A 230,686-nucleotide genomic window follows, 5' to 3' on the forward strand; every position below is an offset into this window, starting at 1 on the left:
TCCTGGACGGCGTCCTCGGCGGTGGCGAAATGCCCGTAACGCCGTACCACCGCGCCGAGGACCTGCGGCGCCAGCTCGCGCAGCAGGTCCCCGGCCACCGTGCCGTCGATCAGAACCCCAGGTCCGCGCCGCCCTCGGCGATGGGCCGGACGTCGGTCACGCTGCCGTCCCAGACGCCGCCGGGGCTCGGGCACTTCGACAGGCGTCCGGCGATCTCGGTCGCCCGGTCGAAGCTGTCGCACTCGACGATCCAGTAGCCCGCGAGCACCTCCTGCGTCTCCGCGTACGGGCCGTCGGTCACGACCGGGACGCCGTCGCGCAGGTGGAGCCTCCTGGTGTGCACGGGCGCGACCAGGCCGCGCGTCTCCACGAGCTCGCCGGACTCCTCCAGCTCCTTGTTGAACGCCTCCATGAACTGGTGCATCGCCGCGACGTCCGCCGGCGACCAGGCAGGCTGCCCTTCGGCGTCCTTGCCGGACAGGACGTCGTAGTCCTGCTGCGTGCCGTACGACAGGATCATGTACTTCATGGTGACCGAGTCCTCTCTCGTGTGCCTCTCACCAGGTACGTCGGAGCCGAGCCCGCTCACCGGACACCCCTACGATGCCAGACATGCCATTTGCGACAGCCGTGGACGGCGTGAAGCTGTCCTACCAGGTCCGCGGCGGCGGGCAGCCCCTCGTCCTCCTGCAGGGGCAGGCCAACGAGCACCGCTGGTGGGATCCCGTACGCCCGGACTTCGAGCAGGAGTTCCGCACCATCACCTTCGACTACCGCGGCACGGGCGGCAGCGACAAACCCGACGAGCCGTACACCACCCGGGGGTTCGCCGCCGACGTGCTGGCCGTGCTCGACGAGCTGGGCGTGGAGAAGGCGCACGTCTACGGGACGTCGATGGGCGGGCGGGTGGCCCAGTGGCTGGCGGCCGACCATCCCGAGCGGGTCGGGTCGCTGGTGCTCGGCTGCAGCTCGCCGGGCGGCGCCCACGGCATCGAGCGGGACAACGACGTGCGCAGGTCGCTGGCCCAGCCGGACCGGGCGGCCGCCGAGCGGGCGCTGCTGGAGCTCATGTACACGCCTGCCTGGCTGGCCACCCACCCGGGCCCCCACCGCACGGTCGGCGACCCGGCCATGCCCGCGTACGCGCGCCGCCGCCACCTGGCCGCCAGCGCCGGGCACGACAGCTGGGCCGCGCTGCCCTCCATCACCGCGCCCACGCTGGTGGTGCACGGCACCGACGACGTGTTCAACCCGGCGGCCAACGCGCCGCTGCTGGCCGACCGCATCCCCGGGGCGGAGCTGCGGATGATCGAGGGGGCGCGGCACGCGTACTTCGAGGAGTTCAGGCAGGTCGCGAGCCCTCTGGTGCTGGATTTCCTGCTCGGCGGCGCAAGTAGGACCTGATCTGACCTACTTCGTGCGTAGCCTGCGGGCATGAACATTCCTGAGGGATACACCACCGTCACGCCGTGGATCATCGGACCCGACACCGCGGGCCTCATCGACTACCTCAAGGCCGCGTTCGACGCCGTCGAGCTGTCCCGCGTGACCGACGACGAAGGGCGCATCGGGCACGCGGAGGTGCGGATCGGGGACGCCGTGGTGATGATGTTCGACTCGGCTCCAGGCTGGCCGCCCACGCCCGCCTTCCTGCGCCTGTACGTCCCCGACGCCGACGCCGCCCACCGCCGGGCCGTCGAGGCGGGCGGGACGTCGGTGACGGAGGTCACGCACCTGTTCTGGGGCGACCGGGTCGGGCGGGTGCGCGACCCGTTCGGCAACCTGTGGTGGATCCAGGCGCGCGTCGAGGAGGTCTCGCCCGAGGAGATGGAGCTCCGCATGAGCGACCCCGTCTTCACGAAGGCGATGGAGTACGTCCAGGGCGCGGACTTCTTCCCTAAGCAGTGATGCGCCTGGCCAGCGAGACGAGGTCGGGGGCCGACAGGCACGGGGCGCTCATCACGCTCGGGTACGGCGTGCCGCGCCGCTCCAGCCAGGCCCCCGACAGCCCGGCCCGCTGGGCCCCGTCGATGTCCCATGGGTGCACCGCGACCAGGACCGCCTGGTCGGGCCGCACCCCGGCCTGGGCGGCCGCATACTCGTAGGCCGCGCGGGCGGGCTTCCACGCGCGGGGGCCGCTCACGTCCAGCGTGGCCTCCACCAGGTCGAACAGCCCTTCGCGGCGCAGGATCCCCTCAGTCATGGCCGCCGCCCCGTTCGTCATGGTGAACAGGCGCAGGCCGCTCTCGCGCAGCAGCCGCATGCCCTCGGGGACGTCGGGATGCACCCGCAGCTCGGTGAACCCCTTCAGCACGTGGCTCACCGCCTCGTCCCCGGCCCCCATCTCCTTGAGCACGTCGGCGGCGATCCGGCCGAACTCGGCGAAACCGCCCGCCGCCGTGAGCGCGAACCCGTCGCGCAGCACGCTCGCGAACCACGTCCCCATCTGCTCGCCGGACAGCCCCACCTCCTCGAACCTGCCCCGCATCGGCTCCATGTCGGTCAGCGTCTCGTTGACGTCGAAGATCACTATCTGCGGCTTCATGGCCGGTCCCTTCTGAGAGAGTCGAGTGCGGCGGACGCGCCCTTGCCGAGGGCGGCCGGGTCCGCGCCGGCGCGCGAGCGGAGGTTCACCCCGTAGGCCAGCAGGGTCAGGGACTCCGCGGTCGCGTCGAGGTCGAGGCCGCCGGCGAGCTGCCCCTGGGCCCTGGCCGCCTCCAGGGCCGTGCGCATCGTCGCGCGGAGCCGGTCGTGGTGCTGGTCCAGCACCTGGCGCACGGCCGGGTCCGCGCTCTCGGCGCCGGCGTTGGTCGCCATGCAGCCCCAGCGCGCGTGCTCGCCCGCGCACCTGATGCGGATCAGGCGGTCGAAGAACTCCTCGATCGCGGGCAGCCCCCGCCCGTCGTCTGCCAGGGCCTGGAACATCGGCTGCGAGCGCCGCTCGACGTAGCGGCGCAGCGCCCGCACGTACAGGTCCTGCTTGCCGCCGTAGGTCGCGTACAGGCTGGAGCGGCTGAGGCCGGTCGCCGCGATCACCTCCGCGATGCCCGTGGTGGCGGCCCCGCGCTGCCAGAACAGGCGCTCCACCTGCTCCAGCACCGCGTCGGGATCGAAATGCTTCACGTCCGGCATCGGCACCTCCGCGCTTATCTTGGAACAACTGGTCCAAGATAGCAAATCATTTGCGCGGATCTCCGAAGCCTTGCTACGTTCGCCCTCATGTCCAGCCCCGAGGCGTCAAGACGCTAGCCACCGGTCATCCGGTGGCTGTCTCGCGCTGACGCCGGGCTCTCCGCGAGCCGTGCGCTTCTTCGTGATGCGGCCGATTCCTCCAGCGGGGCAGGACCTTCCTCCGGCCTGCCCGCTTCCTTGTCGATCCTCGATACGGTCGCGGAGTTCTCTCATGCCTTTCGCTGTCTACCTGCTCGGACTGGCGGTTTTCGCCCAGGGGACGTCCGAGTTCATGCTGTCCGGGCTCATCCCGGGCATCGCGCGGGACCTGCGGGTATCCATCCCCGCCGCAGGGCTGCTCACCTCGGCCTTCGCCGTCGGGATGGTGGTCGGGGCGCCGCTCATGGCGGTGCTCAGCCTGCGCTGGTCCCGGCGGTTCGCGCTGCTGGCCTTCCTGGTCACGTTCCTGGTCGTACACGTGGTGGGCGCGCTCACCACCAGCTACGGCGTGCTGCTCGGCACGCGGGTGATCGCGGCGCTGGCCAACGCCGGGTTCCTGGCGGTGGCCATGGCGACCGCCGTCGCGCTCGCGCCTTCCGACGCCAAGGGGCGCGCCACCTCCGTCCTCCTCGGCGGCGTCACGATCGCCTGCGTCGCGGGCGTGCCGGGCGGCGCGCTGCTGGGCGAGGTGTGGGGGTGGCGCTCGGCGTTCTGGGCGGTGGCCGTCGCGCTGGTCCCGGCCATCGTCGCGGTGCTCAAGTCCGTACCGTCCGGCCCGGCCGGGGGCGGGGACGGGGGTGCCGGCCCGGCCGGTGCGCGGGCCCGCGGGGAGCTGCGGGCGCTGCGCCGGCCGCGGCTGCTGGTCCTCCTCGCGCTGGCCGCTCTGGTGAACGGCGGCACCTTCTGCACGTTCACCTACCTCGCGCCCCTGCTCACCGGGGACACCGGGATCGGGTCCTCCTGGATGCCGCTGATGCTGGCGCTGTTCGGGCTGGGCTCGTTCGCCGGGGTGACCGCCAGCGGGCGGGTGGCCGACCGGCGGCCGACCCGGCTCCTGGTTATCTGCGGGCCGGCGCTGGCCGCCGGATGGGCCGTCTTCGCGCTGGCGGCCGGCGCGCCGGTGCCCGCGGTCGTGCTCGTCTTCGTCCAGGGGACGCTCTCGTTCGCCGTGGGTTCCACGCTGATCTCCCAGGTGCTGTACGCGGCCACCGGCGCCCCCACCCTGGCCGGCGGGTTCGCCACGGCGGCGCTCAACGTGGGCGCGACGCTCGGCCCGTGGCTGGGCGGCCTGACCATCGGGGCCGGGCTCGGGCTGCGCTCGCCCCTGTGGGTGAGCGCCCTGCTGGTGGCCGCCGCCCTGGTCACCGCCGCCGTCGCTCGCGCCGTCGGGGTGAACCCGGTGGAGAAGGGCCAGCCGGCTGTAGCACAGTAAGGGGAATGGAACCCGCTGCGCGCTTTCGCCGAGAGGTCAGAGCATTTCAGGACGCCGCCCGGCAGGCGGCACAGACCGGCGCGGCGCCGCCGGTGCCGTCCTGTCCCGGCTGGTCGGTCGCCGACCTGCTGATCCACCTGGGCTCCGTGCACCGGGGCGTGTTCCGCATCATCGAGGACCGGCTCGACGGGCCTCCGGACGGCTCCGACCTGTCCTTCGCCGGGCTGCCACCGGACCTCACGGGGTGGCCCGACCCGCGGCACGCGCCCAACCTCGGGCCGATCCCTGACGGGGTGCTCGGCTGGTTCCAGGAAGGGGCGGCCCGGCTGGCGGCGCTCTTCGACGAGCGCGACGCCGGCGATCCGGCGTGGACCTGGTCGAAGGAGCAGAGCGTCGGGTTCTGGGTGCGGATGCAGACCATCGAGGCCGCCGTGCACCGCTGGGACGCCGAGAACGCCCTCGGCGTCCCCCGCCCGATCCACGAGGACGTGGCGGCCGACGCGGTGACGCAGACGTTCGAGGTCATGGTGCCCGCGCGGCGGGAGTGGACGCAGGCGCCCGCCGGGGCGGGCGAGCGGTTCCGCTTCCTGCGCACGGACGGCGAGGGCGACTGGGCGGTCCACTTCGACGGCCCGGACGTACGGCTGTCCTCCGGGGCGGGCGGCGGCGACTTCGACGTCGAGCTGGCCGGGAGCGCGTCGGACCTCATGCTGTTCCTCTGGAACCGCATCCCGGCCGACGGCCTCGACGTGCGCGGGGACAAGAGCGGGCTCGACCGCTACTTCGTCCTGGCGCCTCCCGTGTGACCCCCTCCTACGAGCTGCGGGCGAGGAGTCCCATCGACAGGGCCAGCCCGTTGCGCGCCCACATGCCCAGGTGGGTCTTCGGCACCATCATGCGTACGTTGGGCCCGATCTGCTGCTTGCGCTTGACGAGCTCCCGGTGCCCCTCCTCGTACCGCCGGAAGGCGATCTGGTGGTCGGAGGTGCCCGCGAGCTCCTCGGCCAGCCGGTACGCCCCCACGACGGCCAGCTCCGCCCCGGCTCCCGACGCCGGGGAGGCGCAGTAGGCGGCGTCCCCCACGAGCGCCACCCGGCCCGACGACCACGAGGGCAGGTGCACCTGGCTCAGCGCGTCGAAGTAGAAGTCGGGATCGGCGAGGGCCCCGTCGAGCAGTTCGCGCACCCGCCAGGAGGTCTCGTGGCCGAACGCCTCCTTCAGCAGCGTCCTGTGCTGCTCGGCGTCGCGATGGTCATGGGCCAGCGGCGCCGACCTGAAGATGAAGTACGCCTTCGCCTGGGCGTGGTTGCCGGACCGGTAGAGCCCCGCCATCTTGCCCGGAAGGTTGTACATCGTCACCCACCGGTCCTCCCCCAGCGCTGAGTCCGCGTTCGCGAACGCGAAGTAGTGCCCCATGTGGCGCAGGGCCCCCTCCTCGGGCCCGAAGGCCAGCCGCCGCACCGAAGAGTGCAGCCCGTCGGCCCCGACGACCAGGTCGAACCGCCGCGTCGTGCCGCCCTCGAACGACACCGTCACGCCGCCGGCGTCCTCCTCCATCGACCGGACGGAGTCGCCGAAGACGTACTCCACCTCCGGCTCGGCGACCTCGTGCAGCAGCCCCACCAGGTCGCCCCGCATGATCTCGATCTCGCCGTTCCGGCTCATGTTCACGCGGGCCACGGCCCGGTCCGCCGCGTCGACGAACTTCATGCCCCGCACGTCCGCCGCCGCGGCCCTGACCCGCGGCAGGATCCCCATCCGCGCGGCCACCTCGGTCGCCTCGTCGCGCAGGTCCACCCCGTTGCCGCCCGTGCGCAGCCGCGGCGCCCGCTCGACCAGCGTGGCCCGCATCCCGTGCCGCGCCAGCCAGTACGCCAGCGTCTGCCCGGCGATGCTCGCCCCGACCACCAGAATCTCCGTCATGTCTCCACCCTCCTGACCGTTGGTCAGTTCAGGACTATAGGCTCCCGACCAACGGTCAGGCAAGGTCTAGAATCGGCGGCGTGACGGACGACACTCGCTCGCGGATCCTCCAGGTGGCGCACGACCTGTTCGCCGCGCAGGGCTACCACGCCACCTCGATCCGCGAGATCGCGGAGCGGCTGGAGCTGACCAAGACCGCGGTCCTCTACCACTTCCCCAGCAAGAAGGAGATCATCGCGGCCCTGGCCGAGCCGCTGCTGGCCGACATGGAGGCCGCCGTCGACGCGGCCAACCGCGCGCCGGGGAGCGACGAGCGCCGGAAGCGGTGGGCGGTGATCGAGGGCCTGCTCGACGTCTGGCTGACCCACCGCGACCTGCTGAGGCTGCAGATGCGCGACCTGGCGCTGGCCGCGGAGGGGTCGGTCTTCGACCGTTTCCGGGACGCCGCCTACCTGGCCCAGCACCTCATCGCCGGCCCGCTCGCCGACCACGTGGACCGCATCCGGGCGGCGCAGGCGTTCGGCATGCTGAGCGACCCCGTCGTGATGTTCGCCGACCTGCCGGCGGAGATGCTGCGCCCCGCCGTGCTGTCCGGGGTCGAACGCCTGCTGGAGGACCGTCCCGAGCCTGCGGCGCAGGAGGCGCGCCGCCGCGGCCGGCCGGGGGCGATGACGCCGGAGGACGTCGAGCGGGCCAGGCGCATGCACGCCTCGGGCCGGCACACCGCCGCCGAGATCGCCCGCGCCCTCGGCGTCTCCCGCGCCACCCTCTACCGGCACTTGTCCGGATAATATTGAGACACTGTGTGAGACATTTTCGAGACACCGCCGGGGTGACGGTCGCGGGCACGGCGGGGGAATCCTCCGCGCACGGGCGTTTAATTCGGTGGTGTCCTGACAGCCGGCGAAGCTACTGTTGCTGCAGGTCAGCGAGTGGGCACGCGGTTGTCAGCGCGCTGTCCCCTGCGGACCCGCGGCTCACCCGTACGGAATCGACCGACGGCGAAGCGATGGTCACCACTGGCGCCGTCCCAACGCCCCCGACGATCGCGAGCCGCGGGTCCCGCCCCCTCACCGGCCGGCGAAGCCGTCGAGGGCGGCGGACAGCTCCTTGGAGAGCGTGCCGCTGCCGGTGTGCCCGGAGTCGTCCACGACGACCAGCCTGGCGTCCGGCCAGGCCTTCGCCAGCTCCCAGGCCGTCTCCAGCGGGCCGCCCAGATCGAGCCGGCCGTGGATCAGCACGCCGGGGATCCCCGCCAGCCGCCCCGCCTCCCGCAGCAGCACGCCCTCCTCCAGCCAGGCGGCGTTGGAGAAGTAGTGAGAGCAGAGCCGGACCAGCGCCATCACCGCGTCGGCCGGGCGGTCGCTGTAGGCGTTCGGCTTGCCGTTGGGCTCCATGGAGATCACCGCGTCCTCCCAGGTGACCCAGTCACTGGCCGCCTTCGCGCGGACCTCGGGGTCGGGGTCGGCCAGGAGCCGCGAGTACGCCGCCAGCAGCGCGAAGGTGTCACCGTCGCGGTCGGCCTCGGGCACGCCCTGCCTGAAGCGCTCCCACTCCTCGGGGAAGAACCGCCCGACGCCGCGGTAGAGCCAGTCGATCTCGGAGCGGCGCGTGGTCGTGACGGCCACGATGACCATCTCCGACACCCGGGCCGGATGGGCCTCGGCGTAGGCCAGCATCAGCGTCGAGCCCCATGAGCCGCCGTACAGCAGCCACTTGTCGATGCCGAGGTGCTCGCGCAGCCGCTCCATGTCGGCGACGAGGTGGTGGGTCGTGTTGGTGCTCAGGTCGACGGACGGGTCGCTGGCGTGCGGGCGGCTGCGACCGCAGTTTCGCTGGTCGAACAGGACGATCCGGTAGCGCTCCGGGTCGAAGAGCCGGCGCACCCCCGTCTTGCACCCCGATCCGGGGCCGCCGTGGACGACGAGCGCGGGTTTGCCCTCCGGGTTGCCGCAGACCTCCCAGTAGACGAGGTTGCCGTCACCGGTGTCGAGCAGGCCGTGGTCGTACGGCTCGATGGGGGGATACATGGAGCGAGCTTATCGAGACGGCCGCGGTGGACCCGGTGGACCACCGCGGCCGTGCGGTCACGCGACCTTGGACGAGGGGGCCGCCCAGGTGTTGCACGAGCCGGGGTCGCCGGTGGTGAAGCCGCGCTTGAGCCAGTAGCTCACCGAGGCCCGGCCTCCGAACTCGCGCACCTCGGCGGGGTCGTCGCTCTGCCGGAGGCGGACGAGCTTGTTCCAGTCGCTCAGGTTCCTGCCCTCGATCGGCCAGACGCTCTTGGTGAAGGCGGCGGCGAAGCATTCGTTCTGAAGGTTCATACGGCGCTGCTGCTCATGCAACTCCGTCTTTTTGTCATAGGGCAACTTGTCGTACGCTTTGGCGATTCCGACCAATTTCTGCACGTGGTAGCCGTACACGGCGGCCGCCGTCGTGAACAGCCAGAGGTCGTCGGGCTCGTCGAGCCAGTCCTTGCCGAGCTGGAAGACCAGCGTCTCGGTGCGGTCGCAGTACCAGGTCTGGGAATTCAGTTTTCCGATGTCGTAGCCGCACCACTTCTTGGGAATCCGGTCCATATGCTGCACCTTGACCGGTCTGTACGTGATGCCGGCATTCGTGAGGTGCCGTTCCCAGGTGGTTTCCAGGCAGGCGATGACCGCGTCGAGGTAGGCGCGGGCCTGCTTGCGATTGTTCGGCTCCAGCGACGGCTCCGTACAGGTGGTCGTCGGGAGTGCGCCCGCATTATAGAGCGGATTGGCGGTTAATTGGGACGATTTGACGGGGTATGCAGCCGCCTGGGCGGTAGCCGTACCGGCTAACGGCATCATGAGGGCGCCCGTAAGCGCCGCGAGCATGAGAAGTTTCACGAGTCGTGAGAATAGGACCTCTCGGTAAAGAGGGCTAGATACAACTATGAAGTAATTCAACCACCACTAAGGGTAATGATCTCTGCGGATAACCGGATTACCATCCGCAGGGAGCACCATGTACAAGCACGCCATTGCCGCATTCGCCGCGACTTCCGGCCTGCTGCTGGCCGCAGGGCCGGCCGCCGCGGAAGAGGGGACCGTGGACACGGTCCTGTGCGGCAACAACAACGTCGTCAGCTACAACGCGCAGTCAACCTGGGCCCGGGACTTCGAGGCCCTGACCGATGCGGTCTTCGACGAGTCGCCACTGGGCCCGCCGTGGCCCGCACGCCCGAGCTTCGTCGACGGCCAGACCTGGTTCAACCGGACGACGACGTGCAGCCAGAGCGTCCCCACGTACAAGTCCGGCGGCGTCCTCGGCCTGGTCGACGGGCTGCTCACCCCCGCACCCGCGACGTCGTGCTCGACGGCGGCCACATCGTCCTCGTCGCTGCTGGCGGCCCTGGGGCTCACTCAGGTCGTCGGCTCGGTCTGGGTGGGCGCGGCGCCCTGCACCACGGTGACCACCTGGTCCCCGGCCACCGGGACCTGGATGATCGAGTCGCCGGGCGATCTCACGGTGGAGGAGCCCACGTCGCTCCTGGGCGCCATCGGGGTCTCGTCGCTGGTCAGCCAGCTCCTCGGCAACTGACGCGCCTCTGGCCTCACCGTCAGGGGGACGGGGACTTCGGCATGGACGGCGAGCACCTCGCACCGGCCCGTCCCAGCCGGAGACGGACGGCCTCGGCATCGCGTGAACCGAATGCGCCTGGCAGGAGGACAGCATTTCCTCTGCCGGCACACCGATGCCGAGCCGTCCCCTCCCACCGCCCCGGGGGATTCACGATGCTGTACGCCGCCGCGCGCGGCGTACAGCAGGCCGCTCGCGATCAGCGGAATTCGCCCGCGTGGTCCGCGGCCCATCGCGCGAACGTACGCGCCGGCGCCCCGGTGATCTCCTCCACCGTCGAGGTGACCAGCTCCGACCGGGGCCGCGCCTCCGCGCCGGCCAGCAGTGCCTCCACCAGGGCCGGCGGCCTCCCGTCCGCGAGCATCTGCTCACGGGCGGCCTCTACGGGCACCTTCTCGAACCGCAGCGGGCGCCCGACGGCCTCCCCGATCGCGCGCACCTGCTCGGCCCGGCCCACCACCTGCGGCCCGGTCAGCACGTACGTCGCGCCGTCGTGCCCGTCACCGGCCAGCACCCGTACCGCCACCTCCGCGACATCGCGCGGGTCGATCACCGCGGTGGCGGCGATCTCCGGCCCGCGCACGACACCGGTGGCACGGATCTGCGCCGCCCATCCCCGGGTGTTGGAGGCGATGGTGTTCGACCGCAGGATGGTCCACCGCAGCCCGGACCGCTCGATCAGGTCCTCCATGTCGGCGTGCAGCTGGTTGATCGGGTCGCTCTGCCGCTCCGCCCCGTCGTCCACCCCCGACGACGAGAGATAGACGACCCGGCGGGCCCGGCTCCTGATCACCTCCAGAACGGCGGAAGCTCCGTCGGCGGTGAGGAACGGCCAGACCAGGAACACCGTCTCCACCCCCGCCAGCGCCCGCTCCAGCGTGCCCGGCACGCCCAGGTCCCCCTCCACGGCCTCCACTCCCCCTGGAAGCCGCGCCGCCCGCGCGTCCCTCACCAACGCCCGCACGGAACCACCGGCGGCCACCAGCCCGGCCACGACCTGCCGGCCCACGTTCCCGGTCGCCCCGGTCACCAGAATCTCGGTCATGACCGGGTCAGCCCGGACTCGGGCGGCGATATTCCGGCCGGTCCCTCGCCGACCGCCCTACGAAGGCAGCCACGAGGGCCACCAGGGCAGGACGCAATCATCGGGCGTGCCCTCGGTGGCGATGTCGTACATGACCATCGCCACCGGGCCCGCGATCGAGACACCGACGGCGAGCAGCGACAGGACGGGCACCGGCCACACCCGGCCGGCCACCGGGGGAAGCCGGGCCACCAGGTGCAACGGCAACGCCAGCACCGCCGACAGGACCGAGACGACCGGGATGACGGCGTAACGGCTCAGCAGCCACAGCACCTCGGACAGCTTCTCGCCCGAGCTCAGGTCGAGACCGCAATAGACCTGAGCTCGGGCCACCAGGGTCATGTCGAAGTAGCTCCCGGCGATCGCGCACACCATGGCGACGACCACGGAGAGGCCGCACCCGAACGTCCAGGACACCTCGCCGGCCTTCTCCAGCCTCCGGTCGATCACGCTGCCATCGAAGCAGACGGATGTGCGCGTCATACGCGCCGGATGTAAGGGCTCTGTGCAGGATCCACCTGCGGTTCGCCCGCAGAATTCTTCGCCGCTTACTGTCAGCAGATCCAGCAGGAGCACGGCCTGACGGACGACGACCTGCGTGCATGGGGCCCGGCCAGGCCGGTCGGGGGCAGCCGGACGAGGAAGCGACGGAGCCCGGGAGCAAGCTTCACGGCTGGACCGCTCGAGCGATCAGCAGAGGTCGACGTTGATGTACTTGCGGGCCACCTTGTAGATCTTCTCATCCGTGGTAACCAGCGTGCAGCCCAGCGCCTCGGCAAGGGCGACGTAGGTGGCGTCGTAACCGTTGAAATTGGCTCGTAGGTCCCAGGCGCGGTCGGCGGTCACGTCGTCGGCGTGACGGGTGAATGGCAGGCCCGCCTTGACGATCCGGGCTCCCTCGGCGCGGGCCACGCTGATCTTTCCGCCGAGGAGCAGGCCGCGCATGGCATTGCGGAACTCGTAGTCGAGCAGGTAGGGGATGTGAAGCCGGTTCTCGGCGACGCGTGCGAGCAGTCCGTCCGTCGGGGCATCTCCGGCCAGGGCCTCGACGAGCGCCGAACTGTCGATGACGATCACGACTCGCGGATCTTTCGTATCTCGGTTACGACGTCGTCATGACTCGCGCCGCCGCCTAGTGACCGGAGGGCCTCCAGCCGCTCTCTGATCGTATCTGGGGCGGGGGTGGCGGCGACCTCGGTAAGGATGCCGGCCACATACGCCGACAGCGACATGCGCTTACGCGCGGCCCGCGCTTTCAGTTCGGCGACCACTTCTGCGTCCAGTCCTCTGACCTGCAAGGTAGCATCCATGATGCAAGCATAATGCTGTTCATGCATGTGGTGCATGCAGACCGACAAGGCTTTTCACGCTCGCCGGGACACCCCGATTCGCGGGCTGAATGAAAGTTTCACCGGCGGTCGAGCCCGCGGTAAATCCCTGGCCAGCGGCGATGCTTTGGGGGGTGACGGGTTTGCAGTGGCTCATTGACGCGGGGAAAGCGCTTTCCTACCGTGGCGTACCCCGTACCGACACCTTGGAGAACGATGATGCGCCTGAAAGCCGTCCTCGCCTGCGCCGGCCTGTTAGCCGGTGCGTTCGTCGCACTGTCACCGACCGCCGCACAGGCCGCCCCGACGCGGTACGAGGCGGAGACCTCACCCGCGGTCTGCACCGGAACCATCGACAGCAACTGGTCCGGATACTCGGGCAGCGGATTCTGCAACGGCAACAACGCCACCGGCGCCTCCGCCCAGTTCACCGTCAACGCCGGCGCGGCCGGGACGGCGACGCTGAGCGTGCGCTTCGCGAACGGGACCACGACCGCCCGGCCCGCCGACCTGATCGTCAACGGATCGACGGTCCAGAACGTCTCGTACGAGGGCACCGGCGCGTGGGACACCTGGGTCACCAAGACGCTCACCGTATCGGTGCGCTCGGGCAGCAACACCATCCAGCTCAACCCGACCACCTCGAACGGCCTGGCCAACATCGACTACATCGACGTCGACGCGGGCGGCACGACCCCGCCGACGGGCAGCACGCTGTACGTGGCGCCGAACGGCAGGGACGGCGCGACCGGGACGCAGTCGGACCCGACGACCCTCACCTCGGCGATCACCCGCATCACCGCCGGCGGGACGATCTACGTACGGGGCGGGACCTACAACTTCTCGCAGACGGTCACCATCGCGCCGGGCAACAACGGCACCTCCAGCGCCCGCAAGAAGCTGTCCGCCTACCCGGGTGAGACCCCGATCCTGAACTTCTCCGCCCAGAGCGAGGACCCGGCCGCCCGCGGGCTCGCCGTGAACGGGTCGTACTGGCACGTCTACGGCATCGTCGTCGAGCGCGCCGGCGACAACGGGATCTTCGTCGGCGGCAGCAACAACATCATCGAGCGCACGGAGACGCGCTTCAACCGCGACACAGGGCTGCAGCTCTCGCGGATCGCCTCCGACACGCCCCGTGACCAGTGGCCGTCCAACAACCTCATCCTGAGCGCGTTGTCGCACGACAACGCCGACTCCGACGGCGAGGACGCCGACGGCTTCGCCGCGAAGCTCACCGTCGGGTCCGGCAACGTCTTCCGCTACTGCGTGTCCCGCAACAACATCGACGACGGCTGGGATCTCTACACCAAGACGGACACGGGCGCCATCGGCCCGGTGACCATCGAGGACTCCCTGTCGTACAACAACGGCACCCTCAGCGACGGCAGCCAGGCCGGCAACGGTGACCGCAACGGCTACAAACTCGGCGGCGAGGACATCGCGGTCAACCACACCATCCGGCGCAACATCGCGTACCGCAACGGCAAGCACGGCTTCACCTACAACCGCAACCCCGGCACGATGACGGTGTCGGACAACGTCAGCATCGACAACTCCGAGCGCAACTACTCGTTCGACGCCGGCACCTCGGTGTTCCGCAACAACGTCTCCTGCCGCAGCGGCAGCGGGACCAACGACCGGATCGTCGGCAACTCCGACAGCTCCAACCAGTTCTGGTCCGGCTCGAACGGCTCCCGGTGCTCCTCCTACAGCGGCGCCCTGCACTGGTCCTTCGCCTCCGACGGCCGCCTCGTCGTGACCTTCGGCGGCACGCCGGTGACGCCGTGACGGACGGGGGCGGGTACGCCGCCGTACTCGCCCCCGCTCTCCGTTGAGGGCCGGCGCATGCCACAGTCTGCTGTGACCCTGGAAGCCTTTGTGCCGCGGCGCGGGCTCGTCGCAACGGCATCGGCTCCGCCCTGCTGGCGCGGATCGTCGATGAGGCTCGCGCGGCCGGGATGGAGCGGATCCAGGGCATGGTGCCGGCCGGGGGACCCGGCGAAGCGTTCGCCGGGTCCTACCCTGCGGTCGCACGAACGTTTCCCGCACGTACGCGCCGTCACCACGACGGTCAAGCAGCGGAACCTGCCGATGGTGGCGGTGAACCGGGCTCTGGGCTACCGGACGGCCGGTGTACGACTCCTGGTGGAAGGGCGTGTCATCGACCTCACGCGCCCAGCTCCAGGTGGGAGCCGGTGAACGCGGCGCGCAGGCGCCGATCGTGCGTCACGACCACCAGCGCGCCCCGGTAGGCGGCCAGGGCCTCCTCCAGCTGCTCCACCAGCATCGGCGACAGGTGGTTGGTCGGCTCGTCGAGCAGGAGCAGGTCCACGGGCTCGCTCACCAGCCGGGCGAGCTCGATCCGGCGCCGTTGCCCGTAGGAGAGCTCCCCCAGGCGCAACCCGAGGTCCGGCGGCCGGAACAGCCCCAGGGCGAGCAGCGCGTCGGCGTGCTCGTCCAGGCTCCCGGGACGCCCGTACGCGTAGGCCCGCAGCACCGTCCGGTCCGCCGGCCCGATGTCCCCCTCGTCCTGCCGGAAGAGCCCGGCCCGGCCGGCCCGCCGTACCTCGCCCGCGTCCGGACGCAGCTCCCCGGCGAGCACCCGCATCAGCGTGGTCTTGCCCGCGCCGTTCGGTCCGGTGACGAGCAGCCGCTCGCCGGCGCGGACGGTCAGGGAGTCGAGGCTGAGCCGGCCCGCCACCACCACACCGTCGAGCGCGGCCACCTCGGCCCCCGAAGCGACCCCGGAAGCGGCCCCGGCGGTGGCCCCGGCGGTGGCCCCGGTGGTGGCGAGGGCGGTGGCCCCGGTGGTGGCGAGGGCGGCGGTGAAGCGCAGCGGCTCGGGCGGCGGCGGCGCCGGGTGCTCGGTGAGCCATCGCAGCCGCTGCTGGGACTGCCGGATGCGCCCGGCGGCCCCGTGCGTACGCGAGCGCGCCCGCCAGGTGCCGGTGCCCATGCCCGCCTTGGGCGTCTTGCGCGGGATCCCGGCCAGTCGGCCCGCGTTGGCCGCCACCAGCGTGGCATGCCGGTCCAGCTCCGTCTTCCACTCCTCGTGGGCCCGCGCCTGGGCGGCGCGTTCGGCGGCCTTGGCGGCGAGGTATCCGGCGTACCCGTCGCCGTAGCGGCGCACCTTCCCGTCGGCGACCTCCAGGATGGCGGTGGTCACCCGCTCCAGGAACACCCGGTCGTGCGTGATCGCCACGACCGTGCCCCGGTGGGCGCGCAGGCGGTGTTCGAGCCAGGCCACGGCCTGGTCGTCCAGGTCGTTGGTCGGCTCGTCGAGCAGCAGCAGCTCAGGAGCGGCGGCCAGCGTGGCGGCCAGGGCGAGCCTGGCGCGTTCGCCTCCGGAGAGCGTGCCCAGCCGGCGGCTCCGGTCGAGCCCGGGCAGCCCGAGCCCGTGCAGCGCGATCTCCACCCGGAGGTCCGCCTCGTACCCGCCCCGCGCCTCGAACTGCGCCACCAGCCCCGCGTACGTCTCCGCGTCCGCCTCTTCGAGCGACCGTTCGGCCGCCCGCATCCTGGCCTCGAGCTCTCGCAGGTCGGCCAGCGCCAGGTCGACGGCGTCGGCCACCGTCGCGTGCGGCGGCAGTTCGAGGGACTGCGGCAGGTATCCGACGCCGCCGGGCGCGACGGCCACGAGCTCGCCGTTGTCCGGCCGCTCGGCGTTCGCCATGAGCCTGAGCAGCGTGGACTTGCCAGACCCGTTGTCACCGATCACCCCGATCCGCTCGCCGGGTCTGACGGTGAGCGACACCCGGTCCAGAACGACGCGGGTGCCGTAACGCTTGGTGATCTCGGTGAGTGCGAGTTGGGCAGCGGTACGCAAAGGGCGTATCTCCTTTCTGAGGATGGACAGGTCAGCCCGGCGCCTTCCGGCTGAGGTGCTCCCAGGCCCGGTACTCCTCCGTACGAGCCAGCTCCATCTGCTGGACCATGTCGTACGAGGCGCCGCCGACGATCAGCCGCAGCGGCGGCTCCGCCAGCTCGACCAGCTCCATGATCACCGGCGCCGCGGTGCTCGGGTCAGGACCGGCGTCCTCGCCCCACATCTCGGCCAGCTGGGCGTGCAGCGGCTCGTACTCCGGGCGCCGCTCCGCGAGCGTGGTGCCCCGCGTGAACAGGTCCGTGCCGTACCCGCCCGGCTGCACGATCGTCACCTTGATCCCGAACGGCGCCACCTCCATCGCCAGCGCCTGGCTGACCGAGTCGAGCGCGGACTTGCTCGCCGCGTAGAACCCGACGGACGCGAACCCGCCGCCGGACCCCATCGAGGTGACCTGCAGGATGTGGCCGGACCCCTGCGCCCGCAGGTGCGGTACCACGGCCTGGGCCACCCAGACCGCGCCGAAGAAGTTGACGTCGAACTGGGCGCGGATCTGCTCCTCGGTGGCCTCCTCCACCATGCCGAGCAGCAGCCCGCCGGCGTTGTTGACCACGATGTCGAGCCGGCCGAACGCCGCCGCGGCCTCGTCCACGACCTTCTGGACGGCCGCGCGGTCGCGGACGTCCAGCGCCAGCCGTACGAGGCTGTCGGGGTGGGCGGCGGCGAGGTCGGCGAGGGGGCTGAGGTCGCGGGCGGCGGCCACCACCCGGTCTCCGGCGGCGAGCGCCGCCTCGGCGAAGGCCCTGCCCAGGCCCCTCGACGCGCCGGTGATGAACCAGACTCGGGCAGTCGTCACACAGGCTCCTGACTATCATGAGACGATACGGTCCGTCTCGTTATGAGCATGTATACCGGCACTTCTCCATCCAAGTCAAGACGGACCGTCTCGTCTCATTAAGACAGCCGCCCGGCTCCTACCCCCTGCGCGCGCGGGGCCGGCGCATCAGCAGCACCGCGAGCAGCAGGAACAACAGCCCCACTCCGGCGGCCGTGCCGCCCACGGCCACGTAGGTCATGTCGATCGGCGGGTTGGTGGTCGGCGCGGCGACCGGCCCGCCACCGAGGTACTCCTTCCCCTTGTACGGGGCCGCCTCGATCTTGGTGTCCTTGGCGGCGCCCGCCGCCCGCACCGCCGCCGCCGCGTCGATCAGCCCGAAGCCGAGGAACACGTTGTAGCCGGATGGCGGCTTCCTGGCGGTCCGCACCAGGATGTCGCGTACCTGCCGGGGCGTCAGATCGGGATTGCGGGACAGCATCAGCGCCGCGGTGCCCGCCGCGAGCGCGCAGGCCGGGGAGGTGCCGTCCCCCGCCTTGTAGCCGCCGCGGTTGTCGGCGGCGTAGATGTCCACGCCGGGTGCGGCGATCGTGTTGTACGTGTGCACCTGGGAGAAGTCCGCCCGCGCGCCGCCCGGCCCCATCGCCGCCACCGCGATCACCCCCGGGTAGGCGGCCGGGTAGGAGACGACGTTGTTCGCGTCGACCTCCAGCGGGTCGGTGGATCCGCCGTTGCCCGCACTGGCCAGCAGGATGGCCCCCTTGCCGAGGGCGTAGTCGACGGCCGAGGCCGTGAGCTCGTCGTAGCCGCTGCCGAAGCCCCACTCGTCGGTGCCGAGGGACATGGAGATCACCCGGGCGCCCTTGTCCACGGCGTACCGGATGCCCTTGGCCAGGGCGGTGCCCGCTTTGACGCTCTCCTTGTCGGCGGCGGCGCTGCCGGACTTGGCTGCGGCCTCCGCCCGCTTGCGCGCCGGGTCCTCGTGGTCCCAGATCACCCGTACCGACAGCACCCGGGCCTGCGGGGCGACCCGCAGCACGCTGGAGGCCATGGCGGTGCCGTGCGCGCCCCAGTACGACTGTCCGGGCCGGGCGCCCCCGCCGATGAAGTCGGGGCCGTTCGTCACCCGTCCGCGGAACTCCGGATGGTTCTTCATGACCCCGGTGTCCAGGACCGCGACGGTGATCCCCTTGCCCTGCCCGAGCCGCTGCGCCGCCGGCACCTTCATGACCTGCTGCTCCCAGCCCCGCGGCGCCTCGGCCACGGCCGGCGCGGCGCTGGCCGCGACCAGGCCGGCGACCAGCCCCGCGACCAGCGCAGTCGCGCAGGTCAGCCTGCGAATCATGCCCCCACCTTCCGGGACTCCGCGTACAGCCGGGTGGCGAGGCTCTCCGCGAGCCCCTGCGCGGTGTACGCCCACGCCTCACGGTCCTCCCGCTGCGGGAACTCCCTCCTGCCCCACGGTTCGGGCAGCCGTCCGGGCCTGCGGCCGTCCGCCGGTCCCGTGGTGACCGCCACGAACATGGGCACGTCCCCGACCGTCCGGCCGCCGTTCCCGGTGCGCGCGGAGTCCTTCCACTGGGTGCCGGGCGCGGCGAGAGCGCGCACCGCGTGGTCCGGCTTGCGCTGCGCCTCACGGACGATGCCCTCCAGGTCGACGCGGGACTGCGACTCGCGGAAGGCGACCAGCGCCACGGTGGCGGCCGTCCCTCCGGTGTCGTCCACGTACGTGGCGCGCACGGCCGCCACGCAGCCCCGCTCGGCGGCGACCCGGGCCAGCTCGCCGGAGAGCGCCGCCCGGCAGGAGGTGTCGGACGAGATCGCGGCCCTGGTCCAGCCGCGCTCGTCGTTCGGCGAGCGGTAGCCCTTGTCGGGGTGCTCCCGGCCGAGCTGCGGCGGGAGCAGCTTCTCGACGGGCACGTTGCGCCACAGCTCCCTGGAGTAATCCGAGTTGTGGATGACCTGCCGGCTGTTGGAGTAGGCGTGCGCGATGAGCGCGCCGCCGCCGAGCACGGCCAGCAGGCCGAAGCCCGCGACGACGAACCCCACGGCGACCCGCCAGGCGCTGCGCCGGGGCCGCACCGGTCCGGTCGGCGGCGGCGGTGGCGGTGGTGGCGGCGGCGGCTGCTGGTAAGGGCCGGGCGGGTACGGAGGGGGCGGCTGTGGGGGATGGAACCCCGGCCCGGAGCCGGACGGGGGGTACATCAATGTCTCTCCTGTCGTGCGGGGGGCCGATCAGGGCGTTTGAACCCCTCTGATCGATTTGCGCGTTCTGACCCTATCGGTGCTCGACTGTGACGACACTTGTGAACCGAGACGATCTCGAGGCGCGCTTTCCCGGGCTGCTCGCCGTCGTGTTCAACAGCGACGGCGGGCATTTGCCCTGACACTGACGTCAAGGGTGTAGCGTGCCCGCGGACTCCGACCTCGAGGATGACGATGAAATTCGCGATCAGCTACTCCACGGCCGGCGGGCTCGACCCCGACGGGCTCGTCACGTATGCCCGTCATGCCGAGGACTGCGGCTTCGAGGGGCTGTACCTGCCCGAGCACGTCGTGCTGTATCCCGGCGCCGCGGTCGGCTCCTTCGAGCTCCCGCCGTCCCTGCCCTACCCCGATCCGCTCGACTGCCTGGCCTTCGTCGCGGCGGCCACCCGGCGCATCCTGCTCGGCACCGCCGTGCTGCTGCTGCCGTACCACCACCCCGTGGTCCTGGCCAAGCGGCTGGCGACCATCGACGTGCTGTCCAAGGGACGGATGCGGCTGCTCACCGTGGGGCTGGGCACGCTGCCCGGCGAGGCCAGGGCGATGGGCGTCGACTTCGGCACCCGTGGACGGCGTACCGACGAGGCCATCGACGTGCTGCGGCTGCTGTGGGAAGGCGACGAGAAGGGCGTCAGCTTCGACGGCGAGTTCTTCGGCTTCGACGACGCGACCAGCTACCCGAAGCCGTACTCGGGCACGCGCCTGCCGATCCACGTCGGCGGGTCGAGCCGGGCGGCCGCGCGGCGCGCCGGGCGGCGCGGCGACGGCTACTTCCCCGGCGGCGCCCTCACCTCGGAGGAACGCGCGATCCAGTGGGAGCTGGCTCGGGCCGCCGCCGCGGAGGCCGGCCGTGACCCCGGCGCGCTGGAGTACACCCGGTGGGGGTCGATCGACATGTCCGCCGAGCGGGTCGAGACTTTCGCCGCGCAGGGCGTGACCCGCATCGTGGTCGGCCCCACCTCCGCGGACCCGCAGCACCAGCGCGATGAGATGTCCGCGTTCGCCGAGCGGTTCGCCCTCCTCAGCGCCGGCTGACCCCAGCGACGGCGCCGGTCGCGCGCAGGTTGGTGATGATGGCGGTGGATTTGCCGGTGAGGGCGCCGGCCACGTACCGGTCGATGACCGGGAGCCGGGCCAGTTTGAGGGCGGCCCGCCGGAGGTGCAGCTGCCGGGTGCTGGCGGGCCGGGGATGAACCAGCTTGTCCCGTTACGGGCTACCTGCTGCTTTTCGGTGACCAGCGGTCGCAGTGCCTGCTCGTAGCGTTCCAGCGCGGTGTCGATGGTGCCGGCCCGCGACAGGTGCTCGGCCAGCACGTACGCGCCGGTGATGCCCAGGGAGGCGCCCTGGCCGGCGAGAAGGGACACCGCGTGGGCGGCGTCGCCGATGAGCACCACGCGGCCCCGCCTCCAGGCCGGCAGGTCGATCTGGGCGACCTGGTCGTAGTAGACCTGCTCCGGCGGTGGACAGGCGGCCAGCGCGCGTGGCACGACCCAGCCGAGGGCGCCGTATTCGCGGCGGACCGCCGCGCGTGGATCGGCCGGCAGCGTGGGGTCGGGGGTGCGGTGCACGGTGAAGACGGCCACGCGCCGGTCCCGCAGCCCGTAAAGGCCCATCTGCCGGTTGACGGTGTCGGTCACGCAGAACTGCCGGGCCACCTGGGCGTGCATGTCGGCGTCGTCGAACGAGTACCCGGCGGTGTGGAATCCCAGGTACCGCAGGAACTCCCGTTCGGGCCCGAAGACGTGGCCGCGGACGGTGGAGTGGATGCCGTCGGCGCCCACCAGGAGATCGGCCTCGAGGGTGCTGTCGTCGGAGAGGGTGACGGTGACGCCGTCGGCGCGGTGGTCGATGCGGATGAGGGTGGTGGCGTGGCGTACGTCGACCCGGTCGGAGAGGTGTTCGCGCAGAGCGCGTTCCAGGTCGGGGCGCATGATGCTGATCAGCCGGTCGTTCACGATCTTGGCGAACCGGGCGAACCGCATGCGGGAGCGCCGTCGGCCCTGGTCGTCCCGGTAGGTCAGCTCATCGATCCGATAGCCCAGCTCGCGGATGCGCGGCAGCACGCCCATGGCCTCTGCGGCGTCGTAGCCGGGGCCGAAAAAGTCGATCATGTAACCCTGGGCGCGAGGGCCGGGCGCCTTCTCCAGAACCACGACCTCGGCGCCGAGGCTAGTCGCTGGGCGAGGGCCAGCCCGGCGATCCCGGCCCCACAGATGACCACTTTCACGACATTTCACCATTCCTTACTCGACGGGCGTGATGAGCCGTTCCAGGACGGTTGTCAGCTCCGTGGCGTCCGGTCCCGGGCCGAGCGCGCGGTGCAGCATGATGCCGTCGACCGCGGCGGCCAGCACCGCGGCGGTCGCCTCCGGCGCGGCCACCCCCTGCTCGGCCAGCCGCCCGGCCACCCGCCGCCGGAACTCGTCGACGGTCGCGCCCACCGATCGGCGCAGTCCTTCGTCCCGGCCGGCGGCCAGGTACGTCTCGGCGAACAGCAGCGAGGTCGGATCCCGGCCGTCATAGTCCTCCAGGAAACCCACCATCAGCGTCAGCGCTTCGCCGGGCGTGCGCGCCTGCTCCAGGCCCGCGCCGATCTGCTCGATCAGCGCGTGCATCACGCCGAGCGCGGCCTCGGCCAGCAGGGCCTGTACGGAGGCGAAGTGGTAGTGCACCACGCCGGGGGCCACTCCGGCCCGGTCGGCCAGCATCCGCGTGCTGACCGCCGACCAGCCCCGCTCGGCGATCAGCTCCGCCGCCACCCCCAGCAGGCGCCGACGCGCCTCCCGCCCCCGTTCCGCCGCCGTCGCGCTCATCGTCCACACTCCTGGTCACTCGCCCTGGACGATCGCCCTGGACGTATGTCCAAAACGTAACACGCGATCGGCTCCGGCGGAAGACCGGCCGTTTGCTCCTTGCTCCTTGCTCAGTTGCCGACGCCGAGACCGGACATGAACACGGACGGGTACCGGTCGCCGCGCGCCGAGCCCGGCGGCACCGCCTTCTCGATCTCGGCGAGGTCGTCCGCGGTGAGGTTCAGGTCCATCGCGGGCAGCGCCTCGGCCAGCCGCTCGCGGGTGCGGGCGCCGACCAGCGGCACGATGTCCGCGCCCTGTGCGGCCACCCAGGCGATGGCCAGCTGGGCGACGGTGCGGCCCTTCGCCTCGGCGACCCGGCGCAGAGCGTCCACGAGAGCGAGGTTGTGCTCCACGTTCCCGCTGGAGAAGCGCGGGCTGGAGCCGCGGCTGTCACCGTCGCCGGCGGTGCGGCCCGCGGTCCAGTGCCCGGAGATCAGGCCGCGGCCGAGCACGCCGTACGCGGTCAGGCCGATGCCGAGCTCCCGCAGCGTGGGCAGGACGTCCGCCTCCACCGCGCGGGAGATCAGCGAGTACTCGATCTGCAGGTCGGCGATCGGGTGAACGGCGTGCGCCCGGCGGATCGTCTCCGCGTTGACCTCCGAGAGGCCGACGTGCCGTATGTACCCGGCCTCGACCAGCTCCTTGATCGCGCCCACCGTCTCCTCGATCGGGACCGCCGGGTCCAGCCGGGCGGGACGGTAGATGTCGATGTGGTCGGTGCCCAGCCTGGTCAGCGAGTAGGCCAGGAAGTTCTTCACCGCCGCCGGACGGCAGTCATGCCCGCCGAACTCGTGGCCCGGCCCCCGCAGCATGCCGAACTTGACGCTCAGCTGATAGCTGTCGCGATCCCGGCCGCGCAGCGCCTCCGCGAGCAGCAGCTCGTTGTGGCCCATGGCGTAGAAGTCGCCGGTGTCGATGAGGGTGACTCCGGCCTCCAGCGCGGCGTGCACGGTGGCGATGCTCTCCGCGCGGTCGGCCGCGCCGTACGGGCCCGACATGCCCATCGCGCCCAGGCCCAGCGCGGAAACGGCCGGTCCGGTGCGGCCCAGGGTTCGACTCTGCATCACGTTCTCCCTCGCTCTCGATGTCGTCCCCAACCCTGCGCCCGGGCGGGGACGGGCGGGAGCGGAGCGTTCATCATGGGAGAGCCGCTCCCTGGCTCGGCTCGCCGGCCGCGAGGCAGGATGAAGCCATGCAACGTGACCAGCTCGCCGACTTCCTGCGCCGCCGCCGCGAGGGGATCCGCCCGGCCGAGGTGGGCCTGGCCGACGGCCCCCGCCGCCGCACCACCGGCCTGCGCCGGGAAGAGGTGGCGATGCTGGCCGGCATGTCGGTGGACTATGTCGTACGCCTCGAGCAGGGCCGCGGCAGCCGGCCCTCGACCCAGCTGCTCGGCGCGCTGGCCCGGGCGTTGCGCCTGTCCGACGACGAGCGCGACCACCTGTTCCACCTGGCCGGCCACCGGCCGCAGCCCGCCGACGGGGTGGCCCGCCTGGCCCGCGCCGGCCTGATACGCATGCTCGACCTGCTCGGCGACACCCCGGCCCTGGTGCTGTCCGACCTGGGCGAGATCCTCGCCAAGAACCGCGCGGCCGTCCTGCTGACGGGCGACCCCACCGGCCTGTCCGGCGACCGGCGCTACGTCGTCTACCGCTGGTTCACCGAGCCCGCCGTGCGCGCCGTCTGCCCGCCCGAGGAGCAGGAGCATCGGGCCCGCCAGTTCGTGGCCGACCTGCGCGCGGCCGCCGGCCGCCGCTCCGGCGACCCCACGGTCGCCGGGCTCGTCGGCCGGCTGCAGGCCGCGAGCGCCGACTTCCGGCGGCTGTGGGCCGAGCACGAGGTGGCGGTACGGCGCGCCGACCGCAAGACCCTGCTGCACCCGCGGGTGGGCCGCCTGCTGATGGACTGCGAGACCCTGGTCACCCCCGATCAGGGTCAGCAGCTGCTGGTGCTCACCCCGGCGGACGCCGAGACCCGCGAGCGGCTGGAGCTGCTGCTGGTGCTCGGCATCGAGGAGTTCCCCACACCCGCCTCATCGGCACCATGACGGCAGCACGCCTTCGAGCTCAATCGGACACGAGGGCCCGGCGCCGTACTCACCGCGTGGCGGCCAGCCCTCCCACCAGGCCGCTCACCGCGCAGACCAGCACCAGCCCGGCGTACTGCGGCAGCGAGTAGGCGAACCCGGGCTTCGCGCCGGAACGACCATCCCCACCGGATCACCGTCCCGCCGGACAGCCAGGGCTCGTACAGGCAGCACGCTGTATAGGTTGAGGTCGTGGATCTTCCTTCCTATTGGCTGCCCCGGCCCCCTTTCAGCCCGGACGGCAAGACCCTGGCCGACTTCGCCGCGTTACTCTCTGACGCGGTTGCCCGAGGGCCTGACAAGCCGATTTCCTACACCTTGGCCGCGCCGAAGTGGCAGTTCCTCTGCTACGCCGCCGAGCAAGCCGGATACGTTCTCCACGGCTCGAACAATCCCTCGATCGAGCGCTTCGATCCGCGCCGGTCCTATGACAGCGACGCCTTCGGCAATCGCACAGCCGTCTATGCCGCGTCGGACGGCATCTGGCCGATGTTCTACGCGATACTCAACCGCGATCATCCGGTGTCGATGGTCAACTCATGTACCGACGTCGCAGGCGAGACCTGCTACTACTTCTCCATCAGCCGGTCCGCACTCGACCTCGGCCCGTGGCAGGAGGGAACGGTCTATCTCCTGCCTGCCGAAGGGTTCGAGCATCAGCCTCCGATACGAGGTGTCCGCCAACTCCAGGTGGCCAAACTGGCTCCGGCCCGGCCGGTGGCCAAGATCCGGGTGGTTCCCGAGGAATTCCCATTCCTGAGCGACGTACGTGGACACGACGATGTGACGGTTCAGGCCCGTTCCGCGGCTGACCCCGAGGGCTTTCCTTGGATTGATGACTGACCGTGACGCCGGAGAAAGGGATGATCTGCCGCATGATGGAAAAGCCGCCCTACCGGCGTGTTGCTGTGTTCGGGGCGGGATACATCGGTCTGGTGACCGGTGCCTGCCTCGCCGACCTCGGCCACCGGGTGGTGATCCGGGACATCGACCCGGAGAAGATCAAGCTTTTGCAGGCCGGCGAGGTGCCGATCTACGAGCCGGGCCTGAGCGACCTGATCGGCCGGAACAAGGAACGGCTGAGCTTCACGCTGGACCTGGCCGAGGCCGTCACCGGTGCCGAGATCGCCTATGTCTGCGTGGACACGCCGCCGTCGGCTTCCGGTGATGCGGACCTGTCACGGGTCTGGTCGGTGGTGACGTCGCTGAAGGACGCCGCTCACCTGCGGGCCGTGGTGGTCAAATCCACCGTGCCAGTGGGCACCGGCAGCCGGGTGCGAGCCGCGCTGGACGCCGCCGGGCTCGGTCACGTCGGCTATGCCGCGAACCCGGAGTTCACCGCTGAGGGCCGCGCGGTCAGCGACTTCATGCATCCCGACCGCATCGTCATCGGGACGTCCGACGAGGCGACCGCCCGCCTGCTCACCGAGCTGCATGAGAGCGTGGACGGGCCGGTCGTGGTGATGAGCGTGCGCTCGGCGGAGATGGTGAAGCTCGCGGCGAACGCGCTGCTCGCCACCAAGATCAGCTTTATCAACGAGATCGCCACCTTGTGTGAGAAGACCGGGGCCGACGTCGAGGAGGTGGCTCACGCCGTCGGACTGGATCATCGCCTGGGGCCGCACTTCCTGCGGCCCGGCATCGGCTGGGGCGGCTCGTGCTTCCCCAAGGACAGCGAGGCGCTGCGGCAGCTTGCCAACAACACCGGCTACCACCTGCAGCTGCTGTCAGCGGTGATCGAGGTCAACAATCTGCAGAAGCGCCGGGCGATCCAGAAGCTCAAGGACGAGCTCGGCACGCTGGCGGGTGCGCGGGTGGCGCTGCTCGGCTTGACGTTCAAGCCTGGGACGGACGACATGCGCGAGTCCCCCAGCACCGTCCTGGCGTCCCGGCTGCTCGCCGAGGGGGCCGAGGTGCACTGCTGGGATCCGATGGCCCGCCCGGCCGCGGCCGAACCCTGGACGTCGACAACGCGCCATACGAGCGTGGAGCAGGCGCTCGAAGGCGCGGACGCGGCGGTCATCGTCACCGAGTGGCCCCAGCTCGCCCAGGTCGATTGGACGCAGGCCGTCGCGACGATGCGCCGGCCGGTGCTGTTCGACGGCCGGAATCTGCTGGATCCGGTGGCGATGCGGGCCGCTGGTTACCACTACCTCAGCGTCGGCCGGCCCTGACGGGCGCGGCCATCGAAGGCTGGATGGCGGGAAGGGGACGCGCGCGCGGCAGGGAGGAGGGCGGCACACCTCCCCGCAGCCGACGGAGACAGGCCGGACCAGGTGTGCGGCTCAGAGCATCCGCCGCAGTGCGGTCTCCACAGCGTCGATGAGCGCGTCACCTTCGGTACCGGGGTGGCGGGCAAGGCCGAGTTCGACGTCCGGCAGAGCAGGCAACGGGGCCGCGTCGTGGCAGGCCATGGCCGGCTCCAGGTTGGCGGGCATGAGCGCCGCGACTCCGAGCCCGGCCCGTAGCGCGGCGAGCACTCCGGCGAGACTGTTGCTTTCGAACACCACCCGCCATCGGCGCCCCGTGCCTTCCATCGTTTCCAGCACCGACGTTCGCCAGGCGCACGTGTTCGAGAACAGCACCACCGGCAGCGGATCGGCGTCGGTAGCGACCCCCTGCCCGACCGCCCAGACCAGCGGCAGGCGTACCGTCCAGCGCGGCGGCCAGGGAAGATGCGCGGCCTCGTCGAGTACGAGCTGGACGCGGCCCGTGTCGTAGGCCTCCCGCATCGCCGCGTTGGACAGACTGAGCACCTCCAGCGTCGCGTGGGGATGGAGCCGCGCGAGGTCGGCGAGTGCCTGGGACAGGCGGGAAGCGGCGAGATCTTCGAGGAGTCCCACCCCGCAATGCCCGGTGAGCGCACGTCCCGTTTCGGCGAGCGCCTGTGCCGACAGAGCGAGAATGCGCTCGGCGTAGGGCAGCAGTTCCTCGCCCGCCCGGGTCAGCGAGACGCCGGACGGCGCCCGGTGCAGCAGCGGACTGCCGACGGCCCTCTCGAGCTTGCGCAACTGCTGGCTGAGCGCGGGCTGGGTGCGGCCGAGCGCCGCGGCCGCACGGCTGATGCTGCCCGCTCGTACGGCGGTGACGAACGAGCGCAGCAGTGCGGTCTCGAGATCGCGTGCCATAAGCGCTCATTATGTCCGGTCCAATGAATTGACGACTTCCTATGGCATGACGGGTTATCTAGCGTCAAACCGGTGATCAGATTTCGACAGGTGCTGGCGGTGCCGGGGATGACGCCGCTGCTGGGCATCTCGCTGCTCGCTCGTACCGCGATCACGGCGGACGCGATGGCGTTGACGATGTACGTCGTCCTTGCCCTCGACCTGAGTTACGCGGCGGCGGGAGCCGTCGTGGCGGCGCTCACCGCCGGCGTCGCGCTGGGCGGGCCGCTGCTGGGGCGGATGATCGACCGGCGGGGGCTGCGTACCGTGCTGGTGGGCACGGTGGTGGCGCAGCTCGTGTTCTGGCTGGCCGTGCCTGCGCTGCCGTACGTGATCTTGCTGGGCGCCTCCTTCGCCGCCGGTCTGCTGATGGTGCCAATCCAGCCGGTCACCCGGCAGGCGATCGCCGCGATGACGGCGGCAGGGCAGCGGCGGGCGGCGTTCGCGCTGGAGTCGGTGGCGGGCGAGCTGTCGTACATGGTGGGGCCGGCGGTGGTGATCCTGTGCGCGGCGGAGGTGTCCCCCGGCGTGGTGGCGTGGGGGGTGGGCGCCGCGATCGTCGCCGGCGGGGCGGGGATCGCCCTGCTCAACCCGCCGCTGCGGGCCGAGGACGAGGCGGGCGGCGAGGCAGCGGGCCGGCCCCGGCGCCGGGAGTGGCTGGGGGCGCGCATGGTCGCTGTTCTGACGATGGGGTTCGGCGTCGCGATGCTGCTCAGCGGCGTCGACCTGGCCATCGTCGCCACTCTTCGAGAAGCCGGTCAGGTCTCGTGGGCGGCCGTGGTCATCGCCGTGTTCGGGGTGACGTCCGTCGTGGGTGGTCTGGTGTACGGAGCGCTGTCCCGGCCGATGCCTACCTGGCTGCTGCTCGGCCTGCTCGGGCTGGTGACGATTCCGGCCGGACTTGCCCATGACTGGCCTTGGCTGTGCGTGGCCGTCATCGGGGCCGGGCTGCTCACCGCACCGACCCTTTCCACCGTCTCCGACGCGGTGAGCCGGCTGGCGCCGGCCGGTGTGCGAGGTGAGGCGACCGGCCTGCAGTCCTCGGCGGCGAGCGCGGGGTTCGCGCTGGGGTCCCCGGTCGTGGGAGTGGCGATCGACGCGTCCGTACCGGCGGGTGGGTTCGCGGCGGCCGGTCTGGCCGGCCTGCTCGCCGCGCTGATGGGCTACCTGCTCTCGCGCCGGTCCCCCACCGCCGCACCGTCGCCGTCGCCGTCACCCGCCGCCGCACCGTCACCGTCGCCGTCGCCCGCCGCCGCACCGTCTCCGTCGCCGTCGCCGTCGCCGTCGCCCGCCGCACCGTCGCCCGCCGCCGCGCCGTCGTCCTCGTCGCAGGCGCCCGAACCCTGCGACGCCGCCGCGCCGGACCCAAGAACGGCAGAGATCGTCAGCGCCTCACCGGCGCCCGGTGAGGGCCGCGGACGGCAGGATCGGTGAGCCTGCCGTCCTGCCCAGCCGGCTTCATGTGTCGTCGTTGGGTGTGGCGAGCAGCTGGAACTGGTCCCACTGAACCCGGGGCCGGGGCAGGCCGCGCCGTTCCAGGTAGCGGGCCGTGGAGCGGCGGACGGTGCGCAGGGTGCGGAACGCGTCGCTGATGCGGCCGGATCCGGCCGGCTCGACCACTTTCTGCGGGACCAGCGTCCATTGGTCGTCGCCGTCGGCGCGGAGTTCGCCGCGGATCAGTGCGTTGTGCATGGCGTTGAGCCGTTCGTCGTGCCGGTGCACGAGCAGGCTGGCCTGGCCCGGCACGATGCCGTCGGCGGCGTCCGTCGCAATGCCGTCGGGGGCGTCCGTCGCGATGCCTTCCGCGGCGTCCGTCGCGATGGCGAAGCCGTCGGCGGTGGCCCTTGGCCGCGTACGTACCAGCAGCGGCGCTCCGGAGGCGTCCCGGGCGCCGAGGACCGCGCTCGTGAAGCGGGCGATCAGATCCGCGCCGGGCAGGTCCGTGGCGGCGGGTGTCGCGGGCGCGGGCTGTTCGGCGGCGGTCAACTCGGCGAGCGGTGGCCGGACCTCGACCCGGGTGGGCGTCACGGTGATGAAGAGCCGCAGGTAGTACCAGTCCATGAACCACCGGCCGGGGGCCCGGACGTAGCTTCGGCTGTGGGGCTGCCGTTCGAAGAGCGTACGCCAGTAATCGGCCGCCTCGTCCGGCCCGGTCCGGATCTCATCGGGGCAGGTCGCGGTTCCGCTGACGAACACCTGGGGCGCGTCGGCGCGGCCGCTGCCGGTGGGGTCGGAGAACAGCAGCGCGACGCGTCCGTCCCGGCGGACGTTGAGCGCCTTCTGCGCGAAGGCCAGGCTGGTGGTGACGAGCAGCGTGCCGTCTGCCCGGCGCCAGGCCGCGGTGGGCCAGGTCAGCGGGGTGCCATCAGGCCCGAGAGTGGCGAACTCGCAGGTCCGGTAGGCATCGATGATGGCGCCGACCTCGAAGTCGATCGGTGTCGTGGTCACAGGGCGGCTCCTGAGGGGAGGCCGTGGCGGCGTAAGCACATGTGCGTGATCATCTCGTCAATTCGGCGAGGGATGGTGGAAAACGGAGAAGAGCGTCGCGGTGCTCGGACATGGTGACGAATCGCCGGGCCAGGACCGCGGGGTGTCCCTTTCAAGCAGTCGGCGATTGTTACGGTGGACGCTTCTTGGATCAGCGGGAGGGCGGCGGTAGGGCATGCGGGTGGCCATGGCGAGCGCTGCCGCGGGGCGGGCCGGCCGCGCGAACGAGGACTTCACCGGAGCCTTGCCGACGGCGGCCGTGCTGGTCGACGGTGCCGGCATCCCCGGTACGGAATCGATCTGCCGGCACGGCGTGGCCTGGTATGCCAACCGTTTAGGAGGCGGCCTCCTCGGTCTCTTGTCACTCGTACCGGACCGCAGCCTTCCGGCAGTGCTCGCGGATGCCATCGAGCAGGTGACGGACGATCACCGGGACACCTGCGACGTCGCCAACCGCATGAGCCCGTCGGCGGCGGTAGCCATCCTGCGCCTGTCCCATGGTCTCGTCGAGTACCTGGTGCTCGGGGACGCGTACGTCGTACTCGACAAAGCAGACAGCGCGCCGCTCGTCGTCTCCGATCCCCGGGAGGTCGTGATCAGCCGCTCGTATGAGCCCGCGCTGAAGACCGCCGCCGAAGGCAGCGACGAGTACCACCGGATCCTCAGCGACTTACGCTCGAACCGGAACCAGCCGGGCGGCTTCTGGGTCGCCAAGGACGACCCGCGGGCGGCGGACGAGGCCATCACCGGAGGCTGTCCGATCGCCGAGCTGACCGATGCCGGCGCCGCACTCCTCAGCAATGGCGCCAGCGGCATCGTGGACCGGTTCGGGCTCACGGACTGGTCCGGGGTCATGGCCATGCTGGCGTCGAGCGGACCGGACGAAATCATTCGCCGTGTCCGGCAGGCCGAGGCACATCACGCGGTAGCGGCGGACGATGCGACGATCGCACACTGCACCGACTTCGGACAGGCTTGACGGTTGCCACCGGCGCCTCCATCGATCACCTGCCCCCGCTTCGGCCCCGCCGCCACGCCCGCTGGCCCTGCCGCTGCGTGGTCGTCGGCTATGCGGCCGCGCGACGATTCCCGGCGGAGGCCATGCCGAGCCAGGTGTGCGGGTTGTACAGCGCCGGGACGCGGCGGTCACCGGAACGGGAGCCGTCGAGGGAGAAGTACTCGTTCTTGACCAGGATCTACGGAAATTGGTGATCACCGCGATGCCCTCCTCGATAGTGAGCACGGTGTGGCCCCGGGCGGTGATGGCGTCATCCCACGACCGGGTCAGGGGTGTTCGGGGGTGACCCATTCGACGAACTGGACGATCACGCCGTTGGGGTCGGTGACCTGGAACAAGGCTTCGCCCCAGGGCTCCTGGCGCAGCGGCATGGTGATCTGCGCCCCGGCCTCGCGCAGCCGCTTTTCGTGCTCGGCCAAGCCGCCGGCGAGGGTAAAGGCGAGGATCAGACCGCCGGCGCGCTGGTCACGCTGCTCGGGCGGCAGCACCTCGATGCCGCGGGCGAGCAGGACGATGTCGACCGCGTCGTCGCGCGACAGGGAGGCGAAGCCGTCGGCGGCCCGCTGGACGGTGTAGCCCAGGTAGGTGGTGAAGAACTCCTGTGAGGCGGCGACGTCGTCGACGGTCAGCGAGACAGTGGAAGCGATGAACTGCACGGGATCTCCTCTGGTGGGGTGGGGGTCGTAGCTACGGGGTGAGGTCAGGAGCTGCGGCGCCGCGGGACGATGCGCATGCTCCGGACTTGCTGCGACGCACGGATGCTGCGGCCGGAAGGCAGACGACGCAGTTCGGCGCCGTACAGCGGGGGCCGCTCAGGCTGCTGCGACCGGGGCACAGGCGCGGCGGCGTCGTGGGTGTGCTTGCGCATGGACATCCTCCTGCGGACTCAGCGTTCCATCGTCATAAACTTATGACGGAGGTAAATTTAGCCCAAGGCGTTCGAGGGTGTCAACATAAAGATGCTACGAGGGTAAGATTGCGTCATGGCTACTCAGACTCCCGCCCCGGCCGCCGGTCTGCGCGAGACCAAGAAGCACGAGACCCGGCAGCTCATCTCCGACCACGCGACCCGGCTGTTCATCGCCCAGGGCTTCGAGGAGACGACCATCGCCGAGATCGCCGCCGCCGCCCGCGTCGCCAAGAAGACCGTCACCAACTACTTCCCACGTAAGGAAGACCTGGCCCTGGACCATCAGGAGGAGTTCGCCGCCTCCCTGGGCCGTGCCGTCACCGCACGACGCCCAGGGGAATCAGCGCTGGCCGCGCTGCGCCGCGCGTTCGCCGACGCCGTGGCCACCCAGGACCCGGTCGCCGGATTCTCCGGCCAGGAGTTCGCCCGCATGATCGCCGACAGCCCCACCCTGACCGTCTGCCTGCGCGGCCTGCACGACCAGCGTGAACACCACCTCGCCCAGGTGCTCGCCGACGTCACCGCTGCGCCGTCCGACGACATCACCGTACAGACCGCCGCCGCCCTGCTGGGCAGCGTCCACCGGGTGCTGTTTCACCGCATCCAGACCCTCACCCTCGCCGGACACCCCAACGACCAGATCGCCCACACCATCGCCGCCGAAGCCGCCCAAGCCTTCGACTTGCTGGAGCCCGCCCTGGCCGACTACGCCTCCGCCTGATGCGAGCCATGGGGCCTGCTGCTCGGGCAAGCTCGGCGCCGGACAGTCGCTGCCGGGCCCCGCGAGGGGTACCTCGTGGCCGTGCTGCCTGGCCTCGGGCTTCCTGGGCGTCGTGCATCTGCCGGCGGGACTGCTCAGCCGCGTCGGTGGGTAACCACCGCAGCCAGCCGCACCCGCGAGCTCGATTCGCCCAGCGGAGTGGCCACCGCGCTCAATGGCGCGAGCTCGGTGTGCAGCGCGGCCAGGGCGCGCACGCCTGGGGTGCCTCGAACGCGCGCTCGAGCGGCGCTCCACCCTCGCGGGCCTGGCTGGAGGCAACCCAGCACCGCTATTTCGCCGCAGCCCCTGATCAGCGAGCACGAGGGCGCGCCAGCCGCAAGGTCACCAAGGAAGCGGGGATCGGAACCGTCTGGGCCCCGCGAAAATCAGCAGCTGAACCATTCGTGCGACCGCTCACAAGCCGCCGGATATGATCCCTGGCCGTGACCGAGCCGGACTTCCTTCGAGCCACGCGTACGTCCTACGACGCCATGGCCGTTGACTACGCGCGCTGGATCGAGGGCGAGCTGGCGGCCAAGCCGCTGGACCGGGCGATACTCACCGGATTCGCCGAACTCGTACAGGCCGCGGGTACAGGACCTGTAGCTGACGTCGGATGTGGTCCTGGCCGCCTGACGGCGCACCTGCACGGCCTGGGATTGCCGGCGTTCGGCGTCGACCTGTCGCCACAGATGATCGCAGTGGCGCGACAGACGTATCCGGGCCTGCGATTCGAGGTTGGTTCGATGACTGCCTTGGACCTGCCCGACAACACCCTCGCCGGCATTGTGGCCTGGTACTCGACCATTCACGTCCCGCAAGAGCAGCTTCCAAAGGTTTTCGCCGAGTTTCATCGGGTGCTGGCGCCAGGCGGCCATCTGCTGCTCGCGTTCCAGGTCGGCGAGGGGGTGTCGCACTGGACGGAGGCGGCGGGTCACGCGATCTCGCTCGACTTCCACCGGCGGGAGCCCGACCATGTCGCTGATCTGCTCAACCAGGTCGGACTCGTCGTGTGCGCTCGACTGCTGCGCGAGCCTGATGACGACAGTGACTATCCGGAGGACACGCAGCAGGCATTCCTGCTGGCTCGCAAATTTGCTGACGATGGCCGGCCGTGACAGCCACCTCACCCCCGCTTACATTCTGGGGCGGCTGCTGCAGGGGGCGTTCACGAGTGTGGTTGAGCAGCGACGATGACGGCCCGGCGAAAACCACTCGCTGGTCAGCCTTGCTCCTGTGGTCTGGTCGATGACCGCGAGCATGGCGGCTCGCCAGTCGTAGTCCTCGTCGCGTTCCTCGAAGTCGACGAAGAAGTCCGTCATCGCCTGCCGACCGATGCCGGTATGGTCTTCCCGCTCAGCCGGTTGTGGGAGTTGACGTTCCACCAGGCGCTGTAGGCCCGGGCCCCCTGGCGGGATTGCCGGTGTCGTAGGGGAGCAGGACGGCTTTGGGCGGCGCCGGCTCATGAAGCTGGTACGGCGCATCTCCGCCGAGCCTGGCGGCGAGCTGGTTATCGGCCTATCCGGGGATTGCTTCGATAGGGCTACCTGGAGCGTACGTGGTGACGCGGGCGCGGATGCGTCAGGTCCAGGTCGCCGAATCCGGGTCGATGCCTCGATCGCGGGCGTTGGCGTCGATGATGTCACGGAGCCAGATGGTCAGGCCCGGCTCGATCGCGTCGAAGTAGGCCGTGAAGCCAGGATCGGCGACGTACTTCCTTCCCAGGCAGACATGCATCGAAAGGGTGCAGTCGAAGTACGCCTGAATGGAGGCCCTGTGCCGTTCCGCCAGAGCATTGGCTTCGGCACTACCTGGCCTGACGCCGGCGCGCTTGGCTGCTGCCAGGTCGTCCTCGATCGTTGCGATATTGTCCGCGATCCGCTGCCAGTCCTCGGAGGTCCTGCCCGCGACGCGCTCGGCGTACTGCGCCCATTGAGCTGTGTCGCCCCACCGCTCACGTGCGCCTGCGACCAGTGACGGCTCCCAGCGCTGCCCGAAGATCGCGACTTGTTCCTCCGGGGAGAGCAGGATGCCGTCGCGTGCGGCTTCGATCATGCGATCGACCGCGTCAACCATGGTCTGCAAGCGGGAGATGCGATCGAGGAGCTGGGCGCGCTGTTGTCTCAGCGGCACGGTCAGGTCGACCGTGGGAGCATCGAGGAGTTCACCGATGTCGTCGAGGGACAGACCGAGCTCGCGGTAGATGAGCACCCGGTGGATGCGTGCGACGTCAGCCGCGGAGTAGAGCCGGTAACCGCCGGTGGTTCGCCCGGACGGGCGGACGAGCCCGATAGCGTCCCAGTGATGGAGGGTGCGGATGGTGACTCCCGCGTGCGATGCCGCGGCCCCGACGGTCAGCCCGCCGGGGCCCGCGGCATCGTCCATCGCGGTATCGGTCACGCCGTCGAGTCTGACATGCACGTCCGACCTAAGCAGTTTCACCCCCTTGAGGGAGCATGTAGCCGTTCTCTTTGAGGTGACGTGCCTCGGCGCTGTCGGGGTCGAAGGGACGGGCCGCGGTCATGATCACGCGAGCGTTCTCCGGCGTGATGACTTCCAGTTCTACGGTGTTCCACGGAGTCTTTCGCGGTTCCGACGTGCATCCGGGCACCAGCGCGGTGCACGCCTGCGCGATCTCGTCGACCTGGCTCAGTACACAACTGAAGCCGATGCTCACCGTTGAAGGGGCCGGAAGGGCGCCGGTCGGGACGAGCAGAACGTCCTGGAACGCCCACCGTCGAAGGTGCGTGACCTGGCCCGGGACCGTGAACAGGTCGATGAAACCGAGCCCGCGGGTCCAGAAATTCACGGACGCGGCCAGGTCCGGCGTCGGCACGGTGACGAACATCGGCATGCCGTAGATGCCCCGGAAAATCTCAGGTGGCTTCACGTCGGGCCCGGGCGGAGGAACAGGGCTGATATCGAATGCCTCGTAGTAGTCGGTCATGCGTTCATCGTGGTGCCTGACGCAACGTTAGGGTCAAATCCGGATCAGCACTGCCCGAGGGCCTTCCCAGCCCGACCTGAAGGCCGGCGAACTGCGGGCGCCGACCGTTCAGGGGTCAGCGGGTCGCGTCAGGCATGCGGACCGTCACGTAGGGATGCGGCTGCTCCAGCCACTCGCCGGTCAGCCGCGCCCCGGTGGTGTGGTCGATGAGTGCCAGGCAGGCGGCCCTCCAGTCGTAGTCGGCGCGGTCCTCGTCCTCTTCCTCGTCGGGGTCCTCGGACGCGGGAGCGGCGAAGAAGTCCGTCATCGCCCGCAGTTCGGGCCATCGAGCCAGGCCGGCATGGTGTTCCTGCCGCCCGGGGAAGAGCGCGTCGATCGTCAGGATGAGTTCGCCTCCGGCCGCGAAGCTCAGCAGATTGTTGGCGTTGACGTTCCACCAGGCGCTGTAGACGCGCGCTCCCTCACTGAGCCGCCGGAGCACGGCGGGGCTTGCCCCGAGGTGGCCCCACTCGAAGAGAAGCGTGGTCGAGCCGCACCGGTCGAGGAGCACGGGGTAGGCGTCGCGTTCGGGTGGCCTGATGGCGCTGGGCGGGGCCGGCTCGTGCAGCCGGTAGGGCGTGTTCCCGGCGAGCCGGGCGGCGACCTGGTCCAGGGTGAGCGCTTGTCCGTCGTCGGGGACCACTGCCGTCCAGCACATGCCTACGCCGAGCCACTGCGTGCTGTTCATCAGTCGCCGGTAGTGCTCGCGTAGGTCGGCGGTCGGTGGCTGTCCGGTATTCAAGCAGGGTTCCTCTTGCTCGGCGGGAACGGCAGGTTTGTACCGCAAGCTGCGGCCCATCAGGTTCTGCGCGAGATGACCATGATGTATTCGCAGGGAGCGTTCGTTCGGTTGGCGAAACCGTGGTCCGCGTCGGCCTGGAAGAACAGGGAGTCGCCTGTGTTCAGGGTCTCGCTGATCCCGCCGATCGCGACGGTGAGGGTGCCTTCGAGCACCACGAGTTGTTTCTCCGTACCCGGCGGATACGCGGGCAGCAGCCCGGTAGAGACCTGCGCGGGGAGGTGGTGGACGACCATCTCGGCTCCTCCCGCGCCCGGGGCCGCGGACACCATGTGCCGCTCGAAGCCGGTTTCCGGGTCACGGAAAACGGGGCGATCGTTCTTGCGCATGACGATGGCCACACCAGACGCGGCAGCAGCCGGCGCACCGATCAGGTCCGAGAGCGACGCGCCGAGCGCGTGGGCGATCCTGGACGCGACGCCGATTGTCGGGCTCTTCTCACCGCGTTCGACCTTGGACAGCATCGCCCGGCTGACCGACGACTGTGCGGACAGCTGTTCCAGCGTCAGGCCTGCCTCCTCGCGGCGTCGCCGCACGTTACCGCCGAACGCGCCGGCCAGGTCGTCACCGTGCTGTGGTTCGGCCGCGTTTGCGTCTTGCTCGACCACCGTGCTCCTCGATCGATGGGTATCTCGCCGCCCACAGTGTAGGGTTTCTTCTAAAGAAGATAGAGTCTTCTATCGGAGACGCCCGACGCGACGGAGGTTCCCCATGCGTTTGATCTCGAGAGGCCGGCACCATGCCACGTTCGAATTCGGCGATCTGCAGGTGATCTCGTTGCGAGACGGGTACATCGACATGCCGCCGACACGGCTCCGTGACGAGGATGGGCGCCCGCTCGATGAGCTGCCGGCCGCCGTCCCGCTGGCCGGCGACAACTTGCGGCTGTCGGTCAACGCCTTCTTCGTCACCGACGGCACGCGGTCGGTTCTCATCGACACCGGCGCGTCCAACGCCTGGCACGACCCCACCATGGGATTGATCTACGACGCGCTCGACGAAGCGGGAGTCGACCGCGCGCATGTCACCGATGTGGCCATCACCCACAAGCACGAAGACCACGTGAGCGGCCTGATCGCGCCGGACGGTTCAGAGGCGTTCACCAAACTCGAGCGCGTGTGGATCGGCGCGGGCGACACCTCGGTGTTCACGGGGCGGCTCGAGCCGATCCGCGACCGGGTCGTACCCGTGTCGGAGAAGGTCGCGATCAACGACTGGGCCACCGCGATCCCGACACCGGGCCACACACCCGGTCACACCGTCTACGAGGTCAGGAGCGGCACCGGCCACCTTCTCGTCTGGGGCGACACCGTTCACGTCCCCACGCTCCAATTCGCTCAGCCGAACGTGTCCTGGGAGCTCGACGGCAACCAGCCCCAGGCCCGCGCCGCGCGGGCGGCCCTCCTCCAGCGACTGACCCGACCACACCACTTCGTAGCCGGCGCCCACCTCGACTCGCCCGGCATCGCCCGTGTGACCCCCTCCGGCGACGGTTATGCGCTGGAATACCTCGCACCACCGATCGGCTGATCGGCTCCGGGCCGCGCTCGCGGTGGCGGCCATCCTGCTCGCGTTGCTCGCCAATGACCACTTCCTCGATCAGTGGCCCCAGGTCCACGAGCCCCAAGGCGAGCCTGACACTCCGCAGACTCCAGCCGGGACCTTCGACAGCGCTCCATTTGGAGGCCGGAGCAGGCCACGAAACGGCCCTGGGTGGGGCGTTCACGAGTAGGGCCGGCCTGGGACAGAAGAGAGGTGCCTGAAAGACGCCTGGCTGTGTCCCGCTTCCAACCGCAACCCGGCCGTGCGGAGGATGTGGCGGCGCTGCGACCTGGTCACGCCCAAGAGCGCCTATGCCCCGGCCTCACTCAAGCAGTGAGCGCTCACCTTCGCACCCCGCAAAATGTCCGAACGGGCTCAAGCGGTCGGTCAGGAAGGCGACGATCTCGTCCCTGGCCTTGAGCGTGGGATGTCCTTCCTCATCGACGAGGTGGGCGGTGACAACGCTGTGGGGGGTCCCGACCACGTCGGCGAAGAACGGTGGCGGGCTGGTGTTCGCGGAACTGCCCGGAAGAACACGACCGTCGAAGGCGACGCCGAGGAGTGCCCGGTAGGCGGCGAAGCGCCGGCCGGTGCACCAGCGGTCGTCGTCGAAGCGGTAGGCGAGAACCTTCAGCCCGTCGCGCGTGATGCGGTCTCGGACCGCGTGCGCGTCCTCGTCGCTGATCTCGAGTCCGGCAGGGTCGTCCAGCGGCAGTGACGGGTGGTTGACCACCGGCGCGATGACAGCCGGCTCAAGCGCCATGGTGAGAGCGAAGTTGCCGGTGAAGCACAGCCCGATCGCGCCGACTCCCGGACCGCCGCATTCGGTGTGGGCTTGGCGCGCGAGCCCACGTAGCCATGCCGTGACGGGGCTGGTCCCGCCCCCGGCGAACGCGCGGAACTCGGCACTGACACACGCGCGGCGGACGACCTCCGTACCACCCTCGACCGTGGGGTAGGCACCGTCGATCCCGAAGAGTGAGGGGACATAGACGGTGAAGCCCGCATCCCGCGAGCGCGGCGACCCGTGCGGGGAAGGCGGCGCGCCACCGTGCTCACCGGCTCCTTCTCCGACGAGATCTTCGGCGGATACCCGTGGTTCCACGACCCCGAGGTGCTGGCCACGGACGCGTTCCCCTGGCAGGGCAGCGCGCCCCGGGTCTGGACCAGTCTCAGCCCCGACTACATCGAGCGGGTGAACCCGGCCGGCGTCGAGCGGGAGCGCTACCACGCCCTTCTGGAGAAGGTCCCCAGCTGGCGACCGAGTCCGATGACTGTCACGGGTGTACCGGTTTTGCTGTTCATGGCAGCATCGTCAACGTTGATACCGATGTGAAGGTCAAGTGAGGGTTCGATGCTGATCGGGGAACTGAGCCGTCGGACGGGCGTGAACGCCCATCAGTTGCGCTACTACGAGGCCCAGGGTCTGCTGGAGGCAGACCGGGGCGCGAACGGTTACCGCGAGTACGACGAGAGCGCCGTGCTGCGGGTGAAGCAGATCCGGCATCTGCTTGGTGCCGGTTTGTCCTCTGAGGACATCGCGTACCTGCTGCCCTGTGCGATCGGAGAGGCCCCGGAGCTGCTCGGATGTCCCGAGTTGCTGGCCGCGATGCGATCACGGCTGCAGCGACTGGACGAGCAGATGGACAGGCTCGCTCAATCCCGCGACGCCCTTGCCGCCTACATTGATGCGGCCGATCGAATGGCCGGCGAGAGCTACCCACCCTTTGACGATGCCGACCAGGAGCGCGTGTCCGCCTGAGCGATCTGTTGGGTTCTCGGCCGGCTCCGGCCTTCCCGGACACCCGCGCTGCGGTCGAATGGCACGGACCAGGGGTGGAGTGAGGACTGAGAAGATCGCTTCCCGGCGTGCCTGTGATCGTTTCCCGGGCTCGGAGGCACTTTCCAGGCTCGCCCGGCGATTCTGTGGCGTCTCCCATCGAGCGGCACAACGTCGATCAGGAACGTCGGTGCTCGCCGGTGGCGTGACATCCGCCCCGTCGAACACAGCTACCGCCGGGCCCTTGATCTTTCACATGCTGTGAAGATCCCGGCTTTTGCGGTTGAGTCTCCCCTGAGAGGAGACGGCAGAGTGTGCGCATGGACGGCGACGTGCTGCTGACGATCGGAGACCTGGCCCGGCGCACCGGGCTCACGGTGAAAGCCATCAGGTTCTACTCCGACCGCGGGCTCGTACCGCCCACCACCCGCAGTCCCGCTGGTTACCGGTTGTACGACGTCGGCGCGCTGGTCCGGCTGGAGTTCGTGCGCGCGCTGCGCGAGCTGGGGATCGATCTGGCCACTGTGCAGCGCCTGCTGGAACGCGATCTTCCGGTGGCGCAGGTCGCCGAGGAGTACGCCGAGGCGCTGGACGTGCAGATCCGCATCATGCGGCTGCGCCGAGCCGTGCTACGCGCGGTGGCCAGACGGGGATCGACGTTAGAGGAGACGGAACTCATGCACAGGCTCGCCAAACTCTCCAACGAGGAACGCCACCGCCTCGTCACCGACTTCATCGACGAGGTCTTGGGCGATCTCGACGCCAATCCCGAGTGGGTCGCGATGATGCGCTCGGCCATGCCGGACCTGCCCGACGACCCTGATGCCGCGCAGGTGGACGCCTGGGTGGAGCTGGCCGAACTGGTTCAGGACCCGCAGTTCCGCGCGGCGGTCCGCCGGCTGGCCGAATACCAGGCGGCCGAACGCGCCCAGGGCGACACCACGGGGCTGCACCACGAGCTCACCGAGGAGGTCCGCGACCGCGTCGGCGCGGCGCTGGCCGCGGGCGTGGACCCCGCCTCGCCGCAGGCGGCCGCCATCGTCGGCGCCCTCGCCACCCGATACGCGCAGACCTTCGGCCGCGACAACGACGCCCACCTGCGGGACTGGATGCTGGACCGCCTGCAGGCGGCCGACGAACCGTTCGCCGAGCGTTACCTGCAGCTGCTCGCGGTGATCAATGGCTGGCCGGTGCCGCCGAGCATGGCGCCGCTGTTCAACTGGTTCATTCAGGCCCTGCGTGCGGGTCGGTGAGGTCGCTCTCCGCCTTGGATGCCGCCAGTATCCGCTCACGACGACGGCAGCGTAGGCGATATCCCGACGGCAGGCGCGTCGAGCCATCGGCTCAGCGCGGCTGCAGCCTCGGCGAGTCGTCGGCGCGCGTTCGCCAGGGCAGTGCGGTTCCTGCCTGCTGTCGGAAGGCGGCGCAGTTGTTCGCCGAGTCATCGATGAGCAGCGCGTCGTGGAAGGTCATGCCGTTCCGACTCAGGCCAAGGCCCGAAGATGTGACGGGACCTTCGCTCTCGAGTACCGCGATGTCGCTGGAACAGATGATGCCGGCGCAGGCGCAGGCCCACCGGGTCGGGCGCCGGGTCTTGCGTACCCGCCTGAAAGCGCTGGAGGAGGCCGTCGCGGTACGGAAGGGCAGCGAAGAAGATCGCTTCCCAGCTCAGAGGTGATCGTTTCCCAGGGGTGGCTCCGGGTTGCCGGGCACGCTCGAGCGCCTCGACCTTCCTCGGCGGACCCACTGCCCCCTCCGCTGCGAGCCCTCACCGGACCAGGGGCTGAGGCCGCACCGGGACACCACGGCGTCGGAATAGACAATTTCCGACGTTGCCAGCACCCGCCGAGAGTGCAACGATCCCCTGAATCGGCCTGCTGCCCCACGTCTTCGACCCTTTCACCAAAGGGGACGCCGCCCGTACGCGGAGCGACGGCAGCGGGCTGGGCCTGGCGATCGCCGCCGAGAACGCGCGCCTGCACGGCGGCAGCCTCACCGGGCCAACGCCCCGCACGGCGGCGCCGTCCTGACCCTCACCCTGCCCCGCCCCTGAGCGCCAGTCGCCCTGCCTCGCTTCTGAGCGTCAGTCGCCTCCCCCGCAGCCGCCACAGCTACCACAGCCGCCGCCGACCGAACCGCCGCCGCAGCCACCGCCGCCGGAGCCATACGAGCCGGTTCGCTTGTTCCGTCTGCCGGAGATCTCGGCCTCCAGCTCGGGGTTGTTCAGCTGGCCGAGTCCGTACAGCGCGATCGCGGCGGTCCCTCCGGCGGCGCCCCGAGGGGTGTTCCGCCGGGCCGCGTTCAGGGTTTCCTGGCCGGCAGGGGTGCACGTCACTCCGAGCCGTCTCCCGTACCGCCAGAGAGCGATCCGCGCGATCGTCAGCGTGATCACGATGATGCCCACGGCGAGCATCGGCAGCTCCCACGGCAGGTTCATCGCCAGCATGGTGAACAACATGACCAATATCCCCATGAACCCGGTCCAGAACAGCACCGACAGGATGTCGAACCACCGGTGGGCCCGGTCGAAGGCGTCGACCCGGTAGATCATCCCCATCTCGACGAGGCGATGTCCGATGGCGTCCATCACCGTCACGCTGGTCACGTGCTTCACATCGACCATGGCCGTCCCGTAACGGCTGTTGACGAAGCGGAGAACCTGCTTTTCGAGGGGGTCGCTCGGGGTGGACGCCGGACGGACCCGGTGCACGCGGCCGCCACGGGACACGCGTATCCTGCCCGTCCTGGCCAGCTCCGCGATCACCGTGTCCACTGCGTTTCTCATGCCTCCGTCCAGGTAGGCCAGCTCGTACGGGCCGAGTTCGCGCGGGCGGAAGCCGGAGACGGCCGCGTGGACGGCGGCGAGCTCGCGTCCGAGCGCGATGGCGGTGGCCACGACGAGAGGGACCAGGGCGGCTGAGCAGGTGAGCATGATCAGGCCCATCAAGCGACCTCCATCCGTATCCCGCTCGGACGCTAGCAGACGATGATCGGGAAGGGTCCCGGCCTGCGGCGCTGGGCGGGATCAGGGCAGCGGTCGGCCGGGCAGCGATAACGGCAGGAATCAGGCGCTCCAGCAGGTGGCGATGCAACCTGCTCGGGTCATCGCCCAACGGGCCCTTACACCCGGCCCGGTGTCGCTCCGTTCTGAGCGTTGACGATGCAGGGCCGGTGAGGTCAGCGTCAGGCATCGAAGGGGCCCTCGTGGGGTATCCAATTGTGTGACCCTGATACGTGATGACCCGATTGACCAGATGATCGCGCAGAGAACGGAACGCGGACGAGAGCTGAAGACGAACACCATGACCCGTCCATGGATGTGGTCGGGTGTCGTCGGTTGCAGACCATTGAGGACGAGAATCGCACACGCGCCTACTCCGATGTGACCCACCGCGGCACGGGCTTCGTCGCGGTCGCCGGCTAGGGACACGCCTTTCTGTACGGCAGCGTGGGTACGATCACCCGCCACTGGGCCGCGCTCAGCCCGCCCGCCTTCGCGCACACCACCGCCGCCAACGCCTCCCCGCCCACGGCGTGCCGCCTGACCGCGCCGTTGCCGTCCACGGTCAGCACCGCCGACCCGTCGCCGGTGAACGCCACGTCTAGCGGCTGCCCGATCTCCGGGTCCTGCCCGCCGCCCTGGTCGAGCAGCGCGCCCAGATCCGTGCCCGACATCACGTCGACCAGCCGCACCTTTCCCCCCACCTGAAGGCTGGCGAGCAGGTCCTCGCGCGGCGAGTAGGCGGCGGGGTCGCCGAACCCACGCGCGGTGGCGAGCCTGCGGCGCGTGGCCACGTCCCAGACCGTCATCCGTCGCCGCGCGTCGAGCACCACGACCGCCTTGCCGGAGCGGGTGAAATACGCGCGCACCCCCTCGGCGTCCCTGCCGCCGCCGCCGAACGCCGGCCCCAACGCCTTGCCTGCGGCCGTCTCCAGCAGGTGAATGCGGTCGCCCGCCACCACCAGCGTCCGCCCGTCGGAGGAGAAGGCCGCGTACTTCGCCGCGCCCGCCTCGGCCGACCACATGCGCCGCCTGGTCTGCCGGTCCCACAGCTCGACCCCGCCCTTCTCGGTGACCACGACCAGCCTGGCGCCGTCGGGAGAGAAGGCCACCTGCACGGCGGACGTGCGCAGCGTGCCCTGGACGGCGGCCGAGGCGGTGTCCACGATCCGCACCCCGGGCCCGAACGTGGCGACGAAACGGGAATCCGGGCTGAATACCGCGTACTCCGCCTCCGGCAACGCGCCGACCTTCCTCCCGCCGACGGCCGACAGCTCGCCGTCGCGGACCACGAGCCGCCCGTCGCCGCTCAGCGCCGCCGTGCCCACAAGGTGATCGTCGTCCTCGGTGGTCAGGTCGGCCAGGTCCACCGAGAAAACCTGGTCGCCCAGCAGGTAGCGGAACGTGCTTCCGTCGAAGGCCCCCTGCACCGCCTCATCAAATTCCCCCCGTACCTGGACCGTGGTGAGCAGTTGCGTGTCCGACCTGCGCCAGAACTGGATGGACCGCGATGCCACCGTCGCGACGAGGCCGGCGCCGAACACGGCCGCGCCACCGTTCCAGGTGCCCTGGGTGCCGGCGCCGTCCTTGTCGCCGATGAAGTCCTTCGCCCCGGTCCTCATGTTGGTCAGCTCCAGCTGGTGACCGCGCCGTGCGGCCCGCCAGACCCCGTCCCGGCTGAATGTGCCCGCGGGGGCGGGCCCGAGCGCCTTGGCGGCGCCGGTTCGCAGGTCCCAGCGGGTACGCCGGTCAGCCTCCTGGAGCAGGACGGAATCGTCCCGCTCGAACGCCACATCGACCCACTCGTTCGTGAAATCCTTGGCAGTGGGGAAGACGTAGTCGCTGATCGGCCTGCCGCTGACGAGGTCCACCGCGGATGCGCGCCTGGCCGTCACGGTCACCAGCACCTTGCCCGACGGGCTCAGCGTCACGCTGTCCATCGGCTCGGCCGGCCGGGCACCGCGTGTCCGCAGGAGCCGGCCGTTGCGCACGTCCCACACGCGCGTCGCGGTGGAATCGGCGCTGATCAGCGTCCGGCCGTCGGCGCCGAGCGTGCGTACCGTGTCGCCCGCGCTCGACGGGTCGCGGAACATCGCCGTCTCGCGCTGCGCCAGCGAGGCCACCAGGGCCGCCCTGGTGGCCGGCGTGCGGTCCAGCCGCCAGGCCGCCAGGCTCGCCAGCATCGCCTGGCGAGGGTCGCTCCCGCGGGTCGTGGTCGCCACCCCCGCGAGCCTGGCCGCCTCCGACCTGGTCAGCTGCCCGGCGATCTGCTCGGCCCGGTCGTCGGCCACCGCGCTCTGCTGTACGGCCAGCCCGCCGGCCACCAGCGCGATCACCAGCAGCCCGCCCAGGCTCAGCGAGGTCAGCCGGGCCCGCCTGGCCTTGTGCCTGGTCAGGGTGGCCGCCGCGGACAGGAAGTCGCGTTCGGTGGGCGACAGGGTGATGTCGCGGCGGGCGGTGGCCGCCCACTCCAACGCGTTGTCCAGGTTGCTGCCCTGGAACAGGTCGCCGTCCCGGCGTCCCGCCGTCTCCCAGCGTCGCGCCGCGGCGAGGATCTGCCGGTGTACGGCCAGGCCGTCGCGGTTGGTCTCGATCCACCGGCGGTACCGCGGCCAGGCCTGGGGCAGGGCCGGCCTGGCCAGCCGTACGCCGCCGTCCTGCCTGGCCAGGAGGTAGCCGAACACGGCGAGGATCCTGCGCACGGCGGCCACCTCGTGCGGCGCCCGCCCCTCGACGAGCTCGGCCAGCTCGGCGTGCCGGGCCGACAGCTCGCCCGCCTCGTCCACCGTCACCAGCCGCAGGAACACCTCGGGGACCAGCTCGCGCTCGGCCGGATCGAGCATCGTGTACGCCTGCTCGGCCAGCGTGCCGAGCGCGGGATCGTGCCCCTGCGCGCCGATCCCGGCGGCCCGGTGACCGCCCTGGGCGAGCAGGCGGGCGGTGTCGAGGTCGCCGTCGCCGCTGACCAGCGCCAGCAGCAGCTCGCGGGCGGTCGGCCGCTGGGCCGGCTCCTTGGCCAGTGCCGAGGAGACCAACCGGCGCAGCGTGCTGGGCAGCACGGACAGGTCGGGGGTGGCCGACAACACCTGGTGCATGACGCTTCCCAGGTTCTCGGCGTGGAACGGATCACGGCCGGTGGCGGCGAAGACGATGACGGCTCCCCAGGCGAACACGTCCGCCGAGGCGTCCGCTCGCTGGCCGATGAACACCTCAGGGGCCATGTAGGTGGGCGTGCCGCTCACCACGCCGGTCGCGGTGAGCGACATCTCGGCGGTCCTGGAGATGCCGAAGTCGATCACGCGGGGGCCGTCCGGGCCCAGCAGCACGTTGTCGGGCTTGAGGTCGCGGTGGATCACCCCGGCGTCGTGGATGGCGGTCAGCGCCGTCGCGATGGCGGTGGCCAGGCGGTGCAGGTCGTCACCCGCGAAGATCCTGCCCGCCGTGCGCAGGCTCGGGCCTTCCACGTACTCGCTGACGATGTAGGGACGCGGGCCCTCCAGCTTGGCCTCGATGATCGGCGCGGTGCAGAACGAGGCCACCCGCTGGGCGGCCGCCGCCTCCCGGCCGAGCTGGGCCACCTGATCGCCGTACAGCACCTTGATCGCCACCCGGCGGCCGTCCTCGCCATATGCCTCGTACACCACTCCCTGGCCGCCGGCGCCGAGCCGCCCGGCCAGCCAGTAACGACCGAGCCGCTGAGGGTCTCCTTCGATCAACACGCTCGGTTTGATGCACTCATCACCGACGAAGTTGCCGATCCCTTCTCGATCCGGACGCATCCAACCCTGGCATGAACAAGATTCAGAAGCTTGCCGCCCTGGCCGTGCTCCCTGTTGCCGCGTCTGTCGTGGCCTTCCCCGCACAGGCGGCGGCGCGGCCGAGCTGTCCCGTCCCCTCCAAGGCAGACATTCTGCGGTCGTCAGCTGCCAAGGTCGACAAGCCGGCGAGAGGCGCGGCAGCGATCAAAGGAGTTCGCGTCAACCACATCCCGAAGGGGTTCACGTACGGGCAGGTCCTCGTCGACAGGCACGACGGCATCGCCGAGTACAGCTACCAGTGGTCCGACGACCGCGACGACATGAGCCGCCGGCGCCGGGCGCTGTGGGTCAGGGTGGTGTGCTGGCCGAAGGCGACCTCGTTGGCCCAGCTCAAGAACGCGCCGTTCCACATCGGGACCTTCTCCGGTGACACGACCACCACAAAGATCGGCGATCGCCAGGTGCTCCGCCAGCAGTGCGACGGCGCGCTTGGGGCCGGTGTGTACACGGGCTGGGTCGAGCGCGCGGGAGTCGTCGTCACCGTGATGGCGAGCCCGCCTCTCGTGCCAGGGTTGGCGGAGATCATCAAGGGCATCCGGCTCTGATCCTGCTCCTCGAGGTATCCGTCCTCACCCCTGGTTCTTCACCTCCGTCCGCACACTGTCTTGGGATCGACGCGTCAAGCATGTCCCGGGACAGGACATCGACGATCTCCACGAAACCCGTATGCTCCCGGACGGACCAGATTCGGGAACCTCAGAAACGACAAGATCCCGCCTGATCTCAATGATCAGACGGGACCCTGTCAACTTCAGTCCAGCCGTTTCAAGAACGGCCCCTGGTGGGGTGTTCACGAATAGCCCCGACCTGGGCCGGAAGAACGGTCGAGAAGATCGCTTCCCGGCGTAGCGCTGATCGTTTCCCAGAGTGCGGGAGCGGAGGCCAAGGTCCGCGCCTGTGCTCTGGGCTCCGTGCAGAGCCACCTGGCCCTGTACGGAAACGCCGAGGAAACACCGCCCTCGTTAGAACTTGTGGCTCGACAGCCGAGTATTCGAACTTGGAAGCGGGAGACTTCATGATTCTGCGTCGAGCGACGTTCACTGGCGCAGCCTCGCTGGCGTGCGCGGCGCTGGTCTTGAGCGCGGCCCCGCCCGCCACCGCCTCGACAGCTGCCGCCCCCGTCAAGGTCGGGGATGTGCAGAAGGCGATGGAAGACTTGGTGAAGACGGGCCACGTGGTGGGAGCCATCGGCGAGGTGTACGTGGACGGCAAGCGGGTCGGGAAGGGCTCAGCCGGCTCCCGCCTGCTCGACGGCAAGGGCGGCGCGATCCCGGCGAGCGCCCGCTACTGGATCGGCTCGCAGACCAAGGCCATGACCGCCACCGCGGTCCTGCAACTGGTCAGGGAAGGCAAGCTGAGCGTGGACGACAAACTTAGCGAGGTCCTGCCCGAGGTGGCGGAGAAGGACCTGGTGGAGCGGGCCGACGAGATCACGGTACGCAACCTGATCCAGCTGACCTCGGGCATCCCTGACTACATCGGCCCGGACACCTCCGACCCCACGCGTAACTATCGCCCGACCGACCTGCTGGCGGCCTCACGCAAGAACGCCCGGCCCGTGGAAGTCGGGACCTTCAACTACTCCAACAGCAACTACATCCTGCTCGGCATGATCATCGAGAAACTGTCCGGAAGATCACTGGCGGCCGAACTCAACCGCAGGCTCTTCGCCCCGCTCGGCATGCGCCATACCTACCTGCCCACGAAGGCGGGCCAGGGTATCAAGGGCCCGCACGGGCACGGCTACGCCCCGGACGAGACGGGCACGATGCGCGATGTCGACAAGATGATGAACGCCACCAGCATGCTCGGTGCCGGCGGCGTGATCTCCACCACGCGCGAGATGAGCGTCTTCCAGCGCGCCTTCCGCCAGAACAAGCTCCTGCCGGCGTCCCTGAGCAAGCTGATCACCGACCCGCCGCCCAGCCAGACGCCGCCGCCTGCGGGCGGCCCGTGCGCCGGCAACCCCGAGTTCGCCGCCGGGGGCGGAGGCAGCGCCCCCGGCTTCACCGCCGCGACCATCACCTCCTCCGACGGCCGTCTGCAGTTCGCCGTATCCCTGACCCTGGCCATGGACAACGACGAGCGCAGCACCGTACCGTCGCGCATCACCAACGCCCTCAAATCGCTGTTCTGCCCCGCGAAGTGATCACTCCAGCCGCACAAGGCGAGCGTGATCAGATCATGATCGCCAAGTGCGGCTGGAGAATTGAGAACCTGTGGGCAGTCGTGGCACATACGCGGCACGGCTCTGCGACGCCGGATAACCGAAAGGGCCCTTTCACGCACGTCAGCAGCGGAGCGGCTCCAAGATCCGGGGGCGTTCCTTTCGAAACGATCGGCTCAGCCTACGAGAGCGGCGCAGTTCCGGCTGGGTGAGATACAAGTGACGGCCGACCGGACGGTCGCGCGCCCGTACGCCACCCAGCCGTCCGGCCCCGGGTCGACTTCACCGCCAGCCTGCTTCCACTCGCCGGCCCACATCGCGTGGCCTACTGCACGGCCGCCGATCTCCCCGCCTTCGCGCGCACCCTGTGGGACGGCACGCTACCCACCCCCGCCTACGTCTCCATCCCCGATGGCAAGATGATCCGCGCCATGTGAGTACGGCGAAGCCACGCGCCTGGCCGCCGCGCACCACCCGAGCCCGCATCCGGCTGCTGACCAGCGTGCTTGTCGACCTCTGCGCGCCAACCACGCCCTGTTCGCCAAGACGTCGCCACGCTGGACCAGCTCGCCGGGCCCGGCCGCCTGCAGCTGAGACTCGCCCCGGGAGTCCGGCAGGACGACTTCGAGCTAGACGCGTGTCAATGGGTGTGATGGCCGCCGGTAGCCGGCCGCCGTCATGGCTTGACGGTAGGCGCGCAGGGCCGCCGTGGTATCACCGCGTTCCTCGTGCAGATCGGCCAGCCGGTTCCATAGGCTGACGACGGCGCGCCCCGGAGTCGCGCGTTCCAGCACGCGTTCTCCTTCGGCCAAGGCGGCGGCGGCCTGTCGCGCATCGTCTGCCGCAAGGTGAACCATGCCGAGGGCGATCGCAGCTTCGGCTTCGGCTGTAGGGGCCGCGTCAGCGGTGAGCCTCGATCGGGCGGCCTGCGCCCAGCGCAACGCCTCATCAAGGTCGCCGAGTCGTACCGCGGCGCGAGCCAGGTACGTCTCGCACTCGCTGATCTCCGCCGGGCTGGCCAGCTGCGTGAGGCGCTCATGCGCATCGAGGAGGAACTCGCGGGCTTGTCCCGGGTCGGCGGGTTCGCCGTCCAAGAGCAGTTCGCCATAGAAGGTGCGCAGCACGGCAAGGTTCCGCTGATGGTCGGTTTCGCCGAACAGGGCCAGGGCGCGGTCGGCGAAGGCTTTGGCGTCGGCGCCCCGGCCCTGGTAGTGAGCGGTGACGGCAGCGTTCCAGTAGGCCGAGCCTCTGGCCAGCGGGCTGCCCGTGCTGTCGGAGATCTCGATGAGGCGTCGCAGCAGCCTGGCGGCACGCACCAGGTCGCCCCGGTGGATGTAGACACCCGCCAGGGTGACGCCCAGCCGAACCGAGCTGTCGCTCCATTCCACGCCCAGGTCCTCGAATGTGGCCATCGCCCGTTCCCCGAGGTCGGCGGCGTAGCCGTAGTCGCCCAGGTCTCGGCTGCAGCGCAGCAGGTCGGTGGCTCGTTCGGCCCATAGCGCGGTGCCCGGCTCGGCGGCCTTCCACAGGGCTTCGTAGACGGCGAAGGCCTGCTCGGTGCGGCCCAGCAACTCCAGCGCCCGGGCCCGGCCGAGCTCTGCGCGCGGGTGGTACGGGGGCGGCCCGGACCGCGAGATCTCCTCGAACTCGCTCAGAGCGGCTTCGGCGGTGGCGTGCTCAAGCGCCAGTTCGGCAAAGGAGAGCCGGCGCTCGGTCTCCTGCCACAGATCGGGCTGCCGTCCGGTGGCGAGGTGGCCGGGCGTGGTGCCGAGCCGTTCGGCCAGGTACCGCAGTACGTCGGGCGACGGACGCCGCCGGCCCGACTCGATCAAGGACAAATAGCCGGCCGACAGCAGGCCGGGCTTGACCAGTTCCGCCTGCGAGAGCCCCTGCTCCTGGCGCAGTTCCCGGATGCGCTTCCCGACCGCCTCGTCCGTCATGACCGGCATCCTATCAGGTGTAATTCACAAATTTACATTTGATAACACAGTACATTACAGTTGCCTCGCCCCCGCACCGGGAGGCTGCACATCTACGAAAGGCACCTTGGCCATGACGACTCAAGACACCAAGATCGAAGCCATCGGCAGGTTCTTCGCCGCGTACGCCGCCAACGACCGGGCGGGCATCCGCGAGGTGCTGGCCGACGACATCGAGTGGACGATCCCTGGACACCACCCTCTGTCGGGCGTCAAGCGCGGAGCGGAGGAGGTCGTCGCGTTCTTCACCCAGCTGGGTAAGGCCGGCTTCCAGGCCGATCCGTTGTTCCTGGAGGCCAACGAGGAGTACGTCGTGGACATCCACCGCGGCTGGACCACCGAGGGCATCGGCAAGGTCGACACCCTGTGGGCACTCGTGTGGCACTTCAACGCCGACGGAGAGGTCGACCGGGTGGTCAACCTCTCCGCCAACCAGCACCAGATGGACGCCTTCATCTGGGACAACTTCCAGCTGGCCCCGCTCCCCGACCGCCTGGCCTGAGTCAGTGCGGGGCCTCCGGAGGCCCCGCCGATGGGGCGCAGGGCCACGCTCTGCGTTGTCATGGTGATCTCCCGGTTCTGGGCTGTCCCTGGCGGGCGGCCCCTCGGCGCCGATGCACCCCCGCCTGCGGTGGTCACCCTGGAAGTGTTCGGGTCAGAATGCGTTGGGGCCGAAGCGGCCCCAGGCGTCCCCTTGAGGGGGCGACATCCCGCCGAGCGCGGGGAATGCACTGCCTCCAGAAGCAGGATGATCTCGTTTGCCACCGCCGGGAGTCGCCGGGGCCGCATTCGATGATCACCTAGGGTTGTGGGTGTTGAGCATCGTCCACAGCGCTCATCGTGCTCGGGTGCCCGCTTCCCCGGCCGACCCGGGGAAGCCCATGGTGCCGCGAGGTCTGTACTTCGTCGCCGCGGGATGGGCCGCCCTGCTCAATGGATGGGCGTTCGCGGTCGTTCTCGAGGCGGCGAGCTGGACGAGATTCCCGCAGGTGAGACCGCTTCGGTGATGATCGGGGGCGAGGAACCAGCGGACAGCCGTTGGCGCTGAGAAGGATCTTGATTGCGGCTGGCCAGCGGATGCGGGCGCGCTCTTCGAGTGCGCGGGGCGCGTTCTTGGGGAGGTCTTCCCGGCCGATGTTGGCCTTGCCCAGGCCCCGGGCGGGTGCAGAAGTCGTCCAGCGCGGTGAGGGCGGAGTTGACGTACACGCTGCCGCGTTTGGCGGGGCCGTCGCGCAGCAGCCACATCCGGTAGTCGCGCACGGCCCAGTCACGCGCCTGGCGGTCCGTCAGAGGATCGGAGGTGTAGGTGGGCGGCGTGGTCGGCCAGGCCAGGAACATGCGCACGCGGGAGCGGTAGGTGCGCCGGGTCTCGGCCGACAGCGGCGCGCGTTCCAGCGCGGCGGCGTACTCGCCGAGGACGGTGTCGTAGGCGGCAGGGAGCCCGGTGGGGCGAGCGCCCGGACCGCGCTTCGTAATCTCGGAAGCGGATCCGGGCTCCTGTGATGCCGCGCTGCGCGTCATCTCGGAAGTCACATCTTGGATGTGTACTGCCGGAATGACGTCTAATCTCGGAAGTACATCTGCTCCGAGCGGAGGGCCATCAAGCTGGAGTACATCCAGACCGGTGGGTCGTGTCGAGGAAGGCGCGGAGCAGGCGGGCCAGGTCGCGCTGGTCCTCGGCGGACATGCCGCTGAAGATGTCCTCGCTGATCTGCTGTTGCAGGTCGGCGATGTGGTCGATCGCGCTCAGCCCGACGTCGGTGAGCGTGAGTCGGAAGGCCCGTCGGTCGCCGGGGTCCGGCCTCCTGGTGATCAGGCCGTCGGATTCCAGCGCGTCCACCAGTGGGGTGATCGCCCGTCCGCTGACGCCGAGCACGTCCGCTAGATCCCGCATACGGCTTCCCGGGCGGTCATGAAGGGTGGTCAGCAGGCGGACCTGGGCTGGCCAGAGCCCGTGCTCGCCGAACCTGGCTCTTCCCTGCTGCGCGAAAGCCCTGTGCGCGGCCACCAGCAACTCACCCAGTTCCGTCGCTGCACTTGACATTCGAGCGCGTTCCTCTCCACACTGACGACATGCTGAACTAGGTAACTATCTGAGGGTTCAGTAATTCTGATTCTACGGGAGGAATGTCATGGACAGGCCGCTGATCCTCGTCGCCGGGGCGACCGGCAACCAGGGCGGTGCCGTCGTGGACGCGCTGCTTGAACACTCGGACCAGTGGCGGGTGCGGGCGCTGACCCGAGATCCGTCGGGTGCCCCCGGCAAGGCGCTGGCGGCGCGGGGCGTAGAGATCGTCGCCGGAGACATGGCGGACAAGGAGTCGCTGAAGCAGGCACTGAAAGGCGCCTACGGCGTCTTCGGGGTGCAAAATTCCCGGACCGCCGGGCTGAAGGGGGAGGTCCAGCAGGGCATCACGCTGGTCGACGCGGCCAGGGCCGCAGGCGTCGAGCATTTCGTCTACGCCTCGGTGGGCGGGGCCGAACGTGTGCGCGGTATCCCGCACTTCGACACCAAGTGGGAGATCGAGCAACACCTGCGGGCCGCCGGACTGCCCGCGACAGTGCTGCGCCCGACCACATTCATGGACGTGTTCACCATGCGCGGTGCCTCCGTCGGGCTCGGCATGATGGCCGCCGCGCTCGGGCCGCGCAAATCCCTGCAGATGGTCGCAGTACGGGACATCGGCGTCTTCGCCCGGCTCGCATTTGAGCAGCCGGAGACGTACACCGGTCAGGCACTTGAGCTGGCCGGGGACCAGCTCACCGTGCCGGACATCGCCACCAGGCTCAAGGCCGCGGGCAGGCCGGGTCGCTATGCGCGCGTTCCAAGGGTGCTGCTGCGGGCGATGGGCAAGGAGGCGCGAATGCTGTTCTGGTTCGAAGACTCTGGATACAACGCCGACATCCCGGCCCTGCGCAAGCAGCACCCCGGCCTGCTCACGCTCAAAACCTGGCTCGCCCAGACCAGTGGGCTGAAGGCGGCATGATCCTGGTCACGGGGGCGACGGGCAACGTCGGGCGCGGCATCGTACGGCGCATGACCGCAGCGGGTCACAAGGTCAAGGCACTCACCCGCAACCCCGGCACGGTGTTCGACGGCGCGGACGTCGTGATCGGCGATCTCGACGAGCCTTCCACGCTGCCCCGCTGCCTGGAGGGCGTGGACAAGGCGTACGTGATGGGCCTGGGCCCGCGGACGGCCGAGCAGGTCGCCAATTTCGTGCACGCCGCCGAAGGCCTCCGGCACATCGTGCTGATGTCCTCGCTGAGCGTGGAACTCGAATGCGGCGGCGTCGTCGCCCGCTGGCATCGCGAGGCGGAGGACGTGGTGCGGAGATCCAGCATCCCATGGACGTTCCTGCGGCCCGGCGTGTTCACCTCCAACGCCCTGCAATGGGCGGCGTCGATCCGCGCCGAGGGCGTCGTCCGATCGGTGACGGGTGACACGCCTGTGGCGCCGATCCATCCGGACGACATTGCGGCGGTCGCGGTGGCGGTGCTGCTGGCAGGCAGGCATGAAGGGCGCGCGTACGCGCTGACCGGGCCGGAACGCACGACTCCTTCCGCCCAGACTCGCCTGCTCGGCGAGCTGCTGGAACGGCGGCTGACCTTCGAGGAGGTGTCAAGGGCGGCCGGGGTGCGCTCCATGAGGGCCTTCGGCATCTCAGCGGAGGAGGCCGAGGCGAGCGTGCAGTCGGCGCGCCAGGACGGCCTGTTCGGCACCCCGCTGCCCACCGTCCACGACCTGACCGGCCTGGCACCGCGCACCTTCCGCGACTGGGCGGTCGAGAACCTCGACGCCTTCAGGTGAGCAGGCGACAGAGGGCAGGCAGTCATGGCAGTTTCCACTTAGGGGCGTGGGCGTGTCGCCTGGTTGGTGTGTCCATCGCGCCGCATGGTCGTATTCCTGATCGTTGGGCAGGGACATGTGGACACCGCTGAAGGCGACCGGCGGTCGCTCGCCCACGCGACCTGCTGTGCGCAGGGAACGGCATGTGTCGTGCGTCCACAGGACCGTGAAGGCATCAGAGATGCGGCGAATCCTACGGACGAAGACCGACAATCGGGTCCGTCACTCGGCAACGTCCTCCCAGGCGCGGTACGTGACCAGGACGTTGCGGCGATGTAGGTGGCCGGCCAGGTCACGAAGGCCCGCTCGTACGAGATCCTGCGGGGGGTCGTAGCCGGCCAGGGCCATGAGCAGTGACTCGGACAGGCCGGTCGCGAACGGATCGGTGCATGCGGCGTAGGTCTCCTCCAGGCTCCGCCCGGCGTGCACCGCGGCGCGGACCTCCGCGTCCAGGCGTTCCGGGTAGGCGATCAGCTCGGCGACGGCGGCGGGGCCGTCTCCGACCGGTCCGTGGCCGGGCACGATCGTCTCCAGGTCGGGGAGCGTCGCCTGCATCCGGCGCAGCGACTCGACGTACGGGGCCGGGCCGCCCTGGTGCAGCATCGCCACCCCGCCATGGGAGACGAAGTTCCCGGTCCACGCGGTTCTGGCGGACGGCGCGTAGACCACGGTGTCGCCAGGGCCGTTGCCCGGCCCGAAGGCGTGGAGACGGACGATCTGGCGGCCGCCGAGATCGATCTCGCATGAGGAGTCGAAGACGAGGTCCGGTGTGCGCCAGGTGGTGACCGTGTCCAGGAGGGTGTCGTCGCCGTACATGCTCTCGGACCGGATGTCCTTTTCGCGCTGAAGGTCCTTCATGCTGCGCCCCGGCCAGCAGATGCGCGCGCGGGTCGGCCCAGCGCAGCGACGGCGAGGCGAACACATCCCGGATCGTCAGGGCCCGCAGCAGGTGCTCCAGCACGCACACCACGTACGCGTCCCGATCCACCGCACCCTGCGGCAGGTCCGGGTTGGCATACACCGTCCGCTTCCACGACGCGGTCACCAGCACGGCGTCGATCTCCTTGGGCAGCAGCGGCTTCTTGCTGACCTGCCGTCGTGACAGCTCCGGCAGCCGGCGCACCGCGGCCAGCACCCGGCGCCCGCCCGGTGCCGCCGACAGCGCCTTCGACTCGCCCAGCAGCCTCAGGAATGGGCGCACGGTGTGGTACTTCTCCACCAGCGCGGCCCGCATCGCCGCCTCGGCCGCGCCGTCCTCCTCGGGGACCAGTTCCTCCACCGCTTCCAGCGCCGCACGGACTTGTTCCTTGCTGGTGCCGGCGATCTTGGCGACTGCGGTCCACATCGCTGCCACATCGAGGTCTGCGCCCTCCTGGTCGACCAGGTCGAGCTGGTCGACCAGGACGCGGCCGGCCTTGGCCGCCAGCTTGGAGGCCCGCTCCAGCCGGGGCAGCATACGCAGGCGTTCGTCGGCGGACTTGCGGCGGGCCGGGCTGATCAACCTGGTGGCCATCAGCAGGGCGAACAGATCGAGAGCGTCGTCGATCGCCCCGGCCTCCAGGCTCCGGGTGACCACCAGCAGCGTCGCGGTCCGGCGAGGCTCGACCAGCCGGTCCAGGGCCGGCGCCTTGCTGCCCGCCCCGTACTTGGCCAGGGTCTTCATCCGCCGTACCGGCACCTTCGACACCGCAACCCGGCCCAGCTCGAAAGTGGCCAGGTTGTCCGCCCGCTGTAGCGCCCGCACCATCTCCGTGCCCGACGTGCGCTTGGGTGCCTGCCGTAGCTTCTCCAACTCCGAGATGCGCGATCCCTCCGGCACTACCAGCAGATTCGACAATGCGGCCGGCAGGTTCGGATCGGCACGGCGGACCTGCTTGGCCACTACGGTGTACATGCGGACATCGGCCCGTTCCCGCACGCTGCCCACCAGCCGTTCCCGCACCACGGTCACCCCTGGCAGCAGCACCCGATGCCGCCGCAGCCACGCCACCGACTGCTCGAACAGCGCCACCGGTCCCTCGGCGTGTGTCCAGGCTCGGCCGTGCAGGAAGGTCCGAAACTGGCGCGTCAGCTGCCGCTCGCTCCAGCTGCTGGTGTCATCAAAGGTGTGGTAACCGTAGGCGTCCCGGATCATCCACGCGTGCTCGTACGTCGTCTCGGGCCGCTCGGCGTACTTCTTGACCTGCGACGCGTCACCGATCCCCAGCTGCTCGGCCAGGAGCCGACGAGCTTGATCAGGCCCATGATGCACTTGGCGAGGCCCCTATGGGGGCACATCCGCGCCTGGTCCGGCGGCACCGCCCGGACCAGGGCGACAGGTCATCACCAAGGCACGGTGGCCAGTCTCAAGCTGGGTCAGACCCTGGCTTGTCGGGCATCCGGGCACTCATCCGGCACTCCGCCGTGGCCGTCGTCACGGCTGCCGGCCAGACCGCCGACCAGATGACCGTCCAGGCGACGGCCGGCGCGGCCGGACTGGACGTGGTACCAGCCCAGCGAGCCCGTGAGCCGCTCGGCCAGCCGCCTGTCGCCCAGGCGGAGCGCCGCCTCCAGTGCCTCGTGCAGGTTGGCGGCCTCGGCGTCGAGCCGCCGGACCCAGTGGTGCCGGCCGGGTCCCCGCTTGTACGCCTCCGCGCACTCGGCGAGCTGCGTGTAATACGTCGCGTACCACCGCAGGACGCGGTCGTGCTCGCCGGCCTCGTGCAGCCGCTCCAGCGCATACGCCGCCACGGACTCCAGCAACCGGTACCTGTCGCCCACCCGCACGACCAGCGACCGGTCCACCAGGCGCCCCAGCAGGTCCACCACCTCGGCCGGGTGGAGGTCGGGCGACCTGGCGGCCAGCGCCTCGGCGGCGAGCTCGGCGTCGCCCGGCGGCCCGCCCGGGATCGGCATGGGCACGGCGCAGACCCGTTCGGCGGACTCCAGCGTGCAGCCGCCAGCCTGGACGGACAGGCGGCGCAGCACGATGCGTTCCTGCTCGGTCAGCAGTTCCCAGCTCCAGTCGATCGCCGTCCTGAGGGTCCGCTGGTGCGCGGGACCGGCCCGGCGCCCGGCCGACAGCAGGCGGAAGCGGTCGTCGAGCCGCTCGGCCAGCACGCCCACGCTCAGCGACCGCACCCGGGCCGCGGCCAGCTCCAGGGCCAGCGGGATGCCGTCGAGGCGGCGGCAGATCGTCTGGACGGCCGCGGCGTCCGCGTCCGTCAGGGCGAAGCCCGGCTCGGCCTCGGCGGCGCGCACGGCGAACAGCCGCATCGCGGCGGCGGTGTCCAGGGGCGGGACCTGCCATACGACCTCGCCGGTGACGCCTAGTGGCTCCCTGCTTGTGGCGATGACCCGGGTCTGCGGGCCGGCGCGCAGCAGCAACTCGGTCAGCTTGGCCACCGGCTCGACGACGTGCTCGCAGTTGTCGAGCAGCAGCAGCGTCCGGCGGGTGCCGAGGGCGGCGGTGATCCGCTCCTCCGGGTCAGCCGCCCCGCCGTCGGCGCGCAGCCCGAGCGCCACCGAGACCGCCTCGGTCACCCCGGACGACGACCCCGAGGGCACTGCCGTCAGCTCCACCAGGTGCGCTCCGCCGGCGAACTCCCCGGCCAGGCGCCGCGCGGCCTCCAGCGCGAGCCGGCTCTTGCCCACGCCGCCAGTGCCGGTGAGCGTCACGAGCCTGGCCGTGCCGGGCAGGGCGAGCAGCCCGGCCAGGGCCTCGTCCCGGCCGACGAGCTCCGTGAGCGGCTCGGGCAGCCGGACGGGAACCGGCGCCGCGACGCCCGGCGGACGGCGCAGGCGGGGGCTCTGCTCCAGGATCGCCTGGTGCAGCGCGACGATCTCGGGGCCGGGGTCGAGGCCCAGCTCGTCACGCAGGCGTTCGCGCAGGGCGTGGAAGACCTCCAGCGCCTCCGCCTGCCGTCCGGACCGGTAGAGGGCACGCATGAGCAGGGCGTGGAAGCGTTCTCTCGTGGGGTGCTGGGCGGCCAGCTCGGCCAGCTCGCCGAGCTGCGAGGCGTCCTGGCCGAGGTCGAGCCGCACGTCGGCGTACTCTTCCAGGGCCATCAGCCGCTGCTCCTCCAGCCGGAGCGCGGCCCCATGCGTCGGCGCCTCACCCGCGGGGCCGCCGGAGTCGGCGAAGTCGGCGAAAGCCGGCCCGCGCCACCACGACAGGGCCTCGGCCAGCAGCGCGGCGCGCTCGCCCGGCTCGGCCGCGGCCCGGGATTGTTCGAGCGCCTCCTGGAAGCGGCGCGCGTCGGTGTCGCCGGTGACGAGGTAGCCGGGCTGCCGGGTGACGACCAGCTCCCTGGCCCCCGGCTCGGCCTCGTCGAGCGCGCGGCGCAGTTGCGACACCCTGGCCCGCAGCGCGCCCAGGGGATTGCCCGGCGGCTGCGGCCCCCACAGGGCCCGGATCAGGCGGTCGTCCGCGACGACCTGGCCGGGGTGGGCGAGCAGGCAGGCCAGGAGCGCCCGGACCTTGAGCTCGGGCACCCGCACGGCACGGCCGTCGTCCGTGGTCACCTCCAACGGGCCCAGTACGGCGAAGTGCATGAACCTCACCTTAAGCAGTTCCGAATCAGACCCGAACGTCCGGACCTCAGGCTGATGGCATGACGACGACTATCGCACCTCGGACCGGGGTGCGCGGATGGCTGGGGCTGTCGGTACTGTGCCTGGCCACGCTCTTGCTCGCGGTCGACAACACGGTGCTCATGCTGGCCCTCCCTCACCTGGCCGCCGAACTGCATCCCAGCGGCACCGAGCTGCTGTGGATCACCGACGTGTACGGCTTCATGATCGCCGGATTCATCATCACCATGGGCTCGCTCGGCGACCGGATCGGCCGGCGCAGGCTGATGGTGATCGGCGCGGCGGCGTTCGGCGCCGCCTCGATCGTGGCCGCCTTCTCCACCACGACCACGATGCTGATCGCGGCGCGCGTGCTGCTGGGCCTGGCCGGCGCGGCGATGGGGCCGTCCGCCCTGGCGCTGGTGGCTGGGCTGTTCCCCGACGCGAAACGGCGGGCGATGGCGATCGGCGTGTTCACGGCCTGCTTCATGGGCGGGGCGGCGACCGGGCCGGTGATCGGCGGGATCCTGCTGGAGAGCTTCTGGTGGGGGTCGGTGTTCCTGATGGGGGTGCCGGTCATGGTCCTGGTCGTGGTCGGCGGCCTGTTCCTGCTGCCCGAGACCGCGACGGACGCGGGCTCTGGGCGGATCGACCTGGTCAGCGTGGCCATGTCGCTGGCGGCCGTGCTGCCCGTCGTGTACGGGCTGAAGGAGCTGGCGGACGACCCCGCACAGATCTCCGCGTACGTGGCGCTCGCCGCGGGGCTGGCGTTCTGCGTGGCGTTCGTGCGGCGGCAGGGCCGGCTGGCCGAGCCGCTCCTGGATGTGCGCCTGTTCAGCGACCGCTCGTTCACGGGGGCCTTGCTGATCCTGACGGTCGCCATGCTCGTGCAGGGCGGCGTGTACCTGTTCGTCAGCCAGCACCTGCAGCTCGTCGAAGGGCTCTCACCGCTGGCCGCCGGTCTGTGGATGGCGGTCCCGGCCCTGGGCCTGGTGGCCGGGTCGCTCGCGTCCCCGGTGCTCGCCGGGAAGCTGCGTCCCGGGCTGGTCGTCGGGTGGGGGCTGGTGCTATCGGCGGCCGGGTTCGCCGTGGTCCTCGTGGGCGACGGACTGGCCGCGCTAATCGCGGGCGTCACGGTGGCGTTCCTCGGCATGGCGCCGGTGGGCGCCCTGGGGCTCGGCCTCATCGTCGGGGCGGCGCCGGCCGAGCGGGCCGGGTCGGCGTCCGCGCTGGCGGAGAGCAGCGGCGAGCTGGGGATCGCGCTCGGCATCGCGCTGCTCGGCAGCCTCGGCGCCGCCGTGTACGGCGGTGCCGTCACCTCGCCCCGGGCGGGCGGCTCGCTGAACGAGGCGCTCGACGCCGCCGCCGGGCTGCCACCCGGCCCGGCGGCGGCGCTGGTGACGGAGGCGCAGGCCGCGTTCACCCAGGGACTGATGGCGGTCACTGCCGCGGGCGGGGTGTTCGCGCTGAGCCTGGCCGTGGTCTCCATGACGCTGCTGCGGCACTTGCGCCCGATCGGTGAGGAGAGCCACTGAATTAGCTTGGAGTGTCCTATAGATGGTCAATCGCCTGTTGGGGCACAGCCGTTGCCTTACGACAACACGTGCGGGGTGTTTCGGCCGAAACACCCCGCACGCACGTTCGAAATAACCCAAGATGACGATCGCTCGCCCCTGCCGAGGCCCAAGCTCCCTGCTCACCCGGGCAGACCCGGACTGGCGTCATCCGATCCGGATGATGCTCTTGCCGTGGGTCACTTCACCGGCGAGATCGGCGATGGCAGTCTCGACGTCGGCCAGCTCGTATTCGGCGGTGATTTCGATGCCGACCTTGCCGTTCCGCGAGGCACCGTCAGCGGCATGACGGACGTCGTGAAGGTTCTCCTCGCCGCGGCCACGCTGACCTGGCATGAGGACGAAGCGCACCTTCTTGGCCCCGCACGCCGACGCCATCGCCTGGCCAGGCCCCTCCATCACCTCGATCACTCAGCCCGCCAAGCTGGGACTGTTCGAAGACGGCGCACCCGTCCGCGTCCCCCTGCTGCGGCGGCATGGGTTGTTCGCAGGCATGTCGGGGGCGGGCAAGTCGGGCGGTGTGAACGTCCTGCTCGGGGACCTGGCCGCTTGCCAGGACGTCATCTTGTGGGCGGTCGACCTCAAGCGCGGCATGGAGCTGATGCCCTGGGCATCGTGCATCGATCGCCTGGCCACCACCCCGCAAGAGGCAGAGAACCTGCTGGCCGATGCCGTGGTCATCCTCGACGGACGGGCCGATGACCTCACCAGACGCGGCGAACGCGTCTGGGAACCGTCCCCGGACAGGCCCGCGCTGATCATCGTCATCGATGAGTACGCCGAGCTGGCCAGCGAGGCACCACGCGCCATCGACTACGCCGACTCGATCGCCCGACGTGGCCGCGCCCCAGCCGTCAACCTGATCGCCGCCACCCAACGCCCCTCCAAGGACGCCATGGGCAAGAGCGCGGTCCGCGCACAGATGGACGTCCGGCTGTGCTTCCGCGTGCGAGAGCCCCGCGACGGTGATCTCATCCTGGGACAGGGCATGGTCAAGGCCGGCTGGCATCCCCACAAGCTCGACGCCCCCGGCAGGTTCCTGATCAGCTCCCCAGAACACGACATCCCCCGCCGCGCCCGCACCTACCTCCTCGACGACGAGGGCGTACAGGTCACCGCCGCACGGCACGCCGAACACCGCCCATCCCTCGACGCGGTATCGGCTCAAGCCCTCCAACGCGCGACTGAGGCGCCTGCCCCGCTGCCGCAACCCGCCGTCCGACCGTCACCCCGACACGCCCGCGACAACGCCGTACGGGAAGCCGAGGAGGCCCTGACAACCGCGCTGAGGCAGGCCCCCGACGACAGGACAAGCATCGGTGATCTCATACGCGCAACCGGCATGCGCCGCACCTGGGTCTACCAGCGCCTCCAAGAACTAGGCCATGCGCGCCAGGTTGAACAGGTCGCGCGGGGACGCTGGCGCGCCCTCCCCGAGATACACGATCCGTAATCGTCCGCGTCCGTTGTCCGCGTCCGTCCGCGCGTCTGCGCGTGTATAGGGCGTGACAGGCACGGACGGACGAACGGACGGACGGACCATCACAGTCCGTAACCAGTAACACACGAACCCCGCGAAGGAAGAGAGCCGCCCACGACCAACCGAGAGGGGGGATGCACATGCAGGCATACACCGTCGAACAGGTCGCAGAGATGCTGAGCATCGGACGCGACAAGGTCTACTAACTCCGCACACAGCAGCTCAAGAGCATCAAGATCGGCAAGCTTCGCCGGATCACCGACCAGCACCTTGCCGACTTCATTTCCTCGCTGGAACCGATGGACGAGGCGTAGAACACCGTGCTGCACCGTTCTATATAGGCCGGACGCAAGGCACAGCCGCCCGTCCGGCCGGCGCCTCTTGATAACTGCATGACACGAAAGGAAGCCGTCTATGACGAGCGACCGAACGACCCTGCCTCCCGTACGGGTGGACACGGCGCTGAAGGACCGTCTCCGCAGGTACGCCGAGTCGCAGGAACGGGATGTGTCGTGGGTGATCAGGAAGGCGATCGAGGAGTACCTCAACCGTCACGAGAAGGGGTGATCCCTTGGCCAAGATCCTGATCGGCAAGTACGAAGCGACCATCTATCCCGAGGGGGACGGCTACACCGGAGCCATCTCCCTCGGGTTCGGCCCTGACGGCAAGCGCCAACGCCTCAAGCGGAAGGCCAAGACCAAGACCCTGGTCAAGGACAAGCTGATCAAGGCCGTAAAGGCCCTAGAGGCAGGCGTCACCGCATCGGAGACCTACACCGTGCGGGAAGCTGTCAACGACTGGCTCAGCAAGGGCCTCAAAGGCCGGTCCGAGAACACCGTCACCAAGCTACGCATCCTCGCCGAGACGCACGTCATCCCAGGGTTGGGAAAGATCAAACTCCAGCAGCTACGTGCCGATCACGTGGATGAGTGGCTCGACCAGCTCGCCGGCAAGCTGGCCACCACCACCCTCCGAGAGATCCACAGCGTGCTCAGGAGAGCCATCCGGCAAGCTCAGGCACGCGACATGGTCCTCAGGAACGTTGCCGAGCTGGTCACCACACCCACCGGTACGAATGGACGCCCCAGCAAGGCACTCACCCGGCAACAGGCAGAGGCCGTGCTCAAGGCCGCCGAGTTCTCCGAACTCCACGCCTACGTGGTGATCAGCCTCACCACGGGAGTCCGCACCGAGGAGGCACGGGCGCTGCGCTGGGATCACGTCGTCGCCTGGATACCAAGTCTCAAGACCTGGCATCCGGTGACGGAGGTGGGGTTCAAGCACAGGAAGTTCGCCATCTACGTATGGCGTGCCGATCGAGAAGGAGGGGACACCAAGACCCGCAAGTCTCGCCGCACGCTGGAACTGCCCAAGCTCGCGGCGCAGGCGCTCCGCCAACACCACACCCGCCAAGCCGTGCTCAAGCTCAAGGCCGGCGAGGCTTGGCAAGACCATCGCCGATCTTGTCGGGCACGCGGGCACCAGCGTCACAGAAGCGGTCTACCGGCACCAGCTCAGGCCGGTGATCACCAAGGGTGCCCAGACCATGAACACCATCTTCGGCGAGAAGCCCACGGGTTGAGAGTCCGACTGAGATGGCTCCCCGATTGGCTCCCATCGACTTCCAGACATGAGAAAAGGGCCTCTGGATTACTCCAAAGACCCTTCTCACCTGCATCTTCCTGGTGGAGATGAGGGGATTCGAACCCCTGACCCCTTCGATGCGAACGAAGTGCGCTACCGGACTGCGCTACATCCCCAAGGACTCGACCAGGTTAGCAAACTTTGAGGGGTCCTCGCGCCACCGTTGTCAGTCGCCCACCGCCCGCTTGGGCGGTTCGGCGTACTGATCGAACAGAACGTCCGTGTGCAGCGCCGTGAGATCGATGACCTCGGCCTGGGCGGCGGCCTCCGCGGCCCGTCGCCGCTCGCGTGCCCGCCGCAGGCGCTCAGCGCGCGCCTGGCGGGCGCGTTCGCGGCGTTCCCTATCGACTTGTACGGCGATGCGGAGAAACGCCATGTACGCGAACATGATGACGACCGAGGGAGCCACGCCCCACCACGGGATCATCTGGACCGCGGCCGTCACGACAGAGGCCAGCACCAGCAGCGTGGTGAAGAACAGCAGCCGCCGCCGGCGGGCCACGATGATGGCGCGGCGCCGGAGCCGGAACTGGCGCACATCGACCTTCTCGACCTCGGCAGGAGGCGACCCGTCGTCGTCGTCCGCGTCCGACGGGCCCAGGTTGTCGAGATCGGGAAGCTGGTGCTCGCCGGTGTAGTGCTCTTCGAGTTCGGCCAGTTCGGCCAGGTTTGTCTTGTCCTTGCGCAGCCACATCGGGATCAGGACGCAAAGCCACATCACGACGATGACCAGATAGAGGAAGGCGCTGCTCATGGGCACCTCCGGGCAGCACAAAGACGCGAGTGTGCTTGTCGCGCCTTCAATGTGCTCACGTCACGCACCGTAAGACCGCGTGTCACTAATTGACGAGCATTCGGTGCGGTGTGTCGCGAGATCGTCAAACCTCTTCGACGGAAGGCCCCCCGTGAGCAGCTGACTCACGCGCGCGACGCCACTGCACGAGCAGGCCGCCAGGAATGTCCTCAGCGGTCAACGCGTAGCAAATGTGGTCGCGCCAGGCTCCGTCGATGTGGAGTTGGCGCCGCCGAATGCCTTCTTCCCGGAATCCGAGCTTCTCAACCACCCGCCGGCTGGCTTGATTCTCGGGTCGGATGTTCGCTTCCAGCCGATGCAGCCCCGTGGTGAAGAAGCAATGGTCAACGGCCATGGCCAGGGCGGTGGGAGTGATCCCCTTCCCGGCGAGCGCGCCGTCGATCCAGTAGCCGACCTGGGCGGAACGGGCGGCGCCCCACACGATCGCGCCCACGGTCAGCTGCCCCGCGAAGCGCCCTCCGTACGTCATCACCCACGGCATCGCCAGGCCCTGCCGGGCCTCGCGGCGCAGGGTGCCGACCATGGAGACGTACGGGCCGAGCCCGGTCCTGAACAGCGGTGTCTCGGGGTTGCTTGGCTCCCAGGGGCGTAGCCAGTCGGCGTTTCGCAGCCGGGTCTCGCGCCACACGCGCACGTCGCTCAGCCGCAGCGGCCGGAGGCCTACCGGACCTTCGTTCAGGGTCACCGGCCAGCCACGAAGTCGATCCACACTCTCATCATCCCCCCATCGGGCATGATGTCGCCACGCATCACGGAATCGCGATCAGCGCGGGTGATCACCGCCCCGGATCTGATCGACCGCGTGCTGGAGAATCGGCGCGAGTACGGCGACGCCATCGCGTACGCCACCCGACGATCCGGGCAAATTAACGATCAAGGTGTTGCCCGCCTGGCCGGCCAGCCCTCTGGACAGAATCGAGGTCGGCACCTTTTCCCGATTCGCCAGCCGAATGGTCTCGGCTATCCCGGGAATTTCCCGAGAAATTACTCGGGCCGTCATCTCCGGGGTCAGGTCCATGGGCGTCAACCCGGTCCCCCCGGTGGTCACGATGACGTCGTACCCCTGCGCCACCCCGTCACGGAGCGCTGCTTCGACCGGCTCCCCGTCGGGCACCACCAAGGGGCCCTCCACGACCTCGCAGCCCGCGTCGCGGCGCAGCAGGTCAACGAGCAGCGGCCCGGATTTATCCGCATAAACCCCGGCCGACGCCCGGTTCGACACGGTGATCACGAGTGCGCGGATCATTCCGGCTCCCTGGTCCAGCGGCCGGTCTTGCCGCCCAGCTTCTCCTCCACCCGCACGTCGGTGATCACCGCGGCCGGATCGACCGCCTTGACCATGTCGATCAGCGCCAGCGCGGCCACGGAGACCGCCGTCAACGCCTCCATCTCCACGCCGGTGCGGTCGGCCGTCTTGACGCGGCAGGTGATCGCCACGCCCCAGTCCTCGACGTCCAGCGTGACCTTCACGCCATGCAACGCGATCGGATGGCAGAGCGGGATCAGGTCGGGCGTCCGCTTCGCCCCCATGATCCCCGCGATCCGCGCCACGCCCAGCGCGTCGCCCTTGGGCACCTCGCCGGACCGCAGCAGCTCCACGACCTCGCCCGACAGCAGCACCCGCCCGGTCGCCGTGGCGGTGCGGGCCGTCACGTCCTTGGCGGAGACGTCCACCATGCGAGCGGCCCCGGTCTCATCCACATGGGTCAGCCCCGAGTCGCTCACAGCCGGATCACCTCGACAGTCGCCCCCTCGGGCAGCTCGGTCACGTCCTCCGCCACCACGATCAGCGCGTTCGCCGAGGCCAGGGCGGCGAGCTGGTGCGAGCCCTGCCCGTGCGCCGGCGACACCGTGCCGTCCGAGGCCAGCACGCCGCGCAGGAACGACCGCCGCCCGGCGGGCGAGCGCACCGGCCCGGTCAGGCGGGCGGTCACCGATTCCGGCAGGTCCGCGGGGAGCCCGCGCATCTTGTCGAGCGCCGGACGTACGAACAGCATGAAAGACACAAAAGACGACACCGGGTTGCCGGGCAGCGCGAAGATCGGCACCTGGTCCTCCCCCAGCACGCCGAACCCCTGCGGCATCCCCGGCTGCATCGCCACCTTCTCGAACCGGACGGTCCCCAGCGGCGACAGAGCCTCCTTGACCGGCTCGTACGCCCCCATGGACACGCCACCGCTGGTGATGATCGCATCGGCCCGCATCAGGTGGGTGTCGAGCCGATCGAGGAGTACGCCCGGATCATCCCCGACGGACCCCGCCCGGAACCCCTCACCTCCGGCCTCCCGCACGGCGGCGGTCAGCGTGAAGCTGTTGGAGTCCCAGATCTGCCCGGGAGCCAGCGGAGCACCCGGCTCGACCAGCTCCGCGCCCGTCGAGATGACCACGACCCGGGGCCGGGGCCGCGCCCAGATCCGCCGCCGCCCCACCCCGGCGATGATCCCGAGCTGGGAAGGCCCGATCACCGTGCCCGGCTTGAGCACGACCTCACCGGCCTGCACGTCCTCCCCCGCCCGCCGGATCGCGTTGCCGGCGCTCACCGGGCGGGAGATCTGTACGGTGACCGTCCCGCCGTCCGTCCACTCGACCGGCACCACGGCATCGGCCCCGGCCGGCATGGGAGCACCGGTCATGATCCGTATGGCGTGCCCGGGCCCTATGGCCCGCAGCTCCTGGGACCCGGCCGCCACATCGTCCGTCACCGGCAACGTAACCGGAACATCCGAAATATCGGCAGCCCGTACGGCATAGCCATCCATGGCCGAGTTGTCGAACGGCGGCAGCGGCACCGGCGAGACGACCTCCTCGGCCAGCGTCGCCCCCAGCGCCTGCTCCAACTCCAGCTCCAGCGGCGCCAGCGGACGAACGGTGGCCAGGATCTCGGCCAGATGCTCGTCAACCGATTTCATCGAGGAACTCCCGCAGCCACGGCACGAAATCGGGCGCCAGGTCCTCCCGGTCCGCCGCGAACTTCACCACCGTCCGCAAATAGTCAAGCTTGTCGCCGGTGTCGTACCTGCGGCCTCTGAACAGCACCCCGTGCACGGGCCCGCCCTCTCCGGACCCGCGTCCGGCGAGCGTGCGCAGCGCGTCGGTGAGCTGGATCTCACCCCCGCGGCCCGGCGGCGTGTTCTCCAGCACCTCGAACACCGCGGGGTCGATCACATAGCGTCCGATGATCGCCCAGTTGGACGGCGCCTCGTCCACCGGCGGTTTCTCCACCAGGTCGGTCACGCGTACGACGTCGTCGTCGGCGGTGGCCTCGATGGTCGCGACGCCGTACAGGGAGACCTGCTCCTTGGGCACCTCCATCAGCGCGATCACGCTCCCCCCGAACGTGTCACGCACCTCGATCATGCGCTTGAGCAGCGGATCGCGATAGTCGATCAGGTCGTCGCCGAGCAGGCAGGCGAAGGGGTGGCCGCCGACGTGCTGCTTGGCGCAGAGCACCGCGTGGCCGAGCCCCTTGGGCTCGCCCTGACGTACGTAGTGGAGCGTCGCCAGCGAGGCCGGCTCGCGTACCTGGGACAACCGGTGCTCGTCGCCCTTGGCCTCAAGGGCCTCCTCCAGCTCGAACGCGCGGTCGAAGTGGTCCTCGATGGAGCGTTTATTCTTGCCGGTGACCATGAGGACGTCGAGGAGCCCAGCGGAGGCTGCCTCCTCGACGACATACTGGATCGCGGGCTTGTCGACGATGGGCAACATCTCCTTCGGTGTCGCCTTGGTCGCCGGAAGGAACCGGGTGCCCAGACCCGCGGCGGGCACGACGGCTTTCGTCACAGGGTCGAAGTCAGCCATGAGTAGACCCTAGTGGAGGTATGTGTGAACAAGCTGAACCTGCGTCGGGAGCTGATCTCGGCACGTGCCTCCCTCTCCCCCGAACAACAGCGGGCAAACTCCATCAAGATCCGCGAAACGCTGCTCGACCAGCCGTGGGTCCAGATGGCCGGTCTCGTGGCCTGCTACTGGTCAACGGGGTCGGAGCCGGATACGCACGGGCTCGTGTTCGCTCTCTGGAAACATGGAGCCACCGTTATCCTCCCCGTCCTGCTTGAGGACAATGACCTGGATTGGGCGGTGTACGACGGGCCGGACTCGCTCGCCCCGGGCCGCTTCGGGATCATGGAGCCGGTCGACACCCGCCGCGGCGTCGACGCCGTCCGCACCGCCGCCCTCGTGATCGTCCCGGCCCTGGCGGTGGACAGGACGACAGGTGTACGTCTGGGGCGCGGCGGCGGCTCGTACGATCGTGCCCTGGCCAGGGTGGGTCCCAACGTCCCGACCGTCGCGCTGCTGCACGACGGCGAGCTGATCGACGGCATCCCGGCGGAGCCTCATGACCGGCACGTCCGTTTTGCCGCAACCCCGGAGGGACTCACTAGGCTTATGTGACCGCAGGTACGAGAGGGGGCCAGATGACACTAGATGTCTGGCTTCTTCTGGGTGCCGCAATTGTCATCGCGGCCATCGCGTCCGTACGCATCGCGCACCGCACCGGCCTGCCCAGCCTGCTCGTGTTCCTCGGCTTCGGCCTGGTCCTGGGCGAGGCCGGGTTCGGGATCCCCTTCGACAACCCCCAGCTCGCCCAGCAGATCGGCCTGACGGCCCTGGCGGTGATCCTGGCCGAAGGTGGACTCACCACGAACTGGTCTCATGTGCGGCGTTCGGTCCCCTTGGCCCTGATCCTGGCGACCGTGGGCGTGACGGTCAGCATCGTCGTGGTGGCGCTGGCCGTACAGGCACTTCTCGGCATAGACCAGACGACGGCGCTGATCCTCGGCGCGGTGCTGGCCTCCACGGACGCCGCCGCCGTCTTCTCCGTGCTGCGCAGACTGCCGCTCCCGCCCCGGCTGGCGGGCGTGCTGGAGGCCGAGTCCGGCTTCAACGACGCCCCCACGGTCATCGCCGTGATGCTGCTCAGCGGGGCGGGGCGCTCTTCGGCGTCCCCGGGAACGTTCCTCCTCGAGACCGCGGCCGAGCTGATCATCGGTGCCGCGGTCGGCCTGGCGGTCGGCCCCGCGGGCGCGTACGCGCTGCGCCGCGTCGCCCTCCCCGCCTCCGGCCTCTATCCGCTCGCTGTGCTTTCGCTCACATTCGTCTCGTACGGCGGGGCCGTGCTGCTGCACGGCTCGGGGTTCCTGGCCGTCTACCTGACGGCGTTGATCCTGGGCAATTCGCGGCTGCCGCACCGGGCGGCGACCAGGGGGTTCGCGGAGGGCGCCGCGTGGCTGGCGCAGATCGGGCTGTTCGTCATGCTCGGTCTGCTGGCCAGCCCCAAGGAGATGCCGTCGTCCATCGTGCCCGGCCTGATCGCCGGCACCGTCCTCGTGCTCCTGGCGCGGCCGCTCTCGGTCATGGCGAGCTCGCTGCTGTCGTGGGCGCTGCGCTTGGGCAGGGTGAGCTGGCGCGAACAGGCGTTCCTGTCGTGGGCGGGACTGCGCGGCGCGATCCCGATCGTGCTCGCCACCATCCCCTGGGCGTCGAACGTGGAGGGATCGAAGGAGATCTTCAACGAGGTCTTCGTGATCGTCATCGTGTTCACGCTGCTGCAGGGGCCGACGCTGCCCTTTGTGGCCCGGCTGCTCGGGGTGGCGGCGCCCGGGGAGGCACACGACCTGGAGGTGGAGGCGGCACCGCTCGAAGAGCTCAAGGCGGACCTGCTGCAGGTCAAGGTGTTTCCCGGCTCGCGGCTGCACGGCGTGGAGATCTTCGAGCTCCGCCTGCCCGCCGGGGCGCAGGTGACGCTGATCGTCCGTGACGGCAAATCCTTCGTCCCCACCGGTAATACCAGGATCAGGGTGGAGGACCAGATCCTGCTGGTCACCACCGCCTCCTGCCGTGACCAGGTCGAACGCCGCTTGCGCGCCGTGAGCCGCAGCGGAAAGCTGGCGGGTTGGTACGGAGAGCGGGGACTGGAATAGGCGTTTGACCTAATCGGTTACCATTAGCAGTCGCATCCCTCGAGTGCCAGACCTTAAGGAGGAGCGCGTGCCGACGTACCAGTACGCCTGCAACGACTGCGGCGAGCAGCTTGAGGTCGTTCAGAAGTTCACCGACGACGCGTTGACGATCTGCCCTGCTTGCGAGGGGAACCTGCGGAAGGTCTTCTCGGCTGTCGGCATCGTGTTCAAGGGTTCGGGCTTCTACCGGACCGACAACCGCTCGTCGTCGACCTCGGCTTCCACGACGTCCTCTTCTTCCTCGTCGTCGAAGCCGGCGGAGAGCAAGTCCTCGGACACGAGCACGTCGTCGTCCCCTGCCGCCGCCCCCGCCGCAGCCTCCAGCTGACCCTTCCGCCGGCCTTTCCACCCCAGGACCTGGCCGCCCAGCGCCAACTGCCGCGGCCACGGGGACCTGGACGGGTTTCGCGCGCGTACGTTTCCGCGTCGCGTCGGCATGTTTCGGCGTCGTGCCCGCACGTTTTCGCGTTGCGTCCGCACGTTTTCGCGGTGCGCCCGCACGTTTTCGCGGTGCGCCCGCACGTTTTTCGCGATGCGCCCGCGCGCAAGGCCGTGTGCGGCGTCAGGCGGGGTCGCGTGCGCGCACCGACACGGGACACAGGCCCGCGCGGGACCGATCTCGACCCGCGCCTCATGTACGCCCACGGCGGGCCCGCAGCCAGGCCCTCCGTCACCATGCGTGCGATCTACACCCGCACCTGAACGGACCCGCGGGAAACCGGCACCGTCCACCACCACGGTGATGCACACGTCGGCAGCCGAAATCAAGTTATCCACAGAACGGAATTCGGCGTCCCCTGGCCCGTCCCCGATCCGGCTACTCTCTCGGCCATGGTCACTCGCGCAGACATCGGCGTCATCGGCGGTTCCGGCTTCTACTCGCTGCTCGACGACGCGGAAGAGATCAAGCTCGCCACACCCTACGGCCCCCCGAGCGACGTCGTCACCGTCGGACGCATCGGCACCCGTTCGGTGGCGTTCATCCCCAGACACGGGCGAGATCACCGTTTCCCCCCACACCGCATCCCCTACCGCGCCAACCTCTGGGCTCTGCGCATGCTCGGCGTGCGCCAGGTGCTCGCCCCCAGCGCCGTAGGCTCCCTCAGAGCCGAGTACGGCCCGGGCGCCATGGTCATCCCCGACCAACTCGTAGACCGCACCTCAGGCCGCGTCCAGACCTATTACGACGTGGACGGCGCGGTCCACGTCTCCTTCGCCGACCCCTACTGCCCGTCAGGCCGGGCCACCGCGGTGGAGACCGCCCGCTCCACCGGCTGGGAGACGGTCGACGGCGGCACCCTGGTGGTCATCGAGGGCCCGCGCTTCTCGACGCGGGCGGAGTCCCAGTGGTTCGCGGGCAACGGGTGGTCGATCGTCGGCATGACCGGCTTCCCCGAGGCCGTCCTGGCCCGCGAGCTGGCCCTCTGCTACACCTCGCTATCCCTGGTGACCGACCATGACGCCGGGGTGGAGGCCGGTCAGGGCGTCACGCATGACGAGGTCCTGGAGTTCTTCGCGCAGAACGTCACCCGCATGCGCACCTTGGTGGCGCAGACCGTACAAGCCCTCCCGGAAGAGCGCACCTGCCCCTGCAGGGCGGCGCTCGACGGCATCAAGCTCCCCTTCGAGCTGCCGTGATCCGGGCCTGGCTGATCCGCTACGGCCGTCGTCGCCGCCTCGTCGCGGCGGCGCTGGCCGCCCTGGCCGTCATGTCGGGCTTCATCGCCACCCGCCCCGAGCCGGCCCCCACGGTCCTGGTCGCGGCCCGCGACCTGTCTCCCGGCCTTCTCGGCCCGGGCGACCTGACCCCTGCGGCCCTCAACCATCCACCCACAGGTGCCGTACGCGCGGCCGCGGCGGGCCAGATCCTGGCGAGCCCCATGCGCAAGGGCGAGCCGCTGACGGATGTCCGCCTTCTCCACTCCTACCGGCTCCCACCGGGCATGGTCGCCACCCCGGTCCGCATCGCCGACGCCGCGACCGCGAGCCTCCTGACCCCGGGAGCCACGATCACCGTCCTGGCGGCCGGGGAGGAAACCCATCCGGCCCGCGCGGTAGCCGAAGACGTACGGATCATCACGATCCCCCGCACGCCCAAGACGACGAGCGAAACCCACGGCGCCCTGATCGTGCTCGCCACCACCCCGACCCAGGCCGCCGAACTCGCCTCCGCCCAGACGACCGGTCACCTTTCGATCACCATCAAATCTGACGCTACGTAATCACTCGGCTACGATTTTCGTCATGAGCGGATTCAAGAAGTTCCTCATGCAGGGGAACGTCATCGACCTGGCCGTGGCGGTCATCATCGGGGCGGCCTTCAACTCGATCGTGCAGTCGTTCGTGGCCGACCTCCTCACCCCGCTGATCTCGGCGTTCGGCGGCCTGCCCGACTTCGCCTCGCTCAAGGTCACGGTCGGCCGGTCCAACTTCATGTACGGCAGCTTCATCAACGCGGTCATCTCGTTCCTGCTGGTCGCCGCGGTGATCTACTTCGTGCTGGTGAAGCCGTACACGCACCTCAAAGACCGCAGTGCCGCCAAGGTCGGATCGAAGACCCGCGACTGCCCCGAATGCCTGTCGGAAATCCCCAGGGCCGCGTCCCGCTGCGCCTTCTGCAGCTCACAGGTCGCGTAGGGGCGGCTAGAGCAGCGAATCGATCTTGGGATCGTACTCCCAGTGCCATGGCTCGAACGGGCCGGTGTAGGCCCAGGAAGGATGGAACCACCCGTACCTCTTCGAGTTCTTCTCCATCCAGACGAACTCCGCCGACCCGGACCTCTCCACCCCACCACACAGGTCCACGGCCAGCCCGAGCCCGTGGTTGCTCCGCCCCGGCACGGCGGCGAACCCCGGCCGCCGGTAGTAGACCGACTGCTGCTCGGCCAGGCTCCGATAGGCGTCGGTGACGCACATGTTCTTCCCGAACCGCTTCCGATACGCCTCGTTCAGGCTCACGAACGCGATGGTGGCGTCGGCCCTCAGACTGAAACCCTTCTGCTGCAACGGACAGAGCATGCTCTTCGGAATCAGCCCGTTGGGATAGTCGTTGGCCGTCGCCGCCCGCAACGGATTGCATCCCAGCGCCGCCCGGCCAACCTTGTCGATCTTGATGCCCATCTTCACGAGCGCGGCGGTCAGCGACTTCACGATCTTGTCGGAACGCTGCCGGAGCGTGTCCACCTCGGCCGCCAGCTGTGCCTCGGCCAGCAGGTTGCCCGCCCGCAGTTCCTGCGCCTCCGCGGCCAGCCCCTCGGCCTGCTTGTAGAGCGCACTGGTCTGTTCGACGGCCTGCTGCCGTACGGAGACGATCTGAGTCACGTCGCTGAGCGCCCGCAGCGTGGTCTCGTCCGCGGTCCCGGACAGGAACGGCACGATCCCGTCCGCCACGATCGGCTGCTCATACAGCAGCTCGGCCATCTGCGACACCGGCTGCCGCATCACCGCGACCTTCTGCTCCAGCTCCTGCAGGGCCGCCAGCTTGGTCTTCAGCTGCTTCTCGGAGGCGGCGATGTCCGACCGCCGCTTCTCCAGTGCCTTGGTGGCATCCTCGAGCTCCTTGGCCGACCGCTCGGCCTCTTTGCGCAGCTCCGCCAGGTCGCCCGGCGCCTGCCGCTCCTGCTGCTGCACCACCTGCGCCTGAGCGCGCCCCTGCCCGGAAGGCACGAAAAGAGAAGCCACCGCCATGACTACCGCGATCAGACCCGCTGATCGAGGGGCTGGCACGTTCGACTCCTCCGTTTGCAAACTCGTTACCTGGGTCAGGCACGCACGTTACTACAGCCCCCCGAGTGCCCGGACCGAACTCGGGAGAGCTGTTATGAGACAAAAAGCGCACTCTGTCCGCCCACCCCCCACAACCAGCCAGATCCCAGCCCCAAATCAGGGCCAATCAGATCCCAGGCACCAAACTCCCGCCAACCCTCAACCCCACCCCTTCCTCCTTCTCCTCCCGGCACACATCCCACAACCAGGTGTCCACCCACTCCCCCGAACACCCCACCTGAGCGGGAGTCCGCACCGGAGCCGCCGGCGTCACAGGCTCCTCCACCCCCGGCTCCACATGCTCGACAGGCGGCACCAACGGAACAACAGCCCGCGGCCGCCGACTCACCACACGAACCGGCGCCGGCACACTCCCCTCGTACACCCGATCCGGATGCGCCGGCTCCCGCACCACCACCGGCCCAAACCCCGCCCGCACGACCCGCTCCCGAACCACCGCCGGGACACTCCCCTCAAACCCCCGCATCTCCCCAGCCAACAACCCCCCAGCAAGGATCGCCGGCGCCAACAACGCCCCGAACAACACGACAGGCCGCCGCCGCGCCTGCTTGCATCGCCTCCTGGTCACAGGCAGACGCTATCCACGCCGGATCCACAAGATTCCGACCACTTGTCATGCCTTTACCGCAGCTCAGAGCACCCATAACCAACCCCACCAAACTCACCCCGGCTCCACGTCCCACGCAGTGCCAGACTTTCGCTAGGCTTACGAGAGTCCGCCTCCGTAGCTCAGGGGATAGAGCACCGCTCTCCTAAAGCGGGTGCCGCAGGTTCGAATCCTGCCGGGGGCACTCTTCTGATCAGGTGTTTTGGCCTCTGACCTGCGGTTTCTCAGCCGCAGGTCTTTTGGTTTGTGGACCTTCATAGGCAGCCGACGGTGCCCGCGTGCAGCCGTAAGACCATGATCAGGGGACATATGAGGGATGATCTTGATGACGTTTTCCCAGGTCAGGCCTTGATTCTGAGCTATCGGGCCTCCGACAACCCGCTACGATCGCCCGGACATTGGACAAACACAGCCCCCTGATCGTGCCAAATACGTGCGCAGGCCGCTGGCATGCAACACTCCATCTGAGCCCTGCACCCATCAACTGAGATCATCACCTCGTTCGAAAGCAGCACGGGAGCCCGTAATGTCCGATTCCACGAAAGTGCTTCAGAACGGCCTCTACCTGCGCTAAACACGCAGGTGACCGAGAGCACTCCTGCGAACGCGGGGATGGTCCCAGCGATCCCATCCGATGGCGCGGGCCAAGCTGTGCTCCCCGCGCAGTCCCGTTGCCCCTGCCAACTCAGAGACTTACTGGGTGCTGCCCGCCCACGCGGGAATGGTCCCTACACGCTTGCCACGGGGCAGACGATCTACATGTGCTCCCTGCCCACGCGGGGATGGATCCCAAGCGGGCCGCTGGCCCCTCACCAGGTCGTGACGAACACAACATCTCATTTCTCGGACATCCCCTTCGGGTTCGCGTACGCCGCCGACTGCATCGCGTATAGGGTGGCGTACCGTCCGTCTGAGGCCATGAGCTGGTCGTGGGTGCCCTGCTCGACTATCCGCCCGTCGGCCAGCACCACGATGTGATCGGCCATGCGCACGGTCGAGAAGCGGTGGGACACGAGCAGGGTGATCGTTCCGTGGCGGCTGGCCGCCGCGGCGGACTGGGCCGCGAAGCGTTCGAACAGATCGTGCTCGGCCTGGGCGTCCAGGGCGGACGTCGGCTCGTCCAGGACCCGCATCAGGGGCGCCTCCCGCATGAGCCCGCGAGCCAGCGCGAGGCGCTGCCACTGCCCGTACGACGGCTCTACACCGCCGAAGACCGCTCCCAGCCTGGTGGCGAGGCCGTCTTCCAGGGCCGCGACGACGGAATCGGCTCCGGCCCGGCGCAACGCGTCGCCGATGCGGTCGAGGTCGTCGACCCGGGGCAGGTCGCCCACGCCCACCCCCTCGCGTACGGTCGACTGCAGCTTGAGGAAGTCCTGGTAGACGCCGGAGCACCGGGCCGCCCATGACGACGGGGCGACCTCCGCCAGGTCCCGGCCGTCGACGCAGACGCGGCCGCCGGTCGGCCGGTAGAGACCGGTGAGCAGTTTGACGAGAGTCGTCTTGCCGGCGCCGTTGACGCCCACGAGGCCAACGATGGATCCAGGCTCGATCGTCAGGTCCAGGTCACGCAGAACGGGCGCCGCCGCGTCAGAGTAGGCGAAGGAGACCCGCTCCAGCCTGACGCCGGTGGCGAGCCGCGCCGGCGCCGGCGCGCCGTCATACCGCTGCGCGGCCGCGTGGTCGAGCAGCCAGTGGTAGTGGCCGATGACCCGGCCGAACTCCCCTATCTCCCGCAGGCCGGCGGCGGTCATGTGGATCTGACTGCCGAGCTGCGTCGCCAGGGTGAGGATAAGCACGATGTCGCCCGCTCCGGCAGAGGCGCCATCGGCGATCGCCAGGGCGGCGATCAGCCCGGTGGTGAATCCGGCCCAGCCAGCGCAGCGCCACAGAGATCCGCGCAACCGGGCGGCCTCCTCCCGGCGCGTGACCCGGCGCCAGCCCTGGCCGGCTCGCTCGCTGAGTTCGTGCCCGGCACCGGAGACCCGGATCTCCTTGGCGGGTCCGGGCCGCAGGCACAGCTCGTGGAGCTCCCGCTCGTGCCGTACCTCCTCCGCGCACGCGTCCACGGTGGCGCGCAGCATGGACTGGGCGCGGCGCGCCGCCAGCAGCGGCAGCGCGGCGACCATGGCCAAGCCGGCGAGCGCCGGGTGGACCGAGGCGAGCAGCCAGACGCTGATCGCGATGCCGGCGATGCTGGCCGCCGCCTGGCCGTAGGCCCAGCACGACAGCGCGATGGCCCAGGCTCCCCGGCGCAACAGCAGGAGACGGTTGAGATAGTCGGGACGTTCGGCGTGCTCGATGGTGGGGATGCGGGCGGTGCTGCCGACGATCTCCTGGGTGAGCCGGACACTGACCTTCTCCATCAAGCCGATGCGCAGGGCGATCTCGACGCCGCCCAGGGCGGCGACGGAGGTGTGCGCGAGCACGCCGACGGCGGCCGCGACGGCGATCGAGACCCAGTCGGCGAGGCCCGCTGAGTCCACCAGCTCGCGTTGGCCGAGCGCCACCCCGGCCACGCCGACCGCGCGGAGCAGCGTCAGCAGGCAGGCAAGAGCCGCGTGGCGGGGGCTCGCCTCGAAGGCGAGCGTCAGAGTGCGGGTGAGTGTGCGGATCCTCATGAGGCCGCCGTGAAGCGTTCGGCCTGGAGCCGGAACAGGCGGGCGTACGCGCCGCCGGCCCGCAGCAGATCGGCATGACCACCGGACTCGATGATCCGCCCGCCATCCAGGACAACGATGCGGTCCGCGTGCTGCACGGTGGAGAGCCGATGGGAGATGAGCACGACCGTGGTGCCGGGGACGCCGGCGATGACCTGCTGGTAGAACTGCGTTTCCGCCTGGATGTCCAGGTTGGCGGTGGGCTCGTCGAGTATCAGCAGCCGGCGGCCGTGCTCGGCCGCGAACAGGGCGCGGGCAAGAGCGAGCCGCTGCCACTGCCCGCCGGACAGATCGGTGCCACCCGTTCCCGTGTGCCAGAGCGACGTGTCGAGTCCGGCGGGCAAATCCTCGATGACGTCGGATGCGCCAGCTACGTGGATGGCGCGGCGCAGGTCGTCGTCGGACGCGACGATCTCCGGAGCCGACAAGCGGATGTTGTCGCGTACAGAGCCCGAGTAGTGGACGAAGTCCTGGAACACCACCGCGATGTGGCGCCGCCAGCTCTCCACGTCCAGCCGTCGGAGGTCCGCGCCGTCGACGAGGATCCGCCCGGCCGAGGGTGTGTAGAGTCCCGTCAGCAGCTTGCTAAGGGTGGTCTTGCCGGCGCCGTTCACGCCGACGATCGCGAGCACCTCCCCAGGCTCGATCGTCAGGTCCAGGCCGCGGAGCACGGGTTCGGCGGCTCCGGGATAGGCGAAGGTGACGTTCTCGAAGCGGACGGGCCCGTAGCGCGCCGGCTCGCCGCCCGGGTCGGCGCCCGGCGCGTCGAGTTGGTCGAGGGCGCGGAGAGCGCCGAGGCCGTAGGCAATGTCGAGCGCCTCCTGTCCCATGTACGTGGCCTGGAAGATTGCCCAGGCGGCGGCGAGGCAGGTGGCCAGGCCGTCCACGGCGAGCCGACCCGTGGCCGCCGCAATGCCGGGCACCAGGAGGGCGGCCAGCGCCATGACCGCGGCGCTCGCCGCGACGGGGGCCTGCCTGCGCAACGAGGCCATGCGGGCCGTCCACATGATGTCCGTGGTCTCGGTGTGGGCGCGCAGACGGCGCTCCATCACCCAGTCGGCCAGTCCGAACATCCGAACCTCCTTGGCCGCCTCCGCCCCCGAGGCCACCTCCGCCCAGTACTCGGTGCGCCGCTGCTTGGACGTGAGTCCGTCCTCCACGGACACGGTGGAGGACCACTGCCGCAGCGCGTACGAGCGCTGGAGCAGGCATCCGGCCACCAGCAGGAGCGCGAGCAGCGGGAAGTGGCCGGCCAGGATCGCCCCGGCGGCCACGGCGCCGCCGGCGCGGAACACGATCATGAGTTGTCCCGTCGCGGCGGTGCCCGGGGATCGCACGCGCCAGGACTCGCCCCGGTCCGACGCCCGGCTCAACAGGTCCTGGAACTCCTCGTCCTCAAGGTGGGCGATGCCGCGCTGCCGGAGGGCGATCTGCCGCACCCGGGTGCGGACGTGCCCGTCGATACTGCGCGAGCAGGTGGCGCCGAGCGGATCCTGCAGGGACTCCGCCGTCCGCTGGACGAGAAGCACTGCGGCGAGCGTCGCGAGCGGCGCCACGACGTCGCCGCCCGCCGCGATCGCGCCGACCAGCCATCCGGCCGCCAGGGACATGGCCGCCGGCGCGGCCGCCGCCAGGAGCAGGCAGGCGATGAGGGCCGCAGGACGCGCCCGCCCGGCCAAGCGCAACAGGCGAACGAGGCGCGCCCGCTCGCGAACCAGGCCGGTCAACCCCGTGCTCCCTCAAGCAGGGTAATGAGCGCCCGGTAGTCCGTCTTCCCGTTGGCCGTGAGCGGGAGTTCCGGCAGCACCTGGACGCGGGACGGCATCATGTACGCGGGCAGCGCGTCCCGCAACCGTGAGCGCAACGTGGCCGGCTCACACTCTTCGGAGACCACGAATGCCGCCACGCCCTCGGCGGTCAAGCCCACGACCGGCCAGCCGAGGGCGGCGGTGGCGCGGACACCGGGGAGCGCGTTCATCGCCGCCTCGATGTCGCCCAGTTCGACGCGGTGGCCGTTGACCTTGATCTGCCGGTCGGCGCGCCCGACGAAGTGCAGGCATCCGTCGGCGTCGCGGCGGACCAGATCCCCGGTCCGGTAGTAGACCTTCGCGGAGTCGCCGAGCCTGACCAGGGAAGCCGCCGTCCGCCGCGCGTCCCGCCAGTATCCGGCGAAGCACTGCGTCCCGCCCAGCAGCAACTCGCCGCTGTCGGCCGGCCGCCCGTGCTCGGGGTCGACGATGGCGGCCAGAGTCCCGGGCATGGGGTGGCCGATGGGGACGACGTCGTTCGCGCACCGGGACGGCGACGTGCCGCCGTCCCACGAATAGGCGAAGCAGGCGACCGTCGCCTCGGTCGGTCCGTACAGGTTCTCGATGACCGAGTCCGGCGCCGCCGTCTGCCATTCCTCCACGACGTCGCGTGGTAACGCCTCTCCGCAGAACAAGCTGAGACGCAAGCCGGGAAAGGCCCCCGGACGCAGGCCCCGGCGGGCCGACAGCAGGCGCGCCAGCGACGGGACGGAGACCCACGCCGAGCATCCTGCCCTGCCGAGCGTACGCTCCGGAGCCAGCACCATGTCACGCCGGTCGAGCACGGCCACAGCCGCCCCGCCTGCCCAGGCGCCGAAGGTGCTGAGGATGGAGAGGTCGAAGCTGAGGTCGGAGAACTGGGCGACCACGTCCTCCGGGGAGAGCCGGTACCGGGCGCCGACCCAGTCCAGGAACGCCTGAAGGTTGGCACGCGTGATCGGCACCCCCTTGGGAGAGCCGGTGCTGCCCGAGGTGAAGAAGATGTAGGCAAAGCCCTCCCCCGGACTCTCCTCGGGAACACTGGAGCCGCTCGGCGGTGACACGAGGAACGGCACGCGCTCTTCCACGCCGGCGGCCCGCGCCGCGGCCTCCAGCAGCGGCACATCCTCCTGCTCGCAGACGACCGCGCCGGGCTCGGCGGACCTCAGGATGGCGGCCACCCGGTCCCGCGGATGCGCGGGGTTGATCGGCACCCACGCCGCGCCCAGGACGGAGCAGGCCAGGGCTCCGGCGAACCCGAGCAGCCGGGGACCGCTCATAACGGCTATCCGCGGCGGCGGCTCCCCGAACCGGTCGAGCAGGCCAGCGGCGATGCCGCCCACTTGTGACCACAGTTCGGCGAAGGTGACCCGGCGTCCCTGGACGATGAGCGCGGTCGCGTCGGGCCGGTGGCGTACGGCGTGGCTGACGCCTGCATGCAGTGACATCTCAGCCTGCCATTCCCGGTCGCAGGACCCTGCGGTCCAGGAAGGCGAGGTGGCCGTTCGCGCTCATCAGGCGATCGTCGGGCTGGTTGAGGCCGGCGGCGCGGAGATCTCGCAGGTGCCGTTCCAGGGGGATGTCCGAGTTCTGCAGATATCCGGTGGCCACGCCGGCGGCGTGGATGAGCTGGTTGATCACCTCGTACGAGGCTTCGGCGGCGGCAACCTTGACGTTGTTCAGATGGATCTGCAGATCAGGCAGGCGGCCGTCGGGAATGCCGTGCGACCGCGCGTCGGCGGCGTAGTCGCAGACCGTACGTACGTAGGAGGAGGCGAGTTCGAGGGTCAGGCGGGCCCGCGCGATCCTGAGCAACGTCGCCTCCTGCCCCGTGGCCGCCGCGCCCTGGCGCCTCAGCTTCGCCGTCGTCTCGGCGAGTGCGGTCCTGGCGGTACCGAGCCAGCATGCCGCCCAGGCGAGATGGGATGTGGGGATGAGGCTCTCCATCGCCACCCGCCGCATGCCGCCGGCGGTCTCGATGATCTGGTGGTGAGCGACCGAGCCCCTGATCTCGGCCCCGGCGCTGCGCGTGCCGCGCATGCCGAGCGCATTCCACTCGCCGCGGACGGCGAAGTCGACCTGCCGCCGATGTGCGTAGACGAGCCGGACGTCGCCGTTCGGCGCTGATTCCGACCTCCGGAGGGTGATCAAGTAGCCGTCCGCATAGGCGCCGCCCGTCACCACGGGCGCGAATCGGGTGAAGGACACCATGTCCCCAAGGTCGACCATCGCCTCCGCGACCGAGAAAAGATCGCCGCTGCCCTTCTGCGAGGTGACCGAGGCGATGTAGACCTCCCCCCGTGCCACGGCGGGCAGGACGTCCCCGCGCAGCTCCGCGCCGCCGAACCGGGCGATGGCGTCCACCTGCTGGCAGTGCATCGCCCACATGAAGGCCGTGCTCACGCATCCGCCGCCGAGGATCTCCGCAGCGTCCACCAGTTCACGCAGGCCGAGCCCCATCCCGCCGTACGCGCGCGGCACCAGCAGTCCCATGAGGCCTGATGCGCGAATTGCGGCCATGCTCTCCTCGGGAAACCGCGCCTGGCTGTCCACCGCTCCCGCGTTCCGCCGCAGGACCGCGACGAGTTCACGGGCGATCGTCCGTGCGGACGTGCTTTCGTCTGTCGTTGTGGAGGCTTCTGCTTGCGTCACCGTCGAATCCTCATGTGGTTGTCCGAGAGACCGATTTCGTGACCCCGCCGATGACCGGGATCCCGGCCACGGCCGCCACGTCCGCCAGGGGGGTGTCCTGCTCCGCCGCGTGCGCGAGCAGGGCCTCGACACCGAACAGGAAACGATTGACGTCCGCCGGCGGCATGTAGAGCGCGTCCGCGTGCAGGCGCAGGCGGGTGCGGCTCGCGTCACCCTCGATGGCGAAGAAGAAGCGGGTGGAGCCCGACGGATATCGCTCTCCCCAGGTGAATGTCGATGGTTCTGACGCGGCCGGCGCAGGCGGTGACTGCTGGAGGCCGCCTGCTCCGCCGATCCGTTTGTCGTTGACGCAACAGAGATGGGGGAGGACGGACGGGTCTTTCGCGCGGAGTTCGCGAATCTCCGCCTCCAGACGCAGCGGATCGTACTGACCGAAGAGGTTCGTGCTGACGATCGACCGGTTGGTCGACTGAATGACCGCGCCGAATGTGCCGGGGGTGAGATCGGCGAGCAAGATAGAGTTCTGCGCGATGTTGCAGACGGAATCGAGCAGCCTGGTCTCGATCCGGTTGCAGACGATGAGTTCCAGCAGGCATGACGAGCTCGCGGTGTATGTGCCAAGAAGCACGGCGACCGCCGCCGTCATCACGCTGGAGCCGGTCGCTCCATACCGTTGTGCCAGGATCCGCTCGTATCCGGGAAGAACGGCGGATTCCAGGGTCGCGTCCTGAAATCGGGGTTCGGCTGGGTCGCCGTGGGCCAGGGTGAGCTGGTTTTCCGGCCGTCTCGACAGGCAGTGCCGCCAGTAGGCCACCGATCTCCTACTGCGTTTCTCGCCTGCCGCGCCGGCCTCGAATCGGGCCTGATCGATCGGCTGCCACTCCTGGGCTCGCGGCGGCCGATCGTGGTTCAGCAGCCGGTGGAATTCCTCCGTCAGCACGCGCATCCCCCAACCGTCGACGCTGAAATGCGAAACGGCGAAAACGAGGTATCGGGGCTGTTCATCCTCGGTGATAAGGGTGAAGTGGGACGACCACGCCGCGGTGACGTCACCGGCTGCGAGGCGGAGCTTCTGGGCCACGGCCACGGCCTGGTCTTCACAACTTCCCCGCACCGGCCTGATCTCGACGTCGAAGCCGCCGTCAGCCGCGCTCACCTGGTACGGGACGCCGTCGGCGGCCACGTGGTAGCTGGTGCGCAAGGCCTCGTACCGCTCCACCAGCGCCCTGATCGCGTCCATGACCGCAGCTGGCGGACGGCCGGTGACCGGGACGACGCGGGACAGTCCGAAGGCCGCCGGTCCGACCGAGTCCTGCAGCCGCCACTCCCAAAGATGCCTTTGCGCCCACGTCAACGGTCCTTTTCTGCCCGGTGGCGCGGCGAAGCGGATGTGATGTCGACGTATGCCGCTCAAGAGAGGACAACCCGTTGTGGGCGCGTCAATGAAGACCTCCGATGAATAGCGGACTTTAACTAGGCTCATGACAACATCCGGGACGAGCCGGTGAGCCCTCTGCGGGACCATAATGCACTGCCTCAATTAGTTCAACGGTTGACCAAACTAAGTCGGCCGTGATCTCATCGGATCAATACCCCCTCCTCCGCTATGTGCGCACGTCTGCCGCATGCCAGAGGCGAGGGACATGGGTATTTGGCTGATCGGGAGGAAGCCGAAGCGTGCTCGAAAATGATGATGAGGCGTCTGTCGAACAGCGGGTGCGAAAAGTGGTCGAAGCGCACGCCGGAATCGACGACGCCTCCGGACTCTCCGCAGACTCGGACCTGTGGGCGGCCGGCATGACGTCCTTGGCGAGTGTCAGGCTCCTCCTGGCGCTGGAGGACGAGTTCTCCATCGAGTTCGAACAGAGCAAGCTCAGCGCGGACACGCTCCGCTCACTTCACCGCATCACGGCGGAGATCCAGGAAGCCGCTCGCGACCACGGGCGATGACCCCTCGGCCCCGCACCGCCGATTTCTGCCACAGCAAAAGGAACGGGATGAGCTTATTTCGTCATGCCTGGTGGTCGGATCGCCCGGAGTTCGACCTGCTCTTGTCGCTCTCCAGGATCGAGGTCACCACGTCAGAAGCGGAGCGTTGCCGCCGCCTTCTCCGCGACCACAAGAACGACTTCGACTGGGGACTCTTCATCGACCAGGCCGGTCGGCACAAAGTATTACCGCTGGTCGGGAGGCATATCGTACGCCATAATCTGCACAACGGCGGGGACGGCATCCCGCTCATCCCATACCGATGGCTCCACAACTCCGTTTACTTCGCCAACAAGCGGCGAAACGAGGTCCTCGGCCAGGAATTCGCCGTGCTGTTCGGCGCGCTCAACGCGGCGGGCGTGCCGTACGCGGTCCGCAAGGGCCCCGTCATCGCCGAGACGCTGTACCGGGATCCGGGTTTGCGCCGGATGAACGACCTCGATCTCCTCATCGATCGGGATGACGCGGAGCGCGTGGGCGACATCCTGGCCGCACACGGCTACACCCAGGGCCGGCTGTCTGCAGACGGGACCTCGATCGAGCCTTTTACCCGCTCCACCCAGGCGTTCTGGCGCATGCACGTCCCCAACGAGCTCCCCTACGCCAAGCTCTCTGATCGCGAGGAGGTCGACGTCTTCTTCGTCGACCTGTGCCTGAGCGTGTCCAAGCCGAGGTCGAAGGAGACGCTGACGACGAGGGACCTGCTGGCAAGGAGAAGGCCCACCCGGCTGTGCGGTGCGGACGCCTACGCGCTCGCCCTGGAGGACCAGTTCGTCGACCTCTGCCTGCACTTCCGCAAGGAGGCGACCTCTCGGCACTACATCGAGGCAGGCGTCGATCTCCAACTGCTGAAGTTCCTCGACATCGCGTCGATGTGCGCGTACGTCACCACCGAGAGCGCCTGGAAGGCCGTCCTGGACCACGCGGCCGAAAGCGGCGCCGCGGACGGCGTTTACTACGCAATGTACTACGCGGCGCTTCTCTACCCGGGCGACGTGCCGGAAGACCGGCTCGCAGCGCTGCGTCCCGACGACCTCGGCTTCCTGGAGGAGTACGGGGCCGTCGACGGCAGGGTGGAGACCTGGGACCTGTCCTTCGCCGATCGGCTGTTCGCCCGGGACCGCAGCGGCGCGGTCCGCGGCTCCTCGACGGTTCCCCGTGTCTAGCCGGGACGCGGGGCCGGCGGCGCGGCACCGGCTGGCCGTGGACATCGGCGGCACCACCTGGGCCGCCGGCGTCCTGGAGCGCGGGTCGCTGCGGGTGGTCGGCGAAGGCCCGACCGGCCACCGCCACCCGCGAGAGCTCGCCGACCTCCGTGAGACGGTCCGGTCGTGGGCCGCCGCCGCGGGACCTGAGGCCACCGTCGGGGTCTCCTTCCCCGGCGCCACGGACGGATCGGGCGTCGTCACCGCATGGCCGAACCGCCCGGACTGGACCGGCAGCCGCCTGAGCTCCGTTCTGGGCCTGGACGACAGGGCGCACCTCGACATCATCGACGACGGCGCGGCCGCCATCCGCGGTGAGATGTCGCTGGGCGCCGCCCGGGATGTCCGGGATCTCTTGGTGCTAACGCTGGGCACGGGCATGGGCGGCGGGTTCCTCCTCGATAGTGGCGTGCGCAACGGCCTGCCCGGCGACGCCCGCACGCTGGGGCACATCAGGGCGCTGGCATCAAGCCGGGCTTGCTCCTGCGGACGACGCGGCTGCCTGCAGACCGCCCTCGCCGCGTTGCCCGCCGACGACGTCCTGCTGGAGCGGGGAACCGCTGCCTGGCCGGACGGGGAAGGCTGCCTGAACGTCCTGGCCGACCTCGCCCGTGTCTTGGGTATACGCCGGATCCTGGCCACGGGCGGCCTGCTGCGCCGTACGGCCGTGCGACGCTTCGTACGCGGCGGGTTCGCGGCGCGGGGACTGGAGTGCGTCGTCCCCGAACGGCCCGAGCGCTCGTCCCTCCTCGGCGCGCTGGTGCGGGGGACGTCGTGACGACCGCGGTCCTGTTCGACCTGGACGGCACGATCATCGACTCCGAACCGATCGCCACGCAAGCGTTCCGAGCGGCCTACGTCGAGTGCGGCGGCCTCGGCGAGGCGCCCGTCGACCGCTTCCTGGCCATGGCCGGGCGCCCGTTCGAGGAGATCGTCGCGGAGTTGCGGCTGCCTCCCGCGATCGTGGGTCGCTTCCGCAGCCGGTCCCAGGAGCAGGCACACAAGGTCCAGATTTTTCCGGGCATGTGGAGGGTGCTGACGGAGGCGGCGCGGCGCGGCGCCCGGATCGGCGTCATCACAGGCAAGGACCGCCCGCGCACCGAGCACGTCATGTCGCTGCTCGGGCTGACGTCCGTGTGCCACGACCTCGTGACACCGTCGGACCCGCCCCGACCCAAGCCCGCCCCCGACGGGGTCTGGTGGTTGTGCGAGCGTTTCGACGTCGCACCGCGTAACGCAATCCTCATCGGAGACTCCTGCGCCGACATCGCGGCTGGGAACGCCGCCGGTGTCCGGACTGTGGCCTGTCTGTGGGGGGCCGGCCGTCTGGACGACCTCAAGGCGGAGGGTCCGGACCAGTTCGTCTCCAGTCCCTGGCAGCTCGATGCGATGCTCCGCGACCTCTTGGAGGACCCCTCGTGATGCTCCGGGATCGCATCCGCGTGCTGCTCGTGGGGTCAGGGGAGATCGCCAGGCGGGTTCATCTGCCTTACCTGCTCTCCCAGCCGTGGCAGCCGGAGATCCTGGTAACGGACCGCGACCCGAGCGTGGCCGAGCGGGTCGCCGTGGAGTTCGGGACACGTGCCCACCGCGGATCCATCGCCTCGGCGCGGGCGCAGATTGTGGTGATCTGCACGCCTGCCGCCTCCCACGCCGACCTGGCCGTCGAGGCGCTCGCGGCCGGCATGCACGTCATATGCGAAAAGCCGCTCGCCATCGCCGCCGGTGACGCGCGACGGGTGGCCGAGGCGAGCCGCCGTCACGGGCGCCGCGTGTTCCCGTGCTACACCAACCGCTACCGTCAGGACGTCGAGATCCTGCGGGACCTCCTCGCCTCGAAGCGCATCGGGCGGATCCGGGAGCTCTCCGCGCAGTGGACGCGCCGGCACGGCGTTCCCGGGACTCAGGGCGGGCTTGCCGCCGGGGTGCTGTGGGATCTCGGCTCTCATCTCGCGGATCTGGCGCTCCATCTGACCGGCTGGTCGGGCGAGGTGACCGCGTTCGCGGCCGCGGCGTCGCCCGCTCCAGTGGACGAAGGCGTCGCCCCGTGGTACGGCGGGACGTGGTGCGGCGAGTCCAGACCCGCCGCCGAGAACCGCGCTGAAGGCCCCGCCGAAGACACCGTGCACGCGCTCGCGCGAGTGGCCGGGCATGGTGTCGTCCGGCTGCTGGTCTCGTGGAACCAGCAGGGAGCGGGCGACGAGGTATGCCTTCAGGCGGTCGGCACCCGGGGCGTGGCCGAACTCCGTACCGTCTTCGGTTTCAGTCCCGACCGGCAGCGCATCGAGGGCCCCTGCGTCCGCGTCAGCGATCCCCGCAACGCCCGATGGCAGGTCGTGCTGGACCGCCAGTCGCGAGAGCCCGTCGAGTACCGGCGGCAACTGGACGTCGCCTACGCCTCGATGACGGGCGCGGACCCGCCGGAGGCCGCCGATCTTGACGTGGCCGTGCGGTCGGTGACGCTGTGCGACGCCTTCGCGCGCTCTCTGGCCACGACCTCGTCCGTCGCCGCTACCCTCGCTTGATCAGGACCCGCGTCGAAGTCGCCGGTCACCTCACCCACTGGAGAGCACACACCATGTCGACAGAGCTAGTCGCGACGATTCCGGGCTCGAAAAGCCTGACCAACCGCGCCTTGTTCGCCGCGGCCGCCGCCGGCGGTGCCAGCCTGATCCGTCGTCCGCTGATCAGCGACGACACCCTCGCGTTCGCGCGTTGCCTGCGCGCGCTCGGGTACGCCGTGGACGATCGCGACCCGCATACGTGGCGGGTGACGAGCCCCGGCGGAGGCCCCGCCGCGGCGCGGGCCGAACTCGACTGCCAGGACGCCGGCACCGCCGCGCGGTTCCTCCCCGCCCTCGCCGCCTGCGGGCGCGGCTCCTTCCGTTTCGACGGCTCCGACCAGTTGCGCCGCCGCCCGTTGGGTCCGCTCCTGAACGTCCTGCGCGCATTGGGAGCGAGGATCGACCCGGTGGGGGCCACGCGGGATCTGCCGTTCGAGATGCGGGCGGATGGCCTGGCAGGCGGTGAGATCCACATGGACGCGGGGCTCAGCAGCCAGTACCTCAGCGCCCTGCTCCTGTCCGCTCCGCTCATGGACAAGCCGCTCGTTACGCGGGTGCGCGCGTTGGTGAGCAGTCCCTACATCGACATGACCATCGGCTTGATGCGCCGTTTCGGCGTCGGCGTGGACCGGCGCCCCGACGGGACGCTCGCGGTGCGCCCCGGCTCCTACCGGGCCGCCGACATCGACATCGAGCCCGACGCGTCCACCGCGTCGTACTTCTTCGCGGCCGCCGTCCTGACTGGGCAAACCGTCACCGTGCCGGGTCTGGGCTCGGGCAGCGGCCAAGGCGATCTGCGGTTCGTGGACGTGCTGTCCACCATGGGAGCCGACGTGGAGATCTCCGCCACGCACACCACTGTTGCGGGCCCGGCGCGGATTCGAGGCGGCTTCAGCGTTGATATGGGCGACATATCGGACACGTTCATGACACTCGCCTGCCTCGCTCCCTTCGCCGACGGACCCGTCCACATTCACGGGATAGCGCACGCGCGGCTGAAGGAGTCGGACCGTGTGGAGGTCGTGGCGCGGAACCTGACGAGCTGCGGGGTCGCGGTCGAGACCGGCCCTGACTGGATGCGCATCCATCCGTCCCGGCCGTCGGGCGCGCTCGTCGCCTGCCATCGCGATCATCGCATCGCGATGTCGTTCTCCGTGCTGGGCCTGCGCACACCCGGCGTGGAGCTGGATGACGAAGCGTGCGTCAGCAAGACCTTCCCCGGCTTCCATGACGAGTTCGCCCGGCTGTTCGGCGACCGCCGGGAAAGGAGCGCACGTGTCTGAGCCGGTCACGACACTCGCCCTCCTGGGAGCGGCGCCGGTCCGTACGAGCCCCTTCCCCCTGTGGCCGACGCCGAACGAGCGGGTCGAGTCGGCCGTCCGCGAGGTCGTACGCAGCGGCCACTGGTGGCAGAGCGGCGGCGGGGTCAGCGAGCGGCTGGAGGAGAGGCTGGCGCGGTGGTTCGGAGCCGCGCGCGTGGTCTGCGTGGCGAACGGCACCGTGGCATTGGAGATCGGACTGCGCGGGCTCGGCATCGGGCCGGGAGACGAAGTCCTGGTGCCGGCGACGACGTTCGTCTCCACGGCGTCGGCCGTGGTGGCCGTGGGCGCCCTCCCCGTTTCCGTGGACGTCGACGCGGCCACGTGGAACCTCGACGTCACGGCCGCCCAGGACCGGCTCTCGCCGCGGACCAGGGCGCTCGTCGCCGTGCACTTGGCGGGCCAGCCCGTGGACCTGACAGCGTGCCGGCGGTTCTGCGACGCTCACGGGCTTGCCCTGGTGGAGGACAGCGCCCAGGCGATCGGGGCCCGCTGGGCGGAGGCCCGGGTTGGCACGGCCGGCGATCTCACCACCTTCAGTTTCCAGGCCGCCAAGCTGCTTCCTGGCGGAGACGGCGGAGCCGTGCTGATCCCCGGCGACGCTGCGCTGGCCGAACGCGTCGAGCGGCTGGCGAACTGCGGGCGCCCTCGGGGAAGCAGCCGCTACGATCACCGGATCGCCGGGACGAACGGCCGGATCAGCGAGTTCGCGGCGGCGGTGGTGCTGGCGCAGATCGACGACTACGAGACCCTGTGGGCGGTGCGGGACCGCACGGCCGTCGCGGCCGCGGCTTTCCTGCCCCCGGAGGCGGCGGTCCTGACCCATCCCGAGGTGTCCCGGCACGATCACTACATGTTCCTGATCAGGATGCCCGAGACGCTGCTCGACGACGGGATCTCGAACGCCGCCTTCGCAGCCGCGCTGACTGCGGAAGGCCTTCCCGCCCAGGTTCTCTACCCGGCCTGGCCGGCCCTGCCCGCGTTCGCGAGACTGGACGATCCGCGACCGGAGGTGTGCCCGGCCGGCCGGGAGGCGGCCCGGCGGGGGATCTGGCTGCATCACAGGATGCTCCTGGACCCGCGGTTCGGCGAGGACCTGGCCACGGCGTGGGAGCGGATCATGGGCGCGCCGGAAGAGCTGGCGGCCTGGCAACGGGACGCGGCATGACTAGCGCCTTCCGGCTCGACCACCTGGTGTGCGAGGTCGCCCGCCTACCCGAGGCCGCGGAGTTCCACTGGTACGAGCTCGACCTGGATCGCGGGATCCCGGCGCTCCCGCCCCGGCCGACGGACTGGACGGCGAACGTGATCGCCGCCACCCGCGCACCGGCCGGCCCGGACCTGGCCGTCATGGTACGGCGCGGGCTCCCTGCCGGCATCACGCACCTGCAGTTCGAGGTTGCCGGAGACGACGCTGCGGCCCGCGAGCTGGCGCGCCTGGCCGAGGACCGCGGCGTCACGCCGATTCTCGCTCGCCATCTGCCGCGGCCGCCCCGCGGCCCCGATGAACTCCGGGCCGTCGCGGAGACCCTGGCCGAGCTCGGCGGCGAACTGGTGAAGGTGGCTCATCCCGCCCCTTCCCGTCCGGATGTGGAAGCCGCGCTCGCAGTCCTGTCCCAGTGGCCGGCCGGGCGGCCGGGCCTGTCGCTCACCCCGATGGGCGGGCGCCAAGCGCGCGTCGCCGCCGCCCTGTGGGGTTCGCGGCTCGTGTACGCGCCGCTGACCCCCACCGCCGAGCGTATGTCGGCGCACTGGTACCGCGAGCTGACCACCTGTTCCACGATCTTGGAGAGCCCATGGTCGATCTGAACCGCCGCGCCATGATCGTGGTGAAACCCGATGGCGTCGTCCAGAACGTCACCGGAGAGCTGCTCGCGTGGCTAGCGTCCCGAGGCCTCGCGCCGCTCGCCTTCCGCGAGGTCATGCTCACGCCTGAACGCCGCGCGCGCCTTTATGCGACCTCCCGCACCGGCGGCCGCCTGGACTGGGATCTGAACGCGATCCTGTACACGCTGGGCCCGGTCCATGCCGTGTTGCTTGAAGGGTCGTACCCGTCCAGGTTCGACTCGGTCTCCGACTACGTCTCGCGTGCGCTGAAGGGACACTTCATCCCCTGCCGGGCCCGGCCCGACACCCTGCGCGGCGCGCTGGGCGCGCTCAATCCCATCTTCAACCTGGTCCACGCCACCGACGCAACCGAGGACCTGGAACGGGAGACCGAAGCGCTGTTCGACGCCCCGTTGTGCCACGCCTCCTCCCTCCCCGGGCCGCCACCCACCGCCGTACGCTCCGGCCGGCCCCACCGGCTGCCCATGTGGACGACCATCGCCGAGGCCGTCGAGCCCTGGATCGGCAAGGCGGACTGGCCGGCCGACCAGGTGGGCCCGTCGGCCGTCGCCCTGCGTACGGCGCGGGAGATATGGGACCGCGCCGCGGCGGACGGCGGCGACCTGCTGAAAGGCGTGCGCACCGGCGATACCGGCTACTGGCGTTTCGCCACCCGCCACACGTCCACGTGGGCGACGTACCTGGCCTACACGACCCTGCGCTATCTCGATCTCTGCTTGGAGGAGCCCGATGGAAATTGAGAACCTGAGCGTGGACGCCGTCGTGGTCGGAGCGGGCGTGCTGGGACTGGCGATCAGTCGCGCCCTGGCGGCACACGGCATGTCGGTCGCGTGCGTGGGTCCCGATCACACCACCCCAGGCACCGCCTCCTCAGCCGCCGGTGCCATGCTCTCTCCGATCAGCGAGATCTCCCCCGATTGGGACAAGAAGGGCAATCTCGAAGAGCTGGAGTTCCGCATCCGGTCGTCGGCCTACTACGCCGACTTCCTGTTAGCTCTCAACGAGGACGACGGCGGATCGGTGTTCTACACCCCCGGATCCGTGGTGATCGCCAACCTGGTCAACGAGTCCGACCGGCGCACGCTGGCCGCTATGAGGGCCGCAGCGCACCGGTACGGCCTTCGCGCCGAGCCCATGGATCCTGACGACGTCCCCGGCCTTCGCCCCGCGCGCGGCTATGACGCGTTTGAGGCGCTGTTCCTGCCGGAGGAAGGAGCGGTCGACACGGTGCAGCTGCTGCGCAGGCTCGACGGCCTGATCCGGGCCACGCCCCGGGCGCACCGGATCGACACGTTCGTCTCCGAGCTGCTGCGCGCCGGCGACCGGATCGTCGGCGCGCGCACGGCCGGCGGGTCTCTGATCTCCGCGCCGGTGGTGGTGCTGGCCGCCGGCGCGGGCGTGCAGGCGCTCATGGACGGCGTGCGCGAGGCCTGCCCAGGTCTGCCGCGGCTGCTCGCGGGCAAGGGCGTGAGTGCGGTCGTCACTGGCATGCCCATGGCCTACCCGCACGTCGTCCGTACGCCCAACCGCGACTTCGCCTGCGGCACCCATGTCGTGCCGCGCGGGGACGGATCGATCTACATCGGTGCGACGAACCGGATCTCCGGCACCCCGGGCTCCGCCGACAGCGTCACGCCGGGCGAGGTCCACTCGCTGTTGCACGCCGCCATGCACGAGATCAACACAGGCTTCCGGGCAGCCGCCTTCCGGTCGGTCACGTACGGCATGCGTCCGCTCACCACCGACTACCATCCACTCGTCGGCAGAACCCCCGTGCCGGGCCTGTACGTCGCGACCGGCACATACCGCAACGGGCTGCTGATGGCGCCACTAATCGCGGACATCGTCAGCCGCGAGGTCCGCTCCGGCGCCCCTGCGGACGACAACCCCTTCCCCGCGGATGGACGCCTGCGCCCGGCCAACCCCCTCGGGGATTCCATCGCGGGCATCGTCGAGGAGGGGATCGGGCATCTCGCGTCCTTCCTCCTGGAGCCCGGCGGGCACCTGCCCTACGACCGCTATCGGGAGCTGCGGTCCTTCCTCATCGCGCTCGGCCGCGTGGCGACCGACGAGGACGACAGCGAGCGGGCCGTCCTGCGATCGAAGTTCGCCGCCACGCCGATGTCGGAGATCGTGCCGCAGCTCTTCTACGAGCTGGCGGACCGGGAGCGGGCCGCGCCGCAGGACACTCGCCGATGACGAGGTCGCCGAGTGAGGCGATGCTCGCGAGCGGGCGCCGCGTGACCGACCTGACGCCGTTACCCGCCGGCCGGTCGCATCAGGTGTACTCGGGAGTGGACGCGCAGCGGGGCAACAGGGTGGTTATCAAGCTGGACGACTCGGGGAGCGGCCGCCTGGACAACGAGTACGAGGCGTTGCGGCTGCTCGCCGGACACGCCGCGCCTGTCCCCGCAGTCCTGGACAAGACCACCTGGCAGGGGCGTACGTGCCTGGTGCTCTCCCACGTGGACGGCTCTCCCAGCCGCACGGCCGGCGCATATTTCCGGCTGGGGAACGCGCTGGCGTCCCTGGCGACGGTCCCGGCGCCCGGCGACGGTCTGCGGACGTCGCCGGGCGAGACCATCGAGACGGAGCACCGCCGGCGGGTCCGGAACCTTGCGCTGTACCTGGGGGAGACCGGCCCGATCCTGGCGGCGGTAACCGTTCCGCGCGCACATCACGTGGTCACGCACGGGGACCCCGGGCCCGAGAACTATCTCGACCGGCCCGCCGACGGGACTCTCGTGGATTTCGAGTCCGCGATGATCGCGCCCTTCGGTCTGGACCTCGGCCGCGCGTTGTTCGCCACCGCGCTGGTCGAGGGCGCCGGCGCCGCGCAGGCGAACGCCGCTCTGCTCGACGGCTACCGAACCGCCCACGCGCTGCCCCGCCGGCCGGACCTGGACGCCTGGGTCGCCATCGGCGGCACGCAGATCCTCGCGTGGCGGGTCGCCATGAGCCATCGCCCCGCGACGCCACCATGGCAGGCGGCGGCCGAGGCGCTGAAGAGACACCTGCTGGGGAGGGATTGTCGTGCTGATCGAGGTCTGCGGCCCTGACGGGGCCGGCAAGTCGACGCTCGTCGACGGGCTCCGCGTCCGCCTGCGCTCAAGCGTACGCGCCTACGAGCGGATCGTCCGCAGCGAGTCGCGCAACCTCCTCGAACGCGTGATGTTGGAGCTCGGCCGGCCCGACGCGTTCAGCAGCAGGGAACACGAGCTAGTGGTCATCCTCGATGCCATCCGGCAGAGCCACGCGGACCTGCACGTCTACCGAGGCAGCCCGCACAGTCACGCGTTCGTCACCTTCTACCATTGCGCCCTGCTCGCCCGGCTGCACGAACGTGGCCTCGCCGCAGACGAGGCGCTGCGCCATCTGCTCAGGTCCCTGCCGCCACCGGATCTGTCCCTGCGCCTCACCGTCGAACCGGAGACGGCACTCGACCGGATCCGCAACCGGGTCAAGGGCGACGACGTGCTGAGCGCGCCCGAGCCGCTGGCCCGGCTGCGTGACCGCGTCCACGCCTACGAGCTGGCCGGTCGCGAGCTGCCCTACGAACAGGTGACGCTCGACTCCGCGCAGTGTCCTGAGCAGGTGGCCGCTCAGGCCCGCGCGCTGCTGGTCAGGCCGTACGCTGTACTGATCGGCATGCCGGGAGCAGGCAAGTCGACCATCGGCCGGCTGCTGGCCGACTCGCTCGGGCTGCCCTTCGCCGACTCCGACCAGCTCGTCGAAGAACGCACGGGACAGACGATCCCCGACCTGTTCGCCGCCGAAGGCGAGGACGCGTTCCGCAAGCTGGAGACGGAGGTTATCGCAGATGCTTTAAGCGCCTTCAACGGGGTGCTCGCCCTGGGCGGAGGCGCGGTCGTCACGGACGCCACCCGCCAGGCGCTGCTCTCGTCCGCCGCCCCCGTCGTGCTGCTCCGCGCGAGCGTGGCGAGCCTGCACGAGCGCGTCGGCGACGGCGCAGGGCGGCCGCTGCTCGCGGGCGACCCGCGGGCACGGCTGCTGGAGCTGGAGGCCGTGCGGGAGCCGTACTACAGGATCGTCGCCGGCCTGACCGTGGACACCGATCAGCGAACCCCAGCCCAGGTGGCGGCCACGGTGCGGATGTTGCTGGCCACGAACCGGAGAGGATGATATGAGCGCGACATTTGACCAGGCACGGCAAGAGTTCGCGGCCACGGGATACGCGGTGCTGCGCCAGGCGGGAGATTCGGTCGACGATCTCATGCGGCTCGTCAACGCGGTCAGCACGCCGCGCGGCGGGACGTTCTGGCCAGAGATCCAGATGGTGCACTTCGAGCCGGGTATGGCGGTTGGGGAGTCCGTGGCCAATTCCGAGCGCAGGCTGTTGCCGCACAGCGACGGCAGCTTCGAGCCCTCTCCCCCCGACATGCTGTTCCTTCAGTACGTGGAGCCAGACCTGCCGGGATTCGGTGAGTCGCGGGTCGTGCGGGCCGGCGACCTCGCCACACACCTGCCACGATCCACCGTCGAGGTGCTCCGCCGGCCCGAGTTCCACTTCGTACGGTGCGACGACGGCAGGACCGCCCTCGGGCGGGGCCCCGTGCTGGGGATCGGCGACGCGCCCACAATCCGCTTCCGCCACGACGAGAAGTACCGGATCAGGGCCGACACCGCGGAAGGAGCCGCAGCCGTCGAGGAACTGAGCGATCTCGTGAGGCAACCCTCGGTGCAGCGTCCGGTGGCCCTCGGGCGCGGTGACATCCTCTGGCTGGACAACCGCCGCAACCTCCACGGTCGCACTGCGCTCTCCGGCCAGGCGACCCGGACGCTGCGGACGGCCTGGGGGGACGAACGGCCATTGGCGTAGCGTGAGGCGCACACCGACCGAGAAGAAGGCGACAGCTCGGTACGGTCTCCAGGCTGTTCGACCTGGTACGGGAGATCGTCAAAGCAGGCGGGCTCGACCTGCGCACACGCGGCATCCTGGTGACCTGCGCGTCGGCCTTCGGGGACTTGTACTGCTCGCTGGCCTGGGGATACAAGCTGGCCGAGTCCGCCGACGCCCGTACGGCAGCGGGAGTGCTTGCGGGGCGACGATGACGGGTTGACGCCTGAGGAGCGGCGCTGGCGCCCTAAGCGCGAAAGGTGGCACGCGATCACAGTGTTCGTGACGCTGCGGATCGCATTCTCGACCGTCAACGACGCGCTCGGCGCACGTCCCGACGCCGCCCTCCGCTCCACAGCACCGCGGTCCGTGCTGGAGGCCGTCACCTTCGGCCGCCCGATCGCGGACTAGCCATGCGTATCGCCATTGCCACCGTCATCATCCTGGCCATGGGCGGGGTTGTGGCGAGCGCCGTTCTTGGCGTGCTCGTGTGGGGGTTTCAGCCTGCTGCTCATCGCCAGTGGACTCCTGGCCCTCGGAAAGCTCGTCGACACGAAATAGATCCACAGGGCGCAGTGGGCCTTATGGTCATGGCGCCGTCCACGTAGCTGACCAGCATCGAGTACCAATTCACGAAGCGAACGCCCCGTCCGCGCTTCCCCTGGCGCTTGGAGCACCCGCTCCCGCCCAAGGGTGTTCCACTACGCCAAGGCCACAACGGGCTGAGCCGACTACAGCGGTGCTGGCTCGTATAGGCCACCCGCATCTGAAGAGCGGGAACGCCTTGCAAGGCTCCCGTCACGGATATCGTTCCGACCAGGCCAAACAGCAGTCATGCGATGGACGACGGGAGGTCATCATTGACAAGCCGACGCACATCGAGCGGCAGCTACATATGCCCCATTGCAAGACATACTGGACTCCAAACAGCTCCAGCTCTCCTAAAGCGGGTGCCGCAGGTTCGAATCCTGCCGGGGGCACACACCTAGATAGGCATTTCAGCCCCTGACCTGCGGTTTCTCAGCCGCAGGTCTTTTGCTTGGTGGACCTTGGTAGGCAGCCGACGGTGCCCAGATGCAGCCGTAAGACCATGATCAGGGACATGCGCGGGATGATCTTGATGGCGTTTCCCCAGTTCAGACCCTAATTCTGGGCCATTCAGGCCTCCGGTAACCCGTTACGACCGCCCGGGCACGCGACGGACACAACCGTTGACCGTGCTAAATACGTGCATACACTCCAAGCGCCACCGCGCTGCACAAGCCGAATCCGACCTCCCAGTTGGATCGCGCCCGCTGACCATTCCAACGTTGACTGATCTTGGGCGTGCGCTTCCTCTGGTTGAGGTTGACCTGGGAGGAGACCCGCTCCTACCTGCCCGCCAAACCCGGCACTTGAGGTAGAGCACTTGGCCATCGTGGTGCCATCCGAGGTGTCTCCCGGCTGGCGACGGCATCGTGATCCGATCGATACGGGGCGCTGAATTGATCTCCGCAAGTTCGGGATGGCCGATGTGGGCGTGCTTCCCGCGCGGTCCGCTGTGCGTTACCGCTAATGATCTTGTTTGGCTGGATACGCGACCTTGATACGTTTCTGCGGCTTATGTCGGCTTTACTGATCATTTCTGTGGGGATTCATGTCGTGGTTACGCGGGGCGTCCGCGGCGGCCGTGGGGGCGTTGGTCCTCGGGCTGGTGCAAGGGGTGCCGCTGGCAGCGGGGCTGGGTGCGGCGGCTGCCGCAACAAGCTCCGCCGATGGACCGGCGGTCACCGTCGAAGAGGCACTGGCCCGAGCCAAGGCCAGCGGCGAGCCGGTGGAGCTCGCCACGATGCTCGGCGAGTCCAGTGAGTTACTGGTCAACCCTGACGGCACCTACACCTCGGTGCAGCATCTGCGGCCCGTCAGAACGCGAAAGAACGGCCGCTGGGTCAAGATCGACACCGCGCTGAAGAAGCGCGCCGACGGCTCGATCGGCCCCGTGGCCACCACGGTAGGGCTGACACTGTCGGGCGGTGGCGACGGTCCGCTGGCCACGGTCGACGAGGCTGGCCGTCAGCTTGTGCTGGGCTGGAAGGGCACGCTGCCTGAGCCCGCCCTGGACGGGGACACGGCCTTGTACGCCGAGGTGCTCCCCGGGGTGGACCTGCAGGTGCGTGCCGAGCCGACCGGCTTCTCCCACGTGCTCGTCGTCAAGACGCGCGAAGCCGCCGCCAACCCCGCGCTGGCTCAGGTGCGCTACCCGCTCACGGGTAAGGGCGTGCGGATCAAGGCGGATGCCGCCGGAAAGATCATCGCTGTGGATGAAGCCACCGGCGGCACGGTTTTCGAAACGCCGGTGCCGCTGATGTGGGACTCTACCGGCAGCGAGGTGCAGCAGGTGGCTGCACCCGAGGCCTCCCCGACGGCCACACCGTCGTCCACGCAATCTGGTGAGCCATCTTCAGCAGAAAGCCTCCCCGACGAACAGGCGCCGGAGACGGACGCAGCGCAGCCGCAGTCACGCCTGGCCGTACCGCAGGAATCCGAGCCGGCGCCCTCGCCGCAGGAGGCATCGACGGCTGATCTGCCGGCGCCTGATGACTTCAAGGCGCCCATTCAGGCCAGCACGGCCGACGGGCCGGGTGATGGTGCCCAGGTCGCGGAGATGGCCACCGCCGTGTCCGGGCAGGAGATGGTGCTGACGCCGGATGCGCAGTTGCTGGCGTCGCCTGACACCCAGTTCCCGGTCTTCATCGACCCACAGACCACGACGGTCCACGCGGCCGAGTGGGCGATGACCACCAGCGCATACCCCAGCACGACGTACTACAAGTTCAAGGGCAAAGACAACGAAGGCATGGGGTACTGCCACTCCAGCTTCGTCGGGTGCGGCTCCAGCCACATCAAGCGGCTGCACTACGAGTTCCCGATCAGCGCGTATGCGGGTAAGTCCATCATCGACGCGGAGTTCCAGGTGAAGGAGACGCATTCCTCCTCGTGCACCAAGACTCCGGTCGAGCTGTGGTGGACTGACAACTTCGCTGACCAGATCGACTGGGACAAGCAGAAGGAGTCCGGCTGGTGGCGCCGCCAGCTGGCCACCAAGAACGAGGCGAACGGATGGAGCGCCGACTGCCCCGCCTCCGATGTCATCTTCGACCAGGCCGCAGTCAAGGACGCCCTCGTCGACGCGCTGGCCGCCGGCCAATCCCGATTCGCCTTCGGCCTGCGCGCCGGTGACGAGGCCGACCGGCTGGGTTGGAAGCGTTTCCACTACGACGCGGCCTTCCGCATCACCTACAACACGCTGCCGTCGGTGCCGAAGACGACCGAGATGCAGACCAGCCCGGGTGGCGCCTGTGTCACGGGCACGCCCACGCCGGTCAACCAGCTGCCGCAGCTGCAGGCCTACCTCCAGGATGCCGACACCCAGGACAGTGCCAAGGTCCAGGGCCAGTTCCGGTTGCGCTGGGATGGCGTGGACAAGTGGACGTCAGCCTTGACCAATGCGCAGACCACCAAGACGTGGTTCAAGCAGACGCTGCCCTCGACCGTCGGTGGTGCGGCCATCCCGCAAAGTAAGATCATCGAGTGGGATGTGCGTGCCTACGACGGCACCGCCTACAGCGCGTGGAGCCCACGCTGCCGGTTCATGTATGACACCACCGCCCCTGCGGCTCCCACCGTGACGTCCAGCACCTGTCCGGCCGACGGGGCCGCAGGCTGCGCGGTCGGACAGGCGGTCTCGTTCACCGTGGACTCCGCCTCCACCGACGTCACCGGCTACCGCGTGTGGTTCGACGATGCTGCCTACACCGACTACGCGGTGACCAGCGGCGCAGCCAAGACCGTCTCGTACACTCCCACCGGGACCGGCGCCTCCGTCCTGCACGTTCAGGCGTACGACGCCGCCAAGAAGTTCAGCGCGGATAACCCCTACACCTTCGTCGTGGCCGCAGGCCGCAAGGCTGTCGCGCAGTGGAAGCTGGACGACCAGCCCGGCGCCAACCCGCTGGCGGACGTCAACCCCGATGGGGACGCCAAGACCTTCCCGCTCACCCACGACGGCGGCGTGGTCGCAGGCGCCAATGGCATCGTCAACGAGGAGACCGACGCCGATGGCAACGTCAACGTTCGCAACACGGCGATCCGGCTACCGGGGACCGACTCCTGGCCCACCGCCAGCGGACCGGTGATTACTACCACGGCCAACTTCACCGTCTCGGCCTGGGCCTACCTGGAAAACGGCGCCGCACACGCGGCGATCATCTCTCAAGACGGCAACCGCATGAGCGGGTTCTCGCTGTCCTACCGGACTGATCAGAAGAAGTGGGGCCTGCTCCGGATGGGACAGGACAGCGACACCTACACCAATTCCTACTGGCTGTACTCGACCGAGACCGCGCAGGTGGGGCGCTGGACCCATCTGGTGGGTGTCTTCAACTCCGCCGCGGGCAAGCTGCAGCTGTACGTCAACGGCAAGTTGTCGGGTGAAATGGCGGCGCCGAACGGCTTCGACGCCACCGGCAGCTTCGTGCTGGGCCGCAGTAAGTGGAAGGGCGCGCTGGTCGACCGGTGGACCGGCAAAATAGACGAAGTCCAGGTCTACGACCGGCTGCTGCCCGCCGAAGAGATCGCCGATCTGTACGCCGCCTCCGGCACGGTCGTGGCCGGCCGGTGGAAGCTGAACAAGGGCACCTCGGGCACGGACGACTCCGTCTTCTCCCGCCACCTGACCTTCGGCGGCGGCGCCATGATCGGCACCGACAACGGCTACACCAACGATCAGGGGCTGGCCCTGGACGGCATCGACGACTACGCAGCCACCAGCGTCGCCCCGGTACGGGCCAGCGAGAGCTTCACCGTGGCGGGCTGGGTGCGCGCCACCAGCGCCACCCCGACAAGGAACAGCACCGCCTTCAGCCAGGCCGGTGCGGCCACCAGCGCCTTCTCGGTGCGCTACAACGTCACCAGCAAGCGCTGGCAGGTTGAAGTGCCATCGGCAGACAGCGCGACCGCCACGCTCCAGAGCGTCGAGCACCCCAACTTCCTGACCGCGTCGACTGATCTGTGGGATCACCTAGCCGTGGTCTACGAGGCTCCCAAGAAGGAACTGCGGCTCTATGTTCGCGGCCAGCTGGCCGAGTCGGTGTCGGTCCGCGGGAACACCGTCGCCTTCGATGGCGGCAACCTGCAGATCGGGCGCCGGATGAAGCCCGGCGGCGGCTTCGACGAGTACTGGGCCGGCACCGTGGACGACGTCTGGGCTTTCCAAGGTGTCGCCTCGGAGGACGTCATCGCCCAGCGGGCTGCCGGTGCCGAACTTGACACCTACCGCGACCTGACCGAGCGTTTGTGGCTCGGCTTCAACGACGGTGACGGTGCCGACCTGTCTCCCACCGGCAACGATGCCACGCTGGGCTCCGGCGCGAACTTCGCCACCGAAGAGCTGTGGGACGGGGGCGGCGCCTCGCTCCTGCTCAACGGCCAGTCCGACTCGACAGGCACAACCAGCGGCCCGGTCGTGGACACCAGCCAGAGTTTCTCGGTCGCGGCCTGGGTCAAGCTGACCAGCGCCGGCGCCGTCTACACCGTCGCCGGCCAGGACGGCACCAACGTCAGCGGCTTCTTCCTGCAGTACCACAAGACGCTCAACCGCTGGGTCTTCAACCGCTACGCCACCGACGGCGTCGGCACCGGCGGTGCGCTCGCCCAGTCGACGGCGGCACCGCAACTCAATACGTGGACGCATCTGACCGGCGTCTATGACCGGGCCACCCAGTCGCTACGCCTGTACGTCAACGGCGTCCTGCAGCAGGAAACGGTGTGGACCTACACGCCATGGAATGCCACCGGCCCCACCTCCATCGGCCGCGGCCGCTACGCCGGCGCGGACGCCGACGCCTGGGTCGGCGAACTGGACGACGTCCGGCTCTACCAGGGCGTCTTGAGCTCGGGCCAGATCGCGCGCCTGTCGCTCACCGACGGCTAACCCCGTGACGGCGGCCTGGGCTTGCAGGCCGGGGCCGCCATCACACCTCCTTGCCGACCCGGCTGACGGCTCCATTGGAGCCGTCAGCCAACCGGCGCCTGCCATCCATTCCCTTCTCGTCATTTCTCGTTGGAGCAATTCTCGTGCCGTACGGCATGCCATCCCCCCTTTCGGCGCGCACCGAGCGCCGCAGCCGGGCCGGCAGTTGGGCCTCACGCCTGGCACTGCTGACCGTGGCCACCATGTCGGCCACCTTGCTGGCCCCGATGCCCGTCCAGGCCGCAGGAAATCAGCGGCCCGACCCCAGCAACTTCGACAAGGTCGCCATCGGTAAGGGCGTCAAGGTCCGCGACCGCAAGGTCGACCCCGCCCTGCTGGCAACCAAGCCGATCCCAGTCCCCGCCTGGCCAGGCGAAGCCAGCACCGAGACGGACCTGTCCACGCCCACCGCCGCTCGGGCAACGGCAGGAACATTGCCGGTGAGCGTCAAGGCCGTCTCGCCCGCAGCCCGCTCTCAAAGCTCCACACCAGCACCAGCCTCCGGCAAGATCAAAATCACCACCCATGATCGCGGCGTGGCCCAGCGCGCGGGCCTGGACGGGGTACTGCTCAGCCTCACCCCGCTCACCGGCCCGGGCGGCCAGGCGGAAGTCAGCCTGGACTACGCCGCCGTAGCCGCCGCCTACGGCGGCGGCTACGGGGCGCGCTTACGCCTGGTGCAGCTGCCCGCGTGCGTGCTGACCACGCCCAACAAGAGCGAATGCCGCACGCCAACGACGGTGCCGAGCGCCAACCGGCCCGCGGACAAGACCGTCACCGCCACGGTGACCCTGCCGGGTGCCCCTGCGACATCACCCTCCACCACGGCGACCCCGCCTCAGCCATCGTCCGCAACTGCCTCGGGGGCCGGAACTGAGGCAGCCGCCCCGTCGGCAACCTCACCGCGTGCGCTGGCCGGTCCGATGGTACTGGCCGCCACCGCCGGCCCTTCCAGCAGCCAGGGCGACTTCAAGGCCACCTCGCTGGCCCCCTCGGCCACCTGGTCCAGCGGCGGGAATACTGGGGACTTCACCTGGTCCTACCCGATGCGCGTCCCGCCGGTCCCGGGCAGCCTCACGCCCAACGTCGGAATTTCCTACTCCTCCGGCAGCGTGGACGGCCGTACCGCCAACACCAACAACCAGCCCTCCTGGGTCGGTGAAGGATTCGAACTCGCGCCCGGGTTCATCGAACGCCGCTACAAGCCGTGCCAGGACGACGGTGAAGGCACCGATCTGGAAAAGCCCGGCGACCTGTGCTGGGCCTACCCGAATGCCACCATCACCTGGAACGGCAAGGGCGGCGAACTGATCCAGACCGCGCCCGGCTCCGACGTCTGGAAGTTCAAGAACGACGACGGCACCCGCATCGAGCACCTGACCGACACTGCCACCGGCAACGGCGACGACAACGGCGAATACTGGCGCCTCACCACCACCAACGGCACCCAGTACTACTTCGGCAAGAACCGGCTGCCCGGCTGGAGCAGCGGCAAGGCCGAAACCAAGTCAGCCCTCACGGTGCCCGTCTTCGGTAACAACAGCGGCGAGCCGTGCAACAACGGCAGCTTCGCCGACTCCTGGTGCCAGCAGGCCTACCGATGGAACCTCGACTACGTCGTCGACCCGGCCGACAACGCCATGGCCTACTACTACCAGGCCGAAGGCAACCACTACGGCCGCAACCTGGAATCCACCGACGACACCCCCTACGACCGGGGCGGCTGGCTGGACCACATCGAATACGGGCTGCGCTCAGGCAGCGTGTACTCGGCCAAACCGCTGGCCCGCGTCGACTTCGCCGTCGCCGAACGGTGCCTGCCCACCGAGACCTTCGACTGCGCCGAGAACAAGATCGACGACGATCCGCGGCAGTGGGCCGACGTCCCGTGGGACCAGCAGTGCAAGAACGCCGACGGCGAATGCGAACAGGTGCTGTCACCGGCCTTCTTCACCCGCAAAAGGCTGACCAAGGTCACCTCCAGCGTGCTCAAGAGCGACGGCACCTACCGCACCGTCGACTCCTGGAGCCTGGACCACCTGTGGGGCGACGCCGATGCCGACAAGGCGCTGCTGCTGAAGTCCATCACCCACACCGGCCACGCCACCGGCACCCCGATCACCCTGCCGCCGGTCACCTTCAACCACGTCCAGCTGGCCAACCGGGTCGACGCCGACGGCGACGACACCCCGCCGTTCATCAAGTACCGGCTCGGCGCCGTCTACGACGAGGCCGGCGGCCAGATCGACATCAACTACTCCGATCCCGACTGCACCCCTGCCGACCTCCCCGCAGCTTCGACCAACACCCGCCGCTGCTTCCCCGTCTTCTGGGAGCACGCCGGCTCGGTCGACCCGGTGCGCGACTGGTTCCACAAGTACGTCGTCACCCAGATCATCGTCTCCGACCGCACCACACTGGCCGCCGACATGGTCACCGACTACACCTACTCCGGTGACGCCGCCTGGCACTTCGACGACGACGACGGCCTGACCAAGGAGAAGTACAAGACCTGGTCCACCTGGCGCGGCTACGGCCAGGTCACCACCAAGACCGGCGGTGGCAACGGCGTCGGCATGAAGACCGAGTCGACCGCCCTGTACTTGCGCGGCATGCACGGCGACCGCGCCTCCAAGGACGGCTCTGACACCAAGACCGTCACCGTTGACGACGGCGAAGGCGGCACGCACACCGACCACGACGGACTCGAAGGCTTCCTGCTCAAGACCACCACCTTGGACAAGGCCGGCGGCAGCATCGCCACCAAGACCGTCAACACGCCGTGGCGGCATGTCTCGGCCAGCCGTACCCGTTCCTGGGGCACGGCGGAGGCCACCTTGACCGGAACCGCCACCAGCCGTACCTGGACTGCCCTTGAGGGCGGCCAGTGGCGGCAGACCCGCATCGACAACAGTTACGAGTCCACCTACGGCCTGCGCACGCAGACGGCCGACCTCGGCGACACCGCCACCGCAGCCGACGACCGGTGCACCCGCATCACCTACACCACGCCCAACACCACCGCCTGGCTGATCAACTATGTGGCGCGCGAAGAGACCGTCACGGTCGCCTGCACCGCCACGCCTGACCGGTCCAAGCAGGTGGCCTCCGACGTTCGCACCTACTTCGACAACGCCGCTCTCGGCGCCGCCCCCTCCAAGGGCCAGGCGACCAAGACCGAGCGGCTGAGCGCGCACAACGGCACCACCGCCAGCTACCAGACGGTGGCCACCACCAGCTACGACAGCTACGGCCGTGCCACCTCGGCGACCGACTCGGCGGGCCGCACCACCACCACGGCCTACACCCCGGCCACCGGACTGGTCACCCAGGTCACGACCACCAGCCCGCCGGCCACGTCCGGCGACGCCACTACCAAGCAGACCAGCGTGCAGGACCTCGACCCGGCCTGGGGACTCCCGGTCGTGACGACCGATCCCGCCGACGGCCGCACGGACCTGACCTATGACGCGCTCGGCCGCCTCACCCAGGTGTGGCTGCCCGACCGACCTAAGAGCCAGGGCCTGTCGGCCAGCATCGAGTACTCCTACTCGATCAAGAGCGGGGAGGTCGCCGCGGTCGGGACGCGCACATTGGGCAAGGACGGCAACTACCTGCCCTGGTCCTACACCCTCATGGACGGCCTGCTGCGACCCCGGCAGACTCAGGCGCCCGGCCCCAACGGCGGACGGATCCTGACCGACACCCTCTACAACGAGCTCGGCAAGGTCGAGCGCAGCCACGCCGCCTACTACACCACCGGCGCCCCGCAGCCCGCGCTGTTCAAGCCGATGGACGGCGTCGAATCCCAGATCGCCTACGACTACGACGGACTGGGCCGCGTGGTCGCCGAAAAGCTACTGGCCGGCAACGGCACCGGCGAGGAGAAGTGGCGCACCACCACCAGCTACGGCGGTGACCGCGTCCACGTCGACCCGCCTACCGGCGTTACCCCGACCACGGTCATCTCCGATGCCCGCGGTCAGGTCACCGAGCGCCGCCAGTACAAGGACGACAGCCCTACAGGCGCCTACGACGCCACGATCTACGGCTACACGCCGCGGGGCGAGCTGGCCAAGGTCACCGACTCGGCCGGCAACATCTGGACCTACACCTACGACCAGCGCGGCCGCCAGATCGAGTCCACCGACCCGGACAAGGGCCTCACCAAGAGCACTTACGACGACCTGGACCGCAAGGTCACCAGCACCGACGCCCGCGGCAAGACCATCTGGACCGGCTACGACGGCCTCTCCCGCGTCACCGAGACCCGCGACGGCTCGGCCACCGGCACCCAACTCACGTCCCTCGTCTACGACACCCTGCGCAAGGGCTCTCTGACCTCCGCCACCCGGTACGTCGGCGGCCAGCCGTACGTCAACCGCGTCGACAGCTACGACTCCCTCGGCCGGGCCACCCGCACCAGCGTGGTCATCCCCGCCGCCGAGAGCGGGCTGGAGGGCACCTACACCTTCAACACCAACTACAACACCGACGGCACCCTGCAGTCGCTCACCTACCCCGCCGCCGGCGGGCTCGCGGCCGAAGCCGTCACCTACGGCTACGACGAACTGCTGCGCCCGACGACGATGGGCTCCAACCTGTCCACCTACGTCACCGGCACCACCTACACCCACACCGGCAAGGTCGAGCAGTACGAAGTCGGCTCGGTCGCCGACAAGAAGGCCTGGTTCACCTACACCTACCAGTACGGCACCCAGCGCCTGGCCTCCTCGCGCGTCGACCGCCAGGGCCAGACCGGTATCGACCGCGACGCCGGCTACGCCTACGACCAGGCCGGCAACATCACCTCCATCACGGATGTGTCCGCCAAGGGCACCGACACCCAGTGCTTCGCCTACGACTACCTACGCCGCCTGAGCGAAGCGTGGACCGAAGGCGACACCACCTGCACGGCCGCCCCGGCCGGCAGCGTGATCGGCGGCGTGCAGCCGTACTGGCACAGCTACACCTACGACGCCACCGGCAACCGCACCAAGGAAACCTGGCACGGCCTCGCCGGCGCGGCCGACACCGTCCGTACCTACACCTACCCCGCCGCAGGCCAGGGACAGCACCGCCTGTCCTCCGTCGGCCAGACCGGTGCCGCCGGCGCCCGTACCGACACCTTCGGCTACGACCAGGTCGGCAACACCACCACCCGAAAGATCGGCACCAACGCGGCCCAGACCCTCACCTGGGACATCGAAAGCCGCCTGGAGAAGGTCGCCGACGGCACCAAGACCGCCACCTTCGTCTACGACGCCAACGGCAACCGACTGCTCCGCCGCGACAACTCCGCGACCACGCTGTATCTGCCCGGCGGCATGGAGTTGAAGCGGACCAGCACGGCCACCTCCGCAACCCGTTACTACACCCACGGCGGCGCCACCGTCGCCATGCGCACCAGCAGCGGCGGCGTTTACTTCCTTGCTCCCGACCACCAAGGCACCGGCCAGATCTCCATCAACGGCAACACCCAAGCCATCGCCCAACGCCGCACCCTGCCCTTCGGCGGCCTGCGCGGCAGCAGCGGCATCTGGCAAGGAGACCATGGTTTCCTCGGCGTCGGCATCAACGACAGCACCGGCCTGACCCACATCGGCGCCCGCGAATACGATCCCGCTACCGGCCGGTTCATCAGCGTCGACCCGGTCATGGCCATGACCGACCCGCAGGGCTTCAACGGCTACGCCTACTCCAGCAACAACCCTGTCACCTGGAGTGACCCCACCGGGCTCCTGCCCCAGATGGCCTGTGCATCTACCTGCGAAACCGGCGACTCCTACTACAAGCCCGTCCCTGGAGGACACCAAACCGGAACCGTCGGCGGAAGCAGCAAAACCACCTACTACCCACCCGCAACCACCGGGGGTGGCAGCTCATCAGGCACGAGCACGGGCTCCGGCCTCGCTGCAGTTACCCCCGCCGTCGTGCCGCCTCCACCGCCTCAGGCCCCCGGGGGCTTCTGGGACCGCGTTGTCGGCTTCGTGATGGGCTTCTCGCAAGCCACCGCACCAATGATGGACAACGAACCCTGTGAGGGTCAGTCTCTGGGCAACTGCTTCGAGAGCACCGGAATCTGGGTCTGGGGAGCGGACCCTTCATCCAACGCATTCTCTGAAGGCGCTTCTGTCTTCGGAGACGGATCAAAGCTAGGCACCGCGGCAGGGCTCGCCATGATCGGCCCCGGCGGCAAAGGCCGCCTCCTCGGCAAAGCCGACGAGGCTGCAGCCGTAGTGGGCAAAGCCGACGATGCGGCAGATGCGGCTACCGACGCTGTCAAGGCTGCCAAAGTTATTCGCAACCCACTGAACCCTGAGAGTATGCGGGGCGCCTCCGTCGAAGAGACACTCGACCTCATGAAGGGGGACGGCTGGGTGAAAGAACCTGCGCGTGCAGCGACCGGCGGAGGGTACGTTCTTCGTCGCGGGAACCCGACGATCCTCATCGAGAATGGGGATCCGGCAATGCGGGACATCGTACACCGGGGTCCTTACCTGAAATATCAGATAGGCAAGCAAGCGGTCCGGATCCCCCTCGAGGGAAACCCTGCCCTAGGCCAATAGCCACATATTCCACCCGTCGCTAGCATGATGGTGCCGCGGTCTTGACAAATGGACCGCGGCACCAATTTCGAAAGGAAGATCTTCATGGAGTGGCTGTCCGAGGCGGAAGAGTGTCTTCTGCTCAACGCTAGGGAAATGTCGCCACTGTGGGCGCTACTTGCCGACTGGACCAAGTCTGAAGATGAGTCAAAATGGGACGAGGCCAGGCCGATGTTCCTTGAAATGATTAAAGAGTGGGAGCACAGGCGAATCGTTGAAGTCTACATCGGACCGCAATGGCCAGCCCACTTTGAGGGCGTGAGGGTTGAGGGTGAGGACCTGCTGTTGCTGCTGCATAACCCTCAATCTTGGCATTATGACGAAGGGGCTGAGGCCGTTATCAGCCTCCTACCAGGACCGATGGAATATCTCGTCTCTGCGCCTCCTGAAGAGCGGCACAACCACACATAGTCTCGGTTCCGCAGATGCGCTTGAGAAAAGGCACATGGAAACGTGTTTCCGCGGGGTCGCCGACCGCGCGGCTGGCATCAGCGAATCACCGACGCTCCGAGGAATCCTGACGGCCGCTGCCAGGACACACAACGGGCGACCTCCCGGGCCGAGGCCGCGCCCGCAGCGGTTGACGTGGCATTGCGAGCGCATGCCACGACCCGCACGCGCTCCAAACCTCGCATCTGAGAGGAAAATTGACGGTGCCCCGCACCCGCATCGAAGAGCGGGAACAGCTTGGCTTCTCTCACTGCGGATATCGTTCCGACCAAGCCAAACAGCAGTCAGCTGATGGGCGGCGCGAGGTCATTATTGACGAGTAACGCACATTGAGGGGCAGCTACATGTCGCCCATTGCAAGACAATCTGGACTCCAATCAGCTCCAGCTCTCCTAAAGCGGGTGCCGCAGGTTCGAATCCTGCCGGGGGCACTCACCTGATCAGGCATTTCAGTCCCTGGCCGTCCGGGCGTCTACACAGGTTGAATTCGTAGAGTCGGTCATGGCTTTGCGGGGTATCCAGGGTGAGTCCGGTCTGGGCCAGGCAGCCGGTGAGCAGGTGGGGCCGGTATTGGATCTTTTTCAGCTTGCGTTTGACGAGCCGGACGAGCCCGGGCAGTCGGTGACGGCGAAGTTGGCCAGCGCCCGGCGGAGCAGCGACCAGACACCCTCGGCTGGATTGAGCTCAGGAGCGTAGGCGGGGAGCTGGAAGAGACGTAACCAGTCGGCGTTCTCGGCGGCGAAGTCGGCGAGTTGACCGGCCAGGTGCACGTTCAGGTTGTGCCAGCACCACACCAGTGGTGCGTCCAGGTGCTGGTGGATGGCCACGATCAGGTCCCGGTAGTCCATCCAGGAGAACGTCTTGGGCTCGCCCTTGCGGCCGTGATAGACGTGCAGGCGATAGAACAGGTGCGGCCGCTCCCCGTCCCGGAAGGCCACGACGCCGGCCATGTTGACCGGCCGGAACCTCTGCCGCGGACCGTCACCACCGGCCGAGCGCCGACCGGTGCCCAGGTGCGCCCTTTCGGCGGCCTTAGCCCTTGCCCGGCTTCGTCTTCGAAGCAGAGGTAGGCGCCCAGGTCCGCCGCGGTGCTTCTACCGCTGGCCACACCTCGGCCCTCCACACCGCAATGGCCTCCTCATCCCGCTCCAGGGCCCGCCGGGCCGGCACCTGCACCGGCCAGCCGTGCCGGTGCAGCAGCTTGCCCACGCCCTCGATGGTGTAACCGATGTGAAACAGCCGCCCGATCAGCGTTTTGACCCGGCCCAGCGTCCAGCACCGGTCTTCCACGTAGCCCCAGGCCAACGGTCCCCGCCGCAGCTCGGCATCCAGCCGCGCCCACTGCGGGCCGACAACTTCTCCCTCGATACCGGCCCCTTCGACCGCAGCGCCGATGTTCCGCCTTCACGCCAAGCCTTGCGCCAGCTGGTTACCGACCACTCGTGCACCCGTAACCGCGCGGCAATCGCCCTGGTCCACTCCCCGGCCTCGAACCACTCGGCTGCCTGCAGCCGTACGCGCTCCCGCCGCTCCTGCTCCGCGGGCGCGTACCCGCCCCTTAGCCCATACCGCATGCTCCGGTCGTACCGCACCGAACGCGATCCGTCACGATGCTAGGACTCTACGCATTCAAGCTGCGTAAGTAACGGCAGCTTGAGCCCATTTATAACTACTTGGTCACTTCCGTTTTTCCGCACCGATCGCCAAATTGCCAAGACCGCCTAATTGAATGGCCTTGGTCGTCGTATCGATGGATAGCGTCACTCAACGTGACGATCTCTTCAGTTGTAGATCAGTAGGTCTGTGGGAATTCGTGGATCTCGGGCGCGGGTAAACGACCGCGCATGCAGGCGCCTTTGCCGGATATCCCGCTGACCGTCACGGATCGGGAACGCGCGGATGAACGGGCCGATCAGTTAGAGGATCCGTTGCCGGAGGTGGGGCAGATCTTCTCGCGTGCGGATTCACGGCGCCGGGCCGCGGGTGTGGGTGGTCTGCTGGCGCCGCCGTCGTGCAGAACAGTTGGCAACTGGCTGAGCATGTAGGCGACGCGGGTCTGCACGGTCAGCAGCACCTGCTGTCCCGGGTGCGTTGGGATGCCGATGAGCTGCGTGATTTCACGCGCCGCTACTGCGTGGTCGAGGGCGTGAATGATCAGGGTGCCGGGCTGAGCTTGGCGGAGCGGGCGTGCTGGTGGTCGATGAAGCGGGGCTCGCGAACAAGGACCGCGCTTCGGCCAGGGTCGCTCGCCAGTTCGCCGGCTCGCTGAGCGGGTTTCCCGTGCCAGGTGGGGCGTGATGGCGGTCTGGGCCACCGGCGCGGGGCCAGGTGTTCATGGCAGTTGGGCCGTGAGCAAACCATGGTCGAGCCAGTGAGTGGATCACGTTTGGCGATTACGGAGTATCTCGTTCCCGTTACCGAAAACGATCTTTACTTTTAGTTCTGCCTTATGTGATGATCAGGGCCGTTTTGTCATATTCGTTCGAAAGGTTGTGAGTGAATACACGCCGATTAGCGTCCGGCTTATCTGTTCGGACGCGCCGCCGCGCTGCCCTGATCGCGACTCTGACGATGCCGCTCTCGCTCATGAGCGCGCCCGCGATCGCCCAGGGCCCCACGCCACCCCCCACCCCGGCCTCCGCATCGACACCACCACCAGGTGCCACCTCGGATCCCGCCCTCAAGACCGCCTGGGACAAGGCCGCCAAGTCCGGCCAGCCCGTCGAGGTCCCCGCCCACTTCACCGAGACCATGAAGGTCTGGGCCAACCCCGATGGCAAGGACCTGCGCGCCGAGGTGCACACCCGGCCCGTGCAGCTGAAGAACCCGGCGAGCGGCGCCTGGGAACCCATCGACCCCACCATCGTCACCCGCGACGGCAAGCTCCAGGCCGCCCGCGTCAAGACCCCGCTGACCTTCGGCGCACGCGGCACCATGCACCTGGTGACGGCGGACGGCACGCACGGCAAGACCGGCCTGGGCGTGACCCGCGCGCTGCCGGAACCCAAGATCTCCGGCAACGCGGTCACCTACCCCGACGCCGTTGCCCCCGGCGCCGACCTGGTGGTGCTGGCCCAGGCCGACGGTTTCACCTCCCAGGTGGTCTTCCGGCAGCGGCCGACCGGCCCGGTGACCGTGCGGCTGCCGCTCACCCTGCCCGAAGACACCACGTTCGGTAAGACGCCCCAGGGGCTGCCGCAACTCCAGGACACCAAGGGCAAGGCCAAGGCCGCCCCGATCGTGCTGACCGCGACGGACGCCAAGGTGGAGGCCTCCCCCGAGCAGGGCAGAAGCTCCCCGGTGAAGGCGCGCGTGGAGACCTCCGGCAAGACCTCGGAGCTGGTGTTCTCCCCGGATGAGAAGTTCCTGGCCGACCCGGCGGTGACCTACCCGGTGACGATCGCCGCCGCCTCCGAATGGTTCGGCGGCGGTGCTCCCGCCGACGGCTGGGTCAGCAGGAACGACCCGTACAACAACAACGCCGCGGCCGGGTACCTTCGCGCGGGCACCACCTCCACCAGCGCGGACATCGCTCGCGTGTACATGAAGTTCGACCTCACCGACCCGGTGCTGCAGGGTGCCACCGTCAACGACGCGGACCTGCGGATGTGGAACTACAAGTCCGGCGGGCCCAACGGAGAACTGTGCGGGGACCCGATGGGCGGCTCCGGCATCCGGGCCGCGCGCGTCATCTCCACATGGACCCTCGACGGCACGTTCGACAGCCTGGACTGGTACAACCAGCCCTCAAGCACGGCCGCCGAGACGGTGAACTGGGCCGGCTACAACTACGACGACCCCAGCGGCAGCTGGTGTGCCAAGGACTGGGAACTCTTCTACGAGGTCACCGCCATGACCCGCGCCTGGATCCAACAAGGCGAGGCCAACCACGGAATCGTACTGAAGGCCGCCAGCGAAACCGCCACGATCAACTGGCGCCAGTACTACTCCAGCCAATTCGGCGGTGGCAACCCCTACCCGGGCTACCGCCACCCACCCGCCCTCATCATCAAATACACGCCCGCGGTCCAGGAATTTCTCGACATTCCAGCCAATCCTGACGGCAGTCACAGCTCCGCCACCTATCCCGAGGCCCTGGCCTCCCTGCAGAACGACATCTTCACGGGCGAGGAGCCGGTGGTTCCGGCCATCTCACGAGCAGAGGCCGAGGCTGAGGCGAAGCAGTCCGACGTGACGTACGGTACGGCGGACACCGACGTCCAGGTCCCGCCATGGACGACAGCGGAAGAGATCGCCGAGGCGAACAAACCCGAGAACCTGCTGCCAGGGGCGCCCGAGCCCACCCCCACGCCGTCCGCGGACTCCACTCCTCCTACGATCGTAGATCTGAAACCCGCGGCGAACACCAGGGATGTGGGCAACAAGACGGAGATCGTCGTCGCCTTCGACGAAGCCGTACAGAACGGCTCGATCGTCCTGAAGGACGGCCAAGGCAATGTCGTCCAAGGCCAGCCCAACCTGCCCACTCTGATCGATGATCCGTTCGCGACCTTCGCGCCGGCCCAGCCGTTGGCGCTGTCGACGACGTACACCGTGCTGATCAGCGGTTTCACCGACGCGTCAGGCAATGTCATGGCGCCTTACTCGTACACGTTCACCACCGGTGCCAGTGAGCAGCCCGACCCCACCCTCCCGCCTTTGCCCACTCCCACGGGGCCACCGCCAGGGCAAGCCCCTGGGCTTGTCGGAGCGTGGGGGATGAACGAAGGCTCAGGGACGACCGTGGCGGACTCCTCCGGGAAGACCAACACCGGTGCAGGTAGCAACACCACTTGGGCCAACGGCAAGTACGGCAAGGCGCTGTCGTTCAACGGCTCCTCCAGCATGGTCACGGTCGCGCACGCCGCGTCGCTGCGCCTGACGACCGGGATGACGCTGTCGGCCTGGGTCAATCCGACCACGGTGACCGGCACCCCGTGGAAGAGTGTGGTGACCAAGGAACTGAGTGCTGGTGGGGCCTCCTACGCCCTGTACGCCGCCAACGGCAGTGCGCTGCCGTCCGGCTGGGTGCAGACCGCTCCTGAGACCCCGACCACGGCGGAGGGGCTCTCACCGTTGCCGGTGAACACCTGGAGCCACCTGGCGCTCACCTACGACGGCGCCGCGCTGCGGTTGTTCGTCAACGGCCAGCAGGTCGACCAGACCCCGCTGAACGGCAGCCTCTACGACGACGGCAGCCCGCTGCGGATCGGCGGCAACGTCGTCTGGCGGGAGTACTTCAGCGGCCTGATCGACGAGGTGCGCGTCTACAACCGCGCCCAGACCGCCGCCGAAATTCAGACCGACATGACCACCCCGATCGGGGGAGGCGCCCCGCCAGACACCCAGGCGCCCACCGCGCCCAGCTCGCTCGCCGCGACGGGCGGTCCCCGCAACGCGCAGCTCACCTGGACGGCCTCGACCGACAACGTGGGCGTGGACGGCTACCGGATCCACCGCTCCACGACGCCGGGATTCACCCCGTCGGCCGCGAACCAGGTCGGCTCGTCGCCGACCACCACGTTCACCGACGCGGGCCTCGCCGCAGGGACATATTACTACCGGGTCCGCGCGGTCGACGCGGCCAGCAACCTCAGCCCATCCTCGAACGAGGTCTCGGCCACCGTCACGGCCCCGCCGACGAACCCGGGCCTGGTGGCTGCCTACGGCATGAACGAAGCCACCGGCACCGCTGTGGGGGACTCCTCCGGGCAAAACAATACCGGGGCAGCCCGGGATACCAGCTGGGCGGCCGGTCGGCACGGCGGCGCGCTGTCGTTCAACGGCGTGACCAGCTGGGTCACCGTCCCGCACGCCGCGTCGCTGCGGCTGACCAGCACGCTGACGCTGTCGGCCTGGGTACGGCCCGCGACACAGGACAGCCTCTGGCGTAGCGTGCTGATGAAGGAGCATGCCGAGGGCGGCGGCTATGGCCTGTATGCCTCCACCGAACGCTCCGGCCCGGGAGGCTGGCTGCAGACCACCCAGGAGGCCGCCGGCATTGCCAGTCGCACCGCGCTGCCGCTGAATCAGTGGAGCCATCTGGCCTTCACCTACGACGGCGCCGCCGCCAGTGTGTACGTCAACGGCACCCTTGTCGGGCAGGTGCCGATGGCCGGCGAGGTCGTCGACGACGACGGCGCGCTACGCATTGGCGGTAACGCCTTCTGGGGCGAGTTTTACAGCGGCCTGATCGACGAGGTACGTGTCTACAACCGCGTCCAGACCGCCAGCGAGATCCAGGCCGACATGAACACCCCCATCGGTGCTGCGGCGGCCGGCGGCACAGCGCGGAAAGTGAGCACGGACGCCGCCTCGAAGCCGGCAGCCGGGATTGGGAAACTCACGGTGTCCGACAGCCGCACCATGGGCGGTACCACCGTCACCTCGACTCTCACTCCGCGCCTGACCACCTGGATGGCTGCTGGCCGTGATGGTAAGGCGAAGGTGGAAGTGGAAATCGCCCGCCCGCCGACGAAGATCAGCAAGGCCGCCAGCCCGGGCAACCTCGTCAAGGTGGACCAGGCGGGCGCAGGTGAACAACTGATCTGGTCAGGCTCGGCCACCGCCACGAACGGCGAATCACGGATAACGGTGCGCGTTCCCAAGGGCAGGCTGGAGGCCGGTTCGGAGGTGCGCTGGCGCTCACGCGTGACCACGACGGATGACAGCACCGGCGAATGGTCGTCATGGCAGGCCCTGCGGGTCACGACCGAGGAGTCCCCAGCGAAGCGGAGCACGGCCTCCACGGCAGCCGCCGCCAGCCGCCTCGAAGAATGCCGGGCCCGGGAAAATCCGCGAGATCTGGGCGAGGCGACGAACAGGTATTCGTACTGCTGGTACCAGTACCGCGACTACACGACATTCAACGGGACGACCCATCGGTCCGTAGGGTACATACGCTACCGGGTGACCGTCCTGGGCACGCTCAATCCGAACAGCCGCACCTTTAAGTACGAAGCGTACATAGATGACCTCACCCCATGGGGGCAGGCCTTTGGATGGAACGACGAACTCAGGGTCGGCTTCTCCATCTCGAACGAGGAACTCCGTCCGGATGGCACGTCCAACTGCAAGCCGGACCCCAGCAACATCCACCGGACGGCCACTTTCAGTCAGTGGAGGGGGTACGACGACCACGTGGTGGTTGAAGCCACGTTCACCTCGCCCTACAACACGAAGACCAAGGCCAGCGAGCAACGCAACTACTGTCAGGTGCGGGTCTGGGGATACAATCCTCAAGCACTCAAGAATCCCCGGATCACCTATCGCATGAAATCCAACCTGCGCTGCGACAGTGCGATGTACGTGACGAATTCCGGGTGCGTGTACTACTGGTCCATCCCGCACATGGTCATCAGGCCCTCGACGACCTATCCGCAACAGGTGAATCACCTCGCGTATGCCATCTGGTACCCAGACGGCACTGATCCGCAAACAGACCACCGCGGAAGGTCACTATTGCCTAAGGATATCCCCGGCGGGGACTTGCATGACCGCATCACGCGAACCGGTGACGAGAATCTTAATGCGCGCAACCGAGGACGGTCGGTGCGGACATGCGTGCGAATTCACGGAAGCGGGTACGCCGCCACCTACGCCAGAACGCACCCAGGACCAAATGGCGCACCTGGCAACCCTGGAAACTGTGACGAGTTTCCCTTCGCATCGGTCAGGGAAGGCTCCACCGCCCGCGACCCCGGTACAAAAAAATTCCTCGACAACTACTCCGTGGCGGTAATCGACGGAAAACAGAATGTGGACTGGGGGAGCAAGGTCCTGGGTACGTGGTACAATAACGAGCGCATAATCGACGGCGACGAATTCTGGATTAAATTGACGGGCTGGTAATAATCACTGTCATAGCTTCGAGCGCCGAAGGCCTCAGGGTCAGTCCTCTGAGGCCTTCGGCCATCACTCTCAGCCTCTCAGGCTCAGTCGAATCGGAAACGCATGAACATGCCCACTCCAAATGTTGCCGACTATGCTTGGCTGACAGGCGATGACTTCCCCCATTGGATAACCGGGTTCTGCGTCACCTTTCTCCCGAACAAGTCGCCCGACTGGGTGGAAGACACCCTGCGCACGTTCCTGGGTGCCACGCCGGCCCTCGACACGACACAGCCGTACATCGCCCACATACACGCCGCCGGCAGCGGGTCGATCATGTTCGAGAATGGCGGGTTCGGCGGCATGACGCTTGAGGCGATCCGCCGCCTTTCCCAGGACACAAAGGCCGTCGTGGTGCTACGTGACTTCCTGGTCAACGCTACGTTCGCCTATGCTATGGACGGCGAGGTAATCACCGCGTTCGATATCTATCTCCCGGGCGACCGCCGAGGGCGGTCCCCCGATGCACTCAATGACCAACTGTCGGCAGTCGGCCTGCTACCGGCATACGAGTACGTGTTCGATGAGGACGTGGATGAGGAGGACGTACCGGAGCGGGACCTGAGCGCGGAGGTGATCCGAGCATTGGCGGTGGCTACCGCTGTGACCGGAGTGCGGTTCGACCAGAGCCACTTGAATGCCGCCCCTCACGCGGTCTCGCTGGCACGCCTCTACGAGAGCGACATCGCCCGACGCTTTGCCTGATTAGGCCACAGGTCGAGCGGCGTGGATTATGCGGGTCACGATGTCAGATGGGCCGGGCGCCTCCTTCGGCGCCGACCACGGCCATCCGCGTCGGCCCCGGCAGGATCTGTCTCGGCCACAAAGCCTGATCAAGTACGACTGCTGCTGACGCCCGTGGCGGGCCGGTGCCCGGCACTCGAAGTCACGACCCGAGCCGGGCGCGGACGCGGGCGGTTTCGATGTGGCGGTGGTGCGGTTCGTACAGGGCGAGTGCCACGCCATGCCGTCTCGGCCGCCGGCCGGTCGCCGAGGGCGTGGTGGGCGTCGCCGAGGCCCACCAGCGTGTCGGCCGCTGCCGCGGCCCTGGCCGCCTTCGGCATCGGCGCGGCGTTCCCGCTGCTCATGGACCACGTCATCAGCGCCGCGCCACCGGAGCGGGCCGGAGCGGGCCGGAGTGGGAGCCGCCCCTGGCCCAGGTCAGCAACGAGCTCGGCATCGCCGTCGGGCTCACCGTCCTCGGCTCCCTGGGCACCGTGATCTACCGCGTCCGGCTCGGCCTTCCGGACGGCACGACCGCCGCCAGCAACGTCCTCGACGGCGCCCGCGGCGACCTCCCACCTGCTGGCCGGGATGGCCGTGCTCATCCTGGTGCTCGCCCGCACCCGACGCGCCCCTGTCCCAAGTCACTCAGTACCGGCGGAAAGCGGGCACAGCAGGTGAGGGCCGGGAGCAGGCCCTGCGGGCACGTCCTTGAGCCGCTACGGCAGCGAGGATCATTGAACGGCAGGGGCACCGGGTGGAACGCCCATGCGGATGCATTCCACGATCGCCATGGGTTGAAGCTCCGTGATGTGCTTTGCCATCACTGGCCGGCTCGCAAAAGTTGTCGTTGTCGAAGGCATTCCCGAAGAAGAAGGTCACCGTGGTCGGCACGTACTCCTGTGAAGGCACCCGCGTGTGAAGAGCGGGAGCTTCTTGCGAGGCTCCCGCCGCGAGTATCGTTTTGACCAGGCCAAACACCCGTCAAGCGATGAGCGATGGGAGGTCCTTGTCGACCCACCAAGGCACATCGCGCAGCAATCGCATATCACCCATCAGTAGACATGTTGGACTCGAAACAGCTCGAGCTCTCCTAAAGCGGGTGCCGCAGGTTCGAATCCTGCCGGGGGCACTCATTTGAACAGGCATTTCAGCCCCTGACCTGCGGTTTCTCAGCCGCAGGTCTTTTGCTTTGTGGACCTTGATAGGCAGCCGGCGGTGCCCGCATGCAGCCGTAAGACCATGATCAGGGGACATGCGCGGGATGATCTTCATAGTGTTTTCGCAGGTCAGACCATGATTCTGTGCCATTCAAGCCTCAGGCAACCCGCTACGACCACCCCGGCATGCGACGAACACGGCCGTTGATCGTGCCAAATACGTGCGTACATATTGACGCCGTCAAACTCGCTATGGATCCGCTTGATCTCCTCCGCTGGCGCGGCATCGACCGCCGCCCGCCTGCCCGAGTCGGCGCCGCCTTAAGCCACCGATAGGAACCTGGTCGAGACCTCGCTAGCCGAGATTTCGGATGTACAACGCCGACCAGTCCTCTTCCAGAAGATCGTTCATCGAGCCCAGCCACGGCATGAACGAGCCGGCCGAGCAGTGCAGCGTCAGGTACGAACGGGACCGGCCGCACGGTGCCTCTGTGAGGCCGGTACTGTACACGTCCGTCCTGCACTAACCGAGGAGAAAACCGGTCGAAGCGGGTGCCCTCCGATGGAACGATATGCGGTCATGGGGAAACGATCTCCGTCCGGCCTGGAGTTCGCGGGTGCCTTCGACATCCATGTGACCGTCGCGGCCAGCACCGCACTCGAGCGCCTGGCACCCTGGGCGGCCCGCAACGGCGGGAAGCTCACCCACATCGTGCTCGCCCGCGGCGAGGTCCCTTCCCAGCCCATGCTTACCTTCACCGGCCGCGGCACCCTGACCGGCCAGCGGGCCGCCGCCGCGATCAGCGTGAACCGGCTGCGTGACGAAGGCTTCGACGTCGTCCGGGTCAAGATCGAGGCCGCGCCATGGAACGACGACGTGCCGGCGACCACGGAAGCGGCGGCCGCGCTGGGCGCGTGCTATTTCGAGCACCACGCCAAGGTGACGGTACGCGACGACCCGGCGGCCCTGGCCACGATCGCCGGACGCCATTCGGCGCACGTGTCGCAGAACGCCAGGCGACTGCGTGGCGACGGCTCCCATGAGCGGTTCGTGACACAGCGCTGCAGGAACGTCGGCCTGCCCGAGGCAAGCCGGCGGTTCGACGCACTTCTGGAGGAGCTCAGATCGGTCGGCTTCGCGGTGCTCGAGGCCGAGCAGGAGTTCGTGGTGCACGACGACAACCCCGGCATCGACAACGGCTGGATCGAGGAACGATGACGTCGCGACAGAAGCAGAAGCAGCAGCCCGTGCCCGGCCGGTACGACATGCCGGCGAAGGAATCACCCGAAGTCCCGGTGACGTACCTGCCTCTCACACGCGGTGACGGCGTACGCCAGCCCCGGATCTTCGACCCGGCGCTGAAGCAGTTCACGTACGCCTTCCGCGCCGGAGAGCCCGCCTTCGAGGACGAGGAGACCGGGCGACGCTGGCGGCGGGCACGACGGGACGCGATCGACCACCTGGTCGCCATCGTCGCGGGCTCGCCCTGGTCCGAGAACCTCGTGCTGCGCGGCAGCCTGCTGCTGGAGGCGTGGATCGGGGCCGATGCCCGGGATCCGGGCGACCTCGACTGGGTGGTGGTGCCGCACGACGTCGAACTCGAGAGCTCGTTCACGGCAGAGATGTTCAAGGGGCTCATCGGCGCCGTGGCCGAAAACCCGGACGTATCCGGCACGGTGACCGTCGATGCCACCGGCATCCGCGTCGATGACATCTGGACCTACGATCGCACCCCGGGGCAGCGTCTGGTGTTCACCTGGCACGCCGCGGGCCTGCCGTCAGGGACCGTTCAGCTCGACTTTGTCTTCAACGAGCGGCTGCCGGTCCCACCTGTCACAGCGCTGATCCCCCGGGCGGGCGGCGGCGAGCCGACACTCGTCCAGGCCGCCACCCCCGAACTGTCGCTGGCCTGGAAGATCCTGTGGCTGGCCTCCGACATATGGGCGCAGGGCAAGGACCTGTACGACGCCGTACTGCTGGCCGAGCGCGTCACGCTGCCCCATGAGCTGCTCCGGCAGGTTCTGGAGGAGGCGCTGGGCGAGCGCGAGGCGGCGGAGTTCGACCTGGAGGCGATCCGGAGCTGGGACGTGAACTGGGACGAGTTCCAGGTCGAATATCCGCAAGTCCAGGACCAGGCCCACGTCTGGAAGAGGCGTCTGGCACACGCACTGACCCCGACCTTCGTCCGCCGGTGAAGACCTCCTTGAGTACGAACGCCGACATCAGGAAGCTGAGCAACTCCACCGGCTGACCGACCTTGATCGCGACAGCAATGCTACGGACGGCGTAGATCTGCTGTGCGCTCCGCCCACCTCCCGAGGTAATCGATCATCTCCAGCAGCGCTTCCGGGCGGCCAGCGTCGCATCCGTCACGATTGCCTCCCCGCTCCTGCTCACCGACATCCCGCTGGGGCCTAGAACCGGCGGGGCTGCGTCCGCCGTCACCCGGCCCGGTCCGCGGTGATGCCCTGGCGGCGGCCATCGTCATGGCCGTTTGGTGTCGGCAACCGCAGTGCCTGACCTGCACGGGTCCGACCAAAGTTCCACGGGCCGATCAGCCGGGAGAACGTCACCTGGTCACGTCGTACCCGGCATCTGCCAGCGATCAGGACGTCCGGATTCCCGAGCGTGCAGTACCGATCCAGCCTCTAGACGCTTTCATCGCTCACATCAGGCTGCACGTCACCATCAGCCCACTTTGAACACTGACCTTTCAACCTCTGTAGCCGCAGGTTCGGCCCCGACTTCCTCCGACCTTGAACAGGGAGACGCCCCGGCAAGGTCGGGGATCACAATATCGGCCCTGAACATCGCCGAGTACGCGTAGTGTGAGGCCCCTGCCGTGGTTGCACTCTTGGGGGAACGCGATGGTACGGCGCTCCATGATGACCTATGAGGACGCGGTCAAGCTGCTCGCCAAAGATGATTCGGCGGTCGTCGATGCGCTGGATCAGGGCCTGGGACTGGGCTGTTACCGCGTTCCGACCCAACAGCGCCCTACCCTATTTCGACGCCAAGAATGAGCTCATCGCGCACCTTCGCAAGCTGACCAACTGGCTGAAGGAGCGGATGAAATCGTCGACTCGGCTGGAGTACGAGGGCCTGCTGGCTGCCGCCCACGCCGTCATCGTCATGACCGCCTTCACCGAAGAATTGGCGGAGCGGCTAGAGGATTTGGACGCGGGCGGTAAATGGAGCCGCGAGCTACGTCAATGGCAGGACGTAGGAAAGGGGCAGTCGAAGCGCCTGCGGCTGGTCAACTGGGCAGCGCAGTCCACGATCGAGCCTCCAGGACCGACCCGACCCACCGAAGTCGTCCTGGAACAGATCGAAACCGTCTATGGGGAGCTCAGCCAACAAGCCCTAGATTATCTGGCGGGACTCCGCCGTTGGGACGAACTGAACGAAAGTCAGCGAGACAGGATCAAACGCTCCACTCTTTCGAAAGGATTCATCGAACGGGCGATTGGCCGCTATCGTGGGCATTTTTTCCGGCTCGCCGCACAGGCCCCCGCCTGGTCCACCGCCGGATCTCGGCGCCCCGCTCGATCCAGTCCACGATCGGCAAGTGTAGAGCGATCTAGCGGTCCAGTCAGGGAAGATACGTGCGCCAGGCCTCGGGAATGTCTGGTAGTGGAACTGTGGTCGGCTGACAAAAGCGGGCGCCGGCAGCCGGCCGCTCCATTTATGATCTGACGCCGGCCACGCGTGGGGCAGACCGGGCCACGGATCCGCACCACCAGCACGCTGCTCTATTGAGCGACCGGTGGAGGAACCGATGAACGGTCAGTCCGGACGCTCCTGGAGAGTTGGCAACCCGTGGGCTGTACATGCGCGGGCTGCGGCGGCCCCACCGAGTCCCGCCTGACCAGCGGGCACGGCATGAGATGTCCTTGCTCCCCCTGCTCCGGGTCGTCCTGGACGAGCCGCAGCAGCCGGCGGACCGCCCACGTCCCCATCTCGTAGTGGGGGAGGGCGACGGTCGTCAGTGCCGGGGACAGCTCGGGCGCGATCAGGTCCTGATCGTCGTACCCGACGACGGACAGGTCGTGGGGGATGCGCAGGCCGCGTTCGGCCGCGGCGCGGTAGCACCCCATGGCCATCCGGTCGTTGTAGCAGAAGATCGCGGTGGGCCGTTCGCCGAGATCGAGAAGGCGGCTCGCCGTTCGGTAGCCTCCCGCCGTGTCGCCGTGCTCGGCCGCCACCAGCTCCGGGTCGGCGGGGATCCCGGCCGCCGCCAGCGTTTCGTGGTAGCCGGCCAGGCGCCCGGTCGCCGCCGGCACCTCCAGCGACTCGGTGGCGAAGCCGATCCGCCGGTGACCCGCGCGCAGGAGTTCGCCCACCGCCGCAGCCGCGCCTCCGCGCTCATCGGGCACGACGTACGGCATGGAGCCACCGGTGGGGCGCGCGTCCAGGACGACGGTGCGCACGTCGCCCAGCAGCTCGGGGACCTCGACGTGCCGGTGATACATGGTGGCGTAGATGACACCGTCGACGCTCCGGTCGAGCAGCGCCCGAACGGCATGGCGCTCGAGCGCGTGCTCGCCCCCGGTGTTCACCAGGAACAGCAGGTAGCCGGCCTGCCAGGCGGCGTCCTGAGCTCCCTGGATCATCCGCCCGGCGAACGGGGTGGTCGCTATGTCGTCCCCGACGAAGCCGATCGTCTGCGTCCTCCGTGTGCGCAGGCTTCGGGCGATCGGGTCGGAGGTGTAGCCGAGGTCGCGGGCGGCGGAGAGGATCCGCTCTCGGGTCTCGAGGCTGACGCGCGCGCCCTCGACGTTGTTCAGGACCACGGACACCGTGGAGACGCCTACGCCCGCTCGGGCTGCGACGTCCTTGATCCGCGGCTTGCCCATGATTCTCCTTGAAGAAACGATTCAGCAAATCGATTCTTCACCCCGGAACGGACATCTGACAAGGGTTCGTTCCCGGCGCGTCACCTGCCGCGGCGTCAGCCGGCCCTGCTGCGGCTCAGGGAGTGGCGCGGAAGGCGTAGTCCGTGGCGTAGGTGACGAACTGCGAGGCGGTGGCGCTGTCGATCACCTTCGTGCCTCGCGTGCTCGCGTCGAGCACGACGGCGTTCGCCGCGACGTTGCTGGCCACGCTGTTGTTGGAGACGTGGTTGTTGGATCCGGTGGCGACCAGGATCATGGTGGGTTTCGCGCCGGATGGCTTGATCTTGGCAGGGGCGACGTCATAGGCGAAGAGGTTGCCGGTGACCATGTTGCCGTCGCCGCACAGGTGCATCACCCCGTACAGGTCGTCCTTGCCGTTGTCGTACGGCTGCATCGGCGCCCAGGGCTCGGGTTCCCTCCGGAAGTGGTTGCCGCTGATGAGGTTCTCCTTGTTGACCCCGTCCGAGTCGAGCATTCCGGGGTAGAAGCCGTGCAGCCGGTTCCCCGTGATCGACGATCGGCTGGTGTTGCGCAGGTGAACCAGGCTCTTGCCACGCGGGAAGATGTTGTTCCCGGCGATCAGCAGGCCCTGGTGCCCTTCAGCGAAGATCGAGTAGCCGATGTAGCCCGCGCCGACATGGTTGTCGGTGACCTTCGACGCCTGCCCTGAGCCGATCAGCTCCACGCAGTTGCCGCATTCGGCGATGAAGTTGCCGTGCACGCTGAGCGCGTCCGCGTCCCGGATGATCAGCGCGCGCTCGAGGTAGACGAACCCCATCCGTTCGACGCGGAAGGCGTCGTTGGCCGTGTCGACGCGGATGCCGACCTTGCCGTTGGCGTAGGAGTTCTGGTTCGGCGTGAACGAGATCCCGTCGAGGCAGAAGTTGTCGAAGACGACCGAGCTCAGCCGCGGGTCCCCGCTGCGGGAGACGAGGAAGGCCTCGCTCTTGCCGTCGGTGTTCTCGACCCGGATCCGGCTGCCGCCCGGCCAGATCTCGTGCCAGGCCGAGGTGTCTCCGGCGTTGTACCGGATGCTGGAGGAGGTGAAGCCGTGGCCGTCACCCCTGATGGTGAGATAGCTGACGTCGACCGTGACCCTGGTCTTGAGCGGGTAGTCGCCGGGCGGGATGTAGATCACCGCACCGGGCTTCGACGACTGATTGGGCTGGCGCTTCTTGATGTCGGCGATGATGTCGTTGATCAGCGCGCCGATATCGGTGAAGCAGGTGATGGCCGCGTTGGTGGAGTGGACCCAGGTCGTGACGTCGTACGCCATGGACGGCCCGGCCTGGGCGGAGGCGGCGGGCGGGTTCGACAGCACGGCCACGCCGGCTGCCGCCACGCCGACTGCCGGCGCTCTGAGCAGCAGGCGGCGGGTGAGGCCGGGATCCTTCTCGGTCATGCGGTTCCTCCTGATGGTTGGGGGGTGGGGGAATGCCCCGGGTTTCACATCGGAAGCGGCTGGGTGCTCCGCAGGCCGTGTGCCGGATCGAGGCGCACGGGGATCGGGTCGGTGATCTCCCCGATGAAGCCGTCGTCGTCGGTGTGGCGGAAGGCGAGCAGGACCCAGGCGCCCGCGCGATCCCGGATGACGCGGCCGCTGTAGAGGGACTCCTCGGTGAGGCGCCGCGCCTTGAGCGGGTCGTACGGTCCGAGCAGATCGCCGGGTTCGAGGGCCCAGACGCCGCCGCGTTCCCCGGCCAGCCGCCGCTCCTCCGACAGCTCGGTGTGCAGACACGAGAACAGCAGCACAGGACTGCCGTCGACGAGTTCCACCTGGGCGACCTCCAGGTGGCCGAAGCCGGTGCCGGGCGCGCTGAGCGGGGGTTGCGCCTCCCAGGTGAGCAGATCGTGCGAGCGGGCGTGGCCGATCACGCCGCGCTGGTCGGGGTCGCCGACCCGGGAGCGGGCGGTGATGAGCATGTGCCAGCCGTCCCCGCCGGGGTCGCGGAAGACCCAGGGGTCGCGCCAGGCCTCGTCGGGCCACTGAGCGGTCTCGAGCTGCTCGTACCAGCGCGGATCGCTTTCCAGGATCGCTGCCGTGCCGTGTTTGCGCCAGGTGTGCAGGTCGTCGGAGGTGGCCAGGCCGATGCGCTGCTTGAGGCCGCGTTCGGCGTGGCTGGTGCCGGTGTAGAACATGTGCCAGGTGCCGTCGTCGGCCCGGACGATCGAGCCGGTCCAGGTGGTGTAGTCGTCGAAGGCGGGACCGGCGCTGGGGGCCAGCGCGTCCGGGAGCACGGTCCAGCCGGTGAGGTCGGCCGAGACGGCGTGGCCGACCGAGACGTTCCAGTGGCGCTGGTCGGGGTCGCCGATCGCCTTGGGTGCCTTGAGGAAGTACAGATGGTAGGTCTCGCCGTCGTCGGCGAGCCAGAAGTCCCAGACCCAGTGGTCGTCGAGACGCAGCACGAAATGCCTTTCCGGTGATGACGCCGGTACGCCTCAGGCGGTCGGAGCCGCGACCGAGGACCGGCGGACGAGGGGGCAGGGCAGTGTCCGCACTGGGACGTCGCCCGCGTTCCGGGCGGGGTCGTCGATCAGCTCCATGAGGCGATTGACGGCCCAGGCCCCCATTTCGTAGTGGGGTAGTTGCAGGGTGGTCAGGCCGGGGTACAGGCCGTCGGCGATGTACTCCTGGTTGTCGAAGCCGATGACGGACAGGTCCGCGGGGATGCGCAGGCCGAGTTCGGCGGCCGCGCGGTAGGCCCCCATGGCCATGCGGTCGTTGAAGCAGAAGATCGCGGTGGGCCGGGGCGTGCGCTCCAGCAGCCGGCGGCAGGCGCGGTAGCCGCCGGTGGACTCGGACTCCTCCCGTACGACGAGTTCCGGGTCGTAGGCGATGCCCGCCTCCTCCAGCGCCTGGCGGTAACCGCGCAGGCGCCCGTGGGTGGCGGGGACGTCGTCGCTGTTGAGCGCGAGCCCCACGCGCCGGTGGCCGTGCTCGACCAGCTCCCGGGTGGCGTCGTACCCTCCCCGGACCTCGTCCGGGACCACGGCGGGCGGTCCGTCGCCCCCGGTCCTGGCGTCGGCCATGACCAGGGGGAGGCCGCGCAGCGCGGCCGGGACCTCGACGATCCGGTGGTACATCGTGGCGTACAGCACCCCGTCGACCTGCTGCTGGTGCAGCGCCTGGATGCCGCGCGCCTCCGCGGCCGGGTCTCCCCCGGTGTTGACGAGCATCAACGCCCACCCACGGGTCGTCGCGACCTCCTGGGCGCCGAGGATCAGCCGGCCGGCATGCGGGGTGGTGGCGATGTGATCGCTGACCATCCCGAGCAGGTGGCTGCGCTGGGTGCGCAGGCCGCGTGCCATCTTGTTGGGGGCGTACCCCAGCCGCTCGGCCGCCTCGCGTACGCGTCGACGGGTGTCGTCGGGCAGTCGGGCGCCCTCGACGTCGTTGAGCGCGCGGGAGACGGTCGTGATGGACACACCTGCCTCGCGCGCGACGTCACGGATGCTCGGCCGCCTGGTCACCGCATCTCTCCTCTGTTCCGCTGTCTTCTGGGGGATCCCTTGATGGCGTGACCGGAGGCATCACTCGTCCCAGAGGCCGTGCTCGGGCCAGCGGCGCGGCAGTCGCTCCTCGACCGGCGGGAGGTCGGCGTGCGGGGCGTGCGGGTGAAGCTGGTACCAGTACGCGACGCTGGAGAAGTCGTTGCCTTGATCGTTGGCGTGACCATGCTCGATGGTGACGCGAATCGACTCGGCAAAGCGAACCGGGTCCTCAATGTGAAAGCGGTACAAACTCCACAGGCCGAAGTGCTCCTGCGGGCTGCTGGCCAGCGAGACCCCATGGTACGGCCCGGCGTACGCGCCGCTGGGGAATCCCCATGCGGCGTTGAAGTAGTCCTCGGTACCGGTGCCGTGGAGGGACGGCGGCCACTTCTCGCCGTCGATGAAGATCATGTCGTCGCCCTCGCCAGGCCAGGTGAACTGCTGGTTGGAGGCGTCGAAGTTGTCGATGCTCAGCACGCAGCCGACGTAGTGCCCGGTGCCGGTGGCGTCCAGGATGACGTAGTTGTCGTCCCCGGTCAGGTTGACGCCCGGCAGCTCCCACGGCGGGGGGTTCTCCGCGCCCGCGGGGTGCACGACCTTCTCGCAGGGCTTCTCCTGCCGGTAGTAGGCGTGGAAGCGGCCCATGTCGTCGGGGATCGGCTCCTTGGTGAGCTCGTAGTCGACGTAATAGAAGAAGTTCTCCACCGGCATGTCGCTCTCGTTGCGCAGCACGATCTTGGCGTGCGAGCCGAACGGCATGGGGAAGTAGGAGTTCATCGCGGCGGCGAAGGGGCCCTTGGGGCCGCGGCGCGGGCCGAAGACCATGCTCAGCGGCAGCGACACGTAGTGCGTGCAGGTGGCGTGGCCGACGCCGAAGAAGTCGCCGAGCGGGCTGCGTACGCTGGGGTTGTCCTCGCCGTCCCAGTACATCTCGATGACGAGCTTGCGCAGGTACTTCTCCGAGTAGCACCGGGTGGTCAGCCAGATGTGCTCGATGATCCCGCTGCCCTCGATGTCGGCCAGCACGTGGGTCTCGCCAGGGGGGACGACGGCGAAGTCGCGGTTGCCGCCGGTACGGTCCCAGCTGGACGATCGCCGCGATCGCCCCGCCTTGATGCGCGGGAGCCCGCCGAGTGGGCTGGTCGGCTGCCAGAACTGCATTGCCAGGTAACCTTTCGCTTGGTGTGGATCAGCCCTTGACGGCGCCGAGGGTCATGCCCGCGACGATCCGCCGCTGGAGCAGCAGGGTGAACAGGACGACGGGGACCGAGTACAGGGTGGCCAGTGCGGTCATGGGCCCCCATTGCAGGCCGTACTGGGTCTGGAAGTTGGCGATGACGATCGGCGTCGTCTGTGCCCGCACCGCCGTGAGCAGCAGCGCGAACAGGAACTCGTTCCAGGACGCGAGGAACGCGAAGATCGCCGTCACCGCGATGCCGCCGCCGACGACCGGCACCACGACCCGCACCATCGCCTGCAGCCGGGTGCAGCCGTCGACCTGCGCCGCCTCCTCCAGGCTGGGCGGCACGGCCTCGAAGAAGCTGGCCATCAGCCAGATCGACAGGGGCAGCGAGATCGTCGTGTGGGCCAGCGCGAGCGCGGTGGGCGTGTCGGTGATGCCCGCCGTGCTCATCAGGTTGACCAGCGGGACCCCGATCGCGACTGGCGGCACCATCCGGGTGACCAGGGCGAGCATGACGAAGATCCGCCCGCTCACGGTCCCGTAGCGGGTGATCCCGTATGCGGCCGGGACCGCGAGGAGCACCGACAGCACCGTGCTGATCACAGCGGTGGAGGTGCTGTTGATGAACGAGGGGATCACGCCGGGCGTGGCCAGAGCGGTGCCGTAGTTCTCCAGGCTCCAGGCCTTGGGCAGCACCGTCGGCGGCACGGAGATGGCGTCGGTGGGCAGTTTCAGCGAGGTCAGGATGAGGTACGCGAACGGGAACGCGTACAGCACCACGATGGCGGCCAGCAGCGCCCACAGCAGGGTCCGGGTGCTCATGCGGGAGGTCATCGCGCCGCCCCCTTCCCGGGCCGCCAGATGGTGGCCACCGCGATCAGCGCCACGGCCAGCATCGCGATCAGATAGAGGGTGCCCATGGCGCTGGCGAGCCCTGGCTCGCCGAAGCGCACCATCGTGCGATAGATGAGCAGGCTGAGCGTCTCGGAGGCCGACTGGGGGCCGCCGTTCGTCTGGATGAGGATCACGTCGAAGGCCCGCGCCGCGTCGATGCCGCGTACGACGAGCGCGACGGCGATGACCGGCCGCAGCAGCGGCAGCGTCACCCGGGTGAGAGTGTGCCAGGGTCCGCTGCCGTCGAGGCGGGCGGCCTCCAGCACGTCGCCCGGGATGTTCTGCAGTCCGGCGAACAGCACCAGGGCCATGAACGACGTGGTCAGCCAGATGTCGGGCAGCGCCACCGAGAACAGCACGATGTCCGGGTCACTCAACCAGCCGATCGCGTCGGGGCCGCCGATGATGCCGAGCCGGGCGAGCAGCTCGTTGACGATGCCGAAGTTGTCGATGAGCAGGAACCGCCACAGCAGCCCCGCGACGACGGGGGCGATCATCAGCGGGTACAGGAACAGGGTCCGGATCCACCTCGCCCGCCGGCCCAGCACGTTGAACAGCAGGGCCACCGCCAGCCCGAGAGTGAACTCCAGCGTGACCACGAGCATCGTGTACAGGGCCGTGCGGCCGGCGGCGCCGAGGAACTCGGGCGAGGTCAGCGCCTCGCCGTAGTTGCCCAGGCCGGTGAACTCGCGCGTCCCGGCCAGCGGGGCGATGTCGTACAGGCTGTCCACGACCAGCTTGACCAGCGGCCAGCCGACGAACACCGCCAGGAACCCGGCCGCCGGAGCCATCAGCACCAGCGCGAACCGGTTGTCGGTGAGCCCGGGACCCCGCCGGCGCCGGACGTGATCGACGCCGGCCCGGACGTCCCCGCCGGAGGGCCGGGGGGCGGCCGGCTCCAGCGCGGGCTTCGAGCTACTGCGCAAGGCTCTGGACCTTCTCCTTGGCGGCGGCCAGCAGGGCCGCGTAGTCGGCGCCCGGGGTGAGCGACTTCTGCAGCGTCGGGATCAGCACGGTGTCCACGATCTGCTGCCACTTGGGCGTCGCGGGGCGTGGCTTGGTGGCGGTCGCGTTGAGGGTCTCCAGCAGCGGCTTGAAGTGCTCGTAGCCGGGCTTGTCGGCGTACTGCTCGAACGCCGACTTCCGCGCGGCGAGCCCGAGCGAGGACTCGATCGCCATCGCGTTGTTGTCGTAGGCGAACTTGACGAACTCGGTGGCCAGGTCGGCCTGCTTGGTGGCCTTCGGCACCGACAGGTACCAAGGGCCGGGGATGCCCGCCACGCCGGCCGCGCCGCCGATCATGGGAGCGGCGCCGACCTTGCCGTGTACCGGGGAGTCCTTGGGGATGAGCGGGAACGCGTGCGCCCAGAACCGCGTCATCGCCGTCTTGCCCTGGTTGAACAGGTTCTGCGCGCCCGCCCAGTCGAGCTGCTCGGCGCCGGGCGGGCTCACCTTGAGCTTGTTGTTCAGGTCGCTGTAGAACGTCAGCGCCTTCAGGTGCTGCTCGTTGTCGATGATGACCTGGCCGGAGGCGTCCAGGACCACGCCCGGCGACCCGGCCTGGAGCACGTGCGCGAGCCATTCGGTCTCGACCGCGCCCTTGACGTCGGTGCCGGACAGCTTGCCGTCGCGGGTGAAGAACGTCGCCGCGTCATTGAACTGATCCCACGTCGTGGGCGGGGCGAGCTCGTAGCCGTACTTCTTCTTGAAGGCGGCCTGCTCGCCGGCGTCCTCGAACAGGTCCTTGCGGTAGAAGAGGATCTCGGCGTTCGTCCACACCGGCATGCCGACGAACGTGCCGCCGACCTGCGCCTCGGTCACCAGGGCCGGGAACAGGTCGGCCTTGACGTCCGCGGTGAACAGCTCGGTCAGGGGGCGGACGGCGCCGGCGAACGCGGTCAGCCAGATCGCGTCCAGCGCGGCCACGTCGAAGCTGAGGGCGCCGGAGGACAGCTCGCCGGACAACCGGTTGAACAGGCCGTCGTACGGCAGCTCGATGAACGTCACCTTCGCGCCGGTCTTCCTGGTGAACGCCTCAGCGATCTTGGTCAGCTCCGCCTTGCCGCCCGCCTCGACCAGGACGCTGAGCGCCTTGGCACCGCCCGTACCCGATCCGGTCGTGGTCCCGCCTGCGCCACACGCGGTGGCCATTGCCGCCAGACCCGACACGCCCGTCCACTTCAACAGGTCGCGCCGGGACAGGCCAGAGTTGTGAGACATGGTGCTCTCTCCCGTCAGCCCGGGGCTCATGCGGTGCGCCCCGAACCGCCACTGAGCTAAAACGTTTGCGCAAACGTAGCTCCCGCATCGGACGAGGTCAAGATGGTGTCGGAAACATTGTCGCAATCCCCGTGAAACGCGCCTTCGCTCTTGCGGAATCGATTCAGCAGATGTCACCATGTCGCCGGCATGAGGGGAGAGCACATGACGTTCCTGGTGATCGGCGAGAGCATCGTCGACCTGATCGGCTCGCCCGGCGCATGGCGGTTCAACGCCGTCGCGGGAGGCAGTCCGCTCAACGTCGCGGTCGCGCTGGCCACGCTCGGGCAACCGGTCAGACTCGCCGGCGAGATCGGCGGCGACTTCTTCGGCGATCTGCTGCGGGGCCATCTCGGCAGGTACGGAGTCGGGCACGGCGAGCTCGTCCCCAGCGCCGCGACCAGCCTGGCCTTCGCCAGGGTCGGCGACGACGGGTCGGCGTCCTACGACTTCCGGTTCGACTGGCGCTTCTCCGGCCCCGTCTCGCTCGACGGCGTCACCTGCCTGCACACCGGATCACTGGCCACGCTCGTCCCGCCCGGTGGCCCGCATGTCCGCGACGTGATGCGGGCCGCGGCCGACGCCGGGGTCATCGTCTCCTACGACCCCAACATCCGCCCCTCGCTCATCGGCGACCGGGCGACCGCGCTGACGCTGGTCGAGGACTGTGTACGGCTCTCGAGGCTGGTCAAGGTCAGCGCGGAGGACCTGGCCTGGCTGTATCCTGGCGAGGCCGGCCCGAACGCGGCGAAACGCTGGGCGGCGTGGCCGGGAGAGCGCCTGGTCGTGGTGACCCGAGGCGGCGACGGCGCGTCGGCGATCCTCGGCGACTCGGTGATCACCTGCCCCGCTCCCGTCGTCGAAGTCGTCGACACGGTCGGCGCGGGCGACACCTTCACCGCCGCCTATCTCACGGTTCTCGGTGACGGCGAGCTCACCGAGGAGCGCGTCCGCGACGCGCTGCGCTACGGATGCGCGGCGGCGGCCGTGGTATGCACCCGGGAGGGCGCGGTGCCGCCCGAACCGCACGAGATCGACGGGCTGCTCGACCAGCAGTGGGCCACCGTCACTTGACGGCTCCTCCGGTGATGCCGGAGATGATCCGTCTTTGGGCGACGACGAAGACGACGACCAGCGGCAGGCTCATGAGCACGACGTAGGCGAAAACGAGGTTCCAGTTGTTCTGATACAGGTTGCTGCTCGCCACCGACTACAGGTTCAGGGGAAGTGTCGAGTACGTCCCTCCGCCGAGCACGAAGAAGGCGTAGAAGACGTCATTCCAGATGTAGAGGCAGATGAGGATCGTGGCGGTCGCGATGACCGGGCGCAGCAGCGGCAGGACGACCTTGATGAAGATGCCGAGCGGCCGTGCGCCGTCCATGCGGGCCGCTTCCTCCACCTCGACCGGTATGGTCCGCACGAAACCGGTGACGAAGAAGATCACCAGGGACATGTACATGCCCATGTAGACCAGCATCATGCCGGCGACGGACAGCACCATGACCAGCAGGCTGCCGAACAGCGCCCACAGCATGCGGCCCTGCGTGAACGCCTGGGAGTAGTTGTCCCACAGGTGCCACACCCGGGGGAGGGACAGGTCGGGCAGGTTCGCCTCGCCTTGCGACTTGGCAGAGGTCACCAGGGCCAGCCACAGCGGGATTCCGATGACGACGGCGGTCAGGATGATGACGACGGCCGGGTGAACGAGGCGGGACCAGCCCCGGGCGGAGCTCCTCACAGGACACGCTCCCTCTTGCGCAGGTAGCCGATGACAGGGAAGGCCAGCAGGGCGACCAGGAGAAGGAGGGCGAGGCTCATCGTGGTCGCCTGGGCGAACAGGCCGTTGCCGTAGACGCGGAAGATGTAGATGTCGAGCACCTCGGTCTGCTGTGCGGGCCCTCCTCCCGTGGTTTCTCGGCTGCCGCCGCGAGAAGGTGGACACCGCCAGCTGCGGGTCGAGAGCCGACGTCTACTCGATCTGCAGGGACGTCGGCGCCGACGACGCCCGCTGCGACAACCGCGCCGACGCGTACGGCACCTCGACCCTGAGGAAGGCCGCCATCTCCAGGCGCTCACCAGCGCATGCCCCAGCTGGCGAAGCTCCGGCTGCGCGTCCGCCAGTTCGCCGAGATGATGATGCACCGCCACGGCCGCAACCTGGAGACCTGGATGAACGCGTTCCTCAACGACGACCTGCCTGAACTCCACTCCTTCGTCACCCGGCTACGCCACGACCAAGACGCCGTCACCGCCGGCCTCACCCTGCCCTACAGCTCCGGGCCCGTCGAAGGGCACGTCAACCGGACCAAGATGCTCAAGCGACAGATGTACGGCCGCGCTAACCCCGATCTCCTGCGCAAACGAATCCTACTGGCCGACTGACCAAGGTCCGATCACGGAAAGTGTGCCTGATCCAGTTTTGCGGCGTCGTCGAGACTCGGTCTCATGCGGAACGAACATTCGCTCGGTGCGGGCGGACCGGAGTTCGTCGACGGTACCTCTTGAATGTGCCGAAATAATCTGGCAACGTCACGAGCGCCAGATGGTCACCCTTCCCCTCCATGCCCTGATTTGTGTAAACCGCTTTGCGGTACGAATGTTAGCGCTAACATCAACTTTGACGAGAAGCTTCCATGACGTCCCACGGCGAGTCGGAGCGCAACAACGGCAGCCTCCCGTGGCGACCAAACCCGGAGTTGGGAACGAGCTCTTCTGCGACGCATAACGCGCCTCGCGCGGGCGCTGACACCGAAGGAGAATCGCCTTGAGTTCGATGGTCTCGGCCGGAGCGGGCGTGTCACCGCCGGCGGTGCGCCGGCATGCGGGTCGCGTTCGACGCAGCCGTTTCAAGTCCGTCCTGATCACCGCGGTCACGACCGTTTTAGCCGCTGCGTCGGCGCTCGCGATCACCCCCGATGCGGCGTCGGCGGCGACCGTCGACACGAACGCCTGGTACGTGCTGGTCAACCGCAACAGCGGCAAGGCGATGGATGTCACGGGTGCCTCCACGGCCGACGGGGCGGTGATCGAGCAGTGGGCGCGCCACGACGGGGCGAACCAGCAGTGGCAGTTCGTGGACTCCGGGGGCGGCTACTACCGGTTGAAGTCGAAGAACTCCGGCAAGGTGCTCGACGTCGACGGCTGGTCGACCGCGGACGGCGCGAAGGTCCAGCAGTGGACGGACAACAACAGCACCAACCAGCAGTTCCGACTCGTGGACTCCGATGGCGGCTATCTCCGGCTGATCAACCGCAACAGCGGCAAGGCCGTGGAAGTGACGGGCCTGTCGACCGCGGACGGGGCGGCCGTCGTGCAGTACGGCGATTGGAACGGCTCGAACCAGCAGTGGCAACTGGTCCGTGTGGGCGGCACCACGCCGGGGACGTGTTCGCTGCCGTCGACGTACCGCTGGTCCTCGACGGGCGCACTGGCGACGCCGAAGGCGGGCTGGGTTTCGCTCAAGGACTTCACCAACGTCGTCTACAACGGCAAGCATGTGGTCTACGGGTCGACGGTCGACTCCGCTGGGCAGCACTACGGCTCGATGAACTTCGGGCCGTTCACGAACTGGTCGGACATGGCCTCGGCTCCGCAGAACACGATGAATCTCGGCACCGTCGCGCCCACGTTGTTCTACTTCACCCCGAAGAACATCTGGGTGCTCGCTTACCAGTGGGGTCCGACCACGTTCAGCTACCGGACCTCAAGCGACCCCACCAACGCGAACGGGTGGTCCGCGCCGCAGGAACTCTTCTCGGGGAACATCCCCGGCGGCGGCGCCCTGGACCAGACGCTGATCGGCGACGGCACGAACATGTACCTGTTCTTCGCCGGTGACAACGGGAACATCTACCGTGCCAGCATGCCGATCGGGAACTTCCCGGGCAGCTTCGGCACGTCCTACACGACGATCATGAGCGACACGACGGCGAACCTGTTCGAGGCGGTCGAGGTCTACAAGGTCAAGGACCAGAACCAGTACCTGATGCTCGTGGAGGCCATGGGCGCGAACGGGCGTTACTTCCGCTCGTTCACGGCAACCAGCCTGAGTGGTTCCTGGACCCCCCAGGCCGCGACCGAGAGCAACCCGTTCGCCGGCAAGGCCAACAGCGGCGCGACGTGGACCAACGACATCAGCCACGGCGACCTGGTGCGCACCAATCCCGACCAGACCAAGACCATCGACCCCTGCAACCTCCAACTCCTCTACCAGGGCCGCGACCCGCGCTCCGACGGCACGGCCTACAACTCCCTGCCCTGGCGGCCGGGCGTGCTGACGCTCCAGCGCTGACCGCCTGACGCGCCAACCCCGCCGGGCCGGCACTTCCACCTCGCGGGTGGGGGTGCCGGCCCGATGGTCTTCGTGCCGGCAGGCGATGGGGATGGTCCCGTGGTTGCTCGTGCTGCCGTTCGGCATCCACACGACGTCCGGACCGACGGTCGCGTTGCCCGCGCCGTCCAGCGTGGTGCCGGTGCCGCGGTTGATGATCTGGTAGCGGCCGCCGCCCACGCTGTTGAGCCGCCACTGCTGGTTGTTGCCGCCGTTCCACGGTCACCGGAGGCAGTAGGCGCCGTTGGCCCTGTTGCCCCAGCTCTCGGCGACATGCGCTGCCCCATGCATCAACCGGACATAGATCAGGCACACTAGTCATCACGACAGCCCTTGGTTATAGATCTTCCTCCCTCGACAAGAAGAATGATCACCCAAGGGCTGTCGTATTGAGAAATCTGGCGCGGCCTTACCAGCCACCAAGGTTAATCGGGAACGCATGAACATGCCCACTCCAAATCCTGCCGACCATGCTTGGCTGACAGGCGATGACTTTCCCCTATTGGACGACCGGGTTGTGCGTCACCTTGCTCCCCAACAAGTCGCCCGACTGGGTGGAAGACATCCTGCGCACGTTCCTGGGTGCCGTGCCGGCCCTCGACACGACACAGCCGTACATCGCCCACATACACGCCGCCGGCAGCGGGTCGATCATGTTCGAGAATGGCGGGTTCGGCGGCATGATGCTTGAGGTGATCCGCCGCCTTTCCCAGGGCACAAAGGCCGTCGTGGTGCTACGTGACTTCCTGGGCAACGCTGCGTTCGCCTATGCCATGGACGGCGAGATAATCACCGCATTCGATATCTATTTCCCGGGCGACCGCCGGGGGCGGTCCCCCGACGCACTCGATGACCAACTGTCGGCAGTCGGCCTGCTACCGGCATACGAGTACGTGTTCGATGAGGACGTGGAAGAGGAGGACGAGCCGGAGCGGGTCACAGGTCGAGCGGCGTGGATCCTGCGGGTCACGATGTCAGGTGGGCCGGGCGTCCCCTTCGGCGCCGACCACGACCATCCGCGTCGGCCCCGGCAGGACCTGTCTCGGCCACAAAGCCCTGATCAAGTACGACTGCTGATGCCCGTAGCGGGCCGGTGCCCGGCACTCGAAGTCACGACCCGAGCTGGGCGCGGACACGACCTGTCTCCATGTGACGGTGGTGCGGTTCGTACAGGGCACGTGCCGCGCCAGACCGTCTCGGCCGCCGTCCGGTCGCCGAGGGCGTGGTGGGCGTCGCCGAGGCCCACCAGCGTGTCGGCCGCCGCCGCGGCACGGGCCGTCTTCGGCATCGGCGCGGCGTTCCCGCTGCTCATGGGCCACGTCACAGCGCCGTCGTATCGGGTTGCCGGGATCGTCTGGAGACGGTGGGGTGGATCCCACCGTCGTCGCCGGCATTGACCAAGCAACCTGGACCGGGCGATCCACCTCATGGAGGCCGGCGCGTGGCCCACGATCCCCTGCCACGACGGCCGCCGCACACTGGCGCGGCTGGCCGCAGACCGCCGGCGAGGCGGCGATCGTATGTCCCTCGAGCTCTTTCACGTGAACCGCCTGGACGAGGCGACGGCCGAGCTTGCACAGACATTCGACGGCGGCCGCGTCCCCTGCGTGATGACCTAGTCGGGCGGGCCGTCCACGGCCGCCGCCTCCACCACGTCGCGAAGCTGGGAGCGGGCGGTGACGCCCAGCTTGGGGAAGGTGCGGTAGAGGTGGGAGCCGACGGTGCGCGGCGACAGGAAGAGGCGTTCGCCGATCTCACGGTTGGTCAGCCCGCGGGCGGCGAGCCGGACGATCTGCTGCTGCTGCGGAGAAAGGCCGGCGAAGGCTCCGGGATCGGCCGGGCTGATGTCCAGACCGGCCGCCCGCAGTTCCGCCTGCGCGCGTTCGCTCCACGGCCACGCGCCCAGCCGGCGGAAGGTGTCGTACGCCGCGGTGAGGAACGGCCGTGCCTCGGCGATCCGGCGACGGCGGCGCAGCCATTCGGCGTACTCCAGCAGTGCCTGCGCTCGCTCGAAGGGCCAGCGTTCCAGCGCGGGATCGGCCAGGGCCGCCAGGAAGGCGGGCCCGGCGTGCTCGGGTTCGGCGAGCAACGCGCGGCTGCGGTGCACCAGGCTCCGCAGGCGGGGCGAGCCGCCGCGGGCGAGAGTACGGGCCGAGCACTCGATGATCTCGATCGCCTCGGCGTGATGGCCGCTGCGCGTGGCGGACTCGGCCAGCTCCGGCAGGGCAGGGTAGGAGGCGTGGTAGTGGACGGGGTCGCCGTTGATGTCGAAGACCATCCGCGCGTACTCGTAGGCGGCCTCGTAGTCGCCTTCGACCATGGCGGCGGCGGTCAGTGCGCGGTGCGCGTACACGGCGACCGATCGGCTTTCCAGCGGGTCCACCAGGCGCAGCGCCTCGTCGGCGAGCGCGCGGGCGCCTGCCGCGTCGCCCTGAGGGGCCACGACCATGGCCTCGATGGCGCGCGCGCACGCGACGGCGTGGTCGAGTCCGGCCGCGGCCGGCAGCGCGCCGATTTCGGCGCAGACCTGACGGGCCCGATCCCAGCGGCCATATTCGAAGTAGGCCAGCGCGACAACGCCGCCGAGCCCGTCGGGGAGCGGCCCTGCGGTGCGCCACGACTGGACGGCCTCGTCGAACGCCCGGACCGCCAACGGGGTCTCGTCCAGCACCCAGGCCGCGATGGCCAGCGCGGTCAACCGTTCCGGTCGACCACCGGCGCCGCCGGCCCCTCCGCGATTGCCTGATCCAAAGCGGCCCCCGGCTGCGGCGATCCTGTCAGGCAGCAGGGGCGCCAGTTCGCGACCGCCGCCGAACGGGTCCGAGACGATCTGCGCCCACTCCCGCAGCGGCCCGGCGGGCAGGTGCGGCAGGAGCCGGTCGATCTCCCGCCGCTGGGACTCCTCGCCTGAGTAGAAGCGCAGCACTGCGGCGGCGGCGAGCGCGTCGAGCGCGATGGCCGGGTGGGTGGCCGCCAGGTCGCCGGCGATCGCGGCCAGGTCGTTGAAGCTGGCGGCGTGCTGCCTGGTCAGCGCGGACAGTCGCCCGACGTGCAGTGAGGCGGCGGCGAGCAGGGCTGGGTCGTCGGTACGGGCGCGGGCCCGGCCGGCCAGTTCCTCCACCCAGGGCAGGTCCCCGGTGAAGACGGCCACGCCGGCCGCGTCCGCCAGCAGCCGAGCGCTGTCGTCGCGCCGGGGATGCAGCTCCGCCGCGCGGGCCAGTGCCTTGGCCGCCGCCGCGTAACCGCCTCGCCTGCGAGCCCTGTCGGCCGTCTGTTCCAGGGCGGCCGACACCTCCGCGTCAGGGTGGAGGGAGGCGGCGGCGAGATGCCAGGCACGGCGGTCCGGTTCGTGGCGCAGGGCGTCGGCCAGCTTCCGGTGGGCCTCCATGCGGGCGCCGAACGGCGCCGTGTGGTAGATCGCGGAGCGGACCAGCGGGTGGCGGAACCGTAGGTGACGGCCTGCTCGGCGGATCAGCCCGGACTCTTCGACGGCGAGCCAGACTTTGTGGTCGGCGTCAGGCAGCAGCGCCAGCACGGCGTCGGGGGGATCTTCCACGTCGGCGGCTGCCAGGAGCAACAGGGCCTGCCGGCCGGCTTCGGGCAGCTCAGCCAGCCGGGCGGCGTAGATGGCCGCCAGTCGCCGGCCGACCGGCAGCGGGCCGTGCTCGTCGGGGTTGAGCGATGCGTGTTCGGCCAGTTCGAGCAGGGCCAGGGGGTTTCCCGCAGCCTGGTCGAGCACGCGTTGCCTGATCCTGCTCGTCAGGCCGGGCGCGCGCAGGCCGAGCAGCCGTCGGGACGCCGTGTGGTCGAGCGGGGGCAGCACGAGCGTCGGGAATTCCCGGTCGAAGCCTGGCCTCCGGTCGAAGCTCGGCCCGCCCTCGCGTACGCCGACCGGCGGTGCGCCCAGGTCGTCGTCGCGTACGGCGGCCAGCAGGGTGATGGGGTCGTCGTCCAGCCGGCGAGCAGCGAAGGCGAGGACGTCGGCGGAGGCGGAGTCGATCCACTGGGCGTCGTCGAGCACGACCATGAGCGGCGCCCGTTCGGCCAACTGGGACAGCAGGGTCAGGACGGCGATCCCCGTCAGCAGGGAATCGGGGGCGTCGGGCAACACCCCGAAGGCACCGAGCAGCGCCCGGCGCTGTCGATCCGGCAGGTGGGCCGCCTCGGCCAACACCGGCCGAAGAAGCTGGTGCAGGCCCGCGAAAGCCAGGTCCCTCTCGGACTCGCACCCGCTCGCCCGTAGCACCCGACGGCCTGCCTCCCCAGCGACGCGAGCGGCGTGCTCCAGTAGCACGCTCTTGCCCATCCCCGTGGCTCCGGACATGAGCAGGACCCGGCCGCCACCAGACGCGTCCGCCGCCAGCGCGGAGAGTCGCTCGACCTCGGCGTCCCGCCCGACGATCGCGTCACGTTCCGCGTTGGCGCGGGAACTCGGCGCCCGCTCCTGCACAGGCCCTCCAAAAGATCTCATCGAGCGGGACCGCAGCGTCGTCGCAGGTCCGCGCCCACGTTCTGTCACGGTAGCAAGCGCGTGACCCCACAGCGGATGCAGTCACGTGACGCATACCGCCGGCCTCGTGCGACGGCGCACCATGGACGGCGGCGGATCTCACCGCACTCATCTCCACTCCGCTGACCAAGGAATACTCATGCCTGCCAACCGGATCACTTTGGGTGACGTAACGATCACGCGGGTCTGGGAATACTACGGGCCCGTCGAGATGACGCCGGAGACGTTCTTCCCGGAAAGCTCGCCACGTACGTGGGAGGAGCACTCCTCCTGGCTGGAGCCGCACTTCGTGGACCCCGAGACGCGGATCGTCAACTCCGCGATCCAGACCTGGCTGCTCCGCAGCGAGGGCAAGAACATCCTCATCGACACCGGGGTCGGCAACCACAAAGAGCGGCCCTACTCGCCGGTCTGGAGTCGCCTCGACACCGATTTCCTGGTCAACCTGGCCAGCGCCGGCGTACGGCCCGAGGACGTGGACATCGTGGTGAACACCCACCTCCACGTGGACCACGTCGGCTGGAACACCTACCTGGACGGCCGTACCTGGGTGCCGACCTTCCCCAACGCCACGTACCTCATCTCCAAGAGCGACTTCGACTTCTGGAACCCGGCCAACGAGCACAAGCCGCTCCTCGGGCGGGGCAATCAGAACGTGTTCGAGGACAGCGTGGCCCCCGTCCACGAGGCGGGGCTGACGAGCCTGTGGGAGGACTCGTACACGATCGACTCCAACCTGCGCCTGGACCTCGCGCCGGGGCACACCCCGGGGTCCTCGGTGGTCACCCTCGAATCGGGTACGGACCGGGCGGTGTTCGTCGGCGACATGTTGCACAACCCCGTGCAATTCGTCGAGCCGGACACCAACAGTTGCTTCTGCGAGGACCCGGCCGGGGCCCGCGCCACCCGCCGCAAGGTTCTCGGCTGGGCTGCCGACCGGGGCGCCCTGGTCGTCCCCGCGCATCTGGGCGGGCAGGGCGCCGCCGAGGTGGTCCGCCAAGGGAGCGGGTTCGCCATCAAGAACTGGGCTCCGTTCGCCTCCTACTCCGAGACCTCGAAGGAGGCCTGATGAACCGGAACCACCACGCGGCAGACACCGTCGTCACCACGCAAGGCACCGTGCGTGGCCTGCTGCGCGACGGGACGACCGTGTTCCTGAACATCCCGTACGCTGCTCCGCCGACCGGCGCCGCCCGATTCGCCGCCCCACGCCCGCACGCCCCTTGGGACGGTGTACGGGACGCCACCGAGCCCGGGCCGACCGCGCCGCAGGCCGAACGCCGGCTCGGCAGCCTGGACATGACCCCGTACTTCGGGCCCGGTTGGATTCCCGGCGAGGACTTCCTGACCGTCAACGTGTGGACGCCGGCGGCCTCTGGGGAGCGTCTGCCCGTGATGGTGTTCGTGCACGGCGGGGGGTTCGTGGCGGGATCCACCCGGTCGGAGGTCTACGACGGGGCCGCCTTCGCCCGCGACGGGGTCGTGCTCGTGACGCTCAACTACCGGCTGGGCATCGCGGGCTTCCTCGACCTGCCTGGTGCGCCCGCCAACCGGGGCCTGCTGGACGTGATCGCCGCCCTGCGGTGGGTACGGGAGAACATCGCCGCGTTCGGCGGCGACCCGGCACGCGTGACGTTGTTCGGCCAGTCCGCGGGCGCCACGATCGTAGGTGGCGTGCTGGCCGCGCCCGAGGCCGAGGGGCTGTTCCGGCGCGTGATCATGCAGAGCGGCAGCGGCCTGGGCGCCTTCACGCCTGAGCAGGCCGCCCGCGTGACCGGCGCCGCTGCCCACGCACTTGGGGTCGAGCCGCATGCCGACGCCTTCGCGGGCATTCCCGACCGGCGGCTGGTCGAGGTCATGTCCGAACTGTCGGGCATCGATCTGCAGACCGAGACCCACAGTGACCCCCTCATCGGGCTCAGCCCGTTCAGCATCGTGCTCGACCGGCAGCCGGCCGAGGCCGTCGCCGCGGGCCGCGGCGCCGGTGTGGACCTGCTGGTGGGCACCAACGCTGAGGAGGGCAACCTCTACCTGGCACCGTTCGGGAACCTGTCCACCTCGACCGCGGCGGACGTGGACGCCGCCGCGGCCCGCTCGCACCCGCAGCCTGCCCGCCTCGTCGAGACCTACCGCAAGGCCAGGCCGCAGGCGTCCGACGGGGAACTGCGCTCGGCCATCATGGGCGATGCCCTGTTCGGCGCGGGAAGCCGGCGCCTGGCCGACGCACATGCGGGGAGCGCCGCCGCCACCTACCGCTACTCGTTCTCGTGGCGCTCGAACGCGCTGGGCGGCGAACTGGGTGCCACCCACGCCGTGGAGCTGCCATTCGTCTTCGACGTCACCGACCTGCCCCGGCTGCGCGGCCCACAGGCCCTGCTCGGTCCGGACGAGCCGCCGTCGGACCTGGCCGCCCGGATGCACGCAGCCTGGGTGGCCTTCGCCACCGCCGGCCACCCCGGCTGGGACCGCTACGACACCGGACGCCGGGCCACGATGCGCATCGGCGGCGATTGGAGCGTGGTGGACGACCCGCACGGCGAAGAACTCCAGGCGTGGCCCTGACCCCTTGCCCCTGCGGACCTGGCTCATTGCGCCCGCCGCGAGACTCCGCACCGGAGCTCCCAACCGCTGTAATCAGCATTAAGCACCCGCATCTGAAGAGCGGAACTCCTTGCGCACTTCCAGCCACGGATATCGTCCCGACCAGGCCAACCAGCAGGCAAGCGATGGGCAGCGGGAGGCCATTATCGACGAGCAGACGCACTCGAGCGGCAGCTACATATGCCCCATTGCAAGACATGTTGGACTCCAGAAAGCGTCCGCACTCCTAAAGCGGGTGCCGCAGGTTCGAATCCTGCAGGGGCACGCTTCTCCACCAGGCATTTTGGCCTCTGACCTGCGGTTTCTCGGCCGCAGGTCTTTTGCTTGTCACGCCCTTGGTAGGGCGCCGAGGGCACCCGTATGCAGCCGTAGGACCTTGATCACGGGATATGTGCGGGATGATCTTGGACGCGTCTCCGCAGGTCACTCACAGATTTATGCACCAGTCTGACGCTGAGACGCCTCCTCTGGGAGGGACTCGTACACGCCCGGGCTCTGTTCGTCTTCTACAGGAAGCTCGCTGCGGACCAGCCTGGTTTACAAGCCACAGAACAGCGATGGTGGGTACACAGGGTGCGGAGACCGGAAGTAAACGTCCTCAACGGGCCATTCGCGTCTAGGTCTAGCAGCCTTCGAGCCAACGCGCCAACCTTAACCAGGGGGTCGTGTGGACAGCACGGTATGGGTTGCCATCTTGACAGGCGGGACGGCCATCCTGGCGGGGTGGGTGACCAGCCTGGGGAACGCCCGCGCAGCACGCATCCAGGCCGAAGCGTCCGCCAAGGCTCAACATCATGCGCAGATTCGTGAAGCACGCCGCACGGCCTACCTGGAGTTCCTTGAGCAAGCCCATATCACGGGCGAGCTCTACTACAGGCTCGGCGACATCTACATACAACTGACGCAGCCTGACGAGCAGTTGAAGAAGATTCAGGACTTGCGTACTGCCTTGCGGGACGCCTATGACCCGCTGGCAAGATGCGCCAGGGTGGTTCTCCTCGAAGGTCCAGAAGCCATCGCCTCAACGGCAGGAGCCGTCAAGCAAGCCGTCACGGACGCTAACGGAGCACTCTGGGAGATCGCACAAGATACCCCTGACGCACGTTCACGATTTGACAGCGCACACCAGGTGTTCCGCGAACGGCTGCAGAGCTTCATCGAAACGGCACGAGCGACCATAGACTCTCCGTAGCGATTGCTTTACAAACCGAGGGCTCACGCCTTCAGGTCGGTGAAGATCGCCCCTTCTGGGTGAAGTTGGCGGAAGAGACGGCGCTGAGACGTCACACTGATCGGGACGGTCTTGGGCGGAATCATTCAGGTCTTGTTGTCGTGTGTCCGTTTCCGGGCGAGCCCCGCACACCACTATGGCTTGATTCCTTGATCCCGCCGCAGCAGCAGCAAGAACCGGCAAACTGATAGCGGCGGCCATCCGTATCCTCACACCACATCGGCGAGCAACTAGGCGAACGTGTTCGCGGCGTTGTCCTCGTACAGCCGCAAGGACGTACCTGTAGATGTCAAACCCGCGGAACAGCCATATCCGACCGAGTTCGCCACTTAACAGCAAGTCGCGTGCGAGTGTCCGCGCCGTCGCTTACCTTCGATATCGGTGCGCGGCTAAGGCCTCTATGCGGTAGTGGATACCGCGGTTAGCGGGCGGGAGTGCTGAATGGCGGAGCATAGGGCTCTGGACCTGGACGCGCTGGCGATCAGCGACCGCTTCAGGCTGTTCAATTTCACCAGGCGTGACGATCATGTGGCCTATCTATGGGTACTGCGGGCGATGGATCGTCTACGCGAGGTGCATCAGGTACAGGTAGACGCCGACGAGGTCGCGAAAGCTCTGGCAGAACTGGCACGGCTTCATGATGAGGTGCCCACCATCGATGGGAATCTGCGGAATCGGCTGGACGCCCTGTACGACGACGGAGTGGTTCACCGGTTCGACGATGCTTCGCGGGCGGGCAGCCTGGTCCGTTACCGGAACCGCCAGTCGGTCTATCAGTTCAGCGAACTCGGGTATTGGGCATACACGTCGGTCGAGAGTCTGCTGGCGACGCGGATCCAGGATGCCAACCTGTCGCGGCTGGTGTTCTCTGACATCCTGGAGGATCTCAAGGCGCTTGCGACAGCCAACCGGACCGGTGAGGGCGAGCAGGTCTATCGCCGGTTGTCGCGTCTGGACTCAGTGATGGAGGACATGGGGCGTCGTTCAGCGCGTTTTCATGTGACGCTGGGGGAGATCATGCGATCGACGGATACCTCATCCGAGATGTTCCTACGTCACAAGAACGCTCTGTTGACGCACATGACGGAGTTCACGGCCGAACTCGATCGCTACCTTCCGCGTCTATGCCGGGCTGTCCGTGAGGTCGAGGAGACGGGGCTGGCCACGCTATTCGATCGTGCCGCAGAGGCGGACGAGCGGCCGTTCATGGATCACGAGGAACGGCTGGAGGAATGGCGGCGGCGTTGGGCCGCGTTGCGAGCATGGTTCGCTCGTGACGGCCAGGAGGAGTCACGCGCGGCTGAGTTGCGGTCGGCCACCCGAGTCGCAGTATCAGGGGTGATCGCGCTGCTGCGGCAGATCAGCGAGGTACGGCGTAGCGGTGTCAACCGGGCTACCCAACTGCGGCATCTGGCGGAGTGGGTGTGGGGGGCACCGGATGAGGGCGCGGCACATGCGCTTATGGGAGCGGCGTTCAATGTGCGTTCGGCGCGGCATCTGGGCGCGGCCCACGATGATGACGAGCAGATCTCGCCTCGGGCGACTTGGTGGAATGCGCCAGGCGTGGAGGTGTCGGTGACGTTGTTTCGCAGCGGGAAGTCCCCTACGACGGGTGTGCCCGCCCCCCTGCGAGGTAACGCCGGTGCGCAGCGTGAGCTACGTCGTAAGCAGGCGGCAGCGCGGGCGGCCGAACACGAGGCCGTCGGGCATCTGGCAGCGGCGGGCATCTACGGCAAGATCCTTAACGATGCCGAGACCAGGGTGCTGCTCAAACTGATGACCAAAGCCCTGGAAGGGCGTACGGTCGTGGCCGGACGATTGAAGAGGGCGTCCGGCACGAGCGACGTCATGATGATCCGCCTGGTCCCGGCCGAGGGCGGTAGCGCGATCCGTACGTCACAAGGAGTGCTCCACCTGCCGGGATTTCGGGTCGAGCTCCAAGAGCGGCCTCGAGTCGGTAAGGGGAACTCCTGATGAGGCGCCCGCAGCCGGCGCGCGATGTGCAACCCAGTGACCTGGGTTCCTACCAGCATGCCGTACGTCGTGTCCTGACCTGCGAACTGATCACTGAGGAGCGGCCCCGGCCTGGGGTCCTGGAACAGGTGCTGCGATGGGCCGATGAGATGGCCAGCGACCTCCGGGAACTGCTGGACTACTCCCTTATTGCCACGACGCACTATGTCCGGCTAGTCCGCCGACTCGATCTGCTGGATGCTACGCAGCAGTCGGTGTTTTCCAGGAAGGGACGGGCGTTCGACCGTCGCCGGCTGACCTACTTGTGCCTGGTACTGAGTTCGTTCCAGCGTTCCCGTGTCGAGATCAGCCTGGCCGACCTCATCCGGATCTTTACTCCGCTCGCCAACTCGATCGAGGGCCTGGGATTCGATCCGACCGTCGGTTCCCACAAAGCCGCGATTGTCGATGTCTTGGGGTGGCTGGTGGACCGTGGAGCGTTGCAATTGTCGGACGGTTCTCTAGAGTCATGGACCCGCGACACCGAACGTGGTGACGCGCTGTACGACATCGATCACGACATCTGCGGGGCGCTCTTCAAGCCGGCCCGTCCGCTTCAGCACCTCACCAGCGCTGCTGGGTTACTACATGAACCATCGGCCGCACGGCGAGAGGACGTTGTTCGCCGAGCCCGTCGGCTACTGGTCGAGTTCCCGGTCGTGTACTACGCCGATGTCGAGGCTGAAGTTGCCGATGCGCTCCGGGACTCTGGCATCGCCGATGATCTGGCCCGTTTCACCGGCCTTGTCGTGGAGCGGCGCGCTGAAGGCGTCATGCTCGTCGATCCCGGCGGATCCTTCACCGATCGGCCATTTCCTGGGCGGGGCAATGCGGTGAGTCGTGCGGCTGGATTGCTATTGGCGAAGATCGCCGATCTGCTGGAGGATCGAATGCACGTTCCAGCGCGCTTGCCCACGCCCACACTTGCCGATGATCACGCTGAGCTGGCGACCCGAGTGGATGCAGGGCTTCCGCATGAAGGAGTGGTGTCCGAACTCGCCTGGACCGCAACTTCGGACACGACAGCGCACACCGAGGATGGTCGACATCGGGCCGCTCAAACCGAGGTGCCGCTAGTGGAACAGAGCCGGCTCGACACGATGATCGAAGAACTGTACGAGCAGTTCGGAGCCGCCTCGTTCACCGCGGCGTGGCAACAGGATCCCCAGGGACTGCTGCGGGCGGCGGTGGCGTTCCTGGCAGATTTGATGCTAGTGCGCCCAGTTCCCGGTGGCGTACTGGTCCTGCCCGCAGCATTCCGGTACCGCAACATCAGGGCAGCCTTGCCCGTGCAGGAGCAAAGCGGGCAGCTGCCCCTCGACTTGGCCGATCCGTCTGCCGATGACGAGGAGAACCGATGACGTCACCGAGCGACCGGTTCCGGCCCAGCCGCGCCGGTGTGATCAATGTCTGGGACTACGCGGATGAGGAATTCGTCTTCGCGGATGGTCGTCTGGTCCTGCGGGGACACAACGGCTCGGGCAAAACCAAGGCCCTGGAGGTGCTGTTCCCCTTCGTCCTCGATGGTGTGGCCGATGCCCGACGGCTCGACCCGTTTAGCGGAGAGAACCGTACGATGAAGTCCAATCTGCTCTACCGCGGGCAGGACGCCGAGTACGGCTATGTGTGGATGGAGTTCGCTCGGTCGACTACCGATCTACCGGCGAACGAGACCGTCACCTTGATCATCGGAATGCGTGCCCACAAGAACAAGGATGGCGTGCGGACCTCATTCTTCGTCACCGACCAGCGCCTCGGCGTCGACTTCGGGCTATTGACTCCCGATTCACGGCCGCTTACCGAAAGGCAACTCAAAGCGATTCTCGGGGAGAAAGCCTACTGTGATAGTGCAACAGCCTACCGGGGCAAGGTGGACGCCCGGCTGTTCGGACTGGGGCGGGAACGCTACACCCAGTTGCTGGATCTACTGCTAGCGCTACGTCGCCCCCTGCTGGCCAAGGACCTGGATCCAGGCAAGGTCTCGGCCACACTAACCTCAGGCCTCAGCCCAGTGGATGACGATCTCGTCAAGCAGGCGGCACGCGACTTTGAGAACCTGGCGGCCGTCCAGAAGCAGTTCGACGACTTCACCACTGCGGACAGCGCCGTGCGTGCCTTCCTCGTCGACTACACCCACTACCTATGTACGCACACCAAGGCCAAGCTCACCCGCATCCAGAGCGAGATCGACGGCACGGTGGCGCACGCCCGTACCGTGGCGAGCGCCACGGCCGAACTGAACCGGGCTACAAAAGCCCACGAGCAGGCTACCCAAGCCAAGGAACGGGCCCGTGCCGAGAAGACTGGTCTCGAGCGCCGCCTGACCGTCCTCAAACAGGACGACGCCTACCGGACTCAGAGCGAGATCGAGCTCCAGCGCCGCCAGATCGCCAAAACCGCTGAGGAGATCACCAAGGAGCAACGGCGGTTGACCCACAGTGCCCAGCATCTAGAGGACCTTGAGCAGGAGGCGGGCGCCCTCGCCGACCGCCTCGAAGGCATCCGTCAAGCCATCACACGGCAGGCGACGGACTTGGCGGAAGCGGCAGAACGGTCAGGCATCAACCACGACGGCGACGGCGCGGTCGACACTGGTGAGGACCTGCTCACGACGACTCAGGCACGCAGCACCGCACGGCGAGGGGACATCTCGCACATACGTAGCCATATCGGACAGGTCGAAGATGCGGAGAAGGAACGCACACGAGCCGAGACCGACCTCGGCAAGGCGGAACAGACCATCGCACAACGAGAACAAGACTGCCACGATGCGGATTCGGCGCTGGAACGTGCCCGGCAGAAGGCCCACGACCGCCTCACCACCTGGGCCGCCCGCTGGACCCAGACCGACGACACGGTGGCAGAACACAGCGACGTCGCAGAACTGCGTGAGGCAATCGGCAGCCTTGGCCAAGTCGGCGCATCTACGCTCGTAGAGATCTTCAACGAACGAACCGCGGAACGCCACGCTCAGACCGTCCGAGCCGCCGAACGTCTGAGCAACCAGGCCCTCCACGTGGACACCGAGCTTGAGCGCCTGCGTCATGAACGGGGCGAGATAGCGGCTGAGCGGGACGAAGCGCCGCCCGCCGATGACCGGCGCACTGCCGACCGTGATGGACAACCCGGGGCACCACTGTGGCGGCTTGTACGGTTCACCGACGATGTGAGCTCTGGCGAGGCCGCCGGGATCGAGGGCGCGTTGTACGGGGCCGGGCTCCTCACCGCCTGGGTACACCCTGATCCGGCGCTCACCAAGAACGCCGTGAACGCCGCCGAGGCGGACGGTTATCTGATCCCGCTACCGATGGAGCGGCGCCCGGCAGGGCCGACCCTGGCCGACGTCCTCACCCCTGAGGATCAGGACCTGGTGGCGGCGGACGTGATCGTCGATGTACTGCGCTCCATCGCCCTTGGCGAGGAGCTTCTCAGCTCTGCACAGACTCCAACGGTGACCATGAAGGCACAGTTCAGCCTTGGCATTCACCTGGGTGCCCGGCCCAAACCGGCGCCCGAGTACATCGGGGCCACCAATCGGGCGAACCGGCGCAAGGCCCGGTTGGCCCATTACGATCAATTGATCAACAAGGCCCAACAACAGTTGGAGGCCATACAGGGAGACCTGCGGCGAGCCAACGACGTCCTGCAGAGCTTCGGACGCGCTCGAGTGGATCTGCCACTCACCAAGCCCATCCTCGAGGCCGCCTCGCGGGTGGTCGAAGAATCCACACGGCTGGCCCTCGCACGCACCGAACTCACCGAGCGGCAACAAGCCTTTGACACCGCTGTGGCGGACGTGGACGCAAAACGTCGGCGACTGCGTCAGGTCGCCGCGGAACGCGGCATGCCGACAAAAGCCGAGGACGTCGACGCCGTCGAGCGCGCGGTCGATGACTTCGTCACCACGGCCCAGCTCCTCCAGAACGGCCGAAACGAGGCTAAGACCACGGAGCAGGATCTGGCCACGCGCCAAGCGGCTATCGCCCGCCAACGCGCCCAGCACGCGGAGGACACCGCAGCCCTACAGGCCAAACAGGAGGAACACGCCGCCGAAGCCGAGGAACTAAGGGCCCGAGAGGAGGCCCTTGACGCGCCCCTCCAGAAAGTGCTTGCACAAATCAGGCAGGTCGAGCAGCGCCTCGGCACCGTTCGCACCGCGTACGACAAGTACGAATCCACGGTCTCCCGAGAGCACGACACGATGATCAGCGCGCAAGCCGATCTCAAACATGGGCGGGACGCACTTGCTACGGCGTTCGGCCACCTATTCGAACACGCCAGGTCGTTCGCACCGTACGCGCACAGCGACCTGCGAGGGCTGCTGGGCGTCCGCGCCACCACCCCCTGGCCAGCCGACACCGTCTGGCCCGCCCCGCACGAGGCGGTCGAATCAGTCGCGAACGCCATGCGTGCAGAGGCACCCGAGACTCAGCCGGATCTCGGCATCTTGGTCCGCCGAGCACTGCCCAGCGACATCAACAGCCTCCTCACGGCGTTTGACACCGAAATGACCGAGGTCCGCGCCGTCAGCGAAAACGCCCTGAAGAACGCCGCAGGGCAGATGTCGACTGCATTGCGCACGTTCCAGGATGCTCTCGATGCCTGCACCGAGGACTACCGCCTAGATCACGACCCTCTCGGCGTCGTCATGGTCTACGTTAGCGACGAAGGCGGACGCAATCCGGTTGCCGCCTTCGGCCGCCGTATCGCCGACCGTGTCGAGGAACAAGGCATCCTCTTGGAGGAGAAGGAGCGCACCGTCCTGGAGGACGAGCTGCTGACCGGGCTCGCCCAGCAGATTCACGATCGCGTCCGCACCGCTCGCGACCTGGTCAAGGGCATGAACGATGACACCAGGTCCAGGCCGATGTCCTCCGGCACCAAGATCGGTATCCGCTGGATCCGCTCTGACGATCTGGATGGTAAGCAACTAGAGGTATCACGGCTACTCGACCGGGACGCGCACGGGCTGGGTCCCGCGGGCTTGGCCGAGCTTCGCGGCCTATTGAGGGAGATGATCCGGGACTATCGAGTCGGGCACCCCCGCGTCACCTACCAACAGGCGCTGGCCCACGTCCTCGACTACCGAACCTGGTACACCTTCGAGCTGATGCTCGCGGTACCCGGTGAGAACGACGTGAAGCTCACCAAGGCCAAGCACGAACAGATGTCCGGTGGCGAGAAGTCGGCCGCCATCCACCTGCCGCTCTTCGCCGCAGCCAATGCCCTCTACTCCTCCGCCAGACCGGCCTGCCCACGCATGATCGCCCTCGACGAGGCGTTCGCCGGCATCGACGACCGCTACAAGCCCGAGCTCTTGGGACTGACCGTCAAGTTCGACCTGGATCTGTTCATGACCGGCCACGACCTGTGGGTGCATTACGACTCGGTCCCAATGGCCGCCCACTACGACATGCACCACGACAAGAGCGCCCACGCCGTCTCCGCCATGCTGATGCTCTGGGATGGGGAACAGACCATCGACGCCGACGCCGGGTTCGCCGGCAACGACGAACTGGCTGAGGAACTGCTCGGCTTCCGGCCCAGCCGCCGAACCCCAACCTCCACCGACGGCACGCTCCTGGAATCACTCGCTGAGGACCAAGGCTCCGACGAGGAGGAGAGCGAGTGACCACGCATCTGGACGCCGTCGCACGCTACCGAGGTGCCGAATACCGCCGCCTCTTCGCGGCGGCAAGGCGCTCCCTGGAACGCACAGGCTGGGACTTGAGCGGAACGATCGGTGTCACCAATCCCGACGAGGCCGAACGTAACGGGATCATCGGAATTACCGGCCGATATCACCGCGCAGGCATCAAGCGCATCGAGATCACGCTGAGCGAGCTGGACGCCGCCGTACACACCGCCACCGGACTCAGCCTTACCGAACTCCTTGAACAGATCGGCCCCAAGCTGGCCAACCGGCCCGCCGAAGCGGCCAAGGACGCTACATCCCGGGAAGAAGCCCTTCGCCCCGCCTATCAGAGCTCTCTATACCAAACGGCTGACTGGTATCGAACCTGGCTCAACGAGCTTAGCCGAGACGGCACCTTGACCAAGCTCCTCGCCCAGCGGGAAACCATGCACATCGTCGCCCAGGCCACCAGGGTTCTGGAGTTCATGGAGAACCGCCCAAAGTCGAGCGCTCCTATCACGCTTCCTGCGCTGGCCGCTGCCGTCACGCACAACACCAAGGCCCTCAACCACGGCATCAGCCTGTCCACACTCGTCATCCGAGCTCTCGCCACCCGCGCAGGCATCCCGAAGCCCACGACCGCGGAAGAGCGTCGTGATCTGTGGGACCGCTTCGATGTCATCCTCGACGACCTGGCCAGCCGGGTCCTGGTACTCAATCTGCCGGCGGACGGCACAGGACTGGGAGAGTGGCTCACGGGCGCCGCCCGGTTCGGCACACCGTTCTACGTCACCCTCCACCAAATCATCAACCACCCCATCACGATCGCCGCTCCAGTCGTCTATGTCTGTGAGAACCCGGCCGTGCTACGCCGAGCAGCCGGCGAACTCGGCCCGAAAGCACTACCCCTTGTCTGTACCGAAGGGCGGCCCTCAACCGCATTCCACCGGCTCGCACGAACTATCGCCGCAGGCGGCGGAGAACTGCGATACCACGGCGACTTCGACTGGCCCGGAATCGCCATCGCCACTAACGTATTCGAGCGCCACGAGGCACGCCCCTGGCGTATGTCCGCTGCCGACTACCTCGGCGGTCTCGCTACAGGCGACGACCATGTCAAGCTCGTGGGGCGCCAAATCCCCTCGCCGTGGGATCCACGGCTCTCTCAAGCCATGTGCGAACACAGCAAGGCCGTATACGAAGAGGCCGTCGCGGATCCACTTCTCGCCGACCTACAAGGACCAGCAATCTGTACTCGATGAGCATCTCGACGCCACCAAGTCCGGCTTCGACCAGATCCTGGCCTGAATCGGGACGCTCCAGTCCCATGACTTGCATTTACTCCTGCCCAGATTGATCCCTTGGGTGGCGCGCAGTAGTCGGCGATCACATCACTAAGGACGCGCTCGGGCACCGACTCGGACACCAACTGGACCAAACTTTCCGCCGAATGCCAGAAAACGGCCACGGATCTACCCCAAGCAGCACGAAAGACTCGTGCGGTACGGGGGCGTGTCCGCCATCAGAGCAGAAGCCCGTCGGGATGGATCACCGATATATCATGAGATTACGGGGATTTTCCAGTCCCGATCAGCCGATCGAGGGCCTCCGATGCGCAGCGGATCGATTCGGCGGAGCGGACGATCCGTGAACTGCATCGGGCCAACGAGATCCTGGAGTAGGTAGCTGCCCGACCGACCCACCACCACATCGAACGAACTCCGACCTGGTGACGACGGTCCACCGGCCCTTGAGCATGGCCCACGCTTTCGGCGGCCGCCTGGAGTGGGATGGATTTCAGATAGCCGTAATCCGGAAGACCCTATCGAGTTGAACCGGTCTTAGGGCAGCGTGCGTACATATCGGCGAACTCCCGCCCATATCAGTCGGGCAGGACACCTCCAGACGGATCCGGATCGGAGATAGCCTGCGCATGTCCTCTGAAGATGCCGGAGCCCGGTTATGACCGAGCCGCCCCTTGAGTTGCAACCCAAGCCGTTCGACAGCCAGTACTCCGGGATCAACCCGGACGTGATGGACCGGTTCGAGCCTCTGTTCTCTCGGGCCGGTGACCTGCTGCGGCGCAACGAGCCTGCGGTGCGGCGTGCTCTGGAAAAGCTGGAGCTGGACGTCTCGGGGCTGCGTGCGATGCGAGAGGCAGAGATCTGGATCCGCGGCAAGGAGCCCGAACTGCGGCGGCGCAATGACACGATCAAGGCGATGAACGACACGTGGAAGCTGTCGCCTGGGAACGGCCTGATCGGACTCGATGAGGAGTTGCACAAGAAGGTCTCCCACGACCCGGATGCGTACGCCGCGGCGATCTTCCTTCGGGAGACCGCGAAGAGTTCCAACGTGAACAAGCAGGCCCTCGCCCAATTGGAGAAACACGGGAAGGACCCGCAGTTCGCTCTCAAACTCCTGAACGCGCTGGGGCCGGAAAAGTTCAACGAAGTGGCCGGCGTAGCCGTGCTCAATGAGGGCGACAAAGACGCGCAGCGCCTGCTGGCTGCCCTCGGCACGGCGTTGGGTGCGGCCAGCGCGCAACTCAGCTCTGAGTGGCGCCAACGGCTGACCGCGAACTTCAAGCTGGGCCCGCATCGGGGACTCGCCCGCGTGCTCACCTATGGGACCTACAACAGCGGGTTCCTACTGGAGGTGGCCAGGAAGCTGGACGCCGCCGAGCGGATCTCCCTCAGCTCCGGCGCTCATCGGCGGCAACCGATGGCGGACGTGATGGCGGCATTGGGGAAGAACCCGCAAGCGGCCCAGGACTTTTTCAACAGCGGCGACACGCTGAAGTACTACACGACCGTGCACCAGTTGGGCGACCGCGGCGAGGCGGTTGGCCAGGCGCTGGAAGCGGCCACGATCAAGTTCCGAGATCACAGCGGGTCAGAGGCCCGCCCATCCTCGGGATACGTGTCGGCAAAACTGGCCTCCTATCTCATTCATCTGGAATATGGGCGGATCAAGGCCGGCGAACCCGCAAAATCACTGGTGGCGCCTCTTTCTTTCGGGCGCATCCTGGCCGCCTACATTCCCGACGTGGCCCGTGTGGCAGCGATGCCAGGCGTCGAGAAGCCAGGCGTGTTCATGGAGGACAATCCCAACCTGCCCGGTCGGGAGGAGTGGGGTGCGCAGTTCGACAAGGGAGAGCTGCGCACCGTTATGGAGGAAGCGTTCAAAGCCGACGACAAGGCCCTCGCGCTTGTCACCGCGGCTCAGACAGCCTGGGCGTCCAGGCTGCTCGACCACGGGGTCGGTGTGCTAGCGGCAAAGCACGGCACCGGGAGTCTGAGTAACGCAGCCCAAGAGGCCGGCGCCGGCTTCGGCCTCATCATGGACGCGGGCAACATCGCCAAGATCGACCTGGCCAAGGACATGGACGAAACGCAGAAGCGCAACGTCAAAGCCCTCCTGGCCGTGGTCAACACCGGACTCGCCTTCCCTCAAACCGGTGCCTGGCCAATCGGATCCACGATCCTAGGGTCGTGGACGGGCATGATCGAGGACAGCGTCAAGGGCACCGCAGAGAAAACCGCTGTGTTCGAGGCCAACACCGCCCTCGAGCAGACTCGAGCGCTCCTCCATCAACTCGGCGCTCAGGCCATGCTCAATCACGGCCTGTACGGCTCGTCCAACCCTCCCGCCAAAACTCATCCGTGGGCCTCCCTCAGCGATCGTCGTCCGGGGGATGATCCGCTCAATGCTCCCAACAACTTCCTCAAGAAGGACGGCCAGCTGATGACTCCGAAAGAGATGAGTGAAGGCACTGGGAAACGGTTGAACGCCTACCAGACCTGGCTTTACCGGCAGACGGAGAACAACCCATGGCTAGAGTTGGGGGTCCAGAGCCGACTCAACGAGGGTTACGATCTCGGCATATCGAAATACAGGTAATCATGCGGAGCTTATTTTTCCGGACGCTAGTGGCCGTGGCCGCGGCGATCGGGATGAGTGCCTGCGCCGGGAAGGCTCCCGAGAAGGTCGACACGTCCCCGCTTTCGACAGCATACGCACCGCCCTTCATCTGCAACTACGTCCCCAAGGCAGCTGTGGAGCAGATGACCGGCGTCCGTGACCCGCTGGCAACCGGCTCACTGAATCCGGCAGTGAAGGATCGACCTGCCATCGGTGCCTGCTCCATCTTCCAGAACAGCGGCGACAAGCCGTCCATCCTCCGCATCACGCTCGACACGGCAGGCTCTCCCGGACAGATCAACGAACAGCTCCAGGACGGCTCAAAGCCCCTACCCCCGATAGTTCCCGACGGAGTCGGTTACTACGTGAAGGACACCAACATGGAGACCCGGGTAGGTTCCGTGTTGGTGCGAGGCAAGGAGCGGCTGGGCATCGAACTCGTGCGTGGCGTCAAAGGCCGCGACAACGAGGCGGACGTAGTGGCGCTGATGAAACTGATAGCCCCCAAACTCATCGTGGGCACGGGCACCCCTCCTCCTGAGACGAAAGACTGAGCCATGACCGAGATGGTCCCCAATCCCCTGCTCCCCGCCTTACAGGAGACCCTGCGCACAATCGAGCCGTTGATCCACGACATGCAGCAAGCGCTCGTCAACCGCGCCAAGGACTTCCACTCCGGCCGCATCTGGACCGGCCCGGTGGCCAAGGACTTCGATGGCGAGCTTGATCGGCACACCGGCCGCGTCAGGTACGCCGGCGACACCATCCTGAACGAACTCCGCCTGCAGATCACCCGCACCGCCGACATGGTCACCGAGAAAGAGGCCCAGCGACTGATCCGCCAATACGACCTGTAACGGCGCGCCTGGCCTCGCTTCGACGGCGCTGCTTGCCCCACGCATCGCAATAAACAAGCGGAATTGCCAATGAACAGGGGTTATACGAAGTTTCCCACCTGTCTTGATGTCTACCACTTGGATCAGTTGTCATCTAAAGGAGGAATCTGCTTCGTCGGGCCCACTACAGCGGTTGAAAGTCTGAGGTAACACGGCGTGGTTGCGTGCTCGTGGCGGGGTTCGGGAGTATGCCGGTGGGATGCGTTATCCGGATGGTGGTGGTCTGACCCCGGCGGCGCGAGCCAAGCGTGAACAGGTCCGCTTGGAAGCTGCCGGGCTGTTCGCCGCTGGCATGTCACCGCCCCAGGTGGCCAAGAGGCTGCGGGTCTCACGCAAGTCGGCCTATGTCTGGCACAAGGCCTGGCGCACGGCAGGGGCCCAGGCGCTGGAGTCGAAGGGGCCGGGTGGGCAGCGCTGCCGGCTCAGCGCTGCGCAGGTGGAGCGGTTGGAGGCCGCGTTGGACGCCGGTCCGGCCGTGTGGGGGTGGAGTGAGGATCAGCGGTGGACGCCGGCGCGGGTCACGGTGCTGGTCGGCCGGTTGTTCCACCTGTCCTACACCCCGCGTGGGATCTCCTATCTGCTGCATCGGATGGGCTGGAGTCCGCAGGTTCCCCAGCGCCGCGCCGCCGAGCGCGACGAAGAGGCGATCGCCACCTGGGTGAAGGACACCTGGCCGCTCGTGGAACAACGGCGCGGGATCAGGACGCGTGGATCTGCTTCGCCGACGAGGCAGGCCAGTCGCTGAGGCCTCCCAAGGCCCGTACCTGGTCCCGCCGTGGATGCACCCCGACCGTCACCGTCTCGGGCAAGGGCTCCGGACGCGTCAACCTGGCCGGGATGATCTGTCTCAAGCCGGGGCAGCGGACTCGGCTGATCTACCGCATGAGGATCTACCGGCGTCGTAAGAACGAACGCAAAGGGTTCAACGAGAGCGACTACGCCCGTCTGCTGGACGCCGCCCATCAGCAGCTCGGTGGGCCGATCGTGCTGATCTGGGACAACGTCAACACCCACGTCGACGCCCTGATGCGCAGCCTGATCGACACGCGCCCGTGGCTGACGGTGTTCTCCTTACCGACCTATGCACCCGAGCTCAATCCCGTGGAGAGCGTGTAGTCGCACCTCAAACATGGCCTGGGCAATCTGGCCCCTGGCACGCTTGACGACCTCGCCGCGGTCATCCGCAGCCGTCTCAAGCAGATGCAGTACCGCCCCAAGCTTTTAGACGCCTTCCTGACACACACCGGCCTGATCACACACCCGAGATCGACATGACACCCTAACTTTCACACTCTGTAGGGGGTAGGTGATTCGATCTTAGACAGATGATCCGTTCCCAGGGGTGGAACCTGGGAACCTCACACCTGTGGTCTCATCACATAGGCAGGGACCCCTCTGCGTGACAGCGGCGGCGACGGCGACCTCCGCCGGCGATCTCGGGTGAGATTCGTGCGAGCAGTTGGGTCAGGCGACTGATTGCAGGGGTGACAGTCTTGCCGGTTAGGCGATCGAGCTGGCGGCAAAGTTCACGTCGCTGGGCGGCGAGGGCACGATGGACCGCGTTTCTAACGATCAAGGGTGACGTCAAGGCAAGTGTCCCTAGAACCGGGGAAAGCTCAGACCGTGACGATCGCCGACTTCGGACCTCGCCATAGGCGGCTGGGGCGATCGGCTGCCGCGGCCCTCCTTCGTCGGGCCTTGCCAGTGGTCAAGGTGGGATCCGTTACAACAAGGACGGTCACCAGTCCTACTCAAAGGCCACCATGGTCTCTGATCGTTGGATCTATTCCTGCGCTCACTGGTCTCAGCTTATGTTTCGACCTGAACGGGTATCTGAATCTTGTTGACGATCGGTGTGTAGATATCCGCCCCAACTTCAGTGAGCAAGGAGACAAGCAAGGCATATCTCACGGGCACATCCACGCGATCACGACGTTTGTTTTGCTTCCACCAACCGCCGACGGGATAGACCGCGATCACTCCGCAACGTGCGAGATCGATCGCATGGCCATTCCAAAGATCTGCGTGGAGGGAACCGGAGTTCCGGGCCCGCCCGAGGAACCACCGATCATCCGTTGTTGATGTGGCCCGGACTCCGCGCTCCTCATCTTCAGCCTCATTGCTAAGCCTTCTATAGAACTGGGCTAGGCTCTCCGTCGGACGAATAACGTCAAACCGGAGGCCATGTGAAGGATAGGCATACTTACCCTGCCATCCCCGGTTCGACGGATTAGGCTCAATAAAGTACGACAGCGTCACACGCATCCGCACTGGAGCATTTTCTAGATCTTGGAGTAGATCCGCAGGCCAGGGCAGAGTATGAACGCGCATGGCCCGCATGGATATACTGCCAGACGATCTCACAAACGGCTTAAACTCGTCTTCAACGATCATCGTCACATCGCCTGCCGCGCTTGCAAGCACACGCTGTTCGGTAGGTACGCCCCATCCATAGCGCTTCAACAAAGCATAACGCTTAGATTTGGGTGAACTCTCCTTAGGAGCCGGAAAGTTTGCCTTCATTGCCGACGTCCATTCCGCCGCATGCACAAGCAAACCGCGAACCGCCTCGGGGGTGAGGCTCGGGTACTTGCTAAGCGCAAGGGCACCTAGCCGCGCCGCCTGTGACGTCGCCGCACTTGTAGCATTTGCTGTGGTGAGGAGGCTGTACGGCCTCCCACTTGCTGTAAGAACCTCGACAACCTCGTGTTGATCAAAGTCACCGGACGGGGTTACGAGAAGATTGCCACCCTCCATCACGATGTCCGGCTTGATAGGGCGGCCCTTCGGCCACATAACCGATGTCCGGCTAAAAGGCGATAGCTCGCCAGACTGCGCGACTACTCCGTAACCCGTATATGCCACGTCAGCGGGCGGATGTACGCGCTCGGTATAGGCACCTACCGTAAGAGCGTTCCATGCCTGCGCGGGATCACTTATCTGCCGCGTATCGCTGACCGCGAGATGGTCGAGGCGCCAGTCACCTCTTGTGACGTTTCCTGCACTTACGAAGAATAACCGGGCCGCCTGAGGGTCTGGCTGTGCAAGAAGTCTGAGTCCTTTAGCGTCGGGAACGACATCTGTCCCAGCTGCTAGTGCATCTATCGCAGATGACCACGACGTCGGTCTCCCGTCGATACCCTTGACATCTCCGGACGTCACAGCCATGGAGTAAACGCGAGGGCGGGTCTGCCCGATTTCCACTCGGGATGTCGCATCCACCATCACTTTGCCATAGAGCTCCGGCTCGTTCTGGCTATCGTGATGTCCTCGTAGGATTTTCACTGATTCAAGCCGATGCGATAGCTTCACAGGCTGAGACCCAGTGAGCGGCTGTTCGAGATCGCCGTACAGGGCGAGGCCCGCCATCTCTGTGCCGTGTGTAGCAGCCGGCGCCGGTGCAGGCGTTGTCCCCTCAATGACGGTGTAGCCATTATCAAAGGATGCCTTCAGGAGGGGATGCTCAGCTTGGACGCCGCAGTCCAACACGCACACCGCCGGAGCTTCAAGCCCTGCCGGCTCCGTCCGGCTCTCTAGATCGCTGATCAGCTCATTTTGAAAATTTCGGTCCAGCCCAAAAAGCTCTTCTGCGAAATCGGGCTTGCGTAGCTCACCCGGGATGGCATTCGTGGTGAGTAGGGCCCCGAGCTCCTCCGCGCTGGCATGTACCAACGTTACGGTCCGATAAGGGAATACCAGGGCCGCTTCGGAAATCTGCCAGCGCAGCTGCTCAGCTATACGCTGAAGTTCCCTAACAGGATCCTGACCTTTCTTGAGCTGCACGAGCCAAACTTCCCACCACCGGCGTTCCGCCGGGTCTGGAAATGGCTCGCTCTCTTGCCACAACTCGTGAAGCATCGATAGACGGAGCTCGTCGATGTTGGCTACTAGAGCCGCATTCCTTGGATTTCCACTTGCGGTGAGTCCGGTGGCGAACTGCTCAAACAGTTCGAGAAATTTCCCCACTGCTTTGAACGGCAACCAGACGAGGGCACGCTCGGGCAGGTCCTCGCTCTTGGGCAGAACCGAGAGCAACTTGGCACCGTGAGCGTCGAGTCGCTCCAGCGCCAAATGATGAGTAGCGGACCAACAAGCAACCGTTAGGACAAAGCCATCACCCCTCACGTCTTCTGGCACAACAGCACGAGCCGAGCGGGCCGCTGCTTCCGCCACATTGAGGTCAGCCTTTAGCTTTGAGGCATGCCCTCGGCGGTCGCCGATCTGCCGAATGCCCCCACCAATCGGCACGCTACGTCCTCTGTATCCAACGTCAGCGCCACCTCCCGGAACGAGCAAATGCGGAAGGTAACGGGACGAAGGGGGAATAGGCTCACCCATTGCGGGTGGCACGACGAGCGTCGAGGGCTGCCCTCAATGCAGCGGACGAGAGTTGATTACCTCCGGCAAGGATCGCATCCTTCGCGGCGGCCTCAGCAGCACGTACGAGTTCAGCGTGGCTGAGTCCGCCAACCTGGTTAGCGAGACCGTCCCAGTCCACTTCATTGATGTTCATCGACCCGAGCCTCCGACGCAGTACCTCGATGGCTTGCTCCGCACTTGGTACATCATAAGTAATGACCGCGTCAAATCTTCGGAAGAGCGCGTTGTCTAGGATTCCAGCATGATTAGTGGCAGCTACCACCAGACTCTCTGGCCTAGCTTCGTCTAGGAAGAGTAGGAAGCTGTTGAGAATGCGTCGAGCTTCGCCGACATCGCCCTCGACTCGGCGTTCAGCGCCGATCGCATCGAACTCATCGAAAAGGTAGACGGCCCGACTCTTGGCCGCGGCGTCGAACACCAAACGAAGCTTGGCTGCTGTCTGCCCCATGAACCGACTTATCAGCCCATCCAAGCGGACAGTAAACAACGGAAGGCTCAGCTCTTGGGCGAGCATCGCCGCGCTCATGCTCTTACCGGTTCCGGGTGGTCCAACCAGCAGCAGCCTGTAGATCGGCGCGAACCCGTGGTTCTCAAGACGTTCCCGCTGACGCTGCTCATGCAGCACACGTCGGAGTTGTTCCCGGACGTGTCTCGCTAGCGTCATGTCAGCGAGACGGATATCTGGGAAGCTCGCAGCCACAAGATCAGCCAATTCGCCGCGAGGTTGTACGACAGGTGTGGGCTCGTATCTGCGAATCGGCTGCGCACGGGCCTCGTCTACAAGATCTCGCAGCTCAGCAGCCAGTCGATTGTGTCCTTGGCGAGCGGACTTTGCAGCCAACTGTAGCGCAACACTATAGAAGGCGTCTTCGTCGCCCTCGGCGTGGGCTCGAACGAGAGCCTTGACATGGTCCGCCGACGCAGTCATGACCTTCCTTCGCGGCTCCGGCACCGGACTGCAATCTCGTGATCCACGAGCACGACCAGCACCCTATCCATGCCCAGCGTGCCAGCTCACGATACTGCTACATCGCGAACGATTCCCAACGATTGCAGCGGACCTCGAGGCCCCCTTAACCTTGTCATTTTAGATTAAATCACACTCGAACAGTCCAACATAGATCACAGTTGCCCAGTGATCTACCGCTTCTGTCGTCCTTCGGCCTTGACAGCCAGATCGAGCACGATCTTCAACGCCGTCCCCCGCTGCACTACCCACTTGCGAACGGTAAGATCGACAACGGTCACGTCTCGTGTACCCGGCTGCGATTGGCACCCCACGCGGAGTAGGGGGCCGACACAGCCATGGCTAGAGTGCTCGCCTCGATGCCGGCGCCCGGGCATCCAGGCCTCCCACGTACCCGACGGTCACATCAGGACATCGGAGATTCGGCGCTTGGCCGCTCCGTCTTGGCCGACGATGCACTTGGCGTGGACGCGACGCGCAACAGCACGTCCACGCCGTGGCCTGCCCACTCGGCGATCTGGGGAGCTGGAAGCCCGCGTTAGGCCAGGTCGAGACGCAGGCGTGCCGAAGGTCGGCCTGGCGGTCAACGGCGAGGCCAACTTCTTTGCTGACAGGGCCGTCCGCCGAGCAGCCCGCCAGGCGTGCCGGTAAGTGATGAATGGAAGCTCTACGCCCTGCACTCTGTAGAAGGCGCGGCCTCCTGGGCCTTCCCAAACTCCGTGAGGTGTGCCCGCAGGATGCGGACCAGCGGAGGAGGAACCGGCACAGTGCGGCTGTGCCCCTCGGCACGGTGCTAAAGCGCGCGCTCCTCCTTGGCGGTACCGGTGTCGGTCCATTCCCCGTCCGGAGTAGGGTGCGACCTTGAGCAGGTGGAAGTCTCCCCAGGCATGCGGGCGGTTCCTCCATCTCGCCGGACTCCGGATTCTTGACGAGCGGTGGAAGGGCGATGTTGTCGCGGCGCAGATTGATGGCCTCCTCGAGGCGTAGGGTGGCGTAGTGCATCAGCGCGAAGAACGCGACGAGGCGTTCACCGCTCGGCCGCTGCGCCTTTACGGCGGCGAGCAGCGCCTGGCCTGGGCATGGTTGACCACCCTTCGCCAGTCCACTTCGTAGGCGCTTGCCGGCGGCTTCCACTTCAGCGTCTTGAGCGGGTTGGCGGGTGGCAGCTTGAGCTCAACTGCGTAGTCCAGGGCGTTATACGGCAGCATCCGGTGTTTGCGCACCGTGTTGGGTGCGACGCGCCGACCGTCCAGCAGTGACGTGGCCGCATCCAGCAGTTCGAGGGCGAGCCCGGGATCGTAGGTGAGCGCCGAGACAGGCTTGGTGTTGTTCGCGATCCACCGCGCCGTGGCGGCCTCCTCGGGTGCCTCCTCGCGTTGCTTCGTGTTGCAGGCCCAGCGGTGCATCGCGGTGCGAGGTTCGCGGTCATCGAGCTTGCCACGCGTCATGCTGTACATGGCTGGTGTGGCGGCAGTGAGGTGCCCACTGCCCATCACTCAGGTCTGAGCCGCGTCACCGCGAAGGAGGCCACGAGGTGTCCGGTTTCGGCTCTTCTTCATCGTTGAACCCACGCCGGAGACCTCACTGCGTTGCAACCAGCGACACGCTGATAACCGACCTCGAGACAGGCCCTAGACCATTGAGTGAGGCTGTAAGGGACGCCGAGATTGCGGCAGCCAACGCGTTCATCCCTGTTCCCGTCCTCCAAGACCTGGGCAGGAGGGTACTGCCGCTGGCAGTCAAGGAGAACTGCGATGATGAGCTCGTGTCGTTATCCCCCACCCGTCGACGAGGCGGGGTGATCTACGCTAAGTTCAGAGTATGGGCGACATGGCAAGGCGCATCTCAGCGATAGATCTCTTCTGCGGAGTGGGCGGGCTGTCGCATGGACTGATGCAGGCCGGGCTGAACGTAGTCGCCGGTTTTGATATAGATCCTCGATGCAAATACCCATTCGAGAAAAATATTGAAGCTCCGTTCATTGAGCAAGATGTCCGAACGGTCTCTAAAGAGCAGCTTGAACTCCTGTGGGAGCCAGGTTCAATACGCCTCTTGGCGGGATGCGCGCCGTGCCAGCCCTTCTCGCCATACAGGCGAGGCATAGATACGTCTTCAGAGCCGCAGTGGTCGCTCCTTGGTGAATTTTCACGACTCGTCAAAGAGTCTCGCCCTGAGCTTGTAACCATGGAAAATGTCCCTCGAATCGCGAGCTCCAAGATCTTCAGGGAGTTTTCCGACTCACTCGAAGAAATTGGTTACGAAGTTTCCTTTAAGAGCTGCTACGGCCCGGAATATGGCCTTCCGCAAGAGCGCCGTCGACTTGTTCTCATTGCGTCGCGTATCGGACACATCAGGGTCCCTGGAGGTAGTCGCAAGCCCGAAGAGTTCACGACGGTGAGAGATGCAATTTCCGGCCTCCCGGCAGTTCATCAAGGGACAACGCATGACCTTGATAGCATGCATAAGGCAAGAGCCTTAAGCCCCCTGAACCTGAAGCGAATCAAAGCATCCAGGCCGGGGGGGACATGGCATGACTGGCCAACAGAGCTGCTATCTCCTTGCCACACCAGACCTTCTGGCGCGACGTTCAAGAACGTCTACGCCCGCATGGAATGGGACAAGCCGTCTCCGACTATCACGACCATGTCGTACAATTTCGGTACTGGAAGGTTCGGCCATCCGGAGCAAGATCGTGCGATTACCCTGCGGGAAGCGGCGATACTTCAAGGGTTTCCAGAAAATTACCAGTTCGTCCAGCCAGGAGAACCTGTGGAGTTCAACCCTATAGGTCGGATGATCGGAAATGCTGTTCCTCCAGCGATCGCACAAGCAGTGGGGAGCGCCCTCCTCGCGGCAGTCAATCAGCAGGCCTGCTAGGGGATTGGCGGATACCGGCCGCAAGCGGTGGCTCTTCCAGGTTTGGATGATCGTCGAAATGGTGGTCATCGAGCCGCAGGAAATCAACCTCTCCAGCAATTCTGCTGCCGACCTGTCTAGGCTGGAGAAAATTGCCTGGGGCACTGACGCAAACAAAGTTTTCGATTGAACGGCTGCAGCTCACCAGCAACATTGTTCCGACGGTTCATGGCCAGAGGAGCCCGTTGTTGGCCCAGCGCATGAGGCCGACAGAGCTGTCTCTAAGTCAACTGCGAGACCAACGTCAAGCAAGACGTCATGCTTCTGGGTCGCCCTGGGCGATACCGAGGGCGAGCCACCGCAGCCAGCGCAAGGTTCACGAATAGCGGGGGAACGACGCCCTCATCAAATTTCGGTCTCTGCTTGGCCCGCAAGGGGCATAGCTCATCCATGCGTGGTCCCCTATCGGTCTTTGCCTATCAGGACTGACGGAACGAGCGGTCACCGCACTCGATCAAGGATGAGTGCATGCGTAGACCGATATCTGAATGTAACCTGACGTGCTGATCGCAGCGGTTCTACGCCTCACCTGCCGACATCACGGACATTCTGAATAAGCTCATCAACGACCGTCAATGCGCGCTGTTGTCACCCAGAGGTCATCAAAGCCCACGTCGCTCACGTTTAAGCGCGATCGCAGTCAACATTGAGTGCCGCATCACCAAGCATGAGGATCAATGATCCTCGCGGTCTCCGGCACAGTCACGTAGCGTGAGCCAGGCGAACTTCAGCGATCGGCCGGGGAATTTGATCTACCGACAGCGGCTCCGACCGCTAGAATTTCACAACGCTCTCGGCTCGGTCGACAAAGGACAAAAGCATGCCGCTAGAGGTCAACAAACACGTTCAACGGATACGTCGTTACCAGCCGTTCGACGCCGACACCTCCGAGATGATCTACGAGCTGCAGGCGGACTGGACGCAGTCTTTGTTCCCCGTCGTAACGCTGACCTACTTGCTCGATGCCATCGAACGACCGACCATGAAGACCATCGTCCTGACCGGGGACGCCGGGCATGGCAAGACAAGTTTGTGCGCCAGCCTCCTGGCCGAGCTGCGGGTCGATGCCGAGACAGTCACACCAGAGATCCGGAAGACGGTTTTCCGCGAGTTGTCCGACGCCGGCGATGCCAGCCGCCCCATAGGTCAGACCCGTAGCGGACGTCCGCTTTACATCCTCAAGGATCTCAGCGAGCTCAGCGTGCCGGCGGGCGCTCGCAAACTCGTGGAGTTGCTCGACCCTGCGGATGGGGGTGTCGCGATCATCTGCGCGAACGAGGGCCAGCTACGCAAGTGCGCCGCTGAAGACGATAACCTCGACAAAGGCGGCACGGGGCGCGCCAAGATCCTGGTGACGACCCTCACGAAGGGCATCCTCTGCGGGCAGGTGAGCGACCCCGATGGCACAGTCACCGTCATCAACCTCAACTACCAGTCCGTAGCGGCCGACAGCTCCAACGGCGGGCTCATCCTGTGGGTCCTGAAGCAGTGGACGACAACTCAATGGTCACGATGGAAGTCCTGCGAGACCTGCGATGCACGGGTAGTCTGCCCCATCCTGGCCAACCGCATCGAGCTCAGCGATCCCACCCGTGGGCCTCAGCGCCGGGCCGCGGTCCGGGACCTGTTCGCCGCAGCCGAGCGCACCGGGGCCGTGGTTACGACCCGTCAGGCGCTATCGGTGATCAGCTACATGCTCACGGGTGGCCTTTCCTGCGAGAACGTTCACGCCAGGTACCAGCGGTCACATTCGAACAGGTTATGGCAAGCTCCCCACTTGTACCATCAAGCGCTTTTTGGTGACCGGCTGACCCAGCAACAGCGTCATCTGGTGCCTGCCTTCTTCGCATTACGAAAACTGGACCCTGGCAAGGTTTCCCGCCGCCAGGTCGACGACCGGTTGGACCCGGACACGGCCGGCGACTTCCCTCCCGCGGACGCTGGTAGCTACCTGCAGAAGGTCCGTACGAGTCGGGACGCCCAAAAACAGGCCGAACAGTTGCGAAGCGTGTACACGTTCCTGCGGCGAGCTGACTTCTTCAACAGCGACGACGATAGGGATCGGTTCGCCCGTATGGGCCTGCTGGCCGGCGACGACTTTGTCATTGTCCAGGACAAGAACCGGGACCCGGCAGACACCAGGGTACGAGACCGCTTTCTCAAGGGACTGGAGGCCGTCCAGGGCATCCACCGGGCGGGGAGCAACCCCGACTTCCTGATACTAGATCCAGCCTTTTTCACCCACCGCGGCCGTGCGGCCGTGATCTCTCGGCGAGTGCCCAGCAAGGGTGTCGAGGTTGTTGACCAGGTCACCCTGTGGCAAGTGAGAAGCCAGACGGGCGTCGCCCCTGAGATGCAGAACGCCGTCGAGTGGCTCAACCGGGCCATCTACATCCGTATCCCGGCCGTCGTGGCTGGACAAGACGCGGTCTCGGTGGAAGCGGACCTGTTGCGCTTTGAATTGCTCACGCGGTGGGCCGCTGGCCTGCGCAGCGAGGTACAGCATGAGGCAGAGATCCGCGGTCTGAGTGGATCCCTGGCAGAGCTGGCCGACTCGTCGAACAAGGACGACGAGATCCAGGTATTGGCGGGCAACACCATGAGAAAGCTCATGATCGACGTCGGCGATAAGATCAGGTCGGTGCGTGCCTGATGGCTGATCGTTCCAAGGCTGAGGTCGTCCTTCGGCTCTTCGGGGTAAATCTCGAACGGCAGGGCCGCGGCTTCTACGTCCCGCTCGAGATGCTCGCGATCGCCCGTGGCGTCTACCTGGCGCATCAGGAAAACCCGGAGAAGTTTGCAGGGCTCCTGGACGGCGGAGCCGATATGGTTTACAGAAGGACCTCGCACGACCTGGCCCGGCGGATCGCGACCAGGGCCTACATTGTCGAGGGCGACGAGGAACTGAGCAAGGCCGTCGAGCTGGATTCCCCCGAGACGATGGCAACGCTCCACGCCCTGTTCTCCTCCCTGTTGGTCGAAATCCCCGGGCGTCGTAGCCAACCCGGTTGGTTCGGCGTGCACATCTATCCGTTCGTCGGTGAGCTCATCCACTACGACGCAGTCGAACGACGAATCAAGCAATCCGATGCCTCCGCCAAGAACAGCGATAAGAAGCGCAAGCAAGCCAGCAAGGTTGCGCCTGGCATCAATGCTCCGAGTATCGAGCGTTACCTCTTCCGCGATGGCGGGGAATGGGCTTACAAAGTCCTACGCAGCGACCCTGATCCCGACCGCAAGGAAGCGACTCGAAAGGGTATGGCCGACCTCGTGCAGGACAGTGGCACCCCGTTGGGCAACCTTGCCAAAGCCCTCAGCGCGCATGACTTCGATTACGACGAAGCACCCGTGGAGGGCATGGACAAGGGAATCACGCTGCACGAGGATCTCAGCCCGTGGCCCGATCTGCTCCGGGGAGGAACTCGCAACATCGTCACTCGGATCGCAACGGTCCCCAGAGCCAAGCGCACCGAGAGCCTCATGCACTGGGTCCCCTACTGCTTGGCGCGCCACCAGCTGCATCTCGCACGCATGAAGCTCGGCGCCACCGGTCAGGTGTCGATCCTGTTGGACTTCGGCAACGAGGCGACTCCGCTGCGTACAGAGTCGCAGAAGAACCTAACCCGCTTCCGTAACGACATCGTCAACGCGATCAACGTTCAGGCTCGAGAAATGATCGACGAAGCCGAGGGCGACGAGGGCAGGAGGCGCCGCTACGAGAGATTCACCAAGGAGGCGGGCAACGCGGTCGCCTCGCCCCGAGCATTCTTCAGCGAGACCCTAGCTGCTGTGGGGGCCCTGAACGCGACGGCTGGCCGCCGACACTTCACCATGAAGCCCCCGATGCTCGAGAGTCTGGTATCCGCCACCATCCCGCAAGGAACGGAGATGGAGTTCGACCAGTTCTGTAAACTGCTGTACGAGAAGTACGGGCTCGTAGTAGAGAACAAGGTCGCGGCTGCGAGCCCGTTGGCCTACGAGGTCGACTCATCGTTCCTTGAACACAACGGCAAGGCGTTCAGGGAAAAGCTGGCCGCTATCGGTTTGCTCACTCAGTATTCAGATGCCACCAGCATGGTCCGAGGGGAGCCCCGGTGACCGACAGTAGTATCCGAGCGCTCGGTCGGTTCGTCGCCGACGAAGCGCTCCGCAAGGTCACCGACATCAGTGGAGCCCGTGCCGTCCTGCGAGTCAGCGGATTCGATCGGCCGACCGTGGCCGAAGCGCTCCGTCGCACCGCCCAGAGGCTGTCGGAGTCGCCGGGCCGTCAGGTTGTCGTCAAGGTCGGCACCTCGGAGCCAATCAAAGGCGTACCGGTTGACTACCTGCTGGACCCGCAGGACCAGCTGACCAAGTGGCGAAATTCTGGACAGGGTGCGGCGGTGCTGCTCTTCGAGTGGGGAGAATCTCCGGACGCACAGGGGCTGGCGGCCATGAACGCCCTTGACGATGCTGCAATCCTGGGGGACCACCACGACACCTCTGGCGAGCACGGGTTCGAAAGGTTCATGGCAGAAGCGTGGCGGGAAGCCGGTGGCATCGGTACCGTTCCGGCCCTCATGGCCACCCTATTGCCGGAGATCTGGCGTGCTGTCACCGATGAGGAGCCCCGGTCCTTGCACCGCTGGGCGACCTTCCTGGTCGAAACCGCGCAGAGAGTCGCAGCAACTCACGTCCACACCCCTGAAGCGGTCTACCCCGAGATCTCTGCAGCCCTACCCGCTCTTGACCTCTTTCCGGACCGAGGGCTCTCCATCAAGCCCGCCGCGCTGCCCGCCCGAATCAAGAAGAACGTCTGGGTCAGTGCCTTCAAACAGCCCACCGGCAAGGAGATCACCGAAGACGACCTGATAGACCGCATTGCCACCACCGAGTTCAGCAACGAGTCCTTGGAGTACATCGGTACCGACTCCGAGACTGCCAAAATGCGCATGCGCAGCCTCGTACTCAACCTCAACCGCAGTGGCTCTAGCCCACAGGATCCTCGTCAGCTTCGCCGCGAGCAGGACCTGACCCTCTGGCTCGAAGTCTTCGAGCAGAAGTCCAAGAAGATCGGCCTAGGCCAGCAGATCCGTCAGGAGATCGAGCGAACCGCCGCAGAGCGGATCAACGAGTACGACGCCATGATGATCGAAGACGCGCTCGACCGCGGAGACCAGGAATCCGCACAGCGCTTCCTTGACGAGGCTCCCGTCGGAGGAACCGAACCGCTAGCCGACCTGCTGTCCAAGCGATGTCGCCGCAAAGTCGAAAAGCTCGCCTTTCCGGACTCTCAATTCGTCCATGACCCACTGCGTGCCCTGCTGCGGGAGCTGACCTATTTTTCCGACGAAGAGGAAGGCTCTGTCGTCGTCGGGCTTGAAGGCAACCAGGAAACCGGACAGTGGAGCCGCTGGCTGTTCGCCTTTCTGTACGCACGCACCCTGCGAGATGTCCAGGACTCCACCGGACTTCGCCTGACTCTCGAGGTCAGGGAGTGCCTGCTGGACCTGAACATGCCGTGCCTGCCGAAGGAAGACGAGCCGTTCGACCCGAACATCGAGTGGGCCCCGCTGCGCATCCTGGTCGAGATGGACGGTGCCGCCCAGCGGCGCTTCCGCTGGGACCCCCTGGGCATCCCTGGCCAGATCGCTCTGGCGGCCCTCATCCGCGGCTGGAGACCTCCCCCCGGCCATGCCAGCAATCTGACCTTCGACACCTTCCTTCAGAAGTTCAACGAGCCCAGGCACTGGCAGGTTGACGAGCCCGTGCCCGACCCCACATCACATTTCGCCGGCCAGATGGAGCGCCTCAAACAGAAGCACTTCAAGCGGTTCTCGGACGGGCTCGACGCCGAGAACATCAACGAGTACGTACGTGAATGGGAAGGCATACTTCGCGCAGCTCGCACCGCCCTGGTCCCCAACAACGCCCCCAACGCAGATCTCGAGGCCGTCGTCCTGACCGATGTCGTCGGGCTGGCCGACCACCGCATGATGATGCTGGCCACCCACCCGCTGAAGCTGCGCTGGCTGGCAAAGAACTACGCGGAGGCCGCCGACAGCATCAAGACGGCCCTGAACAAGGAGGGAGGGCTGAGCCTCAACCAGGAGAACGAGGACCTCTTCTTCGACGCCATCGATCGTATATCCCCACATGGGACACCTGCGATCCTCGTCGGGCCCGGCGGCACGGTTGCCATTCCGATGCGGGAATCGGCCGGACACGAGGAGTACGCGCCTGTCCGCCACGGCGGCAATGAGTCCAAGGACTGGCTCTCCAGCGTTGACGAGACCGCGATCGATGAGATGGTTCGCGTCATCACCGACTACCTGACGACCTACCCCCACAAGCTCGACGGCCTACGCTTACTGCTCCTGGATCGCAACGGCGACCCCGTACTGCCCATGCGCGTGGCAAAGCAAATGCGGGCCAAGAACCCCCGTCTGAAGGTCGATCTTGTCGTGCTGGCTCCCCAAGCAACCCATCACGAGATCATCCAGGGTTTCGACCCGCAGTTCTCCAGCGCGGAGATGTCCGAGGACAGCTTCCTGCCCGACGTCCAACTCATCCTGCAAGCATGGGAGCCCGAACAAGAAGCAGACCTGTCAGGGCTGGAAGACACCATTGACCTCGCCCTGGCCCCGGCGCTCTTCGGCACCCAGACCAGTATCAAGGAGAGCACCAAGAAGGAATCCTTGTCGGGCTCCTTCAACTCCTGGAAGCACCCGGCCTCCCATAATCTGGCGCAAACCAGCGAGAACGTCGTAAGAGCGCTGTTGCCCGAGACCGCCGACGAGACACTTGAGTCCTGGTCAACCCTGTGCGTGCGCTACGACCGCCGTTCTCCGGTCTCCAGAGAGAGCGTCGACGGCATCGACTACTTCGAGATGCAGGTGCAGTTCGACCAGCACCAAGGCTTGTTCACCGCCCTACACCGCGTGGCCCACTGGGTCGTCACCCTCGACAGTTTCATCGGACGCGAGCAGATTGATGCCCTGCGTAACCGTCCTGACGTCATCCTCGTCAAGCCCAGTGTCGGCAAGAACGAGTCCTACACCCTTATTGTCAGCTCGCAGACCGGCCAGCAGTTTGTGGTCCAACGACTGCGGCGCCGGTTGGAGCAGATCGGGGTCGTTACTCCGCGGGACTCCGAAGGCACCGCTAAGCGGATCTACGAGGTAGGCCGCAATGTGGCCCCTGGCGCCGTGCTGCGCTCCCTCGGCATCGGCACCACGGTCAACGAAGTCGTCGGCCTGGTCGCCACCCGGTTCGTTATTGACCAGCAGTTCCCCGTCCCTCCGCAGGGCACGAGCCTGGTCACCTGGATCAGCTTCGACGAGCACCACCGCTGGTTCGGCCGGGGACTCAAGACTCGTGCCGATCTGGGCCGCTTCCTGCTGACCGTCCAGGATGACGGCATGGTTCGCCTGGATATCCTGGTCGCCGAGTCCAAGTTCCGCCAGACCTTCGACGTCGGCTCGGCCGAGGAACAACTCAACCGCACCACCGACCTATGCGAGGACGCCTTTCGCTCGGACGGCGAGGTTCGCCACGACCGTCCCTTCTGGCTGGACGAGCTTGCCGCCGCGATCGCTCAGACCAGTGGAAACGTCCTAAAGGCTGCAGACCTTCCAGCTCGTACCGTGATCGGCGACGACGACCACCGTCAGATCGAGGCGAAGGTCCTTGACGCCCTACGCTCCGAGGATGTCCAGCTCGGTCAGGTTACTGGCGTTGCCGTGGCTATCTCAGCCGAGGACGACCAGCCAGCTCCGATGGTCGGAAGCCTCGGCAAGCACACCCTGGTGAGGCTGAACAAGCACGAGCTGCTGAACCTCATCGGCGCTCTGCGGGCAAATCAGGACCCCGCCAATGCAGACCCCCTTGTTGACCTCGGCGGGACCGTGAAGGTCTCTGACCCCGCCGCCCAGACCACCTCGACAGAGATTTCCACCAGAATGCCTACCTCGGAAGAACCGACGGCACCTGCCGAGGTTGTCGGAACGACTGCTCCAACAAACGCGCCGGGAGTGGTAGTTGCGCGCCACTCTGCCGCAGAGGTGGATCCTTTCCCTCGGAAGGCTCGCCACAGTGGGCTCTCCGAGGAGGAGCTGAGGCTTCGATACAACAAGGTCCTTGACGTCTTCGTCCGCCACAAGGTCGAGGTCACCTCCCCGGAGGTCGACAAGTGGCAGGAGGGGCCCGGCTTCTACATCTTCCGCTTCATCCCCCATCCTGGGGTCACCGTTGACAAACTGACCAACCGGCGAGACGAGATCTTCCTGGCTCTGGCGCTACCCTCCGGGTTCAGCATCCGCACCCGCAGCGACCGCGGCTCCGTACTATTTGAAATCCCCAAGATCGATGGCGAAATGTACGGGGTTGACGCCAAGGTGCTGTGGCAGCAGTGCCCAGTTGATCCCGAGAGCCTCATAACCCCGCTGGGCGCCGACATCGAGGGCAACCCGGTCACCATTGACCTCTCCTCCGCAGACTCACCGCACTTGCTGGTGGCCGGCACGACCGGATCAGGAAAGTCCGTTGCCCTGGACACGATCCTCAAGGGCTTGATCCGGTACGACAAGAGTGCCCTGCGACTCCGTCTCGTTGATCCTAAGGGCACCGAGCTTGTCGACTTCGAGGACGACCCTCACCTTGATGGCGTGATCGGTATGGACGCCGCCGATGCGATCGAAATTCTTAAGGCAACCGTCGAAGAGATGACCGAGCGCTATAAGGACATGAAGGCGATCCGCGCACGCAAACTCGTCGAGTACAACGCCAAGGTCAACAAAGCAGACCGAAAGCCATGGATAGTCGTCGTCCTGGACGAGTACGCCGACCTCACCAGCGATCCTGAAGAGAAAAAGCAGATCGAAGCGCTGCTCAAGCGCCTAACGCAGAAGGCCCGCGCTGCGGGCATCCACGTCATCGCAGCGACGCAGCGACCGAGCGCGGACGTCATCTCGACGACCATCCGCTCCAATTTCCCCGCCCAACTCGCCCTGCGGGTCAAGACTGCGACCGACAGTCGCATCATTCTGGACGAGACCGGAGCCGAAGCTCTGGCCGGACATGGCGACGCCTTTCTGCACACGGCTAAGGGCACCACACGACTGCAGGTGGCCTACGACGGGAGCTAAACAAGCCTCGCCAATCACCCCAGCCGCGCAGCGGCTGAAGCCGTGACGATCGCGTACTTCGGTGCCCGCCGGTTGTGGTCGGGCGATCGACGCCAAGCCCCTCCTTCGTCGGGACTCGGCACCGGGTGACCATAGTTGAGGCAGATCGAAAGCTGACGACAACGGTGACGACACGCCAGCCACCGCGGGCGTGCAGCGGGAGGTTGGTACCACCGCTGGCCTCGGCTCGGATTATCGGTACCAGGGCAGTCGGTCCGTCTTAAAGCGGAGGTCATGCTGCCGCGCCGCTTCCGGTGCTGGCGCCTTGGCGGCCCTGCGCTCCGGGCCGACTGCGCTTGACAACCCGGTACCGCCCGGCAGGCGTTGCTGTACAGCAGCAGCACCTCACGCGATCTCATGCTTCTTGCCCGCCGCCCACCGCCCAAGCTGGGCGCCGAGGCGCTGACCGCGCTTCTGCCGTTCGCTACGGATCAGAGGTTGGGAAGGGGAGCAATCGTACGCTCGGTGATGCTATTTGGGGAGGGTATAACGGTATCGGGTTGGTAGGAGGGCTTGGTCCGCTGGCTGCCAGTCTGTCCAGCGGCGAAGTCGGCCTTCCGTATGTGTGAATGCTGCCATCGGCGGGTCTGTACGGTCACTGGTGTAACTCCTGATCAAGGAGAAGACACCTGATGAGTAGTGTGATCCAGGCATCGACGGAGATCGACCTGGAGGACGCCGAAGTGGCGCGCAAGCAGCCCAAGGCCAGCAAGGCCAAGGACTCGGATCGGGAGCTGGTGGCCCGGCTGGTCGCCCAGGCCCGCGCCGAGGGCGTGGAACTGGTGGGCGAGAACGGGCTGCTCGGCAGGCTGACCAAGCTGGTGCTGGAGTCCGCTCTGGAAGGTGAGATCACCGACCATCTCGGCTACGACAAGCACGAACGTGGTGGTAGCGAGACAGGCAACAGCCGCAACGGCGCCCGGTCCAAGACCGTCATCACCGATGTCGGGCCGGTGGAGATCAGCGTGCCGCGCGATCGGGACGGCAGCTTCGAGCCGAAGATTGTGCGCAAGCGGCAGCGGCGGCTGTCCGGTGTGGATGAGATGGTCATCTCGCTGGCCGCCAAGGGGCTCACGACCGGCGAGATCTCCGCGCATCTGGCGGAGGTGTACGGCGCCGAGGTGTCCAGGCAGACCATCTCCACCATCACCGACAAGGTGCTGGAGGGCATGGCCGAATGGCGGAATCGGCCGCTCGACCCCGTCTACCCGGTCCTGTTCATCGATGCCATCCACGTGAAGCTGCGCGAGGGCCAGGTCGCCAACCGGCCGATCTACGTGGCGATGGCGGTCACCATGGACGGCGAGCGGGACATCCTCGGGCTGTGGGCCGGCGACGGTGGCGAGGGCGCCAAGTTCTGGCTGCACGTGCTGACCGAGATCAAGAATCGCGGCGTCGGTGATGCGTTGATGGTGTCTGCGACGGCCTCAAGGGGCTGCCGCAGGCCATCGAGAGCGTCTGGCCCCAAGCGGTCGTTCAAACGTGTGTCGTGCATCGGAGTTGTAAGGAAACAACACGGTGCCTCGTGGTTTCCGGTTCGATGGGGCGGTATGGCCATCCCGGACGAGGTCCGCGATCAGCTCGCGTTGCGGTTCGCGGTGTTGTTGCCGCATCTGAACGAGCGTCAGCGGCGGTTGGCGTTGGCGACCGAGGCCCGGCTGCTGGGGCATGGGGGTGTTCGGCTGGTCGCGCGGGTGACAGGGGTCAGCGAGAGCACCGTTCGCAAGGGCGTGTTCGAACTCGAGGCCGGGGTTGAGCCGCTGCCTGATGGACGGGTCCGGCGCTCGGGTGGGGGCCGGTTGCGGGCCGAGGTGGTTGATCGGCTTCTGCTACCGGCGTTGATGGGGCTGGTCGAGCCGGACGAGCGAGGTGACCCGGAGTCCCCGTTGCGGTGGACGACGAAGTCGCTGCGGCACCTGGCCGACGAACTCACGCGTCAGGGGCATCGGGTGACCGCGCCGACGGTGGGTCGGCTGTTGAAGGAGAACGGGTTCAGCCTGCAGGGCACCGCCAAGGTCTTGGAGGGCGATCAGCATCCTGACCGGGATGCGCAGTTCCGTTATCAACGCACAGGTCAAGGACCATCAGGCGGCGGGCGAGCCGGTGGTCAGTGTGGATGCGAAGAAGAAGGAGCAGGTGGGGTTGCTGCCGATGGCCAGGCGGGAATGGCGGTCTCGCGGTGACCCGGTGCAGGTCGAGGACCACAGCTTCTGGGCCGGCCCGAACGTCGAGACAGTCGTCCCCTATGGGATCTACGACATGACCGCCAACACCGGGTGGGTGAACGTCGGGGTCGACCACGACACCGCGGCCTTCGCGGTCGCCTCGATCCGCCGCTAGTGGCAGGCGCGCGGTCACCTGGACTACCCGGATGCGTCCCGGCTGCTGATCACCGCGGACGCGGGCGGGTCGAACAGCTACCGCTACCGGCTCTGGCAGGCCGAGCTGGCCGCGTTCGCCGCCGAGGCCGGCTTGACGGTCACGGTCTGCCACTTCCCGCCGAGCACCTCGAAATGGAACAAGATCGAGCACCGGTTGTTCTCCCACATCACCATGAACTGGCGCGGACGGCCGTTGACCAGCCACCAGGTCGTCCTCAACACGATCGCGGCCACCACGACCTCGACCAGGCTGAAGGTCGAAGCCGCCCTGGATCCCGGCTCCTATCCGACCGGGATCGGGATCAGCCGCGACCAGCTCCACGCCCTGCCGATCACCGCGCATACCAAACACGGCGCCTGGAACTACAGCATCGCCCCAGCCAGCGGCACGACCGCCCCGCCGCGCGCCGACCAGCGGGCCGCAGCTCGGACGCAGACCCTCGTCATGCTCGCCAACCTCCGCCTGACCGGTATGAGCAGTGACGAACTCAGCGCACTACAGGCCCGGCTTGCTCCGGCCCAGGAGGCTCAGGCTGAGCAGCGCCGGTTCGTGCTGCGCGGCGGCCGACGGGTCGCCACCACCGGCCGCAGCCGCGCCCTGCTCTCCGGCTCCGACGAGGTCTTGATCACCGTCATCTACCTGCGGCAGGTCTGCCCGCAAAAAGGCTGTGTGACCTGCTCGGGATCAACCCGGTCACCGTCGGCCAGGCGATCAAAGCCACCCGGCAGCTCCTGGACGAGAAGAAGATCAGCATCACCCCGACCGTCGTCCGCTACTTCACCCGAGCCGACGACCTACGCGCCTGGGCCACCAGCACCGACCCCGCCGCGCACACTCCGGCGCACCCGACCCTCCTCGCACTGACCGCCCCGCACTTGACCGGCATGAACCGCGACCAGTTAGACAGCCTGCTCGAGAAGTTGATCGTGCCCTACGCCGCCGCGATCGAACAGCGCCGCCACCGCCAACGCGGAGGCAACCGCCGCCCCGGCACCCGCAGCGGCGTCTTCCGCCAGAAGATCACCGACGGTGATCGGATCCTCGCCACGATCCTCTACCAACGCCGCGTCTGCACCCTCAACGTTCTCGCCGAACTCTTCGACATCAGCAAAGGCACCCTCTGGAACGCGATCAACGACGTCTTTCCCGTCCTCGACACCCATCACGCCCCGATCACCCCCGCAGACCACCGCTACGCCACGGCCGCCGACCTTCTCACCTCGATCCAGGCGCCACAAGAACACCCCGACCCCGGGAAACCAGCATGTTGATTCTTGGCAGCCACATCTGCTGCGGGCGAGCTTCCGGTATGCCGCCCGCCAGCACTGGGACGCCATCGCCAAGGCCCTCAAGCCGGTCTACACCGCGCCCACCGAGGCGGCCGCGCTCGAGCGCTTCCTGGAGTTTGCGGAGGTCTGGGGCGGTAAGTATCCCGCGATCGTGAAGTTGTGGGAGGACGCCTGGGCCGAGTTCGTGCCCTTCCTCAACTTCGACACCGAGATCCGCCGGGTGATCTGCTCGACCAACGCCATCGAGTCGGTCAACGCCCGCATCTGGCGGGCGGTCAAGGCCCGCGGCCACTTCCCGAACTGTGAGTATGGGGATGTGCCGCTTCGGCTCGCTGCCTGACCCGTTCCCTAACTGGCCCTGCGGGTGTCTTGTGTTCGATCTGTCGGCTGCGAGTTCGAAGCGGTGCTTGCTGTCGCCGGAGCGGAGCGAGCGTGTCCCGATAGTGGCCTTGCTGCGAACAAGAGCACCGTCACAGTTCTGACCGCTGCTCCGCGTCCGGCGTCGGCCATCACCCCTGATGCGATCAAGGAGTCACATGACCGCCTCCAGCATGCCGCAGCCCAACGCCGCCAGTCAGCTCCCCCATGACCTCGGTGAGGCGGTCTTGGGGGTGGACACCCATAAGGACGTCCACGTCGCCGCCGTTGTCTCAGTTGTCGGTGTCTTGCTGGGAAGCCAGGAGTTCCCGGCCAGCGAGGCTGGCTACCAGCAGCTTTCGTCCTGGGCCCGTAGTCTCGGGCAGGTAGTTCGGGCTGGAGTGGAGGGAACCGGTTCCTATGGGGCGGCGCTGACCCGTCATCTGCAGGGCGAAGGTGTCACGGTCATTGAGGTGAACCGGCCAGACCGGCAGATGCGTCGCAGTCGCGGCAAGAGCGACGCCACCGACGCCCACGCCGCTGCCATGGCTGTGCTGTCCGGGCGAGCCACTGCTATTCCCAAGGCCGGCGACGGTCAGGTCGAACAGATGCGGATCTACAAAGTCGCAAAGGACTCCGCGGTCAAGTCCCGCACCCAGGCCATCAATCAGCTGAAGATGTTGCTGGTCAACGCTGAGCCGTGGCTGCGCGCGTCCCTGACCGGCCTGACCAACGTCACGCTCGTGGCCCGATGCGCCGAGCTTCGACCCGAGGACCACTCCGGAACGGTGGCGGCCTCGATGCACACTCTGAGGCTGCTCGCCCACCGGATCCAGTACCTCAATGGGGAGGTCAGGGATCTTGAAAGGTGCATCACCGATGCCATCAAGGCAGTCGCCCCAGACCTCCTGGAGGAGTTCGGGGTCGGTGCCGACTCGGCCGCGATCCTCCTCATCGCCGCGGGTGACAACCCCGGACGCCTCCGCGACGAAGCGTCCTTCGCGGCGTTGTGCGGCGTCAGCCCCGTCGAGGCATCCTCCGGCAAGAGCCGACGCCGGAGGCTCAACCGCGGCGGTGACCGGCAGGCCAACGCAGCCCTGTTTCGGGTGATCCTTACCCGGCTGCGTTGCGATGAACGCACTCGCGACTACGTGGTCCGCCGCACTGCCGATGGCCTCTCCAAACGAGAGATCATGCGCTGTCTCAAGCGCTACCTCGCCCGCACCCTGTTCCGGATTATCCGCCCCGCGATCTCTGTTCACAGCGCTCCAGTGCGTCAACATGGCGATCATGAGCCTGGATCCGACCGGCAAGGGCCGCAAGCGCTGGATCACCCGCTGGAAAGCCGCCCTGAACGCCTTCGCCATCACCTTCGAAGGCCGTCTGACCCCGACCACCCGCTAATCAAACAAGATCGAGATACACCACTGACTGGACATACCCACACCTGGTGGTCAGAGAAGCTGGCCAAGAACGTCGCTCGCGACATAGCCACCAACGAGCACCTGCAACAGGCAGGGTGGCATGTCATTCGAATATGGGAGCACGAAGAACCATCAGAAGCAGCCACTCGCATCGTCAATGAGGTCATGCGGCACGGACGCGCAGGCGGAGCATGAACTACACGTCGCTTTGCGGTGCAACGGCAGCAAGCATGACCATCCGAATGCCTATTACACAGTCGCATTGCGCTGGGGAATGCGCGGGATGGTCTTTCCTGCTCGACGAGCCGGGCAGCTTACTTCTGCAGGTCGAACGAGGCAAACCAGCCTTACAATCCGCGCTCTCCTACAGCGAGAGCCGCGGCTTCGAATCCTGCTGGGCCACTCAGTCGGAAGTGGGGAAGCCACCTCCGCTATCCCATGCCCAACTGTCATGCCCGTTGCTACCCCCAGGCCTCCGTACCGAAGCATGACTGGACATCTTCGGTGCTCAGGCAGCCGCTGAACGCCATGTCCTCACCGTCCGAGCTACGAGATAGCCGCCTGGAAACCGGCTGGAGCATTCGCCTTCTTATCAGAATCCGCCCGATCAGACAGCAGCCTAGTCAGCTTGGCCGGCACGGAGCGTATCGAGGGCCCGCCGGCACACGGCATGCCAGGTCTCTCCACCCCGATCACGAACCAGCACACTGGCAACGACAGCCTCGTCGCACCTCCTGCCGTGCCAGGAACACCTCACCTGTGCCGCCAGCTGGCCCCCCGCATGATAGCTGGCATTGAAGTCGCGCTCCTGTACCAGCTGTGATCGCATGGTGGCGGCTTCGGTCATCGGCGGATCAGGGGGCACGTAGCCGTACTCCTCGAGACGCGCCCGTGCCTGTTCTCGCTCGTCGTCAGTGAACAGTGATGCGAACCTGCTCTGCAGGACAACGGCTTCGACACTGAGGTCGAGACGGTTGCGCTCCCATAGCGCGGTGAATCCATCAGAGACGCTTGGCGCGCTCAGCAGTTTTCGTGCGCTGGCGAGCCCGCCACGCTCGGAGACCATTTTGAGGAAATAGGTTGCGGGATATCCTGCCTCCTTTTGGGCGCGCTTGTAGATGTCGACCATGGCGGTATGGAATTCGAGCTCCAGACCCTGGACGCTTGTGGCGGGAGAAGCACCCGGTCCGGTCCTCGACCTCGCCGAGGGAGGGCTTGATGGACCCGCCCTCCGCTGTGCCGTGGTGGCCTGAAACGATTGCTGGGGAAGAACGGGCGCGCTGTGCGACGCGTAGGCTCTGTTCCGGATCAGAGTCAGTTGCCCCGCGGTGTTGCGATCGCGCTTTTGCGGTAGCGGACGTCCCTTGCCACGCATAACCGCGCGGACGTGGTTGTAGATGGTATCCAGGTCCAGCAGTGGGCCTCGCCCGGCAATCCCGTCCTGGAAGATTCGCAGCAGTTCGGCGGTGAAAGCGGTGTGTGGCTCGCCCACAGGCGCGAGCGCCTTCTGATTTTCTGCCGTTGCGGCCAGAACGTAGGTGCCCTCGGTGCTGGCCTCGTTGACGGCGGCGGTGACGGGATCGGCCATCGTGCCCAACGCTCGCCCGCTGTAGCAGCAGTCCAGGATGACGATGCGGCGGGTCGCGCGGCTTCCCAGCAACGCGTCTCTGATGTGGGCGTATGCTACGGCGGTGTACATGCGCTGAGAATCGGACCCTCTCAAGGCCAGGTGCAGGTCTCCACGCAAGTGATCGATCAGCCCGTGACCCGCGTAGTAGAGGACTACGGTGTCGATGGCTTCGTCTGCCGCATGCACGACCGGATCCAGCATGTCTGCGCTCGTCACCGGATCAGCCACGATCGCCACATGCTCGGGAGGAAGCCCCCAGATCTCATTCGCGGTCAGGACTTCGGCGAGGGACAACAGGTTGTCCTCCACGGAGGCCAGATCGGGAAGGGAGTCGTAGCGTGCCGTCCCGATCAACACGACCCGAGACAGGCGAGGATCTGGAACCATACTCATGATCGATCTGATTCGAGCATGCGAACGATCTTCTCGACCGTCTCAGGATCGCCATCCGATAGGACGATCTTCATGCCGTTGTGCTCGATGGTGGCGGACGGCTTTGCCGGGCGGGTGGAACGCCAGGAGACATAGGCGAGCGCAAAGGTAATCGCCTGAAAACCACTGTTCGTGATCAGTTCGATCACTTCCAGTGCGGAGCCCATCTCCCCGTCTTCGACGGGAGCACCGCCCAGTCGGATCTTCGCATGCCTTCGCATCTCCGGGTCATCGATCAGCCACTCACGGAGGGAGCGCAGCTCCTGTTCGGAACCGCGGCCATCGAATTGAATGCAGATAGACATGCTGATCCTCTCTACGCCGTGACCAGACTACGCTCGATCGACTTTCCTGCAGGACATCATGGTCCTCACTCCAACGCGGCGCAAAGACGAAGTGATTAGATCCTTGCATCCGGCGGCAGGGCCGAGGCAGGGGTGATTCCTGCTAGAGTCGCCAGTGACGGTAAGCGAATCTAGTTCGCCTTTGACCGAAGCGCGGCTGCAGCGATCAAAGTAGAGGCGACATCAGCGAGCAAACTGCGACCATTCGCCTACAGGGATCAGGCCAATGAAACATCCAGCCGAGTGTACGCACGGGTACTGCTGGTGAACATGGGATACTTTGTCGCCGGTGACCTCGTCGGCTCTACGAAGGCTATTGCCATGGCGAAAATGCCGGGATGCCTCACCACCACGCTCTCCACCGCCGAGACACGCACAATCAACCACTCATGAAGGAGAGGCACATCTGGGACGTTCGCACCAGATTGCCTTGCTGCCGATCCGTGCACTGGACAGCGCCAGCACAGCCGAGCTCGGCCCATCGGTCGCGAGACAACCCGCACACCTGACATCCGGGCGAGTCGCCTGCCGGGCCTCCTGGGGCGAGTCACCGGGTCATGGTCGGCTCGGGGCGGCCGCGACAGTGTTAACCACGATCCATCCGGCCGCGATCAGCACGAGTGCCACGGCTTGGACGTGCCCATCAGGATCTCAGGCGGTGTGGGACCCCAGGCCGATCAGCGGGATGAGCAGATCGCGGGAGCACCTGAACGGGTGCCAGACGGGACGCTCGTCCGTTTTGAGCGGGCACAGGCCAGCTACCGTGCCGCAGGTCACGCCGGAGAAACAGGCTGGCTAACGAGCAGCAGTCCGGTTACGCCAGCGAAGGCCCTACCGGGCAGATACCTATATCTGACGGTGATGTCCTGCATCAGACTCCTACGCTTGCCAGCTCGGTCGCGGGCACGTGCCGTACGGCGGGGCACGGACCGGCAACATTCAGGACAGCACTCGCAAGCATCACTCGCCAGCCATGCGGGGCCTCGCCGAGATAACTACTTTTACCACTTTATGGGTGACCCATAGCATGTGCGTATTGGTCAAGACCGCGAGCATTACCGCGCATGCACACAGGATTGCTGCGAGCCGATTGGGACTTGCATCACTATCGATCAGAAGTCCAGCAAGTGACAGGAGCGTTGCCACAGCAGCCCATCTCATACTTCTAGTATAAGAATTGAACAGGCGAGGCCATTGCTCTGTGCTGCGCAACATTTGAAACCTGGGGGAGCTGACAAATGTTAGTGCGACGGTGATGGCAGCGATGATGAAGCCGAGAAGTGTGCCGTGCAGCCCAAGGACTGCAGCATATATTTCCTTGCGACGGTTTGCCAATACAGCTTGGACCGGCTCGTTAAATATTGGATTCAGGGACAGCTTGTAGAGTATTAGCGAGACGACGGCGAACGCTAGAAGCTCTTTGGCGAACGGGGGGAGTCGCCTCCGCACCATCAGTCACACCTCTTAGGGGGATTTATCTGAACCCTTTGAGGCCACACTAGCGGACGAGGCCGACAAAAGATCTTCGCGCAACTCTTCGTAGGCGCGCACGATCTGCCGGTAAGCATCCTCCCTGTTCAAGACCCTGGACCGGTGAGTTAGTCGGAGGATCGTCCTCTTGGCGATGAGCTGATCTTCGAGAAGGTTGATTTCGTCGGCCTTGCCAGTCTCGCCATCCACAATAGTCGCTTTCAGTTCGTGCACATGCTCGCGGAGATCCTTCTTGCGAGTAAGCCTCTGCAAGAAGTGAAGCAAGTCTGACCTGAGGTCGACTCTCTTATACGGTTCCGGCTGGAGTATGAGTCCAATGACAGCGGCATCGCTTCCCAGCCGCAGCGTCGAGTGCCCTGCCGAGTGACTCATTTGCATCCGAGATGCTCTGCGTATACGACTTGCGGACACGCAAGGTCAGCTTTCGAACAGACTTGAGCCCTTCAAGTTGCTGGGCGACATCATGGTTGAGGAGCGCCTCAAGGGCAAATGGGGGACAAGATCCGGACAGGGCGTAGATCATATATGCAGCCAGCCGCTTAGCACGAGGGCCGTAAAAATTGTGCTCCACGCCAACGATACCGTTAGGGAACAGGCACATATGGGATGTTTCACACAGCCCTTCTTCATCGGTAAGAGCTAGGTTACGGAGGATCCCTCCGAGCTCGGACTGCGGGAGCGCGTTCTTTCGAATTGTTCCGAGCCGAACCTTAGCGATCTCTCCTACCGCGTCATCTACCCAGGCACACAAGCTACTGCCGTCCGCCTGACTCATGTAGCGGCGGCTGTCGGACTCGAAGGGAAGATCGTCGATCGCTTTGAGTCCCGCGTCGAGCTCGGCAGCGATGTTCCTCGGGATGCCTGTCTCGTCAGCACCAGCATCGATTCGGTAGAAGTAGATACTGCGCTTGACGGTTGGCGCCTTCGGCTGCCGAGACCTGCGCTGGGGGGCCGGAGAACTCATGGCTATAGAGTGCCACGTGCGACTGACTGGCGTGTCCCTAGTTGATATTCGCTCCGACAATCACCGTCAAATGATCAATTAATGCTATAAATTCGCACCAGTTCAGCAGCTTTGTCCCGCTTATCCAACAATGCCGAGAAAATGATCTTGGATCATCTCTCACACGCTTAGACCCGTGGAGCAACGCGGCGTGATGATTTTGAGGCCGCTGCCATTGAAGAACCTGCCCTACGGGTCTGCATGCTGTCTGATGACGCGGCACCCTCATCGCCAGCCTCAGGGATGCACTCGGGGTGATCTTGTTCGTTCTCTGAAGAAATCCTTCTCTTCTAGCTCGGCACGCATATGAGCTGTCACGCCACGGCGCTTCCGCTCCTCGGGCCTGTCGACTCGACGGTTCGGCGCTTCTGCCAACTGGCTGAGATGGTGGATCTTCGCTGAGTGCTGCACGCAGTCGACGCACGGTACAACAACGCCTCTTACGATCCCACGCTGTTTCGTGCTCCTTGCCCTCGCTCACAGCACCGGCAGGTTACCCGGGCATGCCGGCTCCGGCCCCAAGACCTGCCGGTGGATGCGGACGGTATAGCCCAGCGTCCCCCGGCACCGTTGTTACATACGACCACTTCAGCTGGCCGCAGTCGGTACGGGATCTTTCGACACAAACTGCATCGTTCAAGGCGCTCCCCATCGAGAATTCTGGTCGTCTTTGCTCTTCTCAGCTAAATTTCTTCCCCAGGACAAGGAAAAGGGTGATGCATCTTGGGCCTGTACACCGTCTTCGCGGACTGGGCCAGGCGACACGGCATCGATGCGGCCACGGCCAGCTTCTCGGACTCGCTGCCCGAAGAGGTCGTCGACAAGTTCCGGTGTCAGTTCGAGGCCGACAAGGCAAAGGTGCAGGCCGGCGGTCCGCCGATCATCACGGCCGGATCGGACGACTGGTACAGCGGGCCAGGAGAGTCCGACCGCTACTGGTTGGCGCTGAAGGACCAGTTCAAGGCCGAAGAGTGGCCGGACGAGCGGATAACCTCCGTGGACCACTCGTCCAGCACCGTCGTGGCCCACACTCCCCGGCCGGACCGTTCCACGTGGGATGCGAAGGGTCTGGTGGTGGGTTACGTGCAGAGCGGAAAGACCACCAACTTCACCGCCGTCATCGCGAAGTTGGGAGACGTGCGATACCGCCTCGTCATCGTGCTCTCCGGCATCCACAACGGACTTCGCCGCCAGACGCAGGTGCGTCTGGACCAGTATCTGAAAGACCTCAATCCCGACCGTTGGATGACGCTGACGGGAGAAGCCCGCGATTTCGTGGAGCAGACCCACGAGGCGTCGGCTGCGCTCAGCGACGAGAAGACGGTCCTGGCGGTCGTCAAGAAGAACGCCGCCGTGCTGAACAAGCTCATCAAGTGGTTGGACACGGCCAACAGTCGAAAAGCGCTCGCGTCGGCACCGGTCCTGATCATCGATGACGAGGCGGACCAAGCGTCGGTGGCCACGGGTCGGATCAACCCGCTCATCCGGAAGCTCTTGAGCTTGATGCCACGGTGCACGTATGTCGGATACACAGCAACGCCTTTCGCCAACGTCTTCGTGGATCCCACCCAGGACGACCTCTATCCGAAGTCCTTCATCCTCAACCTGCCGCGTCCCGACGGCTACTTCGGCCCCGAGAAGATCTTCGGCCGGGATGCCGTCGAATGGGAGGCGGCCGACGATCAAGGGCCGCCGGACGGCTATGACATGGTCCGACTGGTCGCCGAGGACGACGTCCCCCTGTTGCGTCCAAGCAGTAAGGAGCCTGCGGACGGATTCGCCCCCACCATGATCGATGAGCTGGTGACGGCCGTCCGCTGGTTCTGGCTGGCCACAGCCGCTCGTCGGGCGCGTGGCGACAGCGGCCACAGCACGATGCTCATCCACACTTCCGTCAAGATCGCGGTTCATGAGAGCTACCAGACGCCCCTGAAGAAGCTGCGGAAAGAGGACGCCGCCGGCCTCGGCTCCGGGCGTCCCGAGATCCTCGACGAGTGGCGGAACTTGTGGGAGAAGGAGTCGTCACGGGTGCCCGCCGAGGACTTCGATCGGACGCAGAACACGTTCGACGACGTGCTGCCACATTTGAAGGAGGTCATCTCCACCACGCGGATCATCCTCGACAACTACCGGAGCCAGGACCGGCTCGACTACTCAGACCCCTCCGTGGTCGCCATCGCCGTGGGCGGGAACACCCTCTCCCGAGGGCTGACGCTGGAGGGACTCGTCGTCAGCTTTTTCGTCCGAGGGGCGACGGCGTACGACACCCTGCTCCAGATGGGCCGCTGGTTCGGATACAGAACCGGGTACGAGGATCTTCCCAGGATCTGGATGACGCCGAGCCTCGCCGCCGCCTTCCGTCACCTCGCGACCGTCGAGCACGAGATGCGGGACGACATCGACCGCTATCAGCGGGAGAACTTGACGCCGTCCCAAGTGGCGGTGCGTATACGGACGCACCCGTCGCTGCGGATCACGGCAAAGATGGGCGCCGCCCAGCCAGCTTTCATCTCCTACGCCGGGCGTCGGTTGCAGACCCGGTACTTCAGGCACCGGGATACCGAGTGGCTGGACAGCAACCGCCAGGCCGCGGAGAACCTGGTCCAGGAGGCGGTGCGACACGGTCAGGTCGAGGACTTGGGCGCCGCCCGGTTGATCCGGGATGTCCCCGTATCGCTCGTGAAGACCTTCCTCTCCCGGTACCAGGTGCACGAGGAATCGCCGGATCTGGAGCCGGCGCTCATGGTCAAGTACATCGACCGACAGCTCACGAGCGACCCGCCGAGCCTGGCGATGTGGTCCGTCGCCGTCGTCACCGGTGAGGGCGGGGGCGCAGCACTGGGCGGCCTGGACATCAAGTACTCGATCCGGTCCCGTCTGATCGACGGCCACGCCGAGCGGGCTGACATCAAGACGCTGATGAGCAAGCAGGATCGTGCGCTCGACCTCGGTCTGACGGCCGCACAAGCAAGGGCGAAGAGCGAGAGCGAACTCGTCGCGCTGCGCAACAACCACCCGGTCTGTCACGACCGCGGGCTGGTGGTCCTCTACTTGATCGAACCGACGAGCCGGCCCGTCCACCCGCAACAGGACGCCAACCCGGCAGGCCCGCTGCGTACCGCGCTCGGCGCAGCACAGGCGGTGGTAGGCCTGGGCATCATCTTTCCCGGGGACGTCCGGACCAAGAGCATCCGGGCCACCCACGTCGCGGTGGACCTCACCGATGTCGAGAGCGAGAACGTCGACGAGGCACTCGGCGTCGACACCGAGGACATGGCGTGACGGGGATCGAATCGACCATGCTGGAGCGTGCATGGGCGGTCCTGACACGGCCGCGGGCGACGGAGCTCGCGTCCTTCCCGCTGGAAGTGGTGTGCCATGCGGAGCCGTGCCGCGTGGCGATCGACGGCACGGGCACTCGTCACCTTCTCGTTCCCACGGGTGACGAGGCCGTGTCCGTCGATCCCAAACCGGCGGTGCTCGGGACGGTGATCCGCAAGCTCGGCTTCGGAGGTTCTACGGTCGCGTACGTGGACGTGTCGTGTGCCGAGTCGGACCTCTTCCCTGAGTTCGACGAGGTGGTGACCGACGTGTTGGAGGCCGTGGCAAGCGCGCGGCGACCGGCGTTGACGGCGGTAGATGCCATCGCGCGGTGGCGGCGGCTCTTCCGGAGCAGTCTGCTTCGTGGGCTGTCGCGTCAGGCCAAACTGGGTCTCTTCGCGGAACTCACCGTGCTCTCGTCCCTCGTGGAGGCGGATCCTGGGTTCCCTGTGAGTGCGTGGCGGGGACCGCTGTACGAGCCGCACGACTTCGAGGCCGCCGCCCGGTGCCTCGAGGTGAAAGGGCTGAGCGCTGCGGGCGACAACATCGTCGTCCACGGCTTGGAGCAGTTGAACAGCCACGACGGACGGCCGTTGGACCTCATTCTTCTGCGCGTGGTGGAAGACCCGGACGGGCCGACTGTGAGCGACCTCGTCGAGCAGCTCCGCAGCGCAGTGGCGTCGCGGACGGACCTCCGTACACGGCTCTCGGCGGCCGGATGGTCGGACCAGCCGGATCGACCAGACCTGGACACGTTCGCGATCGAGGAGGTACTCAGGATCGTGGTCGACCCCGACATACCTCGCGTCGTCCCGTCGTCCCTCGTCGCGGGCTCACTTTCGGAGGGCGTCACAGACCTCAGTTACAAGCTCGACCTCGCCGCCGTACTTCCGTTCAGCTCCGGGGCATCGCTCGCCGAGATCGCAGAGGAGGCCGTCCGTTGAGCATTCGTTGGTGGTCACAACCGTTCGCGCCGGAGGGCTCTGCCGCAGCGGAGGGCATCGTCAAGCAGTTGGGACGACCCGCGCTCGATCCGTTGACCGTCCTGGTACGTGAGGCGGCGCAGAACAGCTGGGACGCGCACCTTCCCGATGGTGTGGTGGAGTTCCGCGTCGATGTCCGTGTGCTTGGCGACGATGTCGATACCTGGCGTGAATTGCTGTTGCCCGGACCGCTGAGCGCGTCGAACGTCGACCTCGACAATGCTCTGCGACCTGAGGCCGTCGTGCTGGTGGTCTCTGACCGGAACACCAGCGGGCTGGGCGGTCCCCTTCGGGCCGGTGAGCGGGCGCACGGCGAGGAGACACCGGACTTCGTACAGTTCATCCGGAACGTCGGAGAACCTCGCGACAACCAGTTCGGCGGCGGAACGTACGGGTTTGGGAAGGGCATCTTCTACCAACTCAGTCGGGCCGGCGCGATCCTCGTGGACACCTGCACCGCCACGGGCGATCCCACTGCTCGTCGACTGATGGGTGCCGCACTCGGACACAGTTGGTACCTCGGCGAGCGCCGTTTCACCGGCCGTCACTGGTGGGGGCTTGTGGCAGCGGACGACGTACCGGACCCGGTCCTCGACGCACAGGCGGATGCGATCTCGAAAACCCTGAAGCTACCGGGTTTCGACGACGGCCGCACCGGCACGGACATCGTCGTCCTGGCCGCCGACCTGGGGACCGTGGGGTTCGAGTCGACCGCACGTGACCGCACTCCCGAGGAGGCCGCCAACTTCATCGCGTCCTCGGTACTGTGGAATCTGTGGCCGAAAATGGTCCCGAACGAGCACGGGCCACACATGCGTTTCGTCGTGGGCGTCAATGGTTCGGACGTCCCTGTTCCCGAACCCGACACCTTCGACGAGCTGGCCCCCTTCGTGGAGGCTCTGCGCCAGGTCAGGGCAAGTGACGGAGTCGTCTTTTCGCGTACAGTCCCACCCAAGCACGCAGGTACCTTCGCAATGGCCCTTGGGGTCGCCGACAGTGCGAGCGCCCGCTTACTCATCGCGGCGGCGAAGCCGTTCGAGGGCCCGTCCCATCACGTCGCCCGTATGCGCATCGCCGAGCTCGTGGTGGACTACCTCCCCGGTCCGCCCCACTCCGACCCCCGCCTGGCCTACGGTGGCGTGTTCAAGGCGTCCGAGGATGCCGACGCACTGTTCGCGTCCGCCGAACCACCCACGCACGACGACTGGATCTCCAAGGGCCTGACCGGAACCGCACGAGGGGTCATCCAGGGAGCGCGCACCTTCGTCCAGAAACAGCTGGACGAACGACTCGGACTCGGACCCCAGACCGGCGGCTCAGGAGGCCAAAGATTGGGACAACTGTCGGCGCTGCTCGCCGGCATCGTCCCTGCACGGTTGAGCGCGCGGCCGAAGGACGGTGAATCGGACAACGACAACGCCGGTGGAGAAGGAATTGGAGGAAGCGGCACCAACGGCGGAAACGGCTCCGGGGGCGGTGGTGGCGGCTACGGAGGCGGCTCGTCACCGCGGCCAGGGGGAAGGCCCCGGTTGCACGGAAGCCCAGAGTTGCAGGTACGTGAGGGAAAACCGTACCTGGTCGCCGCTGTCAAGGTCCCTGCAGCGGACGTCACAAGAGTCCTGTCCGCGGACGTGGAGGTCGTGGTGGAAGGGGGCGGCTGCGAGAGCGAGCCCCCACTCGGTGCCGCCGTGCCGCAAATTATGCAATGGCAATCAGCTGCCGGACGCGTCGAGTCAGGAAGGACCGTACGAATACCTGCTGGAGAGGAATCGGACTGGTACGTCTACGCCACACACGTGCCTGACGCCGTCGTACGCTTCCGGGTGAGCCAGGTGACGTCCGATGCCAGCTGACGTCCGACCCTATCTGGTGCCGCGTCCGGGCACTGTCATGTGGGATCCATGGTTCCTGCTGGACGCAGAGGAGTGGAGGTCGTTGCCGGACACGATCGACGGGTGGGATCCCGGCACGGATCTGCGAGCAGCACGACGAGTGCGGGTCGACATCGCACGGTTCGTTAAGGAGACAGGGCTCGACCTCGCGGACGTCGCGCTGACAGTCTCGTGGACCAGTTCGACCACCGACATGACGGAGGCCGCGCCGGCTGCGAAATTCGACCCGAACGGCACGGCCTTGGTGGACACGATGCTCGTCGGTCAACGCCTGTCCGGAACCCTGTCGCTCCGCAGCACCATCAGTCTCGTCCACCCCTCCGCCATGCGAGGAGCGGGGGTGGCCGCAGTCCCCGGCTCGGTGCTTGCCGAGCACGTCCAGCGAGTCGTGCTGGAGAGCATGTCCTCCATGTTCCCGGTGCACGAGATCGACTTCTCCCACACGCGGCTCTCCCCCACCGCCAGTTGGCACCTCGAGACGAGCACGGACCTGACCGCACCCTTCTACGGAACGTTCCGCGTGCTCATCAACATACGCGACCGCGAATTGCGCACAGCAGTCGCCCGTGGCGCCAAGGACAGACGACAGCAGGCCCTGCTCGACGAGCTCCAGGCGGGCGTCGCCGCGTTGCTGCTGGAACTCGCACTTCACCTCAGCGCCGAACTCGCGGAACGTGAGGAATGGCCGCCGGACACCGTCGGCGATGTCCTGGCGAGAACCGTCGCCGCGTCGCCGTTGCATGTCGTCACCCCACCGTCGGCCGTGGACCTCGCGGACCTCAGGACTCAGATCTCGGGTGCGGTCAGAAACCTCGGCAGGGGGCGGATCTTCCAGTGAGCGAACTGTGGCCGCATCTCCCTGCCGTCGTAGGCGCAGCCGTGTACGCCGAAGTCGCCGCGGGGCGACCTCCTGCCCCACGAGACAACCACCCGGACCAGACGTGGTCTCCCGTCGGGGGTCGTGTGTCAGCGAAGCGAGTACGGGAGCTCATCGGTGCGGTCTCGGCGTCTGCCGTGGAGTACGGCTTTCCGGAGCCAGCCGGGAGCGATGCGCGGATCTCCTTCGACCGGGACGCGGCCAAAGTGATCCGTGGCCAGCTGGACCTGTCGTGGGCGGAAGCCGGCAACCGGGATCTCTGGTCCTTCCTCTCCCTCGTGGCCCTTCCTCACGTGACCATGTGGCGCTTCGGGCATGGCAACAAGGAACGATGGGTCGCTACAGACCTCACGCGGCACACGTGGGCGCGGTTGTGGTGGCAGGCCGTGGTGTTCGCCGGTCATGAGCACATCCTGGCCGCGCTGAGCGAGAGCGACCTCAATCAGCTTCTGGAACGCCGCAGCATCGGCGGCGATCCTCGTCTCGTACGGGAGATGGCCCGGGCAGTCACCGAACTCGCCGCGAACGCTCCCCGCAGACCAGTGATCCGTGACGTCACTGCCCGGCTGCGCCGCTACCTGGCGTTCCTGGACGTTCGGGCCCTCTCCGACCAGCAGGTCCGAGACCTGTGTCGCGCGTTGACGAACGAGACGATCACACGTCTGATGACTGGCATACCCGAGTCGCAAGGAGGCCCCCAGGCCTGACCCAGGCATCTTGCCCGGCCACACCTCAACGTCGACCTCGAGAATCGAATATCGAGTGCAAGACGCGTCAGGGCCCGGCAAGCGAACGCGTGACCTCCTCGACAATCCGATCGACTGCCTCGGACGGATCCTCGTGCTCCCAGATACGGACGACCCGCCATCCTGCCTGATGCAGGTGCTCATTCGTGACAACGTCCCTGGCGATGTTCTTCGCCAGCTTCTCGGACCACCACGTGTCGTTCGCGGCAGGGCGTGTGGCGTGCTCTGGACAGGAGTGCCAGAAACACCCGTCTATGAAGACCGCAACCTTCGCTCGTGTGAAGGCTATGTCGACCGTCCGGCGCTTCATACCGGGTATCGGCCACGCCACCCGGTACCGCAAACCACGAGCGTGCAGCAGTTTCCGTACCGAGATCTCAGGTGCGGTGTCTCTGCGACGCTGCTTACTCATCCGCGCCGACACACCGACCGAACTAGGAAAAGGCATAGAGGCCACAGAAGAACGCTATATCTCGTCCTCAACCCCTGTGACACCAAGGGTTGTCCGAGACGACCGAACCACCACCGGCCCTCCGTCTTACACCTCGAAGGCGACCACGTCCAGGTGCAGGTCAACTGTGTAACGAGAACTGAGCTGCCCTCGTGGAGAGGCCGAGCGCACCCATGTGACGGGCGTCCCGTACAACGCGCTTGAGATTCGAAACCACCAGCCATGTACACAACGCACTGTCTGTGACCACTGGTATCAGGCGTGCCCCCTGATACCGTCGGTGGCCCTCAGTACGCTGTGTGCGCGTCCCGGCCAGCTTGCTCCCTCTGGGACAACCAATCCCGGAACTATGGCAACATCGTCCCGAACGACACACCCCTGGAGATCAAGTGCACCCTGTCAAGATTGTTGACTTGTTCGCCGGTCCCGGCGGACTCGACGTGGCAGCGGAGAAGCTCGGTGTCGCGACGGTGGGTGTGGAATGGGACGCCTCAGCTTGCATGACGCGCCGCGCCGCTGGCCTTGCCACAGTGGAGGACGACGTACGCCGCTATGGTCCTTCCGACTTCCCTGAGGCGGATGTACTGGCGGGTGGACCACCGTGTCAAACCTTCACTGTCGCCGGCACGGGAGCCGGCCGCAGGGCGCTCGACGAAGTACTGCGCTTCGTCAAGCGTTTGGTCGCCCGAGAGGACCGAGAAGAGATCGATCGAGATCTTGCGAAGCTGGAGGACGAGCGAACCGGCTTGGTGCTGGAACCTCTCCGCTGGGCCCTTGAGGCAATCGACGACGAGAAGAGCACCGCGTATCGGGCGATCGTACTTGAGCAGGTCCCCGCAGTACTTCCGGTATGGGAGGCTTACGCTGCGGCTCTGGAGGATGAAGGTTATGAAGTGGATTGTGGCATCCTCCGAACGGAGGAGTACGGCGTTCCACAGACCCGCAAGAGAGCGGTACTGATCGCTCGCAAGGACGATCAGAAGGTGAGCCTGCCTGAACCTACGCACCGGCCTTATCGGAAGGGTGTCCCGCGCGAGGCCGGCGACCAGACGCGTGCGGAATGGACAACCATGGCAGATGTTCTTACCCGACGGTCACCGTTCCTCGTGATCTCGAACTACGGCACCGGCGGGGATCCCAAGGCTCGCGGCCGTCGTGCCTCATGGGAACCCTCAGCCACGGTCACCGGAAAGATCCGCCGCAACCGTGTCGTTTCTTTGGACGGCACCGAGTTGGAACGCTTCTCTCACGCAGAAGCGGGCAGCCTTCAGACCTTCCCCGTCGACTACCCCTGGTCTGGATCAGACGTGGGTCAGCAGATCGGGAATGCTGTCCCTCCGCGGTTGGCCATGCACATCCTTTGTGCTGCATTTGGTTGGAGTCGTCCCACGGAGAAGCAGTTGCAGAGCCTCACGACGTGGAGATCCGTTACAGCTTCAGAACCACCATTCCTTGACCGCGCTGTCGAGGCAGACGTGGAGCTCGTCTGATATCCGTCAGACGAGCTCCGAGCACTTAGGAGCCGACGACTCAGTTTCGTCTGCCCGACAGCAAGTGCAGAACCAGTCGCCGTGCCAGTAAACGAGTCCAATGAGAACTCCCGGCACGGCGGCGGTCAAGGATGAACGTCAGCGTTTGTCGCCGGGAAGCACCGTGTGCAGAAATCCCGCACAGACAAAGCCCAGCCCCACGCCGGCGATGAGTCCGCCGACGAGGCCGGTGCCGATACCCACGGCAGTGCTGACGGACAGAATCATCACCCACCGCGAGGGCAGCTTGTCGGAACCGTTGGGGGAATTGTCGTCCATCGGGAACCTCGTTCTCGGTTCGGGGCGCCGCATCCTGAGCAGCACCACTTCTTCGTCGATCGGAGAGGCGGCTTCGACGCAGGTGAGAGCCACCCCTTGGCCGAGGCCTACCTGGACCGCCGGAATTGATCATTGGCGATCCTCACATATGCGGAGAATCAGTTAATTCGCCACATCGCGCAGGAGACATGGACACCAGGAAGTGCCATGTACCGCGAGCCTCGCCCGTAGCGCAACCCCAGTCCCGCGACCACGCCTCTACCAGATGACGACGAAGTTCACGCGTCCATCGCCGTGCTGCTGATGATGCATGACCATGACAAGGACCCCCAAGATCGCAACCCTGGAAGACGCTCGATAAATTCCACCGACCCCACGTCAACGCATCGCATCGTTATCCGCACCGACTTCCCGACACCGCTTGAGCGCCATCAAATGCAACGCTCGACAAGGCCATGCGGTCAACGGCGCATAGGCAAGCGCAAACAGCCGTCGGGACGTCCATGCCGACACAGACCGTCAAAGCGACGCCCTGCTCTTGCGATGCTTCACCGCATAACACCACCACCTTCACGCCAGCAGAACCGCAACGGCTCACGCTTCGCAATCGACTGCCTGACACCTTCGGCTTTCGCCCTACCAGGCATCAACGCACATAGATTGCTTCCACATGAAACGCGTCATCGGTCCCGAGATCACCGAAGTCTAGGCAAAAGGATCCTACACAAACAGCTTGGGTGCAAGCGGAAGCCTATATATGACCTCAAACCTTAGCATGCTATACAACATCCCATAGATACCTTTTGTGCCGATTTGGCCCCTCTTGCGCCGATGGGTACAGCACCAAGACAAAGAGGGATTCTTCCCACTTCTTCTTGACATCTGGACCACACACCATCTACGCTCGCGTGGGCGACTCGCTTCGAGTCGACAATCATGTCTGGATGTGCTCTGAGCCTGAAGACGTGACCAACAACTAGACGCACCCTTTTCAACGGGGCAGAGTGTGATTTTGTTAGAGGGTCTGTGTCAGCGTGCCCAAACGTCAGCATGCATTCCCCGTTGTCGAATGAGGCGATGAAAGGCATTCGGAGCTAAATGGAACCTTCCTCCAGCGGCAGCGCCCGGCACCTCCACGGGGAACAGTTGGAGAAGCTCGAACAGTCGCTCAAGAACGCTCTGGCGATCGTCCAGAACACACAGCGCGAGAATTTGAGGCCCGTTGACTGGCTGGACACCGCTGCCAAGGTCGGCGTCTGCCTTGCGGAATCGCGAGATGCCCTCGCCGAAGTGCGACAAGACGTCATCGGCGGCGCCCGGACAGCACTCCTCCTCTACTTCCGCAGCCACCCAGGCAAGGAGGTCTCACCCCAAGAGCTGGAAGGTGTAGCGGCAATCCGGGCGTGGGCGCGCCGCATCCGTGAGCTTCGTACGTTCGGCTGGGAAATCGACACCCTAGGCTCGGGGGCTGAGGCACCGTACCGCCTGAACGCTCCACAACTGGAGGAATCCGTTGCTTCGAGTGAAGCAACGGTCGAGTCCGTAGGTGGCACAAGCCCCGCGGAACGACTGATCGAATACCTCCTCCACATCAGCCCGTGGCCGGCAAGTCCTCAGCAGCTGGAACGCGTCGCCAAGACACCGACATGGCGACAGGAGGTCCGGCAGCTGATCGATCAGGGGTGGCTGATTCAGTCCCACGACGACAGCCCCGAGGACATCCCACCTGGCCACTTCCGGCTGGCGAACCTAGAGGCATGACGGCGGAGTAGTGCCTAGTTTGTCGTACCTCTCTGGCATAAACGTCTCAAAATCAGCATCCGTTCGTGGTTGCGAGGAGAGCAGATCAAGGTGGTCAGTTCGAACGAGGCCCTGCATGCTGGTCGCGACGATTGGGCGGGCGAGGACAGTCCGGTAGCCAAGGTTGTCCTGACCCAATCCGAGGCATGCCTCAACTCCTACGTGGCCAACCTCGCCCTGGTCGAAGAGCACGCGAACATCGAGACGTCAGTTCGGGAGGGTGGTTACGGAACCCGACAGCTCTTCGAGCTGATCCAGAACGGCGCCGATGAACTACGGTCCACCCCGGACGGACTGATTCACGTGGTCCTGACGGCGGATGTGCTGTACTGCGCAAATCGTGGCAATCCGGTCACTCCTGAGGGAGCTCGAACCATTCTGGCCTCGCACCTGTCTGGTAAGCGTGGTGCTGAGATCGGACGGTTCGGTGTGGGCTTCAAGTCTGTCCTGAGCGTCTCAGATCAGCCGCAGTTCTTCAGCCGCAGCGGCTCCTTCGGATGGTCCGCGAGCCGTGCCCGCGCCCGAATCCTGGAACACGTTCCCACCGCCGGCCCCACACCGGTTCTCCGTATCGCCCATCTACTTGACGCCGGGCATGAGCGCATGTCGGACGCGACACTGGACGAGCTGATGACCTGGGCCAGCACCGTGGTCAAGCTTCCTCTACGCAACGGCCGCGTCGCCGACCATCTATCCAAGCAACTGCGGGACTTCCCGGAAGTGTTCGCAGTGTTCTCACCGCACGCCGGCCGCATCATCCTGGAAGACCGCCGAGGCGAGCTTTATCGCAAGGAGATCATCGTAGGGGGCGAGGGCAGTCGCCGCTCGCTCCGACTCGTCGAGAACGGCGTCGATGCGGAGCCCTTGGAATGGTCAGTCTTCGAGACCTCCTCCCCACTGTCCGACGAGGCGTGGGCGGATGCAGGCGAGTACCGAAATCGTGTCGCGGTTCCGATCGCCTGGGCAGTTCCGGACTCCGGATGGCAGCGAGAGGGAACCTTTTGGGCCTTCTTTCCGACAGAGTACAAAACTACTTTGAGCGGTGTCCTTAATGCAGCATGGAAGACCAATGAGGACCGCCAACACATCCTCAAAGGTAACGTCTTCAATCAGGAACTGATGAAGGCCGCCGCGCGTCTGATCGTGGCCTCCTTGCCGGGTCTCGCGACATCAGAGGATCCTGCGAAGCCATTGGAGCTGATCACTGCACGAGGTCGGGAGGTTCGTAACTGGGCTGACGAACTGCTCACCCAGCTGGTCCGCGCCGAGGCAGCGGGCAACCGTTCGCTCCCTGATCAGGAAGGGGTGTTCCAGAAGCCCAGTGACATGAGGATCCACCCGAGGGCTCCGGCAACCGATGACGGTCGGCGCTGGATGACTTGGGTGGAGCGGTGGGCCGCCTTTCCTGGGCGCCCTGTCGCATGGTGCCATCCTTCAGTCGAGAGAACGGCGACTCGTCGAGCCCGGGCGGACATGCTGATCGAGGAGGCGGGGGGCAGAGCAGCCACTGTCCGGGAGTGGTTGGAGGCACTGGTCGCCGACGGTTCCACTGCTGCCTCAGCCGTTGCGCTGTCCATCGTGGCGGAGATGGTTGCAGAGAACCACCCCTACAAGAGCGAGGCGCTCAAGGCTGCAGTCTTGCGCACGACAGACGGACAACTGGTTCTCCCCCAAGAGGGTAAGGTCTTCCGACGTTCGCCGCTGGATCCCTCCACCGAGGGCACCGTCTATGTTGACCCGGAGTTGGAGAGCGACCCAGCCGCCTCTCGATTCCTCGACATTCTCGGTATCCGGGAAGCAGACGCGTTCGGCCGCTTCTCCGCGGCCCTCTCGGGCGGTTTCGCCCACTTCGGGGAAACCGACTGGGACCGGCTGTGGCTGCTTGCCCGGGCTACAGGCGCCGAACGTGCCGTCGAACACTTGACCAGCCGAGGCGTGATCACGGATCTCAAGGTGCGTACACGCACGGGTGCCTACAAGAGGCTGAACGACTGCTTGCTCCCTGGGGCGGTCATTCCCTCAGGGAGTCCCGACGACGGGGAATTCGTGGTGAACGAGGATTTTCACCATGATGACATGGCCATGTTGCGCCAGTTGGGCATGTCCGACGTCCCGAGCGCCGATGTGGATCCCTCGCGGGCTGCATGGTTCGAAGAGTATCGATCGAGCATGATCGATCTGTACTACAAGTCCATTCCTCACGGTGATCGCAGGCCCCAGCATGGCAAGATCGTGGTCTCAGGTGCGAACCCTGCTGGTCACCTCGGGCTTCTGTTCGGTCTTTCGCCGGCGGCGCGCTCCAGGTTCATCCAGAACCTGCCGCCCAGTGGAATGGTCACAACCTGGTCTGTCTATGCACTCACTCGCCCCGATGACGCTCCTCTGTCCATTCAGTCACCGCTGGTTTGGGCCATTGCCCAGCGCGGCCGACTGGCCACATCGATGGGAGTTCGTCGCATCGCGGACTGCGTCGGACCTGGCTTGAGGGACCATGCCCGCGTCCTGCCGGTCGCCGACATCGACCCTGGCCTTGCACGTGCCCTTGGGCTCGCAAACACCCTTGAGGAGATCAAAGGGGGGCTGTGGCTCTCACTCCTCAATCAGGCTCTCGAGAACGAGAGGCCTGTAGAGCTCGGCATGCTTTACGCACTGGCCGTCACCCAGTTGAGCGCCCCACCCAAGATCCGCTGCCAGCAGGGCGAGCAGTGGATCACCTGTCCTCCGGCGAACGCCGCCGCCACCGCGGATCAAAGCCAGTATCGACGTCTCATGGCAGGGGATGTCGCCGCTCTGCTGGTTCCTAGATCGGACGACGTCGCCCAGCTTGTGTCCCAGTGGGGAATGAAGACGTTCGACGAGGTCTACATCACCGAGCTCCGGGCAAGCTACCCGAGCCAGCCGATCCCTCTCGAGGACGTCTTCCCCCAACTGAAGTTCGAACCGGGACGCCCGCTGCGCGGGCTGCAGCTGCTGCGCTGTGAGGCTTTGGAGCAGCTCATCCGCACACCGGCGGGACAGACGTCGGAGCCTGTCGAGATCGGCCGACGCGACGAGACGATCTACTGGCGCGACCAGGGCGATGACCTTGACCTGCTCCGAGAGCTGAACGCACTCCTCAAGCTAGGGCTCTCGGAGGAGCGCTGCCGGCAGGTCCTCCAGCACCGTACGGACATCCAGCGAGACCAGCAGGTCGTCAAGGTCAGAGAGCTGCCGGACCTCAGAGACAAGCTAGTGGCCATGCTCGGTGGAGACATGCTTCGGGAACGACTGCCGTACGGTCTGGTCGACGCTGTCGAGGCCGAGGACGGTCCTGTTGACGACCGAACCGTTGCCGAGCTGGCACTTGCGGTGTACGGCTCTGGCATTCTGCGAGAGTTCCGTCAGGAACTGGAGGATCGAGGCTTCCCTGTACCGACCCAGATGACCGGTAACCATCAGGCGCGAACATTCGTAGCCGATCTCGGTCTTCCCGCCGAGTATGCCGGGTTTCGACAGCCTGGTCTCGACCCAGTGCTCACTGTGCAGGGCCCGGTGGATTTCCCGGCTCTGCATGAGTATCAAGAGTCGATGGTCGGTCGAATTCTGGAGGTCCTACAGAGCAAGCCCTCACAACGAGGAATGCTCAGCCTGCCTACCGGAGCGGGCAAGACACGAGTCGCCGTCGAGGCGATCATCCGCCGCCTGCGCGCGCTTCCGTCTGAGGCCGTCTCCGTCCCGGTGCTATGGGTCGCACAGACAGAAGAGCTGTGCGAGCAGGCGGTCCAGACCTGGCAGATGGTATGGCGCCACACCGGCCCAGCCCGGCAGCTGACCATCAGCAGACTGTGGGCCACCAACGAGGCAGACCCTGTCGAGGAGGGACATCACCTCGTCATCGCCACAGATGCCAAATTGGAGAAGGTCATCGAGACGGACGGGTACGCGTGGCTTCGCGAGGCTCAAGCCGTCATCGTGGACGAGGCCCACACCTCGATCAGTCCGCGGTACACACGGGTCTTGGCCGCTCTCGGTCTCACGCCGCATCGATCGCGATGCCCTCTGGTCGGCTTGACCGCAACGCCCTTCCGAGGAACGAATGCGGAAGAGACAAACCGTCTGGTGGCTCGTTATGGGGGGAATCGGCTCGATCATCACCGGGACGGCACAGACATCCTAGGCGGCGACCCGTACGCCGCTCTGCAGGAGCTCGGCGTGCTGGCCCGGGTGAGACACGAAGAACTGCCGGGTGCGCGGCTCGATCTAAGTACACGGGAGCGAGACACACTCACACAACTGCGTCGCCTGCCGGCATCGGCGGAGGAGCGACTCGGTCATGACACCATTCGTAACCGAATTCTGATCGACAAGATCCTCAGCTTGCCGGACGACTGGCCGATCCTGCTCTTCGCCACGTCCGTCAACCATGCCCAGACCATGGCGGCACTTCTTGCTCGCAAGGGGGTCTCGGCCGCCACGGTGTCGAGTGACACCGACCCTGGTCAGCGCCGGCATGTGATCGAGCAGTTCCGCCAGGGCAAGATCCGAGTGCTGGCCAACTACAACGTGCTGTCCCAGGGATTTGACGCCCCGGCTACGCGGGCAGTGCTTGTCGCACGACCTACGTACAGCCCCAACGTCTACCAGCAGATGATCGGCCGGGGTATTCGCGGTCCTCTGAACGGCGGCAAGGAGGAGTGCCTCATCATTAATGTCGCAGACAACATCGCCCAATACGGTGAGGAGCTCGCGTTCCGCCAGTTCGAGTACCTATGGAAGAGACGATGACAGGCCAGGCCACGCTGACGGCGGCGCAGCAACGCGTCGTCAAAGCCCCCGCGACTGCTTGCCTCCTGGTAACGGCTCCTGCTGGAACGGGCAAGACGTTCTCGTTGATCCGCCGCCTGGCATTTCTCAGCGACGAAGAGGACCTCGAACCTGCCGAGATCTTGGTCCTGAGCTTCTCCCGTGCAGCCGTCCGCGAGATCCGCGATCGCCTCATCGAATACGGTTCCACCGTTGCGCAAATCGACGTACGGACGTTCGACTCCTATGCGACGTGGCTACTGTCTGAGGTTGCACCGGACGGTCCATGGCAACGGCAGGGCTTCGATCAACGGATCCGGGAGGCCACCCGACTGATAAAGGAAGATCCAGACACCGCGGAGTTGATCGGAGACGTACGTCATCTCGTCGTCGATGAGGTGCAGGATCTTGTCGGCGACCGCGCTGAGCTGGTCAAGGCCCTGCTCAGTACCGATCTCGACGGTTTCACTCTCCTGGGCGATCCTGCACAAGGGATCTACGGCTTCCAACTTGATGATCCGCAGGAACGCCTGGCGGGCGCGGCCCGGCTCTATGACGACGTGCGCAGGCGCTTCACCGACGATCTTGTGGAAATCACGCTCGAGGGCAACTTCCGCGCCCGGGAACCGGAAGCCAGGGCTGCACTTTCCTTCGGCACCGCGCTGGGCAAGGTCAACGCGCCCTTCGCTCAGATCCAGCGCGACCTCAGAACCGTCCTCCTGTCCGGTGATTCACTCGGCACGTTGGACCAGGCTGCCCCGGTCATGGCCCGTATGACAGCACCCACGGCGCTGCTGTGTCGAGGCAACAAAGAAGTCCTCCTGGTTTCCAGGCGCCTTCATGAGCTTGGCGTAAGGCATCGTCTTCAGCGTGCCGCCCAGGACAAGGTTCTCCCTGCGTGGATTAGTGCTCTCTTCCGCGAACTCGATTCCAAGCAACCGGCGAAGGACTCCGTCCTGACGGTCGTGCAGAAAGCCGGTGTTGATCCCCAGGAAGCATGGGACCTCCTTCGGCGTATGGATCCGAACCGGCGCGACGAGACGCTTGATCTCACAGCCGTCCGTCGAAGGCTGTCGCGTGGAAATTTCCCCGACGAGCTCACTCAGCAGCCGTCGGAGCCGCTCGCCGTATCCACCATCCATCGGGTCAAAGGCCTCGAGTTCGAGCAAGTCATCGTCGTCGACCCAGGTGAGGCACCGGACGACGATCCGATAGAGCAGGCCGAGCGTGCGCGGCTGCTGTACGTCGCGATGACCCGTCCCCGTGACCTGCTGATATACGTGAAGCCCGTCACGAAACTGTCTCCAGGGCAGCTCAAGCAGCTGCACGACGGACGGTGGGCCGAACTCGGCTTCAGAGCGGGACACCGCCTCGGCATGGAGATCCGCCCCGACGACGTGAACGCCGAGGACCCCGCCGGCACCGTCGGATTTCAAGACGACCCGCGAGAGATCCAGAAGTACCTGGCCACAGCGGTACGGGGCGGAGACCCCGTCATACTGGCTCAGGTCCCGGGCTTCTCGTCTGAGGACCTCCCGATATACGCACTGGAACATGGGGGTCGGCGCATCGGTGCGACCACCGATGCCTTCACCAAGGCTCTACGAACGCTTCTTCCAGGACGTGATCGCAGGCTGCCCTTCGGCGTCACGGAGCTTCGAGTAGACAGTGTGGAGACCGTGATCGGTCGCGAAGCCGCTGGCGTCAACGCCGGTCTCGGATGGTCGGGCGTATGGCTGCGGCCGCGGATCACAGGACTGGGCCGTTTCGATTGGGCTGGGGAGCAGGCGTGAGCTTCGACAAGCACTATGTGTTTCGCGACGAGTTGGTGGCACGGTTGGAGCGTGACCTGATCGGCCCATCGTCACCCGAGGAAGTGATCGTGGACCCTCCGATCACCAAGTACGCGGCAGGCATCCTCTTCCCTCAGTCGGACGACAATGTGGACGACGACAACGCCCCGGACGTAGAACTCGAGAACCGGCATCCGACCGACGTCCCCGACCCTGCCGTCACCATGGCCAACCTCCGGTACCCGTCATCCATGGGAATGACGTTCTCAGTCGACACCACCGTGGCGGACTCGATCGTCGTCGAGGTGGAAGCGGCTTGCTATGTACCGGCTTCGGCCGAAGCCCGGCGCAATCGGACCAGTTCGGTAGTGGAGGAGGCCTGGCAACGTGAGCCCATCTCGATACCACCCCGAAGTATCAAGGTCTCCGTGGCCGATCAGCCAGAACCGATCCGACTCATGGACAACTTGAGACTGTTCGTACGAGTGCGCCAGGCCAACGCGGACGGAGTAGCCGCTGTCACCCTGGCACTGATCAATATGTTCAAGGCGTCCGCCAACAGCGGCGACCGTGATGCGACCGCCTTCTTCCAGCCCCGCATCACGGTAAGAGCAACGAATGGTTCATCCCCGTTCGTAGAGCGTCCTTCGCTCGGCTCAGCAGACTCGGACGAGGAGCTCAACTCGTACCGTCTGCTCTACCGCCATGCTCCGATCTTCGCCACCGGCCACGGCTGCGCAGTGGAGTGGGAGCCCTCGGACATCGCCATCAATGACACGGCAGCCAAGCCGTCCACCGCCTGGATCCGCACCACCTTCGTCCCTACGCACGATCTACGATTGGCTGATTCCAATCCAACGATCGATACAGGCAGTCTCGGGATGCATCGCCTCGCGACGGCATCCGACGCAGAGGTCATCTCCGCGCTGCGGGGTCTGACGTCAGGATATCGACGCTGGATCGAACACAGAATGGAACAGGCCCGGAGCATCTTCGACGACAGGCTGCAGAAGACCGCCGTGGAGCATCTGGAGCGGTGCAAGCAAGTCTGCGGCCGGATGGAAGCGGGGATCGAACTCCTGGCGAACTCGGTGGACCCCGCTCCCATGGAGGCGTTCCGACTGGCCAATCAGGCCATGGCCATGCAGCGCGCTCGGACGGAGTGGCTGAAGTCCCCTGAGAGAGGGACCACCTCGCCCGATGAATCCGTGGGTGTTTGGCGACCGTTCCAGATCGCCTTCATGCTTCTCTCGCTGCAAGGCCTAGCCGACCACACGTCAGACGATCGCGACATCGCCGACGTGCTGTGGTTCCCCACAGGCGGTGGAAAAACCGAGGCATACCTGGGCCTGATCGCCTTCGCTACCTTCCTCAGGCGTCTGCGTGATCCGCTCAACGGAGGCGGGGTGACTGTTCTTATGCGCTATACACTCCGCCTTCTCACGGTCCAACAGTTCGAACGTGCGGCCCTGCTGATGTGCTGCATGGAGCGACTGCGGCTGGATCGACCTGAACGCCTCGGCCCAACAGAGATGTCCATCGGCATGTGGGTCGGTCGCGGATCCACGCCCAACACCTTGGACGAGGCCAAGCGTGCGCTACGCAGGTTGGCCAAGAACGAAGAGGTCCAGGAAGAGAACCCCGTTCAAATCCGCTCATGCCCCTGGTGCGGGACCGCGCTTGATCACTACAACTACAGGATCTCGGACGATCGCGTGGTCATCGCCTGCGAGACAAGCGAATGTGACTTCGCACGCGGGCTACCCATCCATGTCGTGGACGAAAGCATCTACGCCGTCCGGCCGACATTGATCATTGCGACATCCGACAAGTTCGCCGGCCTTCCGTGGAAGCCTGAGATCGGAAATCTCTTCAATCATTTGAGCGCCGAACCGCCGCCTGAATTGATCATTCAGGACGAGCTTCACCTCATCTCGGGCCCGTTGGGAACCCTGGCCGGCCTGTATGAGACCGCCGTCGATCTGATCGGTCGCCGTCCCAAGGTTGTGGCATCGACGGCCACGATTCGTCGCGCCGTACAACAAGGCCGCGCACTGTTCGACCGCAAGGTCGAACAGTTCCCACCGCCAGGCCTGGACGCGCGCGATTCCTACTTCTCCGTCGAGGCTCCGCCAATGCGGAAGGCAAACAGGCGGTATGTGGGACTGATGGCGCCAGCCACCAGCCAGACGAGCCTGATGGTGCGGGTCTACGCGGCACTTCTTCACCATGCCCAGGCAATCGAAGGGGACGACGCTGTACGCGACGCGTACTGGACTCTTCTGGGGTACTTCAACAGCCTGCGGCTCCTGGGGGGCGCGAAACTCCAGGTACAGGACGACGTCAATGATCGACTCGATCTTCTGAGTGAGACGCTCGGCCAGAAGCGACGGGGCATCGGTCGCGACATCGAACTGACGAGTCGAGAGCCGTCCAGCGCCATTCCTGGCCACCTTCAGGACATGGCCACGCCGTACCCGGATGCACTCGGTGTGATCCTCGCCACCAACATGATCTCCGTTGGCGTGGACGTCGATCGTCTCGGCCTCATGGTGATGATGGGCCAGCCCCAATCCACTTCTGAGTACATCCAGGCAACGAGTCGTGTCGGCCGAAAGTGGCCCGGACTCGTGGTTACCCTGTTCAACGCGGCCAGGTCCAGGGATCGATCGCACTACGAGAACTTCACCGCCTATCACTCGGCGTTGTATCGGCAGGTGGAAGCCACCAGTGTCACGCCGTTCTCCGCACGGGCCCGCGATCGTGGCCTGCACGCGGCCATCGTCGGCCTCGCCCGGCTCTTGATCCCCATGGCACGTCCGATGGAGGCCGCAGGGTACATTGCCGATTTCGAAGACGATCTTCGCAAGGTCTGTCAACAGATCTTGGATCGCGTGGAGCGAGTGGCGGGCCGGTCCGAGCGGGACATGACGGCCAAGCACATCGACGAGATCATCCATCAGTGGCATGAGGCCGCGGAAGCGAACCCCGGCCTGATCTACGGCACCTACCGACAGCCTGGACTGCTGGTCGACGCCGGCCGCTGGGACGAGTCTGATGATCAAATCGCGGACTCCTTCGCGACTCTGTGGAGTCTGCGCGATGTCGACGTGGAATCCACCATCTACCTGGACAGGGGAACAAGGTGAAGGGGAAGCCTATCGGAGGCGTGCGCCGCGCCCAGCTGATCACCACCTACGGGGTGGGCTCCTTGATCGCAGTAGGCAGTGAATCATTCATGGTCGCCGGACTTGATCGGTGGTCTGAGCTGGGTCCCTACGATCAAACCATCCACGAGCGTCGGCTAGAGAAGGAACTCGGCGTTCAATGCTTCCGGCTTCCCCCCGCCTCTGACAGCGACAAGTACGGCGACGTCCCCGTCATTCGATTCCCGGAGGTTCAGTCCTGCCCTGGGTGCAACAGACTGGCGAAGGCAAGGTTCTTCGGCGCCACCCGCAGCCCGGCCAAGTGCAAGGAATGCGATCGGGAGCTGGTTCCCTCCAGGTTCGTCGTCTGCTGTGCCGCTGGCCACATCGACGACTTTCCCTATTTCCGCTGGCTCCATAAGGGCGCCAACACTGCAGGTGGGGAGAGCCGCAATCATGACCTGAAGCTCAAGGCGACGGGTCGCAGCGCGTCGCTCGGCGACATCGAGATCTCGTGCAGCTGCGGAGTTCGTCCCGTGACCATGGAAGGCGCTCTCCGTAAAGGCGCACTGAAGGGCATAACCTCTTGCACGGGAAGGCGTCCGTGGCTGGGCGACGTGTCCGAGGAGGACTGCGAGGAACTCCCCCGCGCGATGCAGCGTGGTGCATCCGGAGTCTGGTTCTCCGATGTGCGATCCGCTCTCTCCATCCCTCCATGGTCCGAAGGCGTTCAGAAGCTCGTCGAACGCAATTGGAAGTCTCTGCGGAAGGCTCCCGACCTCCGCGAGCGTCTCGAAGAGCTGGCCCTCACGAACCATCGCTTGTACAGCGTGGAGGAGATCATTCAGGCGGTTGAGCGTCGGCGTCAGGACGAAGCAGGCCTCTCAGACGGCTCCGAACCGGCGCTGAAGCTGGAGGAATATCGGGCTCTGACGAGGACGACTGAGGAGAAGCCCGGAAAGCAGGACTTCGTCTGCGTGCCGTGGCCTGACGACAAGGTCGCGGCTGAACATGGCATCGACCAGGTGATGCGGATCAAGCGGCTGCGCGAGGTTCGTGTCCTTCAGGGCTTCAGTCGCCTCGCGGCGCCGAGCGCGGACAGCCCAAGCCGCCGGGCGGCGCTCTATACGGCCGAGAACCGCCCCGACTGGCTCCCGGCGATCGAGGTCATCGGTGAAGGGGTGTTCCTGCGTCTGGACACCACTCGACTGATTGCTTGGGAGTCACGAGCTGAGGTTCAAGCACGGGTCGCTCCGATCGACGCCGCATACCGAGAGCGGTTCGCTCGATTCGGCCTAACCCCTGACAAAGAGATCACACCACGCCTGGTGATGATCCACACGCTGGCCCACTCAATCATCAATGAGTGGAGTCTCGACTCGGGCTATCCCACCGCTTCGCTGCGTGAACGACTCTACGTGTCGAACGAGATGTCCGGATTCCTCATCTACACAGCGACGAGCGACTCCGCCGGAAGCCTCGGCGGCATCGTGGCCCAAGTGGAATCGGGAAATCTCGCAACCTCCATTCACACGGCCATCGAGCAAATCTCGTGGTGCTCCGCCGATCCTCTCTGCGTTGAGTCCGACGCCAGCGGAACCGACAATCTGAACCGAGCCGCCTGCCACTCGTGCGTGCTACTGCCCGAAACTAGTTGCGAGGAATTCAATACCTTGCTTGATCGCGCCCTGCTGACAGGGACGTCAGATCAACCCAACCTGGGTTTCTTCTGATGAACTTCTCAGCGTTGGAATTAATATGTCCATGCCACTTGAGCATACTGTTCGGCCCGCGTCTGTTCACACAGCAACAGGCACCCAGGCGTTAACACCGCGATAATTATATAAAGAACCTTTATCCTCGCCACCTTTCCTTCTACGCGCCCTCGTCGCCGTTGTGTTCCTTATCGATGAACTGACTGAAGGAAACAGCCATCTCTTCCTCTAAAAATGGGTGCGCGGAAGCGAGAACTCGCCACCCCGCCAGGAAACGGCGAGCAATATTCGGATCCTCCACTCCGACAGCTGCTACTGTTCCTATCAAGTAGCAAGTAGCCAGGAATCGCGGAGAGGTCACCCCTTGGTCGAGGGCCTTTTCAACATACTCGAGCGCATAAGCGTGGTTACCAATTTGGCCACATTCGTGGGCAACGGTCCGGTAGGCATCTGCGATATCGCGTATTTCGCCAAACTTTGCGAGGATTGACACCGCTCGTTCAACACGCTGAAGAGCAAATTCGACATGTCCGGCGTTGAACAGAATGGGAACCTGCCCGACCAAGCTGCGTGCAAGCCTTGGGTCATCTCCAATAGGCTCGAGGGTAGCGATCGCATCATCTGACATCGTCCGGGCTTCTTCATACCTCCCCAGATGAAGTAGCGCATCGGCAGCATTAGACAGTGCAATACCCAGGCCCGACGTGTCATTTATAGCCCGAGTAATCTCGATCGCTCGAAGGCACAGTGAAAGTGCCTCTTGATGCCTCCCCTGACCTCTCAATGTGTTCCCCAGATCTATGAGGACCATGCTCTCTTTATCATCATTGCCAAGGCGCTGAAAGATCTCTAGTGCTTCCCTTTGGCACTCCTCGGCTTCTAACAACGAGCCGGTATAATGATATGCGACAGCGAGTGTATTTAGAGTCTCTCCAACTCCCCACACATCGCCAGATTCGCGACAGATCTTCAAATCCTCCATATAGTACGCAATAGCCGTTTCCGGGTCGCCGGCAATTCGGTGAGCATTACCCAAGTTATACAAGACCTCCCCAATGTAGTGCGTTAGGCCAAGCTCACGAAAGATCGACAGGCTCTTCTCCAGAAGAGGGACACCTTCCGACTGCCTTCCGGTCTCGTTGTACAGACTGCCTAACTGATTAGCTACCTGCGCGATGATCGGCTTAACATTGAGCGCTTTTGCCACTTCATAGGCTTCAGTCGCAGAGGTCAGAGCCTCAGCATATTCGCGACGATATCGGCACAAATTAGCCTTAGCCGCCAGAAAAATTATCCGGCTCAGCGGGTCTCCAGAATCGCACGATAGCCTCTTACCAAGAGCAATAACCTCGTCCCATTCGTGCCAACGGCCTGTGAGTTCGCAGGCCATATTGAGGGTGGTAGCAAGCAGAAGTGCCGATTCGTGTTTCCGGTCGCTTACAAGAGAACGCATAGCGGTGACCGCAGTTGAAAGCTCCTGCCTTAGCCATTCGCTTGCGTCATCGACCGAATCAAAATCTGCTCCAGAGGCAGAAGGGAGCTCAACCTGTATCTGGCCAGATAGGGTAGTTGTCGCTCTAATGAGAGAATGCTCCACCCACTCGAACATGCGTGTAAGACTTGTAGCGACATTCGCTGACGACTCTTTCAAAAGCTCTTCGCGTGAATATATTTTTATCAGGTCGTGGAGCCTGTATCGGCCATATATCTCTGATCGCTCGATCAAATTAGCTTCGGCAAGTCGGGTCAGTGATCTTTTGGCCTCTTTCTCATGATAGCCGGTGAGCGCTGAACATATTGCAACACCAAAGTCTTCGCCCGGGATTGCCGATAGATACTTAAAGACTCGCTTGGTTGATTTTCCCAATCTGCGGTACGAAATCCTAAATGCGGCACGAACGGCTAGATCGCCTATTTCAAGCGAGTCCAGGCGCCTACTCTCGTCCCGCAGTTCTTTCGCGAGATCCTCCATCCGCATATTGCTTGAAGAGTAAAGCCGGTTACCGGCTATACGAAGGGCTAGAGGCAGATAGCCACAATACCTTGCAACGTCGCCTGCACTCTTCTTGCTCATATCGCCATGGCCTCTTCCGCTTATCTTCTCCAGTAAATCCAAGGAGCATTTGAGCGGGAAATCATCCAGGTCGACACGTAGAACACTCTCAAGACCGGCGAGTTGATTGCGGCTTGTAACCAAGGTAAGTGTTGTATTTCCTGACGGGATTAGTGGCCTCACCTGCGACTCACTCGCTGCATTATCCAAGATAATAAGCAAAGAACTTCGACCGATAAGGCTGCGATAGACATCCAAACGCTGAGCAGCATCTGTTGGAATGCCATCCTCGGACACGCCTAGAGCCCTCATTATTCGCGCCATGATGTCTTCAGTGGACGCTGGCTCCTTATCAACACCTCGCAAGTCAAAATACATAGATCCGTCAGGAAATCGGTCAAGCAGGCGATAGGCCACGTGAACTGCTAAGGCTGTCTTCCCTACACCTGGCTTTCCCGATATAACAAGCGTGCCTGTAGTGCCGCGTTCATCATCAACTAATGCCTCAATGATGTCTATCTCGGTATCGCGACCGGTGAAGTCTACAATCCTTGGTGGCAGAATAATCGGACACGGAGCGCTCACGTCGTCCTCACGAATGCCAGCCATCAAGAATACAGGATTGGTGAGTATTGGCGCGTTTACGTCTCGACCAACGGCAGTCGCCGCATTACCCGAAGCCTGTACCTCATCGCCCTTCCGCCTCATCACCTGTCCTCGACCTCGTCGATTCTGATGCGCTTCGGACGTTTGTCTCGATAGAATCCGTAGCATCTCCCTGGATAGCTACGGCGCCAGCTCCGGAGGCGATGCATCCATCACCTGCGGGAGAATCTACGTGATTATTGTTGATAGAAACCGTGGTTCTAATGGCTCCGGATGACGAACCGCCCACTGCCACGGAGCCATCTCCAGCAGCAATCGTTCGATCGCCGCCCTCCTTGCTCGATGATTGTTCGAGGCCGACTTGGAGGACAACGGCCAGAACAGTCAGAGCTCCAAGTGCGACCCACCAGCCCCAAGATGGACGATCTGTCAGGAAATTTGTGATCAATCCGATTGCTGCAGCGGCTATGACCGCCAGCGCGCCTGCGATCCCACGCTTCACTGTGATCGACACAACGCCTCCGATCGAGAGCATAAGCCCAGCAGACTACTGACCTACTTATACATGATCGCTACGCCGCGTGTAGCAGTCATAACAAATGGTGATACTAGTTGCAGGGAATCGCTCGATGGCGAGGTACGTCCCAGCCTTCACACAGTCCGCTTGTAGGGAAATGCCGTGGTGCTACAGCGGTTGAAAGTCTGAGGTAACACGGCGTGGTTGCGTGCTCGTGGCGGGGTTCGGGAGTATGCCGGTGGGATGCGTTATCCGGATGGTGGTGGTCTGACCCCGGCGGCGCGAGCCAAGCGTGAACAGGTCCGCTTGGAAGCTGCCGGGCTGTTCGCCGCTGGCATGTCACCGCCCCAGGTGGCCAAGAGGCTGCGGGTCTCACGCAAGTCGGCCTATGTCTGGCACAAGGCCTGGCGCACGGCAGGGGCCCAGGCGCTGGAGTCGAAGGGGCCGGGTGGGCAGCGCTGCCGGCTCAGCGCTGCGCAGGTGGAGCGGTTGGAGGCCGCGTTGGACGCCGGTCCGGCCGTGTGGGGGTGGAGTGAGGATCAGCGGTGGACGCCGGCGCGGGTCACGGTGCTGGTCGGCCGGTTGTTCCACCTGTCCTACACCCCGCGTGGGATCTCCTATCTGCTGCATCGGATGGGCTGGAGTCCGCAGGTTCCCCAGCGCCGCGCCGCCGAGCGCGACGAAGAGGCGATCGCCACCTGGGTGAAGGACACCTGGCCGCTCGTGGAACAACGGCGCGGGATCAGGACGCGTGGATCTGCTTCGCCGACGAGGCAGGCCAGTCGCTGAGGCCTCCCAAGGCCCGTACCTGGTCCCGCGGTGGATGCACCCCGACCGTCACCGTCTCGGGCAAGGGCTCCGGACGCGTCAACCTGGCCGGGATGATCTGTCTCAAGCCGGGGCAGCGGACTCGGCTGATCTACCGCATGAGGATCTACCGGCGTCGTAAGAACGAACGCAAAGGGTTCAACGAGAGCGACTACGCCCGTCTGCTGGATGCCGCCCATCAGCAGCTCGGTGGGCCGATCGTGCTGATCTGGGACAACGTCAACACCCACGTCGACGCCCTGATGCGCAGCCTGATCGACACGCGCCCGTGGCTGACGGTGTTCTCCTTACCGACCTATGCGCCCGAGCTCAATCCCGTGGAGAGCGTGTAGTCGCACCTCAAACGTGGCCTGGGCAATCTGGCCCCTGGCACGCTCGACGACCTCGCCGCGGTCATCCGCAGCCGTCTCAAGCAGATGCAGTACCGCCCCAAGCTTTTAGACGCCTTCCTGACACACACTGGCCTGATCACACACCCGAGATCGACATGACACCCTAACTTTCACACTCTGTAGCACCTGGTATCACCGACGCATGGCTTGGGCTGGAGCTCAGATGTTCGACCCGATCCTATATTGGTGGGGAGATATTTGTGGCGATACGCTGAGATGTGTATCTCAGTGCAGATATGCGCGGGCAGGGTGTCCCACACGATCATGGGCTGGTTGTGTAACTGCTGGTGGGCGACCTGGAACAGGAGCTTGAAATCGTGGACGGCGAGGCGTTTGGGGTCGTTCTTGCGACCGTGAAGTTGATCGTCCGCTAGATGAGCCGTGTGCACCGCCCGGGCTGTGATACCCACCAGGCTGGCAACCGAGACTCGGTCCGAACCCTCGTCGGACACTCTCACGATCGGGGTCCACCCGCGCCTGACCCAGCTGTTTCCTTGAGCGGAAGAAGGTTTGGCTTATTTCGTCAACGAAGCATACCCAGGCCTCCCTCTGGATGACCTGTCCCTATACGCCCAGGTCTCTCTCCAAGCGGAGATGGCGCCCTGGCCACGCTCAGTGGCGCGATGTACCAGCGTCTGTGTGCTCCAGCCGATGTGGTCCCTGGCTGACAATAAGGTTCCCAATCCGGATATCTGGCGGTTGGCTACCTTCGTGGACCGCTGACTGATCAATTTTGGCACTTCAACCAGATGGCGCGTTGGTCGGCACAGCGCCAACGTCGCCGGATTTGTCAGTCGGTGCGCGGTATTCCTGCCGTCGTTTAGTCCGCCGCGGTGCGGTAGGCGCGTTGCCTGGTAGATAGCCTCGCGCGCCAGGTGCTGGCCCGACTTCCCGAGTACTGTTGTGACTGCAGTCAACGATGACGCGGGACATGGGCGGGATGATCTTCCCCATCAGGGGGGCTAGGCAAGGTGTTTTCGCAGGTCAGACTAGATGGTCTGGCCGCACAATTCACGCTCTCCTAAAGCGGGTGCTGCAGATATCCGATCTGCCTAGAGTGTCAAATCCTTGGCTCTGGCGAAGCCTTCAAGATCGGTGCGTGGGATTATGGACGGATGTCTGGGCCAAGAATCCGCGTCGCTGCCTACGTCCTCCGTTACCGGTCCACCCCGGAGCTCCTTGTCTTCGATCATGTCGACGCACCCGAAGCCGGCACCCAAGTGCCGGCGGGAGGGGTCCTGCCGGATGAAAGTCTGGAAGAAGCCGTCCTGCGGGAAGTCGCAGAGGAGACCGGCTTGACCGAAGTCGCCATCGTCGGGCCCATTGCGGTGGACCACAAACCTCGTGAGGATAACGGCCAGCCGCGGCAGACGACGTTCTTCCAGCTCACCACCGACCCCGATGGCGCTGATGTATGGCACCACCGTGTTCATGGTGATGGCGCGGACGCTGGTATGGAGTTCGCGTGCCGCTTCGTCCCTTTGCCGCTGGTAGAGGGGTTGGCCGACACTCAGGACGCTTGGTTGAGTCGCATCGATGGACGAGGAGGGAAGGCGGTGAGCTCGTCATAGGTCTTGCTTTTCTGCAGGCAGTGGAACAGGTGGCCGAGCATCCGGTCGAAGGTGTTGCGTAGCGCGCTGGAGTGCCGGTCGCCTTCGGCGCGTCGCCGGTCGTAGTGCTTCCTAGGCCCCGGTGCTCGCAGGACGGCAAAGGGCCGAACGTACCCGGTGGCGGCCAGGCGCTGGTTCTTCAGCTTGCGGTGGTGGACGACCAGGTTCTTGCCCGGGGCGCAACTGATCGGGGCTGCGCCGGCGTAGGTCTTCAGCGCTCGGGCGTCGGCGAAGCGGGCGCGGTCATCGCTGAGCTCGGCGAGCATCCGGGCGCTGGTGAGATCGGCCAGGGCCCGGGAAGCTGGTGCTGATTGCCGTGTCCTGGTGCTGGTGGAAGGCCTCACTGGTGGCTTCGGCGAGATCGTCAGCGGCGCGGCATGCTGCATCCGGCTGCCGGGGGGCGCCTGGGCGTGGCGGCCGAGTGCTTTCTCCACCGGCGGGAGCTGGTGAAGGTGTTCTTCGCCGAACAGTGCCTGCGGGCGGCTGGTCCAAGCGGCGATGTTGCGCTGCGGGCCCGAGGCGCGCGCAGCAAGGGGTGCAAGCGACGGGCAGTGAGCTTGGCGGGCGTGGGCGCCGCTTGAAGGACGGCACGAGCCTCACGGGGGATCAGGCCGATGTTCTTGACGTGGAAGGCCTTCAGCGCTGCGGGGCAGTACTCGCGCAGCAGGGATCGCAGCTGGTTGGCCAGTTGCTGATGGTTCCAGACAGCGTCTTGTTGCGTCCGGGCCTGCGCGGCGATCGCCTCGGCCAGCTCGGAGTCCTGCGGCAGCGGCTTCTTTGTTCGATTCTTGGCCCGGGTGAGCGGCGCAGGGGCACGCTATGCCCTAACGAGAGAGCTCGGCGGCTCGACATCCGATTAGCAGTTCGTGATCCCAGCCCGTCGCACGTCCGCGTTCGGCGCAAAGGTGCCGGGTAGATATGCGCGGCGTCTCCTCCGGCTGGCTCGCGCCACGATCTTGGCGAAAGAGGCGACTGGTGAACGGCGGTCGAGAGGGACCAAGGGGCACGGCGTGAGCAGAGGACTCCAGGTCCGGTATCGACTCAGGCATTCACTCGTCCCTGCCGACCGCCGCCCGTCAGGCCCTTGCCCCCTTTGCACTGCCTGCGGTCCGGAGTCAAGCTCCGATTCGGGTTGAGGCCTCTGAGGAGGCGAGTGCCCGAGTCGGCGAAACTCGGGGTCGTATGGGGTCATTAGGTTCGAATCCATACTCCCTGAGGGGTGGCCAGAGCCAGCCATGGTTGATCTTGAAGCCGCTGACCTGAGTGAAGCGCCCATCGCCGGTCCAACGGTACGTTTCCGGCGTAGTGCGGTCGCCCCCTGGGAGACGCGAGACGAGCGCGGTTCCCTCGGTCGCCGGTGCGGGTCAGAGCTTGATGCGGGCTGCGATCGGCAGGTGGTCGCTGCCGGTGGCGGGCAGGGCCCAGGTGGTGACAGGGGTCGCCGTGCGCGTCATGACGTGGTCGATCCGAGCCAGGGGGAAGGTTGCCGGCCAGCTGAAGTCGAAACCCTCTTCTGCCGGGGTCATCCGGGAGGTGACCGGAGCCAGGCCTCGGTCGTCGAGGGTGCTGTTGAAGTCGCCCAGCAGAATGATCCTGTCCAGATCTTCCGCGGCGATGGCCGCGCCCAGTGCGGCAGCGCTCTCGTCCCGCCAGCCGGTGCCGAAGCCGTCCGGCAGTCGGATACGGACTGAGGGCAGGTGAGCGACGTACACGGCCACGTCGCCGGATGGCGTCCGCACGGTGGATCGCAGACCTCGGCTCCAGTCTCCTCCGACCTCCACGGGTCTGATGTCCACCGGACGGGAGTCCGCAAGGGGATGCTTGGACCAGAGCCCGACAGTGCCCACGACCGTGTGGTACGGATGGCCGGACGTGAGGACGGCCTCGTAGGCGGGCAGGGCGTCAGGCGTCAGCTCCTCCAAAGCGATGAGGTCGGCTCCGGCCTGGGCCAGGGCTCGCGCGGTTCCTTCGGGATCGGGGTTCTCGTCGTTGACGTTGTGCTGGAGCACGGTCAGGTCGTGAGCCGTTCCCCGATCAGCGGGTAACAATCGCTCACCGAAGAGGCCGGCCCAGACCGCGGTGGGCAGCACCAGGGACACCATCGCCGTGGCCGAACGACGCAGCAGTGCCGGGAGCATCAGTACGGGAACGGCCAGACCGCCCCAGGGCAGGAAGGTCTCCAGCAGGCTGCCGAGATTGCCCACGGTGTTGGGCACGACGCCGGGGAACGCCAGCAGCCCGGCCACCAGCATCGCAACCGCCGCGAGGACCCGTCCACGCGTCCAGGACCAGGACGTCCGGTCCGCCACATTCCCCTCGCCCCGACACCATCCGCCGATGTGACGAGGGCGTTTCCTCGCGGTGCGCACCTTCCGATCTTCGATGCTCATACGCCTGACCGTACGGGGCACCATCTGTCCTTGCGCATCGCCCGATCAGAGGTCGGGTGATAGTAGGCAGTTCGCCGGGCGGGCCGACGGTTCCCGGGCTCTTGGGGGTGCGGACGGGATATGAGAGTCCGGGATACGGGTCCGAGATGCGGGGAGAAGCCACGCGAACTGAAGAGTCCTCAACACGGACCCAAGACTCGAGGAGGCTTTTCGAGCCTCGGGTTCACTGGAACTGGGGACTCGCCTCCGCGGCCATGTCTCGGTCCGCGACCCATGTGCAGTCGCTGGCCGCACTTTCGGAGACCCGGATGACCGCGTCCAGGCGGTCACGAGTACGGGTCAACTCAGTGATCTGGGCATCGATGCGATTACGCTCAGCGGCGAGCCGGGCACGCGACTCCGGAGTGCTGACCTTGGCGTCAACGCAGGGCAGCAGTTCGGCGATGGTCCGGCTGGACAGGCCGGCCGCGTAGAGCATCTGGATCAGCCTGACGCGGTCGGCCGCTGACTCTCGGTAGTGGCGCTGTCCAGAGGCGCTCCGGTTCGCCTCCAGCAACCCCTGCTCCTCGTAGTAGCGCAGGGCCCGCACACTGACGCCCGACTTCGCCGCCAACTCACCGATACGCACCGTGACCTCCATCACAGGACTTGCCTCTGACGTCAACGTCAGGTTTTAGCCTATCCGGTATGCAGATCAACGGAGCACATGTGCTGGTCACCGGCGCCAACCGGGGCCTCGGCCGACAATTTGTCCTGTCCCTTCTCGACCGCGGTGCCGCCAAGGTGTACGCCACCGCCCGCCGCCCGGACCTCATTGACGTACCGGGAGTCGTCCCGCTGCGCCTCGACATCACGGATCCGGCATCGGTCGCCGCCGCGGCCGCCGCAGCACCCGACGTAAAGATCGTCATCAACAACGCGGGAATCTCGACCGGGGCGAACCTGGTCACCGGGGACCTGGACACGATCCGCCGCGAAATGGACACCCACTTCTACGGCACCCTCAACGTGATCCGCGCCTTCGCGCCCCAGCTGGCCGACGGCGCGATCCTCAACGTCCTGTCCGCGCTCTCCTGGCTCGCCTTCGACGGCGCGGGTGCCTACCATGCGGCCAAGGCGGCTGAGTGGGCGCTCACCAACAGCGTACGGCTGGAGCTCGCCAACCAGGGCACCCTGGTGACGGGTCTGCACCTGGGTGCCGCGGACACCGACATGATGGCCTGGTACACCGGCGACAAGGCCGCTCCTGAGGTGATCGTCGAGGCAGCCCTCGACGGCATCGAGGCGCGCCGGCCCGAGGTGCTCGCCGACGACTGGAGCCGCCAGGTGAAGGCGTGGCTGTCCGAGGACCCGAGTGTCGTCTACCGGGAAGCGGCGGCCGCTCTCACGGCCTGACATGCTGATCTTGAAGGTCACGGCGCCCATGGCCGTGACCTTCAGGCCGTTGGGCCACGCTCGGCGGTCAGGGCGGAACGGCGTGATCCGAGCGAGGCGGCCGCCGTTCCGGCGCCGGATCGCTGCCGACGAAGACCGGCTGCATCTCAGCCCTTTCTGGAGATCGGCCCATTCGGCAGGCAGGCCGGGTGGCGCGGGCCGCCGACTCATCTTCACGGTGGCGGCGGTGGCCGGATGGTTCCCTTGGTCGAGGCGACCACGCGGAACTCGGCCCGTGACCGAGACCATCGATCGGGCGAACTGCACCAGCACAGGTGCTTGAAGATCCGCTGGAGGCGCGACGTACGGCCGAAAATCGCTTGCCTCGCGTTGCGGGCTCAGGGGAACGTGTGTTCATGATGCTCTGACGGACAGCACCCCGCTACCCCGAGATGCCACGGCGCCGGCTCGCGCCGTGATGCCGCCCGCCCATACCCTCTTCAGCGAAGAGAGCGTCTTTGTCTCAGCAACACTCCCGGCAGGAGTTCCCGCTGCCGCCCACCCCGGCCACCGTCGCCGTGTTCGCCTCCCCCGCGAGCTGGATCGAGTCCGATGCCGTCGCGCAGTGTCACCAGGTGGCCGCCCTCGACGGCATGATGCACGTCGCCGCCATGCCGGACCTGCACCCCGGCAAGGGCGCCCCCATCGGCGCCGCCATGGCGTCGACTGTCCTGTACCCGTTCCTGGTGGGCTCCGACATCGGTTGCGGCATCGCCGTGTTCCCCGTCAAGCTCAAGCGGGCCGTACCCGAGAAGCTTGCCGCCCGGTTCCCCGATCTCGATCGCGCGCTGGACCCTGAACGGGATGCCGACGACCCGGCCTGGGCCGTGGTGAAGGGTGACGTTCCCGCAGGTCACCTGGAGGGCCTCGGGACGGTCGGCCGGGGCAACCACTTTGTCGAGCTGGCGCGGATCGGGACCGTCTTCGAGCCGGACCACGCGAGCCGGCTTGGACTCGCCGCCGGTGACCTGGTTCTCATCGTCCACAGCGGTTCGCGAGGGCTGGGCGAACGGATCCTGCGGGCGCACACCGAGGTCCACGGGGCGGGTCCCGCTCCTGATCCGGGGGCCTATCTGGCGATGCATGACGACGCCGTACGCTGGGGATCGCTCAATCGGCGGCTGCTGGCGGCGCGGGTCGCCCATGCGCTGGGGTTCGAGCCCACCGAGCCGATCGTCGACCAGTGCCACAACCTGGTCGAGCTCCGCGACGGGGTCTACCTGCACCGCAAGGGGGCGGCGCCGGGTGATGGCCGTGACGTGCTCATCGCCGGTACGCGAGGCACTCCTTCGTACCTCGTGGCCGCCCACGCCGGGCCGGAGGCCGGCCATTCGGTGGCGCACGGCGCGGGCCGGAAGATGTCGCGTGCGGACGCTCTGCGCCGGGGGCGAGCCAAGCACACGGTCGAGGAGCTGCGCCGTACACCGATGGGGTCGCTGGTGGTGTGCGGCGACCGCCAGCTGCTTTTCGAGGAGGCGCCGACCGCGTACAAGCGCATCGAGCAAGTGATCGCCGACCTCGTCGACCATGACCTGGCTACGCCCGTGGCCACCACGATCCCTCTGGTCACCTACAAGACCCCTGATCTCGGGTCTGCGCCCCAGCGGGACAACCGGCGCAAGCGGGGGCGTTCGTGAGCGTCCACCTGTTGCTGTCGGCCGGGCGCGGTCCGCAGGAGTGTGCCTGGGCGTTGGCGCAACTGCTGCACCGCCTGGAAGCCGACGCCATCCGGCAGAATCTGGAGACTCATCGGGCCCAGACTGTGCCCGGTGACCGGCCTGGCACCTATCGATCGGTTCTCATCCGGATCGCGGGTGACGGCGCCGGAGCGTTCGCCGCCTCGTGGACCGGAACTCTCTGCTGGCAGGCCCCCAGCCCGTACCGGGCCGGCACCGGCCGGAAGAACTGGTACGTCATCGCCGAGCAGTGCCAGGTCGACACCCCGCGCACGACGTTCGCGGAAGCCGATGTCGACATCGTCGCCTGCCGGACCGGCGGTCCCGGCGGGCAGCATCGGAACAAGGCCAGCACGGCCGTACGGGCGACCCACCGGCCCACGGGGATCGTCGTCGTGGTCGACACCGAGCGGCAGTTCAGCCTCAACCGCCGCATCGCGATGCGGCTGCTGCGACAGCGCATCGAGGACGGCGACGAGGCTGCGGGGCGCGCCGTCACCACCGCCCGCTGGCGCATCCACGATGAGCTCGTACGCGGCAACCCGACCCGCATCGAACGCCCGAAATCATCGGAGCAGGACCTGGCCATACAGGCGCAGAAGCGCGGGCGACGGCGGCAATCCACGAAAGGCGGATCGCATCAGTCAGCACGAGAAGGACAAAAGTAGGCGCAAGGGCGCCGCCGCACAGCCCTGAGAAAGCGCCATGGAAGATTTTTTGGCTTTCTCCTGACTGTTCGTTTGACGGTCCCCCACACTGAAAGCCGTGACGGACGATCTCACCGACGCGTGGGACCGCTTGGTTCCTCTCCGTCGGCTCTACCAGGTGGCGGCCCTGCTCAACATGCCGCGCCTTGGCAAAACCGACGCGCACGAAGACACTCAGCAAATCAACCAGCAGGCGGTGCTGTACGCCGGCATCGCCGACTGGGCTCGGCTATCGGCGCAGGCGGCCGAACAACTCGGCAAGCCGGACGCGGCCGACGCTACCGACTTATACGCCTACCTCGTCGAATACACCGACCAGCACGCCAAAGGCTGGCACCCCGCTCCTAGCGAGCACTCCCAGGGAATCGTCCTGGCCGACACGGCCGAGGCGGTCGCGCAAACCGTACTCACTCACTACATCACCTATCTGGCCGAACACCGCGAAGACTACGAGCTATGGCTGGTCGACTCGCTATCCCTGCGCGCGAGTGTGTGGCACGTGAACATCGCCGCGGCGCACCCATGGGGCCACAACTGTCCCTCCTCGGCGCACACGTTCAAAGAGGCGAAAATTTCTCCTCACGCCATCGAGATTCTCACGCCCATCCAAGTACACCGGTTCATGGATCACCTCATAGCCGAGACCCGAAGTCACGGAAACGATGATGCGAGCGATTAGTGGTTGTTTCTTAGGTCTCCTCACTAATGCGACCGAGTTATCGCGATTAGCGCATGGGACGTGATGGCCGACGAACGCCGAGGCGGAGTGGCTCAAGGCGCTGTTACCCAAAAACGGCAGGCGGGGCGAGCGGTGGAATGACCTAGCAGGACACCCAGGGCCGCATGGACTGGGACATCTCCATGGACTCCGCCACCGTCCGGGCAAACCAGCAGGCCGCAGGCGCGCTCCGCGCACCCACCCCGCCACCTCCCGTGCCATGACGGCAAAGGGGGACGCCACCGGGATAAGACGGGAGGATCCGGTGCTGGCGGAGGTCGTCAGGCTGCGGAGTGCTTAGGCCGCTCGGTGGCGGGGTCAGTGCCAAGATCCCCCTGTCGGCGGACTGCCGCTGCCGGGCGGGTATTGATGCCAGGCCAGTACGGCGACAACCCGCAGTTTCCTGCCAGTGCCGCAAGCCACCCGGGTCTCCCGGCTGGGCCGGGATGTCTTCACACCCGGCCCGGCCGGCTGGCCGCGGACAAGGCAAGGCATACCCCTCTCGCACCAACCGCACCTACTTGCGCCGCCGCAAAATCCCCCACGCCATCCCCGAACCGGGAGACGCAGTACGGGTGTCGGACTTCCGGGGCTACCAGGTGATCGTTCAGGTCCGGCGAGCGCGTCGTCACTTGTTCCAGGCCACCAGGAACTCCGCCAACGAGATGCGTCCGTCCACGTCCCCATCGTGCTCGTCCGAGACCTTGAAGATCGAGTCGAGCTCGGCGTCGGTGACCTCCTCGCCGCGCGCGTTCATGGCGAGCGCGAACTCCTCGCGCGTGATGTATCCGTCCCCGTCGCGGTCGAACTCCTGGAACGTGGCGGTCGGGTCGTCGAGAGCTGGCATGGTGACCTCTCATCGTGCGATTCACGCGATGTACTGGCAAGGCAACATCGAAGCACGAGCTTGTGCCCCGTGCGAGGAATGCCGAGGTGAAAAGCGCCGGTCGTGGCGCCCTCATTTCGGAATTCGCGACGGCTATGGGGAGCGCGTGCATACGAAGACCAGGATGACGTCAGGCGCGGGCGGGGGTGCGGAAGACCTGGCGGCTGTGCCAGCTGATGTGGTCAGCCTCCACCCCGTCCAGTCCAGGCTGAGGGCTTCGGGCGGGGCGGCCGGCCAGGGAGAGGACCATGTCGTGGGAGGCCTGCGACCGGCCCACGAACCTCGCGGAGACGGCGATGGTCCGGTCGGCGGTCAGGCCGAGGACTCCTTTGTCGAAGAGTTTGTGGTGGATGGCGCACAGGCACAGGCCGTTCGCCACGTCGTCGGGACCGTCGAAGGCCCACCACCGTACGTGTGCCGCGTCCAGGCCCACCGCCGCGCCGTCCAGCCAGCCGTCGTAGGAGCAGAACGCGCAGCAGTACTCGTACGCCATGAGCACCCGATCGCGGAAGCCCGGGTCACGGCGCAGGAGCGGCGGTGTCCTGAGTTTCACGCCGGGTTCCAGGTCGAGGCCGGCCAGCAGGCACAGGTCCGGGTGCAGGGATGGGGCGAAGTTGGCGTCCAGGAGGTGGCGGGCGATCCGCCCCAGCAGGCCGGGCTCCTCCGACAGGGCGCGGGCCAGGTCGGGGTGGAGGCGGCCGGCGGCCTGGCTGTCGCGGAGGCGGCCCAGCTCCGGGCCGGGGCTGCCGGGGCCGTGGCGGGTGTCGACCAGCCAGAGGCCGTCGTTCGTCAGATGGTGGAAGGGGTAGCCGGGGCTGGTGTCGCGGGGCGGGCCGTACTCCTTGAGCAGTTTCTTGAGCTCGGCCTCGGCGGCGCTGAACGGGATGGGCCGGTTGCCGTTCCGTTGGAAATGGCCCAGGGCGTACAGGAGGAGGAGCGGCTTGTGCGGTGCGCGCTCGCCGCCTCTGGTCCAGCGCCGGAGCTCGGCGACCCGCTCGATCCAGTCCACCACGGTCGGCCAGTGTAGGGCGGTTCTCCGGCCTCGGCGATACGTATTTCCCCGCGGCCGGCCGCGCCTTATAGTCGCCGGGGTGAGCGATCTTCAGCCGGGCGTTTACCAGCATCTGATCACCCGTGAGCTGGACGGCCTGCTGCGTGCCGTTCCCGATCGCGACCTGGTCGACCGGCGGTCGCTGGACCTCGCCGACTCCCACGAGACGCTGGCCCGGCATCTGGCCGCGCTCACCCGCCGGGCGCTGCGCTCCGTACGGGGCGAGAACGACGCGGTACGGCTGGCGCGGCAGGTGGAGATCGTCAACAGGGTCGCCGATCTCATCGGGGACCTGGTGCCCGAGGCCGCCTCGCCCGAGGAAATGGTGGAGGCGGCTGAGGAGCTGATGGGCGTCGCCAGGAGCCGGGATCGGGATGCGGCCGGCCGGGTACGCTTTCCCGCGCGGCCGGTGATCCCCCTTACCGGTAGCGCGCTGCTGGTCAACGGCCGCGGACAGCCGGAGATCGGCCATGAGCTCAAGCGCGAGCTGGCCTCGGCCGATCGGGTGGATCTGCTGTGCGCGTTCGTGAAGTGGAACGGCGTGCGGGTGCTGGCGGAGGCGATCGAGGAGTTCCTCCAGCGCGGCGGTCGGCTGAGAGTGGTGACCACCACCTACATCGGCGCCACCGACCGCCTGGCCCTGGATCGGCTGGCGGCCATGGGCGCAGAGATCCGCGTGTCCTACGACACGCGGATGACGCGGCTGCACGCGAAGGCGTGGCTGTTCCATCGGGACAACGGCCTGTCCACGGCCTATGTGGGCTCTTCCAACCTGTCGCGCACCGCCCTCAGCCATGGGCTGGAGTGGAACGTACGACTCGCCCAGGCCGAACAGCCGCACCTGATCGACACGTTCGCGGCCACGTTCGACGACTATTGGGGCGACCCGTCGTTCGAGCCCTACGATCCGGCGCAGGACGCCGAGCGGCTCGACCGCGCCCTGTCCGCCGAGCGGGCCGGGGGCCGGGCGGTCGTGCTCGACTTCGCGCACGTGGATGTCCGCCCGTACTCCTACCAGCGGGAGATCCTCGACGAGCTCGCCGCCGAGCGGCAGATCCACGACCGGTGGCGGAACCTGGTCGTCATGGCCACCGGCACCGGCAAGACCGTGGTCGCCGCGCTCGACTACCGGCGGCTGCGCGCGGCCGGGCAGGCGGAGTCGCTGCTGTTCGTCGCCCACCGGAAGGAGATCCTGCGGCAGAGCCTGTTCACGTTCCGGCAGGTGATGCGGGACGAGACGTTCGGCGAACTGTACGTGGACGGGGCCCGGCCGGAGCAGTGGCGGCACGTGTTCGCCTCGGTCCAGACGTTGCACGCCAACCCGCTGCCGGAGCCGGACCGGTTCGACATGGTGGTGGTGGACGAGTTCCACCATGCCGAGGCCGCCACGTACCGGCGGCTGCTGTCCGGGATGCGGCCCAAGGTGCTGCTGGGGCTGACCGCGACGCCGGAGCGCGCCGACGGGCAGGACATCAAGCACTGGTTCGGCGGCCGGATCGCCGCCGAGCTGCGGTTGTGGGAGGCGCTGGAGCGCGGGCTGCTGGCCCCGTTCCAGTATTTCGGCGTCCACGACGGCACCGACCTGCGCCGGATCGGCTGGCGCCGGGGCCAGGGTTACGACCTCGGCCAGCTCTCGAACGTCTACACCGGCAACGACCGCCGCGCCGCCGTGGTGCTGGAGACGCTTCGGCGCAAGGTCGGCGAGGTCGGACGGATGCGGGCCATCGGGTTCTGCGTGAGCGTCGATCACGCCCGGTTCATGGCCGACCGGTTCACCCGGGCCGGGCTCCCGTCGGTGGCCGTCACCACGCACAGCCGCAGCGACGAGCGTGACCAGGCGCTGCGTGATCTGAGGGAGCGCCGGATCAACGCGGTGTTCACCGTCGACCTCTTCAACGAGGGCGTCGACGTTCCGGAGATCGACACCGTGCTCTTCCTGCGGCCCACCGACAGCGCCACCGTCTTCCTGCAGCAGCTCGGGCGTGGGTTGCGGCTGGCCGACGACAAACCGTGCCTGACCGTGCTCGACTTCGTCGGCCACCAGCACAAGCAGTTCCGCTTCGACCGGCGCTACCGGGCGCTCACCGGCGCGAGCCGTACCGGCATCGCGCGGGAGATCGAGCAGGGGTTCCCGACGCTGCCCGCCGGGTGCGTGATCGATCTGGATCGTGACGTGCGGCGGCTCGTTCTCGAGAACGTACGGCAGGCGCTCACCTTGAACTGGCGGGATCTGGCGCGCGAGCTCCGCGAGCTGGGGGACGTCGGCATGTCCGCGTTCCTGCGGGAGACGGGGCTGGAGGTGGAGGATCTCTACCGGCGCGGCCGCCAGGGCTGGGCCTCCCTGCGAAACACCGCGGGGCTCGCCGCCGCGGCCCCTGACGCGGGGCTCGGGCGCGCCTTCGGCCGCATGCTGCACATCGACGACGTCGAGCGGCTGACCTTTGTGAGCGAGGTGCTGGCCGGCCGGGCTCCCCGGTCGCCACGCGAGCTACGCCTCATGGCCATGCTGGATGCGATGTTGTGGGGTGGCGCCGAGCCCGCCTCCGGCATGGAGGCCCGCCTCGCGCGGCTCACCGGCGCTCGTGCCGCGGAGCTCGGGGAACTGGCGGACGTCCTCCGATCGGGAATCCGGCACGTCGCGCCGCCGCTGGATCCGGTCGTGCCGCTGCTCGTCCATGCCCGCTACAGCAAGAACGAAGTGCTGGCCGCCTTCGGCATCGACCGGCCCGCGCACATGCGGGAAGGGGTGAAGTACGTCCCTGAGCACCGGGCGGACCTGTTCTTCGTCACCGTCGACAAATCCGAGGACCATTACTCGCCCACCACGCTCTACCACGACCGGGCGATCAGCGAAGAGCTGTTCCAGTGGGAGTCGCAGAGCACGCTGCGGTCCTCCACCGCCACCGCGCGCCGCTACCTGGCGGGGGAATCCACGGTCCATCTCCTGATCCGGCAGTCCAAACGGGACGAAGGGCTTGGTGCTCCGCCGTATACGTATGCCGGGCCCATGCGGTACGTGAGCCACGAGGGCGAGCGGCCCATCCGCTTCGTCTGGCGCCTGGACCACCCGCTCCCACCCGAGGTGTTCCACTACGCCAAGGCCACCGCGGGCTGAGCCGACTCGGGCGTTCCCCGGGGACGGGGCCAAGGTCAGCGCCGTGATGGAAACGGCTCTTCCATTTCCGTTGAGATGATTCGCCCGCTGGAGGGCAAGAAAGTCGTCATCGAGGCGGCCGGAGCCGTGGCTCCTGATAGTGGCCATAATGGCGCTGGCGCAGGCGTTCGAAATAACCCAGGCCTACGAAGAACACCCCGACGAAAACCGAGAAGCCGAGAGAGAACAGCAGAGTGGTCGAGGTGAGGGGGCGCTGCCCGCCGGCCATGGCGCTGATCAGCAGCATGACGCCGATCAGCGCGCCGAAAGCGGGTCCTATGATCAGGCCCAGGCACACGGGGTGGGCCGCGGAGAAACGTTGGCCGCGGTGTGGCTCCGCGGCACCGCCCAGGGATCTGTCCACTCGCCAGAACCAGTCCGCGAACAGCCGCCACACCCGCACAGTCGACCTCTTTCACGAGGGAAATGGGAATATCCTAATTCTCCGGGTGGCGTTGCGTACGATTCCACCGTGATCGTTGGATTAGCGGTGTTCTCCATCGTCCTGGCTATTCCTGTGGCGTTAGTGTGCAGCTCGGTGCTCTTCGCGTGGGGGTCGGCTCAGCGTGCCCATCTGAGATCGCGGTTCCTGTTGTGGGGGGCGGCTCTGGCGGTCGTCGGTCTCTTGGTGATGGCCGTCATCGCCTGGGCGACGCACGAAGACGAGCACTATGACGACTTCGGGTCGGCTCTGCAGGTCCTTGCGGCCATCGACGGGGGTGCGCTGTTCGTCGCCGGGTTGGGGCCGGCGGCTCCTTGGCTGCTGGGCGTCCTGCGGCGGCACACCGCGCGGCTGTCGCCGGCGATCCGCCTGGCCGCCCGGGACGTGGCCCGTAACAGCCCGCGGACGGCTCCGCCGATCGCGATCACGATGGTGATGACCGCTTTCGCGGTCAGCTGGATGATCCTCACGGTCGCCGTGACGGCGCAGCACAGAGCCGGGTACTTTCCCCAGGCTCGCTCGGGCGCTCTCGTCGTGGATGTCCAGACCGGCGACGCGAACGACGCAGCAGCCGCACGGGCGGTCATTCAGCAGGAGTTGCCCGGGGTCCCCATCGCCCAGAGAGACGATCCGGCCCATCTCGGGCACTTCAGCCTGGATGTCGAGGACGTGGACCTGCCGGATGTGGAGAGCGTCGCGTCGGCCGGCTTCATCGGCGACCCGGCGCTCCTGCGCTATCTCACCGGGGACCCGGCCACGCCGTACGACGAGGGCACAGCCGTGGTGGTCACGCCCAACGACCTGAAAGTCGACACGGTGACGCTCTTCTACTCCATGCCCACCGACGACGACGCGGAGAAAGAACTGCCGAGCAAGTCGATTCCCGCGATCGCCGTCAAGTCCGCCGACCCGTACGTGAACGAGGTCTTCATCCCGACGAAGGTCATCCGCGACCTGGGCCTGCGCCCCCAGCCGATCAAGTTGATCGTCGATCCCTCCGCCCACCGGACGACCGAGGCCGAGCAGGAGCGGATCAACCAGCGACTGGGCGAGAGAATGAGCGCCTACGTCGAGCGCGGGTTCCAGGAACCGGCCGCCGAATGGATGGGCGTGGTCGCGGCGGCGCTCGCCGTGGCGCTCGCAAGCGCGCTGATCGCGGGTGGCCAAGCGGGCGCCGGAGGCCGGACGAGGCGGGTGCTGCTGCGGGTACGCGCCGGCTCGCCCCTGGCGCTGCGGATGTTCGCCGCGGGTCGCGCAGGCTGGAGCATGGTCTGCGGAACGGCGCTGGGGACGTTCGCCGGGTGCGTCATCGGGCTGCTCCTGGCGTGGCCGATGACGGCCTCGAGCGACTGGGACGTGCTGCCGCGGGTGTCCTTCGAGACCCCGTGGTGGGCGATCGCCGCCCTGGCCACCGGACTGCCGGTGCTCGCAGGGGTCATCGCGGCGCTGCCCAAGCCGCGACGTCCTTGACGGATTCAGCCCGCAGTGAAGAGGGCGCAGGTCTCGTACGGCAGGCCCGGCGCCGTCGGGGTTTCTGTCGTTCGCCGCTGCTATAGATAGCCGCACCGCCTGATCTTCATGGAAGCAGGGTGTCCGATGGCATCAGTGACGTTTCGCGACGAGACCGCGACCGGCCGGGCTCTGGAGGAGTTCTCCGTGCCCGAGCTGCCCGAGCGGATCTCGGCCCGGGAGCTGGTACGGCTGCGCGTACGAGAGGAGGTGGCCCGCTACAACGCCTCCCCCTCTCAACATTTCCGCGGTCTGGTCAGACCGACCGACGCCGAGACCGAGCTGAACGGCTACCGGATGCGGAGCACGCGCAGGCTGGACTGGGAGAAGCAGGCCGACGCCGCCGAGGCCGCGTTCGGCCGCAACGGCTTCCTGCTGCTGGTCGGTGACCGGCAGATCCTGGACCTGGACGAGGAGATCGATCTGGTCGCCGATCCCGTCGTCTCCTTCGTCAAGCTCGTCCCGCTGGTCGGAGGCTGACGTGGGCGTCCTCGACGGCCTCCCGTCCGAGCTCCGCACCTGGCTCGACGAATGCGAAACCGGAGGCGAAAGCGAGAGCGGGTTGGGGCAGGCGGCTCTGGAGATGTTCCGCCGCCTCGACGCCATCCTGCGCCCCCAGGAGACCTACCGTTTCGTCGATGAGGCGCTGTTGAAGGAGCTCTCCATCGGGTGGGGCGAGGCCGAATGGCGGACGACGGCGTTGTGGGCGCAGTTGCTCACGCGGACCACCGACGGCAGCATCGCCGGCGAGACGATCCTCACCAGGCTGGCCCAGCGCAAGCTGCGCTGGTCCGCGTGGGAGCGGGAGCTGCTGTGGCGGACCACGCTCGGCCGGCCGGAGCCGCACTGGAAGGATCTCTGCTACCGCATTCCGATGTCCTCGATCAAGGACTTGCCGGCGAGCGAACGCGAACCGCTCCTGCCGCTCCTCATGCAGGCGCAGCGGGAGATGGAGGCGGTCCCGCTCTCGGCCGGCTGGACGATCAGGCGGCTGCTGGACGGTCTCATCGCCGAGCACCTCTCCGGCGACCCCGTCGCGGCCGCGCGTTCCCTCGTGCCCGAGTGCGACGGCTTCGCCGTGCTGCTGCGCGAGGAGTACGGCGAGCGGCTGGGCCGGCCCGATGCCCTCCCGCTCGCGAGACACTGGGCCACCGCGACCTCCGCCACCCCGGCGCCGCAGTGGACGGCACGCGCGGACGAGCTGCTCACGCCCCGCGCCACCGAGCTGATCCAGGAGATCCTGGGCCGCGTGCCCGCTTACCGTGAGGGGCTCTGGCACAACGGCTACCGCGAGGTCGTCACCTATCTCCACGAGCGCACCGCCGAGCTCCTGCGCGGGATGATCTGGACCTGCGAGCTGATCGACGAGCCCTGGGTGACCGGGCTCCTGGGTGACGTGGCCCTGGCCACCGGCATCGGGATGGGTGGATCGGGCCCCAACTCCCGCAGCGAGCGAGTGGCCAACGCGGCCCTCGGCGTGCTCGCCCGGCGCGAGGGTACGGAGGTGATCGCCCAGCTCGCCCGCGTGCAGGCCAAGGTGCGCAGGAAGAGCCTCCTGACCAAGGTCAAGCAGATCCTCGACACGATATCCGTACGGACCGGGCTGTCTCCGGAGCAGTTGGTCGAACGCACCGTGCCCACCTTCGGGCTGGGCCACGACGGCACGCGCACCGAGCAGGGGCTGACCCTCGCCGTGACCGGCGCGATCACCTGCGACGGCCGCAAGACCATCCCCAGGAGTGTCGACCGGGAGTTGCTGGCCGAGTTCAGGGCCACGGCGAAGGAGCTGAAGAAGACGGTCCCCGCCGAACGGCTCCGCGTCGAGCACGCCCTGGCGGCCGGACGGACCTGGCCCTGGCGGGAGGCGTGCGAGTTCTACCTCGACCACCCGGTCACCGGCGCCTTCGCCCGTAGCCTGATCTGGGAGGTCGTCGAGGGCTCCGCCGGGCTTCCCGCCCACGTCGACGGAGCATGGGAGCTGACTGATCCGGCCGGGCGCCGCATCCGGCCCCGGCCGGAGACCTCGGTCCGTCTGTGGCATCCCATCTCCCACACGCCCGAGGAGGTCCGCGTCTGGCGGGACCGCCTGCTGGCGATCGGCCTGCGCCAGCCGTTCAAGCAGGCCTTCCGTGAGGTCTACCTGCTCACCCCCGCCGAGGAGGCGACGCACGACCACTCGCGCCGCTTCTCCGGCCACCTGCTCCGGTACGGCCAGGCCAAGGCGCTGCTCACCGAGCGCGGCTGGACCGGCATGTCGCTGGGCCATTGGGACGCCGCCGGAGGGTCCGAGCAGTGCGAGGCCACCAAGGAGCTGCCCGGCGGCCTGACCGCCACCTGGGACTTCCATCTGGACGAGCACTCCTTCGAACGCGACGGCTACAGCACCACCGCCTCCGTCTGCGTCAGCGGCAAGCTTCGTTTCCACACCGGCACCGCGCCGGTCCCGCTGGCCGAGGTCCCGCCGCTCACCCTGTCGGAGGCGCTACGCGACGCCGACCTGGCCGTCGGCGTCACCTCCACCGGCCTGGACCCCGAGGGCCAAGGGGACTACTGGCAGTCCTACAGCTTCGGCGACCTGACCGAGAGCGCGGAGGTCCGGCGTGACGCCCTGGCCCGGCTGCTGCCCCGCCTGGCCATCGCGGACCGCTGCACCCTGGCGGACCGGTTCCTGCGGGTCCACGGCGACCTGCGCACCTACAAGATCCACCTCGGCTCGGGCAACATCCTCATGGAGCCCAACGACGCCTACCTGTGCATCGTCTCCCCCGGCACCGGTGACCAGGTCTTCCTGCCCTTCGAAGAAGACGGCGGCAGGTTGTCGATCATTCTGTCCAAGGCGTTCCTGCTGGCCGCCGACGCCGCCATCACCGACCCGTCCATCGCCCGCCAGCTCCACTTCTGACAGGACCCACCGGCATGCACCTCTCCGCCCTCGCGCAGCGCCTG

Annotated in this window: 180 protein-coding genes, 2 tRNA genes and 8 pseudogenes (2 of these 190 only partly in view); 107 read left to right on the plus strand and 83 right to left on the minus strand. The window is 67.1% G+C overall.

From position 1 onward, the window contains the following. A protein-coding gene (locus tag HD596_RS08080) for a sigma-70 family RNA polymerase sigma factor (RefSeq protein ID WP_313043209.1) crosses the window boundary here: on the minus strand, positions 1-98 show its 5' portion. Its footprint begins 1,117 nt before the window's first position; the window shows 98 of its 1,215 coding nt (coding positions 1-98); the start codon lies at positions 96-98; the stop codon falls past the left edge of the window. Between the two features lie 11 nt (positions 99-109). Continuing rightward, positions 110-529: a YciI family protein gene (locus tag HD596_RS08085; protein WP_185068670.1), complete on the minus strand. Its 420-nt coding sequence runs from the start codon at positions 527-529 to the stop codon at positions 110-112. Between the two features lie 83 nt (positions 530-612). Here HD596_RS08085 and HD596_RS08090 point away from each other — a divergent pair, with 83 nt between their 5' ends. Together HD596_RS08090 and HD596_RS08095 are read left to right on the plus strand one after the other, a co-directional pair. Then, complete coding sequence (locus HD596_RS08090) at positions 613-1,404, plus strand: alpha/beta fold hydrolase (RefSeq protein WP_185068671.1); 792 nt, start codon at positions 613-615, stop codon at positions 1,402-1,404. A 30-nt stretch (positions 1,405-1,434) separates the two neighbouring features. Continuing rightward, entirely contained in the window at positions 1,435-1,908 is a 474-nt protein-coding gene (locus HD596_RS08095; protein WP_185068672.1) for a VOC family protein, read from the plus strand. On the opposite strand, the gene HD596_RS08100 is transcribed toward HD596_RS08095, so the two are convergent. Continuing rightward, positions 1,898-2,545 carry a haloacid dehalogenase type II gene (locus HD596_RS08100; RefSeq protein ID WP_185068673.1) on the minus strand — a complete coding sequence of 216 codons (648 nt, stop codon included), beginning with the start codon at positions 2,543-2,545 and terminating at the stop codon, positions 1,898-1,900. The genes HD596_RS08095 and HD596_RS08100 overlap by 11 nt on opposite strands. Next, positions 2,542-3,132, minus strand: coding sequence for a TetR/AcrR family transcriptional regulator (locus HD596_RS08105; RefSeq protein WP_185068674.1), 591 nt, complete (start codon positions 3,130-3,132; stop codon positions 2,542-2,544). Before HD596_RS08105 ends, HD596_RS08100 begins: the two co-directional genes overlap by 4 nt. A 271-nt stretch (positions 3,133-3,403) precedes the next feature. Here HD596_RS08105 and HD596_RS08110 point away from each other — a divergent pair, with 271 nt between their 5' ends. Next, positions 3,404-4,603, plus strand: a complete 1,200-nt coding sequence (locus HD596_RS08110; protein ID WP_185068675.1) for a Cmx/CmrA family chloramphenicol efflux MFS transporter — start codon at positions 3,404-3,406, stop codon at positions 4,601-4,603. Positions 4,604-4,608: 5 nt separating this feature from the next. After that, a complete protein-coding gene (locus HD596_RS08115; RefSeq protein ID WP_185068676.1) occupies positions 4,609-5,409 on the plus strand; it encodes a maleylpyruvate isomerase family mycothiol-dependent enzyme in 801 nt (266 codons plus the stop codon). Between the two features lie 7 nt (positions 5,410-5,416). Here HD596_RS08115 and HD596_RS08120 read toward each other — a convergent pair whose 3' ends face one another. Beyond that, the gene (locus HD596_RS08120) at positions 5,417-6,526 is read right to left on the minus strand and encodes an FAD-dependent monooxygenase (RefSeq protein ID WP_185068677.1); all 1,110 of its coding nucleotides are present in this window, start codon (positions 6,524-6,526) and stop codon (positions 5,417-5,419) included. An 80-nt stretch (positions 6,527-6,606) separates the two neighbouring features. On the opposite strand from HD596_RS08120, the gene HD596_RS64670 reads away from it, so the two are divergent. Next, positions 6,607-7,317 (plus strand): TetR family transcriptional regulator, encoded by a 711-nt coding sequence (locus HD596_RS64670; RefSeq protein WP_185068678.1) that lies wholly within the window; start codon positions 6,607-6,609, stop codon positions 7,315-7,317. Positions 7,318-7,596: 279 nt separating this feature from the next. Here HD596_RS64670 and pip read toward each other — a convergent pair whose 3' ends face one another. Then, entirely contained in the window at positions 7,597-8,556 is a 960-nt protein-coding gene (pip, locus tag HD596_RS08130) for a prolyl aminopeptidase (protein WP_185068679.1), read from the minus strand. A gap of 57 nt (positions 8,557-8,613) precedes the next feature. After that, a complete protein-coding gene (locus HD596_RS08135; protein ID WP_185068680.1) occupies positions 8,614-9,396 on the minus strand; it encodes a neutral zinc metallopeptidase in 783 nt (260 codons plus the stop codon). A 118-nt stretch (positions 9,397-9,514) separates the two neighbouring features. Here HD596_RS08135 and HD596_RS08140 point away from each other — a divergent pair, with 118 nt between their 5' ends. Continuing rightward, a complete protein-coding gene (locus HD596_RS08140; protein WP_185068681.1) occupies positions 9,515-10,090 on the plus strand; it encodes a hypothetical protein in 576 nt (191 codons plus the stop codon). Between the two features lie 238 nt (positions 10,091-10,328). Here HD596_RS08140 and HD596_RS08145 read toward each other — a convergent pair whose 3' ends face one another. From HD596_RS08145 to HD596_RS08160, 4 genes are all read right to left on the minus strand, one after another. Further along, the gene (locus tag HD596_RS08145; RefSeq protein ID WP_185068682.1) at positions 10,329-11,174 is read right to left on the minus strand and encodes an NAD(P)H-binding protein; all 846 of its coding nucleotides are present in this window, start codon (positions 11,172-11,174) and stop codon (positions 10,329-10,331) included. Positions 11,175-11,231: 57 nt separating this feature from the next. Further along, complete coding sequence (locus tag HD596_RS08150) at positions 11,232-11,696, minus strand: hypothetical protein (protein ID WP_185068683.1); 465 nt, start codon at positions 11,694-11,696, stop codon at positions 11,232-11,234. A gap of 207 nt (positions 11,697-11,903) precedes the next feature. Then, positions 11,904-12,290 carry a type II toxin-antitoxin system VapC family toxin gene (locus HD596_RS08155; RefSeq protein ID WP_185068684.1) on the minus strand — a complete coding sequence of 129 codons (387 nt, stop codon included), beginning with the start codon at positions 12,288-12,290 and terminating at the stop codon, positions 11,904-11,906. Further along, on the minus strand, positions 12,287-12,523 hold the full coding sequence (locus HD596_RS08160) for a FitA-like ribbon-helix-helix domain-containing protein (protein ID WP_175588920.1): 237 nt from the start codon (positions 12,521-12,523) through the stop codon (positions 12,287-12,289). The genes HD596_RS08155 and HD596_RS08160 overlap by 4 nt, the downstream gene beginning before the upstream one ends. Before the next feature lie 234 nt (positions 12,524-12,757). Between HD596_RS08160 and HD596_RS08165 the strand changes: the two genes are divergently transcribed. Continuing rightward, positions 12,758-14,332, plus strand: a complete 1,575-nt coding sequence (locus HD596_RS08165) for a right-handed parallel beta-helix repeat-containing protein (RefSeq protein ID WP_376775826.1) — start codon at positions 12,758-12,760, stop codon at positions 14,330-14,332. A 379-nt stretch (positions 14,333-14,711) separates the two neighbouring features. Here HD596_RS08165 and HD596_RS08170 read toward each other — a convergent pair whose 3' ends face one another. From HD596_RS08170 to HD596_RS08185, 4 genes are all read right to left on the minus strand, one after another. Beyond that, on the minus strand, positions 14,712-16,370 hold the full coding sequence (locus tag HD596_RS08170) for an ABC-F family ATP-binding cassette domain-containing protein (protein WP_221519225.1): 1,659 nt from the start codon (positions 16,368-16,370) through the stop codon (positions 14,712-14,714). 31 nt (positions 16,371-16,401) lie between these two features. Further along, a complete protein-coding gene (locus HD596_RS08175) occupies positions 16,402-17,223 on the minus strand; it encodes an SDR family NAD(P)-dependent oxidoreductase (RefSeq protein ID WP_185068685.1) in 822 nt (273 codons plus the stop codon). A 118-nt stretch (positions 17,224-17,341) separates the two neighbouring features. After that, positions 17,342-18,547: a S8 family serine peptidase gene (locus HD596_RS08180; RefSeq protein ID WP_185068686.1), complete on the minus strand. Its 1,206-nt coding sequence runs from the start codon at positions 18,545-18,547 to the stop codon at positions 17,342-17,344. After that, complete coding sequence (locus HD596_RS08185) at positions 18,544-19,407, minus strand: hypothetical protein (RefSeq protein ID WP_185068687.1); 864 nt, start codon at positions 19,405-19,407, stop codon at positions 18,544-18,546. Before HD596_RS08185 ends, HD596_RS08180 begins: the two co-directional genes overlap by 4 nt. A gap of 234 nt (positions 19,408-19,641) precedes the next feature. Here HD596_RS08185 and HD596_RS08190 point away from each other — a divergent pair, with 234 nt between their 5' ends. Continuing rightward, positions 19,642-20,502 (plus strand): TIGR03619 family F420-dependent LLM class oxidoreductase, encoded by an 861-nt coding sequence (locus HD596_RS08190; RefSeq protein WP_185068688.1) that lies wholly within the window; start codon positions 19,642-19,644, stop codon positions 20,500-20,502. A gap of 258 nt (positions 20,503-20,760) precedes the next feature. Here HD596_RS08190 and HD596_RS08195 read toward each other — a convergent pair. The 3 genes and pseudogenes from HD596_RS08195 to HD596_RS08205 all read right to left on the minus strand — a co-directional run. Further along, a pseudogene (locus HD596_RS08195) lies at positions 20,761-21,708 on the minus strand (FAD-dependent monooxygenase); the annotation flags it as partial. A gap of 3 nt (positions 21,709-21,711) precedes the next feature. Beyond that, positions 21,712-22,281 carry a TetR/AcrR family transcriptional regulator gene (locus HD596_RS08200; protein ID WP_185068689.1) on the minus strand — a complete coding sequence of 190 codons (570 nt, stop codon included), beginning with the start codon at positions 22,279-22,281 and terminating at the stop codon, positions 21,712-21,714. A 110-nt stretch (positions 22,282-22,391) separates the two neighbouring features. Beyond that, positions 22,392-23,387, minus strand: a complete 996-nt coding sequence (locus HD596_RS08205) for an aldo/keto reductase (RefSeq protein WP_185068690.1) — start codon at positions 23,385-23,387, stop codon at positions 22,392-22,394. Positions 23,388-23,515: 128 nt separating this feature from the next. Here HD596_RS08205 and HD596_RS08210 point away from each other — a divergent pair, with 128 nt between their 5' ends. From HD596_RS08210 to HD596_RS08220, 3 genes are all read left to right on the plus strand, one after another. Further along, on the plus strand, positions 23,516-24,370 hold the full coding sequence (locus HD596_RS08210; protein WP_185068691.1) for a helix-turn-helix transcriptional regulator: 855 nt from the start codon (positions 23,516-23,518) through the stop codon (positions 24,368-24,370). Positions 24,371-24,601: 231 nt separating this feature from the next. Continuing rightward, positions 24,602-25,252, plus strand: a complete 651-nt coding sequence (locus HD596_RS08215; protein WP_185068692.1) for a hypothetical protein — start codon at positions 24,602-24,604, stop codon at positions 25,250-25,252. A 32-nt stretch (positions 25,253-25,284) separates the two neighbouring features. Continuing rightward, positions 25,285-26,583 carry a UDP-glucose dehydrogenase family protein gene (locus HD596_RS08220; protein WP_185068693.1) on the plus strand — a complete coding sequence of 433 codons (1,299 nt, stop codon included), beginning with the start codon at positions 25,285-25,287 and terminating at the stop codon, positions 26,581-26,583. 111 nt (positions 26,584-26,694) lie between these two features. Here the strand turns inward: HD596_RS08220 and HD596_RS08225 are convergent, their stop codons facing one another. Then, positions 26,695-27,537, minus strand: coding sequence for a LysR family transcriptional regulator (locus HD596_RS08225; RefSeq protein WP_185068694.1), 843 nt, complete (start codon positions 27,535-27,537; stop codon positions 26,695-26,697). A 72-nt stretch (positions 27,538-27,609) separates the two neighbouring features. Here HD596_RS08225 and HD596_RS08230 point away from each other — a divergent pair, with 72 nt between their 5' ends. Beyond that, the gene (locus tag HD596_RS08230; protein ID WP_313043244.1) at positions 27,610-29,010 is read left to right on the plus strand and encodes an MFS transporter; all 1,401 of its coding nucleotides are present in this window, start codon (positions 27,610-27,612) and stop codon (positions 29,008-29,010) included. A 24-nt stretch (positions 29,011-29,034) separates the two neighbouring features. On the opposite strand, the gene HD596_RS08235 is transcribed toward HD596_RS08230, so the two are convergent. Beyond that, a complete protein-coding gene (locus tag HD596_RS08235) occupies positions 29,035-30,024 on the minus strand; it encodes a pyridoxamine 5'-phosphate oxidase family protein (protein WP_221519226.1) in 990 nt (329 codons plus the stop codon). A gap of 214 nt (positions 30,025-30,238) precedes the next feature. On the opposite strand from HD596_RS08235, the gene HD596_RS08240 reads away from it, so the two are divergent. After that, entirely contained in the window at positions 30,239-31,042 is an 804-nt protein-coding gene (locus HD596_RS08240; protein ID WP_185068695.1) for a hypothetical protein, read from the plus strand. A 305-nt stretch (positions 31,043-31,347) separates the two neighbouring features. Here the strand turns inward: HD596_RS08240 and HD596_RS08245 are convergent, their stop codons facing one another. Both HD596_RS08245 and HD596_RS08250 read right to left on the minus strand, forming a co-directional pair. Next, positions 31,348-31,737, minus strand: a complete 390-nt coding sequence (locus HD596_RS08245; protein WP_185068696.1) for a VOC family protein — start codon at positions 31,735-31,737, stop codon at positions 31,348-31,350. Positions 31,738-31,781: 44 nt separating this feature from the next. Next, the gene (locus tag HD596_RS08250; RefSeq protein WP_185068697.1) at positions 31,782-31,949 is read right to left on the minus strand and encodes a hypothetical protein; all 168 of its coding nucleotides are present in this window, start codon (positions 31,947-31,949) and stop codon (positions 31,782-31,784) included. Between the two features lie 115 nt (positions 31,950-32,064). Between HD596_RS08250 and HD596_RS63610 the strand changes: the two genes are divergently transcribed. The 3 genes from HD596_RS63610 (at position 32,065) to HD596_RS08265 (ending at position 34,148) form a co-directional block, all read left to right on the plus strand. After that, complete coding sequence (locus HD596_RS63610; protein ID WP_185068698.1) at positions 32,065-32,712, plus strand: TetR family transcriptional regulator; 648 nt, start codon at positions 32,065-32,067, stop codon at positions 32,710-32,712. 482 nt (positions 32,713-33,194) lie between these two features. Further along, positions 33,195-33,869: a class I SAM-dependent methyltransferase gene (locus HD596_RS08260; RefSeq protein ID WP_185068699.1), complete on the plus strand. Its 675-nt coding sequence runs from the start codon at positions 33,195-33,197 to the stop codon at positions 33,867-33,869. A gap of 75 nt (positions 33,870-33,944) precedes the next feature. Beyond that, entirely contained in the window at positions 33,945-34,148 is a 204-nt protein-coding gene (locus tag HD596_RS08265; protein WP_185068700.1) for a hypothetical protein, read from the plus strand. Positions 34,149-34,332: 184 nt separating this feature from the next. Here the strand turns inward: HD596_RS08265 and HD596_RS08270 are convergent, their stop codons facing one another. The 4 genes from HD596_RS08270 to HD596_RS08285 all read right to left on the minus strand — a co-directional run bounded on the left by HD596_RS08270 (position 34,333) and on the right by HD596_RS08285 (position 37,144). After that, on the minus strand, positions 34,333-35,151 hold the full coding sequence (locus HD596_RS08270; protein WP_313043252.1) for a MerR family transcriptional regulator: 819 nt from the start codon (positions 35,149-35,151) through the stop codon (positions 34,333-34,335). A gap of 28 nt (positions 35,152-35,179) precedes the next feature. Further along, entirely contained in the window at positions 35,180-35,698 is a 519-nt protein-coding gene (locus HD596_RS08275; protein WP_185068701.1) for a VOC family protein, read from the minus strand. A gap of 115 nt (positions 35,699-35,813) precedes the next feature. Next, positions 35,814-36,479, minus strand: coding sequence for a DUF6461 domain-containing protein (locus tag HD596_RS08280; RefSeq protein WP_185068702.1), 666 nt, complete (start codon positions 36,477-36,479; stop codon positions 35,814-35,816). Between the two features lie 56 nt (positions 36,480-36,535). After that, on the minus strand, positions 36,536-37,144 hold the full coding sequence (locus HD596_RS08285) for a helix-turn-helix domain-containing protein (protein WP_185068703.1): 609 nt from the start codon (positions 37,142-37,144) through the stop codon (positions 36,536-36,538). 103 nt (positions 37,145-37,247) lie between these two features. Between HD596_RS08285 and HD596_RS08290 the strand changes: the two genes are divergently transcribed. Further along, positions 37,248-38,066 carry an MBL fold metallo-hydrolase gene (locus HD596_RS08290; RefSeq protein ID WP_185068704.1) on the plus strand — a complete coding sequence of 273 codons (819 nt, stop codon included), beginning with the start codon at positions 37,248-37,250 and terminating at the stop codon, positions 38,064-38,066. Between the two features lie 334 nt (positions 38,067-38,400). Here HD596_RS08290 and HD596_RS60260 read toward each other — a convergent pair whose 3' ends face one another. Then, entirely contained in the window at positions 38,401-38,841 is a 441-nt protein-coding gene (locus HD596_RS60260) for a hypothetical protein (protein ID WP_221519227.1), read from the minus strand. 264 nt (positions 38,842-39,105) lie between these two features. On the opposite strand from HD596_RS60260, the gene HD596_RS08300 reads away from it, so the two are divergent. From HD596_RS08300 to HD596_RS65565, 5 genes and pseudogenes are all read left to right on the plus strand, one after another. After that, on the plus strand, positions 39,106-39,414 hold the full coding sequence (locus HD596_RS08300; RefSeq protein ID WP_221519228.1) for an asparagine synthase-related protein: 309 nt from the start codon (positions 39,106-39,108) through the stop codon (positions 39,412-39,414). An 18-nt stretch (positions 39,415-39,432) separates the two neighbouring features. Beyond that, a complete protein-coding gene (locus HD596_RS08305; protein WP_185068705.1) occupies positions 39,433-39,840 on the plus strand; it encodes a MerR family transcriptional regulator in 408 nt (135 codons plus the stop codon). Positions 39,841-40,178: 338 nt separating this feature from the next. After that, on the plus strand, positions 40,179-41,111 hold the full coding sequence (locus tag HD596_RS08310) for a MerR family transcriptional regulator (RefSeq protein WP_185068706.1): 933 nt from the start codon (positions 40,179-40,181) through the stop codon (positions 41,109-41,111). Between the two features lie 281 nt (positions 41,112-41,392). Then, entirely contained in the window at positions 41,393-41,536 is a 144-nt protein-coding gene (locus tag HD596_RS08315; RefSeq protein ID WP_185068707.1) for a hypothetical protein, read from the plus strand. A 196-nt stretch (positions 41,537-41,732) separates the two neighbouring features. Then, positions 41,733-41,911 (plus strand): annotated as a pseudogene (locus HD596_RS65565) (ATP-binding protein); the annotation flags it as partial. 30 nt (positions 41,912-41,941) lie between these two features. On the opposite strand, the gene HD596_RS08320 reads toward HD596_RS65565, so the two are convergent. Next, positions 41,942-42,802 (minus strand): TIGR04222 domain-containing membrane protein, encoded by an 861-nt coding sequence (locus HD596_RS08320; RefSeq protein ID WP_246555831.1) that lies wholly within the window; start codon positions 42,800-42,802, stop codon positions 41,942-41,944. Between the two features lie 476 nt (positions 42,803-43,278). Beyond that, positions 43,279-46,578 (minus strand): WD40 repeat domain-containing serine/threonine protein kinase, encoded by a 3,300-nt coding sequence (locus HD596_RS08325; protein ID WP_185068709.1) that lies wholly within the window; start codon positions 46,576-46,578, stop codon positions 43,279-43,281. A 71-nt stretch (positions 46,579-46,649) separates the two neighbouring features. Here HD596_RS08325 and HD596_RS08330 point away from each other — a divergent pair, with 71 nt between their 5' ends. Further along, entirely contained in the window at positions 46,650-47,222 is a 573-nt protein-coding gene (locus tag HD596_RS08330) for a hypothetical protein (protein ID WP_185068710.1), read from the plus strand. A gap of 470 nt (positions 47,223-47,692) precedes the next feature. Continuing rightward, positions 47,693-48,826 (plus strand): serine hydrolase domain-containing protein, encoded by a 1,134-nt coding sequence (locus HD596_RS08335; protein ID WP_185068711.1) that lies wholly within the window; start codon positions 47,693-47,695, stop codon positions 48,824-48,826. A 647-nt stretch (positions 48,827-49,473) separates the two neighbouring features. On the opposite strand, the gene HD596_RS08340 is transcribed toward HD596_RS08335, so the two are convergent. Continuing rightward, the gene (locus tag HD596_RS08340; protein ID WP_185068712.1) at positions 49,474-50,784 is read right to left on the minus strand and encodes a helix-turn-helix domain-containing protein; all 1,311 of its coding nucleotides are present in this window, start codon (positions 50,782-50,784) and stop codon (positions 49,474-49,476) included. Positions 50,785-50,896: 112 nt separating this feature from the next. Between HD596_RS08340 and HD596_RS08345 the strand changes: the two genes are divergently transcribed. After that, the gene (locus tag HD596_RS08345) at positions 50,897-51,325 is read left to right on the plus strand and encodes a nuclear transport factor 2 family protein (RefSeq protein WP_221519229.1); all 429 of its coding nucleotides are present in this window, start codon (positions 50,897-50,899) and stop codon (positions 51,323-51,325) included. Between the two features lie 428 nt (positions 51,326-51,753). Here the strand turns inward: HD596_RS08345 and HD596_RS08350 are convergent, their stop codons facing one another. Beyond that, positions 51,754-52,356: a site-specific integrase gene (locus HD596_RS08350; protein WP_185068713.1), complete on the minus strand. Its 603-nt coding sequence runs from the start codon at positions 52,354-52,356 to the stop codon at positions 51,754-51,756. A 67-nt stretch (positions 52,357-52,423) separates the two neighbouring features. Continuing rightward, the gene (locus HD596_RS08355; protein ID WP_185068714.1) at positions 52,424-52,867 is read right to left on the minus strand and encodes a MarR family winged helix-turn-helix transcriptional regulator; all 444 of its coding nucleotides are present in this window, start codon (positions 52,865-52,867) and stop codon (positions 52,424-52,426) included. A gap of 88 nt (positions 52,868-52,955) precedes the next feature. Between HD596_RS08355 and HD596_RS08360 the strand changes: the two genes are divergently transcribed. Then, positions 52,956-53,810 carry an NmrA/HSCARG family protein gene (locus HD596_RS08360; RefSeq protein WP_185068715.1) on the plus strand — a complete coding sequence of 285 codons (855 nt, stop codon included), beginning with the start codon at positions 52,956-52,958 and terminating at the stop codon, positions 53,808-53,810. Continuing rightward, on the plus strand, positions 53,807-54,634 hold the full coding sequence (locus HD596_RS08365) for an SDR family oxidoreductase (protein ID WP_185068716.1): 828 nt from the start codon (positions 53,807-53,809) through the stop codon (positions 54,632-54,634). Before HD596_RS08360 ends, HD596_RS08365 begins: the two co-directional genes overlap by 4 nt. 261 nt (positions 54,635-54,895) lie before the next feature. On the opposite strand, the gene HD596_RS08370 is transcribed toward HD596_RS08365, so the two are convergent. From HD596_RS08370 to HD596_RS08380, 3 genes and pseudogenes are all read right to left on the minus strand, one after another. Next, entirely contained in the window at positions 54,896-55,531 is a 636-nt protein-coding gene (locus tag HD596_RS08370) for an MBL fold metallo-hydrolase (protein WP_185079458.1), read from the minus strand. Beyond that, positions 55,485-56,924 (minus strand): annotated as a pseudogene (locus HD596_RS65570) (DUF4158 domain-containing protein); the annotation flags it as partial. The gene HD596_RS08370 and the pseudogene HD596_RS65570, both read right to left, overlap by 47 nt. 104 nt (positions 56,925-57,028) lie before the next feature. Further along, the gene (locus HD596_RS08380; protein ID WP_185068717.1) at positions 57,029-59,206 is read right to left on the minus strand and encodes an ATP-binding protein; all 2,178 of its coding nucleotides are present in this window, start codon (positions 59,204-59,206) and stop codon (positions 57,029-57,031) included. Positions 59,207-59,265: 59 nt separating this feature from the next. Here HD596_RS08380 and HD596_RS08385 point away from each other — a divergent pair, with 59 nt between their 5' ends. Continuing rightward, complete coding sequence (locus HD596_RS08385) at positions 59,266-60,759, plus strand: MFS transporter (RefSeq protein WP_185068718.1); 1,494 nt, start codon at positions 59,266-59,268, stop codon at positions 60,757-60,759. A 186-nt stretch (positions 60,760-60,945) separates the two neighbouring features. On the opposite strand, the gene HD596_RS08390 is transcribed toward HD596_RS08385, so the two are convergent. Beyond that, positions 60,946-61,149: a hypothetical protein gene (locus tag HD596_RS08390; RefSeq protein WP_185068719.1), complete on the minus strand. Its 204-nt coding sequence runs from the start codon at positions 61,147-61,149 to the stop codon at positions 60,946-60,948. On the opposite strand from HD596_RS08390, the gene HD596_RS08395 reads away from it, so the two are divergent. From HD596_RS08395 to HD596_RS08405, 3 genes are all read left to right on the plus strand, one after another. Further along, positions 61,133-62,251 carry a hypothetical protein gene (locus HD596_RS08395; protein WP_185068720.1) on the plus strand — a complete coding sequence of 373 codons (1,119 nt, stop codon included), beginning with the start codon at positions 61,133-61,135 and terminating at the stop codon, positions 62,249-62,251. The two genes, HD596_RS08390 and HD596_RS08395, sit on opposite strands and share 17 nt — an antisense overlap. Positions 62,252-62,692: 441 nt before the next feature. Further along, positions 62,693-62,845 carry a CopG family ribbon-helix-helix protein gene (locus HD596_RS08400; RefSeq protein WP_185068721.1) on the plus strand — a complete coding sequence of 51 codons (153 nt, stop codon included), beginning with the start codon at positions 62,693-62,695 and terminating at the stop codon, positions 62,843-62,845. Between the two features lie 4 nt (positions 62,846-62,849). Continuing rightward, positions 62,850-63,974 carry a phage integrase central domain-containing protein gene (locus HD596_RS08405; RefSeq protein ID WP_221519230.1) on the plus strand — a complete coding sequence of 375 codons (1,125 nt, stop codon included), beginning with the start codon at positions 62,850-62,852 and terminating at the stop codon, positions 63,972-63,974. On the opposite strand, the gene HD596_RS08410 is transcribed toward HD596_RS08405, so the two are convergent. From HD596_RS08410 to galU, 7 genes are all read right to left on the minus strand, one after another. Next, a tRNA-Ala gene (locus HD596_RS08410) sits at positions 63,963-64,039 on the minus strand. The genes HD596_RS08405 and HD596_RS08410 overlap by 12 nt on opposite strands. Positions 64,040-64,089: 50 nt before the next feature. Beyond that, the gene (gene sepX / locus HD596_RS08415) at positions 64,090-64,677 is read right to left on the minus strand and encodes a divisome protein SepX/GlpR (RefSeq protein WP_185068722.1); all 588 of its coding nucleotides are present in this window, start codon (positions 64,675-64,677) and stop codon (positions 64,090-64,092) included. Positions 64,678-64,801: 124 nt separating this feature from the next. After that, a complete protein-coding gene (locus HD596_RS08420; protein ID WP_185068723.1) occupies positions 64,802-65,446 on the minus strand; it encodes a GNAT family N-acetyltransferase in 645 nt (214 codons plus the stop codon). Between the two features lie 54 nt (positions 65,447-65,500). Continuing rightward, a complete protein-coding gene (locus HD596_RS08425; protein WP_185068724.1) occupies positions 65,501-65,983 on the minus strand; it encodes a MogA/MoaB family molybdenum cofactor biosynthesis protein in 483 nt (160 codons plus the stop codon). Beyond that, positions 65,980-66,462, minus strand: a complete 483-nt coding sequence (gene moaC, locus HD596_RS08430) for a cyclic pyranopterin monophosphate synthase MoaC (protein ID WP_185068725.1) — start codon at positions 66,460-66,462, stop codon at positions 65,980-65,982. The genes HD596_RS08425 and moaC overlap by 4 nt, the downstream gene beginning before the upstream one ends. Further along, positions 66,459-67,646, minus strand: a complete 1,188-nt coding sequence (gene glp, locus HD596_RS08435; RefSeq protein ID WP_185068726.1) for a molybdotransferase-like divisome protein Glp — start codon at positions 67,644-67,646, stop codon at positions 66,459-66,461. The genes moaC and glp overlap by 4 nt, the downstream gene beginning before the upstream one ends. Beyond that, positions 67,633-68,535 carry a UTP--glucose-1-phosphate uridylyltransferase GalU gene (gene galU / locus HD596_RS08440; protein WP_185068727.1) on the minus strand — a complete coding sequence of 301 codons (903 nt, stop codon included), beginning with the start codon at positions 68,533-68,535 and terminating at the stop codon, positions 67,633-67,635. The genes glp and galU overlap by 14 nt, the downstream gene beginning before the upstream one ends. Positions 68,536-68,559: 24 nt before the next feature. On the opposite strand from galU, the gene HD596_RS08445 reads away from it, so the two are divergent. From HD596_RS08445 to mscL, 6 genes are all read left to right on the plus strand, one after another. Next, a complete protein-coding gene (locus HD596_RS08445) occupies positions 68,560-69,129 on the plus strand; it encodes a 5-formyltetrahydrofolate cyclo-ligase (RefSeq protein ID WP_185068728.1) in 570 nt (189 codons plus the stop codon). Positions 69,130-69,152: 23 nt separating this feature from the next. After that, positions 69,153-70,658 (plus strand): potassium/proton antiporter, encoded by a 1,506-nt coding sequence (locus HD596_RS08450; protein ID WP_185068729.1) that lies wholly within the window; start codon positions 69,153-69,155, stop codon positions 70,656-70,658. A 67-nt stretch (positions 70,659-70,725) separates the two neighbouring features. Next, positions 70,726-71,025, plus strand: a complete 300-nt coding sequence (locus HD596_RS08455; RefSeq protein ID WP_185068730.1) for an FmdB family zinc ribbon protein — start codon at positions 70,726-70,728, stop codon at positions 71,023-71,025. Between the two features lie 503 nt (positions 71,026-71,528). Further along, positions 71,529-72,335, plus strand: coding sequence for an S-methyl-5'-thioadenosine phosphorylase (locus tag HD596_RS08460; RefSeq protein WP_185068731.1), 807 nt, complete (start codon positions 71,529-71,531; stop codon positions 72,333-72,335). Beyond that, a complete protein-coding gene (locus tag HD596_RS08465) occupies positions 72,332-72,919 on the plus strand; it encodes an RcpC/CpaB family pilus assembly protein (protein WP_313043288.1) in 588 nt (195 codons plus the stop codon). Before HD596_RS08460 ends, HD596_RS08465 begins: the two co-directional genes overlap by 4 nt. 22 nt (positions 72,920-72,941) lie before the next feature. Beyond that, on the plus strand, positions 72,942-73,334 hold the full coding sequence (mscL, locus tag HD596_RS08470; RefSeq protein ID WP_185068732.1) for a large conductance mechanosensitive channel protein MscL: 393 nt from the start codon (positions 72,942-72,944) through the stop codon (positions 73,332-73,334). A gap of 6 nt (positions 73,335-73,340) precedes the next feature. Here mscL and HD596_RS64675 read toward each other — a convergent pair whose 3' ends face one another. Further along, positions 73,341-74,384: a D-alanyl-D-alanine carboxypeptidase family protein gene (locus HD596_RS64675; protein ID WP_185068733.1), complete on the minus strand. Its 1,044-nt coding sequence runs from the start codon at positions 74,382-74,384 to the stop codon at positions 73,341-73,343. A gap of 817 nt (positions 74,385-75,201) precedes the next feature. Between HD596_RS64675 and HD596_RS08480 the strand changes: the two genes are divergently transcribed. Beyond that, positions 75,202-75,274, plus strand: a tRNA-Arg gene (locus HD596_RS08480). A 652-nt stretch (positions 75,275-75,926) separates the two neighbouring features. On the opposite strand, the gene HD596_RS08485 is transcribed toward HD596_RS08480, so the two are convergent. From HD596_RS08485 to HD596_RS08505, 5 genes are read right to left on the minus strand one after another with little or no spacing between them, the layout of a single operon-like run. After that, on the minus strand, positions 75,927-77,708 hold the full coding sequence (locus HD596_RS08485; protein WP_185068734.1) for an ABC transporter ATP-binding protein: 1,782 nt from the start codon (positions 77,706-77,708) through the stop codon (positions 75,927-75,929). Then, the gene (locus HD596_RS08490; protein WP_185068735.1) at positions 77,705-79,474 is read right to left on the minus strand and encodes an ABC transporter ATP-binding protein; all 1,770 of its coding nucleotides are present in this window, start codon (positions 79,472-79,474) and stop codon (positions 77,705-77,707) included. Before HD596_RS08490 ends, HD596_RS08485 begins: the two co-directional genes overlap by 4 nt. Further along, a complete protein-coding gene (locus HD596_RS08495) occupies positions 79,471-80,982 on the minus strand; it encodes an AMP-binding protein (RefSeq protein WP_185068736.1) in 1,512 nt (503 codons plus the stop codon). Before HD596_RS08495 ends, HD596_RS08490 begins: the two co-directional genes overlap by 4 nt. 1 nt (position 80,983) lies before the next feature. After that, positions 80,984-82,186 carry an acyl-CoA dehydrogenase family protein gene (locus tag HD596_RS64680; RefSeq protein WP_185068737.1) on the minus strand — a complete coding sequence of 401 codons (1,203 nt, stop codon included), beginning with the start codon at positions 82,184-82,186 and terminating at the stop codon, positions 80,984-80,986. 10 nt (positions 82,187-82,196) lie between these two features. Next, on the minus strand, positions 82,197-83,426 hold the full coding sequence (locus HD596_RS08505; protein WP_185068738.1) for a condensation domain-containing protein: 1,230 nt from the start codon (positions 83,424-83,426) through the stop codon (positions 82,197-82,199). Positions 83,427-83,902: 476 nt separating this feature from the next. Between HD596_RS08505 and HD596_RS08510 the strand changes: the two genes are divergently transcribed. The 15 genes from HD596_RS08510 to HD596_RS08575 all read left to right on the plus strand — a co-directional run bounded on the left by HD596_RS08510 (position 83,903) and on the right by HD596_RS08575 (position 101,940). Then, the gene (locus HD596_RS08510; protein ID WP_313047515.1) at positions 83,903-84,136 is read left to right on the plus strand and encodes a phosphopantetheine-binding protein; all 234 of its coding nucleotides are present in this window, start codon (positions 83,903-83,905) and stop codon (positions 84,134-84,136) included. 47 nt (positions 84,137-84,183) lie between these two features. Continuing rightward, positions 84,184-85,341, plus strand: coding sequence for a nucleotidyltransferase family protein (locus tag HD596_RS08515; protein ID WP_185068740.1), 1,158 nt, complete (start codon positions 84,184-84,186; stop codon positions 85,339-85,341). Beyond that, positions 85,334-86,158 carry an ROK family protein gene (locus tag HD596_RS08520; protein WP_185068741.1) on the plus strand — a complete coding sequence of 275 codons (825 nt, stop codon included), beginning with the start codon at positions 85,334-85,336 and terminating at the stop codon, positions 86,156-86,158. Before HD596_RS08515 ends, HD596_RS08520 begins: the two co-directional genes overlap by 8 nt. Further along, the gene (locus HD596_RS08525) at positions 86,155-86,802 is read left to right on the plus strand and encodes an HAD family hydrolase (RefSeq protein WP_185068742.1); all 648 of its coding nucleotides are present in this window, start codon (positions 86,155-86,157) and stop codon (positions 86,800-86,802) included. Before HD596_RS08520 ends, HD596_RS08525 begins: the two co-directional genes overlap by 4 nt. Further along, the gene (locus HD596_RS08530) at positions 86,802-87,905 is read left to right on the plus strand and encodes a Gfo/Idh/MocA family protein (RefSeq protein WP_246555844.1); all 1,104 of its coding nucleotides are present in this window, start codon (positions 86,802-86,804) and stop codon (positions 87,903-87,905) included. Before HD596_RS08525 ends, HD596_RS08530 begins: the two co-directional genes overlap by 1 nt. A gap of 53 nt (positions 87,906-87,958) precedes the next feature. Next, on the plus strand, positions 87,959-89,227 hold the full coding sequence (aroA, locus tag HD596_RS08535; protein ID WP_185068744.1) for a 3-phosphoshikimate 1-carboxyvinyltransferase: 1,269 nt from the start codon (positions 87,959-87,961) through the stop codon (positions 89,225-89,227). After that, positions 89,220-90,431: a DegT/DnrJ/EryC1/StrS aminotransferase family protein gene (locus tag HD596_RS08540; protein ID WP_185068745.1), complete on the plus strand. Its 1,212-nt coding sequence runs from the start codon at positions 89,220-89,222 to the stop codon at positions 90,429-90,431. Before aroA ends, HD596_RS08540 begins: the two co-directional genes overlap by 8 nt. Further along, positions 90,428-91,072, plus strand: coding sequence for a type I 3-dehydroquinate dehydratase (locus HD596_RS08545; RefSeq protein ID WP_185068746.1), 645 nt, complete (start codon positions 90,428-90,430; stop codon positions 91,070-91,072). The genes HD596_RS08540 and HD596_RS08545 overlap by 4 nt, the downstream gene beginning before the upstream one ends. Next, positions 91,060-91,851 (plus strand): nucleoside-diphosphate kinase, encoded by a 792-nt coding sequence (locus HD596_RS08550; protein ID WP_185068747.1) that lies wholly within the window; start codon positions 91,060-91,062, stop codon positions 91,849-91,851. Before HD596_RS08545 ends, HD596_RS08550 begins: the two co-directional genes overlap by 13 nt. Beyond that, a complete protein-coding gene (locus HD596_RS08555; protein WP_185068748.1) occupies positions 91,841-93,310 on the plus strand; it encodes an NAD(P)/FAD-dependent oxidoreductase in 1,470 nt (489 codons plus the stop codon). The genes HD596_RS08550 and HD596_RS08555 overlap by 11 nt, the downstream gene beginning before the upstream one ends. Then, a complete protein-coding gene (locus tag HD596_RS08560) occupies positions 93,307-94,170 on the plus strand; it encodes a phosphotransferase family protein (protein WP_185068749.1) in 864 nt (287 codons plus the stop codon). Before HD596_RS08555 ends, HD596_RS08560 begins: the two co-directional genes overlap by 4 nt. Next, a complete protein-coding gene (locus HD596_RS61460) occupies positions 94,145-95,254 on the plus strand; it encodes a shikimate kinase (protein ID WP_313043301.1) in 1,110 nt (369 codons plus the stop codon). Before HD596_RS08560 ends, HD596_RS61460 begins: the two co-directional genes overlap by 26 nt. A 1-nt stretch (position 95,255) precedes the next feature. Further along, entirely contained in the window at positions 95,256-95,951 is a 696-nt protein-coding gene (locus HD596_RS08570; RefSeq protein ID WP_185068750.1) for a TauD/TfdA family dioxygenase, read from the plus strand. Positions 95,952-96,251: 300 nt separating this feature from the next. Next, entirely contained in the window at positions 96,252-96,380 is a 129-nt protein-coding gene (locus HD596_RS63625) for a hypothetical protein (RefSeq protein WP_281398175.1), read from the plus strand. Between the two features lie 1,267 nt (positions 96,381-97,647). Continuing rightward, positions 97,648-101,940 (plus strand): LamG domain-containing protein, encoded by a 4,293-nt coding sequence (locus tag HD596_RS08575; protein WP_185068751.1) that lies wholly within the window; start codon positions 97,648-97,650, stop codon positions 101,938-101,940. Between the two features lie 40 nt (positions 101,941-101,980). Here HD596_RS08575 and HD596_RS08580 read toward each other — a convergent pair whose 3' ends face one another. Further along, complete coding sequence (locus HD596_RS08580; protein ID WP_185068752.1) at positions 101,981-102,184, minus strand: hypothetical protein; 204 nt, start codon at positions 102,182-102,184, stop codon at positions 101,981-101,983. On the opposite strand from HD596_RS08580, the gene HD596_RS08585 reads away from it, so the two are divergent. Together HD596_RS08585 and HD596_RS08590 are read left to right on the plus strand one after the other, a co-directional pair. Then, on the plus strand, positions 102,183-108,548 hold the full coding sequence (locus HD596_RS08585) for an RHS repeat domain-containing protein (protein ID WP_185068753.1): 6,366 nt from the start codon (positions 102,183-102,185) through the stop codon (positions 108,546-108,548). The genes HD596_RS08580 and HD596_RS08585 overlap by 2 nt on opposite strands. An 84-nt stretch (positions 108,549-108,632) precedes the next feature. After that, the gene (locus tag HD596_RS08590; protein ID WP_185068754.1) at positions 108,633-108,998 is read left to right on the plus strand and encodes a hypothetical protein; all 366 of its coding nucleotides are present in this window, start codon (positions 108,633-108,635) and stop codon (positions 108,996-108,998) included. A gap of 620 nt (positions 108,999-109,618) precedes the next feature. Here the strand turns inward: HD596_RS08590 and HD596_RS08595 are convergent. The 4 genes from HD596_RS08595 to HD596_RS08605 all read right to left on the minus strand — a co-directional run bounded on the left by HD596_RS08595 (position 109,619) and on the right by HD596_RS08605 (position 111,111). Beyond that, complete coding sequence (locus tag HD596_RS08595) at positions 109,619-109,987, minus strand: transposase (RefSeq protein ID WP_185068755.1); 369 nt, start codon at positions 109,985-109,987, stop codon at positions 109,619-109,621. A gap of 82 nt (positions 109,988-110,069) precedes the next feature. Then, the gene (locus HD596_RS60265) at positions 110,070-110,342 is read right to left on the minus strand and encodes a helix-turn-helix domain-containing protein (RefSeq protein ID WP_221519232.1); all 273 of its coding nucleotides are present in this window, start codon (positions 110,340-110,342) and stop codon (positions 110,070-110,072) included. Next, positions 110,285-110,611, minus strand: coding sequence for a helix-turn-helix domain-containing protein (locus HD596_RS65575; protein ID WP_376775827.1), 327 nt, complete (start codon positions 110,609-110,611; stop codon positions 110,285-110,287). The genes HD596_RS60265 and HD596_RS65575 overlap by 58 nt, the downstream gene beginning before the upstream one ends. A 338-nt stretch (positions 110,612-110,949) precedes the next feature. Beyond that, positions 110,950-111,111 (minus strand): hypothetical protein, encoded by a 162-nt coding sequence (locus HD596_RS08605; RefSeq protein WP_185068756.1) that lies wholly within the window; start codon positions 111,109-111,111, stop codon positions 110,950-110,952. Between the two features lie 497 nt (positions 111,112-111,608). Here HD596_RS08605 and HD596_RS08610 point away from each other — a divergent pair, with 497 nt between their 5' ends. The 5 genes from HD596_RS08610 (at position 111,609) to HD596_RS08630 (ending at position 122,507) form a co-directional block, all read left to right on the plus strand. Next, a complete protein-coding gene (locus HD596_RS08610; protein WP_185068757.1) occupies positions 111,609-116,888 on the plus strand; it encodes a LamG-like jellyroll fold domain-containing protein in 5,280 nt (1,759 codons plus the stop codon). Between the two features lie 102 nt (positions 116,889-116,990). Next, the gene (locus tag HD596_RS08615) at positions 116,991-117,632 is read left to right on the plus strand and encodes a DUF6461 domain-containing protein (protein WP_185068758.1); all 642 of its coding nucleotides are present in this window, start codon (positions 116,991-116,993) and stop codon (positions 117,630-117,632) included. Positions 117,633-119,390: 1,758 nt separating this feature from the next. Further along, the gene (locus tag HD596_RS08620; RefSeq protein WP_185068759.1) at positions 119,391-120,029 is read left to right on the plus strand and encodes a hypothetical protein; all 639 of its coding nucleotides are present in this window, start codon (positions 119,391-119,393) and stop codon (positions 120,027-120,029) included. Next, a complete protein-coding gene (locus HD596_RS08625) occupies positions 120,026-121,006 on the plus strand; it encodes a nucleotidyl transferase AbiEii/AbiGii toxin family protein (protein ID WP_185068760.1) in 981 nt (326 codons plus the stop codon). Before HD596_RS08620 ends, HD596_RS08625 begins: the two co-directional genes overlap by 4 nt. Before the next feature lie 745 nt (positions 121,007-121,751). Next, positions 121,752-122,507 carry an NACHT N-terminal helical domain 7-containing protein gene (locus tag HD596_RS08630; RefSeq protein WP_185068761.1) on the plus strand — a complete coding sequence of 252 codons (756 nt, stop codon included), beginning with the start codon at positions 121,752-121,754 and terminating at the stop codon, positions 122,505-122,507. A 56-nt stretch (positions 122,508-122,563) separates the two neighbouring features. Here the strand turns inward: HD596_RS08630 and HD596_RS08635 are convergent, their stop codons facing one another. From HD596_RS08635 to HD596_RS08670, 8 genes are all read right to left on the minus strand, one after another. After that, a complete protein-coding gene (locus HD596_RS08635; protein WP_185068762.1) occupies positions 122,564-123,667 on the minus strand; it encodes a LacI family DNA-binding transcriptional regulator in 1,104 nt (367 codons plus the stop codon). Positions 123,668-123,782: 115 nt separating this feature from the next. Beyond that, a complete protein-coding gene (locus HD596_RS08640; RefSeq protein ID WP_185068763.1) occupies positions 123,783-125,108 on the minus strand; it encodes a NosD domain-containing protein in 1,326 nt (441 codons plus the stop codon). A 44-nt stretch (positions 125,109-125,152) separates the two neighbouring features. Beyond that, entirely contained in the window at positions 125,153-126,112 is a 960-nt protein-coding gene (locus tag HD596_RS08645) for a glycoside hydrolase family protein (protein ID WP_185068764.1), read from the minus strand. A gap of 33 nt (positions 126,113-126,145) precedes the next feature. Then, on the minus strand, positions 126,146-127,177 hold the full coding sequence (locus tag HD596_RS08650; RefSeq protein WP_185068765.1) for a LacI family DNA-binding transcriptional regulator: 1,032 nt from the start codon (positions 127,175-127,177) through the stop codon (positions 126,146-126,148). Between the two features lie 60 nt (positions 127,178-127,237). Further along, positions 127,238-128,359 (minus strand): glycoside hydrolase family 172 protein, encoded by a 1,122-nt coding sequence (locus HD596_RS08655; RefSeq protein ID WP_185068766.1) that lies wholly within the window; start codon positions 128,357-128,359, stop codon positions 127,238-127,240. A gap of 28 nt (positions 128,360-128,387) precedes the next feature. Further along, positions 128,388-129,203 (minus strand): carbohydrate ABC transporter permease, encoded by an 816-nt coding sequence (locus HD596_RS08660; RefSeq protein WP_221519233.1) that lies wholly within the window; start codon positions 129,201-129,203, stop codon positions 128,388-128,390. A gap of 8 nt (positions 129,204-129,211) precedes the next feature. Then, positions 129,212-130,201: a carbohydrate ABC transporter permease gene (locus HD596_RS08665; RefSeq protein WP_221519234.1), complete on the minus strand. Its 990-nt coding sequence runs from the start codon at positions 130,199-130,201 to the stop codon at positions 129,212-129,214. Further along, positions 130,191-131,495 (minus strand): ABC transporter substrate-binding protein, encoded by a 1,305-nt coding sequence (locus HD596_RS08670; RefSeq protein ID WP_185068768.1) that lies wholly within the window; start codon positions 131,493-131,495, stop codon positions 130,191-130,193. Before HD596_RS08670 ends, HD596_RS08665 begins: the two co-directional genes overlap by 11 nt. A gap of 204 nt (positions 131,496-131,699) precedes the next feature. Here HD596_RS08670 and HD596_RS08675 point away from each other — a divergent pair, with 204 nt between their 5' ends. Further along, positions 131,700-132,608 (plus strand): carbohydrate kinase family protein, encoded by a 909-nt coding sequence (locus HD596_RS08675; RefSeq protein ID WP_185068769.1) that lies wholly within the window; start codon positions 131,700-131,702, stop codon positions 132,606-132,608. Here the strand turns inward: HD596_RS08675 and HD596_RS60270 are convergent. The 3 genes from HD596_RS60270 to HD596_RS08685 are packed head-to-tail and all read right to left on the minus strand — an operon-like array spanning position 132,601 to position 133,412. Then, positions 132,601-132,741 (minus strand): hypothetical protein, encoded by a 141-nt coding sequence (locus HD596_RS60270; RefSeq protein ID WP_221519235.1) that lies wholly within the window; start codon positions 132,739-132,741, stop codon positions 132,601-132,603. The genes HD596_RS08675 and HD596_RS60270 overlap by 8 nt on opposite strands. 3 nt (positions 132,742-132,744) lie before the next feature. Next, positions 132,745-133,272: an ABC transporter permease subunit gene (locus HD596_RS08680; RefSeq protein ID WP_221519236.1), complete on the minus strand. Its 528-nt coding sequence runs from the start codon at positions 133,270-133,272 to the stop codon at positions 132,745-132,747. Continuing rightward, positions 133,269-133,412: a hypothetical protein gene (locus HD596_RS08685; protein WP_185068770.1), complete on the minus strand. Its 144-nt coding sequence runs from the start codon at positions 133,410-133,412 to the stop codon at positions 133,269-133,271. Before HD596_RS08685 ends, HD596_RS08680 begins: the two co-directional genes overlap by 4 nt. A gap of 204 nt (positions 133,413-133,616) precedes the next feature. Between HD596_RS08685 and HD596_RS61470 the strand changes: the two genes are divergently transcribed. Both HD596_RS61470 and HD596_RS08695 read left to right on the plus strand, forming a co-directional pair. Continuing rightward, complete coding sequence (locus HD596_RS61470; protein WP_246554223.1) at positions 133,617-133,916, plus strand: transposase; 300 nt, start codon at positions 133,617-133,619, stop codon at positions 133,914-133,916. Between the two features lie 391 nt (positions 133,917-134,307). Next, a complete protein-coding gene (locus tag HD596_RS08695) occupies positions 134,308-135,825 on the plus strand; it encodes a non-reducing end alpha-L-arabinofuranosidase family hydrolase (protein WP_185078362.1) in 1,518 nt (505 codons plus the stop codon). Between the two features lie 165 nt (positions 135,826-135,990). Here HD596_RS08695 and HD596_RS65580 read toward each other — a convergent pair. After that, a pseudogene (locus HD596_RS65580) lies at positions 135,991-136,044 on the minus strand (hypothetical protein); the annotation flags it as partial. Positions 136,045-136,352: 308 nt separating this feature from the next. On the opposite strand from HD596_RS65580, the gene HD596_RS08705 reads away from it, so the two are divergent. Further along, positions 136,353-137,261 (plus strand): DUF6461 domain-containing protein, encoded by a 909-nt coding sequence (locus HD596_RS08705; protein ID WP_185068771.1) that lies wholly within the window; start codon positions 136,353-136,355, stop codon positions 137,259-137,261. 218 nt (positions 137,262-137,479) lie between these two features. Here the strand turns inward: HD596_RS08705 and HD596_RS08710 are convergent, their stop codons facing one another. Next, on the minus strand, positions 137,480-140,314 hold the full coding sequence (locus HD596_RS08710) for a helix-turn-helix transcriptional regulator (protein WP_313043308.1): 2,835 nt from the start codon (positions 140,312-140,314) through the stop codon (positions 137,480-137,482). Positions 140,315-140,513: 199 nt separating this feature from the next. On the opposite strand from HD596_RS08710, the gene HD596_RS08715 reads away from it, so the two are divergent. From HD596_RS08715 to HD596_RS60280, 12 genes are all read left to right on the plus strand, one after another. Continuing rightward, positions 140,514-141,443, plus strand: a complete 930-nt coding sequence (locus tag HD596_RS08715; RefSeq protein ID WP_185068773.1) for an MBL fold metallo-hydrolase — start codon at positions 140,514-140,516, stop codon at positions 141,441-141,443. Further along, positions 141,443-142,936, plus strand: coding sequence for a carboxylesterase/lipase family protein (locus tag HD596_RS08720; protein WP_185068774.1), 1,494 nt, complete (start codon positions 141,443-141,445; stop codon positions 142,934-142,936). The genes HD596_RS08715 and HD596_RS08720 overlap by 1 nt, the downstream gene beginning before the upstream one ends. 706 nt (positions 142,937-143,642) lie before the next feature. Next, the gene (locus HD596_RS08725; RefSeq protein ID WP_185068775.1) at positions 143,643-144,167 is read left to right on the plus strand and encodes a hypothetical protein; all 525 of its coding nucleotides are present in this window, start codon (positions 143,643-143,645) and stop codon (positions 144,165-144,167) included. Between the two features lie 480 nt (positions 144,168-144,647). After that, positions 144,648-146,180 (plus strand): TIGR02677 family protein, encoded by a 1,533-nt coding sequence (locus HD596_RS08730; RefSeq protein ID WP_185068776.1) that lies wholly within the window; start codon positions 144,648-144,650, stop codon positions 146,178-146,180. Then, complete coding sequence (locus HD596_RS08735) at positions 146,180-147,580, plus strand: DUF2398 family protein (protein ID WP_185068777.1); 1,401 nt, start codon at positions 146,180-146,182, stop codon at positions 147,578-147,580. Before HD596_RS08730 ends, HD596_RS08735 begins: the two co-directional genes overlap by 1 nt. Continuing rightward, positions 147,577-151,851, plus strand: coding sequence for a TIGR02680 family protein (locus HD596_RS08740; protein ID WP_185068778.1), 4,275 nt, complete (start codon positions 147,577-147,579; stop codon positions 151,849-151,851). Before HD596_RS08735 ends, HD596_RS08740 begins: the two co-directional genes overlap by 4 nt. Next, the gene (locus tag HD596_RS08745; protein ID WP_185068779.1) at positions 151,848-153,116 is read left to right on the plus strand and encodes a TIGR02679 family protein; all 1,269 of its coding nucleotides are present in this window, start codon (positions 151,848-151,850) and stop codon (positions 153,114-153,116) included. The genes HD596_RS08740 and HD596_RS08745 overlap by 4 nt, the downstream gene beginning before the upstream one ends. A gap of 700 nt (positions 153,117-153,816) precedes the next feature. After that, positions 153,817-155,757, plus strand: a complete 1,941-nt coding sequence (locus tag HD596_RS08750; protein WP_185068780.1) for a DUF6571 family protein — start codon at positions 153,817-153,819, stop codon at positions 155,755-155,757. A gap of 35 nt (positions 155,758-155,792) precedes the next feature. Continuing rightward, positions 155,793-156,332, plus strand: a complete 540-nt coding sequence (locus tag HD596_RS08755; protein WP_185068781.1) for a hypothetical protein — start codon at positions 155,793-155,795, stop codon at positions 156,330-156,332. Between the two features lie 3 nt (positions 156,333-156,335). After that, entirely contained in the window at positions 156,336-156,635 is a 300-nt protein-coding gene (locus HD596_RS08760; protein ID WP_185068782.1) for a hypothetical protein, read from the plus strand. Between the two features lie 238 nt (positions 156,636-156,873). Continuing rightward, the gene (locus HD596_RS08765; protein ID WP_185068783.1) at positions 156,874-157,419 is read left to right on the plus strand and encodes a winged helix-turn-helix domain-containing protein; all 546 of its coding nucleotides are present in this window, start codon (positions 156,874-156,876) and stop codon (positions 157,417-157,419) included. After that, positions 157,416-157,790: a transposase gene (locus HD596_RS60280; RefSeq protein ID WP_246555862.1), complete on the plus strand. Its 375-nt coding sequence runs from the start codon at positions 157,416-157,418 to the stop codon at positions 157,788-157,790. The genes HD596_RS08765 and HD596_RS60280 overlap by 4 nt, the downstream gene beginning before the upstream one ends. A gap of 693 nt (positions 157,791-158,483) precedes the next feature. Here the strand turns inward: HD596_RS60280 and HD596_RS08775 are convergent. The 3 genes from HD596_RS08775 to HD596_RS08785 form a co-directional block, all read right to left on the minus strand. Then, a complete protein-coding gene (locus HD596_RS08775) occupies positions 158,484-160,709 on the minus strand; it encodes a S8 family peptidase (protein ID WP_185068784.1) in 2,226 nt (741 codons plus the stop codon). Between the two features lie 295 nt (positions 160,710-161,004). Next, on the minus strand, positions 161,005-161,982 hold the full coding sequence (locus tag HD596_RS08780; RefSeq protein WP_185068785.1) for an AAA family ATPase: 978 nt from the start codon (positions 161,980-161,982) through the stop codon (positions 161,005-161,007). Between the two features lie 1,088 nt (positions 161,983-163,070). Beyond that, the gene (locus tag HD596_RS08785; RefSeq protein ID WP_185068786.1) at positions 163,071-163,469 is read right to left on the minus strand and encodes a hypothetical protein; all 399 of its coding nucleotides are present in this window, start codon (positions 163,467-163,469) and stop codon (positions 163,071-163,073) included. A 382-nt stretch (positions 163,470-163,851) separates the two neighbouring features. Between HD596_RS08785 and HD596_RS08790 the strand changes: the two genes are divergently transcribed. From HD596_RS08790 to HD596_RS08825, 8 genes and pseudogenes are all read left to right on the plus strand, one after another. Continuing rightward, a complete protein-coding gene (locus HD596_RS08790) occupies positions 163,852-164,898 on the plus strand; it encodes a DNA cytosine methyltransferase (RefSeq protein WP_221519237.1) in 1,047 nt (348 codons plus the stop codon). A gap of 859 nt (positions 164,899-165,757) precedes the next feature. Further along, positions 165,758-167,590 carry a hypothetical protein gene (locus tag HD596_RS08795; protein WP_185068788.1) on the plus strand — a complete coding sequence of 611 codons (1,833 nt, stop codon included), beginning with the start codon at positions 165,758-165,760 and terminating at the stop codon, positions 167,588-167,590. After that, positions 167,590-169,035 (plus strand): hypothetical protein, encoded by a 1,446-nt coding sequence (locus HD596_RS08800; RefSeq protein ID WP_185068789.1) that lies wholly within the window; start codon positions 167,590-167,592, stop codon positions 169,033-169,035. Before HD596_RS08795 ends, HD596_RS08800 begins: the two co-directional genes overlap by 1 nt. Continuing rightward, on the plus strand, positions 169,032-174,062 hold the full coding sequence (locus HD596_RS64685) for an FtsK/SpoIIIE domain-containing protein (RefSeq protein WP_185068790.1): 5,031 nt from the start codon (positions 169,032-169,034) through the stop codon (positions 174,060-174,062). The genes HD596_RS08800 and HD596_RS64685 overlap by 4 nt, the downstream gene beginning before the upstream one ends. Positions 174,063-174,733: 671 nt before the next feature. After that, positions 174,734-175,596, plus strand: a pseudogene (locus HD596_RS08810) (IS256 family transposase); the annotation flags it as partial. Positions 175,597-175,651: 55 nt separating this feature from the next. Next, positions 175,652-177,754: pseudogene (locus HD596_RS08815) on the plus strand (ISAzo13 family transposase). 13 nt (positions 177,755-177,767) lie between these two features. After that, positions 177,768-178,070 (plus strand): annotated as a pseudogene (locus HD596_RS61480) (transposase); the annotation flags it as partial. Between the two features lie 253 nt (positions 178,071-178,323). Then, positions 178,324-179,361, plus strand: a pseudogene (locus HD596_RS08825) (IS110 family RNA-guided transposase); the annotation flags it as partial. 811 nt (positions 179,362-180,172) lie between these two features. Here HD596_RS08825 and HD596_RS08830 read toward each other — a convergent pair. From HD596_RS08830 to HD596_RS08845, 4 genes are all read right to left on the minus strand, one after another. Further along, positions 180,173-181,540: a caspase family protein gene (locus HD596_RS08830; RefSeq protein ID WP_185068791.1), complete on the minus strand. Its 1,368-nt coding sequence runs from the start codon at positions 181,538-181,540 to the stop codon at positions 180,173-180,175. Between the two features lie 32 nt (positions 181,541-181,572). Continuing rightward, positions 181,573-181,920, minus strand: a complete 348-nt coding sequence (locus HD596_RS08835) for an effector-associated constant component EACC1 (protein ID WP_185068792.1) — start codon at positions 181,918-181,920, stop codon at positions 181,573-181,575. A 1,503-nt stretch (positions 181,921-183,423) separates the two neighbouring features. Beyond that, on the minus strand, positions 183,424-183,663 hold the full coding sequence (locus tag HD596_RS08840; RefSeq protein WP_185068793.1) for a hypothetical protein: 240 nt from the start codon (positions 183,661-183,663) through the stop codon (positions 183,424-183,426). A 73-nt stretch (positions 183,664-183,736) separates the two neighbouring features. Next, entirely contained in the window at positions 183,737-184,414 is a 678-nt protein-coding gene (locus HD596_RS08845; protein ID WP_185068794.1) for a hypothetical protein, read from the minus strand. Positions 184,415-185,176: 762 nt separating this feature from the next. On the opposite strand from HD596_RS08845, the gene HD596_RS08850 reads away from it, so the two are divergent. From HD596_RS08850 to HD596_RS63635, 5 genes are all read left to right on the plus strand, one after another. After that, positions 185,177-187,735, plus strand: coding sequence for a Z1 domain-containing protein (locus HD596_RS08850; protein WP_185068795.1), 2,559 nt, complete (start codon positions 185,177-185,179; stop codon positions 187,733-187,735). Beyond that, on the plus strand, positions 187,732-188,718 hold the full coding sequence (locus HD596_RS08855; RefSeq protein WP_185068796.1) for a PD-(D/E)XK motif protein: 987 nt from the start codon (positions 187,732-187,734) through the stop codon (positions 188,716-188,718). Before HD596_RS08850 ends, HD596_RS08855 begins: the two co-directional genes overlap by 4 nt. Next, on the plus strand, positions 188,715-190,610 hold the full coding sequence (locus HD596_RS08860) for a hypothetical protein (RefSeq protein WP_185068797.1): 1,896 nt from the start codon (positions 188,715-188,717) through the stop codon (positions 190,608-190,610). The genes HD596_RS08855 and HD596_RS08860 overlap by 4 nt, the downstream gene beginning before the upstream one ends. 82 nt (positions 190,611-190,692) lie before the next feature. Continuing rightward, positions 190,693-191,487, plus strand: coding sequence for a hypothetical protein (locus HD596_RS08865; protein WP_185068798.1), 795 nt, complete (start codon positions 190,693-190,695; stop codon positions 191,485-191,487). Between the two features lie 41 nt (positions 191,488-191,528). Beyond that, on the plus strand, positions 191,529-192,233 hold the full coding sequence (locus HD596_RS63635) for a DUF6339 family protein (protein WP_512699268.1): 705 nt from the start codon (positions 191,529-191,531) through the stop codon (positions 192,231-192,233). A gap of 67 nt (positions 192,234-192,300) precedes the next feature. On the opposite strand, the gene HD596_RS08875 is transcribed toward HD596_RS63635, so the two are convergent. Next, positions 192,301-192,720 carry a very short patch repair endonuclease gene (locus HD596_RS08875; protein ID WP_185078363.1) on the minus strand — a complete coding sequence of 140 codons (420 nt, stop codon included), beginning with the start codon at positions 192,718-192,720 and terminating at the stop codon, positions 192,301-192,303. Between the two features lie 392 nt (positions 192,721-193,112). Here HD596_RS08875 and HD596_RS08880 point away from each other — a divergent pair, with 392 nt between their 5' ends. After that, positions 193,113-194,213: a DNA cytosine methyltransferase gene (locus tag HD596_RS08880; RefSeq protein WP_185068800.1), complete on the plus strand. Its 1,101-nt coding sequence runs from the start codon at positions 193,113-193,115 to the stop codon at positions 194,211-194,213. 138 nt (positions 194,214-194,351) lie between these two features. Here the strand turns inward: HD596_RS08880 and HD596_RS08885 are convergent, their stop codons facing one another. Beyond that, the gene (locus tag HD596_RS08885) at positions 194,352-194,531 is read right to left on the minus strand and encodes a hypothetical protein (RefSeq protein ID WP_185068801.1); all 180 of its coding nucleotides are present in this window, start codon (positions 194,529-194,531) and stop codon (positions 194,352-194,354) included. A gap of 1,146 nt (positions 194,532-195,677) precedes the next feature. Between HD596_RS08885 and HD596_RS08890 the strand changes: the two genes are divergently transcribed. The 5 genes from HD596_RS08890 (at position 195,678) to drmB (ending at position 207,785) form a co-directional block, all read left to right on the plus strand. Beyond that, entirely contained in the window at positions 195,678-196,292 is a 615-nt protein-coding gene (locus tag HD596_RS08890; RefSeq protein WP_185068802.1) for a KpnI family restriction enzyme N-terminal domain-containing protein, read from the plus strand. Between the two features lie 69 nt (positions 196,293-196,361). Then, positions 196,362-201,095: a DEAD/DEAH box helicase gene (locus tag HD596_RS08895; protein ID WP_185068803.1), complete on the plus strand. Its 4,734-nt coding sequence runs from the start codon at positions 196,362-196,364 to the stop codon at positions 201,093-201,095. Next, positions 201,080-202,906, plus strand: a complete 1,827-nt coding sequence (locus HD596_RS08900) for a UvrD-helicase domain-containing protein (protein WP_185068804.1) — start codon at positions 201,080-201,082, stop codon at positions 202,904-202,906. Before HD596_RS08895 ends, HD596_RS08900 begins: the two co-directional genes overlap by 16 nt. Next, entirely contained in the window at positions 202,903-206,055 is a 3,153-nt protein-coding gene (locus HD596_RS08905) for a helicase-related protein (protein ID WP_313043324.1), read from the plus strand. The genes HD596_RS08900 and HD596_RS08905 overlap by 4 nt, the downstream gene beginning before the upstream one ends. A 20-nt stretch (positions 206,056-206,075) precedes the next feature. Then, positions 206,076-207,785 (plus strand): MrfA Zn-binding domain-containing protein, encoded by a 1,710-nt coding sequence (gene drmB, locus HD596_RS08910; protein WP_221519239.1) that lies wholly within the window; start codon positions 206,076-206,078, stop codon positions 207,783-207,785. A gap of 142 nt (positions 207,786-207,927) precedes the next feature. Here drmB and HD596_RS08915 read toward each other — a convergent pair whose 3' ends face one another. Beyond that, complete coding sequence (locus tag HD596_RS08915; RefSeq protein WP_185068806.1) at positions 207,928-210,528, minus strand: ATP-binding protein; 2,601 nt, start codon at positions 210,526-210,528, stop codon at positions 207,928-207,930. A gap of 658 nt (positions 210,529-211,186) precedes the next feature. On the opposite strand from HD596_RS08915, the gene HD596_RS08920 reads away from it, so the two are divergent. The 3 genes from HD596_RS08920 to HD596_RS65590 all read left to right on the plus strand — a co-directional run bounded on the left by HD596_RS08920 (position 211,187) and on the right by HD596_RS65590 (position 213,734). Continuing rightward, a complete protein-coding gene (locus tag HD596_RS08920) occupies positions 211,187-211,732 on the plus strand; it encodes a winged helix-turn-helix domain-containing protein (protein ID WP_185068783.1) in 546 nt (181 codons plus the stop codon). Beyond that, on the plus strand, positions 211,729-212,103 hold the full coding sequence (locus tag HD596_RS60295; protein WP_246555879.1) for a transposase: 375 nt from the start codon (positions 211,729-211,731) through the stop codon (positions 212,101-212,103). The genes HD596_RS08920 and HD596_RS60295 overlap by 4 nt, the downstream gene beginning before the upstream one ends. Positions 212,104-213,278: 1,175 nt before the next feature. Then, on the plus strand, positions 213,279-213,734 hold the full coding sequence (locus HD596_RS65590) for an NUDIX hydrolase (protein ID WP_185068807.1): 456 nt from the start codon (positions 213,279-213,281) through the stop codon (positions 213,732-213,734). On the opposite strand, the gene HD596_RS08935 is transcribed toward HD596_RS65590, so the two are convergent. The 3 genes from HD596_RS08935 to HD596_RS08945 all read right to left on the minus strand — a co-directional run bounded on the left by HD596_RS08935 (position 213,674) and on the right by HD596_RS08945 (position 216,791). Then, entirely contained in the window at positions 213,674-214,039 is a 366-nt protein-coding gene (locus tag HD596_RS08935) for a hypothetical protein (protein WP_281398182.1), read from the minus strand. The two genes, HD596_RS65590 and HD596_RS08935, sit on opposite strands and share 61 nt — an antisense overlap. 1,098 nt (positions 214,040-215,137) lie before the next feature. Next, the gene (locus HD596_RS08940; RefSeq protein WP_376776143.1) at positions 215,138-216,025 is read right to left on the minus strand and encodes an endonuclease/exonuclease/phosphatase family protein; all 888 of its coding nucleotides are present in this window, start codon (positions 216,023-216,025) and stop codon (positions 215,138-215,140) included. Between the two features lie 361 nt (positions 216,026-216,386). Further along, a complete protein-coding gene (locus HD596_RS08945) occupies positions 216,387-216,791 on the minus strand; it encodes a MerR family transcriptional regulator (protein WP_185068810.1) in 405 nt (134 codons plus the stop codon). A gap of 59 nt (positions 216,792-216,850) precedes the next feature. Here HD596_RS08945 and HD596_RS08950 point away from each other — a divergent pair, with 59 nt between their 5' ends. The 4 genes from HD596_RS08950 to HD596_RS08965 all read left to right on the plus strand — a co-directional run bounded on the left by HD596_RS08950 (position 216,851) and on the right by HD596_RS08965 (position 220,659). Then, positions 216,851-217,558 (plus strand): SDR family oxidoreductase, encoded by a 708-nt coding sequence (locus HD596_RS08950; protein ID WP_185068811.1) that lies wholly within the window; start codon positions 216,851-216,853, stop codon positions 217,556-217,558. A 497-nt stretch (positions 217,559-218,055) separates the two neighbouring features. Next, a complete protein-coding gene (locus HD596_RS08955) occupies positions 218,056-219,234 on the plus strand; it encodes an RNA ligase RtcB family protein (RefSeq protein WP_185068812.1) in 1,179 nt (392 codons plus the stop codon). Beyond that, the gene (gene prfH / locus HD596_RS08960) at positions 219,231-219,941 is read left to right on the plus strand and encodes a peptide chain release factor H (protein WP_313043326.1); all 711 of its coding nucleotides are present in this window, start codon (positions 219,231-219,233) and stop codon (positions 219,939-219,941) included. The genes HD596_RS08955 and prfH overlap by 4 nt, the downstream gene beginning before the upstream one ends. 97 nt (positions 219,942-220,038) lie before the next feature. Then, positions 220,039-220,659, plus strand: a complete 621-nt coding sequence (locus tag HD596_RS08965; protein ID WP_185068813.1) for a hypothetical protein — start codon at positions 220,039-220,041, stop codon at positions 220,657-220,659. 667 nt (positions 220,660-221,326) lie between these two features. Here HD596_RS08965 and HD596_RS08970 read toward each other — a convergent pair. Further along, positions 221,327-221,545 carry an EF-hand domain-containing protein gene (locus tag HD596_RS08970; RefSeq protein ID WP_185068814.1) on the minus strand — a complete coding sequence of 73 codons (219 nt, stop codon included), beginning with the start codon at positions 221,543-221,545 and terminating at the stop codon, positions 221,327-221,329. Between the two features lie 169 nt (positions 221,546-221,714). Further along, positions 221,715-222,593, minus strand: coding sequence for a phosphorothioated DNA-binding restriction endonuclease (locus HD596_RS08975; RefSeq protein ID WP_185078365.1), 879 nt, complete (start codon positions 222,591-222,593; stop codon positions 221,715-221,717). Positions 222,594-222,675: 82 nt separating this feature from the next. Between HD596_RS08975 and HD596_RS08980 the strand changes: the two genes are divergently transcribed. Next, positions 222,676-225,750, plus strand: a complete 3,075-nt coding sequence (locus tag HD596_RS08980; protein WP_185068815.1) for a DEAD/DEAH box helicase — start codon at positions 222,676-222,678, stop codon at positions 225,748-225,750. Between the two features lie 106 nt (positions 225,751-225,856). Here HD596_RS08980 and HD596_RS08985 read toward each other — a convergent pair whose 3' ends face one another. After that, positions 225,857-226,192 carry a hypothetical protein gene (locus tag HD596_RS08985; protein WP_221519241.1) on the minus strand — a complete coding sequence of 112 codons (336 nt, stop codon included), beginning with the start codon at positions 226,190-226,192 and terminating at the stop codon, positions 225,857-225,859. Positions 226,193-226,420: 228 nt separating this feature from the next. Between HD596_RS08985 and HD596_RS08990 the strand changes: the two genes are divergently transcribed. The 4 genes from HD596_RS08990 to HD596_RS09005 form a co-directional block, all read left to right on the plus strand. After that, positions 226,421-227,701, plus strand: a complete 1,281-nt coding sequence (locus HD596_RS08990) for a hypothetical protein (RefSeq protein WP_185068817.1) — start codon at positions 226,421-226,423, stop codon at positions 227,699-227,701. A gap of 126 nt (positions 227,702-227,827) precedes the next feature. Then, positions 227,828-228,220 carry a hypothetical protein gene (locus tag HD596_RS08995; protein WP_185068818.1) on the plus strand — a complete coding sequence of 131 codons (393 nt, stop codon included), beginning with the start codon at positions 227,828-227,830 and terminating at the stop codon, positions 228,218-228,220. A gap of 1 nt (position 228,221) precedes the next feature. Beyond that, positions 228,222-230,642 carry a DUF4132 domain-containing protein gene (locus HD596_RS64690; protein WP_185068819.1) on the plus strand — a complete coding sequence of 807 codons (2,421 nt, stop codon included), beginning with the start codon at positions 228,222-228,224 and terminating at the stop codon, positions 230,640-230,642. Between the two features lie 14 nt (positions 230,643-230,656). Further along, positions 230,657-230,686: the 5' end (the start) of a DUF4132 domain-containing protein gene (locus HD596_RS09005; RefSeq protein WP_185068820.1), read on the plus strand. It continues 2,064 nt past the right edge of the window; only the first 30 of its 2,094 coding nucleotides appear in the window; its start codon is at positions 230,657-230,659; its stop codon lies beyond the right edge, outside the window.

This window comes from Nonomuraea jabiensis (assembly GCF_014204795.1).
Taxonomy (GTDB): Bacteria; Actinomycetota; Actinomycetes; order Streptosporangiales; family Streptosporangiaceae; genus Nonomuraea; species Nonomuraea jabiensis.

Coding starts and splice junctions, on each gene's coding strand:
- HD596_RS65575 (WP_376775827.1), bottom strand. CDS start 110,611: ATGCGGTATGGGCTAAGGGGCGGGTACGCGCCCGCGGAGCAGGAGCGG.
- HD596_RS64675 (WP_185068733.1), bottom strand. CDS start 74,384: ATGGCGGTGGCTTCTCTTTTCGTGCCTTCCGGGCAGGGGCGCGCTCAG.
- HD596_RS08590 (WP_185068754.1), top strand. CDS start 108,633: ATGGAGTGGCTGTCCGAGGCGGAAGAGTGTCTTCTGCTCAACGCTAGG.
- HD596_RS08330 (WP_185068710.1), top strand. CDS start 46,650: ATGAACAAGATTCAGAAGCTTGCCGCCCTGGCCGTGCTCCCTGTTGCC.
- HD596_RS08305 (WP_185068705.1), top strand. CDS start 39,433: ATGCTGATCGGGGAACTGAGCCGTCGGACGGGCGTGAACGCCCATCAG.
- HD596_RS08205 (WP_185068690.1), bottom strand. CDS start 23,387: ATGCAGAGTCGAACCCTGGGCCGCACCGGACCGGCCGTTTCCGCGCTG.
- HD596_RS08335 (WP_185068711.1), top strand. CDS start 47,693: ATGATTCTGCGTCGAGCGACGTTCACTGGCGCAGCCTCGCTGGCGTGC.
- HD596_RS08105 (WP_185068674.1), bottom strand. CDS start 3,132: ATGCCGGACGTGAAGCATTTCGATCCCGACGCGGTGCTGGAGCAGGTG.
- HD596_RS08095 (WP_185068672.1), top strand. CDS start 1,435: ATGAACATTCCTGAGGGATACACCACCGTCACGCCGTGGATCATCGGA.
- HD596_RS08180 (WP_185068686.1), bottom strand. CDS start 18,547: ATGATTCGCAGGCTGACCTGCGCGACTGCGCTGGTCGCGGGGCTGGTC.
- HD596_RS08610 (WP_185068757.1), top strand. CDS start 111,609: ATGCCGCTCTCGCTCATGAGCGCGCCCGCGATCGCCCAGGGCCCCACG.
- HD596_RS08150 (WP_185068683.1), bottom strand. CDS start 11,696: ATGACGCGCACATCCGTCTGCTTCGATGGCAGCGTGATCGACCGGAGG.
- HD596_RS08360 (WP_185068715.1), top strand. CDS start 52,956: ATGGACAGGCCGCTGATCCTCGTCGCCGGGGCGACCGGCAACCAGGGC.
- HD596_RS08185 (WP_185068687.1), bottom strand. CDS start 19,407: ATGTACCCCCCGTCCGGCTCCGGGCCGGGGTTCCATCCCCCACAGCCG.
- HD596_RS08790 (WP_221519237.1), top strand. CDS start 163,852: ATGGCAAGGCGCATCTCAGCGATAGATCTCTTCTGCGGAGTGGGCGGG.
- glp (WP_185068726.1), bottom strand. CDS start 67,646: ATGAAATCGGTTGACGAGCATCTGGCCGAGATCCTGGCCACCGTTCGT.
- HD596_RS08920 (WP_185068783.1), top strand. CDS start 211,187: ATGCGTTATCCGGATGGTGGTGGTCTGACCCCGGCGGCGCGAGCCAAG.
- HD596_RS08950 (WP_185068811.1), top strand. CDS start 216,851: ATGCAGATCAACGGAGCACATGTGCTGGTCACCGGCGCCAACCGGGGC.
- mscL (WP_185068732.1), top strand. CDS start 72,942: ATGAGCGGATTCAAGAAGTTCCTCATGCAGGGGAACGTCATCGACCTG.
- HD596_RS08365 (WP_185068716.1), top strand. CDS start 53,807: ATGATCCTGGTCACGGGGGCGACGGGCAACGTCGGGCGCGGCATCGTA.
- HD596_RS08265 (WP_185068700.1), top strand. CDS start 33,945: ATGACGGCCCGGCGAAAACCACTCGCTGGTCAGCCTTGCTCCTGTGGT.
- HD596_RS08935 (WP_281398182.1), bottom strand. CDS start 214,039: ATGCTCGCCGAGCTCAGCGATGACCGCGCCCGCTTCGCCGACGCCCGA.
- HD596_RS08450 (WP_185068729.1), top strand. CDS start 69,153: ATGACACTAGATGTCTGGCTTCTTCTGGGTGCCGCAATTGTCATCGCG.
- HD596_RS08370 (WP_185079458.1), bottom strand. CDS start 55,531: ATGAAGGACCTTCAGCGCGAAAAGGACATCCGGTCCGAGAGCATGTAC.
- HD596_RS08310 (WP_185068706.1), top strand. CDS start 40,179: ATGGACGGCGACGTGCTGCTGACGATCGGAGACCTGGCCCGGCGCACC.
- HD596_RS08570 (WP_185068750.1), top strand. CDS start 95,256: ATGAGCGCGACATTTGACCAGGCACGGCAAGAGTTCGCGGCCACGGGA.
- HD596_RS08460 (WP_185068731.1), top strand. CDS start 71,529: ATGGTCACTCGCGCAGACATCGGCGTCATCGGCGGTTCCGGCTTCTAC.
- HD596_RS08275 (WP_185068701.1), bottom strand. CDS start 35,698: ATGACCGACTACTACGAGGCATTCGATATCAGCCCTGTTCCTCCGCCC.
- HD596_RS08750 (WP_185068780.1), top strand. CDS start 153,817: ATGACCGAGCCGCCCCTTGAGTTGCAACCCAAGCCGTTCGACAGCCAG.
- HD596_RS08875 (WP_185078363.1), bottom strand. CDS start 192,720: ATGCCTTTTCCTAGTTCGGTCGGTGTGTCGGCGCGGATGAGTAAGCAG.
- HD596_RS08485 (WP_185068734.1), bottom strand. CDS start 77,708: ATGAGGATCCGCACACTCACCCGCACTCTGACGCTCGCCTTCGAGGCG.
- HD596_RS08990 (WP_185068817.1), top strand. CDS start 226,421: ATGGCCGTCATCGCCTGGGCGACGCACGAAGACGAGCACTATGACGAC.
- HD596_RS08355 (WP_185068714.1), bottom strand. CDS start 52,867: ATGTCAAGTGCAGCGACGGAACTGGGTGAGTTGCTGGTGGCCGCGCAC.
- HD596_RS08780 (WP_185068785.1), bottom strand. CDS start 161,982: ATGACTGCGTCGGCGGACCATGTCAAGGCTCTCGTTCGAGCCCACGCC.
- HD596_RS08425 (WP_185068724.1), bottom strand. CDS start 65,983: ATGATCCGCGCACTCGTGATCACCGTGTCGAACCGGGCGTCGGCCGGG.
- HD596_RS08795 (WP_185068788.1), top strand. CDS start 165,758: ATGCCGCTAGAGGTCAACAAACACGTTCAACGGATACGTCGTTACCAG.
- HD596_RS08515 (WP_185068740.1), top strand. CDS start 84,184: ATGAGCTTATTTCGTCATGCCTGGTGGTCGGATCGCCCGGAGTTCGAC.
- HD596_RS08800 (WP_185068789.1), top strand. CDS start 167,590: ATGGCTGATCGTTCCAAGGCTGAGGTCGTCCTTCGGCTCTTCGGGGTA.
- HD596_RS08735 (WP_185068777.1), top strand. CDS start 146,180: ATGAGGCGCCCGCAGCCGGCGCGCGATGTGCAACCCAGTGACCTGGGT.
- HD596_RS08530 (WP_246555844.1), top strand. CDS start 86,802: ATGCTCCGGGATCGCATCCGCGTGCTGCTCGTGGGGTCAGGGGAGATC.
- HD596_RS08345 (WP_221519229.1), top strand. CDS start 50,897: ATGACGACTCAAGACACCAAGATCGAAGCCATCGGCAGGTTCTTCGCC.
- HD596_RS08120 (WP_185068677.1), bottom strand. CDS start 6,526: ATGACGGAGATTCTGGTGGTCGGGGCGAGCATCGCCGGGCAGACGCTG.
- HD596_RS08505 (WP_185068738.1), bottom strand. CDS start 83,426: ATGGACGCGATCAGGGCGCTGGTGGAGCGGTACGAGGCCTTGCGCACC.
- HD596_RS08845 (WP_185068794.1), bottom strand. CDS start 184,414: ATGAGTTCTCCGGCCCCCCAGCGCAGGTCTCGGCAGCCGAAGGCGCCA.
- HD596_RS08885 (WP_185068801.1), bottom strand. CDS start 194,531: ATGGACGACAATTCCCCCAACGGTTCCGACAAGCTGCCCTCGCGGTGG.
- HD596_RS08675 (WP_185068769.1), top strand. CDS start 131,700: ATGACGTTCCTGGTGATCGGCGAGAGCATCGTCGACCTGATCGGCTCG.
- HD596_RS08730 (WP_185068776.1), top strand. CDS start 144,648: ATGGCGGAGCATAGGGCTCTGGACCTGGACGCGCTGGCGATCAGCGAC.
- HD596_RS08140 (WP_185068681.1), top strand. CDS start 9,515: ATGTACAAGCACGCCATTGCCGCATTCGCCGCGACTTCCGGCCTGCTG.
- HD596_RS08380 (WP_185068717.1), bottom strand. CDS start 59,206: ATGCACTTCGCCGTACTGGGCCCGTTGGAGGTGACCACGGACGACGGC.
- HD596_RS08900 (WP_185068804.1), top strand. CDS start 201,080: ATGGAAGAGACGATGACAGGCCAGGCCACGCTGACGGCGGCGCAGCAA.
- HD596_RS08210 (WP_185068691.1), top strand. CDS start 23,516: ATGCAACGTGACCAGCTCGCCGACTTCCTGCGCCGCCGCCGCGAGGGG.
- HD596_RS08545 (WP_185068746.1), top strand. CDS start 90,428: ATGACTAGCGCCTTCCGGCTCGACCACCTGGTGTGCGAGGTCGCCCGC.
- HD596_RS08625 (WP_185068760.1), top strand. CDS start 120,026: ATGACGTCGCGACAGAAGCAGAAGCAGCAGCCCGTGCCCGGCCGGTAC.
- HD596_RS08765 (WP_185068783.1), top strand. CDS start 156,874: ATGCGTTATCCGGATGGTGGTGGTCTGACCCCGGCGGCGCGAGCCAAG.
- HD596_RS65590 (WP_185068807.1), top strand. CDS start 213,279: ATGTCTGGGCCAAGAATCCGCGTCGCTGCCTACGTCCTCCGTTACCGG.
- HD596_RS08595 (WP_185068755.1), bottom strand. CDS start 109,987: ATGGCCGGCGTCGTGGCCTTCCGGGACGGGGAGCGGCCGCACCTGTTC.
- aroA (WP_185068744.1), top strand. CDS start 87,959: ATGTCGACAGAGCTAGTCGCGACGATTCCGGGCTCGAAAAGCCTGACC.
- HD596_RS08160 (WP_175588920.1), bottom strand. CDS start 12,523: ATGGATGCTACCTTGCAGGTCAGAGGACTGGACGCAGAAGTGGTCGCC.
- HD596_RS08240 (WP_185068695.1), top strand. CDS start 30,239: ATGCGGGTGGCCATGGCGAGCGCTGCCGCGGGGCGGGCCGGCCGCGCG.
- HD596_RS08165 (WP_376775826.1), top strand. CDS start 12,758: ATGATGCGCCTGAAAGCCGTCCTCGCCTGCGCCGGCCTGTTAGCCGGT.
- HD596_RS08705 (WP_185068771.1), top strand. CDS start 136,353: ATGACTTTCCCCTATTGGACGACCGGGTTGTGCGTCACCTTGCTCCCC.
- HD596_RS08715 (WP_185068773.1), top strand. CDS start 140,514: ATGCCTGCCAACCGGATCACTTTGGGTGACGTAACGATCACGCGGGTC.
- HD596_RS08145 (WP_185068682.1), bottom strand. CDS start 11,174: ATGACCGAGATTCTGGTGACCGGGGCGACCGGGAACGTGGGCCGGCAG.
- HD596_RS08555 (WP_185068748.1), top strand. CDS start 91,841: ATGGAAATTGAGAACCTGAGCGTGGACGCCGTCGTGGTCGGAGCGGGC.
- HD596_RS08090 (WP_185068671.1), top strand. CDS start 613: ATGCCATTTGCGACAGCCGTGGACGGCGTGAAGCTGTCCTACCAGGTC.
- HD596_RS61470 (WP_246554223.1), top strand. CDS start 133,617: ATGCCCCAGCTGGCGAAGCTCCGGCTGCGCGTCCGCCAGTTCGCCGAG.
- HD596_RS08560 (WP_185068749.1), top strand. CDS start 93,307: ATGACGAGGTCGCCGAGTGAGGCGATGCTCGCGAGCGGGCGCCGCGTG.
- pip (WP_185068679.1), bottom strand. CDS start 8,556: ATGTATCCCCCCATCGAGCCGTACGACCACGGCCTGCTCGACACCGGT.
- HD596_RS08580 (WP_185068752.1), bottom strand. CDS start 102,184: ATGGTGGCCACGGTCAGCAGTGCCAGGCGTGAGGCCCAACTGCCGGCC.
- HD596_RS08495 (WP_185068736.1), bottom strand. CDS start 80,982: ATGTCACTGCATGCAGGCGTCAGCCACGCCGTACGCCACCGGCCCGAC.
- HD596_RS08315 (WP_185068707.1), top strand. CDS start 41,393: ATGTCGCTGGAACAGATGATGCCGGCGCAGGCGCAGGCCCACCGGGTC.
- HD596_RS08835 (WP_185068792.1), bottom strand. CDS start 181,920: ATGTCTATCTGCATTCAATTCGATGGCCGCGGTTCCGAACAGGAGCTG.
- HD596_RS08290 (WP_185068704.1), top strand. CDS start 37,248: ATGCGTTTGATCTCGAGAGGCCGGCACCATGCCACGTTCGAATTCGGC.
- HD596_RS08655 (WP_185068766.1), bottom strand. CDS start 128,359: ATGCAGTTCTGGCAGCCGACCAGCCCACTCGGCGGGCTCCCGCGCATC.
- HD596_RS08760 (WP_185068782.1), top strand. CDS start 156,336: ATGACCGAGATGGTCCCCAATCCCCTGCTCCCCGCCTTACAGGAGACC.
- HD596_RS08660 (WP_221519233.1), bottom strand. CDS start 129,203: ATGAGCACCCGGACCCTGCTGTGGGCGCTGCTGGCCGCCATCGTGGTG.
- HD596_RS60260 (WP_221519227.1), bottom strand. CDS start 38,841: ATGGCGCTTGAGCCGGCTGTCATCGCGCCGGTGGTCAACCACCCGTCA.
- HD596_RS08400 (WP_185068721.1), top strand. CDS start 62,693: ATGACGAGCGACCGAACGACCCTGCCTCCCGTACGGGTGGACACGGCG.
- HD596_RS08385 (WP_185068718.1), top strand. CDS start 59,266: ATGACGACGACTATCGCACCTCGGACCGGGGTGCGCGGATGGCTGGGG.
- HD596_RS08785 (WP_185068786.1), bottom strand. CDS start 163,469: ATGACGCGTGGCAAGCTCGATGACCGCGAACCTCGCACCGCGATGCAC.
- HD596_RS08995 (WP_185068818.1), top strand. CDS start 227,828: ATGGCATCAGTGACGTTTCGCGACGAGACCGCGACCGGCCGGGCTCTG.
- HD596_RS08720 (WP_185068774.1), top strand. CDS start 141,443: ATGAACCGGAACCACCACGCGGCAGACACCGTCGTCACCACGCAAGGC.
- HD596_RS63610 (WP_185068698.1), top strand. CDS start 32,065: ATGGCTACTCAGACTCCCGCCCCGGCCGCCGGTCTGCGCGAGACCAAG.
- HD596_RS08395 (WP_185068720.1), top strand. CDS start 61,133: ATGAGGACGAAGCGCACCTTCTTGGCCCCGCACGCCGACGCCATCGCC.
- HD596_RS08100 (WP_185068673.1), bottom strand. CDS start 2,545: ATGAAGCCGCAGATAGTGATCTTCGACGTCAACGAGACGCTGACCGAC.
- HD596_RS08630 (WP_185068761.1), top strand. CDS start 121,752: ATGCGCTGGATCAGGGCCTGGGACTGGGCTGTTACCGCGTTCCGACCC.
- HD596_RS08635 (WP_185068762.1), bottom strand. CDS start 123,667: ATGGGCAAGCCGCGGATCAAGGACGTCGCAGCCCGAGCGGGCGTAGGC.
- HD596_RS08225 (WP_185068694.1), bottom strand. CDS start 27,537: ATGGCACGCGATCTCGAGACCGCACTGCTGCGCTCGTTCGTCACCGCC.
- HD596_RS08585 (WP_185068753.1), top strand. CDS start 102,183: ATGTCGGCCACCTTGCTGGCCCCGATGCCCGTCCAGGCCGCAGGAAAT.
- HD596_RS08110 (WP_185068675.1), top strand. CDS start 3,404: ATGCCTTTCGCTGTCTACCTGCTCGGACTGGCGGTTTTCGCCCAGGGG.
- HD596_RS08940 (WP_376776143.1), bottom strand. CDS start 216,025: ATGCTGGTGGCCGGGCTGCTGGCGTTCCCCGGCGTCGTGCCCAACACC.
- HD596_RS08115 (WP_185068676.1), top strand. CDS start 4,609: ATGGAACCCGCTGCGCGCTTTCGCCGAGAGGTCAGAGCATTTCAGGAC.
- HD596_RS08200 (WP_185068689.1), bottom strand. CDS start 22,281: ATGAGCGCGACGGCGGCGGAACGGGGGCGGGAGGCGCGTCGGCGCCTG.
- HD596_RS08550 (WP_185068747.1), top strand. CDS start 91,060: ATGGTCGATCTGAACCGCCGCGCCATGATCGTGGTGAAACCCGATGGC.
- HD596_RS08085 (WP_185068670.1), bottom strand. CDS start 529: ATGAAGTACATGATCCTGTCGTACGGCACGCAGCAGGACTACGACGTC.
- HD596_RS08640 (WP_185068763.1), bottom strand. CDS start 125,108: ATGACCGAGAAGGATCCCGGCCTCACCCGCCGCCTGCTGCTCAGAGCG.
- HD596_RS08615 (WP_185068758.1), top strand. CDS start 116,991: ATGAACATGCCCACTCCAAATGTTGCCGACTATGCTTGGCTGACAGGC.
- HD596_RS08220 (WP_185068693.1), top strand. CDS start 25,285: ATGATGGAAAAGCCGCCCTACCGGCGTGTTGCTGTGTTCGGGGCGGGA.
- HD596_RS08340 (WP_185068712.1), bottom strand. CDS start 50,784: ATGACGGACGAGGCGGTCGGGAAGCGCATCCGGGAACTGCGCCAGGAG.
- HD596_RS08320 (WP_246555831.1), bottom strand. CDS start 42,802: ATGGGCCTGATCATGCTCACCTGCTCAGCCGCCCTGGTCCCTCTCGTC.
- HD596_RS08250 (WP_185068697.1), bottom strand. CDS start 31,949: ATGCGCAAGCACACCCACGACGCCGCCGCGCCTGTGCCCCGGTCGCAG.
- sepX (WP_185068722.1), bottom strand. CDS start 64,677: ATGAGCAGCGCCTTCCTCTATCTGGTCATCGTCGTGATGTGGCTTTGC.
- HD596_RS08695 (WP_185078362.1), top strand. CDS start 134,308: ATGGTCTCGGCCGGAGCGGGCGTGTCACCGCCGGCGGTGCGCCGGCAT.
- galU (WP_185068727.1), bottom strand. CDS start 68,535: ATGGCTGACTTCGACCCTGTGACGAAAGCCGTCGTGCCCGCCGCGGGT.
- HD596_RS08740 (WP_185068778.1), top strand. CDS start 147,577: ATGACGTCACCGAGCGACCGGTTCCGGCCCAGCCGCGCCGGTGTGATC.
- HD596_RS08670 (WP_185068768.1), bottom strand. CDS start 131,495: ATGTCTCACAACTCTGGCCTGTCCCGGCGCGACCTGTTGAAGTGGACG.
- HD596_RS08620 (WP_185068759.1), top strand. CDS start 119,391: ATGGGGAAACGATCTCCGTCCGGCCTGGAGTTCGCGGGTGCCTTCGAC.
- HD596_RS08970 (WP_185068814.1), bottom strand. CDS start 221,545: ATGCCAGCTCTCGACGACCCGACCGCCACGTTCCAGGAGTTCGACCGC.
- HD596_RS08190 (WP_185068688.1), top strand. CDS start 19,642: ATGAAATTCGCGATCAGCTACTCCACGGCCGGCGGGCTCGACCCCGAC.
- HD596_RS08915 (WP_185068806.1), bottom strand. CDS start 210,528: ATGAGGCGGAAGGGCGATGAGGTACAGGCTTCGGGTAATGCGGCGACT.